205 protein-coding genes, 6 tRNA genes, 3 rRNA genes, 1 other RNA gene, 1 pseudogene and 1 other annotated feature (2 of these 217 running past the window's edge) are annotated in these 230,686 nt (G+C 57.3%); of the genes and pseudogenes, 88 read left to right on the top strand and 128 right to left on the bottom strand.

Annotated features, from left to right (window positions below):
* From purN to ppx, 3 genes are all read left to right on the top strand, one after another.
* Positions 1-285, top strand: the 3' portion of a protein-coding gene (gene purN, locus M2422_RS20245) for a phosphoribosylglycinamide formyltransferase (protein ID WP_023308771.1). 357 nt of this gene lie to the left of the window's left edge; the window shows 285 of its 642 coding nt (coding positions 358-642); its start codon lies off the left edge, out of view; its stop codon occupies positions 283-285.
* A gap of 207 nt (positions 286-492) precedes the next feature.
* Positions 493-2,553: a polyphosphate kinase 1 gene (ppk1, locus tag M2422_RS20240; RefSeq protein ID WP_033146179.1), complete on the top strand. Its 2,061-nt coding sequence runs from the start codon at positions 493-495 to the stop codon at positions 2,551-2,553.
* A 3-nt stretch (positions 2,554-2,556) separates the two neighbouring features.
* Positions 2,557-4,095, top strand: coding sequence for an exopolyphosphatase (ppx, locus tag M2422_RS20235; RefSeq protein WP_023308773.1), 1,539 nt, complete (start codon positions 2,557-2,559; stop codon positions 4,093-4,095).
* 4 nt (positions 4,096-4,099) lie between these two features.
* Here the strand turns inward: ppx and M2422_RS20230 are convergent, their stop codons facing one another.
* Complete coding sequence (locus M2422_RS20230) at positions 4,100-6,340, bottom strand: EAL domain-containing protein (RefSeq protein WP_064673741.1); 2,241 nt, start codon at positions 6,338-6,340, stop codon at positions 4,100-4,102.
* Positions 6,341-6,692: 352 nt separating this feature from the next.
* Between M2422_RS20230 and M2422_RS20225 the strand changes: the two genes are divergently transcribed.
* The gene (locus M2422_RS20225) at positions 6,693-6,881 is read left to right on the top strand and encodes a YfgG family protein (RefSeq protein WP_029739958.1); all 189 of its coding nucleotides are present in this window, start codon (positions 6,693-6,695) and stop codon (positions 6,879-6,881) included.
* Here M2422_RS20225 and M2422_RS20220 read toward each other — a convergent pair.
* A complete protein-coding gene (locus M2422_RS20220) occupies positions 6,878-7,768 on the bottom strand; it encodes a LysR family transcriptional regulator (protein ID WP_064673742.1) in 891 nt (296 codons plus the stop codon). The genes M2422_RS20225 and M2422_RS20220 overlap by 4 nt on opposite strands.
* 97 nt (positions 7,769-7,865) lie before the next feature.
* Between M2422_RS20220 and M2422_RS20215 the strand changes: the two genes are divergently transcribed.
* Genes M2422_RS20215 through M2422_RS20205 form a run of 3 tightly spaced genes read left to right on the top strand, consistent with a single transcriptional unit; the run spans position 7,866 to position 10,368 of the window.
* A complete protein-coding gene (locus M2422_RS20215) occupies positions 7,866-9,095 on the top strand; it encodes an MFS transporter (RefSeq protein ID WP_064673743.1) in 1,230 nt (409 codons plus the stop codon).
* Positions 9,096-9,145: 50 nt separating this feature from the next.
* Positions 9,146-9,613 carry a DUF6130 family protein gene (locus M2422_RS20210; RefSeq protein ID WP_064673744.1) on the top strand — a complete coding sequence of 156 codons (468 nt, stop codon included), beginning with the start codon at positions 9,146-9,148 and terminating at the stop codon, positions 9,611-9,613.
* 11 nt (positions 9,614-9,624) lie between these two features.
* Positions 9,625-10,368 (top strand): alpha/beta fold hydrolase, encoded by a 744-nt coding sequence (locus M2422_RS20205; protein ID WP_064673745.1) that lies wholly within the window; start codon positions 9,625-9,627, stop codon positions 10,366-10,368.
* A 10-nt stretch (positions 10,369-10,378) separates the two neighbouring features.
* Here the strand turns inward: M2422_RS20205 and M2422_RS20200 are convergent, their stop codons facing one another.
* Complete coding sequence (locus tag M2422_RS20200) at positions 10,379-10,822, bottom strand: helix-turn-helix domain-containing protein (protein WP_064673746.1); 444 nt, start codon at positions 10,820-10,822, stop codon at positions 10,379-10,381.
* Between the two features lie 115 nt (positions 10,823-10,937).
* On the opposite strand from M2422_RS20200, the gene M2422_RS20195 reads away from it, so the two are divergent.
* Positions 10,938-12,152 carry an MFS transporter gene (locus M2422_RS20195; RefSeq protein WP_064673747.1) on the top strand — a complete coding sequence of 405 codons (1,215 nt, stop codon included), beginning with the start codon at positions 10,938-10,940 and terminating at the stop codon, positions 12,150-12,152.
* Here M2422_RS20195 and iolB read toward each other — a convergent pair.
* From iolB to M2422_RS20145, 10 genes are all read right to left on the bottom strand, one after another.
* Positions 12,118-12,942, bottom strand: coding sequence for a 5-deoxy-glucuronate isomerase (iolB, locus tag M2422_RS20190; protein WP_064673748.1), 825 nt, complete (start codon positions 12,940-12,942; stop codon positions 12,118-12,120). The two genes, M2422_RS20195 and iolB, sit on opposite strands and share 35 nt — an antisense overlap.
* Positions 12,943-12,951: 9 nt before the next feature.
* Positions 12,952-13,842, bottom strand: a complete 891-nt coding sequence (gene iolE / locus M2422_RS20185; RefSeq protein ID WP_039263727.1) for a myo-inosose-2 dehydratase — start codon at positions 13,840-13,842, stop codon at positions 12,952-12,954.
* A gap of 11 nt (positions 13,843-13,853) precedes the next feature.
* Complete coding sequence (iolC, locus tag M2422_RS20180) at positions 13,854-15,758, bottom strand: 5-dehydro-2-deoxygluconokinase (protein ID WP_064673749.1); 1,905 nt, start codon at positions 15,756-15,758, stop codon at positions 13,854-13,856.
* Between the two features lie 12 nt (positions 15,759-15,770).
* On the bottom strand, positions 15,771-16,904 hold the full coding sequence (locus M2422_RS20175; RefSeq protein ID WP_064673750.1) for a Gfo/Idh/MocA family protein: 1,134 nt from the start codon (positions 16,902-16,904) through the stop codon (positions 15,771-15,773).
* A gap of 8 nt (positions 16,905-16,912) precedes the next feature.
* On the bottom strand, positions 16,913-17,941 hold the full coding sequence (locus M2422_RS20170) for an ABC transporter permease (RefSeq protein WP_028014045.1): 1,029 nt from the start codon (positions 17,939-17,941) through the stop codon (positions 16,913-16,915).
* An 11-nt stretch (positions 17,942-17,952) separates the two neighbouring features.
* On the bottom strand, positions 17,953-19,500 hold the full coding sequence (locus M2422_RS20165; protein WP_064673751.1) for a sugar ABC transporter ATP-binding protein: 1,548 nt from the start codon (positions 19,498-19,500) through the stop codon (positions 17,953-17,955).
* A gap of 48 nt (positions 19,501-19,548) precedes the next feature.
* The gene (locus tag M2422_RS20160) at positions 19,549-20,478 is read right to left on the bottom strand and encodes a sugar ABC transporter substrate-binding protein (protein ID WP_064673752.1); all 930 of its coding nucleotides are present in this window, start codon (positions 20,476-20,478) and stop codon (positions 19,549-19,551) included.
* A gap of 31 nt (positions 20,479-20,509) precedes the next feature.
* The gene (iolG, locus tag M2422_RS20155) at positions 20,510-21,496 is read right to left on the bottom strand and encodes an inositol 2-dehydrogenase (RefSeq protein ID WP_064673753.1); all 987 of its coding nucleotides are present in this window, start codon (positions 21,494-21,496) and stop codon (positions 20,510-20,512) included.
* Positions 21,497-21,797: 301 nt separating this feature from the next.
* The gene (gene iolD, locus M2422_RS20150; protein WP_064673754.1) at positions 21,798-23,723 is read right to left on the bottom strand and encodes a 3D-(3,5/4)-trihydroxycyclohexane-1,2-dione acylhydrolase (decyclizing); all 1,926 of its coding nucleotides are present in this window, start codon (positions 23,721-23,723) and stop codon (positions 21,798-21,800) included.
* 11 nt (positions 23,724-23,734) lie between these two features.
* On the bottom strand, positions 23,735-25,240 hold the full coding sequence (locus M2422_RS20145) for a CoA-acylating methylmalonate-semialdehyde dehydrogenase (RefSeq protein WP_064673755.1): 1,506 nt from the start codon (positions 25,238-25,240) through the stop codon (positions 23,735-23,737).
* Positions 25,241-25,532: 292 nt separating this feature from the next.
* Here M2422_RS20145 and M2422_RS20140 point away from each other — a divergent pair, with 292 nt between their 5' ends.
* From M2422_RS20140 to M2422_RS20125, 4 genes and pseudogenes are all read left to right on the top strand, one after another.
* Positions 25,533-26,363, top strand: coding sequence for a MurR/RpiR family transcriptional regulator (locus tag M2422_RS20140; protein WP_064673756.1), 831 nt, complete (start codon positions 25,533-25,535; stop codon positions 26,361-26,363).
* A 570-nt stretch (positions 26,364-26,933) separates the two neighbouring features.
* Positions 26,934-28,484, top strand: coding sequence for a hypothetical protein (locus tag M2422_RS20135; RefSeq protein ID WP_231113512.1), 1,551 nt, complete (start codon positions 26,934-26,936; stop codon positions 28,482-28,484).
* 94 nt (positions 28,485-28,578) lie between these two features.
* Positions 28,579-28,852, top strand: a pseudogene (locus tag M2422_RS20130) (transposase); the annotation flags it as partial.
* A 184-nt stretch (positions 28,853-29,036) separates the two neighbouring features.
* On the top strand, positions 29,037-29,945 hold the full coding sequence (locus M2422_RS20125) for a hypothetical protein (RefSeq protein WP_064673757.1): 909 nt from the start codon (positions 29,037-29,039) through the stop codon (positions 29,943-29,945).
* Between the two features lie 117 nt (positions 29,946-30,062).
* Here the strand turns inward: M2422_RS20125 and guaA are convergent, their stop codons facing one another.
* Both guaA and guaB read right to left on the bottom strand, forming a co-directional pair.
* Positions 30,063-31,640, bottom strand: a complete 1,578-nt coding sequence (gene guaA / locus M2422_RS20120; RefSeq protein WP_006811514.1) for a glutamine-hydrolyzing GMP synthase — start codon at positions 31,638-31,640, stop codon at positions 30,063-30,065.
* A gap of 67 nt (positions 31,641-31,707) precedes the next feature.
* Complete coding sequence (gene guaB, locus M2422_RS20115) at positions 31,708-33,174, bottom strand: IMP dehydrogenase (RefSeq protein ID WP_023333022.1); 1,467 nt, start codon at positions 33,172-33,174, stop codon at positions 31,708-31,710.
* 158 nt (positions 33,175-33,332) lie between these two features.
* Here guaB and xseA point away from each other — a divergent pair, with 158 nt between their 5' ends.
* Genes xseA through M2422_RS20100 form a run of 3 tightly spaced genes read left to right on the top strand, consistent with a single transcriptional unit; the run spans position 33,333 to position 36,135 of the window.
* Positions 33,333-34,706, top strand: a complete 1,374-nt coding sequence (xseA, locus tag M2422_RS20110; RefSeq protein ID WP_064673758.1) for an exodeoxyribonuclease VII large subunit — start codon at positions 33,333-33,335, stop codon at positions 34,704-34,706.
* A gap of 58 nt (positions 34,707-34,764) precedes the next feature.
* Positions 34,765-35,784 (top strand): M4 family metallopeptidase, encoded by a 1,020-nt coding sequence (locus M2422_RS20105; RefSeq protein WP_048978850.1) that lies wholly within the window; start codon positions 34,765-34,767, stop codon positions 35,782-35,784.
* Entirely contained in the window at positions 35,785-36,135 is a 351-nt protein-coding gene (locus tag M2422_RS20100) for a protealysin inhibitor emfourin (protein ID WP_006811517.1), read from the top strand. It abuts the gene before it with no gap.
* Here M2422_RS20100 and M2422_RS20095 read toward each other — a convergent pair.
* The 12 genes from M2422_RS20095 to M2422_RS20040 form a co-directional block, all read right to left on the bottom strand.
* The gene (locus M2422_RS20095; protein WP_064673759.1) at positions 36,132-36,353 is read right to left on the bottom strand and encodes a zinc ribbon domain-containing protein; all 222 of its coding nucleotides are present in this window, start codon (positions 36,351-36,353) and stop codon (positions 36,132-36,134) included. The two genes, M2422_RS20100 and M2422_RS20095, sit on opposite strands and share 4 nt — an antisense overlap.
* A gap of 55 nt (positions 36,354-36,408) precedes the next feature.
* Positions 36,409-37,953, bottom strand: a complete 1,545-nt coding sequence (locus M2422_RS20090) for a peptide MFS transporter (protein WP_029741661.1) — start codon at positions 37,951-37,953, stop codon at positions 36,409-36,411.
* 300 nt (positions 37,954-38,253) lie between these two features.
* Entirely contained in the window at positions 38,254-39,726 is a 1,473-nt protein-coding gene (gene der, locus M2422_RS20085; RefSeq protein ID WP_023308811.1) for a ribosome biogenesis GTPase Der, read from the bottom strand.
* 112 nt (positions 39,727-39,838) lie between these two features.
* Positions 39,839-41,017: an outer membrane protein assembly factor BamB gene (gene bamB / locus M2422_RS20080; RefSeq protein WP_039263735.1), complete on the bottom strand. Its 1,179-nt coding sequence runs from the start codon at positions 41,015-41,017 to the stop codon at positions 39,839-39,841.
* A 10-nt stretch (positions 41,018-41,027) separates the two neighbouring features.
* A complete protein-coding gene (locus M2422_RS20075) occupies positions 41,028-41,648 on the bottom strand; it encodes a YfgM family protein (protein ID WP_064673760.1) in 621 nt (206 codons plus the stop codon).
* Positions 41,649-41,661: 13 nt separating this feature from the next.
* The gene (gene hisS, locus M2422_RS20070; RefSeq protein ID WP_032622984.1) at positions 41,662-42,936 is read right to left on the bottom strand and encodes a histidine--tRNA ligase; all 1,275 of its coding nucleotides are present in this window, start codon (positions 42,934-42,936) and stop codon (positions 41,662-41,664) included.
* An 80-nt stretch (positions 42,937-43,016) separates the two neighbouring features.
* On the bottom strand, positions 43,017-44,135 hold the full coding sequence (gene ispG, locus M2422_RS20065) for a flavodoxin-dependent (E)-4-hydroxy-3-methylbut-2-enyl-diphosphate synthase (protein ID WP_023308814.1): 1,119 nt from the start codon (positions 44,133-44,135) through the stop codon (positions 43,017-43,019).
* Between the two features lie 26 nt (positions 44,136-44,161).
* The gene (gene rodZ, locus M2422_RS20060; RefSeq protein WP_033146213.1) at positions 44,162-45,175 is read right to left on the bottom strand and encodes a cytoskeleton protein RodZ; all 1,014 of its coding nucleotides are present in this window, start codon (positions 45,173-45,175) and stop codon (positions 44,162-44,164) included.
* 293 nt (positions 45,176-45,468) lie between these two features.
* Positions 45,469-46,635: a bifunctional tRNA (adenosine(37)-C2)-methyltransferase TrmG/ribosomal RNA large subunit methyltransferase RlmN gene (locus tag M2422_RS20055; protein ID WP_014171168.1), complete on the bottom strand. Its 1,167-nt coding sequence runs from the start codon at positions 46,633-46,635 to the stop codon at positions 45,469-45,471.
* 169 nt (positions 46,636-46,804) lie between these two features.
* Positions 46,805-47,236 (bottom strand): nucleoside-diphosphate kinase, encoded by a 432-nt coding sequence (gene ndk, locus M2422_RS20050; RefSeq protein WP_003860625.1) that lies wholly within the window; start codon positions 47,234-47,236, stop codon positions 46,805-46,807.
* Positions 47,237-47,392: 156 nt separating this feature from the next.
* Entirely contained in the window at positions 47,393-49,717 is a 2,325-nt protein-coding gene (gene pbpC / locus M2422_RS20045; protein ID WP_213788240.1) for a peptidoglycan glycosyltransferase PbpC, read from the bottom strand.
* Between the two features lies 1 nt (position 49,718).
* Positions 49,719-54,662 (bottom strand): alpha-2-macroglobulin, encoded by a 4,944-nt coding sequence (locus M2422_RS20040; RefSeq protein ID WP_064673762.1) that lies wholly within the window; start codon positions 54,660-54,662, stop codon positions 49,719-49,721.
* 286 nt (positions 54,663-54,948) lie between these two features.
* Between M2422_RS20040 and M2422_RS20035 the strand changes: the two genes are divergently transcribed.
* From M2422_RS20035 to M2422_RS20020, 4 genes are all read left to right on the top strand, one after another.
* Positions 54,949-56,493 (top strand): PTS transporter subunit EIIC, encoded by a 1,545-nt coding sequence (locus tag M2422_RS20035; protein ID WP_064673763.1) that lies wholly within the window; start codon positions 54,949-54,951, stop codon positions 56,491-56,493.
* Positions 56,494-56,505: 12 nt separating this feature from the next.
* Positions 56,506-57,873, top strand: coding sequence for a 6-phospho-alpha-glucosidase (locus M2422_RS20030; protein WP_045888293.1), 1,368 nt, complete (start codon positions 56,506-56,508; stop codon positions 57,871-57,873).
* A gap of 90 nt (positions 57,874-57,963) precedes the next feature.
* Positions 57,964-58,812, top strand: a complete 849-nt coding sequence (sseA, locus tag M2422_RS20025; protein ID WP_064673764.1) for a 3-mercaptopyruvate sulfurtransferase — start codon at positions 57,964-57,966, stop codon at positions 58,810-58,812.
* On the top strand, positions 58,812-59,582 hold the full coding sequence (locus tag M2422_RS20020) for a MurR/RpiR family transcriptional regulator (RefSeq protein WP_064673765.1): 771 nt from the start codon (positions 58,812-58,814) through the stop codon (positions 59,580-59,582). Before sseA ends, M2422_RS20020 begins: the two co-directional genes overlap by 1 nt.
* A gap of 17 nt (positions 59,583-59,599) precedes the next feature.
* Here M2422_RS20020 and sseB read toward each other — a convergent pair whose 3' ends face one another.
* The 11 genes from sseB to trmJ form a co-directional block, all read right to left on the bottom strand.
* The gene (sseB, locus tag M2422_RS20015) at positions 59,600-60,376 is read right to left on the bottom strand and encodes an enhanced serine sensitivity protein SseB (RefSeq protein ID WP_023333036.1); all 777 of its coding nucleotides are present in this window, start codon (positions 60,374-60,376) and stop codon (positions 59,600-59,602) included.
* A gap of 110 nt (positions 60,377-60,486) precedes the next feature.
* Complete coding sequence (gene pepB, locus M2422_RS20010) at positions 60,487-61,773, bottom strand: aminopeptidase PepB (RefSeq protein WP_064673766.1); 1,287 nt, start codon at positions 61,771-61,773, stop codon at positions 60,487-60,489.
* A gap of 60 nt (positions 61,774-61,833) precedes the next feature.
* Positions 61,834-62,034 (bottom strand): Fe-S cluster assembly protein IscX, encoded by a 201-nt coding sequence (iscX, locus tag M2422_RS20005; protein ID WP_003860650.1) that lies wholly within the window; start codon positions 62,032-62,034, stop codon positions 61,834-61,836.
* A 1-nt stretch (position 62,035) separates the two neighbouring features.
* Positions 62,036-62,371 (bottom strand): ISC system 2Fe-2S type ferredoxin, encoded by a 336-nt coding sequence (gene fdx, locus M2422_RS20000; protein ID WP_003860652.1) that lies wholly within the window; start codon positions 62,369-62,371, stop codon positions 62,036-62,038.
* A gap of 1 nt (position 62,372) precedes the next feature.
* The gene (gene hscA / locus M2422_RS19995) at positions 62,373-64,223 is read right to left on the bottom strand and encodes a Fe-S protein assembly chaperone HscA (protein WP_048978841.1); all 1,851 of its coding nucleotides are present in this window, start codon (positions 64,221-64,223) and stop codon (positions 62,373-62,375) included.
* 14 nt (positions 64,224-64,237) lie between these two features.
* A complete protein-coding gene (gene hscB, locus M2422_RS19990) occupies positions 64,238-64,753 on the bottom strand; it encodes a co-chaperone HscB (RefSeq protein WP_024908642.1) in 516 nt (171 codons plus the stop codon).
* A 198-nt stretch (positions 64,754-64,951) separates the two neighbouring features.
* Positions 64,952-65,275 carry an iron-sulfur cluster assembly protein IscA gene (iscA, locus tag M2422_RS19985; protein ID WP_003860659.1) on the bottom strand — a complete coding sequence of 108 codons (324 nt, stop codon included), beginning with the start codon at positions 65,273-65,275 and terminating at the stop codon, positions 64,952-64,954.
* Between the two features lie 13 nt (positions 65,276-65,288).
* Positions 65,289-65,675, bottom strand: coding sequence for a Fe-S cluster assembly scaffold IscU (gene iscU / locus M2422_RS19980; RefSeq protein WP_003860661.1), 387 nt, complete (start codon positions 65,673-65,675; stop codon positions 65,289-65,291).
* A gap of 24 nt (positions 65,676-65,699) precedes the next feature.
* Positions 65,700-66,914: a cysteine desulfurase gene (iscS, locus tag M2422_RS19975; RefSeq protein ID WP_008502157.1), complete on the bottom strand. Its 1,215-nt coding sequence runs from the start codon at positions 66,912-66,914 to the stop codon at positions 65,700-65,702.
* A gap of 117 nt (positions 66,915-67,031) precedes the next feature.
* On the bottom strand, positions 67,032-67,523 hold the full coding sequence (gene iscR / locus M2422_RS19970) for a Fe-S cluster assembly transcriptional regulator IscR (RefSeq protein WP_023308826.1): 492 nt from the start codon (positions 67,521-67,523) through the stop codon (positions 67,032-67,034).
* Positions 67,524-67,739: 216 nt separating this feature from the next.
* Positions 67,740-68,465 (bottom strand): tRNA (cytosine(32)/uridine(32)-2'-O)-methyltransferase TrmJ, encoded by a 726-nt coding sequence (gene trmJ, locus M2422_RS19965; RefSeq protein WP_029741152.1) that lies wholly within the window; start codon positions 68,463-68,465, stop codon positions 67,740-67,742.
* 131 nt (positions 68,466-68,596) lie between these two features.
* On the opposite strand from trmJ, the gene suhB reads away from it, so the two are divergent.
* Positions 68,597-69,400 (top strand): inositol-1-monophosphatase, encoded by an 804-nt coding sequence (gene suhB / locus M2422_RS19960; protein ID WP_023308828.1) that lies wholly within the window; start codon positions 68,597-68,599, stop codon positions 69,398-69,400.
* A gap of 39 nt (positions 69,401-69,439) precedes the next feature.
* Here the strand turns inward: suhB and M2422_RS19955 are convergent, their stop codons facing one another.
* Both M2422_RS19955 and M2422_RS19950 read right to left on the bottom strand, forming a co-directional pair.
* Positions 69,440-70,420: a nickel/cobalt transporter gene (locus M2422_RS19955; protein WP_064673767.1), complete on the bottom strand. Its 981-nt coding sequence runs from the start codon at positions 70,418-70,420 to the stop codon at positions 69,440-69,442.
* Positions 70,411-71,049 carry a DUF1007 family protein gene (locus tag M2422_RS19950; protein WP_033146226.1) on the bottom strand — a complete coding sequence of 213 codons (639 nt, stop codon included), beginning with the start codon at positions 71,047-71,049 and terminating at the stop codon, positions 70,411-70,413. The genes M2422_RS19955 and M2422_RS19950 overlap by 10 nt, the downstream gene beginning before the upstream one ends.
* 125 nt (positions 71,050-71,174) lie before the next feature.
* Here M2422_RS19950 and csiE point away from each other — a divergent pair, with 125 nt between their 5' ends.
* On the top strand, positions 71,175-72,452 hold the full coding sequence (gene csiE, locus M2422_RS19945; protein ID WP_064673768.1) for a stationary phase inducible protein CsiE: 1,278 nt from the start codon (positions 71,175-71,177) through the stop codon (positions 72,450-72,452).
* Here the strand turns inward: csiE and M2422_RS19940 are convergent.
* Positions 72,447-73,592, bottom strand: coding sequence for a 3-phenylpropionate MFS transporter (locus M2422_RS19940; RefSeq protein WP_008502163.1), 1,146 nt, complete (start codon positions 73,590-73,592; stop codon positions 72,447-72,449). The genes csiE and M2422_RS19940 overlap by 6 nt on opposite strands.
* A 173-nt stretch (positions 73,593-73,765) precedes the next feature.
* Here M2422_RS19940 and M2422_RS19935 point away from each other — a divergent pair, with 173 nt between their 5' ends.
* Positions 73,766-74,188, top strand: a complete 423-nt coding sequence (locus M2422_RS19935) for a DoxX family protein (protein ID WP_039263751.1) — start codon at positions 73,766-73,768, stop codon at positions 74,186-74,188.
* 54 nt (positions 74,189-74,242) lie between these two features.
* Here M2422_RS19935 and glyA read toward each other — a convergent pair whose 3' ends face one another.
* Entirely contained in the window at positions 74,243-75,496 is a 1,254-nt protein-coding gene (gene glyA / locus M2422_RS19930; protein WP_008502165.1) for a serine hydroxymethyltransferase, read from the bottom strand.
* 304 nt (positions 75,497-75,800) lie between these two features.
* On the opposite strand from glyA, the gene hmpA reads away from it, so the two are divergent.
* Positions 75,801-76,991, top strand: a complete 1,191-nt coding sequence (hmpA, locus tag M2422_RS19925; RefSeq protein ID WP_064673769.1) for an NO-inducible flavohemoprotein — start codon at positions 75,801-75,803, stop codon at positions 76,989-76,991.
* Between the two features lie 78 nt (positions 76,992-77,069).
* Here the strand turns inward: hmpA and glnB are convergent, their stop codons facing one another.
* The 5 genes from glnB to purL all read right to left on the bottom strand — a co-directional run bounded on the left by glnB (position 77,070) and on the right by purL (position 85,386).
* On the bottom strand, positions 77,070-77,408 hold the full coding sequence (gene glnB / locus M2422_RS19920; protein ID WP_003860685.1) for a nitrogen regulatory protein P-II: 339 nt from the start codon (positions 77,406-77,408) through the stop codon (positions 77,070-77,072).
* A 65-nt stretch (positions 77,409-77,473) separates the two neighbouring features.
* Positions 77,474-78,811, bottom strand: a complete 1,338-nt coding sequence (gene glrR, locus M2422_RS19915) for a two-component system response regulator GlrR (protein ID WP_023308835.1) — start codon at positions 78,809-78,811, stop codon at positions 77,474-77,476.
* Positions 78,798-79,535 (bottom strand): two-component system QseEF-associated lipoprotein QseG, encoded by a 738-nt coding sequence (qseG, locus tag M2422_RS19910; protein WP_064673770.1) that lies wholly within the window; start codon positions 79,533-79,535, stop codon positions 78,798-78,800. Before qseG ends, glrR begins: the two co-directional genes overlap by 14 nt.
* A gap of 1 nt (position 79,536) precedes the next feature.
* Positions 79,537-80,964, bottom strand: a complete 1,428-nt coding sequence (gene qseE, locus M2422_RS19905) for a two component system sensor histidine kinase QseE/GlrK (protein ID WP_033146231.1) — start codon at positions 80,962-80,964, stop codon at positions 79,537-79,539.
* A gap of 534 nt (positions 80,965-81,498) precedes the next feature.
* Entirely contained in the window at positions 81,499-85,386 is a 3,888-nt protein-coding gene (gene purL, locus M2422_RS19900) for a phosphoribosylformylglycinamidine synthase (RefSeq protein WP_033146232.1), read from the bottom strand.
* 267 nt (positions 85,387-85,653) lie between these two features.
* Here purL and mltF point away from each other — a divergent pair, with 267 nt between their 5' ends.
* Complete coding sequence (gene mltF / locus M2422_RS19895) at positions 85,654-87,204, top strand: membrane-bound lytic murein transglycosylase MltF (RefSeq protein WP_064673771.1); 1,551 nt, start codon at positions 85,654-85,656, stop codon at positions 87,202-87,204.
* Here mltF and tadA read toward each other — a convergent pair.
* The 4 genes from tadA to murQ are packed head-to-tail and all read right to left on the bottom strand — an operon-like array spanning position 87,092 to position 90,561.
* A complete protein-coding gene (tadA, locus tag M2422_RS19890) occupies positions 87,092-87,631 on the bottom strand; it encodes a tRNA adenosine(34) deaminase TadA (protein ID WP_032665130.1) in 540 nt (179 codons plus the stop codon). The genes mltF and tadA overlap by 113 nt on opposite strands.
* Positions 87,632-87,655: 24 nt before the next feature.
* Complete coding sequence (yfhb, locus tag M2422_RS19885; protein ID WP_064673772.1) at positions 87,656-88,291, bottom strand: phosphatidylglycerophosphatase C; 636 nt, start codon at positions 88,289-88,291, stop codon at positions 87,656-87,658.
* A 3-nt stretch (positions 88,292-88,294) separates the two neighbouring features.
* Positions 88,295-89,656: a PTS transporter subunit EIIC gene (locus tag M2422_RS19880; RefSeq protein WP_064673773.1), complete on the bottom strand. Its 1,362-nt coding sequence runs from the start codon at positions 89,654-89,656 to the stop codon at positions 88,295-88,297.
* Between the two features lie 11 nt (positions 89,657-89,667).
* Complete coding sequence (gene murQ, locus M2422_RS19875) at positions 89,668-90,561, bottom strand: N-acetylmuramic acid 6-phosphate etherase (protein ID WP_064673774.1); 894 nt, start codon at positions 90,559-90,561, stop codon at positions 89,668-89,670.
* 117 nt (positions 90,562-90,678) lie between these two features.
* On the opposite strand from murQ, the gene M2422_RS19870 reads away from it, so the two are divergent.
* Positions 90,679-91,527: a MurR/RpiR family transcriptional regulator gene (locus M2422_RS19870; protein ID WP_023333056.1), complete on the top strand. Its 849-nt coding sequence runs from the start codon at positions 90,679-90,681 to the stop codon at positions 91,525-91,527.
* 46 nt (positions 91,528-91,573) lie between these two features.
* Positions 91,574-91,834 (top strand): YfhL family 4Fe-4S dicluster ferredoxin, encoded by a 261-nt coding sequence (locus M2422_RS19865; protein WP_008502177.1) that lies wholly within the window; start codon positions 91,574-91,576, stop codon positions 91,832-91,834.
* Here the strand turns inward: M2422_RS19865 and acpS are convergent.
* From acpS to rseD, 12 genes are all read right to left on the bottom strand, one after another.
* The gene (gene acpS, locus M2422_RS19860) at positions 91,831-92,211 is read right to left on the bottom strand and encodes a holo-ACP synthase (protein WP_023294331.1); all 381 of its coding nucleotides are present in this window, start codon (positions 92,209-92,211) and stop codon (positions 91,831-91,833) included. The genes M2422_RS19865 and acpS overlap by 4 nt on opposite strands.
* The gene (gene pdxJ, locus M2422_RS19855) at positions 92,211-92,942 is read right to left on the bottom strand and encodes a pyridoxine 5'-phosphate synthase (protein ID WP_032659491.1); all 732 of its coding nucleotides are present in this window, start codon (positions 92,940-92,942) and stop codon (positions 92,211-92,213) included. The genes acpS and pdxJ overlap by 1 nt, the downstream gene beginning before the upstream one ends.
* A gap of 75 nt (positions 92,943-93,017) precedes the next feature.
* Positions 93,018-93,725 carry a DNA repair protein RecO gene (gene recO / locus M2422_RS19850; protein WP_039263761.1) on the bottom strand — a complete coding sequence of 236 codons (708 nt, stop codon included), beginning with the start codon at positions 93,723-93,725 and terminating at the stop codon, positions 93,018-93,020.
* Positions 93,726-93,742: 17 nt separating this feature from the next.
* Entirely contained in the window at positions 93,743-94,648 is a 906-nt protein-coding gene (gene era, locus M2422_RS19845) for a GTPase Era (RefSeq protein WP_006176722.1), read from the bottom strand.
* Positions 94,645-95,325: a ribonuclease III gene (rnc, locus tag M2422_RS19840; RefSeq protein WP_003860711.1), complete on the bottom strand. Its 681-nt coding sequence runs from the start codon at positions 95,323-95,325 to the stop codon at positions 94,645-94,647. Before rnc ends, era begins: the two co-directional genes overlap by 4 nt.
* A 222-nt stretch (positions 95,326-95,547) precedes the next feature.
* Entirely contained in the window at positions 95,548-96,522 is a 975-nt protein-coding gene (lepB, locus tag M2422_RS19835; RefSeq protein ID WP_048978831.1) for a signal peptidase I, read from the bottom strand.
* A gap of 15 nt (positions 96,523-96,537) precedes the next feature.
* Entirely contained in the window at positions 96,538-98,337 is a 1,800-nt protein-coding gene (gene lepA / locus M2422_RS19830) for a translation elongation factor 4 (RefSeq protein WP_032659499.1), read from the bottom strand.
* 185 nt (positions 98,338-98,522) lie between these two features.
* The gene (rseC, locus tag M2422_RS19825; protein ID WP_259142049.1) at positions 98,523-98,999 is read right to left on the bottom strand and encodes a SoxR-reducing system protein RseC; all 477 of its coding nucleotides are present in this window, start codon (positions 98,997-98,999) and stop codon (positions 98,523-98,525) included.
* Entirely contained in the window at positions 98,996-99,949 is a 954-nt protein-coding gene (gene rseB, locus M2422_RS19820; RefSeq protein ID WP_033146239.1) for a sigma-E factor regulatory protein RseB, read from the bottom strand. Before rseB ends, rseC begins: the two co-directional genes overlap by 4 nt.
* A complete protein-coding gene (gene rseA / locus M2422_RS19815) occupies positions 99,949-100,599 on the bottom strand; it encodes an anti-sigma-E factor RseA (RefSeq protein WP_008502186.1) in 651 nt (216 codons plus the stop codon). The genes rseB and rseA overlap by 1 nt, the downstream gene beginning before the upstream one ends.
* A 31-nt stretch (positions 100,600-100,630) precedes the next feature.
* Positions 100,631-101,206 (bottom strand): RNA polymerase sigma factor RpoE, encoded by a 576-nt coding sequence (rpoE, locus tag M2422_RS19810; protein ID WP_006176728.1) that lies wholly within the window; start codon positions 101,204-101,206, stop codon positions 100,631-100,633.
* A complete protein-coding gene (gene rseD, locus M2422_RS19805) occupies positions 101,203-101,289 on the bottom strand; it encodes a rpoE leader peptide RseD (RefSeq protein WP_223862639.1) in 87 nt (28 codons plus the stop codon). Before rseD ends, rpoE begins: the two co-directional genes overlap by 4 nt.
* Before the next feature lie 340 nt (positions 101,290-101,629).
* On the opposite strand from rseD, the gene nadB reads away from it, so the two are divergent.
* Positions 101,630-103,249: an L-aspartate oxidase gene (gene nadB, locus M2422_RS19800; protein WP_039263762.1), complete on the top strand. Its 1,620-nt coding sequence runs from the start codon at positions 101,630-101,632 to the stop codon at positions 103,247-103,249.
* On the opposite strand, the gene M2422_RS19795 is transcribed toward nadB, so the two are convergent.
* Positions 103,234-103,971 carry a tRNA(1)(Val) (adenine(37)-N(6))-methyltransferase TrmN gene (locus tag M2422_RS19795; RefSeq protein WP_023308853.1) on the bottom strand — a complete coding sequence of 246 codons (738 nt, stop codon included), beginning with the start codon at positions 103,969-103,971 and terminating at the stop codon, positions 103,234-103,236. The two genes, nadB and M2422_RS19795, sit on opposite strands and share 16 nt — an antisense overlap.
* Positions 103,972-104,103: 132 nt before the next feature.
* Here M2422_RS19795 and srmB point away from each other — a divergent pair, with 132 nt between their 5' ends.
* A complete protein-coding gene (gene srmB, locus M2422_RS19790) occupies positions 104,104-105,432 on the top strand; it encodes an ATP-dependent RNA helicase SrmB (protein WP_023308854.1) in 1,329 nt (442 codons plus the stop codon).
* Between the two features lie 49 nt (positions 105,433-105,481).
* Here the strand turns inward: srmB and grcA are convergent, their stop codons facing one another.
* Entirely contained in the window at positions 105,482-105,865 is a 384-nt protein-coding gene (gene grcA / locus M2422_RS19785) for an autonomous glycyl radical cofactor GrcA (RefSeq protein WP_029741127.1), read from the bottom strand.
* Between the two features lie 314 nt (positions 105,866-106,179).
* Between grcA and ung the strand changes: the two genes are divergently transcribed.
* Entirely contained in the window at positions 106,180-106,869 is a 690-nt protein-coding gene (gene ung, locus M2422_RS19780; RefSeq protein WP_023308856.1) for a uracil-DNA glycosylase, read from the top strand.
* Positions 106,870-106,917: 48 nt separating this feature from the next.
* Here the strand turns inward: ung and M2422_RS19775 are convergent, their stop codons facing one another.
* Positions 106,918-108,048, bottom strand: a complete 1,131-nt coding sequence (locus M2422_RS19775; protein WP_029741125.1) for a tRNA/rRNA methyltransferase — start codon at positions 108,046-108,048, stop codon at positions 106,918-106,920.
* 204 nt (positions 108,049-108,252) lie between these two features.
* On the opposite strand from M2422_RS19775, the gene trxC reads away from it, so the two are divergent.
* From trxC to M2422_RS19745, 5 genes are all read left to right on the top strand, one after another.
* Entirely contained in the window at positions 108,253-108,672 is a 420-nt protein-coding gene (gene trxC, locus M2422_RS19770) for a thioredoxin TrxC (RefSeq protein ID WP_023308858.1), read from the top strand.
* A gap of 69 nt (positions 108,673-108,741) precedes the next feature.
* Positions 108,742-109,440 carry a tRNA-uridine aminocarboxypropyltransferase gene (locus tag M2422_RS19765; RefSeq protein WP_064673775.1) on the top strand — a complete coding sequence of 233 codons (699 nt, stop codon included), beginning with the start codon at positions 108,742-108,744 and terminating at the stop codon, positions 109,438-109,440.
* 35 nt (positions 109,441-109,475) lie between these two features.
* A complete protein-coding gene (gene pat, locus M2422_RS19760) occupies positions 109,476-112,139 on the top strand; it encodes a bifunctional acetate--CoA ligase family protein/GNAT family N-acetyltransferase (RefSeq protein ID WP_259142041.1) in 2,664 nt (887 codons plus the stop codon).
* A gap of 110 nt (positions 112,140-112,249) precedes the next feature.
* Positions 112,250-113,605 carry a CDP-diacylglycerol--serine O-phosphatidyltransferase gene (gene pssA / locus M2422_RS19750; protein ID WP_064673777.1) on the top strand — a complete coding sequence of 452 codons (1,356 nt, stop codon included), beginning with the start codon at positions 112,250-112,252 and terminating at the stop codon, positions 113,603-113,605.
* A gap of 44 nt (positions 113,606-113,649) precedes the next feature.
* Positions 113,650-113,973: a YfiM family lipoprotein gene (locus M2422_RS19745; protein WP_064673778.1), complete on the top strand. Its 324-nt coding sequence runs from the start codon at positions 113,650-113,652 to the stop codon at positions 113,971-113,973.
* On the opposite strand, the gene M2422_RS19740 is transcribed toward M2422_RS19745, so the two are convergent.
* The 8 genes from M2422_RS19740 to rluD all read right to left on the bottom strand — a co-directional run bounded on the left by M2422_RS19740 (position 113,970) and on the right by rluD (position 125,289).
* Positions 113,970-115,265, bottom strand: coding sequence for an MFS transporter (locus tag M2422_RS19740; protein ID WP_029741120.1), 1,296 nt, complete (start codon positions 115,263-115,265; stop codon positions 113,970-113,972). The genes M2422_RS19745 and M2422_RS19740 overlap by 4 nt on opposite strands.
* 209 nt (positions 115,266-115,474) lie before the next feature.
* Positions 115,475-115,590 (bottom strand): 5S ribosomal RNA (gene rrf, locus M2422_RS19735).
* A gap of 70 nt (positions 115,591-115,660) precedes the next feature.
* Positions 115,661-118,565: ribosomal RNA gene (locus M2422_RS19730) — 23S ribosomal RNA — on the bottom strand.
* Between the two features lie 183 nt (positions 118,566-118,748).
* Positions 118,749-118,824: transfer RNA gene (locus tag M2422_RS19725), tRNA-Glu, on the bottom strand.
* Positions 118,825-118,909: 85 nt separating this feature from the next.
* Positions 118,910-120,449: ribosomal RNA gene (locus M2422_RS19720) — 16S ribosomal RNA — on the bottom strand.
* Together the 16S, 23S and 5S rRNA genes with 1 tRNA gene alongside form the textbook arrangement of a ribosomal RNA operon.
* A 428-nt stretch (positions 120,450-120,877) precedes the next feature.
* Positions 120,878-123,451, bottom strand: coding sequence for an ATP-dependent chaperone ClpB (clpB, locus tag M2422_RS19715; protein ID WP_023308864.1), 2,574 nt, complete (start codon positions 123,449-123,451; stop codon positions 120,878-120,880).
* A gap of 129 nt (positions 123,452-123,580) precedes the next feature.
* Complete coding sequence (gene yfiH / locus M2422_RS19710) at positions 123,581-124,312, bottom strand: purine nucleoside phosphorylase YfiH (protein ID WP_064673565.1); 732 nt, start codon at positions 124,310-124,312, stop codon at positions 123,581-123,583.
* Positions 124,309-125,289, bottom strand: a complete 981-nt coding sequence (gene rluD, locus M2422_RS19705) for a 23S rRNA pseudouridine(1911/1915/1917) synthase RluD (protein ID WP_033146247.1) — start codon at positions 125,287-125,289, stop codon at positions 124,309-124,311. The genes yfiH and rluD overlap by 4 nt, the downstream gene beginning before the upstream one ends.
* Positions 125,290-125,420: 131 nt before the next feature.
* On the opposite strand from rluD, the gene bamD reads away from it, so the two are divergent.
* The 4 genes from bamD (at position 125,421) to pheA (ending at position 128,195) form a co-directional block, all read left to right on the top strand.
* Positions 125,421-126,158 (top strand): outer membrane protein assembly factor BamD, encoded by a 738-nt coding sequence (gene bamD / locus M2422_RS19700; RefSeq protein ID WP_023308867.1) that lies wholly within the window; start codon positions 125,421-125,423, stop codon positions 126,156-126,158.
* 268 nt (positions 126,159-126,426) lie between these two features.
* Positions 126,427-126,768, top strand: a complete 342-nt coding sequence (raiA, locus tag M2422_RS19695) for a ribosome-associated translation inhibitor RaiA (protein WP_003863162.1) — start codon at positions 126,427-126,429, stop codon at positions 126,766-126,768.
* 110 nt (positions 126,769-126,878) lie between these two features.
* Positions 126,879-127,004, top strand: a sequence feature (Phe leader region).
* Positions 126,880-126,927: a pheA operon leader peptide PheL gene (gene pheL, locus M2422_RS19690; protein WP_100249759.1), complete on the top strand. Its 48-nt coding sequence runs from the start codon at positions 126,880-126,882 to the stop codon at positions 126,925-126,927. Its footprint overlaps the feature before it by 48 nt.
* A gap of 30 nt (positions 127,005-127,034) precedes the next feature.
* Positions 127,035-128,195: a bifunctional chorismate mutase/prephenate dehydratase gene (pheA, locus tag M2422_RS19685; protein ID WP_064673564.1), complete on the top strand. Its 1,161-nt coding sequence runs from the start codon at positions 127,035-127,037 to the stop codon at positions 128,193-128,195.
* Here pheA and M2422_RS19680 read toward each other — a convergent pair.
* The 3 genes from M2422_RS19680 to aroF are packed head-to-tail and all read right to left on the bottom strand — an operon-like array spanning position 128,192 to position 131,327.
* Positions 128,192-129,064 (bottom strand): SMP-30/gluconolactonase/LRE family protein, encoded by an 873-nt coding sequence (locus tag M2422_RS19680; RefSeq protein WP_064673563.1) that lies wholly within the window; start codon positions 129,062-129,064, stop codon positions 128,192-128,194. The two genes, pheA and M2422_RS19680, sit on opposite strands and share 4 nt — an antisense overlap.
* Before the next feature lie 60 nt (positions 129,065-129,124).
* Positions 129,125-130,246: a bifunctional chorismate mutase/prephenate dehydrogenase gene (gene tyrA / locus M2422_RS19675; protein WP_033146250.1), complete on the bottom strand. Its 1,122-nt coding sequence runs from the start codon at positions 130,244-130,246 to the stop codon at positions 129,125-129,127.
* A gap of 10 nt (positions 130,247-130,256) precedes the next feature.
* On the bottom strand, positions 130,257-131,327 hold the full coding sequence (gene aroF / locus M2422_RS19670) for a 3-deoxy-7-phosphoheptulonate synthase AroF (protein ID WP_033146251.1): 1,071 nt from the start codon (positions 131,325-131,327) through the stop codon (positions 130,257-130,259).
* Between the two features lie 214 nt (positions 131,328-131,541).
* Between aroF and M2422_RS19665 the strand changes: the two genes are divergently transcribed.
* From M2422_RS19665 to M2422_RS19650, 4 genes are all read left to right on the top strand, one after another.
* Positions 131,542-131,916, top strand: a complete 375-nt coding sequence (locus tag M2422_RS19665) for a DUF2799 domain-containing protein (RefSeq protein ID WP_064673562.1) — start codon at positions 131,542-131,544, stop codon at positions 131,914-131,916.
* Positions 131,917-132,068: 152 nt separating this feature from the next.
* Positions 132,069-132,605 (top strand): YfiR family protein, encoded by a 537-nt coding sequence (locus M2422_RS19660; protein ID WP_033146572.1) that lies wholly within the window; start codon positions 132,069-132,071, stop codon positions 132,603-132,605.
* Entirely contained in the window at positions 132,598-133,818 is a 1,221-nt protein-coding gene (dgcN, locus tag M2422_RS19655; RefSeq protein WP_029741024.1) for a diguanylate cyclase DgcN, read from the top strand. The genes M2422_RS19660 and dgcN overlap by 8 nt, the downstream gene beginning before the upstream one ends.
* A 12-nt stretch (positions 133,819-133,830) precedes the next feature.
* On the top strand, positions 133,831-134,316 hold the full coding sequence (locus M2422_RS19650; protein ID WP_029741023.1) for an OmpA family protein: 486 nt from the start codon (positions 133,831-133,833) through the stop codon (positions 134,314-134,316).
* Positions 134,317-134,318: 2 nt separating this feature from the next.
* Here the strand turns inward: M2422_RS19650 and M2422_RS19645 are convergent, their stop codons facing one another.
* The 7 genes from M2422_RS19645 to ffh all read right to left on the bottom strand — a co-directional run bounded on the left by M2422_RS19645 (position 134,319) and on the right by ffh (position 139,736).
* A complete protein-coding gene (locus tag M2422_RS19645; RefSeq protein ID WP_064673561.1) occupies positions 134,319-135,689 on the bottom strand; it encodes a PepSY domain-containing protein in 1,371 nt (456 codons plus the stop codon).
* Positions 135,690-135,727: 38 nt separating this feature from the next.
* Entirely contained in the window at positions 135,728-136,132 is a 405-nt protein-coding gene (locus M2422_RS19640; RefSeq protein ID WP_064673560.1) for a DUF2946 domain-containing protein, read from the bottom strand.
* Between the two features lie 132 nt (positions 136,133-136,264).
* Complete coding sequence (gene rplS / locus M2422_RS19635; protein WP_002914145.1) at positions 136,265-136,612, bottom strand: 50S ribosomal protein L19; 348 nt, start codon at positions 136,610-136,612, stop codon at positions 136,265-136,267.
* A 43-nt stretch (positions 136,613-136,655) separates the two neighbouring features.
* Entirely contained in the window at positions 136,656-137,423 is a 768-nt protein-coding gene (gene trmD, locus M2422_RS19630) for a tRNA (guanosine(37)-N1)-methyltransferase TrmD (protein ID WP_014832949.1), read from the bottom strand.
* A 31-nt stretch (positions 137,424-137,454) separates the two neighbouring features.
* Positions 137,455-137,994: a ribosome maturation factor RimM gene (rimM, locus tag M2422_RS19625; RefSeq protein ID WP_029741020.1), complete on the bottom strand. Its 540-nt coding sequence runs from the start codon at positions 137,992-137,994 to the stop codon at positions 137,455-137,457.
* A 15-nt stretch (positions 137,995-138,009) separates the two neighbouring features.
* Positions 138,010-138,258: a 30S ribosomal protein S16 gene (rpsP, locus tag M2422_RS19620; RefSeq protein ID WP_003863133.1), complete on the bottom strand. Its 249-nt coding sequence runs from the start codon at positions 138,256-138,258 to the stop codon at positions 138,010-138,012.
* A gap of 116 nt (positions 138,259-138,374) precedes the next feature.
* Positions 138,375-139,736 (bottom strand): signal recognition particle protein, encoded by a 1,362-nt coding sequence (ffh, locus tag M2422_RS19615; protein ID WP_064673559.1) that lies wholly within the window; start codon positions 139,734-139,736, stop codon positions 138,375-138,377.
* A gap of 166 nt (positions 139,737-139,902) precedes the next feature.
* On the opposite strand from ffh, the gene M2422_RS19610 reads away from it, so the two are divergent.
* Both M2422_RS19610 and M2422_RS19605 read left to right on the top strand, forming a co-directional pair.
* Positions 139,903-140,694, top strand: a complete 792-nt coding sequence (locus tag M2422_RS19610; protein WP_014884879.1) for an inner membrane protein YpjD — start codon at positions 139,903-139,905, stop codon at positions 140,692-140,694.
* Between the two features lie 19 nt (positions 140,695-140,713).
* Positions 140,714-142,000 (top strand): HlyC/CorC family transporter, encoded by a 1,287-nt coding sequence (locus M2422_RS19605; protein WP_025759264.1) that lies wholly within the window; start codon positions 140,714-140,716, stop codon positions 141,998-142,000.
* Positions 142,001-142,051: 51 nt separating this feature from the next.
* On the opposite strand, the gene grpE is transcribed toward M2422_RS19605, so the two are convergent.
* Positions 142,052-142,645 (bottom strand): nucleotide exchange factor GrpE, encoded by a 594-nt coding sequence (gene grpE / locus M2422_RS19600; protein ID WP_023308880.1) that lies wholly within the window; start codon positions 142,643-142,645, stop codon positions 142,052-142,054.
* A 122-nt stretch (positions 142,646-142,767) separates the two neighbouring features.
* Here grpE and nadK point away from each other — a divergent pair, with 122 nt between their 5' ends.
* The 3 genes from nadK to bamE all read left to right on the top strand — a co-directional run bounded on the left by nadK (position 142,768) and on the right by bamE (position 145,870).
* Entirely contained in the window at positions 142,768-143,646 is an 879-nt protein-coding gene (nadK, locus tag M2422_RS19595) for an NAD(+) kinase (RefSeq protein ID WP_008502500.1), read from the top strand.
* Positions 143,647-143,731: 85 nt separating this feature from the next.
* Entirely contained in the window at positions 143,732-145,393 is a 1,662-nt protein-coding gene (gene recN / locus M2422_RS19590) for a DNA repair protein RecN (protein WP_064673558.1), read from the top strand.
* 138 nt (positions 145,394-145,531) lie between these two features.
* Positions 145,532-145,870, top strand: coding sequence for an outer membrane protein assembly factor BamE (gene bamE, locus M2422_RS19585; RefSeq protein WP_008502502.1), 339 nt, complete (start codon positions 145,532-145,534; stop codon positions 145,868-145,870).
* A gap of 103 nt (positions 145,871-145,973) precedes the next feature.
* On the opposite strand, the gene M2422_RS19580 is transcribed toward bamE, so the two are convergent.
* Both M2422_RS19580 and M2422_RS19575 read right to left on the bottom strand, forming a co-directional pair.
* Entirely contained in the window at positions 145,974-146,261 is a 288-nt protein-coding gene (locus tag M2422_RS19580; RefSeq protein WP_064673557.1) for an RnfH family protein, read from the bottom strand.
* Positions 146,251-146,688, bottom strand: a complete 438-nt coding sequence (locus M2422_RS19575) for a type II toxin-antitoxin system RatA family toxin (protein ID WP_024908332.1) — start codon at positions 146,686-146,688, stop codon at positions 146,251-146,253. The genes M2422_RS19580 and M2422_RS19575 overlap by 11 nt, the downstream gene beginning before the upstream one ends.
* A 156-nt stretch (positions 146,689-146,844) precedes the next feature.
* Between M2422_RS19575 and smpB the strand changes: the two genes are divergently transcribed.
* The 4 genes from smpB (at position 146,845) to M2422_RS19555 (ending at position 149,285) form a co-directional block, all read left to right on the top strand.
* Positions 146,845-147,327: an SsrA-binding protein SmpB gene (gene smpB / locus M2422_RS19570; protein WP_008502505.1), complete on the top strand. Its 483-nt coding sequence runs from the start codon at positions 146,845-146,847 to the stop codon at positions 147,325-147,327.
* 89 nt (positions 147,328-147,416) lie between these two features.
* Positions 147,417-147,780: a transfer-messenger RNA gene (ssrA, locus tag M2422_RS19565) on the top strand.
* 416 nt (positions 147,781-148,196) lie between these two features.
* The gene (locus M2422_RS19560; protein ID WP_029740047.1) at positions 148,197-148,553 is read left to right on the top strand and encodes a hypothetical protein; all 357 of its coding nucleotides are present in this window, start codon (positions 148,197-148,199) and stop codon (positions 148,551-148,553) included.
* A gap of 174 nt (positions 148,554-148,727) precedes the next feature.
* On the top strand, positions 148,728-149,285 hold the full coding sequence (locus M2422_RS19555) for a YceI family protein (protein WP_045888783.1): 558 nt from the start codon (positions 148,728-148,730) through the stop codon (positions 149,283-149,285).
* On the opposite strand, the gene M2422_RS19550 is transcribed toward M2422_RS19555, so the two are convergent.
* The 3 genes from M2422_RS19550 to M2422_RS19540 are packed head-to-tail and all read right to left on the bottom strand — an operon-like array spanning position 149,277 to position 151,130.
* Positions 149,277-150,068 (bottom strand): anti-sigma factor, encoded by a 792-nt coding sequence (locus M2422_RS19550; protein ID WP_064673556.1) that lies wholly within the window; start codon positions 150,066-150,068, stop codon positions 149,277-149,279. The two genes, M2422_RS19555 and M2422_RS19550, sit on opposite strands and share 9 nt — an antisense overlap.
* A complete protein-coding gene (locus M2422_RS19545; RefSeq protein WP_080973605.1) occupies positions 150,065-150,595 on the bottom strand; it encodes a sigma-70 family RNA polymerase sigma factor in 531 nt (176 codons plus the stop codon). The genes M2422_RS19550 and M2422_RS19545 overlap by 4 nt, the downstream gene beginning before the upstream one ends.
* A gap of 7 nt (positions 150,596-150,602) precedes the next feature.
* The gene (locus tag M2422_RS19540; protein ID WP_023294382.1) at positions 150,603-151,130 is read right to left on the bottom strand and encodes a tetratricopeptide repeat protein; all 528 of its coding nucleotides are present in this window, start codon (positions 151,128-151,130) and stop codon (positions 150,603-150,605) included.
* A 761-nt stretch (positions 151,131-151,891) separates the two neighbouring features.
* On the opposite strand from M2422_RS19540, the gene M2422_RS19535 reads away from it, so the two are divergent.
* The 7 genes from M2422_RS19535 (at position 151,892) to nudI (ending at position 168,187) form a co-directional block, all read left to right on the top strand.
* A complete protein-coding gene (locus M2422_RS19535) occupies positions 151,892-161,947 on the top strand; it encodes a BapA/Bap/LapF family large adhesin (protein WP_064673555.1) in 10,056 nt (3,351 codons plus the stop codon).
* Between the two features lie 81 nt (positions 161,948-162,028).
* Positions 162,029-163,432, top strand: coding sequence for a TolC family outer membrane protein (locus M2422_RS19530; RefSeq protein WP_039263438.1), 1,404 nt, complete (start codon positions 162,029-162,031; stop codon positions 163,430-163,432).
* The gene (locus tag M2422_RS19525; protein ID WP_064673554.1) at positions 163,429-165,627 is read left to right on the top strand and encodes a type I secretion system permease/ATPase; all 2,199 of its coding nucleotides are present in this window, start codon (positions 163,429-163,431) and stop codon (positions 165,625-165,627) included. The genes M2422_RS19530 and M2422_RS19525 overlap by 4 nt, the downstream gene beginning before the upstream one ends.
* 10 nt (positions 165,628-165,637) lie before the next feature.
* Entirely contained in the window at positions 165,638-166,807 is a 1,170-nt protein-coding gene (locus M2422_RS19520; protein ID WP_086374946.1) for an HlyD family efflux transporter periplasmic adaptor subunit, read from the top strand.
* Positions 166,808-167,059: 252 nt separating this feature from the next.
* Positions 167,060-167,359: a type II toxin-antitoxin system RelE/ParE family toxin gene (locus M2422_RS19515; protein ID WP_064673553.1), complete on the top strand. Its 300-nt coding sequence runs from the start codon at positions 167,060-167,062 to the stop codon at positions 167,357-167,359.
* A 10-nt stretch (positions 167,360-167,369) separates the two neighbouring features.
* Complete coding sequence (locus M2422_RS19510) at positions 167,370-167,717, top strand: HigA family addiction module antitoxin (RefSeq protein WP_033146339.1); 348 nt, start codon at positions 167,370-167,372, stop codon at positions 167,715-167,717.
* Positions 167,718-167,761: 44 nt separating this feature from the next.
* Positions 167,762-168,187: a nucleoside triphosphatase NudI gene (gene nudI / locus M2422_RS19505; RefSeq protein WP_064673552.1), complete on the top strand. Its 426-nt coding sequence runs from the start codon at positions 167,762-167,764 to the stop codon at positions 168,185-168,187.
* On the opposite strand, the gene M2422_RS19500 is transcribed toward nudI, so the two are convergent.
* Positions 168,159-168,890, bottom strand: coding sequence for an AraC family transcriptional regulator (locus tag M2422_RS19500; protein ID WP_064673551.1), 732 nt, complete (start codon positions 168,888-168,890; stop codon positions 168,159-168,161). The genes nudI and M2422_RS19500 overlap by 29 nt on opposite strands.
* Positions 168,891-168,987: 97 nt before the next feature.
* On the opposite strand from M2422_RS19500, the gene M2422_RS19495 reads away from it, so the two are divergent.
* Entirely contained in the window at positions 168,988-169,407 is a 420-nt protein-coding gene (locus tag M2422_RS19495; RefSeq protein ID WP_064673550.1) for a nuclear transport factor 2 family protein, read from the top strand.
* A 2-nt stretch (positions 169,408-169,409) separates the two neighbouring features.
* On the opposite strand, the gene M2422_RS19490 is transcribed toward M2422_RS19495, so the two are convergent.
* From M2422_RS19490 to M2422_RS19480, 3 genes are all read right to left on the bottom strand, one after another.
* Complete coding sequence (locus tag M2422_RS19490) at positions 169,410-169,928, bottom strand: DUF6622 family protein (protein ID WP_064673549.1); 519 nt, start codon at positions 169,926-169,928, stop codon at positions 169,410-169,412.
* Between the two features lie 85 nt (positions 169,929-170,013).
* A complete protein-coding gene (locus M2422_RS19485) occupies positions 170,014-171,195 on the bottom strand; it encodes a PLP-dependent aminotransferase family protein (RefSeq protein ID WP_064673548.1) in 1,182 nt (393 codons plus the stop codon).
* 19 nt (positions 171,196-171,214) lie between these two features.
* A complete protein-coding gene (locus M2422_RS19480; protein ID WP_058841109.1) occupies positions 171,215-172,102 on the bottom strand; it encodes a LysR family transcriptional regulator in 888 nt (295 codons plus the stop codon).
* Positions 172,103-172,199: 97 nt separating this feature from the next.
* Here M2422_RS19480 and M2422_RS19475 point away from each other — a divergent pair, with 97 nt between their 5' ends.
* Positions 172,200-172,802: a short chain dehydrogenase gene (locus M2422_RS19475; protein WP_045888791.1), complete on the top strand. Its 603-nt coding sequence runs from the start codon at positions 172,200-172,202 to the stop codon at positions 172,800-172,802.
* On the opposite strand, the gene M2422_RS19470 is transcribed toward M2422_RS19475, so the two are convergent.
* The 7 genes from M2422_RS19470 to M2422_RS19440 form a co-directional block, all read right to left on the bottom strand.
* Positions 172,796-173,530: a bifunctional 2-polyprenyl-6-hydroxyphenol methylase/3-demethylubiquinol 3-O-methyltransferase UbiG gene (locus tag M2422_RS19470; RefSeq protein ID WP_182382600.1), complete on the bottom strand. Its 735-nt coding sequence runs from the start codon at positions 173,528-173,530 to the stop codon at positions 172,796-172,798. The genes M2422_RS19475 and M2422_RS19470 overlap by 7 nt on opposite strands.
* A 177-nt stretch (positions 173,531-173,707) precedes the next feature.
* Positions 173,708-175,087 (bottom strand): amidohydrolase family protein, encoded by a 1,380-nt coding sequence (locus tag M2422_RS19465; protein ID WP_064673547.1) that lies wholly within the window; start codon positions 175,085-175,087, stop codon positions 173,708-173,710.
* A gap of 1 nt (position 175,088) precedes the next feature.
* Positions 175,089-176,045 (bottom strand): carbamate kinase family protein, encoded by a 957-nt coding sequence (locus M2422_RS19460; protein WP_047059377.1) that lies wholly within the window; start codon positions 176,043-176,045, stop codon positions 175,089-175,091.
* A gap of 119 nt (positions 176,046-176,164) precedes the next feature.
* Positions 176,165-177,709: a hypothetical protein gene (locus M2422_RS19455; RefSeq protein ID WP_064673545.1), complete on the bottom strand. Its 1,545-nt coding sequence runs from the start codon at positions 177,707-177,709 to the stop codon at positions 176,165-176,167.
* An 11-nt stretch (positions 177,710-177,720) separates the two neighbouring features.
* Positions 177,721-179,136, bottom strand: coding sequence for a DUF1116 domain-containing protein (locus tag M2422_RS19450; RefSeq protein WP_064673544.1), 1,416 nt, complete (start codon positions 179,134-179,136; stop codon positions 177,721-177,723).
* Positions 179,136-180,677 (bottom strand): acyl-CoA synthetase FdrA, encoded by a 1,542-nt coding sequence (gene fdrA, locus M2422_RS19445; RefSeq protein ID WP_064673543.1) that lies wholly within the window; start codon positions 180,675-180,677, stop codon positions 179,136-179,138. The genes M2422_RS19450 and fdrA overlap by 1 nt, the downstream gene beginning before the upstream one ends.
* 106 nt (positions 180,678-180,783) lie before the next feature.
* Complete coding sequence (locus tag M2422_RS19440) at positions 180,784-181,389, bottom strand: ankyrin repeat domain-containing protein (RefSeq protein ID WP_039263421.1); 606 nt, start codon at positions 181,387-181,389, stop codon at positions 180,784-180,786.
* 320 nt (positions 181,390-181,709) lie between these two features.
* Here M2422_RS19440 and M2422_RS19435 point away from each other — a divergent pair, with 320 nt between their 5' ends.
* A complete protein-coding gene (locus M2422_RS19435) occupies positions 181,710-182,639 on the top strand; it encodes a LysR substrate-binding domain-containing protein (protein WP_033146353.1) in 930 nt (309 codons plus the stop codon).
* On the opposite strand, the gene M2422_RS19430 is transcribed toward M2422_RS19435, so the two are convergent.
* The gene (locus M2422_RS19430) at positions 182,636-182,794 is read right to left on the bottom strand and encodes a YqaE/Pmp3 family membrane protein (protein WP_023308917.1); all 159 of its coding nucleotides are present in this window, start codon (positions 182,792-182,794) and stop codon (positions 182,636-182,638) included. The genes M2422_RS19435 and M2422_RS19430 overlap by 4 nt on opposite strands.
* Positions 182,795-182,973: 179 nt before the next feature.
* Between M2422_RS19430 and M2422_RS19425 the strand changes: the two genes are divergently transcribed.
* The 3 genes from M2422_RS19425 (at position 182,974) to M2422_RS19415 (ending at position 184,063) form a co-directional block, all read left to right on the top strand.
* The gene (locus M2422_RS19425; protein ID WP_029742056.1) at positions 182,974-183,273 is read left to right on the top strand and encodes a helix-turn-helix transcriptional regulator; all 300 of its coding nucleotides are present in this window, start codon (positions 182,974-182,976) and stop codon (positions 183,271-183,273) included.
* 9 nt (positions 183,274-183,282) lie between these two features.
* Positions 183,283-183,804, top strand: a complete 522-nt coding sequence (locus M2422_RS19420) for a rhodanese family protein (protein WP_064673542.1) — start codon at positions 183,283-183,285, stop codon at positions 183,802-183,804.
* 79 nt (positions 183,805-183,883) lie between these two features.
* Positions 183,884-184,063, top strand: a complete 180-nt coding sequence (locus M2422_RS19415) for a hypothetical protein (protein ID WP_023308920.1) — start codon at positions 183,884-183,886, stop codon at positions 184,061-184,063.
* A gap of 38 nt (positions 184,064-184,101) precedes the next feature.
* On the opposite strand, the gene stpA is transcribed toward M2422_RS19415, so the two are convergent.
* Positions 184,102-184,506 carry a DNA-binding protein StpA gene (stpA, locus tag M2422_RS19410; RefSeq protein WP_033146355.1) on the bottom strand — a complete coding sequence of 135 codons (405 nt, stop codon included), beginning with the start codon at positions 184,504-184,506 and terminating at the stop codon, positions 184,102-184,104.
* Between the two features lie 495 nt (positions 184,507-185,001).
* Between stpA and alaE the strand changes: the two genes are divergently transcribed.
* Complete coding sequence (gene alaE / locus M2422_RS19405) at positions 185,002-185,451, top strand: L-alanine exporter AlaE (RefSeq protein WP_008502567.1); 450 nt, start codon at positions 185,002-185,004, stop codon at positions 185,449-185,451.
* Between the two features lie 32 nt (positions 185,452-185,483).
* On the opposite strand, the gene M2422_RS19400 is transcribed toward alaE, so the two are convergent.
* On the bottom strand, positions 185,484-185,828 hold the full coding sequence (locus M2422_RS19400; RefSeq protein ID WP_023308923.1) for a DUF2002 family protein: 345 nt from the start codon (positions 185,826-185,828) through the stop codon (positions 185,484-185,486).
* 160 nt (positions 185,829-185,988) lie between these two features.
* Here M2422_RS19400 and M2422_RS19395 point away from each other — a divergent pair, with 160 nt between their 5' ends.
* From M2422_RS19395 to leuA, 13 genes are all read left to right on the top strand, one after another.
* Positions 185,989-186,315, top strand: a complete 327-nt coding sequence (locus M2422_RS19395; protein ID WP_023308924.1) for a DUF883 domain-containing protein — start codon at positions 185,989-185,991, stop codon at positions 186,313-186,315.
* Positions 186,316-186,557: 242 nt separating this feature from the next.
* Positions 186,558-186,797, top strand: coding sequence for a glutaredoxin-like protein NrdH (nrdH, locus tag M2422_RS19390; RefSeq protein ID WP_045889183.1), 240 nt, complete (start codon positions 186,558-186,560; stop codon positions 186,795-186,797).
* Positions 186,794-187,204: a class Ib ribonucleoside-diphosphate reductase assembly flavoprotein NrdI gene (gene nrdI, locus M2422_RS19385; RefSeq protein WP_021241965.1), complete on the top strand. Its 411-nt coding sequence runs from the start codon at positions 186,794-186,796 to the stop codon at positions 187,202-187,204. Before nrdH ends, nrdI begins: the two co-directional genes overlap by 4 nt.
* A complete protein-coding gene (nrdE, locus tag M2422_RS19380) occupies positions 187,177-189,321 on the top strand; it encodes a class 1b ribonucleoside-diphosphate reductase subunit alpha (RefSeq protein ID WP_064673541.1) in 2,145 nt (714 codons plus the stop codon). The genes nrdI and nrdE overlap by 28 nt, the downstream gene beginning before the upstream one ends.
* A gap of 9 nt (positions 189,322-189,330) precedes the next feature.
* Positions 189,331-190,290: a class 1b ribonucleoside-diphosphate reductase subunit beta gene (nrdF, locus tag M2422_RS19375; RefSeq protein WP_023333169.1), complete on the top strand. Its 960-nt coding sequence runs from the start codon at positions 189,331-189,333 to the stop codon at positions 190,288-190,290.
* Positions 190,291-190,621: 331 nt separating this feature from the next.
* The gene (gene proV, locus M2422_RS19370) at positions 190,622-191,833 is read left to right on the top strand and encodes a glycine betaine/L-proline ABC transporter ATP-binding protein ProV (protein ID WP_032660399.1); all 1,212 of its coding nucleotides are present in this window, start codon (positions 190,622-190,624) and stop codon (positions 191,831-191,833) included.
* Positions 191,817-192,887, top strand: a complete 1,071-nt coding sequence (gene proW / locus M2422_RS19365) for a glycine betaine/L-proline ABC transporter permease ProW (RefSeq protein ID WP_033146359.1) — start codon at positions 191,817-191,819, stop codon at positions 192,885-192,887. Before proV ends, proW begins: the two co-directional genes overlap by 17 nt.
* A 9-nt stretch (positions 192,888-192,896) precedes the next feature.
* Complete coding sequence (proX, locus tag M2422_RS19360) at positions 192,897-193,892, top strand: glycine betaine/L-proline ABC transporter substrate-binding protein ProX (RefSeq protein ID WP_045404718.1); 996 nt, start codon at positions 192,897-192,899, stop codon at positions 193,890-193,892.
* A 214-nt stretch (positions 193,893-194,106) separates the two neighbouring features.
* Positions 194,107-195,291: an MFS transporter gene (locus M2422_RS19355; RefSeq protein WP_039263411.1), complete on the top strand. Its 1,185-nt coding sequence runs from the start codon at positions 194,107-194,109 to the stop codon at positions 195,289-195,291.
* Positions 195,292-195,604: 313 nt separating this feature from the next.
* Entirely contained in the window at positions 195,605-196,135 is a 531-nt protein-coding gene (gene mprA / locus M2422_RS19350; RefSeq protein ID WP_023333174.1) for a transcriptional repressor MprA, read from the top strand.
* Between the two features lie 126 nt (positions 196,136-196,261).
* On the top strand, positions 196,262-197,434 hold the full coding sequence (gene emrA, locus M2422_RS19345) for a multidrug efflux MFS transporter periplasmic adaptor subunit EmrA (RefSeq protein WP_045909303.1): 1,173 nt from the start codon (positions 196,262-196,264) through the stop codon (positions 197,432-197,434).
* A 16-nt stretch (positions 197,435-197,450) separates the two neighbouring features.
* Complete coding sequence (emrB, locus tag M2422_RS19340; RefSeq protein WP_032660391.1) at positions 197,451-198,998, top strand: multidrug efflux MFS transporter permease subunit EmrB; 1,548 nt, start codon at positions 197,451-197,453, stop codon at positions 198,996-198,998.
* A gap of 182 nt (positions 198,999-199,180) precedes the next feature.
* A complete protein-coding gene (leuA, locus tag M2422_RS19335; protein WP_248202797.1) occupies positions 199,181-200,836 on the top strand; it encodes a 2-isopropylmalate synthase in 1,656 nt (551 codons plus the stop codon).
* Here the strand turns inward: leuA and M2422_RS19330 are convergent.
* The 19 genes from M2422_RS19330 to mltB all read right to left on the bottom strand — a co-directional run bounded on the left by M2422_RS19330 (position 200,823) and on the right by mltB (position 215,352).
* On the bottom strand, positions 200,823-201,587 hold the full coding sequence (locus M2422_RS19330; RefSeq protein WP_064673539.1) for a helix-turn-helix domain-containing protein: 765 nt from the start codon (positions 201,585-201,587) through the stop codon (positions 200,823-200,825). The genes leuA and M2422_RS19330 overlap by 14 nt on opposite strands.
* Before the next feature lie 54 nt (positions 201,588-201,641).
* Positions 201,642-202,157 (bottom strand): S-ribosylhomocysteine lyase, encoded by a 516-nt coding sequence (luxS, locus tag M2422_RS19325; protein ID WP_014884972.1) that lies wholly within the window; start codon positions 202,155-202,157, stop codon positions 201,642-201,644.
* 153 nt (positions 202,158-202,310) lie between these two features.
* Complete coding sequence (gshA, locus tag M2422_RS19320) at positions 202,311-203,855, bottom strand: glutamate--cysteine ligase (RefSeq protein ID WP_064673538.1); 1,545 nt, start codon at positions 203,853-203,855, stop codon at positions 202,311-202,313.
* A gap of 83 nt (positions 203,856-203,938) precedes the next feature.
* Entirely contained in the window at positions 203,939-204,367 is a 429-nt protein-coding gene (locus M2422_RS19315) for a YqaA family protein (protein ID WP_008499541.1), read from the bottom strand.
* Positions 204,364-204,930 (bottom strand): fructose-1-phosphate/6-phosphogluconate phosphatase, encoded by a 567-nt coding sequence (yqaB, locus tag M2422_RS19310; protein ID WP_032648006.1) that lies wholly within the window; start codon positions 204,928-204,930, stop codon positions 204,364-204,366. Before yqaB ends, M2422_RS19315 begins: the two co-directional genes overlap by 4 nt.
* A gap of 117 nt (positions 204,931-205,047) precedes the next feature.
* Positions 205,048-205,124 (bottom strand) — tRNA-Arg (locus M2422_RS19305).
* A gap of 161 nt (positions 205,125-205,285) precedes the next feature.
* Positions 205,286-205,362, bottom strand: a tRNA-Arg gene (locus M2422_RS19300).
* A gap of 29 nt (positions 205,363-205,391) precedes the next feature.
* A tRNA-Arg gene (locus M2422_RS19295) sits at positions 205,392-205,468 on the bottom strand.
* Positions 205,469-205,532: 64 nt separating this feature from the next.
* Positions 205,533-205,609, bottom strand: a tRNA-Arg gene (locus M2422_RS19290).
* A 4-nt stretch (positions 205,610-205,613) separates the two neighbouring features.
* Positions 205,614-205,706, bottom strand: a tRNA-Ser gene (locus M2422_RS19285).
* Positions 205,707-206,048: 342 nt separating this feature from the next.
* Positions 206,049-206,234 carry a carbon storage regulator CsrA gene (gene csrA / locus M2422_RS19280; RefSeq protein WP_000906486.1) on the bottom strand — a complete coding sequence of 62 codons (186 nt, stop codon included), beginning with the start codon at positions 206,232-206,234 and terminating at the stop codon, positions 206,049-206,051.
* A gap of 241 nt (positions 206,235-206,475) precedes the next feature.
* Complete coding sequence (gene alaS, locus M2422_RS19275) at positions 206,476-209,103, bottom strand: alanine--tRNA ligase (RefSeq protein WP_045888112.1); 2,628 nt, start codon at positions 209,101-209,103, stop codon at positions 206,476-206,478.
* A gap of 131 nt (positions 209,104-209,234) precedes the next feature.
* Positions 209,235-209,735 (bottom strand): recombination regulator RecX, encoded by a 501-nt coding sequence (gene recX, locus M2422_RS19270; protein ID WP_033146366.1) that lies wholly within the window; start codon positions 209,733-209,735, stop codon positions 209,235-209,237.
* 68 nt (positions 209,736-209,803) lie between these two features.
* A complete protein-coding gene (gene recA, locus M2422_RS19265) occupies positions 209,804-210,862 on the bottom strand; it encodes a recombinase RecA (protein ID WP_023308943.1) in 1,059 nt (352 codons plus the stop codon).
* A gap of 89 nt (positions 210,863-210,951) precedes the next feature.
* Positions 210,952-211,449 (bottom strand): nicotinamide-nucleotide amidase, encoded by a 498-nt coding sequence (pncC, locus tag M2422_RS19260; protein WP_023308944.1) that lies wholly within the window; start codon positions 211,447-211,449, stop codon positions 210,952-210,954.
* A 129-nt stretch (positions 211,450-211,578) separates the two neighbouring features.
* Positions 211,579-212,457, bottom strand: coding sequence for a metal ABC transporter substrate-binding protein (locus tag M2422_RS19255; RefSeq protein ID WP_064673537.1), 879 nt, complete (start codon positions 212,455-212,457; stop codon positions 211,579-211,581).
* Positions 212,458-212,471: 14 nt separating this feature from the next.
* Positions 212,472-213,332 (bottom strand): metal ABC transporter permease, encoded by an 861-nt coding sequence (locus M2422_RS19250; RefSeq protein ID WP_039263400.1) that lies wholly within the window; start codon positions 213,330-213,332, stop codon positions 212,472-212,474.
* Positions 213,329-213,982 (bottom strand): metal ABC transporter ATP-binding protein, encoded by a 654-nt coding sequence (locus M2422_RS19245; RefSeq protein ID WP_064673536.1) that lies wholly within the window; start codon positions 213,980-213,982, stop codon positions 213,329-213,331. The genes M2422_RS19250 and M2422_RS19245 overlap by 4 nt, the downstream gene beginning before the upstream one ends.
* 269 nt (positions 213,983-214,251) lie before the next feature.
* The gene (mltB, locus tag M2422_RS19240; RefSeq protein ID WP_170864504.1) at positions 214,252-215,352 is read right to left on the bottom strand and encodes a lytic murein transglycosylase B; all 1,101 of its coding nucleotides are present in this window, start codon (positions 215,350-215,352) and stop codon (positions 214,252-214,254) included.
* A 251-nt stretch (positions 215,353-215,603) separates the two neighbouring features.
* On the opposite strand from mltB, the gene srlA reads away from it, so the two are divergent.
* The 7 genes from srlA (at position 215,604) to gutQ (ending at position 220,574) form a co-directional block, all read left to right on the top strand.
* On the top strand, positions 215,604-216,167 hold the full coding sequence (gene srlA, locus M2422_RS19235) for a PTS glucitol/sorbitol transporter subunit IIC (protein ID WP_023333189.1): 564 nt from the start codon (positions 215,604-215,606) through the stop codon (positions 216,165-216,167).
* Entirely contained in the window at positions 216,164-217,123 is a 960-nt protein-coding gene (locus M2422_RS19230) for a PTS glucitol/sorbitol transporter subunit IIB (protein ID WP_023308950.1), read from the top strand. The genes srlA and M2422_RS19230 overlap by 4 nt, the downstream gene beginning before the upstream one ends.
* Before the next feature lie 12 nt (positions 217,124-217,135).
* Positions 217,136-217,498 carry a PTS glucitol/sorbitol transporter subunit IIA gene (srlB, locus tag M2422_RS19225; RefSeq protein WP_023308951.1) on the top strand — a complete coding sequence of 121 codons (363 nt, stop codon included), beginning with the start codon at positions 217,136-217,138 and terminating at the stop codon, positions 217,496-217,498.
* A 14-nt stretch (positions 217,499-217,512) separates the two neighbouring features.
* The gene (gene srlD, locus M2422_RS19220) at positions 217,513-218,292 is read left to right on the top strand and encodes a sorbitol-6-phosphate dehydrogenase (protein ID WP_023294411.1); all 780 of its coding nucleotides are present in this window, start codon (positions 217,513-217,515) and stop codon (positions 218,290-218,292) included.
* A 127-nt stretch (positions 218,293-218,419) separates the two neighbouring features.
* Positions 218,420-218,779, top strand: coding sequence for a transcriptional regulator GutM (gutM, locus tag M2422_RS19215; RefSeq protein ID WP_064673535.1), 360 nt, complete (start codon positions 218,420-218,422; stop codon positions 218,777-218,779).
* A gap of 63 nt (positions 218,780-218,842) precedes the next feature.
* Entirely contained in the window at positions 218,843-219,616 is a 774-nt protein-coding gene (locus M2422_RS19210; RefSeq protein WP_032640855.1) for a DNA-binding transcriptional repressor, read from the top strand.
* Positions 219,609-220,574, top strand: a complete 966-nt coding sequence (gene gutQ / locus M2422_RS19205; RefSeq protein ID WP_033146372.1) for an arabinose-5-phosphate isomerase GutQ — start codon at positions 219,609-219,611, stop codon at positions 220,572-220,574. The genes M2422_RS19210 and gutQ overlap by 8 nt, the downstream gene beginning before the upstream one ends.
* Here gutQ and norR read toward each other — a convergent pair.
* Positions 220,571-222,085, bottom strand: a complete 1,515-nt coding sequence (gene norR, locus M2422_RS19200; RefSeq protein ID WP_259141955.1) for a nitric oxide reductase transcriptional regulator NorR — start codon at positions 222,083-222,085, stop codon at positions 220,571-220,573. The genes gutQ and norR overlap by 4 nt on opposite strands.
* Before the next feature lie 186 nt (positions 222,086-222,271).
* On the opposite strand from norR, the gene norV reads away from it, so the two are divergent.
* A complete protein-coding gene (gene norV / locus M2422_RS19195; protein ID WP_064673533.1) occupies positions 222,272-223,717 on the top strand; it encodes an anaerobic nitric oxide reductase flavorubredoxin in 1,446 nt (481 codons plus the stop codon).
* On the top strand, positions 223,714-224,847 hold the full coding sequence (gene norW, locus M2422_RS19190; protein ID WP_259141952.1) for an NADH:flavorubredoxin reductase NorW: 1,134 nt from the start codon (positions 223,714-223,716) through the stop codon (positions 224,845-224,847). The genes norV and norW overlap by 4 nt, the downstream gene beginning before the upstream one ends.
* Before the next feature lie 450 nt (positions 224,848-225,297).
* On the opposite strand, the gene M2422_RS19185 is transcribed toward norW, so the two are convergent.
* From M2422_RS19185 to M2422_RS19170, 4 genes are all read right to left on the bottom strand, one after another.
* The gene (locus M2422_RS19185; RefSeq protein WP_064673531.1) at positions 225,298-226,320 is read right to left on the bottom strand and encodes a HoxN/HupN/NixA family nickel/cobalt transporter; all 1,023 of its coding nucleotides are present in this window, start codon (positions 226,318-226,320) and stop codon (positions 225,298-225,300) included.
* Between the two features lies 1 nt (position 226,321).
* Complete coding sequence (gene hypF / locus M2422_RS19180; RefSeq protein WP_064673530.1) at positions 226,322-228,538, bottom strand: carbamoyltransferase HypF; 2,217 nt, start codon at positions 228,536-228,538, stop codon at positions 226,322-226,324.
* A gap of 5 nt (positions 228,539-228,543) precedes the next feature.
* Positions 228,544-229,089, bottom strand: a complete 546-nt coding sequence (gene hydN / locus M2422_RS19175; protein WP_039263391.1) for an electron transport protein HydN — start codon at positions 229,087-229,089, stop codon at positions 228,544-228,546.
* Between the two features lie 134 nt (positions 229,090-229,223).
* Positions 229,224-230,237, bottom strand: a complete 1,014-nt coding sequence (locus M2422_RS19170; RefSeq protein ID WP_045888102.1) for a LacI family DNA-binding transcriptional regulator — start codon at positions 230,235-230,237, stop codon at positions 229,224-229,226.
* Positions 230,238-230,451: 214 nt separating this feature from the next.
* On the opposite strand from M2422_RS19170, the gene ascF reads away from it, so the two are divergent.
* A protein-coding gene (ascF, locus tag M2422_RS19165; protein ID WP_032660344.1) for a PTS cellobiose/arbutin/salicin transporter subunit IIBC crosses the window boundary here: on the top strand, positions 230,452-230,686 show its start. It continues 1,217 nt past the right edge of the window; only the first 235 of its 1,452 coding nucleotides appear in the window; it begins with the start codon at positions 230,452-230,454; its stop codon lies off the right edge, out of view.

Here is a 230,686-nt window from a genome sequence, read left to right as displayed (position 1 = left end):
CACACCCATCGTCAGGTTCTGGAAAACGGCGATGAGGAGCACGGCACCTCCGTGCATTTCGTTACCGACGAGCTGGACGGCGGTCCGGTGATCCTGCAGGCCAAAGTTCCGGTCTTTGACGGCGATAGCGAAGAAGACGTGACCGAACGCGTGCAGACCCAGGAACACGCCATTTACCCGCTGGTGGTCAGCTGGTTTGTCGACGGGCGTCTCGAGATGCGCGACGGCGCAGCCTGGCTGGACGGCGTGAAGTTACCCCCGCAGGGTTATGCGGCGGAAGAGTAGGTTGTTACGTCGGGTGGCGCTGCTGCGCTTACCCGACCTGTTCATTGCATTACCCGATATTCCCTTCTCCAACCTTCTAAAATCCCCAACAAAAAAAATAACTGTCATACTTTTCTGGCACTGTTGGACATATCGTGGAAATGCTCGCCATAATAAGGACGAGACGGATTTACCACGTCCTGTGATTGAACTGGAGTGTGAGCTGTAATGGGTCAGGAAAAGTTATATATCGAGAAAGAGCTAAGCTGGTTAGCATTCAACGAACGTGTACTCCAGGAAGCGGCAGACAAAAGTAACCCGCTAATCGAGCGCATGCGTTTTTTGGGCATTTATTCCAACAACCTGGATGAGTTCTACAAGGTTCGCTTTGCCGAGCTGAAAAGACGCATCATCATCAGCGAAGAACAGGGCTTAAACTCGCACTCGCGGCATCTGCTGGGCAAAATCCAGTCCCGCGTGCTGAAAGCCGATCAGGAATTTGACGGCCTGTATAACGAACTGCTGCTGGAGATGGCGCGCAATCAAATCTTCCTGATTAACGAACGCCAGCTTTCCGTTAACCAACAAAACTGGCTGCGCCACTACTTCAAACACTATCTGCGCCAGCACATTACCCCGATTCTGATCAACCGCGAAACCGATCTGGTTCAGTTCCTGAAGGATGATTACACCTACCTGGCGGTGGAAATTATTCGCGGTGAGTCTATCCGTTACGCGCTGCTGGAGATCCCGTCCGACAAGGTGCCGCGCTTTGTGAACCTGCCGCCGGAAACCCCGCGCAGACGCAAGCCGATGATCCTGCTCGATAACATCCTGCGCTACTGCCTGGACGACATCTTCAAAGGCTTCTTCGATTACGATGCGTTAAACGCCTACTCGATGAAGATGACCCGTGACGCCGAATATGACCTGGTGCACGAGATGGAAGCCAGCCTGATGGAGCTGATGTCCTCCAGCCTGAAACAGCGCCTGACGGCCGAACCGGTACGTTTTGTCTATCAGCGCGATATGCCGGACGCCATGGTGGAAATGCTGCGCGAAAAGCTGACCATTTCGCGCTATGACTCCATCGTACCGGGCGGTCGTTACCACAACTTTAAAGACTTTATTGGCTTCCCGAACGTCGGCAAAGCCAATCTGGTGAACAAGCCGCTGCCGCGCCTGCGCCATCTGTGGTTCGATAAATTCCGCAACGGATTCGACGCCATCCGCGAACGCGATGTGCTGCTCTACTATCCGTACCACACCTTCGAGCACGTGCTGGAGCTGCTGCGTCAGGCCTCGTTCGATCCGAGCGTGCTGGCGATCAAAATCAACATCTACCGCGTGGCAAAAGATTCCCGCATCATCGACGCGATGATCCACGCGGCGCACAACGCCAAAAAGGTCACCGTGGTGGTTGAGCTGCAGGCGCGCTTCGACGAAGAGGCCAACATCCACTGGGCGCGCCGTCTGACGGAAGCCGGTGTGCACGTCATCTTCTCCGCGCCGGGGCTGAAAATTCACGCCAAGCTGTTCCTGATTTCCCGTAAAGAGGGCGACGATGTAGTGCGTTATGCCCACATCGGTACCGGGAACTTTAACGAGAAAACGGCGCGAATTTATACCGACTACTCGCTCTTAACCGCCGACGCCCGCATCACTAACGAAGTGCGCCGGGTCTTTAACTTTATCGAAAACCCGTACCGTCCGGTGAGCTTTGACTATCTGCTGGTCTCGCCGCAGAACTCGCGCCGCCTGCTGTACGATATGATCGATAAAGAGATCGCCAATGCCCAGAAAGGGCTGTCGTCCGGCATCACGCTGAAGCTTAACAACCTTGTCGACAAAGGGCTGGTGGACAGGCTGTATGCAGCGTCCAGCTCCGGCGTGCCGGTTAACCTGCTGATCCGCGGCATGTGCTCGCTGATCCCGGAACTGGAAGGCATCAGCGACAATATTCGTGTGATCAGCATCGTTGACCGTTACCTGGAACACGATCGGATCTATATTTTTGATAATGCGGGTGATAAACAGGTCTATCTCTCTTCGGCAGACTGGATGACGCGCAATATTGACTACCGTATTGAAGTCGCGGCACCGCTGCTGGATCCGCGTCTGAAGCAGCAGATCCTCGACATCATCGAGATTCTGTTCAGCGATACCGTGAAAGCACGCTATATCGACAAAGAACTCAGTAACCGCTATGTACCGCGCGGCAACCGCCGCAAAGTGCGGTCGCAACTGGCGATTTACGACTATATCAAATCACTCGAGCAACCCGATTAACCTATGCCGATAAATGATAAGACCCCACGCCCGCAGGAATTCGCCGCGGTCGACCTTGGCTCTAACAGTTTCCACATGGTCATCGCCCGTGAGGTGGATGGCGCGCTGCAGATCATCGGTCGTCTGAAGCAGCGCGTACACCTGGCGGATGGTCTTGATGAACGCAGCATGCTCAGCGAAGAGGCGATGGAGCGCGGGTTAAACTGCCTGTCGCTGTTTGCTGAACGCCTGCAGGGCTTCTCGCCTTCCAGCGTGTGCATCGTGGGCACCCACACCCTGCGCCAGGCCCTGAACGCCCCGGAGTTCCTCAAGCGGGCCGAAAAAGTGATCCCCTACCCGATTGAGATCATCTCCGGTAACGAGGAAGCACGTCTGATTTTCATGGGCGTTGAGCACACCCAGCCGGAAAAAGGGCGCAAGCTGGTTATCGATATCGGCGGTGGCTCAACGGAGCTGGTGATCGGCGAAGACTTTGAGCCGCGCCTGGTGGAAAGCCGCCGTATGGGCTGCGTCAGCTTCGCGCAGATGTATTTCCCGGGCGGCACCATCACCCGCGAGAACTTCCAGCGCGCGCGTATGGCGGCTGTCCAGAAGCTGGAAAATCTGGCCTGGCAGTACCGTATTCAGGGCTGGAACGTGGCGCTGGGCGCGTCGGGCACCATCAAGGCGGCGCATGAAGTGCTGCTGGCGATGGGTGAAAAAGACGGGTTTATTACGCCCGAACGCCTGACGTTGCTGACCGAAGAAGTGCTGAAGCATAAAAGTTTTGACGCCTTAAGCCTGCCGGGTCTTTCCGACGAGCGTAAAGCGGTATTCGTGCCGGGGCTGGCTATTCTCTGCGGCGTGTTTGATGCCCTCGCCATAAAAGAGCTGCGCCTGTCGGACGGCGCGCTGCGTGAAGGCGTGCTGTATGAGATGGAAGGCCGCTTCCGCCATCAGGATATTCGCAGCCGCACCGCGCAAAGTCTCGCCAATCAGTACAACATCGACCGTGAACAGGCGAAGCGCGTGCTGGACACCACGGTGCAGATGTACGAACAGTGGCAGGAGCAGAATCCGAAGCTCGCGCACCCGCAGCTTGCCGCGCTGTTGAAATGGGCTGCGATGCTGCACGAGGTGGGGCTGAACATCAACCACAGCGGGATGCACCGCCATTCGGCCTACATTCTGCAAAACAGCGATCTGCCTGGCTTCAACCAGGAGCAGCAAACCATGATGGCGACCCTGGTGCGTTATCACCGCAAGGCCATCAAGCTCGACGACCTGCCGCGCTTTACGCTGTTCAAGAAAAAACAGTTCCTGCCGCTTATTCAACTGCTGCGTCTGGGCGTGCTGCTCAATAACCAGCGTCAGGCCACCACCACGCCGCCTACGCTGAAGCTTAAAACCGACGACCACCACTGGACGCTGAGCTTCCCGCACGACTGGTTCAGCCAGAACGCGCTGGTCCTGCTGGACCTGGAAAAAGAGCAGCAGTACTGGGAAGCGGTCACCGGCTGGCTGCTCAAAATTGAAGAAGAGAGCGCCGACGTCGCCGCGTAACGGCTCAGGCGTCCGCGATGGACGCCTCTGCTTCCAGCAGTGACTCAAGCGGTGCCGGTCTGCCAATCAGATAACCCTGCACATAATCGATGCCTAGCGCCTGAACCGCGCTACGTATCTCTTCGCTTTCGACATACTCCGCTACCACCAGCATCTTTTTCATGCGCGCCAGATGGCAGATAGACGCCACAATCTGATAATCCAGGCTGTTGTTGACGATATTGCGAATAAAGCTGCCGTCAATCTTGAGAATATCCGCGTCCACGCTTTTCAGCCGCGCATAGCTCGCATAGCCGGTGCCAAAATCATCAATTGCAATACGTACCCCCATTTTCTGCAGCTGCCGGAGGATGTGTAGCGCCTGCTCCGCATTGCAAAAGGTGCTGCACTCCGTCACTTCAAAGATCAGTTGCCACGGCTCAATGGCGTATTTCGCCAGCAGGCGACTCACCTCAAGCGGAAACTGCACCCGACACACGGTCGACGGGGCAAGATTAATGGCAAAGCGCTGGCCGGGCAGTCTTTCGCGATGCGCGGCCAGGAAGCGCAGGGTGTGCTCGAGCACCCACAAATCTACCCGCGAAGAGAGACCAAACTCCTGCGCGACGGGCAGGAACTGGTCGGGGGAAATCAATAGCCCGTTGATATCCGGCATTCGGAGCAGGACTTCGTGATAGCAATCGCCACGCATGCCGCAAACGGGTTGAACCAGCAGGGCGAATTCGTCGTTATCGAGCGCCTTTTGAAGGCGGCTCATCATCGCAACTTTATCCTTCAGGCTGCGCTGCAAATGGACGGCCCCACGCTGCTGAAGGTTTTCCGGATGGTTGGAGGAGAGCGACAGGTCGGCAACCACGCCCAGCTCGCCCAGCACCAGATAAAGATGGTTAACCGGGGACCGGACATAGCAATAGCTCACGCCCACCTGCGGCTGCAGCGGCATGCCGTCCCAGACAAAGCGGAACTGCTTGATGTGCTCGTCCAGGGCCTCAATCCGCTGCTGGTGCGATTCCGCGTTAAGCCGTACCGACAGGTCATACCCGGTCAGGTGATACACCAGCTCATTGGGCTGGAGAATGCCACTCACCCACTGCGCTAGCTGCTGCTTGTACTGAATCCGCAGCAACACGCCGTAATTTCGGCCCAAAATTTCCAGCTCCGGAATGCGCAGCAGGCAGAGCGCCGACCACGGGTTTTTCGCCAGATCGCGCGACAGCGCCCGCAGATTAGGCATATGGACGACCGGGTCGAGCAGCGCCAGCCTGCGGGAGCGTTTGTTCGCCGCGCGCTGCCGGGTCGCCAGCATCGACATATAAATCACCACGAACGAGAAGACCAGGTAACTGGAAGAGGTGATCGCCAGCTGAATGTCATACCCCGGGTTCACCGGGATATAGCGGTAAAAATAGTGAATAGACACCAGCAGTATCGGCGTCCAGATAAGCGAAATCAGCTTATAGCCAAAACGCATCGCGCCCCAGAGCATCACCGGCATCAGCAGGGAAAGGGTGTAGTTGGTGGTGAAAATGGAGCTGTTCTCATTCATCGGAAGCAGCAGCAGCGAAAGCAGTCCGCCAAGCGCGATAGCCCACACCAACAACTCAACGACCGTCACCTTTTTGTCTATCTCGGAACGGATCTGCGAGAGAAGGCTTTTGATATAGCGCGGATGTCGAAGCAGGCGGATCAGCAAATAGCTCAGCGGCACGCCCGTTAGCCCGCTGACCAGCAGCGTCTGATAGTTGATGAGCGTGCGAATATTGAGGGGATTTAATCCCGCAAGGCTCTGACGGCTCTCATACACGCCTAAATACACCGCAAACTGGAACAGCACCAGAAATAGCGTCGCGGGGCAGAACGCCTGCCAGAAGATGCGCTGCGCCATCAGCCGCACGTCGCCGTATGCGGTCATATTCCGTCTGGGCGCAAACACCCGGTAGCCACCCCAGCTGAGCACTAAAGGGACGACAAAATGGAGGATCCCCGCGACGGTTTCAAACATACCGACCGACGGGTAATAGCGGATAAACAGCGACAATACGATCCCGGGCAGCGCTTCCAGGCCAAAGAACATCATCAGCGAAAGCAAAAATGAGAGGGGTAAATAATAGAGTGCCGCAATGCCGTCGCCCAGCTGCGTGAACGTATTCGCGATGCTCAGCACGGGAAGTAAAACCACCGGCAAAATAAGCGGCAATGCCCACCAGCGGTTTTCATTTTTTTTCAGGAAAGCCAGAATGTTCATAGATGCCCGGTTAAACCCCTTTCGCTCCAGAGGGAAAATAAAGACAGGCATCCAACCTGACGTACGCGCCGCCCGGCGGCGTGCGGGGCGAACAGTATGGAGGAAGGATTTTAAATAACAGGGCCGGGAAGCCGTTGACTTAAATCAAACTACTTTACGCAAATAACTTTTCGCGGCGTTTTTTTGAAATTATTTTCTTCATATTATCAATATGGTAAATGCATTAATTAATTTCAATAACATTAATCAATGTAAACATTGACGGTTATTTACACACAGCAGAATTGACCCCGCCTTCCCGCTGTGCCTTAATATCCTTGTCGCCCAAAAGGGCTTATCCAGGAAAAACAGAGTGAGTCAGGTCACGCGTATGCGCAAACGACATCAATTTAATACCCGAATGACCCGCATCATACTGCTCATCAGCTTCCTGTTTTTCTTTGGCCGCTTCGTTTACTCTTCAATTGGCGCCTGGTACCACCATCAGGACAAAACCCAGTCGCAGCAATCCAGCCTGACCGTCGACACCGCTGACCGCTAAACAGCCGTAGGATGTTGCACGAGCCGAATAATGGCTGCGATCCCTTTGCTGAGGATTTTATCCTGCCGCATTACCACCGCCAGCTGCCGCTGCAGCATGGGCGTAAGCGACATCACGCATAGCCCTTCGCGATCGGCATCCTGTTCGACCGCCATTCGCGGCACAATACTGTAGCCCAGACCCGCACGAACCATGCGTTTGATCGCCTCGATGCTGCCAAGCTGCATCACCGGTGCGATCGCTAATCCATTCGCCGCAAACCAGCCATCGATCAGCGCCCGGGTACCGCTGCCTGATTCAAAGGCAATCAGCGGCTGAGCGTGCAGCGCCTCCGGGGTAAAATCCCTGAACGCATCCTGCTGCTCCCGCGACGCGATAAAAACAAACTCTTCGTCCATTACCGGCATGACGTCCAGCGCTCTGCCGTTCACCGGCAGCGTCACCAGCCCCATATCGAGCCGGTTCTCTTCGATGGCCCTGACGATGTCGAGGGTGTTGCCCGTCGTCACCCCCACGCTCAGGAGCGGATAGTCTCGACGCAGCTTCTCCAGCAGCGGCGGCAGAAGATGGATGCAGGCCGTTGCCCCCGTGCCAAGCGTAATGGTGCCGCTCACATCGTGGCTGAATGCGCTCACGGACCGGATGGCGTCATCCACCGCCTGCTGAATACGCTCCCCATACGCCAGCAACGCCTGCCCGGCAGCCGTAGCCTTAATCCCTCGTCCGGTACGCTCCACCAGCCGCGTTTGCAGAAACTGCTCCAGCTGACGTATTTGCAGGCTGACGGCAGGCTGGGAAATACCCAGCGCATCCGCTGCCGCTGAAAAGCTGCCGCGCTGTATCACCAGACGAAAGGTGGCGAGATAGCCCAGATTAAGCGTTGTCATTCAAAGTTTCTCTTATACCGCGCATAAGGTTGCTGCCCTGCCAGCACAATAGCGCGCGAGTTATGCTCAGGACAACTGCATAACGGAATGAAAAACAATGGAAACACCCGCCCTGCCACGCCGCCTCGCCCTCACGGCGGGATGTAATCAGCTTATCAACTGGGGGATCTCGTTTTATATGCCCGGCACCTTTGCGCTGGCGATTTCAGCCGACCGGGGATGGTCATCACCGCAGATTTATCTCGGCCTGACGCTGGCGATGCTGGTGATGGCGGCGGTTTCTCCGTTTGTCGCCCGCCTGCTGGCACGCTTTAGCGGTCAGAAAGTGGTGATGAGCGGCACGTTGCTGATCGCCGCAAGCTGCGCTGGGATGGCGTATACCCAGACGCTTTTTGGCTGGTACTGCGCCTGGCTGATCGGCGGCGTAGGGATGCGCCTGTCGCTGTACGACGCGCTGTTCGCCGCGCTGGTGAACCTCTACGGGCAGCAGGCGCGAAGAACAATCTCACGCGTCACGCTGGCGGGCGGGCTGGCCTCCGCCGTTTTCTGGCCGCTGGGCGATGCTCTGCTTCAGGTCATGAGCTGGCAGGAGGCGCTGCGCGTCTACGCGCTCTTCGGCCTGCTGAGCGCGATGCTGATTCGAACGCTTCCCCGGCAGCGGCTGACGGTGACGACAAAGGTCACCGCGCCGCCGCTGAACAACGAGCGGCGTAACGCCTGGCTTTATGCCGCCTTCATTGCCCTCATCACCTTTGTCTCTAACGGCACCTCCACCCATCTGCCGGAGTTTATTGCCCACTTCGGCCTGCCGGTCGCCATCGGCATGCTGTGGGGGATCGGCCAGACGGGCGCCCGCTCGCTGGAAGTGCTGGCGGGTGCCCGCTTAACCCCCTTCAAACTGACGCTTTTTACCGCGCTCGCCATGCCGCTCTGCTTTCTTCTGGGGATGAGCAGCGCCCTGTTTGCGTGGTGTGCGGCCGGGTTTGTGCTGGGCTACGGCGCCATCAACGGGCTGGTCACCATCGTAAAAGCCACCCTGCCGCTGGAGCTGTTTAGCACCGAAAGCTATGCCCGCCGCACGGGGATGCTGCTTATCCCAGGCCAGCTGATGGCGGCAGCCTCACCGTTTGCCTATGCGTGGCTGAATAAAACGCTGGGGATCGCAGGTGCAATGTGGGTATCAACGGGATTGACGCTGGTGATTGCCGGGCTGGCGATAGCGATTGTGCGTCGTCCAGGCAGGCAAACTGTATCGCACTGTATCCAGAGCGCCACGCTGACAAACGGGTACAAAACGCCGCCTCCGGCAAATATCTCCGATACATAAAAATGGTTTTCTTTCCCTGTCGTCATTCACAACCGATAAGGAGAGAACCCATGATTCTTCGCTTTGCACTTTTCCCCCTGCTAGTCCTGGCCTCTGTAGCCCATGCCCGGACCATGCCGCTGGATAACCTGAGCGCCGCGGACGTTAACGGCCCCGCCGCCGTTGCGCCGCTGGCGCAGCCGCAGCCGCCCGCCAGGCTGATAGTCGATCCGCCGCTTGCCGGGCCGCTGAGCAAAGGCGCGGTGTTTATCCAGTACCGTGCCGAAAACCTGCGCATCGAGCCGGTATTCGGCCCCGATGCGCTCAAGGTCACCCCGCGCATCGGTCACATTCACGTGGTGGTGGATGACGCGCCGTGGCACTGGGCTGACGCCAGCGGAGAGCCGGTGATCCTGGTGGGTCTGCCCGCCGGTAAACACAAGGTGACCATTATTCTGGCCGACCCGACGCACAAGCCGCTCGACCACAAAACCGTTGAATTCACCGTCCCGCCCCACGCGGCGGTCCACCACTTTTAAGGAGTCTGAAGATGAAAGCACCGTCTGTAGTGGCGGCAGGCCTGCTGGCGCTTTCCGCCAGCGCCTTTGCGCAGAGTAAAACCAGCGTCGTGCTGGTGCACGGCGCGTTTGCCGACGGCAGCAGCTGGAATAAGGTGATTACCCTGTTGCAGAAGCAGCACGCCGAGGTCATTGCCGTCCAGCTCCCGCTCACGTCGCTTAAGGATGACGTTGCGGCCACGCGGCGGGCCATCGCCCGCGCCCAGGGTAACGTGGTGCTGGTGGGCCACTCCTGGGGCGGCACCGTGATTAGCGAGGCGGGCAACGATGCGCGGGTAAAATCGCTGGTGTATGTGGCGGCGTTCGCGCCGGATTCCGGCCAGTCGACGGCGGATCTGGCAGGAAGCTATCCTGCCCCGCCGGGCAGCGCGGGCATTGCTAAAACGGCGGACGGCTATTTATACCTGCCGACAGGAGCCGTCAGAAAGGACTTCGCGCCTGACGTGAAGCCAGCCATTCAAGATACGATTGCGGCCACGCAGGGGCCGATTAAGGCCGAGGCGTTTGGTGAAAAGATCGCCCACGCGGCGTGGCATGACAAACCGAGCTGGTATGTGGTCAGCAGAAATGACCGAATGATCAACCCCGATCTTGAACGGGCGATGGCGAAGACGATCCATGCGAAAACCGCCGAGGTGGCGGCAAGCCACGTGTCGATGGTGAGCCAGCCGCAAATCGTTGCCCGGACGATTGAGCAGGCGATAAGCGGTAATTAACCGGAGTGACTCATTCGATCTTCTGCACTTGCGTATCCACCGGCAGCAGCGCAGTGCCGTCACTCGCTGCTGGCGCCATAAAGGGAACCGGCCTGCCCGTTCGCCTGTCGACCAGCAGCGAGTGACGCTCGCCCTGTGAAAACAGATTTTGCTCTCCCCACTGACGCAGCGCCACGATCACGGGGAAAAGACGTTCGCCTTTGTCGGTCAGAACATATTCCTGATAAGCCGTGCCGTCCGATGCTCCCTGTAACGTCAGGATTTCTGCCTCAACCAGCTTGCGAAGCCGGTCAGAAAGGATGTTGCGCGCCACCCCAAGGCTGCGCTGAAAATCCCCGAAGCGCGTCATGCCGTCAAACGCATTACGCACAATGAGAAGCGACCAGCGATCCCCGAGCAGGTCAACGCTGCGGGCAACGGGACAATATTCCTCTTTTACCGTATTTCGGGACATCACCTGTTTTCCTCGCAAAGGCCACCCTATAACTAGTTGCATTTTAAAACTGCATAGCCTAGCATTCAACCAGTTTCATTTTAAAACCAGGTTATCACAGGCGAGGATTTTGAACATGTCACTGACGTCAGCCCTTCCTTCAGCCGGCATGCCGCGCAGCATGGTCTGGCTGTTCGCCACCGCCAGCGGCCTAAGCGTGGCAAACGTATATTACGCCCAGCCTTTGCTTGACGCGCTGGCGAACGATTTCGGCATCAGCCATGCGGCCGTGGGGGGCGTGGTGACCGCGACACAAATTGGCTGCGCGCTGGCTCTTTTGCTCGTCGTTCCTCTGGGTGACAAAGTGGATCGTCGACGACTCATGGCAGTACAGCTGATTGCTCTGGTGGTGGCGCTGGTTTCCGTCAGCATGGCACAGTCCTCTTCAGCGCTGCTTATCGGTATGCTTGCGACAGGTATGTTGGGCACGGCCATGACGCAGGGGCTGATCGCCTACGCCGCCAGCGCCGCGTCGCCCCATGAACAGGGACGCGTTGTCGGCGCGGCACAGGGCGGCGTGTTCACAGGTCTGCTGCTCGCGCGCGTCTTTGCCGGTGGCATCAGCGATATCGCGGGCTGGCGCGGGGTCTATCTTTGTGCTGCCGCGCTGATGCTCATGATTGCGTTACCGCTGTGGTGGCGACTCCCCGCCCTGCCAGCCGTCACTGCCACGATGAGCTATCCGCGGTTGATTGGCTCAATGCTCACGCTGCTGCGGCAGGAAAAAGTGCTGCAGATACGCGGCGTGCTGGCGCTGCTGATGTTTGCATCGTTCAACATTTTCTGGAGCGCGCTGGTGCTGCCGCTGAGCGCACCGCCGTTTAACTTTTCGCATACAGCGATTGGCGCGTTTGGACTGGCTGGCGCGGTGGGCGCGCTGGCGGCTGGCCGGGCAGGACGCTGGGCCGATCGGGGATATGCCCAACGCACCAGCGCGGCGGCGCTGAGTATCTTACTGTTAGCCTGGTGGCCCTTGTCGCTGATGGACCGTTCATTCGGGATCTTGCTTATCGGCATCATACTGCTCGACTTGGGCGGTCAGGCGCTGCACGTCACTAATCAGAGCATGATTTTCCGCACCCGTCCCGAGGCGCACAGCCGGCTGGTCGGGCTTTACATGCTGTTTTATGCCGTCGGCAGCGGGCTCGGCGCGCTCGGCACAACGATGACGTATGCCTGTGCCGGCTGGCCGGGCGTCTGCCTGCTTGGCGCCTCGGTCAGCCTGCTGGCGCTGGTGTTCTGGTGGCTAACCCGCGCTAGCCACCGCTGTCCGCGGGATAATCCCGATTAATCCACGCGTGGTCCTCTTCCCAGGTGAACATCCATTTGCGCACCGGGCCGGCCATCACGTTGAGGTAGTAGCTGTCATACCCGGCCATCGTCGCGACCGGGTGGTAGCCCTTCGGCACCATCACCACGTCACGGTTATAGACCGCCATACACTCATCCAGCGTTCTGTCATCGGTGTAGACGCGCTGCATGCAGAACCCCTGCTCCGGGTTGAGGCGATGGTAGTAGGTCTCCTCCAGATAGGTCTCCTGCGGCGGGTTATCCGCGTCGTGCTTGTGGCTCGGGTACGAGCTGGTGCAGCCCTCACTGGTCCACACCTCCACCACCAGCAGGCTGTCGGCGGGCCTGTCTTCCGGCAAAATATTATGCACGTAGCGCTGGTTATGACCTTTGCCGCGCGCTTCACCGTCGATATCCTGCGGCGCAATCAGCCGCGTCGGATACGTGCCTTTGCCCGGCGCGGCGCAGACCGCCAGCTCCAGCGTCGTCAGCGCCTTCACCTGCACCGTCTCCTGCGGGGTGACGTACACCGCCCACGGCTTAATGCGCTCGAAGGGGCTCATCCGCTCGCCGATATCGTTAAACTGCGCGGAAGGCGTGCTGATAGAGGCCCGCCCGGCGACCAGCACCAGGCAGCGCTCTTCGCTAACGGCGGGCAGCGTCAGCGTCTGCCCCTCCTGCAGCTCATACGCCTCAAAGCCGACGTAGCCCCACCCCGCGCTTTCCGGTGTAACACACTGGGTGCGCCCCTCCGCGTTCGGCTGTTGCCAGCGTGATAACAGACGTGACATGTTCCCTCCTCAAATCAGTCCGGCGTCGCGCGCCAGGCGGCTCAGGTTGTTATACCCCAGACGGGCGTAGGTCAGCGGATGGGCAATCGCCGGATCCTGCTCGGCCTCGACCACCAGCCAGCCGTGATAATCCTGCGCCTTCAGCAGCCGCATAATCGGCGGGTAATCGACGCAGCCGTCGCCCGGCACGGTAAACACGCCGCTCAGCACCGCATCGAGGAAGCTGGTTTTGCGGTTTTTCACGTCCGCCAGCACGTCGGCGCGCACGTCTTTGCAGTGAACGTGATTGATGCGCGACGCCCAGCGCTGCGCCACCGCCAGCGGATCGGCCCCGGCAAAGGTCAGATGGCCGGTATCCAGCAGCAGTCCGACCGCCTCCCCGGTGTGAGTCATCAGGTTGTCCACGTCTTCGGAAGACTCAATCACCGTGCCCATATGGTGATGGTAGGCAATCTGCACGCCCTGCTGCTGCGTATAGCGGGCAAATTCGGTGAGCTTCTCGCCGTACTCCTTCCAGCGCTCCTGCGGGAAGCGCGGGCGCAGATGCACCGGGGTCTGCTGCTCGCCGTGAATGCAGCCGCTCACTTCCGCAAACACCAGCACCTTCGCCCCCAGCTCGCGCAGCAGCGTCAGGTGCGGCTGCACGGCGGCGATCTCCTCCTCCACGCTGCGCTCCAGCAGGCGGCCGGAGTACCAGCCGGAGACCAGCTGCAGGTCGTGACGCTGCAGGATGGGGCCAAGCAGGCGCGCTTCGCGCGGGAATTTATTGCCCAGCTCGAAGCCGGCAAAACCGGCCTCTTTACCTTCGCTCAGACAGGTTTCCAGCGAGGTTTCCGCGCCGAGAGAAGGCAGATCGTCGTTCGTCCACGTCAGCGGGTTAATGCCTAATTGCACACTCATTGTCGTCTCCATTATGCGTGTCCGCGCTCGCGCCACCAGGCGATAAGCTGCAGGTAGTTGTCCCGGATGCGCGCCACCAGCTGCGCATCGTCAATATCGTGCTTTAGCCACGCGCGGGAGGCATCGCCAAACAGCGTGCGCCCCACGGCGAAGCCTTTCACTACCGTCTGCCCCGCTGCGGCTTTGAAGTCGGCGCGCAGCTGTTCCGCCGGAGCGTCTAGGCCGAGGATCACCACCCCGCGGCAGTGCGGGTCCCGGCGTTCGATAATCTCGCTCAGCGCCGTCCAGCCGTCGGCGGAGAGCGGCGGCAGCTTCCACCAGTCGGGATAAATGCCGAGGTTGTAGAAGCGGGAGATGGCGCGCAGGTAGAGCTCATCGCTGCGCGGCATGCTGGCGGGCAGGATCACCTCCAGCAGCAGCTCGTGCCCGGACCGGCAGCAGGCGTGGTACACCTCGGCGATTTTCTGCTCCTGCTCCAGGCGCAGGCCGTGGGCATCTTCCGGGTGGAAAAAGACCAGGCACTTCACCACGTGCTCCTGCGGCCAGCTGATAAGCTGGGTGCCGATGTTGCCGTGCTCCATCTCCAGCGGCCGGGAACCCGGCAGCTCGATGGGACGACCAATCCACCACCCTTCCCCGGTGATGGCGTTCAGCGCGTCCTGACCAAAGGTGCCGTCGCACAGAAGACCGGCTTTGCCCTCCAGCCCGGCGCGGCTCGCCGCCTCGCGGCTGGCCTGCAGGATCAGCTGCTTCAGCGCCGGAATGCGCTTAAGCGACGCGCCGCACTGCATCGCCATATCCTCAAGCTGGCTGCGGTGGTCGAAGGCCATCACGCACAGCTCCGGCCATTCGCGGCGGCGAGTGGTCACCCGGTGGAGATGGTTAAGACGCGGGTCGAGATCCGGGCGCGGCACGTTCGCGGCGCGGGAAAGATAGTCATCCAGCTCGATTTTGCTCGGCATCGCCGGGGCGCAGCCGTGGCGCGAAACCACCAGCGCGCCGCAGGCGTTGGCGTAGCGGCACGCCTGCTCCCAGCCTTCGTCGTTCAGGTAGCCGCGCAGCAGGCCGGACATAAATGCGTCCCCCGCCCCGAGGACGTTCAGCACCTCCACGCGCACGCCGGTCACCGTCAGGCCGTCGTCCAGCCGGGACGGAATAGCGTCGGTATAGACCGAGCAGCCGAGCGCGCCGCGTTTGCAGACCAGCGCAGCGTCACTGACGGCGCGCACCTGCTCCAGCGCCTGGAGGGTATCCGTGCTGCCGCCCGCAATGTGAAACTCCTCTTCGGTGCCGACAATGACGTCGAAGAGGTGCAGAACCTCCTGCAGCTCGCGGGTGACCTTATCGGCGGCGATAAAGCGCGTTTCGCCGTCGCCTAAGGCGGTGAGCCCCCACAGCACCGGACGATAGTCGATGTCCAGCACCGTGCGCACGCCGTGACGGCGGGCATAGCCCAGCGCCGTCAGCACCGCCTCGCGGGTCTGCGGATGAGAAAGGTGAGTCCCGGTGATGGCAAGACAACGTGCGGAGGCAATGTAGCTTTCGTCCACATCGCTGGCGGTAATCGCCATATCCGCGCAGTTATCGCGATAAAAAATCAGTGGAAAGGTGTCCCGGTCTTTAATGCCGAGGAGCACCAGCGCCGTAAGGCGTTGTTTATCGGTAATCAGATGGCTGGTATCGCAGCCCACCTGGTTGAGCTCTTCCCGCAGGAAGCGGCCCATATGTTCATCGCCGACGCGCGCCAGCATCGACGAACGTAAACCCTGACGCGCGGTGCCATACGCCACGTTGCCCGACGACCCGCCGAGGTATTTGGCGAAGCTCGATACATCCTCCAGACGCGCACCAATCTGCTGACTGTAGAGGTCTACCGCCACGCGGCCCATGCATATCACATCAAACTGCTTTTCCACGTTGATACCTCATCAGACAATGTCGTTCACGTTCAGCCAGCGGCCTTCCCGGTGCGAGAGCGCAATCGCGTCCAGCACGCGCGACACCTTCCAGCCCTCTTCGAAGTCCGGCCACATCGGCGCGTCAGCGGCTATCCCGTCCACCAGGTCGCGCACCTCCACCGTTTTTTGATCGTTAAAGCCAATCCCGTGTCCCGCGCCCATGCAGAACGCGGCGTAGTCCGGGTGCGCCGGGCCGACGAGCAGCGTGCGGAACCCCTGGCGGTTCACCGGATCGTCATGCAGATAAAGCTTCAGCTCCGCCATGCGCTCCTGGGTGAAGCTGATGGCGCCTTTCGTTCCGGTGATGACGTACGACAGCCCCATCTTGCGGCCGCAGGCAACGCGGGAGGTTTCAATAACCCCTTGCGCGCCGCCCGCAAAGCGCACCATCGCGTGAGCCTGATCCTCGTTTTCGACGGCGATCATCTCCGACGATCCGGCCTTCGCCGGGCGCGCCGGGACCACGATCTTCAGATCGCCGCAGACCTGCTCGATCTCCCCGACCAGATACTGGACCATGTTGACGATATGCGCCGCGAGGTCGCCCAGCGCCCCCAGCCCGGCGGTCTCTTTGAAGCAGTGCCAGTGAATGGGCGAGAGCGGGTCGGCCATATAGTCTTCGTTGTGGGTGCCGTAGAAGTGGATCACCTCGCCAATTTCGCCTCGCGCGATAATCTCCTTCGCCAGCTGCGCCGTCGGGTTCTTCATGTAGTTGAACCCCACCAGCGTTTTCACTCCTGCCCGCTGTGCAGCCTCAACCATTTCACGCGCGTCGTGGGCGTTCAGCGCCAGCGGCTTTTCCGAGTACACATGCTTGCCGTGGCGGATCGCCTCCAGCGCCATCTCCTTATGCAGATGGTTGGGTGAACAAATATCCACCACGTCAATGGCCGGGTCGGCCACCAGCGCCCGCCAATCCCCGGTGGAGCGGTTGAAGCCAAACGCCTGCGCGCGCGCTGCCGCCAGCTCCGGCGTGACTTCCGCCACCATCTCGCGCACCAGCCTGCCGCGCAGGTTGAAGACCGTCGGGGCCTGGGCATAGGCAATGGCGTGCGCCTTGCCGATATACCCGGTGCCAATTAATCCAATACGAACCTCTTTCATCGTGATCCTCACAGTGCGCCGCGACGGCTTTTGGCATAGGTATCGAATGCCACCGCCAGAACGATAATTAATCCGGTGATAATCTGCTGGTAGTAGGCCGAGACGTTCATCAGCACCAGGCCGTTAATCAGAATGCCCATGATGATGGAGCCGATAATGGTGCCGCCGATGCGCCCGTAGCCGCCCATCAGCGAGGTGCCGCCGATCACCACCGAGGCGATGACGCGCAGCTCAAAGGAGATCCCGGCCACCGCCTCGGCGCTCCCCAGACGCGCGCTCAGAATGAAGCCCGCCAGCCCCGCCAGACAGCCGATCAGCACGTAGACGCTGACCAGCACGCGCTTGACGTTGACCCCCGCCAGGCGCGCCGCCTCCGGGTTGCCGCCGATGGCGTAGACGAAGCGGCCCCAGCGGGTTTTATGCAGCGCCAGATAGCCGCCGACGGCGACGATGGCGAAGATCCAGATAGGAATAGAGATGCCGAGCAGCTCCCCGCGCCCCCACCAGCGGTAGCCAGGGTCGAAACCGGCAATCGGCGCACCGTCGTTAATCACCAGCGTCAGGCCGCGCCAGATGGTCATCCCGCCGAGGGTAACGATGAACGGTGGCAGGCGCAGGCGGGTGACGCCCAGACCGTGCAGAAAGCCAATCGCCGTACCCATCGCCAGACAAATCCCCAGCCCGATCAGCCAGCTCATGCCGCCCCAGGCGTTCGGGTCGACGGTGGTGAAGTTATCGCCTTTGATCACGTACGCCGCGGTCATGGCGCACACCGCCAGAATGGAGCCCACGGAGAGGTCGATCCCGGCGGTGAGAATGACGAAGGTCATCCCCACGGCCATGATCCCGTAGATGGACACTTCGGTCAGGATGTTGAAAATATTGCGTTCAGAGAAAAAGTTGCTGTTCTGCGACTGGAAGAAGATCAGCAGCAGGATCATGAAAATCAGCACCCCGAAGCGCTCGAAGAAGGCGATGGGATCGATGCGTCCGGCGCGTTTGACCGGGGCCTGCGTTTTAGAAATCATCTGCGTCATGAGAAACTCCGTTATGCCGCGTTCAGGGCGTTGTGGTTGATGGCCATCATCGTCATCAGCCGTTCTTCGTTAGCGTCGTCGCCGTGGATTTCGCCGGTCACCCGGCCTTCGCTGAGGGTGATGATCCGGTCAGACACCGCCATCACCTCAGGCAGATCGGAGGAGATCACGATCACCGCCACGCCCTTTTTCGCCATGTCAAACAGCACCTGGTGCACTTCCGATTTGGTCCCCACGTCGATGCCGCGCGTCGGCTCATCGACGATCAGCACCCGCGGGTTGAGCGCCATGCAGCGCGCGAGGATCACCTTTTGCTGGTTGCCGCCGGAGAGCTTGCGCACCTCCTGCGCGCTGTTGACCATTTTGATCTGCAGCGCCTTGCGGTAGGACTCAATCAGATCGTCCTCTTTGCGGGTGTTCACGAACCAGCGCCACTGCAGCAGCGAGGAGAGACAGGAGAGCGACAGGTTGTCGCGAATCGACAGCCCCAGCACCGCCCCCTCTTTTTTGCGGTCTTCCGGCACCAGCGCCACGCCCTGATCGAGGGCATACAGCGGGTCGCGCGGCTGGTACGGCACGCCGTCCAGCTCAAAGCTCCCTGAGGTAAAGACGTCTGCGCCAAACAGGCAGCGGGCCACTTCGGTACGTCCCGCGCCCACCAGCCCGGCAATGCCTAAGACTTCCCCGGCGTGGACGTGGAAGCTGATGTCGTGCAGGGCGATGCCGTGCGGATCCAGCGGCGGCTTTTCGCGGCTCAGCCCCTTCACCGCCAGGCGGACGGGTTTGTCTTCATGATGGGTTTCGCTGGCGGGGCGACGGTTAAAGGCTACGTCGCGCCCGACCATCAGGCGGATCAGCTGTTCGACGTTGGTCTCCACCACCGCGCCGGTGCCCGTGAAGCGGCCGTCCTGGAAAACAGTGAAGCGGTCGCAGAGCTGGAAAACTTCGTGCAGACGGTGGGTAACGTAAATAATGCTCACGCCGCGGTTTTTAAGCTCCCGCACCACGCGGTGCAGGCTTTCCACCTCGCTGTCGCTCAGCGCGGCGGAAGGTTCGTCCATAATGATTAACCGGGCGTTGAGGGTCAGCGCCCGGGCGATCTCCACCATCTGCTGCTGGGCGACGCTCAGGCGGGCGACCGGCGTGGTCGGCGCAACGTTCAGCTGGAGGTAATCGAGAATGACCTGCGCCTCCTGGTTGACCGCCCTTTCGTCGACGATCAGGTTACGCCTGCGCGGCTCGCGACCGAGAAACATGTTTTCCGCGACGGTCATGTTGGGCAGCAGGTTGAATTCCTGATAGATGGTGATAATGCCCTTGTTCTGGCGCGCCACCGGGGAGTCGTCCACCGGCAGCGTTTCGCCGTTGAACCAGATATCCCCGCGCGTTTGCGGCTGCGCGCCCGCGAGCGCCTTCAGCAGCGTGGATTTTCCCGCCCCGTTTTCCCCCAGCAGGGCGTGAATTTCGCCGCTGCCGACGGTCAGCTGAGCGCTGCTCAGCGCCCAGACGCCGGAAAAGCTTTTTGCCAGGTCGGTCACTTTCAGTAAGGGTTGCGACATCAGTCTGCTCCTCCTCATGATGAGCCGCCAGAGGCGGCTCGGGACATATTAGTTACCGGCCTCACCGATACGCTCAGCCTGCTGCAGGTTCTCTTTGGTGATCAGCGTCGGCGGGTAGTCGGCCCCGGTGATGGCTTTCTTCTCGCGCACGTTGGCCACCAGCTGGCTCATCGCCGTCTGCACCGCAAAGCCCGGGCGCTGATCCGCCGTTACCGCCAGCCAGCCGTCGCGCACGCGGGCCAGCGCTTCCGGCACCGCATCGAAGCCGGTCACGAGGATTTCGCCCGGCTTCACGCCCTGGCTCTGCAGCGCTTCAATCGCGCCCAGCGCCATATCGTCGTTGGCGGAGAGGATCACCTGCGGACGTTTCGGCAGCGAAGGCAGAACGCTTTCAACGATGCGCATTCCTTCAGAACGCATCCAGTTGCCGGTCTGATCGGCGACGATCTTGTACTTATCCCCGCCCGCCTTCAGGCTGTCGCGGATCCCTTTGGTGCGTTCAATGTTGGAAGAGGAGCCCGGCTGGCCGGTGAGGAGAATAATGTCCGCGCCGTTGGGGAATTTGGTTTTGACGAAGTCGCCAATCGCCTGGCCGCCCTTGTAGTTGTTGGCGCCGAAGTGCGGCACTTTTTTCTGGCTGTCGACGGATCGGTCAAGGGTGACGATCGGCAGCTTGGCATCCTGAATTTCATCCACCGCGCTGGAGACCGCGTTGACGTCATTCGGGGAGACGATAAAGCCCTGCGCCCCGCGGGTGATGGCGTTTTCCAGGTCAGCTACCTGCTTCGGCGAGCTGCCCTGTCCGTCCAGCACCTGAAGCTTCACGCCCATCTCTTTTGCGGCTTTCACCGCCGTGCGCTGCATGTGAACTTCAAACGGCATGGCCAGGTTTGGCGTACTGAAAACAATTTGCTCGTTTTCGGCGAGGGCGGCCCCGGACGTCATGGCGATGAGGGCGGCTACGATCAGTTTTTTCATTATTATGTCTCTCTGTGTAGGGTTGTTGTGTTTAGAGGACGATCTCGCGCTGGCTGCGCAGTGACTCCAGCGCTTTATCCGCAAGGTACAGCGCACGTTCACCATCATCGCCGCTGCAGTCAGGCACCGCTTCGCCGCGCAGGACCGCAACAAAGTGTTCCCATTCCGCGGCGTAAGCGGATTTGTAGCGCTGCAGGAAGAAGTGTTCCGGCAGCGCGCTGGTGCAGCCCTGTTTGCCGTAGTGCTGCACCTGGTTTTCCAGAATGTTACCTGCGCACAGCAGCCCCTCGGAGCCGTGCAGCTCCAGGCGCTGGTCGTAGCCGTAAGATGAACGGCGGCTGTTGACGATGGTCGCCATCGCGCCGGAGGCGTATTTCAGAACGATAAACGCGGTATCGATATCCCCCGCCTCGCCAATCGCCGGATCCACCAGGTTGCTGCCCTGGGCATACACCGACACCGGCTCTTCGCCCATGATGAAGCGGGCCATGTCAAAGTCATGAATGGTCATATCGCGGAACATGCCGCCGGAGACGCGCACGTACTCCGCAGGCGGCGGAGACGGGTCGCGGGAGATGATGAGCAGCGATTCCGGTTTGCCGATGCGCCCGGCCTGCGCGTCGGTTTTCACGCGGCGAAACTGCGGGTCAAAGCGGCGGTTAAAGCCGATGAACAGCGGCACGTCGTACTCATTGACCACCTTCAGGCAGTCGCGCACGCGGGCGAGGTCAAGGTGTACCGGCTTTTCGCAGAAGATGGCCTTGCCGTGGCGGGCGGCCATTTCAATCAGATCCGCGTGGGTATCGGTGGCGGAGGCGATCAGCACGGCGTGAACGTTAGGGTCGGTCATCGCCTCGTTCAGGCTCTGCTGGCGGGCCTGATACTGCGCGGCGAGACGGGTGGCAAATTCCTGATTCGGGTCAACCACGGACCAGAGCGTGGTCGCGCCGTGGCTGGCGATGTTAGCTGCATGTACCTGGCCGATTCGGCCAGCGCCCAGTAAAGCAATGTTAAACATAACGGCTCCCGGTGTTGGTGAATGCTGTGAACTAACGACTCTATAAATAAAACATTTATTTCATTTTTATAAATAGTGAAAATTATGTTTTTGAGTGCGGGTTAACACTTTTGAGATGAATGAGATAAATTTTGTTATCAAACTCACAACATGGAAGGACGTGCGGCAACTCCCCTCACCCCGGCCCTCTCCCCAATGGGGCGAGGGAGAAAAGCGCGCACCAAACTATCCCCTCTCCCCTTTGGGGAGAGGGTTAGGGTGAGGGGAAAATGAAATGAAAATTTCGTTACGAAGAGAAAACTCAATACTGGCGGGCTTTTTTCACCTGCGCCTGCGTTTGCTCAGCGGCCTCACGCACGGCAGAAGACGCCGCCACCTGCGCATCACCGGTTCGCCACCAGGAGGCGTAGTCGTGGGTCATGGTCTTCGGCAATACCTTGATGTCCAGCAGCGTCGGGCCGGGATGCGCCCGCGACGCCTCCAGCGCCGCCAGCAGGCTTTGCTCATCGTTCACCCGCCACGCGCGGCAGCCGTAGCTCTCCGCGTTTTGCGCAAAGTCGACCTTCACCAGCGGCCCGTCGAGACGCCCGGTTTCCGGGTTGCGGTGGCGGTTTTCGGTGCCAAAGCTGCCCATGCCGTGCCCCATCTGCAGGTTATTAATGCAGCCGAAGCTGGCGTTATCAAACAGCAGAACGGTGACCTTAATGCCCTCCTGAACGGCGGTTTGCAGCTCGGAGTGCAGCATCATGTAGGAGCCATCCCCCACCATGGCGTACACCGGCAGTTCGGGTCTGGCGAGCTTCGCGCCGATGGCCGCCGCAATCTCGTAGCCCATGCAGGAGTAGCCGTACTCCAGGTGATAGCTGTCCGGCGTTTTGACCTGCCAGAGGCGCTGTAAATCCCCCGGCAGCGAACCGGCCGCGCCCACCACAACGGCGTTATCTTCAACATGCTGGTTGATCAGCCCCAGCACCCGCGTCTGGGTCAGGCGGGTGTTGAGCGTCTCGCCGTATTCCGCCAGCAGCGCATCCAGGTGCCCCGCCACTTCGGGCGCGTCGTCAGGACGCCACTGGCGATCCCACAGGCGGCGGCACTCGTCGCGCCAGGCGGACTTCGCCTCGGCTATCGCCTCTCCCCAGCCGCTGCGGTAATCCCCGAGCGCGTGGGTCAATGCCTGGAGCCCGGTTTGGGCATCGGCAATCAGCGCGGTCGCGTCCAGCTTCAGGGCGTCAAACTCGGCCACGTTCAGCAGCAGGAATTCGACGTCCGGGTGGGAAAAGAGCGCCTTGGAGCCGGTGGTAAAATCGGTCAGGCGCGTGCCGACGCCGATCACTAAATCCGCCTGCGGTGCGAGCTGGTTGGCGGCCATTCCCCCCGTCACTCCTACGCCGCCCAGGTTAAGTGGGTGGTCACTTACCAGCGCCCCCTTTCCGGCCTGGGTTTCGGCAAACGGCAGCCGCAGCGTCTCGACAAATTCGCGAAACGCCTCATGCGCGCCGGAATAGCGCACGCCGCCGCCGCACACCACCAGCGGACGACACTTGCGGGCGATCAGCGCCCGCGCCTGCGCCAGACGCTGCGGATCGGGCGGACGGCGCTCAATGTGGTGCACGCGACGCGCGAAGAAGCTCAGCGGGTAGTCCCAGGCCTCTCCCTGCACGTCCTGCGGCAGGCAAATGGTCACCGCGCCGGTATTGGCGGGGTCAGTAAGCGTTCGCATCGCGCTTAGCATGGCACTCATCAGCTGCTCGGGACGGTTGATGCGGTCCCAGTAGCGGGAGACCGGACGGAAGCAGTCGTTGGTGCTGATGCTGAGATCGTGATACTGCTCGATCTGCTGCAGCACCGGGTCCGGCTGGCGGCTGGCGTAGATATCGCCCGGCAGCAGCAGGAGCGGGATGCGGTTCGCCGTGGCGGTGGCCGCCGCCGTGACCATATTGGCGGCGCCCGGCCCGACGGAGGAGGTGACGGCAAAAATGCGCTGACGGCGGTGCTGTTTGGCGAATCCCGTCGCCATATGGGCGATACCCTGCTCGTTGCAGCCCTGCATCACCTGCAGATGGCCCGGGTCCTGCTCCAGCGCCTGGCCGATACCGAGCACGTTGCCGTGCCCAAAGATGGTCGCCACGCCCTCCACGAAGGGCGTTTCGTCACCGTCCACGCTGACGTACTGTTGATTAAGGAACCGGACCAGCGCCTGGGCCATGGTCATACGTTCGGTTTGCATAAAACCTCCTGTCAGCCCAGCGTTGGCATAGAGAACGCAGCGCCTGTCTCCTGCTGCATTTCCGGCCAGCGCGCGGTGATGGTTTTCATTCGGGTGTAGAAGCGCACGCCGTCGCTGCCGTGAACGTTGAGCGCGCCAAAGATGGAACGCTTCCAGCCGCCGAAGCTGTGGAATGCCATTGGCACCGGGATCGGCACGTTGACCCCCACCATGCCCGCCTGCACCTCTTCGCAGAAGCGGCGCGCGCAGCCGCCGTCACGGGTGAAGATCGCCGAACCATTACCATATTCATGGCGGTTAATCAGATCCACCGCGCTGGCGTAATCTGCTACGCGCACCACAGAAAGCACCGGGCCAAAAATCTCTTCTTTATAGATGGTCATCTCCGGGGTGACGTTATCGAACAGCGTCGGCCCGACGAAGTAGCCCTGCTCGTGCCCCTTCACGCTGAAGCCGCGACCGTCCACGCGAAGTTTCGCTCCCTGCGCTTCCCCGCTATCGATGTAGCCCAGCACCTTGCTGCGGTGCACGGAGGAGATGAGCGGCCCCATTTCGTTTTCCGGCGACTGGTCCAGGCCCGGCCCCACGCGCAGCGCGGCAATCTGTTTCTCCAGCCGGGCGCAGAGGTCATCGGCAGTTTTATCCCCCACCGCCAGCACCACCGAGAGCGCCATGCAGCGTTCGCCCGCCGCGCCGTAGGCCGCGCCCATGATGGCGTTGGTCGCCATCTCCATGTCGGCATCCGGCATGAGAATGCAGTGGTTTTTCGCGCCGCCCAGCGCCTGGCAGCGCTTACCGTGGGCGGACGCGGTCTGGTAAATGTATTCCGCAATCGGCGTGGAGCCGACAAAGCTCACCGCCTGCACGCGCGGGTCGGTCAGGAGCACGTCAACGGACTCCTTATCGCCCTGCACCACGTTGAACACGCCGTCCGGCAGGCCGGCCTCTTTCAGCAGCTGCGCCAGCGCCAGCGCGAGAGAAGGATCTTTTTCCGACGGCTTCAGCACGAAGGTGTTGCCGGTCGCCAGCGCAATCGGGAACATCCACATCGGTACCATCGCCGGGAAGTTAAACGGCGTGATCCCGGCACAGACGCCGAGCGGCTGCATCAGCGAGTGGCTGTCGACGCCCGTGCCGACGTTCGCAGAGTGTTCACCCTTTTGCAGATGTGGGATGCCGCAGGCAAACTCCACCACTTCCAGGCCGCGGGTCAGTTCGCCCACCGCGTCGGAGAAGACCTTGCCGTGCTCTTCGCTGATGATGCGGGCCAGTCGCTCCATATTCTCTTCCAGCAGCGCCTTGAAGCGGAACATCACGCGCGCGCGCTTAAGCGGAGCATGGCGCGCCCATGCCGGAAACGCCTGCTGCGCGGCGGCAATCGCCTGCTCCGTTTCCTGCGCCGTACTCATCACCACCTGGCGGATCTGCTCGCCGGTGGCCGGGTTGAAGATCGCCTGAACGCGCTGGCCTGAACCGGTGACACATTCGCCGTGAATAAAATTCGCTACCGTCTCCATCCTTAACCTCTCGCTGTTGATACGTGACTGTTAACTGAACACTGTGTACTGAACACTATATATGAAACAAATATTCCATTTTAAGTTGAAATAAAATAAATGATGATTATTGTGATCAAGGATGGATTTTTATGTTAACAGCCAACAACACTGACGCAGCGTGCGCTATTAAGGGATTTCGGGCGAGGAAATGACTGAAGTTTCTGTTTCATTTTTGCTGCCAGATGGATGGCCGACATTTAAAAGACGCGGTTTTGCGTTTAGAATCATAAGACTGTATTTGGGGGATAACATGACGACAGCAACCAGCCTGAACGAACTGCAGCAGCAAATCCGCGATCGCTACGATAGCCTGAGCAAGAGGCTGCAGCAGGTCTCCCGCTACGTGCTGGATAACACCAACAGCGTGGCCTTTGACACGGTTGCCGTCATTGCCGAGCGCGCCGACGTGCCGCCCTCGACGCTGATCCGCTTTGCCAACGCCTTTGACTTCACCGGCTTCAACGAAATGAAACAGCTGTTTCGCATGAACCTGGTGGAGGAGACAGCCAGCTACAGCGACCGCGCCCGGCTGTTCCGCGAGATGGAGAGCGAGGCCGTGCCGGAAACGCCGCTCGATATTCTGCAGGAGTTCGCCCGCTCGAACGCGCAGGCGCTGCAGCAGCTGGCCGCCCGCGCCGAGCCGGAAATGCTGGAGCGCGCGGTGCAGCTATTGGCCGACGCCGACACCATCTACATCGCCGGACTGCGCCGCTCCTTTAGCGTCGCGGCCTACCTCACCTACGCCCTGAGCCATCTGGAGTGCCGCCCTATCCTGCTCGACGGGATGGGCGGCATGCTGCGCGAGCAGATTAGCCGCATTAAGGCGCACGACATCGTGGTGTCGATCAGCTTCTCGCCGTACGCGGAAGAGACGGTGATGGTCAGCGAAACCGCCGCCAGCGTCGGCGCGCGGCAGATCGTGATTACGGACAGCCAGATAAGCCCCCTGGCGACGTTCAGCGATCTCTGCTTTGTGGTGAAAGAGGCGCAGGTGGACGCGTTTCGCTCCCAGTCGGCAACGCTGTGCCTGGTGCAGTCGCTGGTGGTGGCGCTGGCGTATCGGTTGGGAGAGGGGAAGTAAGGCAATAAAAAAACCCCCTGCACAGGCAGAGGGTTTTGGTGTTAATTCAGCGGGTAATTATTCCCACACAATTACCAATAACAATAAAAAAAACATTATAAAACAACACAATGGTAATCACACACTACTCAACACCATGAAAAATACCCTTGTAGAAATGCATGGCAGCAAGGATAGCATTGTAACGGAGTGTAATCGGGTTTATGGTCAACGCATAGTGTCACGCATCCGCCAACCACGGGAACTCGCATTCAAGGCCTAATGTCCGGGCCAGTCTGATTGCGGTTTTTAAGATTGTTCCACCAGAAGGAAGATATGCGGCGATTCGAGTCGTTTGCGAATGTCGGCTTACTGGAAGTCATTCTATGCAACAGTCACCGGACGTTCGTACACTTCACGTTTGCCGCAATAGAGGTGCATTAAAGCTAACCTTACCTGATACAGCCCTGTGCTAATTGCGTGGCAACAAGCTTGGCCCATTTACATTTATCAAATGACGTCGTACGGCACACATAACATAATATGTCAGCCACTGTTCGATGACTCAACAATTCTGAAAAAGGGAGGCGCATGAATCGCCATTTCAAAAGGGACTTTGACGACCGTGTCAAATTGCCACAAAGTGTATTTGGGCGGGTAGACCATGTCGTTACGTCAGGGCCTCCGGCCAACATTGTGCTAATTGCAGTTGATGCAATTGACGTCAAGTGGCTGAACGACCAGGCAAAACAAGACCCGCGATTTGACATCAATAGTCCTATAAAAGCAGCTGGGGCTTGGAAGAGCCAAGGCTTCCCAACACCCGGAACTCCGAGCATCTTTGAAAGCGCCCCACTATTTCGCATTGAAGTAGAATTAGATGCCAGAACAAATCCATTTGAACTGCCATTCTTGCCTGACTATGACGGACTAAATACGAACAAGGGTACGCAGGCTTTAGAGGGCGCATGGTTTAAGTTCGAGGTGTCTGCAACCCACCGTAAAGGGTTCACGCCTGCGCTAATCTATCCAGGCTTGTTCGCCACGCCAATTTCTGCGTTTGTTCAGGGAACAATGCCGACACCTGTTCGCGCCAATGCTCTGGCAGGAATATTTTCGTTGCAGCATTTCCCAAAAATATCAGAAGATTGTCTTCAAGCTACTCTCAACGAAACTCGCGCAGACAAGCTCGCTGTCTACGGTGTCGGACAGGGAAACGCAAACGCTTTACTCAATGCGAATTCACCCATCACTTGTCATCCGCTGCCGTCGCTATACTTTGACCTTGGTGCTGGGGTATATCGTAACAAGCACACAACGCCGACTCCCCTGCTTTTCTGCTTTACACTCTGCCCGCCAATTATACTGTCACACTGGGATGCAGATCATTGGGCTGGAGCGTACGCGACTGGAGTCAGTACTCCTCCAACCTACCCCGCACTTCTGCGCACATGGATTGCGCCACTACAAACCGTCGGACCACTGCACATTGCCTTTGCAAATGACATAATTGCCCAAGGTGGCAAACTATACATCTACAACCCGCCCCCGGGAAAGATTAATAAGGTCGTACTCTCTAAGAGGACTGAACTCCGATTGGCGCTCGGAACCGGGAATGGCAGAAACGACACTGGAATTGTTGCGGTAGTGGAGAACAGAAATCTAAGTCCTAGTAGAACCTGGCTTCTAACTGGCGACTGCAACTATACGCACATCGAGCCCTCATTAGCACCTAAAAACCCTATAGCTGTGGTAGTCCCTCATCATGGAGCAAACCTAAATGGAGGAACCGCTGCACCAAAACCATTCCGCGGTGTAAACGAGTACTGCCGCCTGCTCTATTCGTTCGGCCCCGACAATGCACACGGGGCAACAGGTGTCCGCCACCCGACGCTCAACACGGCGACACTAAATATAGGGGCTGGGTGGGATCATGGAGCATGGCACTTACCCGCTCCGGCTGATAAGGACCCTAACTCCGTCGATGACGTCAGAGCGACCGCACGACATACTGTTGCTGGAGCCGCCGGCGCAAATCTTGGTAGTATCCTGGTGGGCTGGAACGGCCTTCCCGCATTATTCAAGCCCCCATGCGGTGGTGGTATAAGCATCCAGTGCACCACAACACCAGTACTGAGCTAGAGGCAGCCCGAATTTGTGTGTCTATCGACGTACACGGTCTGGAATCTTGCTTGCTTCTCTGAGTGTAAATTGCATATACGGAGTAGTGGGTGCAGGTCAGGAGTTCACTTGCCGTGCACTGGATCAATGTGCCTTTGAGTGTGGTGTTGAGTTGCGCTTAATCCAGCCGGGCAAGCCAACGCAGAACGAATTTGTTGAGAGCTTTAACGGACGATTTCGCGATGAATGTCTGAATTAGCGCTGGTTCAGCGATATGGGAAATCATTAATGACTGGTAGCGGGATTATAACGAGTGCCGTCCACATTCAATACTGAATTATCAGACGCCATCAGAGTTTGCAGCACGGTGGCGAAATGGAAAATGTTAAGGTAAACAAACTGCCCCTACTAACTGACGATTGTGTCTAATACTAGGGGCAGATCAATCAGTCCCACAACGATCCCTGGCGGATTTTTACCACTCTAGTCTTTTGAACAATTCCCTTGATGTATAAATGTTAAGCAAAGTATAATTACTGGACGTGGAAAAATAATTGATATGCTATGGATACAATGAATATTGGATTAACTGAAGTATTATCATTTGCTGCATTAATTGTATCGGTATTCAGTATGCTGTATGCAAAAAAGCAAAGTGATTTTGCAAAGAGAAATCATTTTAATGATTATCGCTCTCATTTATCTCAATCTCATCTGGCATATAGAAAAGCACTAATTAAAACACAAAACAAACATAAAAATGATCTTCTTGAATTAAGTAGACTTGCTGGGGAAACATTAGTAAAAATAGTTAACCATTTCGACCGATATGACACCAATCAACATGCAGAGAGATATCTAAGACATTTACTGCATGAAAGTTCAGAAATGGTTTTCCGTACATTCCAGGGGCAACTTGCCTGGCAAACTGCAGAAAACATATCACATAGATTTCACCAAATATCTTTTATTGAGGATAATCTCAATCCAGTTAAAAATATATTTGGAGATTGCTCTTTCAGGGAGGAAATCAATTTAAAGTATCATTTAGAACCAAATGCATATCTAGAGGCGGATTTAGTGAATGATACTTATTTTTGCAATCTGGTTCTAGAGATGAAAGCAAGACTTGATGAATCTAAACTAAAAGAGTTGATGAGCAACGTTCAAAAAGAAATTATTAACTTCAATACGTTGCACAACAATCTAAAAGCCAATCTTTCCATAAGTGCTAATTACCTTGACGATTTAATCCATCAGGGAAATAAAGAGCACTTCAAACTGAGAGAATCCCCACAACTTTACTCTGAAATGAAAAGAACAAAAACACAATTGAGAACATTAGGTTATATAAACATGCCTGAGGGCTTAGATAAGTCTTTAAGTGGGAAGGTTTATTTCTCAATATCCAAAAGTATCCATTTATGTGCTCTCCTTCATGCAATACAATGTTTATATTCATGGGGCTGGGACTATGAATAATAAAGTATTCTTAATTTAATACGGGAATTTAAATCTTTCATATTATTAAAAAGAACACCAATAGATAAAATTTATTGGTGTTCTTTTATCAAGTCAGGCAATTAAAAAGTCACCCACTCACTCCCACTCAATCGTAGCCGGTGGCTTACCGCTGATGTCATATACGACTCGCGATATCCCATTGACTTCATTGATTATTCTGTTAGACACGCGGCCCAGGAAGTCATACGGCAGGTGCGCCCAGTGCGCGGTCATGAAGTCGATGGTTTCCACCGCACGCAGGGAAACAACCCAGTCGTACTTACGGCCATCGCCCATCACACCGACGGAGCGAACCGGCAGGAACACGGTGAAGGCCTGGCTCACTTTGTTGTACAGGTCAGCTTTGTGCAGCTCTTCGATGAAGATAGCGTCCGCGCGACGCAGCAGGTCGCAGTACTCTTTCTTCACTTCGCCCAGCACGCGCACGCCCAGACCCGGACCCGGGAACGGGTGACGGTAGAGCATGTCGTACGGCAGACCCAGTTCCAGACCGATCTTACGCACTTCGTCTTTGAACAGCTCGCGCAGCGGTTCAACCAGGCCCATCTTCATCTCTTTCGGCAGGCCGCCCACGTTGTGGTGAGATTTGATGACGTGTGCTTTACCGGTTGCGGAGGCCGCAGACTCGATCACGTCAGGGTAGATAGTGCCCTGCGCCAGCCACTTCACGTCTTCCAGCTTCAGCGCCTCTTCGTCGAATACTTCCACAAACACGCGGCCGATGATTTTACGTTTGGCTTCCGGATCGTTCTCGCCTTTCAGCGCATCCAGGAAGCGTTGCTCGCCTTCCACGTGAACGATGTTCAGACCGAAGTGGTCGCCGAACATGTCCATGACCTGCTGGGCTTCGTTCAGACGCAGCAGACCGTTGTCCACGAAGACGCAGGTCAGGTTTTTGCCGATGGCGCGGTGCAGCAGCATCGCGGTCACGGAGGAGTCCACGCCGCCGGAGAGGCCGAGGATCACTTTGTCATCGCCAACCTGCTGGCGGATACGCTCAACGGCGTCGTCGATGATTTTTGCCGGGGTCCACAGGGCTTCACACTGGCAGATGTCACGCACGAAGCGCTCCAGCATGCGCATACCCTGACGGGTGTGGGTCACTTCCGGGTGGAACTGCACGCCGTAGAAGCGTTTTTCTTCGTTCGCCATGATGGCAAACGGGCAGCTTTCTGTGCTGGCAACGGTCACGAAGTCAGACGGGATGGCGGTGACTTTGTCGCCGTGGCTCATCCACACGTCCAGCAGCGGTTTGCCGTCTGCGGTCAGGGAGTCTTCGATACCGCGCACCAGCGCGCTGTCGGTGACGACTTCTACCTGTGCGTAGCCAAACTCGCGCTCGTTAGAGCCTTCTACGTGGCCGCCCAGCTGCATTGCCATGGTCTGCATGCCGTAGCAAACGCCGAATACCGGCACGCCAGCTTCGAACACGTACTGCGGCGCGCGCGGGCTGTTCTCTTCGGTGGTACTTTCCGGGCCGCCGGACAGGATGATGCCGCTTGGATTGAATTCGCGAATCTGTGCTTCCGTGACATCCCACGCCCACAGCTCACAGTAAACGCCCAGTTCACGTACGCGACGCGCCACCAGCTGAGTGTACTGAGAACCGAAGTCCAGGATGAGAATGCGATGTTTATGAATGTTTTCCGTCATTGACGCTAATTCCGAGGCAAGTGAAACAAAAACAGAGCGCCCGGCAGAAGCCGGGCGCGGAAACTTATCAGGAGCCCAGACGGTAGTTCGGGGACTCTTTGGTGATCGTCACGTCGTGAACGTGGCTCTCCTGGATACCCGCACCGCTGATGCGTACGAATTCCGCTTTAGTACGCAGCAGGTCAATGGTACCACAGCCGGTCAGACCCATACAGGAGCGCAGGCCGCCCATCTGCTGGTGAATGATCTCTTTCAGACGGCCTTTATACGCTACGCGACCTTCGATACCTTCCGGCACCAGTTTGTCAGCGGCGTTATCGGTCTGGAAGTAACGGTCAGAGGAGCCTTTGGACATCGCGCCCAGGGAGCCCATACCGCGGTAAGATTTGTAAGAACGGCCCTGGTAGAGTTCGATTTCGCCCGGGGATTCTTCGGTACCGGCCAGCATGGAGCCTACCATTACGGCAGCTGCGCCCGCGGCGATCGCTTTGGCGATGTCGCCTGAGAAGCGGATACCGCCGTCAGCGATAACAGGAATACCGGTGCCTTCCAGCGCTTCAACCGCGTCAGACACGGCGGTGATCTGCGGAACGCCCACGCCGGTAACGATACGGGTAGTACAGATGGAGCCAGGGCCGATACCCACTTTCACCGCGCTGCAGCCAGCGTCAGCCAGCGCGCGAGCGCCTGCGCCAGTGGCCACGTTACCGCCGATGATCTGCAGATCAGGGTATTTGGCACGGGTGTCGCGAATACGTTGCAGAACGCCTTCGGAGTGGCCGTGCGAGGAGTCAATCAGCAGGACGTCAACGCCCGCAGCAACCAGCGCATCAACGCGCTCTTCGTTACCGGCGCCAGCGCCAACCGCAGCGCCGACGCGCAGACGGCCATGCTCGTCTTTACAGGCGTTAGGCTTACGTTCTGCTTTCTGGAAATCTTTAACGGTGATCATGCCGCGCAGGTGGAAGCTGCTGTCAACAACCAGCGCTTTTTCAACGCGTTTTTCGTGCATTTTTGCCAGCACCACGTCGCGGGTTTCACCTTCGCGAACGGTAACCAGACGCTCTTTTGGCGTCATGTAGACGCTGACAGGCTGGTTCAGGTCAGTCACGAAACGCACGTCACGACCGGTGATGATGCCAACCAGTTCGTTCTCTTCGGTCACCACCGGGTAACCGGCGAAACCGTTACGTTCGGTCAGGGCTTTCACTTCGTGCAGCGTGGTGGTTGGCAGAACGGTCTGTGGGTCAGACACGATGCCGGATTCATGTTTCTTCACACGGCGAACTTCTTCCGCCTGACGTTCGATAGACATGTTTTTGTGAATAAAGCCAATGCCACCTTCCTGTGCCAGGGCGATAGCCAGGCGCGCTTCAGTCACGGTGTCCATTGCCGCAGAGAGCATAGGAATGTTCAGGCGAATGGTTTTCGTCAACTGCGTGCTGAGATCGGCAGTATTCGGCAGAACAGTGGAGTGAGCGGGAACGAGGAGGACGTCGTCAAACGTCAGTGCTTCTTTAGCGATACGTAGCATGGGCAATATCTCTGACCTGGGTGGTTAAATATTGCCGTGGCATTATACAGAGCGTAACCGATTGCATCTACACTTTTTTATAAAAAAGCTTGCGATTGCCTCTCAGCAGGTTACTATCGACTGAATAACTTGCTGATTTAGAATTTGATCCCGCTCACATGTTATCCTCTCAATCCCCCTCAATTTATACCGTCAGCCGCCTGAATCAGACGGTGCGTTTGCTGCTTGAGCAGGAAATGGGGCAGGTCTGGATCAGCGGTGAGATCTCTAACTTCACGCAGCCGTCCTCCGGTCACTGGTACTTTACCTTAAAAGACGACACCGCCCAGGTGCGCTGCGCGATGTTCCGCAACAGCAACCGTCGCGTGACGTTTCGTCCTCAGCACGGCCAGCAGGTTCTGGTTCGCGCCAATATCACTCTGTATGAGCCGCGCGGCGATTATCAGATCATCGTCGAGAGCATGCAGCCTGCGGGCGAAGGCCTGCTGCAGCAGAAGTATGAACAGCTAAAAGCCCGGCTCTCTGCCGAGGGGCTGTTCGACCAGCAGTATAAAAAACCGCTGCCCTCCCCTGCCCACTGCGTTGGGGTGATCACCTCGAAAACCGGTGCGGCACTGCACGATATTTTGCACGTGCTGAAGCGTCGCGACCCTTCCCTGCCCGTCATCATCTACCCGACCGCCGTTCAGGGTGACGATGCGCCGGGCCAGATAGTTCGCGCCATTGAGCTGGCGAACGCCCGTCAGGAGTGCGACGTATTAATCGTCGGGCGCGGCGGCGGCTCGCTGGAAGACTTGTGGAGCTTTAACGACGAGCGCGTGGCGCGGGCAATCTTTGCAAGCCTTATCCCCGTGGTGAGCGCCGTCGGCCACGAAACTGACGTAACGATAGCCGATTTTGTCGCGGACCTGCGCGCGCCTACGCCGTCCGCGGCGGCGGAAGTGGTCAGCCGCAACCAGCTGGAGCTGCTGCGTCAGATTCAGAACGGCCAGCAGCGCCTTGAGATGGCGATGGACTACTTCCTTGCCAACCGTACCCGCCGCTTTACCCAGCTTCATCATCGTCTTCAGCAGCAGCACCCGCAGCTGCGTCTGGCGCGTCAGCAGACCGTGCTGGAGCGCCTGCGTCAGCGCATGAACGTTGCAGTGGACGCGCAGCTTAAGCGCGCGGTATCGCGCCAGCAGCGCGTGACGCAGCGCCTGAACCAGCAGAACCCGCAGCCGAAAATTTATCGCACGCAAACGCGGATCCAGCAGCTGGAGTATCGTCTGGCGGAGACAATCCGGGCGCGGCTGAGCGCCACCCGCGAGCGTTTTGGCAATGCGGTGACCCATCTTGAAGCGGTCAGCCCCCTCTCCACGCTGGCGCGCGGCTATAGCGTGACGACGGCGACGGACGGCAAAGTGCTGAAGCAGACCAAACAGGTGAATACCGGCGATGTGCTGACGACGCGTCTTTCAGACGGCTGGGTAGAAAGCGAAGTGAAATCAATTAAACCGGTGAAAAAGACGCGTCAGCGTAAAACCGGATAATTCCTCGCCGGTTACTTACTATACTGCTGCTATTCCCTTTTTTAATAAGGAGAGCAGCATGCCCCATCTTCATAGCGTTATTCCCCCTTATATTCTTCGTCGTATTATCGAAAGCGGTTCCGAGCCGCAGCAGCGCTGTGCCCGTCAGACCTTAACCCACGTCCAGACGCTGATGGCCCACATGCCCGGCAAACCCGCCGCGCCGCACGTGAATAAAGCCGGACAGCTGGAGCGCGATATTTACGACGCGAAGCATACCCAGGAGCTGCCGGGTACCCAGGTGCGTTACGAAGGCCAGCCATCGAACGGCGATGTGGCGGTGGATGAAGCCTACGATTATTTAGGTATTACCCATGATTTCTTCTGGAAAGAATATCAGCGCGATTCGCTCGATAATAAAGGGCTTATTTTGACCGGCACCGTTCACTATGGCCGGGAATATCAGAACGCCTTCTGGAACGGTCAGCAGATGGTATTTGGCGACGGCGACGGGGAAATATTTAACCGCTTTACCATCGCCATCGACGTGGTGGCGCACGAGCTGAGCCACGGCGTGACCGAGACCGAAGCCGGGCTTATCTATTTTGAACAGTCGGGCGCGCTGAACGAGTCTCTGTCGGACGTGTTTGGCTCGCTGGTTAAACAGTACCATCTGAAGCAAACCGCAGATAAGGCTGACTGGCTCATTGGTGAAGGGTTGCTGGCGAAAGGGATTAACGGCAAAGGGCTGCGCTCAATGTCTAAACCCGGCACCGCCTATGACGATCCCCTGCTCGGCAAAGACCCGCAGCCTGCGCACATGAAAGACTTCATTAAAACGCGCGAGGATAACGGCGGCGTGCACCTGAACTCCGGCATCCCCAACCGGGCATTTTATCTGGCCGCTACGGCGATCGGCGGCTACGCCTGGGAAAAAGCGGGTTATGCCTGGTACGACACGGTTTGCGATCGCAAACTGGCGCAGGATGCGGATTTTGAGGCCTTCGCAAAGCTGACGATCGCGCACGGAGAGAAACGCTCCGGCAGCGACGCTGGTGCGGCCATTAAACAAGCCTGGGAACAGGTGGGAGTGTTGTAAATGCAGGTTCCGGAACTGACGGATGACGCCGTGGTTGAGCTGGCCCGGGAAGGCGGCGTCGCTTTTATTCCCAAGCTGAGCGGACAGCGCACCATCGCGCTCTCCTCGCTCAATGAGGCCCAGCGCCAGCGCCTGGTGAGCATCCTGGAGCAGGCTTTTCCACGCGGTCAGCCGCCGGGGCAAGCCTCTTCACCCGGCAGCGGCGACCAGCGCTATTTCCGCATCCAGATTATCTGGACCGGGCAAAATCAGGCGCACTACGCCGATATCATCGTGCTGGTGCCCGAGCAGGAAGCCCCCGAGTCGCTGGTCGAGCTGTGGCAGAAAGGCGAAGGCTGCGTCTGCGATTAACCTTCGGCCCGAACAAACTCCACGCGTTTTTTAGAGATAAGACCGTGGCCGTTCTGGCAGAAATAGTCCACCGCACCGCAGGCTTTTAATACCTGGAGCGGCTGATGGCACTCCGGGCAGCGGGCTTCAAGCGCAATATCTTTATTACAGCTGTCGCAGTGCGCTACCCCGTTCTGGGACTCCAGCGGTGCCTGGCATTCCGGGCAGGTAATCGACATATTCTCTCCTGTTGGGTTTTACCGGGGCATAACGCCGCCCCGGCAAGACCGAGCTTTATGAGGCGTTAGCAGCCGGTTTAGTCTGCGCATTTTCCAGCATGCGGCGCACCGGAACAATAAGGACGATCAGTACCGCGGCACAAATCAGCAGCGCGATGGAGCAGCGAGCAAAGAGATCCGGCAGCATATCCAGCTGATCGGCCTTCACGTGACCGCCAATCAGGCCCGCCGCCAGGTTACCCAGCGCGCTGGCGCAGAACCACAGCCCCATCATCTGGCCGCGCATTCTTTCCGGCGCAAGCAGCGTCATGGTCGCCAGGCCAATCGGACTCAGGCACAGTTCGCCGAGCGTCAGCATCAGGATGCTGCCCACCAGCCAGAACGGCGACACGCCCGCTCCACCGCTGCTCAGCACGTTCTGTGCCGCCAGCATCATCAGGCCAAAGCCCGCCGCCGCGCACAAAATACCAATAACGAACTTGGTGATGCTGCTCGGGCGAATGTTTTTGCTCGCGAGCTTCGGCCATGCCCAGCTAAACACCGGAGCCAGCAGGATGATGAACAGGGCGTTGATTGACTGGAACCATACCGCCGGGATTTCAAAATCACCAATCATGCGGTTAGTGTAGTCGTTGGCAAACAGGTTGAACGAGGTTGGTTTCTGCTCAAACGCGGACCAGAAGAACGCCGCTGAAATCAGCAGAATAAAGCAGACCAACAGCCTGGCGCGCTCTTTACGGTTCAGCCCCGCAAAGACAAACAGATAAATAAAGTAGAGGGCTACGGACGCCGCAATCACGTAGACCAGCACGCTGGCTACCGCGACCGGGTTAATCACAATCACGCCCTGCGCAATCAGCGTCACGATCGTTGCCACGCCAGCCGCCAGCGCCAGCAGCCAAACGCCCACGCCGTTACGCTTCACCACCGGGCTGTTCCAGGTAGAGTCGAGGCCGACTTCGCCGTCATAGCGTTTCATTGCCGGAACGGCAAACACGCGGAAGATAATCAGCGCCACCAGCATCCCGATACCGCCTATACCAAAGCCCCAGTGCCAGCCGTGGGTTTTGATCAGCCAGCCGGAAATCAGCGGCGCGATAAACGAGCCCATGTTGATGCCCATATAGAACAGCGAGAAACCGCCGTCACGACGCGCGTCGCCTTTTTTATACAGGGTGCCGACCATCACCGAGATACAGGTTTTGAACAGCCCTGAGCCAAGCACGATGAACATCAGGCCGATAAAGAACAGGTTGTTTCCCATCACCGCAGAGAGCGCGATCGACAGGTGTCCGAGCGCAATCAGGATCGAACCGTACCAGACGGCTCTCTGCTGACCGAGCCAGTTATCCGCCAGCCAGCCGCCCGGCAGCGCGGCCAGGTACATGGTACCGGCAAAGATACCGACAATCGCCGAGGCGTTTTCACGCGCCAGGCCCATCCCACCGTCATAGACGGTGGCGGCCATAAACAGGATCAGTAACGGACGAATGCCGTAAAATGAGAAACGCTCCCACATCTCGGTGAAGAACAGGGAACCGAGCGGATACGGATGGCCGAAGAACGTTCGGCTCTCTTTTTGATTAACAGTGGATTGCATAATTCTCCCGAAAGGTATGTCGTCGTGCTTGTAAACACCAGCAGGTACGCCGGCCAGTTACGTATCTGGCCGATTTTTTACATGCGGCGAAAAGTTAGTTAACCATTTGATAACCAGGCGCTAGTTTTGTCTAGTACCGGACCCTGGACTTTAAGATGAAAATTCGACGATTGTCTACTTTCTTAGATTTAAACTTGGTTAAAAGTGAATAGTGATTGACTTCACACAGAGAAAACCGGCGGTATGATTGGACAAAAAAAAGCCCGCGATAAACGCGGGCTTTCGTGAAGCAGGTAAAGCTTATTTGCTTTTCTTAATGTGCTTAATCAAGCGCTTACGCTTACGCATCTGGTTTGGCGTCAGGGTGTTGCGCTTGTTGGCAAACGGGTTTTCCCCTTCCTTGAACTGGATACGGATAGGCGTGCCCATTACGTCCAGCGATTTACGGAAGTAGTTCATCAGATAGCGCTTGTAGGAATCCGGCAGGTCTTTCACCTGGTTGCCGTGAATTACTACGATTGGCGGGTTGTAACCACCGGCGTGGGCATATTTCAGCTTCACGCGACGGCCGCGCACCAGCGGCGGCTGATGGTCTTCAGCAGCCATATTCATGATGCGGGTCAGCATCGCGGTGCTCTGACGACGGGTGGAGCTGTCGTAAGCTTCACGCACGGATTCGAACAGGTTACCCACCCCGCTGCCGTGCAGCGCCGAGATAAAGTGCACGCGGGCGAAGTCGATAAAGCCCAGACGGAAGTCGAGAGTCTCTTTCACCTGCTCGCGCACTTCATTGCTCAGGCCATCCCACTTGTTGACCACGATAACCAGTGAGCGCCCACTATTGAGGATAAAGCCGAGCAGAGAGAGATCCTGATCGGAGATACCTTCGCGTGCGTCGATGACCAGCAGCACTACGTTGGCATCTTCGATCGCCTGCAGGGTTTTGATAACGGAGAATTTTTCCACCACATCGGTGATTTTCCCGCGCTTACGCACCCCGGCGGTGTCGATGAGGACATACTCACGCTCATCGCGCTGCATAGGAATGTAGATACTGTCACGGGTGGTGCCCGGCATGTCGTAAACGACCACGCGCTCTTCACCCAGAATACGGTTAGTGAGCGTAGACTTACCTACGTTTGGACGACCCACGATGGCCAGCTTGATCGGCAGATCCTGCGGGTTGAAGTCGTCTTCAGGCTCTTCTTCGCCCTCTTCTCCGTCTTCGAACTGCGCCCAGTATTCAGCGTCTTCGTCCACTTCTTCCGGCGGGTTTACTTCGTCAACCCACGGCAGCAGAACGGTTTCCAGCAGGCTGGTGACGCCACGGCCATGCGATGCCGCAATCGGGTAGATTTCACCCAGGCCCAGAGACCAGAAATCCGCGACGGCCTGATCGGCATCGATACCGTCAGTTTTGTTCGCCACCAGGAAGGTCGGCTTTTCGCGTGAACGCAGGTGTTTGGCAATAGCGGAGTCCGCCGGCATCAGGCCAGCGCGTGCATCCACCATAAACAGCACCACATCCGCCTCTTCAATCGCCAGCAGCGACTGTTCCGCCATGCGGGTTTCAACGCCGTCTTCCGTGCCGTCAATACCACCGGTATCAATACAGATGAACTCGCGTCCTTCCACCTCTGCACGACCGTACTTACGGTCACGCGTCAGCCCCGGGAAATCCGCAACCAGCGCATCACGGGTGCGTGTTAAACGGTTAAAAAGAGTGGATTTTCCAACGTTAGGGCGCCCGACAAGCGCGACCACAGGTACCATGTTTGAAGCCTCATAAAATTCAAAATAACGTCGCTTTCGCGGCGTTTTTAAAAATGTCAAAACGGCTCCTGAGTGAACAGGAGCCGTTTAGTATACTACAACCGCCGGGTAATTAACGCGTGATCGCGTACAGCGTGCCGTCTTTTGCCTGAATCAGCAGTTTGCCGTCGGCCACAACCGGATCGGTCAGGAAACCAGAACTGTCGACTTTTTGCTGTGCAACAAAGCGGCCGTTATCCGGATCGATCCAGTGCATATACCCTTCGCTATCGCCAACCACCAGGCTACCGTTGTACAGCGCAGGCGAGGTCAGCAGGCGGTGCAGCAGATCGCTTTGCGTCCACAGCGTCACGCCGCCTTCGGTGCTCAGCGCCAGCAGACGGTCGTTCTGATCGACCATATAGATGCGGTTACCCTCAACGATGAAATCGTTCACAGAGCCCAGCTCACGTTTCCACATGATCTGGCCGCTGCGCAGATCCAGCGCGGTCAGGTTGCCGTTATAGGCCAGCGCGTAAACCACACCGTTAACGATGACCGGCGTTGTGTCTACGTCGCTCAGACGGTCAATTTCCGTTGAGCCAGTAGCCTGAGAGATACGCTGCTGCCAGATCATCTGACCCTGCTGCATCAGCACGGCGCTCACGCGACCGTTGTCACCGCCCACAATGGCAGCACCAAATGCGGTAGCCGGTGCTGATTCGCCGCGCAGAGAGAGCGCAGGCATATCCAGGTTAACGGTCCATTTCACCAGACCGTCAGCTTCGTTCAGCGCCTGCAGCTGGCCGTTGCTGGTATGAATCAGCACCAGGCCGTCGCTCACCACCGGGCGAGACAGGGATTCACCCGCTACGGTTGTTTGCCAGGCAATAGAGCCGTCGCTGCTGTTCAGCGCATAAACCTGCGCTTTTTCGCTGCCCACGTAAACATGGCCACCGGCAACGGTCAGACCGCCAGAGAGCAGTGCAGGTTTACGGGAGAACCAGCCGTCTTTTTCCGCCAGGTTAACGGACCATACTTCCTTCCCGTCATCGGCGTTCACCGCTTTCACGGTACCTTTGCGGTCAGCGGCATAGACAACGCTGTCTGCATACGCAGGATGAAGGTTGGAATAGAAATCACCAATCCCATTGCCCACGGAGACATCCCACGCGGTGGATGGGGTAAACTGGTTTTCAACCGTCGGCAGTGGGGACATTTTCACAACGTCTTCTTCGCCACTGAACAGTGAACAACCACTCAATAACGTAACAGAAAGCAGTCCTGGCAGAAGTAATTTACGCAATTGCATCGGGTCCCTCTCAGACGGACAAATTATTTATTTTCATCTGCATCATTTCGCTCAGCGCAGGTGAAGCATTGCTCTCTACGCCAGCTTGCCACGCTTTACGCGCGCCCGCTTTGTCACCTTTGCTCAGCAGTGCTTCACCGCGCAGATCGGCAACGATGGCAGCAAAACCTTCGCCTTTGATGGTATCGAGCGTTTTCAGCGCATCGTCAGCTTTTTTCTGCTGAACCTGAATACGTGCCAGGCGCAGATTGATCACCGCTTTCAGGTTCTCATCGCTGGCCGCAGCAAGGCTCTGCGAGAGCAGTGCAGCGGCTTTATCCAGTTCGTTCTTATCAACGTACTGCTGAGCCACTTCCAGCGCAGCCAGTGCACCGTAGGTGTTTTTGTTGTCAGCCGCAAATTTTTCTGCCGCAGTCAGCGTTTGCGGCTGATCGGCACGAATTGCGCTCACGGTATTTTCATAGGACAGAGACGCGCCGCGCGCGGAATCTGCCTGATGATTGTTCCAGTAACGCCAGCCCACCAGCGCACCGACACCTAAAATAACCCCAACAACCAGCGCTTTGCCGTTTTCAACAAAGAAGCGCTTAATCGCGTCGACCTGATCGTGTTCGTTCTCGTAAATTTCCACGCAGTCCTTCTCCTTAGCCCAATAGAGTGCGCAAGTGCGCCGCAACGCCGTCCTGCGTTACCGTTGTCTGCTCACCAGAGCGCAGGTCCTTCACCACCACTTCGCCGTTAGCCACTTCGGACTCACCCAGCACCAGTGCAATACTTGCGCCCCACTTATCGGCACGAGCAAACTGTTTTTTAAAGTTGCCGCCGCCATGGTTGGTCATCAGCTTAACGCCCGGCAGCGCATCGCGCACGCGTTCGGCAAGCTGCATCGCCGCAGACTGCGTTTCCGCGCCTGAAGCCACCAGGTATATATCGACAACGGAATCTGCTTTAAATTCCGGATTAACTGCCTGAACCAGCAAAACAAGTCGCTCAAGGCCCATCGCGAAGCCAACAGCAGGGGCTGCGCGACCGCCAAGCTGCTCAACCAGACCGTCATAACGGCCGCCCGCACATACGGTGCCCTGAGAACCGAGGCTGGTGGTCACCCACTCAAACACGGTACGGTTGTAGTAGTCCAGACCGCGAACCAGGCGCTGATTCACGGTATAGGCGATACCTGCCGCTTCAAGCAGCTTGCACAGGCCCGCGAAGTGTTCGCGAGATTCTTCATCCAGGTAGTCACCCAGCGCAGGCGCATCGTTCAGCAGTGCCTGAACATCCGCGTTTTTGGAATCCAGAACGCGCAGCGGGTTACTGTACATGCGACGTTTGCAGTCTTCGTCCAGCTTCTCTTTATGCTGTTCCAGGAACGCCACCAGCGCATCGCGGTAGTTAGCGCGTGCTTCCAGAGAACCGATAGAGTTCAGCTCAAGGGAAACGTGATCGGCGATACCGAGGGCGCGCCACCAGCGGGCGGTCAGCATAATCAGTTCAGCGTCGATGTCCGGGCCCTGCAGGCCAAAGACTTCCACCCCCAGCTGATTGAACTGGCGATAACGACCTTTCTGAGGACGTTCGTGGCGGAACATCGGGCCGATATACCACAGGCGCTGCTCCTGATTGTACAGAAGACCATGTTCGATGCCGGCGCGTACGCAGCCCGCCGTACCTTCCGGACGCAGGGTCAGGCTGTCGCCGTTGCGGTCCTCAAAGGTGTACATCTCTTTTTCAACCACGTCGGTGACTTCACCGATCGCGCGTTTGAATAACGGGGTCTGCTCTACAATCGGCAAACGGATTTCGCTGTAACCGTAGCTGCCGAGCACCTGCTTCAGTGTGCCTTCAATGCGCTGCCAGATGGCGGTTTCGCCAGGCAGATAATCGTTCATGCCGCGGATGGCTTGAATGTTTTTTGCCACGTTTATTCTCTTTCTATATACAAAAAAAACCCAAAGAATGGGTTCAATCATACATGGGAAGCGGCACGCTTCCCATCACGTTATTTTTCAACCTGCTGAACGCTGATACGCTGTGTTTCGTCCATCATGGCGGCTTTGGCGCGGATGCGGGCTTCAAGCTGGTCGATCATGTCGCTATTATCCAGACGATCTTTACGAACGCCATCTTCATAGAGACCACTTTTCTTGTTACCGCCGGTTACGCCCAGGGTTGACACCAGTGCTTCACCCGGACCGTTTACCACGCAGCCGATGATGGAGACGTCCATCGGGGTGATAATGTCTTCCAGACGCTGCTCCAGGGCATTCACCGTCCCGATCACATCAAACTCCTGACGCGAGCAGGTTGGGCAGGCAATGAAGTTGATCCCACGCGCGCGAATGCGCAGTGACTTCAGGATATCGAAACCGACTTTGATCTCTTCGACCGGATCGGCCGCCAGCGAGACGCGCAGGGTGTCACCGATGCCTTCAGAGAGCAGCAGCCCCAGACCGATCGCAGATTTTACAGAGCCGCTGCGCAGGCCGCCCGCTTCGGTGATCCCGAGGTGCAAAGGCTGGTCGATCTGTTTTGCCAGCAGACGATAAGACTCCACCGCCAGGAACACGTCGGACGCTTTTACGCTGACTTTGAACTGATCGAAGTTAAGACGATCGAGATGATCGACATGACGCATCGCGGATTCGAGCAGCGCCTGTGGCGTCGGCTCGCCGTATTTTTCCTGCAGGTCTTTTTCCAGGGAACCGGCGTTAACGCCGATACGGATAGGAATATTTTTATCGCGGGCGCAGTCCACTACCATGCGGATACGCTCTTCGTTACCGATGTTGCCCGGGTTAATGCGCAGGCAATCGACGCCGTATTCGGCCACTTTCAGTGCGATGCGGTAGTCGAAGTGGATATCAGCCACCAGCGGAACGCTGACCTGCTGTTTGATCAGTTTGAACGCCTCAGCGGCATCCATGGTCGGCACGGAAACGCGAACAATGTCCGCGCCTACACGTTCTAATGCTTTGATTTGATTGACCGTCGCTTCTACATCGGTAGTGCGCGTGTTGGTCATCGACTGAACGGCGATAGGTGCCCCATCGCCGATTGGCACATTCCCAACGTAAATCCGTTTCGATTTTCTACGTTGAATCGGAGCCTGGTTATGCATGAAAAATCTCCCGCGTTGCCCGTCTGTTACTGTGCTGCTGATTGTTCGGCATTAACGGTAAGACGTGCAACCTGGTTAGTTCTGATAAAGCGGCTCAGGTCGACAGGTTTTCCTTGATACTGGATCTGTACCGCTGCCGGAGCGCCGATTTTAAGTTTATAGGGAGCCTGGCCGGTTAGGTTTAACGTGCCATCTTTACGCTGCAGGCCGCTGAACAGTTTTTTACCTGTCGCGTCAGTCACTTCCAGCCAGCAGTCGGCGCTGAAGTTCATCACCAGCGCGTTGGGATCGGCTGCTGTTGCCGTACCCGCCGGGTTGGTTGGCAGAGACGCTGCGCTATTGTCTGCAGGCTGAGTAGCCGCAGGCACGTTCGCTGCAGTATCAACATTCGCCTGAGAAGGGGCAACAACCGCGTTTTGATCCTGAGCCTGCGGCGCAGCGGTGTTAGCCGTTGCTGACGGAGCCTGTGCTGCATCGGTCGCCGACGCGTCTGGCGCTGCGGTCTGTGGCTCGCTTGAGGACGCTGCACCGTCGTTATTCAGCGGCACGTTCTGGGCATTCTCACTTCCGGCCTGGTTGAGTTCAGCAGAGGATTGATCGGCCATGGTGGTGATCTCTTCCTGCTGGGCTTTGTGGTTTTGCCACCACCATGCGCCCGTCAGGCCAATCACCACAAACAGCACCAGCCAGGTAAAGCTCATCAGCCAGCCATCGCGTTTTTTACGACGTTTCCCCAGGGAGAAGGTCTGCATCGGCGCAACTTTTGCTGCACGGACCGGTGCCTGCTTCTCCATCATTGGCAGTAATTCATTTTCGGGGATATGGACCAGTTTTGCGTAAGAGCGGATATAACCGCGCAAGAACGTTGAAGCCAGATCGGCAGGTGCCTTATCTTCTTCAATATCGCGAACCGTGGAAACCTTCAGGCACAAGCGTTCCGCAACGGCTTGCTGGCTGAGTCCGAGTTGTTCACGGGCGTTGCGAAGACGAACGCCAGTGGAGAGTGCTTCATGTTGGTCGTGAGTGGCTTCAGTATTCATTCGCTACAACTACTGGTACGTGAAAAATAAGGGTTCAGGTGCCGGTGAGTCACAATGCCACCCGCACCGCGAAACTTCTGGTCAGTTAACCTTGAACAGAGAGTATAAGACTGTCAGCCCGGAGATGACAGTACAGCCCTGCCCGTACGGCTAAACTGTTGTTACGTCGTTACATACTGCCCGAAAGTCGGATGAAACGCACCGTAATTATTGTTCAGTCATCACGAATCTGACTGATTATTCAGTAAGACCAGGCTTCACGGCGCAGATAATGCGCCGTGAGTGCATAATAATCAAACAGCTTTAACCGCGATCGTCTCGCCCTGCATGCGTTTACGCAGGGTACGTTTGGTACGGTCAATAACATCACCTGCCAGCTGTCCGCATGCTGCATCAATGTCATCACCACGGGTTTTACGCACGATGGTGGTGAAACCATACTCCATCAGCACCTTGGAAAAACGGTCGATACGGCTGTTCGAGCTACGGCCATACGGCGCGCCCGGGAACGGGTTCCATGGGATCAGGTTGATTTTGCATGGCGTATCTTTCAGCAGTTCAGCAAGCTGATGCGCATGTTCGGTACCGTCGTTAACGTGGTCAAGCATCACGTACTCGATGGTGACGCGGCCCTGGTTGGCGTTGGATTTCTCCAGATAGCGACGCACCGCAGCGAGGAAGGTTTCGATATTGTACTTTTTGTTGATCGGCACAATTTCGTCACGAATTTCGTCGTTTGGTGCATGCAGGGAGATCGCCAGCGCAACGTCAATCATATCGCCCAGCTTGTCCAGCGCAGGCACAACGCCAGAGGTAGACAGCGTGACGCGACGCTTGGACAGACCAAAACCGAAGTCATCCAGCATGATTTCCATCGCCGGAACGACGTTGGTCAGGTTCAGCAGCGGCTCACCCATCCCCATCATCACCACGTTGGTGATAGGACGCGTACCGGTTACTTTTGCCGCACCGACGATTTTCGCGGCACGCCAGACCTGGCCGATAATTTCTGACACCCGCAGATTACGGTTAAAGCCTTGCTGCGCGGTTGAGCAGAATTTGCACTCCAGCGCACAGCCTACCTGAGAGGAGACACACAGCGTGGCGCGGTCTTCTTCCGGGATGTAGACGGTCTCAACGCGCTGATCGCCTACCGCAATCGCCCATTTGATGGTGCCATCCGCTGAGCGCTGCTCTTCCACCACTTCCGGCGCGCGGATTTCAGCCACTTCCTTGAGCTTGTTGCGCAGGACCTTGTTGATGTCAGTCATGTCATCAAAATTGTCGCTGCAGTAATGGTACATCCACTTCATGACCTGATCGGCACGAAACGGCTTTTCGCCCATCTCTTTAAAGAACTCGCGCATCTGCTGACGGTTCAGATCCAGCAGGTTGATTTTTCCATTTTTATTGGGAACCGCAGGAATGGCGACTTCGGAGGTATTAACTAATTCAGACATAATATTTTCCGGCCTCGTTGTTACACGTTATGGCCCATGGAGGGTTGAATAGAAACGCCCCGGAAAGCAGTCTGCTCGTCCGGGGCGTTGCATTGTACAAAGTCTGGCGCAGGGATGCCACGTCTGGACGCGGCATTTACGAAAATAATGTGTAAACGAAACCGTTAAATTAACGGGTGCGTGGACACACTTCGCCTTCTGCGAAGAAGAAAGCGATTTCGCGTGCAGCAGATTCAACAGAGTCAGAACCGTGGGTACCGTTCTCGGTGAAGCTGTCCGCATAGTCAGCGCGCAGAGTACCTGCCAGCGCGTTGTCCGGGTTGGTTGCGCCCAGCAGGTCACGGTGACGCTGTACTGCGTTTTCGCCTTCCAGCACGGATACCACGATTGGACCGGAGGTCATGAACTCAACCAGGCCGTCAAAGAATGGGCGACCTTCGTGCTCAGCGTAGAAACCGCGAGCCTGCTCAACGGTCAGGTGCAGCATTTTGGTGCCAACAATTTTGAACCCTGCAGATTCAAAGCGAGCGAAGATGCTGCCAATAACGTTTTTTGCCACCGCGTTTGGTTTGATGATGGAAAAAGTACGTTCAATAGCCATGATAACCTCTGTCAATGTTCTGTTGTTTTGCATACCTGAGTATGGTGTGGCGCGGATTATAATGAGCAATAGCGCCATTGCCTATGGATTCAGGTAACATTTTTTTAAAATAAGACGAGTTTTAGCAACAGCTCACATCAGAAAGCTATTTTCAGGTCACTGCAACGTAAAATTCACCGTCGCGACCTGACCGGTCTCATCCATAACGAGTAACTGATAATCGCCAGATTTATCAAGCTGTAATGTGTAAACTCTTCCCTTCACATTCAGCGGTTCACCGTTCAAAAACCACCAGCGCTCGCCGCTATTGCCGGTCGCCTGAAGCGGCAGCGAAACGCGGGATTCCCCCGGCAGACGTTTGATGACGGCCCCTTCACGCACGCCTGTCAGGATGAGTGGCGCAGGTGCGTCCTGCGATAGCGGAGGACAGGTGGTTGAGGAAGGAGGGACCCGTACCGCGCGACGCTCGGTTGCCGGCAGCCACGGCTCCAGCGGCAGCGGCCAGACATCCAGGACTTTTTCAGTTGCATCAGGGCAATCTGCCGCCACGCGTTTACCCGTTTTATCCAGCCAGACCGGGAAACGAATGCCGCGTATCCCTTCCTGTTCGGGCAATAGCAGCGTGGGCGGTTCACTCCCTTCCAGCAGCCAGGTCGACAGGCGACGCCGACAGTTTTCACTTCCTTCCGGCAGCGACTGGCCGCCCGGCCAGCAGATCACGCCCCGCCCGACGCTCTCCGGACGCGGGTCGCGCGGCAGGCGGGCTTCGTCTACCGTTGAGCGTGACTGAAGCAGGTTATTGACCTGATTTAAGAGTGGAACTGCGCTGGCGAAACCAAACTGCCCCGCTACGGGCGTGCCGTCCGGTCGGCCTGTCCAGATGCCTATTACGTAGCGGGCATTAAGACCAATAGCCCATGCATCACGGTAGCCGTAGCTGGTGCCGGTTTTCCATGCCAGCGGCGCGATCTGCGGTAATGCATTATCCGGCAGCGGCTGCGCCTCGTTCGCCAGAATACGGCGAATAATCCACGCCGAGCCTTGCGACAGCAGCGGACGTTCAATGAGCGGATCGCCCGGCTGTAACCGCAGCCTCCCCGCCTTACCGTGTCGGGCAAACGCGCTGTAGGCCGCGGCGATATCGGCCAGCCGGGCGCCTGCCCCTCCGAGGATCAGGGACAGATTTGGCTGCGCCCCCGCAGGCAGGATCAGCGGCAAGCCTGCGTTGCTCAACATCCCGGCAAAACGTTTTGGCCCGTAGGCTTCCAGTACCTGTACCGCGGGCAGGTTGAGGGAGCGCACCAGCGCTTCACTCATGCTGACCGGTCCGTGGAACCCACTGTCAAAATTCCCGGGGCGATAATCACCGGTTTTTCTGGGAACGTCCTGGAGAAGAGAGGCGGGATGGATCAGGCCATCGTCCAGCGCCATACCGTAAATAAAGGGCTTTAATACCGATCCTGGGGATCGGATCGCATTGACCATATCCACGTGGCTAAAACGCGTGTCATCGTTAATATCCACCGAGCCGACCCAGCCGCGCACTTTCATATCGGTGTGATCCACGACGATCATCGCCAGCGAGCTGCGTGCCGGCAGGCGAGATTTCCAGTTCATCGCCAGCTCTTCCAGCTGCCGCTGCAGTCCGGCATCCAGCGTGGTGACAATTTTTGCGTCGCGGCTTTTGCCGAGCATCATGCGCGCAAAGAGCGGCGCCAGCTGCGGCATCTGTCGGGGCGCCAGCCATACCGATTCTTCCCGTGATTCTTTAACCTGCTTCGCGGACCAGACGCCCTGCGTTACCATGCGGTCGAGCACTTTGTTGCGCGCCGCCTCGGCCCGTTCAGGCCAGCGGTCCGGACGCAAGCGGCTGGGTGCCTGCGGCAGTACCGCCAGCAGCGCCGCTTCGGAATAGCTGAGCTGCGACGGCTGTTTGCCGAGATAGGTCCAGCTTGCCGCCCCGACGCCCTGCAGCGTGCCGCCAAACGGAGCGCGGTTGAGGTAAAGGGTGAGAATGTCGCGTTTGGAAAGATGCCACTCCAGCTGCATCGCCCGCCAGAGCTGACGAACTTTACCGCCAAAGGTGCGCGGATGTGGGTCCAGCAGGCGTGCCACCTGCATGGTCAGCGTGCTTCCGCCAGAGACGACTTTGCCAGAACTGAGATCCTGCCAGGCAGCGCGCAGGACAGAGAGCGGGTTTACGCCTGGGTGATCCCAGAACCAGCGATCTTCATACTGGATCAGCGCCTCAAGGTAGCGGGGAGAGACCTCTTCAATGGTAACCGGGTAGCGCCAGATCCCGTCGCTATCGGCAAAACGCCAGAGCGGCGTGCCCTTCTCATCTACCACCACCCGGGCGGGATTAACCTCTTTCAGAGGTAACGGCCACAGGCGGTCGGCGGCGACAATCAGCCCCCATAAAACGAGAAGCGCTCCCGCCAGCCATAGCCAGCGGGAGCGTGTCAGACGTGCTATTCGCATATTACGGAACAACAATCAGCGGGCCGCTGGCCGCCCCCGTTGCCCGCCACTGCGGAACGTACATAGACTCCACCATCGGGACCGGCACCTGATAGGTTCCCGGCGTCACGGCACGGGCCAGATAGACCAGCGTGACCGGCTGACCTTCGTTTACCGGTACGGCAGCCACAAAGCGGTCGTCGCGGAATTCCATATGCTGAATGTCCGCCTGCTGCATCTGGCTGAGCAGGTTCTGTACCTCACTGCCGCTGTCCTGCAGACTGGCGCTGCTGCTCGCCAGGTTCTGGTTTTCCAGCTCCAGACCCGCAGGGAGCAGATCCACCACCAGCGCATCCGGCACGTTCTGGCTGGCTTTAACGTCCAGCCACACCAGCACCAGCTCACCGCTCTTCAGCGAGGAGAGCGATTTACTGCTGCCGTCGGTTGCCAGGATATGACGTTCCACCTGCAGCACGTTCGCGCTCGGCTGAGGGGCATATTCCGGATAACCGGTGCTGTCCAGGCGTACCCACAGCGGTGTTGTCCCGGTATTGGTCACCTGCAGCGCGCCAAGCTGGTCGCCGCTCACGTTTTGCACCAGTGACTTATCGCCGCCTGATGCGGTCTCAGACAGAGACGTTTTCGCCTGCCACGTACCAGACAGGGTTTGCAGCGAGCGCCCGGCCAGGAACAGCGCATTGCTCTCCTGCGTTGACAGCCAGCGCTGGCTGAAGGCCTGTTCAGACAGAACATTCAGCAGCGTATTTTGCGCATCCGGCAGCAGCTTGTACTCCTCCAGAAGAGAGAGCATCAGCGCGTTATCGCGAAGCTGGCTGCCGTAATCGGCCATCCAGTTTTTGCTGTCGTTGCGCGGGGTTTTGAGCGCCAGATCCAGCGCCTGCTGGCTGCGCGGTGCATCGCCCATCAGTTTGAGCGCCATGCCCAGCTGCATCAGCGGCAGCCCGGAAGCCGCCTGCCCGTGGCGATCCCAGATTTCACGCAGCGCGCCCAGCGGCGCTTTTTGCTGACGTGCCAGCACCAGCGCGGCATAGGCCTGCACGGCAAACTTGCTGGCCTGAGTATCGTCGCTGTAGCGAATGGACATCATGCCCGGATCCTGCAGGTAGCGCAGCAGGCGGTTATTGGCGTTATTCACCGCATCGACGGGTACGCTGTAACCCTGCTCGCCCGCGCGCACCAGGAAGTCGGTCACGTAGGCCGTCAGCCAGTACTCTTCCGGACCGTTTTTATCCCATAGCGCAAAACCACCGTCTTCACGCTGCATCTGCAGCAGACGGGAGATGCCAATATCAATCGCTGCACGGCGCTTGTCATCGGTGTCGCCCTTGATGCCAAGTGCAGTCAGCTGCGCCGCGTTGGTGTAGAGCGACGGGAACAGGCCACTGGTGGTCTGTTCCAGGCAGCCATACGGATACGCCTGCAGCTCGCGAATATAGCGCGCCAGGTTAAGCGGTGGTTTGCCGCTCAGCAGCAGTTGCCCCTGCAGGGTAGCAGGAGAGAAACCGTTACTATGCTGCACCGGTGCGGTCCAGGACTCGCCGGGGTTCAGCATGGCACCGGTATTCACCGTCTGCGCCGGGAATGCCGGACGCACGCCGATTTTCCAGCTCTTCTGCTGCGGCGCAAAGGTCTCACCCGGAAGCTGCAGGCCCGTAACCTGAGCCGTCACCTCACCATCACCATAACCCTCCAGCGCACGCACCGGAATAAACAGGGTGCTGCGCGCGCCAGGAGACAACTGAACCGGCTGCGGCTGCGAGCCTTCCAGCGACAGTTTTCCTGTCGCGGTCAGGGCGACATTCAGCGTTTGCGGCTTGTCCGTCAGGTTGGTGAGGTCCAGCGTCAGCCTTGAGGTGTCCCCGCTTGCCAGGAAGCGCGGCGTGTTAAGCTCGGTAATGACCGGCGCAGCCACCACAACCTTGCTTTCGCTGCTGCCGAAATCGTCTTCCGTCCAGGCCTGCGCCATCAGACGCAGCTCGCCGTTGAAATCACCAATCGGCAGCGTAATCGTGCCTTCTCCGTTGGCATCCAGCGTAACCGGCTGTGCCTGCTGGGCAATAATGGTGACGTGGTTCACCGGCGGCTTACCGCCGCGCTTCAGCTCATCACCGTCACCACCAAAGCGCAGCGCGGCCAGGCGGCCCTGCCCTTCGATGACCTGGCCGTAGATATCGTAGATATCCGCGCCGTAGCGTTTCTGACCGAAGAAAGCCTGCCACGGATCGGGCGTAACGTAATCGGTGATGTTCAGCACGCCGCTGTCAACCGCCGAGACCAGTACGTTCACTTTCTGCCCCTCTTTCACGCTGGCTTTCACCTTCACAGAGAGCGTCTGGTTTGGACGCATTTTCTGCGGGTTATCGAGCGCAATGTTCAGACGACGATTTTCATCGCCCATCGGCAGATGCAGCAGGCCGATCGCGCGTTTCGGCGTGGCGGATTTCGATTTATCCCCAGGACGAACCACCAGCGTACTCAGGTAGAGATCGTGACGTTTCCAGGCTTTGTCGACCGGGATAGCGAGATCAAGCCCGTTTGCCGGTACGTCGATCTCTTTCCACCACAGCGGCCCTTCGCTGGACTCGATCATCGCATAGCCCTTACCTGCTGCCGGCGCTGCAATGTGCAGGTTAATGGTATCGCCTGGCTGATAGGCTGGCTTATCCAGTTTCAGCGTCACGCGGTCAGGACGTGCAGCCCCGGTGCCGTCGCTGTTATCCTGCCAGCTGTAGCCTGCCCAGAAGCGCACGCTGCTGACCATCTCATCAGGCGCTTTAACTTCCAGACGGTATGAGCCCCACTCCACCGGGAAGGTGACTTTACCCGTCTCGTCGGCCTTGAGAGTCAGCTCCTGCTCGCCTTCAACCAGATCTTTCTGATCGAACTGAGACTGCCAGCCTTCGCTCTCAGACCAGTTCCAGAAGTAGTCGCGGCGCTCACGGATCAGGCGTACCTGTAAACCGGAAACCGCCTTTTTCGCTCCGCTGGCATCGGCATAAACGATGTCGAAGCTGGCGTTGCCGTTCTCGTCAACAATCGGTTGGTTGACGGTGGTATCGGTGCGGTAGTCGTAAACGGCTTTACTGGCGAACTGAGGGCGAATACCCGGCAGCTCAGCCGCTGGCCAGATGGCCTGCTCAGCGCGACGCGTTACCGGACGGCCGCCGGACTCCAGCAGGCTGGCCTGCAGGATCAGCTGCAGCGGAGAGTGCACCTCTTTCCACTGGCTTTCGGTAGAAACCTGCCCACGCCCCTGCTCATCCAGCGTAAGCTGAACTTCATCCAGACTGCGGCTCAGGTTCTCCTCGGCGATATCGCCAAACTGGAAGCCCGGCAGCGCAGCCACCGCGTCACGCAGCGGACGCAGGAAAAGCTGGCCCTGCAGAGAATTACCGTTGGCCGGGGCGCCATACAGGTAATATCCCACTACGTTAAAGTCCACGTTATCCTGCGGTGAAACCGGCGTTTTTTGTCCGCTCAGGTTGAGCGCCATACGCTCTGGCATGAAGTCTTCGACGTGGAAGTCCCACAGGCGCTGCAGGTTATCGCCCGTGTTGGCGCGGATATGCCACATACCGGTCTGCGCCCCGCTGTCCAGCGGATAGTTAAAGCGATAAAGTCCGTTCTCTGGCTTGACGACAATCGTACGCGCGACCTGTCCATCCGGACGCAGCACGTCAAGCTTCACAGGCTGATCCGGAAGTGGCTTACCGTCACTGTCGCGCAGAAGACCGTTGAGGATCACCGTTTCACCCGGGCGGTAGAGATCGCGTGGGCCAAACATAAAGAATTGCTTGCTGTAGCCCGGGCTCCCCGCGATATCAAACTCCGCCAGGTCGAGTGCCGGTAGCTTGAGGTCAAGCAGCGTGGTCTGGCCATCTTTACTGGCCAGGATCAGCGCGGCCTCTTTGTCGGTTTCAAGCTTCGCATGGCCGTCGGCATCGCTCTTCGCCTCGGCGAGAGTCTGGCCTTTATCGTTCAGCAGCGTGACGGTCACGCCGGACTGCGCCGCACCGTTTTCCAGACTCTGAGTGAAAATATCCAGGCGGTTATGGTAACGGTGAGCGGACAGGCCAATATCGCTTAGGGTAAAGAGCGTTGCGGCGTTGCTGTAGTTGTAGTGTCCAGCCTGGTTCATGACCGCGATATAAACGCCAGACTGCTGGAGCGGTTTAATATCCTTCAGGGGCAACAGCAATTTTTCGCGCGTGTTGCGCGCCGGATTAAGATCGAATCGACCGGTGTAAACCAGCTCCGCCATCTTCAGCAGGTTATCGGATTCCCAGTTGGTCAGCGAGTTACGGTACTCCCACTGGCTGACAAGGGAGGCCAGCGATTCCGGCTTCACGCGGTAAAAGTTGACATCAACATTGTTGACGTTGAGCGCCATCACCGGCAGACCTTCCACCACCTTGCCCGGCAGCAGCGAGCCGCGGCTGGCAAAACCAACGGTGGGTTCAATGTCCCGGGTGGTCAGGGCTTTTTCATAATCAATGCCGAACGTCGCCTTGTTCAGCGCCTGCAGGTCACGTTCAACGGTGACGACCAGGTTGCGGTTAGGCTCCAGATGACGCAGGCGAAGCTCTTTCAGGTTAGGCGCAAGTTCCCACGCCCCGTCAACCTTGCCGCTTTTCTTGTCCACGACATGCACCGTTTTGGCGAAATCCTGATCGGGATTCAGCGGAACAGAAAAGGTCAGCACCAGCGTGGCGGCACCGTCGAGCTGAACTTCTGAGGTATCCAGCAACGTCAGCGCTTTTCCCTGAGTCTGGGCAGCCAGTTTAGCCAGCGTTTCAGCATTGGGCTTTTCCGCGGCTTTCGATGTGGATGCGGTGGATGCCGCGGGAGCCGCAGCCTGAGTTTTATCGTCGCTGTTATCACAGCCGACAAGCGTAAACGTGGTGAGCAGCGCAAGAGAGAGCGCGGCTAAGCGAAACGGTTTCATCCTTTGTCCCTGGCCCAAGGAGCCTGTTGGTCGTCGTCCGGATAAGTATTATCCGCAAGTTTCATTAATTCAAAAAGGCCAATTTTAAAATCTGGAAAGCGCCTCGCAGAACGGCATCACGCCGCTACGCCGTGATGGAACCGCGATCACAGCACATAACGTCACATGTTACCTTTCAAGTCATTTGTTTTTAAAACAAGAGGATAGCTGGCTAAGCTCGCCCGAAGGCTGCTAGTTTTATGACCATGACGCACCCCGAGTGCGCGGTTCAAAAAGAGAGAAAGCCATGAAACGAGCCGTGAACGCCCTACAAAATTTCGGAAAATCATTGTACGGACCGGTACTTATCTTACCGATCGTCGGTCTGTTTATCGCCTTTGGTAACGTGCTGGGTAACGGTAACCTCGCTGAATACCTGCCGTTTCTGGGCCATCCGCTGATTCAGCACCTTGGTCAGCTTATCGCGAAATCTGCCGTGTCGGTGCTGGTCAACCTGGCGCTGGTGTTTGCCGTCGGGATCCCGATTGGTCTGGCGACGCGGGATAAAGGCTATGCCGCGCTGATTGGTCTGGTAACCTTTGTCGTGTTCATCAACGCCATGAACGTCACGCTACAGCTGCAGGGCGCGCTGGCGCCAGCGGCCCAGATGAAAGCGGCCGGGCAGACCATGGTGCTGGGCGTGCAGGTGCTGGAGATGGGCGTTTTTGCCGGGATCCTAACCGGGGCGCTCTCCGGATATCTGTACAACAAATACTCCGGCGTACAGTTTAACGGCGCGATGGCAATTTACTCCGGCCACTGTTTTGTCGCCATCGTCATGCTCCCCGTCTCCATGCTGCTCGGCGTGGTGATGAGTGAACTGTGGCCGTATGCCCAGCACGGCATTAGCGCCCTGGCGCTGGCCATCAAAGGCTCCGGGCCGTTGGGCGTGGCAATCTACGGTTTCCTGGAACGTATTCTGGTCCCCACCGGCCTGCACCATCTGGTTTATACCCCGTTCCTCTATACCGAGCTGGGCGGCACGCAGGAGGTGTGCGGCGCAACCTATCAGGGCGCGCGCAATATCTATTTCGCCGAGATGGCCTGCCCGGACGTGAAGCAGCTCAGCAGCACCGTGGTGTGGGACGCGCGCGGCATCAGCAAGATGTTCGGCCTGCCTGCCGCAGCCCTGGCGATGTATATGACCGCAAAGCCGGAGCGTAAAGCCATTGCGAAAGCCATTCTGATCCCGGCGGCGCTGACCTCGCTGCTGGTCGGCGTGACCGAGCCGATTGAGTTCTCCTTCCTGTTCGTCGCTCCGCTGCTGTTCGTGGTGCACGCGGTGCTGACCGGCATCGGCATGATGCTGTTCTCGCTGCTGGGCGTTCACGCCATCGGTGCCAACGGGATTATCGACTTCATCCTGTACAACCTGCCGCTCGGCACGGAGAAGTCCAACTGGCCGATGTACATCGTGGTCGGGCTGATCATGTTTGCCCTCTACTTCGTGGTGTTCCGCTTCCTGATCCTGCGCTTCAACATGAAAACGCCGGGCCGTGAGGATGACGATCGGGAAACGCGCCTCTACAGCAAGCAGGAGTACCAGGCGAAGGGCAATAACGACGGGCTGGGCGAATCCATCGTGACGGGTCTGGGCGGCCGGGAAAACATTGAGGTGGTGGACAACTGCTACACCCGCTTACGCGTCACGGTGAAGGACGTCGCCATTATCGACGAGCCGCGGCTCAAGGCGACCGGCGCGAAAGGGATTATCAAACAAGGTAACAACGTTCAGGTGGTCTACGGGCTGCACGTCAAAAAAATGCGAGAAGCCGTTGAGACGTTTCTCTGAAAGGAGCTAAAGATGTTTACACCCCCATTTATTTTGTCGATTGCCGGCGGCGGTAGCACCTACACGCCGGGCATTGTGAAAAGCCTGATGGTGCGCCTGCAGGATTTCCCGCTGGCCGAAATCCGCCTTTATGACATCGACGAGGCGCGCCAGAACACCATTGCGCCCGTCGTCGAGAAGGTCATTCGCGACCACAGTCAGAGCATCAAATTTACCGTCACCAGTGATCCGGAAGTGGCGTTCAGCGGCGCGCATTTCGTCTTCGCCCAGATGCGCGTCGGCCAGTACAAGATGCGCGAGCAGGATGAGAAGATCCCGCTGCGCCACGGCGTGGTCGGTCAGGAAACGTGCGGACCCGGCGGGCTGGCCTACGGGCTGCGCACGATCCTGCCGATGGTGGAACTTATCGATCTGGTGGATCGCTACGCGCACGAGAAGGCCTGGATCGTGAACTACTCCAACCCGGCAGCGATCGTCGCGGAGGGTGTGCGCCGCCTGCGGCCAAATGCGCGGGTGCTGAACATCTGCGATATGCCTGTCGCCGCGATGCGCAATATGGGGGCGATTCTGGGTGTCGATCGCCGCAGGCTGGAGGTGGACTACTTCGGCCTGAACCACTTCGGCTGGTTTACCCGCGTGCTGGTGGACGGCGAAGACAAGCTTCCCGAACTGCGTAAACATATCGCGAAGTTTGGCCTGCTGACGGAAGATGCGGCTAAAACCGATCCGCAGCATTCCGATCCATCATGGGTCAAAACCTGGCGCAACATTAAGCCGATCATGGACAACTTCCCGGAGTATCTGCCGAACCCGTATCTGCAGTACTACCTGATGCCGAACCAGATCGTGGAGCATCAGAACCCGGACTATACCCGCGCCAATGAAGTGATGGACGGGCGCGAGAAAAAGCTGTTCGCCGCTGCCGAAGAATACAAGCGCACCGGGATCCTGCCGGACGCCTTCCACGTAGGCGTCCACGGCGAGTTTATCGTCGATGTCGCCTGCTCGCTGGCCTTTAACCTGCGGAGCCGCCATCTGGTGATGGTGGAAAACCGCGGGGCGATTACCAACCTGCCTTACGATGCCGTGGTGGAGGTGCCCGCTTATATCACCTCCGAAGGCCCGGAACCGATTCGCGTCGGTCAGGTGCCGCTGTTCCATCAGACCCTTTTGCAACAGCAGCTCGCCTCTGAACAGCTGCTGGTAGAGGCCACCATCGAGGGCAGCTATGAGAAAGCCCTGCAGGCGTTTACCCTCAACCGCACCGTGCCGACCATGGAACACGCGAAAGCGATTCTGGATGAGATGATCGAGGCCAACCGCGACTACTGGCCTGCGCTGCAAAAAGCCTGGCAGGACGGCGAAACGGTGAAAAAATAGGGGCTTGCTCGCGAGTTGAACGTGGTTTGCTTGTCGGTGTCAGAAAAAACACCGACAATCCTTTTTTACGGAAAAGAATGGAGGCAACCCATGTCCACCTCATATTTTGTCGCCGCCGACTGGCTGATTGAGCACGGTGACGATCCGGAAGTTCAGATTATTGACGCGCGTATGGCCCCGGCCGGGCAGGAACACCTTCGCGATATGGTCGCGGAATACCGTGCCGGACATCTGCCTGGCGCGGTATTTTTTGATATCGAAGCCCTCTCCGATCACAACTCTCCCCTGCCGCACATGCTGCCGCGCCCGGAAGCGTTTTCTGTGGCGATGCGCGAGCTGGGCGTCAGCAAAGACAAACACCTCGTTGTTTATGATGAAGGTAACCTCTTCTCCGCACCGCGCGCGTGGTGGATGCTGAAGAACTTCGGCGTGGAAAAAGTCTCTATTCTGGCGGGCGGGCTGGCGGGCTGGAAGCGCGACGAGCTGCCGCTCCAGCAGGGTGACGTGACGCTGCCGGAAGGCGAGTTCGACGCCACGTTCGACGCGCACATGGTGAAACGCCTGACCGACGTGCTGGTCGTGAGTCATGAAAAAACGGCGCAAATCGTCGATGCTCGTCCTGCACCGCGCTTCAATGCCGAAGCGGATGAACCGCGTCCGGGGCTGAAGCGCGGACATATTCCGGGGGCGCTGAACGTGCCGTGGGGCGAGCTGGTGTTTGAGGGCGAGCTGAAAACCACCGACGAGCTGCGGGCCATTTTTGACCGTGCTGGCGTGGATTTACATCGTCCGATTATTGCCAGCTGCGGCTCCGGCGTAACGGCCTGCGTGGTGATCCTGGCGCTCGCCACGCTCGGCGCGAACGACGTCACGCTCTACGACGGCGCCTGGAGCGAATGGGGTGCGCGGGACGATCTGCCGGTTGAACCCGCGAAATAATGGATAACCGCCTGGCCACGCTGTTAACGCGCGGGACATCGCTGACCCGCGCGGAGTATCGCGTCCTCGCCCACCTCACGGAGCACCCGCTGCTGGTGGGCAACATCACGGTACGCGAGCTGGCGCAGGCGACGTTTGTTTCTACAGCCACCATCATGCGGCTGTGTCAGAAGCTGGGGTTCAGCGGCTTTAGCGAGTTTATCTGGCACTGCAAGCAGCTGCTCTCCGACACGCCGCATATTGCCGCCCAGGGGCAGTCGCTTCCTGAACTCCCGGCGCTGTTTAATCAGTTTATCGCCAACTATCAGCACACCTTCCAGTGGGTCACGCAGGAAAAGCGCCAGCAGTTTGCCGACCTGCTGCGCCAGAAAGAGAGCTTCTTTCTCTACGGGGCCGGGTTTTCCTATCTGTTTGCGGAGTACCTGACCAAGAAGCTGCAGGTGCTGGGCAAAACGGCGTTTATCTCCGGGCCGGGGGACAGCCGGAATATTTTCCTCAGCAACGCCGCCCGCTATCAGGTGTTTATTGCCGTCTCGCGCAGCGGCGAAACGGAGCAGGTGCTGGATAAAGCGCGGATTGCCAAAAACGTCGGCATGACGATCGTCGCGTTTACCCGCGCCTCGGCCAACACGCTGGCGGGGATGGCGGACGTGCACTTTGCCCTCTATGACGAAGCGGTGCACTTTGCCGCTGAAGCCGCGGGGGTGACGTCGTTTGAGTCGAATCTGGTGCTGCTGATGGATTTACTGCTGCTGGAAGCAACGGGGTGATATTCACCCCGCCATAATCAGATGATGCGGTTGGTTTTGAGATCGCGCAGGAAGCCGCCCCAGCGACGCTCGTAGAACGGGGTGATGTGCTCGGTAATAAAGTGGCTGATGCCCTTCTCGCCGTTCTTCACCTGGCAGATATCAATCGGCTCGTCGCCCGGCAGCGTGTCGGTCGCCACGCTTCCCGCGGCCTGAATGATATCGTCGATATCGCCGTCCGCCTCAATACCAATCAGCAGAACCGGATGCTCGTCCGCGCGCTCTTTAATGGAGCAGAGAAACGCGCGTCTAACCGGTTTCAGGGTTTTGAACAGCGTCGTCAGGGAATCAATCATCTGCGCGGGCGGCTCGGCTACTTCAGACAGCAGCAGCGTTTCGCCCCCTTCCAGCACTTCCTGGGTGCTGAGCGGGTTGCCCTCTTCGCCAATCAGATGGCTGATTTCACGCGGCGTAAACTCTTTCCCGGTCGGCAGCTTCGCGTTAAGGAACAGCGTCTGGCCCAGCGTCATTTCAAACAGGGTACGCACCGGCATCACCACGAACGCCTGTTCGTCTTCTACCGCTTCCTGCAGGGCTTCCAGCGAGGTAAAGAACGGGATCACCGACGTGCCGTCGTCTTTCTCCCAGTGCAGCAGATCCAGCGCGCTGTCTTCGACAACCTGCTCACCTTCCGCCGCGGTGCCCGGCACCCAGACGGTGGATTCCAGCAGCGTGCGGAAAAATGCCGGACGGTGGGCGGGCTCGGTCGCCGCCTGCTCCAGCAGAGTTTCTAATTCGTTTTTGGTTTCGGACATAACAATTCCAGATGATGCATTTCCCCTCACCCCAGCCCTCTCCCTCAAGGGAGAGGGAGCAAACCATCCCCTCTCCCCTTGGGAGAGGGTTAGGGTGAGGGCAATAAAGATTACTCAGCCGTCAGCAGGTTCGCCACGGTACGCACGCCCAGACCGGTCGCGCCAGCGGACCACTGCTCAACCGCCGCTTTACGGTAGGTTGCGGAGCAGTCGATGTGCAGCCAGCCTTCGTGGTAGTTCTCAACGAAGTGGGACAGGAAGCCTGCCGCCGTGCTTGCACCCGCCGGGTACGCCGCGCTCGCGGTGTTGTTCAGCTCGGCAAAGTTGGACGGCAGCTGGCTGCGGTGGAACTCGGCCAGCGGCAGACGCCAGAACGGCTCGTTTTCCGCAGCGGCGCTTGCCAGCAGGCGAGCGGCCAGCTTGTCGTCAAAGCTGAACAGCGCGTGGTAGTCGTTGCCCAGGGCGGTTTTTGCCGCGCCGGTCAGGGTCGCCATGTCGATAATCAGCTCTGGCTTCTGGGCAGACGCGTCGATCAGGCCATCGGCCAGCACCAGACGGCCTTCGGCGTCGGTGTTCATCACTTCGACGTTTTTGCCGTTGCGATAGCGAATGATGTCGCCCAGCTTGAAGGCGTTACCGCTCACCATGTTGTCCGCGCAGCACAGATACAGCTTCACGCGCTTGTTCAGACCGCGGGTAATGGCGAACGCCAGCGCGCCGGTGATGGTTGCCGCGCCGCCCATGTCGGACTTCATGGAGTCCATGAACGCGCTCTGCTTCAGGCTGTAGCCGCCGGTATCGAAGGTGATGCCTTTACCCACCAGGCATGCAAAGACCGGCGCCGCTTTATCGCCGGTTGGGTTGTAATCCAGCGCCAGCAGGACCGGAGGACGCTCAGAACCACGGCCCACGGTGTGGATGCCCATGTAATTCTGCTCGCGCAGGTCTTCACCCTTGGTGATGCGGTAGGACATCTTGTCGCCCGCCACGCCGCACAGCAGGTCAACCGCGCGCTGCGCCAGCTGCTCAGGACCGAGCTCTTCTGCCGGGGCGTTGATGGTGTCGCGCACCCAGTCGATGATTTGCAGGCGGCTTTCCAGCTCTTTCTGACCGGCTTCGTCGAGGTTAGCCCACTCGATTTTGCGGGTGCCTTTCGGGCCTTTGTAGCCTGCCCAGAATGCCCAGCTGCGGTCGGTGTCCCAGCCTTCGCCTTCCAGGGAGACATGCTTAATGCCCAGGCCGTCAATTTTGCGGGCGGCGCGCTGGATCAGGCCGGTATCATCTTTGCCCGTCAGGTGCAGGGTAATGCCGTCGTTATTAATGCTGTAGGTGGCTTTCTCGCCCCAGCGTGCGTCAGCAGGCTGATTCGAGAGCGTAATCTTCATCGCTTCGGTCATTTTATTTTTCCTTATTAGCAACTAGCAAACGGGCCGCCTGAAGGCAGCCCGTTATGTTATTTATTCTGCTTCATCTAACCAGACTAACAGAATCGCCTCCAGAATTTTTTCATTGGATGCGTTTGGATCGTCGTCGAAATCCTCTAAATCGCAGATCCACTGGTGCATGTCGGTGAATCGTACGGTCTTCGGATCGAGATCCGGGTTCGCGTCGTAGAGCGCTTCGCCGATTTCACGGCTGTCTGTCCACTTCAGTCCCATATCAATGCTCGCGTGCGTGGTTGATGGTGTAGCGTGGGAACTCCACGACCAGATCTTCGTCGGTCACAGCGGCCTGGCAGCTCAGGCGGCTGTCAGGCTCCAGACCCCATGCTTTATCCAGCATGTCGTCTTCGTCTTCGGTGCTCTCGGCGAGAGAGTCGAAACCTTCACGCACGATGCAGTGGCAGGTGGTGCAGGCACAGGATTTTTCACAGGCGTGTTCCACTTCGATACCTGCACGCAGGGCAACATCGAGAATGGTTTCACCGGTCTTCGCTTCCAGAACAGCGCCATCCGGACAGAGGTCCGCATGAGGCAAAATAACAATCTTTGGCATATTAAACCTCGTCCACGGACTGGCCTTTCAGCGCGACGCGGACAGATTTGTCCATGCGGCGAGCAGCAAAGTCCTGGGTTTGTTTATCAACGTTTTTAATGGCTTCTTCTATTGCGTCAGCGTCATTGCCTTCTGCTACTGCGCTTAAATGCGCGGCAGCGTCGTCAATCACCTGGCGCTCAGCGGCGCTTAACAGCGCGGCATCGGCAGCGAGCGCGCCGTTCAGGCTCTCCAGCACGCGGGCGGCTTCAACTTTTTGTTCAGCCAGCATACGCGCCTTCACATCCTGTTCGGCGTAGCTCATTGAGTCCTGAATCATGGAGGCGATTTCGCCATCGGTAAGGCCGTAGGACGGCTTCACCTGAATGGACGATTCCACGCCGGTCGATTTTTCCATCGCAGTGACGCTCAGCAGACCGTCCGCATCCACCTGGAAGGTGACGCGAATATGCGCCCCGCCCGCAGGCAGCGCCGGGATACCGCGCAGCGCAAAGCGCGCCAGAGAGCGGCAGTCCTGCACCAGCTCGCGCTCGCCCTGCATCACGTGGATGGACATCGCGGTCTGGCCGTCTTTGAAGGTGGTGAACTCCTGCGCGCGCGCCACCGGAATGGTGGTATTACGCGGGATCACTTTCTCTACCAGGCCGCCCATGGTTTCTAACCCGAGCGACAGCGGGATGACGTCCAGCAGCAGCATTTCGCTGTCCGGCTTGTTGCCGACCAGGATATCGGCCTGGATTGCGGCGCCCACGGCAACCACTTTGTCCGGGTCGATGGAGGTCAGCGGCGTGCGGCCAAAGAATTCGCCCACGCGCTCGCGCACCAGCGGCACGCGAGTCGAACCGCCCACCATGACCACTTCCAGCACCTCGTTCGCCTCAACGCCCGCATCTTTCAGTGCGCGACGGCAGGCCAGCAGGGTGCGTTTCACCAGCGGGGCAATCAGATCGCTGAACTGGTCGCGGGCGATCTCACCCTGCCAGCCCGCAACGTTTACGCTAACCGTCTGCGCATCGCTCAGGGCGATTTTGGCGTCGATGGCCGCATCCAGTAGTTCACGCTGCACGCGGGCATCGCTGCGATCGCTGATGCCCGCCTGCTCGCGAATATAATCCGCCAGCAGATGGTCGAAGTCATCGCCGCCCAGCGCGGAATCCCCGCCGGTCGCCAGCACTTCAAACACCCCGCGGCTCAAGCGCAGGATCGAGATATCAAAGGTACCGCCGCCGAGATCGTAAACCGCAATCACCCCTTCCTGACCGGAGTCGAGGCCGTAGGCAATCGCCGCCGCCGTCGGTTCGTTCAGCAGGCGCAGCACGTGCAGGCCTGCCAGACGCGCGGCGTCTTTGGTGCCCTGACGCTGTGCATCGTCAAAATAGGCCGGAACGGTGATGACTACGCCGTCCAGATCGCCGCCAAGCGTCGCCGTCGCGCGCGCCGCCAGCGCTTTAAGGATGTCGGAGGAAACGCGAATCGGGTTCAGCAGACCGGCCGCGGTCGCAATCATCGGCAGGCCGTTTTCACTGGCCTGCAGCTGATAAGGCAGATGCGGATAGCGGGTCTGAATATCGGCCAGAGAGCGGCCCATCATGCGCTTTACGGAGCTGATGGTGTTGGCCGGATCGCGCGCGGCGTTGGCGCGGGCGTCATAGCCGACCGCGTGACCCTGCTGCTGGTAGTGGACCACGGAAGGCAGCAGATGGCGGCCCTGCTCGTCAGCCAGCGTTTCCGCCTGGCCGCTGCGCACGGTCGCCACGAGGGAATTGGTGGTGCCCAGATCGATACCCACCGCCAGACGACGCTGGTGCGGTGCGGCACTTAAGCCAGGCTCACTAATTTGTAATAAGGCCATAATTGCTTCCGAAATTAAAAATCGAGCAGCTTTTCTTCGAGTTGTTCAGCACTGCTTCGCAGTTTATCGAGAAAACGGAGTTTGCGCACAGTGTCTGCCGCCACGTCCCAGGTCTCGTTGTTCAGTTGCTCCACCATCTGCTGATGGCGGGTATCGAACATGCCCTTCACGCGCGTGATGAAGCTTTCCAGACGCGCTTCGTCTTTGGCCTGTTCAATCTCATCCAGCTCTTCGCGAAGCTCCAGCTGTTCCATCAGAAAAGCGGTGTCGCGTACGGTATGCTGTTCGCTCGCCAGATCGAAACCGTGGAGCGAGAGCAGATATTCTGCACGCGCCAGCGGATGGCGCAGCGTCTGCCAGGCCTGGTTGATGGTCGCAGAGTGCGATACCGCGGCCAGCTGTTCTGCCTGAGTACCACTGGCGAATTTATCCGGGTGATACTGACGCTGAAGATCCTGAAAACGGATCGTCAGCGCCTGGAGATCAATCGGGTATTGAGCGGGTAGTCCGAAGAGAGTGAAGTAATCCATAACAATCTCAGGGGTAGCCTGTTAGAACAAACCCCACGCGCAGCAGAGCCACGGTGGGGTTATACCTTCTTACTTCGCGCTGCAGATGCGTTGTCTGCGCTCGTTCACCCCAGTCACTTACTTAAGTAAGCTCCCGGGGATTCACTCGCTTGCCGCCTTTCTGCAACGCGAATTAATCGGTATAACAGCGGAACGCGGTTAAACGTGGAAGCTTTCGCCGCAACCACACTCGTCTTTGACGTTCGGGTTCGTGAACTTGAACCCTTCGTTCAGGCCTTCTTTAACGAAGTCCAGCTGAGTGCCATTGAGGAATTGCAGGCTTTTGCCATCGACCACCACCTTCACGCCCTTGTCTTCAAACACGGTGTCGTCAGACGCCGGCTCGTCAACAAACTCCAGTACGTAAGCCATACCAGAACAGCCGGAGGTACGTACGCCCAGTCGCAGGCCAAAGCCTTTACCACGGTTCGCCAGAAAAGAGCTTACTCGCGCGGCAGCGCTGTCGCTAAGGGTAATCGACATACTCAAACCTCAATTATTTTGCTTCACGTTTGCTTTTGTAATCCGCAATGGCGGCTTTGATCGCGTCTTCTGCCAGAATTGAACAGTGAATTTTCACCGGTGGCAGTTCGAGTTCTTCAGCAATATCCGTGTTCTTGATTGCCTGTGCTTCGTCCAGAGACTTGCCCTTCACCCATTCGGTAACCAGGGAGCTGGACGCGATAGCAGAACCGCAGCCGTAGGTCTTGAAGCGCGCGTCTTCAATGATACCTTCATTGTTGACTTTAATCTGCAACTTCATCACGTCGCCACACGCCGGTGCGCCAACCATGCCGCTACCGACAGATTCGTCGCTGTTGTCAAAAGAGCCAACGTTGCGCGGGTTCTCGTAATGATCGATGACTTTTTCGCTGTATGCCATGATTGAATTCTCCTTATGTACCGATTAGTGATGTGACCATTCAATGCTGTTCAGATCCACGCCCTGCTTGAACATTTCCCACAGTGGAGAAAGGTCGCGCAGACGGCCGATGGAGTTGCGAACCAGCTTGATGGTGTAGTCAATCTCTTCTTCGGTAGTGAAACGACCTAAAGAGAAACGGATAGAGCTGTGCGCCAGCTCGTCGGTCATGCCCAGCGCGCGCAGCACGTAGGATGGCTCCAGGCTTGCAGACGTACAGGCAGAACCGGAAGAAACGGCCAGGTCTTTCAGCGCCATGATCAGCGATTCGCCTTCAACATAGTTGAAGCTGACGTTGAGGATGTTTGGAGCACCCTGCTCGAGATCGCCGTTCAGATACACTTCTTCCATATCTTTCACGCCGTCCCACAGACGGTTACGCAGCGTGCGCAGGCGCGCCATCTCGGTTTCCATCTCTTCTTTCGCAATGCGGTACGCTTCGCCCATGCCCACGATCTGGTGAACAGGCAGCGTGCCGGAACGCATGCCGCGCTCGTGACCGCCGCCGTGCATCTGTGCTTCGATGCGGATACGCGGTTTACGACGAACGTACAGCGCGCCGATCCCTTTCGGGCCATAAATTTTGTGGCCGGAGAAGGACATCAGGTCCACTTTCAGCTGGCTCAGATCGATAGGCAGTTTGCCCACGCTCTGGGTCGCGTCAACGTGATAGATGATACCGCGCGCGCGGCACATTTCTCCGATGGTCGCGATGTCCTGAACGACGCCGATTTCGTTGTTAACGTGCATGATGGAAACCAGAATGGTGTCATCACGCATGGCCGCTTCGAGCTCTTTCAGGTCGATGATCCCGTTGCTCTGTGGCGCCAGGTAAGTCACTTCGTAACCTTCACGCTCCAGCTGGCGGCAGGTATCCAGCACGGCTTTGTGTTCGGTTTTGCTGGTGATGATGTGCTTGCCTTTTTTCTGATAAAAGTTGGCTGCACCTTTGATCGCCAGGTTGTCGGATTCGGTCGCACCGGAGGTGAAAACAATCTCACGCGGGTCGGCACCCACCAGGTCGGCAATCTGATTACGGGCGATATCTACCGCCTCTTCAGCATGCCAGCCAAAACGGTGTGAACGGGAAGCTGGGTTACCAAAGTTTCCGTCCAGGGTCAGACACTGCATCATTTTCTCGGCAACACGCGGGTCCACCGGCGTGGTTGCGGAGTAATCGAGATAAATCGGTAATTTCATTGCTCTTTAAACTCCGTACATCGCTTCAATGCAAGGAATCAGGCAACCGGCTGGATGTACGACCGAGTACGCGGGGCGTGACCGCCCCGGCCTGATTCTGAAATCTTTATCGTTTTATTACGCGCGCAGTTTGACGTCGATAGCGTCCTGCGCGCGGGTGCTGCGTTGGGAATCCTGACCGTGCTGACGACCAGAGACATCCAGAACTTCCTGGTTATTGACCAGTTCACCCAGGGTGATGTTGTTCAGGAAGCCGGTAAGACGGTCGCTCAGATCGCGCCACAGCGCGTGGGTCAGGCACTTATCGCCGCCCTGGCAGCCGCCTTTCCCCTGGCAACGGGTCGCGTCAACGGATTCGTCAACTGCGCTAATCACTTCACCAACTGCAATACTGCCCGCGTCTTTACCCAGCAGATAACCGCCGCCTGGGCCACGAACGCTGGAAACCAGTCCATTTTTACGCAGTCTGGAGAACAGCTGCTCCAGGTAAGAGAGGGAGATCCCTTGTCGTTCAGAAATATCAGCCAACGGAACCGGGCCCGCTTCGGAGTTGAGCGCAACGTCCAGCATCGCGGTCACGGCATAACGCCCTTTAGATGTCAGTCTCATGTCTTACTTAACCTCAAACTCGCCCCTGCCCGGGGTTTTTTATTGTAAAATGGGGGTATTGCATAGCAGGGCCAAGTCTGACATTCCTGACTAAAATGGTCAACTATTTACTTGACTGTTTTAGTCAGGTATTTAACCTTCTGTGCCTTCATAACCCAGGTGCGGCCTGATGCCCTCACCCCAGCCCTCTCCCGCGGGGAGAGGGGGAAATCGACACTACTCTTTATTCTTCTGCTCAATCGACGCCAGAATCCCGCGCAGGATGTTCAGCTCCTGGCTTTCCGGGCGCGCGCGGGTAAACATGCGGCGCAGCTTGTTCATCACCTGGCCCGGGTGGCCTTCACGAATAAAGCCGGTTGAGAGCAGCGTCTGCTCCAGGTGACCATAGAAGCGCTCAAGATCGTCCACCAGCGGGTAGGCCGTCTCTTCTTTCTGTTCGACCGGTTTCTCCTGCGTCGCCAGCCACGCCATACGCACCTCATAGGCGATAACCTGCACCGCCATCGCCAGGTTCAGCGAGCTATATTCCGGGTTCGCCGCGATGGCGACGTGATAGTGGCACTTCTGCAGCTCGTCGTTGGTCAGGCCAACGCGCTCGCGGCCAAACACCAGCGCAACCGGTGCCTGCTCCGCTTCTGAGACGCTTTTCAGGCCGCATTCGCGCGGGTCCAGCATCGGCCACGGCAGCGTGCGTGAACGCGCGCTGGTGCCAACAACGAGGCTACAGCCGGCCAGCGCTTCGTCAAGGGTATCGACGATCTGAGCGTTGCCGATCACGTCGCTGGCACCGGCCGCCAGGGCGATAGCCTGCGAGTCAGGTTTCACCAGCGGGTTAACCAGCCACAGGTTCGTTAAGCCCATGGTTTTCATAGCGCGGGCAACGGAGCCCATGTTGCCGGTGTGCGATGTTTCGACCAGCACGATTCGAATGTTTTGCAGCATAATTTTTAATGTCTGAATTCAGCGTCTGAAGAATATTCCGGCATATTATCATAAACGGGAGACATAATCCGATCCCACTGCTATACTCTGCGCCGATTTTCCTGTTCTTTAACATCCAGTGAGAGAGACCGATGCATCCGATGCTGACCATCGCCGTGCGCGCAGCGCGCAAGGCGGGTAATGTAATTGCCAAACACTACGAAACGCCAGACTCCGTAGAAACCAGCCAGAAAGGCAGCAATGATTTCGTGACTAACGTCGATAAAGCCGCAGAAGCGATTATTATCGAAACGATCCGCAAATCTTACCCGCAGCACACCATCATCACCGAAGAAAGCGGTGAACATGAAGGTACCGATCAGGATGTTCAATGGGTTATCGATCCACTGGATGGCACCACCAACTTCGTCAAACGCCTGCCACACTTCTCTGTGTCTATCGCAGTACGCATTAAAGGCCGTACTGAAGTCGCCGTTGTTTACGATCCAATGCGTAACGAACTGTTCACCGCTACCCGCGGTCAGGGCGCACAGCTGAACGGCTACCGTCTGCGCTGCAGCAACGCACGCGATCTGGACGGCACCATTCTGGCGACCGGTTTCCCGTTCAAGGCGAAACAGCACGCGACCACCTATATGAATATCCTGGGCAAACTGTTTACCGAATGCGCTGACTTCCGCCGCACCGGTTCTGCCGCACTGGATCTGGCCTATGTAGCAACAGGCCGCGTTGACGGTTACTTCGAGCTGTCACTGAAGCCGTGGGACTTTGCTGCGGGCGAGCTGATCGCACGTGAAGCAGGCGCCATCGTGTGTGATTTCACCGGCGGCCATAACTATATGTCTACCGGCAACGTCGTTGCAGGTAACCCACGCGTTGTTAAAGCCATGCTGGCCAACATGCGTGATGAACTGAGCGATGCGCTGAAGCGTTAATCCCGGTCATTCCCTCTCCCGTGGGAGAGGGAATCCCAATTAAAATGGCCGCAATCCTCTTCCCACCGGTACCGCGCTCATCCACATCGTCACCGCTGCCACCAGCAGAATCACCCCGCCCGCCAGCGCAAGCGTTGTCCACCCTACCTGTCGCCACAGCACCGGCGTTTTATTGCCGCTGAGTTTGACCGCCAGCTGACGGAAGCTGTGAACCAGCAGCGCTAAAGACGAAATGGTGAGAGACGTCCCTGCCGCCATCGCCAGCGCGGAAAGCATTCCCCAGCCAAACACGCCTATCACCTTGCTGAACAGCAGCACCATGATTGCCCCCGAACACGGGCGCATGCCCATCGAGAGAATAATCATCAGCCGCGCGCGCCAGTCGTCGCCGTTCTGCAACTGTTCCTGCGTGGGCAAATGCTGATGCCCGCAGCCGCAGCTTTCATCATGAACGTGGTGCGGCGTGAAGGTTTTGAATTTCGGTTTTTGCAGCAGCACGCGCAGCTTTTTCAGCGCCCGCCAGCAGAGGATCAGCCCCAGCACGCCAACCAGCGCGTAGCTCCCCTTCTCCAGCCAAAAACTGCTCATGTGCAGCTGGCGCGCGGGAAGCTGCAACAGCGAAAGCACGACTACGACGAGCGCAATCGCCACGCTGCCCTGAAGCAGCGAGGAGGCCAGCGTCAGCCCGATACTCGATTTCAGCTTCGACGGATGGGTGGCGAGCCAGGTCGTTATCACGATTTTGCCGTGCCCCGGCCCCAGCGCGTGCAGAACGCCATAGATAAAGCTGAACGCCAGCAGGGAACCACCCGCTTTGGTCGGGTTCTCGGCCACCGCCTTCAGCAGACCGCTCATCTGCTGATTGACCTCACGCTGCCAGACGATGCTTTTCATCATGACCTGCGGCCAGGCCTGCCAAAGCCAGAGCGAGCCGCAAACGGCCAGCAGGAGAAAAAGCGCCAGCGGCCAGAGGTGCAGCCAGCGGCGCGGTTTCCGAACCGGAGAGGAGATCACTGACATTGTAACGTCACCTCCTGCGCGAACTGTTTACCCAATTCCATGTCCTCAGGCGGTGCATCCTCCTTATCAAGCGAGACCGCAAAGTTCAGCGTCTCCTCGCTGGGTTTCGGGGTGTGAACGCCAATTTTGCAGTTTTTTTGCAGAGCGTCCGGCAATCGTACGTCGCCGTCTTTGTCATAGCGCATATCGACATAGTAGGTAGGATCAAAAGTGGAAAACGTGTAAGTTTGCCCGGCCAGCGGCTGCGGATGCGCCAGCGGGAGCACAAACGTCAGCACCGCCTGATGCCCGTCACGCGTCATCCCGTATTCCGTTGGCCGGTTCAGAAATTTGACCTTTTGCCCGTTGTGCCAGAATTCCGTGAAGTAGTGCTGGCCGAGCACGTTGGCCATCACTTCCGCCGCCAGCTTTTTCCAGATTTCATCGCCGGGCTTCGCGTTTCCCGCATCATAGAGCAGATCGGCCGAGGTGATTTCATCCATCGTCCAGCGCATCTTCAGGCCGCTCAGCTGCGTGCCGTCGGTAACCAGCTCGGTCTGGAGGTCAATAAAACTGTGAGGGTGTGCGCTGGCGGTGAAGCTGATAACCGCCAAAAATAACGCCATCGCACTTTGTTTAACTGTTTGCATCAATTCCTCACGTCAAAAATTCTGTGATGTCCCCCAGCAATCCTGAGTGAAAGGCCTGCCGGCGCGCTTTTCAGCGCTCATCCTTTAGCTATTCTTATCAAACATTCACACTGGATACCCGACAGATGATGACGACGCTTGAAATTCCATCTGTGCTTTCCAGTTCGCAGCGCCGCTGCCAGGTGCTTTTGATGCTATACCTGCCCGATGCTGCCGTCACCGCAGAGAGCATAATCGCTGCCAACGGGGTGGACGACGCGATGGCACGGCAAGATATAGCCGAGACGCGCGATGAAATCCAGCGCTATCACCGGCTGGACATCATCACGCACCACGACGGCAGCTACCGGATTGAAGGCACAGCCCTGAATCAGCGTTTATGCCTGCTGCACTGGCTGCGCCGGGCGCTGCGGCTTTGCCCGCAGTTTGTCTCACACCAGTTTACCCCCGCATTAAAAACCGCGCTTAAACAACACGGCATTGCGCGACCGCTGTATGACGATGCGAACCTGCGGGCGCTGATCGGCTTCTGCTCCCGCAAGCTCCAGCGCCAGTTTGAATGTCGCGACGTCCAGTTTTTACAGCTCTATCTGCAATACTGTCTTATTCAGCACCAGCTCGGGAATACGCCACAGTTTTCTCACGTTCAGCGCAGCTGGACCCAGTCGAGAGGGGAGTATTTTACGGCCCAGGAGATCGTGCGTCACTGGAGACGTCGCGTGCCGCAGGGAGCGCACGGGGATGAACAGCTGTTTCTGGCGCTGCTGTTTATGATGCTCCGCACGCCCGATCCGGTGCTCGATAAACACCAGCAGGATCAGCGCTTGCGCCGGGCCATCGTGCGCATGGTCGCCCGTTTTCGCTCGCAGACCGGGATGAACTTCAGCGATGAGCAAGGGCTGACCGATCAGCTGTATATCCATCTTGCTCAGGCGCTGGACCGCTCGCTGTTTGAAATTGGCATCGACAATAGCCTGCCGGAGGAGATCCATCGTCTCTATCCCCGGCTGTTACGCACCACGAAGGAAGCGCTGTTTGAGCTGGAAGCGGAGTTTGGGCTGCGTTTTTCTGATGAAGAGATGAGTCTTGTCGCGGTGATTTTCGGCGCCTGGCTGATGCAGGAGACCGATCTGCACGAAAAACAGGTGATCCTGCTGACGGGAGACGATAAAGCCAGCGAGGACCTGATTGAACAGCAGCTTCGCGAGCTGACGCTGCTGCCGCTCAACATTCGCTATCTGACGCTGCAGGCTTTCCAGAAAGAGGGGGCACCGCGCGAAGCCGCGCTGGTTATCACCCCCTACCCTACCGTTCTGCCGCTGTTCTCGCCGCCGCTGATACATGCCGTTGAAACATTGAACGCGCAGCAGCAAGAACATATTCGCGCCATGCTGGAATCATAGCGAGGCGCGAGCGGCCACTTTAGGGCGAACAACGATGGCGGGTAAGGCGACCAGCGCCATCACCCAGAAAACCCCATGCCCCAGGTGCTGGTAGAGGAACCCCGCAAAGACCGTCATGATCGCGATACTGCCCCCCATCGCGACCGCCGAGTATACGGCCTGCAGGCGAATAACGTCTCCGCCCTCGCGCGCAGCGATATAGCGCATCGCCGCCAGATGGCACACGGTAAAGGTGCCGCAGTGAAGAATTTGCGCCACTATCAGCCACGGCAGATCGGTCGTCCAGCCCATAATGCCCCAGCGCGCCACGCCGCACACGGCGGAAAGCAGCAGGAGGTCTCGCGCGCCAAAGCGACGGAACAGCTTTTTGCTCAGGGCGAAAATAATGACTTCGGCCACTACCCCCAGCGACCACAGATAGCCCACTGCGGAAGCAGAATATCCCGCCCCCTGCCAGTAGATGGCGCTGAAACCATAGTACGCCGCATGCGCCCCCTGAAGCAGACAGACACACGCCAGAAAACGCCAGCTCTGGGCCACCAGGCTCCGCCAGGCGGGCCAGCCTGCGCTCTCCTGATGGCGGCTTTCCCCTTGCGGCATCACCGACGGACGCAGCAGCATACCCAGCAGCATTGAGGCAATACCAATACTCAGCAGGGCGAGAATGGCGCGGTAATCGTAAAGGCTGACCAGTTTGCCCACCAGCGCGGAACCAATCACAAAGGCAATTGAGCCCCACAGGCGCACGCGGCCGTAGTCCATGGTGATCTGCTTTTGCCAGGTGTTCGCCAGAGCATCCGTCAGCGGTACCAGCGGTGAGAAGAACAGGTTAAAGCCGACCATCACCACCATCAGCCAGGCAAACTGGTGGCTGACCCAGAAGCAGGCAACAAAGACCAGCGTCAGCAGAGCAAGAATGCGCACGGCCTTGATCAGCAAGGAGGGATCGCTGACGCGCGGGGCAATCAGCAGGCTGCCGAGGAAACGCGCCACCAGCCCGGCCCCCAGCAGGACACCGATAGTCTCAGGAGTCAGGCCGATACCCTTGAGCCAGACGCTCCAGAAGGGCAGAAAAATACCGTAGCTAAAGAAATAGGTGAAATAACTGAGCGCCAGCCAGCGCGTGGAATGCAAGACCATGAATCCCTCCCGAAATCGAGGCCATAGTCTGGCGAGAATATAAAAATTAAGCAAGTAGATAGCCTGCTATAAATTAACGAAAAATTAACATCTTGTGCAGTCGTCTGGCTTATGGCAGGGAATGAAAATATGTATTACGTTTAAATTACTCCACTTGCAGAGGTTTTTCTGCCATGAACTCACTACGTTATTTCGATTTCGGTCAGTCACGCCACCTGCTGCTGCTGATTGGCCGCATCGCGCTTGTCGTACTGTTTATCATCTTTGGCTATCCAAAACTGACGGGGTTTAGCGGCACCGTACAATATATGACCTCGCTGGGTACGCCGATGCCCATGCTGGCGGCCATTATTGCGGTGGTGATGGAAGTCCCTGCTGCCATCCTGATCGTGCTGGGCTTTTTCACCCGCCCGCTCGCGGTACTGTTTGTATTCTATACGCTGGGCACGGCGATTATCGGTCACCATTACTGGGATATGACCGGTGATGCGGTCGTGCCGAATATGATTAACTTCTACAAGAATATTAGTATTGCTGGCGCCTTTATTTTGCTGGCGATAGTCGGACCGGGAGCCATTTCCCTCGACCGGCGTTAAGCCATAAAAAAAGGCCGCAAGCGCGGCCTTTTTTATTTCTGCCAGGCAGAGGAATTATGCGTATACCGGGAAGCGTGCGCAGATATCCAGAACTTTACCTTTGACGCGCTCGATAACCGCTTCGTCATTGATGTTGTCCAGAACGTCACACATCCAGCCAGCCAGCTCTTTCACTTCCGCTTCTTTGAAGCCGCGGCGAGTCACGGCCGGAGAACCGATACGGATACCGGAGGTCACGAACGGGCTCTTCGGATCGTTTGGCACGCTGTTTTTGTTCACGGTGATGTTGGCGCGGCCCAGGGCTGCGTCAGCTTCTTTACCGGTCAGGTTCTTATCAACCAGATCCAGCAGGAACAGGTGGTTTTCAGTACCGCCGGAGACCACTTTGTAGCCACGGTTCAGGAACACTTCCACCATCGCTTTGGCGTTCTTAGCAACCTGCTGCTGATAAACCTTGAATTCTGGCTCCATCGCTTCTTTCAGCGCAACGGCTTTAGCCGCGATAACGTGCATCAGCGGGCCGCCCTGCGCGCTTGGGAATACAGCGGAGTTCAGTTTTTTGTACAGCTCTTCGTCACCGCCTTTCGCCAGGATCAGGCCACCGCGTGGACCCGCCAGGGTTTTGTGGGTGGTGGTGGTCACAACGTGAGCGTGTGGAACCGGGTTCGGGTAAACGCCAGCGGCAATCAGACCCGCAACGTGCGCCATGTCGACGAACAGGTAAGCACCGATGCTGTCTGCGATTTCACGCATTTTTGCCCAGTCAACGATACCGGAGTAAGCAGAGAAGCCACCGATGATCATCTTCGGTTTGTGCTCTTTAGCCTGCTTCGCCATGTCTTCGTAGTCAATTTTGCCGGACTCATCAATACCGTAAGGGATGATGTTGTACAGTTTGCCGGAGAAGTTAACCGGGGAGCCGTGAGTCAGATGGCCGCCCTGCGCCAGGTTCATACCCAGAACGGTATCGCCCGGCTGCAGCAGCGCGGTGTAGACCGCGAAGTTAGCCTGAGAGCCAGAGTGCGGCTGCACGTTCGCGTAGTCAGCGCCAAAGAGTTCTTTCGCACGGTCGATAGCCAGCTGCTCAACGATATCAACGTACTCGCAACCGCCGTAGTAGCGCTTGCCCGGGTAACCTTCAGCATATTTGTTAGTCAGCTGAGAACCCTGCGCCTGCATAACGCGTGGGCTGGTGTAGTTTTCGGAGGCGATCAGTTCGATGTGCTCTTCCTGACGTACTTTTTCCTGCTCCATAGCCTGCCACAGTTCGGCATCATAATCGGCAATGTTCATTTCACGCTTTAACATCCGCATCTCCTGACTCAGCTAACAAGTAAATTTTGGCCTGAAAAGGCAGTCCTGTTGGACGACGGGCAACAGTATAACTGATTAGTTCTGTGATAACAGGTCTTGACAAACGATTTTACGCAAACGTTTTCCTACGCGCCACGCAAGGGTTTGAGGAATAAAGCTCTCGCCTTTTCCAGCGGATTTCTTTTCAGGTTTGTGATGCATATTTTTCATCTTGCAAAGAACCATTTACAACGCAGGGGTATTTTTTATAAGATGCATTTAAAATACATCATTAAAGTCACATCAGAAGGAAGCTGCCATGCTCGACGCTCAAACCATCGCTACCGTTAAAGCCACCATCCCCCTGCTGGTGGAAACCGGCCCTAAACTCACCGCCCATTTCTACGATCGCATGTTCACGCACAACCCGGAGCTCAAAGAAATTTTCAACATGAGCAACCAGCGTAACGGCGATCAGCGCGAAGCGCTTTTCAATGCCATCGCGGCCTATGCCAGCAATATTGAAAACCTGGCGGCACTGCTGCCCGCGGTGGAAAAAATCGCGCAGAAACACACCAGCTTCCAGATCCAGCCCGAGCAGTACAACATTGTGGGTAGCCACCTGCTGGCAACGCTGGACGAGATGTTCAGCCCGGGCCAGGAGGTGCTGGACGCGTGGGGGAAAGCCTACGGCGTGCTGGCAAACGTGTTTATCAACCGCGAAGCGCAGATCTACAGCGAAAACGCCAGCAAGAACGGCGGCTGGGAAGGCACACGCGCCTTCCGCATCGTTGAGAAAACGCCGCGCAGCGCGCTGATTACCAGCTTTGAATTTGAGCCGGTGGACGGACAGCCGGTTGCCGATTACCAGCCGGGCCAGTATCTGGGCGTGTGGCTGAAGCCTGAAGGTTTCCCGTATCAGGAGATCCGCCAGTATTCTCTTACCCGCAAGCCAAACGGCAAAGGCTACCGCATTGCGGTGAAGCTTGAGGACGGCGGTCAGGTATCGAACTGGCTACACAACGAAGCTAACGTGGGCGACGTGGTCCATCTGGCCGCGCCGGCGGGCGATTTCTTCATGGCCGTAGAAGCGAATACCCCGGTTACGCTGATCTCTGCGGGCGTCGGCCAAACGCCAATGCTGGCGATGCTAGATACGCTGGCGAAAGCCAACCACGGCGCGCAGGTAAACTGGTTCCACGCTGCGGAAAACGGCGACGTGCACGCCTTTGCGGATGAAGTGAAAACGCTCGGGGCGTTCCTGCCGCGCTTCACCGCGCACGCCTGGTATCGCCTGCCGACGGATGCAGACCGCGCGGCCGCGCGGTTTGACAGCGAAGGCCTGATGAATTTAAGCCAGATGGAAGGGGCGTTTAGCGCGCCGGACATGCAGTTCTACGTCTGCGGGCCGGTGGCGTTTATGCAGTATGCCGCGAAGCAGCTGGTGGAGCTGGGTGTGAACAAAGACAACATTCACTACGAATGTTTCGGGCCGCATAAGGTGCTGTAATGAAAAAGCCCTCGTTCGAGGGGCTTTTTTTTCGCCGGGTGGTTGCACCTTACCCGGCCTACAAAACCGTTGGCATTTTTAAATCGCGGCGTCGTCTTCTTCGCCGGTACGGATACGGATCACGCGCGCCACGTCAAAGACGAAGATTTTACCGTCACCGATTTTGCCCGTCTGCGCGGTGCGGATAATGGTATCCACGCAGGTATCGACGATATCGTCGCTGACCACGATTTCAATTTTTACTTTCGGCAGAAAGTCGACCATGTACTCTGCGCCACGGTAAAGCTCGGTGTGGCCCTTCTGACGACCAAAACCTTTCACTTCCGTCACGGTCATCCCGGTGATGCCGACTTCCGCCAGCGCTTCACGCACGTCATCCAGTTTGAAAGGTTTAATAATCGCATCAATCTTTTTCATGGTGGGTCCTTAAACTCTTGCCTGTAAGCTGCCTCGTAATCGATTGCTCACAGTACCATACGGCATTACTCTTTAAAATCGTTTGCTTCCAGCTCGTGGCGCGACAGCAGCTTGTAGAACTCGGTGCGGTTGCGTCCGGCCATGCGCGCCGCGTGGGTCACGTTGCCTTTGGTGATCTGCAATAGCTTGCGCAGATAGTTCAGCTCGAACTGATTCCGCGCTTCCGCAAACGTCGGCAGAGCCGTGTTTTCCCCTTCCAGCGCCTGCTCCACCAGCGCATCGCTGATCACCGGTGAGGAGGTCAGCGCCACGCACTGCTCAATCACGTTCACCAGCTGGCGCACGTTACCCGGCCAGCCTGCGGCCATCAGCCGCTTCATCGCGTCGGTGGAAAACGCGCGCACGAACGGTTTATGGCGATCGGCCGCCTGGCGCAAAAGATGGTTCGCCAGCAGCGGAATGTCTTCCGCACGCTCCGCCAGCGCAGGGATCTTCAGATTCACCACGTTCAGACGGTAGTAGAGATCTTCGCGAAACTCGTTGCGCGCCATCACTTTTGGCAAGTCGCGGTGGGTGGCGGAAATAATGCGCACATTAATATCGATATCGCGGTTGCTGCCCAGCGGGCGAACTTTTCGCTCCTGCAACACGCGGAGCAGTTTGACCTGCAGCGGTGCGGGCATGTCGCCAATCTCGTCCAGGAACAGCGTGCCGCCTTCCGCGGCCTGGAACAGCCCTTCCCGGCTGCTCACCGCGCCGGTGAATGCGCCGCGGGCGTGACCAAACAGTTCAGATTCGAGCAGCTGTTCCGGAAGCGCGCCGCAGTTAATGGCGATAAAGGCGTTTTTACTGCGCGGGCTGGCGTTATGGATCGCCTGCGCCAGGATCTCTTTTCCGGTTCCGCTCTGGCCGTTGATGAGCACGCTGACGTCGGACTGCGCCACCATCCGGGCCTGTTCAAGCAGACGCAGCATAATGGGGCTGCGGGTGACGATGGACTCCCGCCACGCTTCATCCCCCGCCGGGGCGGCATGTTCCAGCGCGCTGTCGATAGCCTTATACAGCGCGTCTTTGTCCACCGGCTTGGTCAGGAAGCTGAAGACCCCCTGCTGCGTCGCGGCAACCGCATCCGGGATCGACCCGTGTGCCGTCAGGATGATCACGGGCATACCCGGCTGCTGCTTCTGGATCTCCGCGAACAGCTGCAGGCCATCCATTTCGTCCATCCGCAGGTCGCTTATCACCAGATCGATTTTCTCGCGGCTGAGGATCTTCAGCCCTTCCAGCCCGCTTTCAGCGGTCACGACGCTGTAGCCTTCGCTCACCAGACGCATCCCCAGCAGCTTTAACAGACCGGGATCGTCATCCACCAGTAAAAGATGGGCAGGTTTACGGCTCGTCATGCTTCACATCCTCTTGTTTCGGCGTATCGCTGTCCGGTGCAGCGGATGAGCTCCCCGGCTGATATTTGCGCGACGAGAGCTGCCTTTCGATATCCGTCAGGTTCTCCAGCTTACGCGTCGTGGTATCCAGCTGCGTACGTAAATGTTGCTGCTGTTGACGCAGCGTATCAAGCTCGCTGTCGGTTGACTGCTGTAGCTTGCTGTAGCGGGAGCGCTCTTCAGACAGCTGAAGCTGTAATGTCTGCCCATCGCGCCAGAGCTGGTATACCGGGCGTACCTGCACGGGAAGATTGACTACAAACGTGTCCAGTCGGGTCACATTGACGCGACGTTCAACGGGGGTAATTTTCGCATCTGCGAGTAAAATCCCACGCTTGAAAGCGTCCTGCCAGGTATCGTCATCCAGCATCGCCGCCTTCGAGCGGGCGTCTACCGGCGCCAGACGCTGGGCGCAATCTATCCCACGCAGCCAGAACAGCGGGTTGCTTTCAACGTCATGTCCTGACAGGTTCCAGATGTCGTCACAGCGGGTTGAGAGGAAGTCTGCCAGCTGGTTATCGGGCCATTTATCTTCCTGTTTATCGCTAATGGCACTTTGTGGCGCATGGGAAACACACCCTGCCAGAAATAAACAGGGCAGGCTCAGGCGAAGCGTTTTGCTGGAAAACACCGCACGTACGGCGCGGAAAAAGACGTGTGACATACTCACCAGACATAGATTCATTTTATTGATTTTTCCGGCTCACGGGCAGTTCGATACGGAAGCAAACATCTGAACGTTCGTCCGCGGCAATGTTTAGCTCACCCTGCATGCGTCGTATGCAGTCCCGGGCGATGCTCAAGCCCAGACCGCTTCCTTTAACCGCGCCTTTCCGCTGATGACTTCCCTGGAAAAAGGGTTCGAAGATCATGGTTTTTTCGTCATCGGGGATCGGGGTGCCGGTGTTTGCGACGTCAATAAACACCCGTGAACCATTCGTATTACTTCGGATATAAATGTTACCGGATTCAGTACCATAGTGCACCGCATTGGAGTAAAGATTATCCAGAACGCTCATCAGCAGCATGGGTTCAGCCAGGCACGCAGGCGCATTCAGCTCAACGCCGGTATGCATCATTTTAGCTCTTGCTGGCAAGCTGTGGGCGGAGATCACCATATCCACCAGCGGCTCAATTTCAACGTTTTCCAGTACGACCGCCCCGTCAGCCAGCTTGCGGTTGTAATCCAGCAGTTGCTCAATCAGCTTTTGCAGATTGCGGCTGCTGTTATCCAGGATCTCGACAATTTCTTTCTGCTCTGGCGTAAGGGGCCCGGCCACTTCGTCCGCCAGCAGCTCCGTCCCTTCGCGCATGCTGGCCAGCGGCGTTTTAAGCTCATGAGAGATATGGCGCAGGAACTGATGGCGCTGTGATTCGAGCCACGCCAGGCGCTCGGACAGCCAGATAATGCGCTGGCCTACGGATCGCAGCTCGCGCGGACCTTTAAAGGCGACCGTATCCCCGAGCGATTTCCCCTCCCCCAGGCGGTTGATCATACGCTGGATGCCCTTTACCGGGCCGATGATCATGCGGGTAAAGAGCAGTACCAGCCCGAGGCTCACCAGGAACAGCACCAGCGCCTGCCAGCCGAAGAACTGGCCGCGCTCGGCAATCTCCTGCTGGAGCTGCTGGCCGCGAGAGAAAATCACCGCGCGCGTTGACTGCACCATCTCGGTGTTGGCGCTGGCAAAAGCTTCGAGGCGCGCGGCAGCAACGGCATCCGGGCCGCTATTGCTGCACTGCAGCTGCGCGAGATCGTTTAAATCCTGACGCAACGCCTGATAGAGCTTGTCATCAGGTAAGACCCCCGCGTGAGCGTCCAGCATTTCGCTGTAGCGTTTACGCTGGCTCTGATAAACCTTTTCCAGCGTCCGATCGTCAAGCACGCAATACTGACGATAACTTCGCTCCATTTCCAGCGCGGCGTTGGTCATCGCTTCACTGCGTCTGGCGTCGATGAGCGTCGTGCGGTTGGTCAAAGCCGCCTGCGCGCTCAGCGCGTTCAGGCTTTGCCACGCCTGCCAGGCAAGGATCAGCAGCGGCAGCAGGATCAGCAGGAAGGCCATCATGACGAGCTGCCGCAGGGAGCGGGGGAAAACGGGCCAGCGTTTCAACGCATTACTCTCTTAATGGGGATTTACGCAGAGCGTAACTGAGTCTGCCCTTCAGATACAACAAAGCCGGGTAAAAACCCGGCTTTGTCATGGAATGAGGCGGTGCCTAACTCGACGTTTCGCCCTGGCCTGATAAAGCATCGCTATGATCAGTAGTTGGACGGCAGGCACCTTTTTGTGCGTCATTCGAAGTTTATGTAGCGCGTCCCGAAGGGGCTGACATAAGAAGGTGAATGAGCCACTGGTTAATATTATGCAACACCCGTGCCAGAATGCAAAACAAAATATTAACACATTGAAATATATGATTTTTACTCGTTTATCACGTTAATTATCGGTTGAATGATTTTCAGGCTAAGTGTCGCTATTCAGCAACACCTTAAGGGGAACCTTACCTGACATATATAAATCAAAGAGTTAGGTGTCTCCATTTGGAGACAGCCATATTGCGGGTCTGTCGCGTAATTGCGACACAAATAAAAAAGCCCGGTCAAGCTTTCGCTTACCGGGCCTGGAAGGGGGTGGGGCTAAAACTTAACCCAGCTGCTTACGCGCGTTGCGGAAGATACGCATCCACGGGCTGTCCTCGCCCCAGTTTTCCGGGTGCCAGGAGTTGCTCACGGTACGGAACACGCGTTCCGGGTGCGGCATCATGATGGTCGCGCGACCGCTTTCGCTGGTCACCGCCGTAATACCGTTGGCGGAGCCGTTCGGGTTAGCCGGGTAGGTTTCCGTCACCTTGCCGAAGTTATCGACAAAGCGCAGCGCTACCAGGCCTTTGCTCTCCAGCTGAGCCAGATGCGCAGCGTCGCGCACTTCTACCTGACCTTCGCCGTGGGAAACGGCGATTGGCATCTGTGAACCGACCATCCCCTGCAGCAGCAGAGACGGGCTTTGGGTCACTTCCACCAGGCTGAAGCGCGCCTCGAAGCGGTCAGACTGGTTGCGCACAAAGCGCGGCCAGGCTTCGCTGCCCGGGATCAGCTCACGCAGGTTAGACATCATCTGGCAGCCGTTACACACGCCCAGCGCCAGCGTCTGCGGACGGTGGAAGAAGGTTTCGAACTCGTCGCGCACGCGGCTGTTGAACAGGATGGACTTCGCCCAGCCTTCGCCCGCGCCCAGCACGTCACCGTAGGAGAAGCCGCCGCACGCCACCAGCGCCTGGAAATCTTCCAGACCGGTACGCCCGGCCAGCAGGTCGCTCATGTGGACGTCGATAGCGTCAAAGCCCGCGCGGTGGAAGGCAGCCGCCATCTCAACGTGGGAGTTGACGCCCTGCTCGCGCAGCACGGCCACTTTTGGACGCGCGCCCGTCGCTATGTACGGCGCGGCGATGTCTTCGTTGATGTCGAAGGAGAGCTTCACGTTCAGGCCTGGATCCTGGTCATTCGCTTTCGCGTTATGCTCCTGATCGGCACATTCCGGGTTATCACGCAGGCGCTGCATCTGCCAGGTGGTTTCCGCCCACCACATGCGCAGCGTGGTGCGGCTTTCGCTGAACACCGCGTGACCGTCTGCTTCAATAACGAAGCGGTCGCCCTGAACGGCTTTGCCCAGATAGTGCACGCAGTCTGCCAGACCATGCTTCGCCAGAATCGCTTCAACCGCGTCGCGATCTGCCGCACGCACCTGAATCACGGCGCCCAGCTCTTCGTTGAACAGCGCCGCCAGACGGTCTTCGCCCAGCGTCGCAATGTTCGCTTCCACGCCGCAGTGGCCGGTGAAGGCCATCTCTGCCAGGGTCACCAGCAGGCCGCCGTCGGAACGGTCGTGGTAGGCCAGCAGCTTACGCTGCGCCACCAGCGCCTGAATCGCGTCGTAGAAGCCCTTCAGCTGGGCCACGTCGCGCACGTCGGCTGGCTTGTCGCCGAGCTGGCGGTAAACCTGCGCCAGCGCGGTAGCCCCCAGCGCGTTGTGGCCTTTACCCAGGTCAATCAGCAGCAGGGCATTGTCTTCGGTCGCAAGCTGCGGCGTAACGGTGTGACGCACGTCTTCCACGCGGGCAAACGCGGTGATCACCAGCGACAGCGGAGAGGTCATCTCGCGCTGCTCGTTGCCTTCCTGCCAGCGGGTTTTCATCGACATGGAGTCTTTGCCCACCGGAATGGTCAGGCCAAGGGCTGGACACAGCTCCTCGCCCACCGCTTTCACGGCTTCATACAGGCCAGCATCTTCGCCAGGGTGACCGGCTGCGGCCATCCAGTTTGCGGAAAGCTTGATACGTTTGATATCGCCAATCTGCGTTGCGGCGATGTTGGTCAGCGCTTCACCAACCGCCAGACGGGCAGAAGCAGCGAAGTCCAGCAGCGCCACCGGGGTACGCTCGCCGAGAGCCATCGCTTCGCCGTAGTAGCTGTCGAGGCTCGCGGTGGTCACGGCGCAGTTCGCGACCGGGATTTGCCACGGGCCGACCATCTGATCGCGCGATACCATACCGGTCACGGTGCGATCGCCGATGGTCACCAGGAAGGTTTTCTCTGCCACAGCAGGCAGGTGCAGCACGCGGTTTACCGCTTCTGCCACGGTGATGCCCTGGCGATCCAGCGCTTTGCCGGCCGCTTTGCGGGTGGTTACGTCGCGGGTCATCTTCGGCGTTTTACCGAGCAGAACGTCGAGCGGCAGATCGATCGGCTGGTTGTCAAAGTGGGTGTCGCTTAAGGAAAGGTGCTGCTCTTCGGTCGCTTCACCGATGACGGCATACGGCGCGCGCTCGCGGCGGCACAGCTCGTCAAACAGCGGCAGCTGGTCGGCAGCAACCGCCAGCACGTAGCGCTCCTGGGATTCGTTACACCAGATTTCCAGCGGGCTCATGCCCGGCTCATCGCTCAGGATGTCGCGCAGGTTGAAGCGCCCGCCGCGGCCACCGTCGCTCACCAGCTCCGGCATGGCGTTGGACAGGCCGCCCGCGCCCACGTCGTGGATGAAGAGGATCGGGTTGGCGTCGCCCAGCTGCCAGCAGCGGTCGATCACTTCCTGGCAGCGGCGCTCCATCTCAGGGTTGTCGCGCTGCACGGAGGCGAAGTCGAGATCCGCATCAGACTGGCCGGAGGCCATAGAAGAGGCCGCTCCGCCGCCCAGACCGATGTTCATCGCCGGGCCGCCCAGTACGATCAGCTTCGCGCCGACGACGATCTCGCCTTTCTGCACGTGATCGGCACGGATGTTGCCGATCCCGCCCGCCAGCATGATCGGCTTGTGGTAGCCGCGCAGCTCTTCGCCGTTGTGGCTGTCCACTTTCTCTTCATAGGTACGGAAGTAACCGTTCAGCGCCGGACGACCAAATTCGTTGTTAAACGCCGCGCCGCCCAGCGGGCCTTCGGTCATGATATCCAGGGCGGTCACGATGCGCTCTGGCTTGCCGAAATCTTCTTCCCACGGCTGCTCAAAGCCCGGGATACGCAGGTTGGAGACGGAGAAACCGACCAGACCCGCTTTAGGTTTAGCGCCACGACCGGTCGCACCTTCATCGCGGATTTCGCCGCCGGAGCCGGTCGCCGCGCCCGGCCACGGGGAGATCGCCGTCGGGTGGTTGTGGGTTTCCACTTTCATCAGGATATGCGCGGGCTCCTGATGGAAGTCATAGCGCCCTGCTTCGCGATCGGCGAAGAAGCGGCCCACCTCGGAACCTTCCATTACCGCGGCGTTGTCTTTATAGGCAGACAGCACATGGTCCGGGGTTTGCTCCATGGTGTTTTTGATCATTTTGAACAGCGACTTCGGCTGCTGTTCGCCGTCAATAATCCAGTCGGCGTTGAAAATCTTGTGGCGGCAGTGCTCAGAGTTAGCCTGCGCGAACATATAGAGTTCGATGTCGTTCGGGTTACGGTTGAGCTTAACAAACGCATCCTGGAGGTAGTCGATTTCGTCTTCTGCCAGCGCCAGGCCGAGACGCAGGTTGGCGTCAATCAGCGCCTGACGGCCCTGCCCCAGCAGGTCTACGCTCTGTACCGGCGCAGGCTGATGGTGAGAGAAAAGCTTCTGCGCGTCATCGAGAGAGGTAAATACGCTCTCCATCATGCGATCGTGCAGTTCAGCCGCAACCGCCTGCCACTGCGCGTCGCTCAGGGTAGAGGCTTCCACGTAGTACGCCACGCCGCGTTCCAGACGGTTAATCTGGTTCAGGCCACAGTTGTGGGCGATATCGGTGGCTTTGGAAGACCAGGGGGAGATGGTGCCCGGACGAGGCGTCGCAAGGATCAGTTTGCCGGTTGGCGTATGGCTGCTCAGGCTTGGACCATACTTGAGCAGGCGTTCCAGCTGTACGCGCTCCTCTGCATTGAGGGGGGCATTCAGGTCAGCAAAATGGACATACTCAGCGTAAATATTGCTTACCGGAAGGTCGGCCGCCTGAAAACGTGCCAGCAGTTTAGTGATACGGAAGGCAGACAGTGCAGGCGAACCACGCAGAATTTCCATCATAAGTCTCTCGTCTTCGAAGCGCCGGGGCGCTTACAGTGTGCGCAAGGGGGGAAAACGGGCGTCATTATAGAGAATCCTGAGCGCCGACGAAACCGTTTGCGTCGAAATAAAATTTGCACAGAGATTTAACAATAGATGTGACCTGTCTCTCTAATTGGTTGCCAAGTGGCGCAAGTTTACGCAAAATGCCGCTCATTCAATGGCAAACCTTATGATTAACATGGCTACAGCAGACTGAGGCAACCGGCGTCGCAGAGAATTAACTAATTGAAAAAATTAAAGATTAATTATCTGCTCATCGGCATTGTAACGTTGCTGCTGGCAGTGGCCCTCTGGCCTTCCATCCCCTGGTTCGGCAAAGCCGAAAACCGTATCGCCGCCATTCAGGAGCGGGGGGAATTGCGCGTCAGTACCCTCAACTCGCCGCTGATTTACAGCGACGTCAACGGCAAAATCATTGGCCTGGATTATGAACTGGCACAACAGTTCGCCGATTATCTTGGCGTGAAGCTTAAAATCACCGTCCGCCAGAATATCAACCAGCTTTTTGACGACCTCGATAACGACGATGCCGATATGCTCGCCGCCGGGCTGGTGTATAACAGCGAGCGCAGCAAGAACTACCAGCCAGGCCCGACCTACTACTCCGTTTCTCAGCAGCTGGTTTACCGCGTCGGGAGCCTGCGCCCGCGCTCGCTGTCCTCGATTAACGATCGGCAGCTGACGATTGCGCCCGGCCACGTGGTGATTGACGATCTGCGGGAGCTCAAGGAGAAGAAATATCCCGACCTGAGCTGGACGGTGGATCCGAAACTCGGCACGACGGAGCTGCTGGAGCAGGTAAAAGATCAGAAGGTGCCGTACACCATCGCCGATTCGGTCGCGATCAGCCTGTTCCAACGGGTGCATCCTGAAATCGCCGTGGCGCTGGACGTCACCGACGAGCAGCCTGTGACCTGGTTTAGCCAGCTTGATGACGATCAGACCTTCTCTGCCGCGATGCTTGATTTCTTCAACACCATCAATGAAGACGGTACCCTGGCGCGTCTGGAGGAGAAGTACCTCGGGCACGGCGATGACTTTGACTACGTTGACACCCGCAGCTTCCTGCGCGCGGTAGATAGCGTCCTGCCGGACCTGCAGCCGCTGTTCGAAAAATACGCCCAGGAGATTGACTGGAAGCTGCTGGCGGCTATTTCGTATCAGGAATCCCACTGGGATACCCAGGCCACGTCGCCCACGGGCGTACGTGGTTTGATGATGTTAACCAAAAATACCGCGCTGAGCCTGGGCGTGAACGATCGTACCGATGCCGAACAGAGCATCAGCGGCGGCGCGCGATACCTGCAGGACATGATGGCTAAAGTACCGGAAACGGTGCCGGAAGAAGAGCGGATCTGGTTTGCGCTGGCGGCCTATAATATGGGCTACGCGCATATGCTTGATGCGCGAACGTTGACGGCAAAAACGAAAGGTAACCCGGACAGCTGGTCAGACGTTAAGCAGCGCCTGCCGCTGCTGAGCCAGAAGCCATGGTATAACAAGCTGACATACGGCTACGCGCGCGGACATGAAGCCTACGCCTACGTGGAAAATATCCGTAAATATCAGATTAGCCTGGTCGGGTATCTGCTGGAGAAAGAGAAAGAGGCGACGGAGGCCAAACAGCTGGCTCAAAGTTACCCTGTCGTGGCGCCGGACGAGCTTAATCGTCCGACAGCTTCAGTTCTGCCTTTTGCTGCTTTTTCTGCTGACGGCGCATTCGAAAGAAATCGCTTAATAGCCCCGAACACTCTGGTGCAAGCACCCCACCGATAGTCTTCACCTGGTGGTTCATACCCGGGTGACCCAGCACGTCCATCAGCGAACCGGCCGCACCGGTTTTTTCATCCCGCGCGCCGAAAACCAGAGTCCCGATCCGGCTGTGCACCATCGCGCCGGAGCACATCACGCACGGCTCCAGCGTCACGTACAGCGTGGTATCAAGCAGGCGATAGTTTTGCAGCACCAGACCGCCCTGGCGAAGCGCCATGATTTCGGCATGCGCAGTAGGATCGTGGCGACCAATAGGACGGTTCCACCCTTCGCCAATCACCTGGTTGTTATGAACCAGCACCGCGCCCACGGGCACCTCGCCCTCTTCCCAGGCGCGTTGAGCCAGCGTCAGCGCGTGGCGCATCCAGTATTCATGATTGTGTTCAGGGTTGGACAACGGTTGATACTCCAGTCGAAAAGCGGGCGGCATTATACACGCCAGTTTTAGAGAAGACTATTCGAGTTGCTGAAGTTCGCCTGATGGCGTGACGCGCCAGCGGTGCTGGCAAAAATAGAGCAGCGGGTTGTCCTGCTTGCTGTCGCTGTAGCCGCTGTACAGGCGCAGCGGCGTACCGATGCGTTTCTCAAGCTGGACCACTTTTTCATGCCCCAGGCAGCGCAGGGTCAGCACCCAGCCGCCGTAACCGCGGGCAATTTGCGTGGCGATAAGATTCACGCGCGGAAGCCAGGGGGTATCAAAGTAGACCTGCTCCACCAGCGTCTGCGGGGAGCCGGTAATCAGCCAGATGTCGGCATCATTCGCGTCGAGGTAGCTGGTCAGGCGCGCCTGCACCACCGGAAAGGCGGCGACGTGGCCGCGAAACCAGTGCGCAAAATCCTTTTCGAGCTGCTTAAGCCGCGCTTCGCTGTGCCCAAAGGTACATCCCCACAGCAGCAGACTCATCGGCCATCGCGCTGCCCGGCCTTTGACCAGCAGCGCGATCCCGATAACCGGTAAGAGCTGCAGCACGAGCAGCGCATTCAAAGGCTGACGCCGCAGCAGGTAACGCATAAACGTACCAAACATATCCTGCTGATGCAGCGTTCCATCCAGGTCGAAAAAGACAACGCGACGCGCGTGATTTGCCAAACCTTACTCCTCTGGGTCGTTGAAACCTAACAGCCAGGTAAACAGGAACCCGGCGATCACCGCTACTAAATAGCCTAACAGATAGAGCATCACTTTTCCGGTCACGATGGTTAATGCCAGCGGTAAACCGGAAAGACCAAAGGTGATCACGGTGGCGACTTTCCAGTAGCTGATCAGCGCCCCGCCTACCGCGCCCCCCAGACAGGCGGCGAGAAAAGGTTTACCCAGCGGCAGCGTAACGCCGAAAATCAGCGGCTCGCCAATGCCGAGCAGTCCGACCGGGAGCGCGCCTTTAATCATTTTTTTCAGCCGTGCGTTGCGGGTTTTCATCAGTACGGCAATCGCCGCGCCGACCTGCCCCACGCCCGCCATCGACAGGATAGGCAGCAGCGCGTTATAGCCGTGCGCCTGCACCAGCTCGACGTGGATCGGCACCAGCCCCTGATGTAGCCCCGTCAGCACCAGCGGCAGGAAGGTACCTGACAGCACCGCTCCCACCAGCAGGCCGCCGCGGTCAATAGCCAGAGACGCACCGTGAGCGATGGCTTCAGAGATCCACCCGCCTAGCGGCTGGAGGGCCACAATCGCTACGCTACCGGTAATCAGCGTAGTCAACAGCGGGTTGAGAATCAGCTCGATCGAGCCAGGCAGAACCGCGCGCAGCCTTTTCTCGATCCAGCACATCAGGATGACAACCAGCAGCACTGCGATTACCCCACCGCGGCCCGGCTGGAGCGCCTCGCCAAACAACGTGATCTGCGCCAGCTGCGGGCTGGACAAGATGCCCGCCATGACCCCGCCCATCGCCAGCGATCCGCCAAACACCTTCGCGGTATTCACCCCGACCAGAATGTTCATAATGGCGAAAACAGCGCTGCCGAAGATCCCGAGAATCCCCAGCAGGTTCGGATAGTGCGTGGCGAAATCCCCCACAATATCCGGTCGCTTGAGGATATTGATGATCCCGGTGATCAGGCCGGAGGCAATAAACGCCGGGATCAGCGGAATAAAGACGTTTGCCAGCTGACGCAGCGCATCGCTCATGGGGGCTTTGTATTTGGCCTTTGCCTGCGCTTTGGTGCGCTCCGCATCGTCAATCGACGCGCTCGCGCTAACGCCCATCAGTGCGCGCATGGCATCAACAACCTGCGCCGCTTTCCCCGGCCCGACGATCAGCTGATGCTGCTGCCCCTGTTTCACGTAGCCGCTGACGCCGGAGAGTTGCTTCAGGCGCGGCACGTCGAGCTGGTCGTCGTTATGCACCTCGACGCGCACGCGCGTCATGCAGTTTTCGAGACGCTGAATATTTTTTTCCCCACCGATCCCCTGCAGGATATCGCTGGCGAGCGCTGCTGTTTTGTCCATAGACGCCTCTGTTAGTTTTCTAATGCCGCCCGTAAGAAGCCGTTATGCGCATCGAGTTTGGCTCTCGCGGTAGCCGCATCCAGCCCGCTCAGGATCATCAAAATGGCCGGTTTAACATCGTGATCGGTCTGCTTGAGTACCGCTTCTGCCTCTTCACGGCCTGCGCCTGTCGCCTCCATCACCATGCGGCAGGCTCTGTCCACCAGCTTGACGTTGGTGGCCTGCATATCCACCATCAGGTTCTGATAAACCTTGCCGAACTTCACCATCGCGCCGGTGGAGATCATATTGAGTACCAGCTTTTGCGCGGTCCCGGATTTCAGGCGCGTGGAGCCGGTGAGAGCTTCCGGCCCGACAACCGGAGAGATAGCAATAGCGGCCACCTGCGCAATCGGTGAGCCAGGGTTACAGGAGATGGCGACCGTCGTGCAGCCCGTCCGGTTGGCGTATTCCAGCCCGCCAATGACGTACGGGGTGCGCCCGGATGCCGCCAGCCCGACCACCAGATCCTTCTCGGTCAGATTCAGCTCCTTCAGGTCATCCTCGCCCAGCTGTGCATTGTCTTCCGCTCCTTCAACGGCTTTCAGCAGCGCGCCGGGTCCACCGGCAATCAGCCCAACGACCAGACCGTGCGGCACCCCAAAGGTGGGCGGACATTCTGACGCATCCAGGACCCCAAGACGCCCGCTGGTGCCCGCCCCCATGTAGATAATGCGACCGCCGGCCTTGAGGGCTTCCGCCGCCGCATCGACAGCTTTCGCCACCTCGGGTAATGTCTCTTTCACAGCCTGCGCGACCAGCGTATCCTGTTGATTAAAGCGGTTAACCAGCTCCAGGGTGGAGAGCGCATCCAGATCCATGGTTTGCGGGTTACGCGTTTCAGAAACAAGTGAGCCAAGATTCATTTTTGTACCTCAAGAATTTTTAATTCATAATAATCACACTATAATGGAATATAAAATTCATTCAGGCGAGCAAAATTCGTATTTGCGCAGATAATCACATTTTCGCCAGGAGACCCTATGAACTGTTTAATTCGCATTCGCCAGCGCTACGCAGGCTTTGCCCAAAGCGACAAGAAGCTGGCGGATTTTCTGCTTTCTCAACCCGATCGCGCGCGCCATCTCAGCTCGCAGCAGCTGGCGAGTGAAGCCGGCGTGAGCCAGTCCAGCGTGGTGAAGTTTGCCCAGAAGATTGGCTTTAAGGGGTTCCCCGCCCTCAAGCTGGCGATCAGCGAAGCGCTGGTGAGCAACCCCAACCCGCAGTCCATGCCGGTGCATAATCAGATCCGCGGCGATGACCCGATGCGGCTGGTCGGCGAAAAGCTGATCAAAGAGAACGTGGCGGCCATGCACGCGACGCTCGATGTAAACACCGAAGAGAAGCTGCTGGAGAGCGTGGCGATGCTCCGCGGCGCGCGGAGGATCATTCTGACCGGTATCGGCGCATCCGGACTTGTGGCGCGTAACTTTGGCTGGAAGCTGACGAAAATTGGGCTTAACGCCATCGTCGAGCAGGATATGCACGCCCTGCTGGCAACCGTACAGGCAATGGATCCTGACGATCTGCTGCTGGCCATCTCCTACTCCGGCGAGCGCCGTGAAATCAACATGGCAACTGATGAAGCGCTGCGCGTCGGCGGTAAAATTCTGGCGATCACCGGTTTTACGCCGAATGCCCTCCAGCAGCGGGCAACGCGCTGTTTATATACCATTGCCGAAGAGCAGGCCACGCGCAGCGCGGCTATCTCGTCCACCAGCGCGCAAATGATGCTGACGGACCTGCTGTTTATGGCGCTGGTGCAGCAGGATCTGGAGCGCGCGCCCGAGCGCATTCGTCACAGCGAAGAACTGGTAAAGAAACTGGTTTGACGCGTATAATGCCCGCCCGGTTTGTGTTGTTTCTGAGAATTTCCTGATGGCGCTGTTAATTACCAAAAAATGCATTAATTGCGATATGTGCGAGCCCGAATGCCCGAACCAGGCGATTTCGATGGGCGACAGCATCTATGAGATTAACAGCGACCGCTGCACGGAATGCATCGGCCACTATGAAACGCCGACCTGCCAGAAAGTGTGCCCGATCCCGAATACCATCCTGAAGGATCCGGCCCACGTCGAGAGCGAAGAGCAGCTATGGGATAAGTTTGTCCTGATGCACCACGCGGACAAACTTTAACTTTCGATGATCACCGTCGCGCTGGCATAGTGACGTTCATCCGCGATCGTCACGTGCATATGATTCACCCCCAGCTTTTCCGCCAGCTTTTGCGCTTCTCCCCACAGACGCAGGCTCGGTTTGCCCAGCTCATCGTTAAACACTTCGAACTGATTAAACGCCAGGCCGTTACGAATGCCGGTCCCGAAGGCTTTGGCCGCAGCCTCTTTTACCGCAAAGCGCTTTGCCAGAAAACGCACCGGCTGCTGATGCGCTTCCCAGATGGCCCACTCGTTATCGCTCAGCACGCGTCTTGCGAGGCGATCGCCGCTACGGGCGATCACCGCTTCAATGCGGGCTATTTCAACGATATCGGTGCCTAAGCCCAGAATGGCCATTACTGACGCGCTTCCTGCATCAGGCGTTTCATTTCTGAAACCGCCTCTTTCAGGCCGCTCATCACCGCACGGCCAATGATGGCGTGGCCGATGTTCAGCTCGTGCATTTCCGGCAGAGCGGCAATGGCCTTCACGTTGTGGTAGGTCAGGCCGTGACCGGCATTAACCTTCAGTCCCAGGCTTGAGGCATACGTGGCCGCTTTGGCAATACGCTCCAGCTCTTTGGCCTGTTCGGCATCGTTTTTGGCATCGGCATAGCAGCCGGTGTGGATTTCGATATACGGTGCGCCCACGTCGGCCGCCGCTTTAATCTGGGCGAAATCGGCGTCGATAAACAGAGAAACCAGGATACCGGCATCCGCCAGGCGCTTGCAGGCATCGCGCATTTTGTCGAGCTGACCGGCCACGTCCAGACCGCCTTCGGTGGTTACTTCCTGGCGTTTTTCCGGCACCAGGCAGCAGAAGTGCGGTTGGGTCTCGCAGGCAATCGCCAGCATCTCTTCGGTGACCGCCATCTCCAGATTCATACGGGTGTCCAGCGTCTGGCGCAGAATGCGCACGTCGCGATCGGTGATATGGCGACGGTCTTCACGCAGGTGAACGGTAATGCCGTCAGCGCCAGCCTGTTCAGCGATAAACGCCGCCTGAACCGGATCGGGATACGCCGTGCCGCGCGCGTTACGCAGCGTGGCGATGTGGTCGATGTTGACGCCTAACAGTAATTCAGCCATGACAATCCTCGGTATTTTGGTTCATTTCTCTTCCCCCTCTCCCTCCGGGAGAGGGCTGGGATGAGGGGTAAAACGTTAACGTTTCGGCACAAACTGCCTGAATAATTCGCGGCTCTTTAAGGGCTTGCCGCCAAGATACGGCTTGAGGGCAATCCGGGTAAAGCGTTTTGCTGCGCGCAGGGTGTCCAGATCGGGAAACTCGCGCTCATACAGCGCCCGGAGCTGGCGCCCGGTAAAGGTGCTGTTGTCTATCACGATACTGGCAATGAAGCCCTTTTCTTCGCGGTAGCGGTAGGTCATGGTGTCTTCTATCTCATCACCGCTGCCCGCGCAGTGCAGAAAATCTACGCCGTATCCGAGGTGGCCCAGCAGCGCCAGTTCAAAACGACGCAAGGCGGGTTCGGGCGTGCCGGTTGCGCCAGCCAGCGACTGGATACAGTGCAGATAATCGAAGAAAAGTTCAGAGAAGCGGGTCTCATGTTCAAGAACGCGTGAGATGAGTTCGTTGACATACAGACCGCTGTAGAGCGTGATGCCGGAAAGAGGAAGCGCCAGGGAGACGGCTTCGGCACTGCGCAGGGTTTTCACTTCCCCTCGCCCACCGAAGCGTACCAGCAACGGTGTGAAAGGCTGTAGGGCGCCTTTCAGATTAGAACGTTTGGAACGTGCGCCTTTCGCAACAAGGCGCACGCGGCCCGACTCTTCCGTGAAGACGTCCAGCATGAGGCTGGTTTCGCTCCAGGGACGACTATGCAGGACAAAGGCGCGCTGCCATCCATCCATATGCTCGTCGTCTTAAGTTACTGGTCTTCGCCGTAACCGAGGCTGCGCAGAGCACGCTCATCATCGGCCCAGCCAGATTTCACTTTCACCCACAGTTCGAGGTGAACCGGCGCTTCGAACATCTCCATCATGTCCTTACGGGCTTCGATACCGATGGTTTTGATCTTGGCCCCTTTGTTGCCGATCACCATCTTCTTCTGCCCTTCGCGCTCAACGAGGATCAGGCCGTTGATATCGTAGCCACCGCGCTCGTTGGTCTGGAAACGCTCGATCTCTACCGTTACGGAGTAAGGCAGTTCAGCACCCAGGAAACGCATCAGCTTTTCACGGATGATTTCAGACGCCATAAAGCGCTGAGAGCGATCGGTGATGTAGTCTTCCGGGAAGTGATGAATCGCTTCCGGCAGATGCTTCCGCACGATGCCCGCGATGGTATCCACGTTCAGGCCGGTCTCAGCAGACAGCGGAACGATATCAAGGAAGTTCATCTGGCTACCGAGCCACTGCAGATGCGGCAGCAGGTCGGCCTTTTCCTGCACGTTATCAACTTTGTTGACCGCGAGGATGACCGGCGTTTTGCCGTCACGGAGCTTGTTCAGCACCATCTCGTCGTCCGGCGTCCAGCGGGTGCCTTCCACAACGAAAATCACCAGCTCTACGTCGCCGATCGAGCTGCTCGCCGCCTTGTTCATCAGGCGGTTGATGGCACGCTTCTCTTCCATGTGCAGGCCGGGGGTATCGACGTAGATCGCCTGATACGCGCCTTCAGTATGGATGCCGACGATGCGGTGACGCGTGGTCTGCGCCTTACGCGAGGTGATTGAAATCTTCTGCCCAAGCAGGTTATTCAGCAGGGTGGATTTGCCAACGTTCGGACGTCCGACAATGGCAATAAATCCGCAATAGGTTTTCTCTTCGCTCATTCCAGCTCCAGCATTTTTAACGCCTGTTCGGCGGCAGCCTGTTCAGCCTTACGACGGCTTGAACCTGTGCCCACCACCGGTTCACTCAGGCCACTGACCTGGCAATGGATGGTAAATTCCTGATCGTGCGCTTCGCCACGCACCTGCACCACCAGATAAGACGGCAGCGGCAGATGACGACCCTGCAAATATTCCTGCAGACGCGTTTTCGGATCTTTTTGTTTATCGCCCGGACTGATTTCGTCCAGACGGGTCTGATACCAGTTCAGGATCAGCTTTTCTACGGTCTGGATATCGCTGTCCAGGAACACACCACCAATTAATGCTTCGACCGTATCGGCAAGAATAGATTCACGACGGAAGCCGCCGCTTTTCAGTTCACCCGGTCCAAGACGCAGACATTCGCCCAGTTCAAACTCGCGAGCGATTTCCGCAAGGGTATTACCCCGAACCAGCGTGGCACGCATGCGGCTCATATCACCCTCGTCCACACGCGGGAAACGATGATAAAGCGCATTCGCAATCACGAAACTTAAAATAGAGTCGCCTAAAAACTCGAGACGCTCATTATGTTTGCTGCTGGCACTGCGGTGGGTTAATGCCTGTTGCAACAACTCCTGATGATGAAAAGTGTAGCCCAGCTTCCGTTGAAGCCGATTAATTACGATGGGGTTCATGCGATACCAATAAATGAATGCGTCAAAAATGCAGCACACGAAACCGACCTGAGAAAACCAACGCGGTTTCGTGTGCCGTGGCACCCTTGCAGGGCCAACCTTAAACTTCGGGGGAATATTCTATACACAACGACAGGGGATGTCGTTAGTTCGAAGAGATTTATCGTGGAAATAATTCACGTAGCCGCTAATTAAAGCGGCTACGCGTTCATTTATTGAGAATTAATGGATTCCGCCGATACGATTCAGGCGTACACCGGTCGGCCATTCGCCTTCCTGCTTCTCAAAACTCATCCAGATGGCTGTGGCTTTGCCGACCAGATTCGCTTCCGGCACAAAGCCCCAGTAACGGCTGTCCGCAGAGTTATCGCGGTTGTCACCCATCATGAAGTAATGTCCTGGCGGTACAATCCAGCTCGCGAGCTGCTGGCCCGGCTGGCGATAGTACATACCCAGCTGATCCTGCGCGATTGGCACGGTGAGGATTCGGTGCGTCACATCGCCCAGCGTCTCTTTGCGCTCAACCAGACGGATGCCGTCCTCTTTGGTTTCACCTTTCGGTACCTGGAAGAATCCGCTGGTCGCTTCGCCGCCATTACGACGGGCAAAGGTCTGCACAAAGTCACTTGGCTCAACGTTTGAGTAAGTGATTGGCAGCGCGTTTTCACAGGCGGTACCGGAGCTGCAGCCAGGCTGAACGGTAACTTCTTTCGCAACCGGATCGTAAGTGACTTTATCACCCGGCAGACCTACCGCACGCTTGATGTAGTCCAGGCGCGGATCTTCCGGATATTTAAACACCACGATGTCGCCACGTTTCGGATGACCGGTTTCGATCAGCGTTTTCTGGTAGATAGGATCTTTAATGCCGTAGGCAAACTTCTCTACCAGAATAAAATCACCAATCAGCAGCGTTGGCATCATTGAACCTGATGGGATTTGGAACGGCTCGTAAATAAACGAACGTACCACCAGCACAATCGCCAGCACCGGAAATACCGAAGCGCCCGTTTCCAGCCAGCCCGGTTTCGGGCCGACTTTCTTCAGGGTTTTCGCGTCAATCTCATCACCAGTGGCTGCCTGAGCGGCAGCCTGACGTTCACGACGTTTTGGGGCGAAGATAAACTTATCCAGACACCACAGCAGACCTGTCACCAGGGTAGCAATGACCAGAATCAGGGCAAACATGTTCGCCATGCCAACTCCTTAGGGTTATTTGCCGTCTTTACCAACATGAAGGATGGCAAGGAATGCTTCCTGCGGCAGCTCGACGTTACCGACCTGCTTCATACGCTTCTTACCTTCTTTCTGCTTCTGCAGCAGCTTTTTCTTACGGCTGACGTCACCGCCATAGCACTTCGCCAGAACGTTTTTACGCAGCTGTTTCACGGTTGAACGCGCGATAATGTGGTTGCCAATCGCCGCCTGAATCGCGATATCGAACTGCTGACGCGGGATCAGATCTTTCATCTTCTCAACCAGCTCGCGGCCACGGTAAGGCGCATTGTCGTTGTGGGTGATCAGCGCCAGCGCATCCACGCGCTCGCCGTTGATCAGCACGTCCACACGCACCATGTTGGAGGCCTGGAAGCGTTTGAAGTTGTAATCCAGTGACGCGTAGCCACGGGAGGTCGACTTCAGACGGTCGAAGAAGTCGAGTACCACTTCCGCCATCGGGATCTCATAGGTCAGCGCCACCTGGTTACCGTGGTAAACCATGTTGGTCTGCACGCCACGCTTCTCAATACACAGCGTAATGACGTTCCCCAGGAATTCCTGCGGCAGCAGCATGTGACACTCTGCAATAGGCTCACGCAGCTCCTGAATGTTGTTCAGCGGCGGCAGCTTGGACGGGCTATCGACGTAGATCACTTCTTTCGAGGTGGTTTCAACTTCATAGACTACCGTCGGCGCCGTGGTGATCAGATCCAGATCGTATTCGCGCTCCAGACGCTCCTGAATGATCTCCATGTGCAGCAGACCGAGGAAGCCACAGCGGAAGCCGAAGCCCAGCGCCGTTGAGCTTTCTGGCTCGTAGAACAGGGAAGCATCGTTCAGGCTCAGTTTACCGAGCGCGTCACGGAAGTTTTCGTAGTCGTCAGAGCTGACCGGGAACAGACCCGCGTAAACCTGCGGTTTCACCTTTTTAAAGCCTGGTAGCGCTTTATCTGCCGGGTTACGTGCACCGGTCAGGGTATCGCCCACCGGCGCGCCGAGGATGTCTTTAATGGCGCAGACCAGCCAGCCTACCTCGCCGCATCTCAGCTCGGTACGGTCAACCTGTTTTGGCGTAAAGATGCCCAGACGGTCTGCGTTGTAGACCTGTCCGGTACTCATTACCTTAATTTTGTCGCCTTTACGCATGGTGCCGTTTTTAATGCGCACCAACGAGACAACGCCCAGGTAGTTATCGAACCAGGAGTCGATAATCAGCGCCTGCAGCGGGCCATCCGGATCGCCTTCCGGGGCCGGAATGTCACGTACCAGGCGTTCCAGCACGTCGGTCACGCCCACACCGGTTTTCGCGGAGCAGCGCACGGCATCGGTCGCGTCAATGCCGACAATATCTTCAATCTCTTCCGCTACGCGCTCAGGATCGGCGGCTGGCAGGTCGATCTTGTTCAGAACCGGCACAACTTCGAGATCCATTTCCATCGCGGTGTAGCAGTTTGCCAGGGTCTGGGCTTCAACGCCCTGCCCGGCATCCACCACCAGCAGCGCGCCTTCACAGGCCGCGAGCGAGCGTGAAACCTCATAGGAGAAGTCAACGTGGCCTGGGGTGTCGATAAAGTTCAGTTGATAGGTTTCACCATCAGCCGCTTTGTAATCAAGCGTAACGCTCTGCGCTTTAATGGTGATACCGCGTTCGCGTTCCAGGTCCATGGAGTCCAGAACCTGGGCTTCCATTTCACGATCAGACAGGCCACCGCAAATCTGGATAATACGGTCAGACAGCGTCGACTTACCGTGGTCAATGTGAGCAATGATCGAAAAGTTACGTATGTTCTTCATATAGTTAAATAATTATGCCTTACGAATTCCTGGAGGCCGCTGTTCTTAGCCTGACGTTTTTCAGTGCGAAAACGCAGCATTCTACACTACATCCTCGCTACCTGGAAATGCACTTAGAAGCAGGTATAGCGTGAAGAAAGGCCGTTTTCTGTTTTAGGGTGTAAAAAATGATAAAGCCCGATGGATCACCGGGCCTCAGAAGAGAGCGTTTCAACACGAAGCTGGTCTGGTGCCAGCCCAACGCTGAGAATGACAGGCTGCCACTCCTCGCGTGCGGCGAGCGTCGGAGAGAGGCCTTTGGCAAGCCAGAATCCCCCCACGCCACCCAATGCGGCACCGCACATAGCGGGCACATCGGTACCAAACAGCATCTGAAACAGGCCGCCCATGATAAACAGGCCGACCAGCGGAGAGAGATACACCAGCATAGCGGAGCTGAGCAGGCTGCCTTCCGCGATGCCCAGTTCCACCTTCTGCCCCGCCATCAGCGGCTGTTCGCTTGGCACAGAAATCGTGTGCGATGTTTGTGGCCCGAGCTTATTCAACACGCGGCTGCCGCAGCCGGCGCGGGATGCGCAGCTATTACATGAGGCTTTAACATCGCAGCTCACCAGCGCAATGCCGTTTTGCCAGGAGACAACCGTCGCCCACTCTTTGATCATTGTGCAGCCCTGAATTTAATGCTGTCGGAGATGCGCTTCGCCGTCTGCGGAGGGAGTTCTCCCACAATGGTGATCTCTGCGTTATCGCGTACCGTTGTACTCACCGTACGGCGCCCGGTACGCAGCATTTGTTCAGCGCTGTTTGCCGTTGCGCGATTAATATTCACCGAGAAGCTGAACAAACCATCCGAATAGAGGCGCGATTCTACCGGCGTTTCAATCGTTGGCAGCTGACGACGGCTGCTGGACACTTCGCTAAACCCTTGCGGGATCCAGGCAGGTACCCAGTTGAAATTAACGGAATCCCCGGCAGGAACAGAAAGCAGCGGTGGCAGGCTGGCTTTAGCCAGATTCTGCATGCTGTTGCCAACCTGATTGTTCACGCTGAAGGAGATAACCCGGAACTGTTCCAGCGTTTCACCGTCACGGTCGAGCAGGTCAACACGCATGGGGAGTTTGGTTTCGGCATCAATCCAGACGATATAGCTGTATCGCGTTCCGTCCCGGGCAACAACGCGAATTACCTCGCACAGTCTGTCCGCGATGCGGGTACGCCCTACTGAAATAAAATCGTAGTAAGGGGCAAGCCGTTTGAAGTCGGTGTAAATAAGTGACGGCAGGGAATCAACGATATAGTCGCCATTCAGCGTGAAAGGCTCCAGGCCTGGCTCGAAATAGCTGATTTCATTACCACGTTGGACCACTTCCCGACGCGGGCCATCCATCTGTAAAAGCTGGGCGAGCGGCTGCTTATCAAGACGGGCATGACGATAGCGTAACGACTCGACGCCCTGCTTATTGATGCTGATAAATGCCAACTCATAATTGAGTGACTGGCTGGCCAGATTCATTTGCTGCAACAACGCCCCGGATGAAACATCAGCCGAGGCGTTGGCAGAGAAGAACAGGCTACCCGCCATCAGAGACATGGCGAACCAAAGTTGCTTCATTACTGCGATTGCGTTCCTAAAGTTTGGTTTCCGGGCACCTGCACAGCAGCTTGCTGTGTCTGCGCCTGCTCAAACTGAAGCTGTTCAGAGTGCAGACGACGCTGCAACTCGTAATCCTGCAACATCGCATTAATGCGACGGCGCTGCTCCTGAACCTGCTGTTGCTGGCCGCCGCTGGCGGATGCATCAGCCGGTACGCCCAGGCTTACCGGGCTGGCTTTGCCCATCATCGGCAGTGTGTTAAACACTGGCGCTTCTGGCTGCTGATTAGTTTCAGACTGAGTATTATAGTGCTGGACGCCAACAATAACTGCAAGCGATACGCATGCAGCCACACCCATTTGGGTAAGCTGGCTGGCCCACGGACGCACCTTTTGCCAGAACGGCATTTTCTGCCATTGGTGAGGCGCGGGTTGAGCTTCAGGAATCAGCGGAGTGGTCTGATGAACAGGCTCATTCTCAATCGCCGCCATGACGCGGGCTGAGATATCGAAATGGAGAACCTCGCCGGTGTCACCGCGAAGGGTGTCACGGATGAGATGGTAACTCTCCCAGGTCTCTTGCATTTCGGGTGAATGAGACAGCTCGTTGAGCAGCTCACTATCCACCGTTTCACCATCCATTAAAGCGGAAAGTTTTTCTTTCTGCATGCCTAATACCTTTTCCAGTATCCCGCTATCGTCAACGCCTGATAAGCGGTTGAACTTTATTATCAATAGCTTCTCGCGCACGGAATATTCGTGAACGTACCGTGCCGACCGGACAATCCATGATCGCGGCTATCTCTTCATAGCTCAGACCATCCAGCTCCCGTAACGTAATTGCCATACGTAAATCTTCCGGGAGCGACTCGATCGTGCGAAAAACGATTTGTCTCAGTTCTTCTGACAACATTAAGTTCTCAGGGTTCGAAATTTCTTTCAACGCGCCGCCGCTTTCAAAGTTTTCGGCGTCGATTGCGTCCACATCACTTGAAGGCGGACGACGGCCCTGAGCGACCAGATAATTCTTTGCCGTATTGACCGCAATACGGTACAGCCAGGTATAAAAAGCACTATCTCCCCGGAAAGAATCCAGCGCGCGATAGGCCTTAATAAAAGACTCTTGCACCACATCAGGCACATCGCCTGACGGTACATAGCGGGAAACCAGGCTCGCCACCTTATGCTGGTAGCGGACCACCAGTAGGTTAAAGGCTTTCTGATCTCCCTTCTGGACCCGTTCAACCAGGACCTGGTCCGTTAACTGCTCGCTCATCCGAGGTAATGTCTCCCCAAACCTAAATTCCACGCGTTATCGAAACGCCACTCTAAAAATACCGCACTTTGAGCAAGCACCATTTAGAGTGTCTGATCTTCAATAAGTTCCGTAACGCCTTTGTTTTTGTTCATCGCGCCGCAGACCGTTTATTTTCTCTCATTATAAGTCTGTTCACGATACGCACCACTTTATGACAAGAAACATCTTTTTCCCGCCAGAAGAGTAACGCAACACAGGCTTTATTTCACCACAAAATCTGACGCTAACGATCTGCTTCGCAAAATAATTTCACTCATTTACCCTCCGTTTACCTCCGCTTACGCGTTTAGCCATTGCGACAGCCTCTAAAAAAATACGTGCGATATATCGCATTCAGGTGCTATTCTGACCCAACACTGTTTAGTAAATTAAACAACAATCATGAACACAACACCTGAACTCCATTGTGATGTACTGATCATCGGCAGCGGCGCTGCCGGTCTCTCTCTGGCGCTGCGCCTGGCCGAGCATCAAAACGTTATCGTTCTGAGTAAAGGACCGATAAGTGAAGGTTCCACGTTTTATGCCCAGGGCGGCATTGCCGCCGTGTTTGATGAGACAGACAGCATTGCATCCCACGTCGAGGATACGCTCATTGCCGGAGCAGGGATCGTGGATGCACACGCCGCAGAGTTTGTCGCCAGCAATGCCCGTCACTGCGTTCAGTGGCTCATCGACCAGGGCGTCTTATTCGATACTCAGGTTCAACCCAACGGTGAAGAGAGCTACCACCTGACTCGCGAAGGCGGCCATAGTCACCGCCGCATCCTGCACGCAGCGGATGCCACCGGAAAAGAAGTGGAAACCACGCTGGTCAGCAAAGCGCTGAACCATCCTAATATTCGGGTTCTCGAGCGAAGCAATGCCGTTGACCTGATTATCTCTGACAAGATTGGCCTGCCCGGCACGCGTCGCGTGGTGGGCGCCTGGGTCTGGAATCGTAATAAAGAGAAGGTGGAAACCTGCCGGGCGAAGGCTGTGGTACTGGCGACGGGCGGTGCCTCCAAGGTGTATCAGTACACCACGAACCCTGACATTGCCTCCGGAGACGGTATCGCGATGGCCTGGCGCGCTGGCTGCCGGGTGGCGAACCTCGAGTTTAATCAGTTTCACCCCACCGCCTTGTTCCACCCTCAGGCACGCAACTTCCTGCTGACGGAAGCCCTGCGCGGTGAAGGCGCTTATCTGAAACGCCCTGATGGCTCCCGCTTTATGCCCGACTTTGACGCCCGGGGTGAACTTGCCCCGCGTGACATCGTTGCCCGCGCCATCGATCATGAAATGAAGCGCCTTGGCGTAGACTGCATGTATCTCGATATCAGCCATAAGCCAGCAGAGTTCATTCGCCAGCATTTCCCGATGATTTATGAAAAGCTGCTCAATCTTGGCATTGATTTAACGCGCGACCCGGTGCCCATTGTGCCAGCGGCCCACTATACCTGCGGTGGCGTAATGGTTGACGATCATGGACGTACTGACGTAGACGGTCTGTATGCTATCGGTGAGGTCAGCTATACCGGACTTCACGGCGCGAACCGTATGGCCTCTAACTCGCTGCTTGAGTGTCTGGTGTACGGCTGGTCGGCGGCGGAAGATATCACGAAGCGCATGCCTTACGCCCGCGAGACAGAGCACCTGCCTGCCTGGGATGAAAGCCGCGTGGATAATCCGGACGAGCTGGTCGTGATCCAGCACAACTGGCATGAGCTACGGCTGTTTATGTGGGACTACGTGGGGATTGTGCGCACCACGAAACGCCTGGAGCGCGCCTTGCGCCGCATCACCATGCTGCAGCAGGAAATTGATGAGTACTATGCTAATTTCCGCGTATCCAATAATCTGCTGGAGCTGCGTAATCTGGTGCAGGTTGCCGAGCTGATTGTTCGCTGCGCGATGATGCGTAAAGAGAGCCGTGGGCTGCACTATACCCTGGACTACCCGGCTCAGCTTGCTGAATCCGGCCCGTCGATACTCGCCCCGCAGGTTTACATAAACAGATAAAATGCCTGGGTCAGGGCAGTGTAATCTTCGGAATAACGCTGGTCTGGCCCACGGATAACCATTCGGTCATTAAAGCATTCCCCCTCTTTTGGCGAGAGCGCCAGCAGTACGCGGTGCGGCAGTCGACCTTCCGTATCCGAAATATCGGTACGCAGACGTAACGTCCAGCCGATCTCCTGCGCGATACCGATGAAGGTGTTGCCGGTACTCTCTGGCAGGACCACACAGAAAAAACCTTCTTCGGAGATGAGTTCTGCCGCACTGGTGAGCAGCGCTTTATGATCGAGGGAGCCGGTATAACGCGCCTGTTCACGCTCGGGTGTCCCGCACTCAACGCCGGGTTCGTAGTAAGGAGGGTTGCTGACGATCAGATCGTAACGCGCGGTTTGTTCAGGCGCCCAGGCGAGCACATCTGCGCATTCCACCTTCATTCGGGCTGCCCAGGGGGATTCGGCCATATTGTCACTCGCCTGCTCTGCGGCCTGCGCGTCCAGTTCGACGGCATCAATGATGACATGTTCTTCCGTACGCTGCGCCAGCATCAACGCCACCAGCCCGCTGCCGGTACCGATATCAAGAATACGCTTAACACCTGCGACAGGCGCCCACGCTCCCAGTAAAATACCGTCTGTACCGACCTTCATGGCACAGCGATCGTGGGCGACAAAAAATTGTTTAAACGTAAAACCATCGCGGCGCAGCTGCGCTTTGAGTTGAGACATGTCAGGGCAACCTTCTAAGTGAAACTGGAGTAGCATAGGGGAAAGCGAAGTGGCCGAAAAGCGATATCCATACAAACAGATGAAGATTACAGCCGTAACGTCTATAATCAGCGCCCCACACAGAGGTAGAACATGACTGTAACGACTTTTTCCGAACTTGAACTCGATGAAAGCCTGCTCAATGCACTTGAGAGCAAAGGCTTTACACGCCCGACCGCCATTCAGGCAGCGGCCATTCCGCCTGCGCTTGAGGGCCGCGATGTGCTCGGTTCTGCGCCAACCGGCACGGGGAAGACAGCAGCCTATTTGCTGCCTGTGTTGCAGCATCTGCTCGACTTTCCGCGTAAAAAATCTGGCCCGCCGCGTATTTTGATCCTGACGCCTACGCGCGAACTGGCAATGCAGGTTGCCGATCACGCGCGTGAACTCGCGGCAAATACTCATCTGGATATCGCCACCATCACCGGCGGCGTTGCGTACATGAACCACGCCGAAGTGTTCAGCGAAAACCAGGACATCGTCGTTGCGACGACGGGCCGCCTGCTGCAGTACATTAAAGAAGAGAATTTCGACTGCCGTGCGGTTGAAACGCTGATCCTCGACGAAGCCGACCGCATGCTGGACATGGGCTTCGCACAGGATATCGAGCACATTGCAGGGGAAACGCGCTGGCGTAACCAGACGATGCTGTTCTCTGCCACCCTCGAAGGGGAAGCGATCAAAGACTTCGCAGAGCGTCTGCTGGAAGATCCGGTGGAAGTCTCGGCGACGCCGTCCACCCGTGAGCGTAAGAAGATCCACCAGTGGTACTACCGCGCGGATAACCTTGAGCACAAGGTCGAATTGCTGAAACACCTGCTGAAGCAGGAAGATGCTCTGCGCACAATCGTGTTTGTGCGTAAGCGCGAGCGCGTGCACGAGCTGGCTGAGATGCTGCGTAACGCCGGGATCAACAACTGCTATCTTGAAGGCGAGATGGCGCAGATCAAGCGTACCGAAGGCATTAAGCGCCTGACCGATGGCCGCGTTAACGTGCTGGTTGCGACTGACGTTGCCGCACGCGGGATCGACATCCCGGACGTCAGCCACGTCATTAACTTCGATATGCCGCGCAGCGGAGATACCTACCTGCACCGTATTGGTCGTACCGGCCGCGCGGGCCGCAAAGGGATTGCGATTTCACTGGTCGAAGCGCATGACTACCTGCTGCTGCAGAAAATTGGCCGCTATGTTGATGAGCCGCTGAAAGCGCGCGTTATTGACGAACTCCGCCCGACCACGCGTGCGCCGAGTGAAAAGATGACGGGTAAACCGTCCAAGAAAGCGCTCGCAAAACGTGCTGAGAGAAAAGAGAAAGAAAAAGAGAAACCGCGCGTGAAGCAGCGCCACCGCGATACCAAAAACATTGGTAAGCGCCGTAAGCCAAGCTCTGCCGCACCAGAGACGAAAACTGAAGAGTAAAAAAAGCCGGGGAAATCCCCGGCTTTTTTATTCCCCCCTGCTGAAGCCGTTACAGGCTTTCAGTAAAGGTACGTGCGATAACGTCGCGCTGCTGTTCTGGAGTCAGTGAGTTAAAGCGAACCGCATAGCCGGACACGCGGATAGTCAGCTGTGGGTATTTTTCTGGATGCTCAACGGCATCCATCAGCGTTTCGCGGCGCAGCACGTTTACGTTCAGGTGCTGACCACCTTCCACGCGCACTTCCGGCTGCACTTCCATAGGAACTTCACGGTATTCGATTTCGCCCAGTTTGTTTACCGGTACGATTTCATCTTCAGCAAAACCCGCTTTCGCAACGACGCAGCGCGCTTCGTTCTTCTCGCTGTCCAGCAGCCAGAAAGAATTGAGCAGATCGTCATTTGCAGCTTTAGTAATCTGGATACCTGTAATCATGTGTTGCCTCCCTTAGGCTACATTAACTCGTGTCGGCCTCTCGCGGCCAATTGGTAAAACCATTGTTTCTTGTGTGTATATATAACATTCACACCCCGGCGATTTATTGATTTAAATCAACAAAAGCACCAACCACATAAAGAGTGTGGTTTGAATTTATTGTTTTAGATCAATTTAACAGCCTTGCCAATTCAACTTACCCTGTATCTTTTCAAAATAAATTTAGCCACTTAGCACGTATTTCAGCGCGTAATTTTGCTCACCGGGGTGAAACAGGTAAGCTAGTCAGAGATTGAGATTCGCAGGAGAGCGAGATGACGACACCTTTAACCTGGCATGACGTGCTGGCAGAAGAAAAGCAGCAGCCTTATTTTATCAATACGCTCAGCACCGTTGCCGCTGAGCGTCAGTCCGGACAGACGATTTACCCGCCGCAAAAAGACGTGTTCAACGCCTTTCGCTACACCGAACTGAGCGATGTGAAAGTGGTCATTCTGGGCCAGGATCCCTATCACGGCCCCGGGCAGGCGCATGGGCTGGCGTTTTCCGTTCGTCCGGGCGTGGCTATCCCCCCTTCTCTGCTCAACATGTATAAAGAGCTTGAAGCAACCGTGCCCGGTTTTACCCGGCCAAACCACGGTTACCTGGAAAGCTGGGCGCGCCAGGGCGTGCTGTTGCTGAATACGGTGCTTACCGTACGGGCGGGTCAGGCGCACTCGCACGCCAGTCTGGGCTGGGAGACGTTTACCGATAAAGTCATCAGCCTTATCAACGAGCATCGTGAAGGGGTGGTGTTTTTACTCTGGGGTTCTCACGCGCAGAAGAAAGGGGCGATTATTGACCGTCAGCGTCATCACGTGCTGAAAGCACCGCACCCGTCACCGCTGTCTGCGCATCGCGGTTTCTTTGGCAGTAATCATTTTGTTCTGGCGAATGAATGGCTGGAAAAACGTGGCGAAAAGCCGATTGACTGGATGCCTGTATTACCGGCAGAGAGCGAGTAGTTTGAGTTTGTATGCCCGGCTCACCGGGCATACAAAAAGCATAATGGCTTATGCCTTGTTCTGACGCCACCATTCTGCCAGCAGTACGCCGGTCGCAACGGATACGTTCAGACTTTCCACATTGCCTGTTCCGTCGATAGAGACGCTCAGATCCGCACTGGAGAGCGCCGCGTCAGACAGACCATCACGTTCCTGACCTAATACCAGCACCATTTTGCGCGGCAGCGTCGCTTTAAACAGCGGCGTACCGGCATGGCTTGAGGTGGTCACGATGGAATAACCCGCTTTACGGAACTGCTCGAGTGCGTCCAGAACGCTGTCGCCGGTGATCGGCTGTACGTGCTCGGCTCCGCCTTCCGCAGTACGGATCGCGGCACCGGATTCCAGCAGCGCGGCATCCTGCAACAGCACGCCTTTCACGCCAAAGTGCGCGCAGCTACGCATCATTGCGCCCAGGTTGTGCGGGTTGCCCACATCTTCCAGGGCCAGCACGCAGTCATCGGCATCCGCCTGGCTGACCCACTGCTGCACGGTCGTGCCGTTACGCTTTTTGATCAGGAAGCAGACGCCGCCGTGGTGTTCAGTGCCGGACGCTTTGGTCAGCTCGGCATCATCAACCACGTGGTAGGCTTTACGGTTCGCGGCCATCCAGCGCAGCGCTTCTTTAAAGCGCGGGGTCACGCTCTGGATAAACCAGGCGCGGACGATACACTCAGGACGGCTCAGGAACAGCGCCTGGCAGGCGTTCTCGCCATACACGCGGGTCTCTTCCGCACGCTGACGGCGCAGCACTTCCGGGTCGATAAAGCTTTTACCGCTGATACCGCCGTGATCGGCTTTTTCCGGCGTCTCATCGCCAGGGGCGCGAGAAACGGTGCGCCACGGGGAGGCGTTATCACGTGAGAAGTCATCACGCGGACGATCGTCGCGTGGACGGTCACTGCGTGGGCGGTCGGAACGCGGACGGTCATCGCGTTTGCGATCGTCACGTTTGCGGTCATCACCGCGGTTATTTCTGTCATCGCGGGCGGGGCGACGGCCACCGTCTGCACGAGAAGACGCCGGACGCCCGCCACCTTTTCCGGTACGCGGATTTTGGGTGCGTTTATCAGAGTCATCATCACTGCGGACATACATCACTTTGACCTTGCCGCTTTTGTTTTTCATTTCGTCGTTCATGCTTTTCTCCACCAGCGCTGCGCGAAGCGCGCAGATTACCCGATGTGCCAGCGCATAGCCATAATTTCGTACAAAAGCCTGTGACTATTGTTCTCATTGAATAAAACGCATTGTTGTTTCAAACAGGCTCATTGATAATATGTAACATATTAGAAACATTATCGGCGTTGTGCCGCTGTCCCACGGCTCTATCAGAGGTTAGTTATGAATACCGTATGTGCCAACTGTCAGGCTCTTAATCGCATTCCGGACGATCGGATGGAAGATGGTGCGAAATGCGGACGTTGTGGCCATGAATTATTTGATGGCGATGTCATTAACGCGACGGGTGCTACGCTGGACAAACTCCTCAAGGACGATCTTCCTGTCGTGATCGATTTCTGGGCGCCATGGTGCGGCCCTTGCCGTAGCTTCGCGCCGATTTTCGAAGATGTGGCCGAAGAGCGCAGCGGAAAAATGCGGTTCGTTAAGGTCAATACCGAAGCCGAACCCGAACTGAGCGCACGTTTTCGTATTCGCAGCATCCCGACCATTATGATTTTCAAAAATGGCGAAGTGATCGATATGCTCAACGGTGCGGTTCCAAAAGCACCTTTTGAAAGCTGGTTAAACGAGTCGCTGTAACATTCACGGGGCACGTCTTGTGCCCCGCTCCCGCCTCTGCGAAAATAGCGTTTTTCCTGCATTTCGCCCATGACTGATAACGCCGTTCTTAAATTACGCGCCGAACGCCTTGCGCGCGCCACCCGACCGTTCCTCGCCCGAGGCAACCGTATTCGCCGCTGTCAGCGCTGCCTGCTGCCGCTGAAGGTTTGTCTGTGCGAGACGCTGGCACCGAGTACGGCACAGAGCCGTTTTTGTCTGGTCATGTTCGATACCGAGCCGATGAAACCCAGCAATACGGGGCGTCTTATCGCCGATATTCTGCCGGATACCGCCGCGTTTCAGTGGTCCCGTACGGAGCCGCCTCAGGCCCTGCTCGATTTAGTGGCCAGCCCCGACTACGAGCCGATGGTCGTCTTCCCCGCGTCATATGCAGGTTTGGATCGCCAGGTGCTTTCAGCGCCGCCATCCGGTAAACCACCGCTGTTTATCATGCTGGACGGTACCTGGACCGAAGCGCGAAAAATGTTTCGCAAAAGCCCGTATCTCGACGCGCTGCCGGTGATTTCTGTCGATCTTTCCCGCGTCTCCACCTACCGCCTGCGTGAAGCGCATGCTGACGGGCAATACTGCACCGCCGAAGTGGCGATTGCGCTTCTGGATTTAGCGGGAGATACCGCTGCGGCTGGTGCCCTGGGCAACCATTTCTCATGCTTCCGGGAGCGCTATCTGGCGGGAAAAACCGTTCATAAGGGCAGCGTCACAGCGCCCGAGCCAGAAAGCGTTTAAAATCATCAGGTCGCTTGCATTCACAGGAGGCCTGCATGAGCCAGCGAGGGTTAGAAGCGCTACTTCGTCCTAAATCCATTGCCGTTATCGGCGCATCAATGAAGCCGGATCGTGCTGGCTATCTGATGATGCGCAATCTGCTGGCCGGGGGATTTAATGGCCCCGTCATGCCCGTCACGCCGTCTTATAAGGCCATTCAGGGGGTACTTGCATGGCCTGATGTACAAAGCCTGCCTTTCGTGCCGGATCTTGCCGTACTCTGTACAAACGCGAAGCGCAACCCGGAACTGCTGGAATCACTCGGCAAGAAAGGGTGTAAAACCTGCATAATTCTCTCGTCTCCGCCTGAACAGAAAGCCGAGCTTCTGGCCTGCGCCAGCCGCTATCAAATGCGCATTCTTGGGCCAAACAGTCTGGGCCTGCTCGCCCCCTGGCAGGGGCTGAATGCCAGTTTTTCCCCGGTTCCGATCCGCAAAGGCAAACTGGCGTTTATCTCGCAGTCGGCTGCGGTATCGAACACCATCCTCGACTGGGCGCAACAGCGTGAAATGGGATTCTCCTACTTCATTGCCCTGGGCGACAGCCTGGATATCGACGTTGATGAGCTACTGGATTTTCTGGCGCGTGACGGCAAAACCAGCGCGATCCTGCTTTATCTTGAGCACCTCAGCGACGCGCGTCGTTTTGTCTCGGCTGCGCGAAGCGCTTCGCGCAATAAGCCGATCCTGGTGATCAAAAGCGGACGCAGCCCTGCGGCACAGCGTCTTCTGCATTCGCATTCCGGCATGGATCCCGCCTGGGACGCCGCCATTCAGCGCGCGGGGTTGCTGCGGGTACAGGATACGCACGAGCTTTTTTCCGCCGTTGAGACGTTAAGCCATATGCGCCCGTTGCGCGGTGAGAAGCTAATGATTGTCAGTAACGGTGCGGCCCCTGCAGCGCTCGCGCTGGACGAGCTGTGGCGGCGCTTCGGCAAGCTGGCAACGCTGAGTGAAGAGACGCTGCAGCGCCTGAAAGAAGCGCTTCCGACCAGCGTGACGCCCGGCAATCCGCTTGATTTGCGCGATGACGCCAGCAGCGACCGCTACATCAGAGCGATCTCCATTTTGCTGGATAGCCAGGATTTCGACGCGCTGATGATTATCCACTCCCCCAGCGCGGTCGCGCCGGGCAGTGAAAGCGCGCGCGCGCTCATTGACGCCGTGCGCAACCATCCGCGAGGTAAATACGTTACCCTGCTCACCAACTGGTGCGGCGAGTTTTCCTCTCAGGAGGCACGGCGCTTGTTCAGCGAGGCCGGGCTGCCAACCTACCGCACGCCGGAAGGCACCATCACCGCGTTTATGCATATGGTGGAATATCGCCGCAACCAGAAACAGCTGCGTGAGACGCCGGCTTTGCCGGGTAATCTGACGGCGAACACCGTCGACGTTCACCGGCTGTTGCAGCAGGCCATTGAAGAAGGCGCGATCTCGCTTGATACGCATGAGGTCCAGCCCATTCTGGGCAGCTACGGGATGCAAACCCTGCCGACCTGGATCGCCAGCGACAGCGCAGAGGCCGTGCATATAGCCGAACAGATTGGCTATCCGGTGGCCCTGAAGCTCCGCTCCCCGGATATTCCGCATAAGTCTGATGTTCAGGGGGTTATGTTATACCTGCGTACGGCGACTGAGGTGCAGCAGGCAGCTGATGCCATTTTTGATCGGGTCAAAATGGCCTGGCCGCAGGCAAGGATCCACGGATTGCTGGTGCAAAGCATGGCAAACCGTGCAGGGGCTCAGGAATTACGGGTGGTGGTTGAACACGATCCCGTCTTCGGCCCGCTCATCATGCTGGGAGAGGGGGGCGTTGAGTGGCGTCCGGAGGAGCAGGCCGTGGTGGCGTTACCGCCGCTGAATATGAACCTGGCGCGTTATCTGATCATCCAGGCGATTAAAAGTAAAAAGATCCGTGGCCGGAGTGCGCTGCGCCCGCTTGATATTGCCGGGTTAAGTCAGTTCCTGGTGCAGGTGTCTAACCTGATTGTGGATTGTGCCGAAATCCAGCGGCTGGACATTCATCCGCTACTCGCCTCGGGCAATGAGTTTACGGCGCTGGACGTGACCCTGGATATCGCGCCATTCGAAGGAGACAGAGAGAGCCGTCTGGCGATCCGCCCGTATCCCCTGCAGCTGGAGGAGTGGGTTGAGATGAAGAATGGGGAACGCGCCTTGTTCCGCCCTATTCTGCCGGAAGATGAGCCCCAGCTGCGGGCCTTTATCTCTCAGGTCACGAAAGAGGATCTTTATTATCGCTATTTTAGCGAAATCAACGAATTTACCCACGATGATTTAGCCAATATGACCCAGATCGACTACGATCGAGAAATGGCGTTTGTTGCCGTTCGTCGCTCCGATAAGGGGGATGAGATCCTCGGCGTCACGCGTGCGATTTCTGACCCGGATAACGTCGATGCGGAGTTTGCGGTGCTGGTGCGCTCCGATCTTAAAGGCCTGGGTCTGGGGAGACGGCTGCTGGAAAAACTCATCAGTTATACGCGAGATCACGGATTGTTACGCCTCAATGGCATTACTATGCCTAACAATCGCGGTATGGTGACCCTGGCGCGAAAACTTGGGTTTGACGTTGATATTCAGCTGGACGAAGGTATTGTGGCCTTGTCCCTCAGTCTGACATCAACAGACAAACGCGAGTAAGCTACTGGAAATGTTACCCACTTTGGACGGGACTGGTGGTATCATTGTCCGCTTATGTTGTTTGCATGGTACAGACAACCCTTCAATGAACAGAGAAGAAACGCACTGTGATGTTGTCAAAATTTAAGCGTAATAAACATCAACAACACCTTGCTCAACTACCGAAGATTTCTCAGTCAGTTGATGATGTAGAGTTCTTTTACGCTCCCGCTCATTTTCGGGAGACGCTTCTGGAAAAGATTGCCAGCGCCACGCGACGCATTTGCATTGTAGCGCTCTATCTTGAACAGGATGAAGGCGGGCGCGCGATCCTGAACGCGCTCTATGAAGCCAAACGTCAGCGTCCGGAACTTGATGTTCGCGTGCTGGTCGACTGGCATCGCGCTCAGCGTGGCCGTATTGGCGCTGCCGCCTCAAACACCAATGCTGACTGGTATTGCCGCACGGCGCAGGAAAATCCTGGCGTTGATGTGCCTGTTTATGGCGTCCCGGTAAATACCCGTGAAGCGCTCGGCGTCCTTCATTTCAAGGGATTCATCATTGATGACAGCGTGCTTTACAGCGGCGCAAGTCTGAATGATGTTTACCTTCATCAGCTCGATAAATATCGCTACGACCGCTACCATCTGATCCGTAATCCGCAGATGGCCGATATCATGTTTAACTGGGTTGATAAAAATCTGGTCCATGGCCGCGGTGTTAATCGCCTTGACGATCCCGAGCGTCCTAAAAGCCCGGAAATCAAAAACGATGTTCGCGCCTTCCGCCAGGAGCTGCGTGATGCGGTCTATCATTTCCAGGGCGATGTGAACAACGAAGAGTTATCCGTTACCCCGCTGGTAGGGCTCGGTAAATCAAGCCTGCTGAACAAAACGATATTCCATCTGATGCCGTGCGCGGAGCAGAAACTCACCATCTGTACGCCGTACTTCAACCTTCCTGCCGTGCTGGTGCGTAATATCATTCAGCTGCTGCGCGACGGTAAAAAAGTGGAAATCATCGTTGGTGATAAAACCGCAAACGACTTCTTCATTCCTGAAGATCAGCCGTTCAAAATCATCGGTGCGCTGCCTTATCTCTATGAGATCAACCTGCGCCGTTTCCTGAGCCGTTTACAGTATTACGTAAACACTGACCAGCTGGTTGTGCGTCTCTGGAAAGATGAGGACAACACTTACCATCTGAAAGGAATGTGGGTCGACGATGAGTGGATGCTGCTGACCGGTAATAACCTGAACCCACGCGCGTGGCGACTGGATCTGGAAAACGCTATCCTAATCCATGACCCGCAGCACGAGTTAGCCGCAAAACGTGAACGTGAGCTGGAGCTGATTCGCACGCATACCACTGTGGTTAATCATTACCGCGAACTGCAGAGCATTGCCGATTATCCGATAAAAGTCCGCAAGCTTATCCGCCGCTTACGTCGTATCCGTATCGACCGACTTATCAGCCGTATTCTGTAATGTCCAGGCCCTGCCACCCGCAGGGCTTTTTTATGGAGCCGTTGATGCGTATTCCTCTGTTACTTAGCGTCCTCTTTCTGACTGGCTGTAGCCATATGGCCAACGATAACTGGTCCGGACAGGATAAAGCCCAGCATTTCCTCGCTTCCGCAATGTTGTCCGCAGCAGGCAATGAATATGCGCAGCATCAGGGATACAGCCGGGATCGTAGCGCGGCGATAGGGTTGATGTTCTCAGTCAGTCTTGGAGCATCAAAAGAACTGTGGGATAGCCGCCCCGCAGGGAGCGGCTGGAGCTGGAAAGATTTCGCCTGGGATGTCGCCGGCGCAACGACCGGCTATGCCGTGTGGCAGATCGCGCGCTATTAAAGTCGAATGCCTTTCCCTTTGCGATGCAACATCAGGGAAACAATAAAGGCCAGTGCGCCCATTATCGTTACGTACCAGAAGAATGTCGTTTCACTTCCCCATGATTTAAGCGACAACGCAACGTACTCCGCCGATCCGCCAAACAACGCATTAGCTACCGCATAAGAGAGCCCTACCCCTAAAGCACGTACCTGCGCCGGGAACATTTCAGCTTTCAGTATTCCGCTGATAGAGGTATAGAAACTGACAATCACCATCGCCAGCATCACCAGCGCAAACGCCGCATACGGCGAAGTCACATGCTGAAGGGCCGACAGAATAGGTACGGTACATAATGCCGACAGGCCGCCGAAAATCAGCATCGACGTACGTCGACCGATTTTATCCGAGAGCGCACCGATAATGGGTTGTATGAGCATAAAGACAAACAGCGCCACGGTCATGACTACGCTGGCGACGTTTGCGTGCATGCCGGTGGTGTTCACCAGGTACTTCTGCATGTAGGTGGTGAACGTGTAAAAACTGAGAGAGCCGCCCGCAGTAAAGCCCAGCACCATGAGGAAAGCTTTGCGGTTACGCCATAACCCTTTGAATGTTCCCGCCTCCTTCAGCGTTCTGACTTCCTTCTGAGAGGTTTCATCTAACTGACGGCGTAGCCAAAGTGCGACCACCGCCAGTACTGCACCCATCGCGAAAGGAATTCGCCATCCCCAGGCGTGAAGTTGTTCATCCGTCAGAATTTGCTGCAGGATCACAACCACAAGAATGGCCAGCAGTTGACCACCAATCAGCGTGACGTACTGGAATGAGGCGTAAAAACCTTTACGGCCTTCCAGGGCAATCTCACTCATGTAGGTCGCACTGGTACCGTATTCACCCCCTACCGATAATCCCTGGAATAAGCGGGCCAGTAATAGTAGCGCCGGTGCCCAGGTACCAATCGATTCATATCCCGGTAAGCAGGCGATCACCAGAGAACCAAAGCACATCATGCACACCGAGATCAGCATAGAAGCCTTACGGCCGCGACGATCCGCAATGCGGCCAAACAGCCAGCCCCCGATGGGCCGCATTAAAAACCCTGCGGCAAATACCCCCGCCGTTTGTAGCAGCTGCGTTGTGGTATTGCCGGATGGGAAGAAAATATGTGCGAAGTAGAGTGAACAGAATGAGTAGACGTAAAAGTCGAACCATTCAACCAGATTCCCTGAAGAGGCGCTGACGATTGCCCATACCCTTCTTCGGGTATCACTGTTAGCCAGCGTCCCGTTTGATGTAATACTTTCTGTCATTGTGATTATGCTCCTGCCATAAACAGCGGCGTATTGAGCCAAGAGACTCAATTACCTCGTAAATGAAATGTTATAATTTTGTTATAAATAACATTGCGACAAGGATCACACATTCCATTAGCAGGATAAGGGATTAAGAGAAAGGCCAGAAAGGGTAAGCACAAAGCAAAAAACCCCGCACCTTACGGTACGGGGTTTTTCTAATTGATGCCTAGCAGTTCCCTACTCTCACATGGGGAGACCCCACACTACCATCGGCGCTACGGCGTTTCACTTCTGAGTTCGGCATGGGGTCAGGTGGGACCACCGCGCTAAAGCCGCCAGGCAAATTCTGTTAATCTGTATCAGGCTGAAAATCATGTCTGTCTCATCCGCCGAAACAGCTTCGGCGTTGTAAGGTTAAGCCTCACGGTTCATTAGTATCGGTTAGCTCAACGCATCGCTGCGCTTACACACCCGACCTATCAACGTCGTAGTCTTCAACGTTCCTTCAGGACTCTCAAGGAGTCAGGGAGAACTCATCTCGGGGCAAGTTTCGTGCTTAGATGCTTTCAGCACTTATCTTTTCCGCATTTAGCTACCGGGCAGTGCCATTGGCATGACAACCCGAACACCAGTGATGCGTCCACTCCGGTCCTCTCGTACTAGGAGCAGCCCCCCTCAATTCTCCAGCGCCCACGGCAGATAGGGACCGAACTGTCTCACGACGTTCTAAACCCAGCTCGCGTACCACTTTAAATGGCGAACAGCCATACCCTTGGGACCTACTTCAGCCCCAGGATGTGATGAGCCGACATCGAGGTGCCAAACACCGCCGTCGATATGAACTCTTGGGCGGTATCAGCCTGTTATCCCCGGAGTACCTTTTATCCGTTGAGCGATGGCCCTTCCATTCAGAACCACCGGATCACTATGACCTGCTTTCGCACCTGCTCGAGCCGTCACTCTCGCAGTCAAGCTAGCTTATGCCATTGCACTAACCTCCTGATGTCCGACCAGGATTAGCTAACCTTCGTGCTCCTCCGTTACTCTTTGGGAGGAGACCGCCCCAGTCAAACTACCCACCAGACACTGTCCGCAACCCGGATTACGGGTCTACGTTAGAACACCAGCCATTAAAGGGTGGTATTTCAAGGTCGGCTCCACGCAGACTGGCGTCCACGCTTCAAAGCCTCCCACCTATCCTACACATCAAGGACCAGTGTTCAGTGTCAAGCTATAGTAAAGGTTCACGGGGTCTTTCCGTCTTGCCGCGGGTACACTGCATCTTCACAGCGAGTTCAATTTCACTGAGTCTCGGGTGGAGACAGCCTGGCCATCATTACGCCATTCGTGCAGGTCGGAACTTACCCGACAAGGAATTTCGCTACCTTAGGACCGTTATAGTTACGGCCGCCGTTTACCGGGGCTTCGATCAAGAGCTTCGCGTTACCGCTAACCCCATCAATTAACCTTCCGGCACCGGGCAGGCGTCACACCGTATACGTCCACTTTCGTGTTTGCACAGTGCTGTGTTTTTAATAAACAGTTGCAGCCAGCTGGTATCTTCGACTGATTTCAGCTCCACCCGCAGGGGCTTCACCTACATATCAGCGTGCCTTCTCCCGAAGTTACGGCACCATTTTGCCTAGTTCCTTCACCCGAGTTCTCTCAAGCGCCTTGGTATTCTCTACCTGACCACCTGTGTCGGTTTGGGGTACGATTTCGTGTTACCTGATGCTTAGAGGCTTTTCCTGGAAGCAGGGCATTTGTTACTTCAGCACCGTAGTGCCTCGTCATCACACCTCAGCGTTAAAAGGTACCGGATTTACCTGGAACCTCCGCCTACATGCTTAAACCGGGACAACCGTCGCCCGGCTAACATAGCCTTCTCCGTCCCCCCTTCGCAGTAACACCAAGTACAGGAATATTAACCTGTTTCCCATCGACTACGCCTTTCGGCCTCGCCTTAGGGGTCGACTCACCCTGCCCCGATTAACGTTGGACAGGAACCCTTGGTCTTCCGGCGAGCGGGCTTTTCACCCGCTTTATCGTTACTTATGTCAGCATTCGCACTTCTGATACCTCCAGCATGCCTCACAGCACACCTTCAACGGCTTACAGAACGCTCCCCTACCCAACAACACCTGAGTGTCGCTGCCGCAGCTTCGGTGCATGGTTTAGCCCCGTTACATCTTCCGCGCAGGCCGACTCGACCAGTGAGCTATTACGCTTTCTTTAAATGATGGCTGCTTCTAAGCCAACATCCTGGCTGTCTGTGCCTTCCCACATCGTTTCCCACTTAACCATGACTTTGGGACCTTAGCTGGCGGTCTGGGTTGTTTCCCTCTTCACGACGGACGTTAGCACCCGCCGTGTGTCTCCCGTGATAACATTCTTCGGTATTCGTAGTTTGCATCGGGTTGGTAAGCCGGGATGGCCCCCTAGCCGAAACAGTGCTCTACCCCCGAAGATGAGTTCACGAGGCGCTACCTAAATAGCTTTCGGGGAGAACCAGCTATCTCCCGGTTTGATTGGCCTTTCACCCCCAGCCACAAGTCATCCGCTAATTTTTCAACATTAGTCGGTTCGGTCCTCCAGTTAGTGTTACCCAACCTTCAACCTGCCCATGGCTAGATCACCGGGTTTCGGGTCTATACCCTGCAACTTAACGCCCAGTTAAGACTCGGTTTCCCTTCGGCTCCCCTATACGGTTAACCTTGCTACAGAATATAAGTCGCTGACCCATTATACAAAAGGTACGCAGTCACACCACGAAGGTGCTCCCACTGCTTGTACGTACACGGTTTCAGGTTCTTTTTCACTCCCCTCGCCGGGGTTCTTTTCGCCTTTCCCTCACGGTACTGGTTCACTATCGGTCAGTCAGGAGTATTTAGCCTTGGAGGATGGTCCCCCCATATTCAGACAGGATACCACGTGTCCCGCCCTACTCTTCGAGTTCACAGCCTGTGTGCTTTCGTGTACGGGACTGTCACCCTGTACCGTGCGACTTTCCAGACGCTTCCACTAACACACAAGCTGATTCAGACTCTGGGCTGCTCCCCGTTCGCTCGCCGCTACTGGGGGAATCTCGGTTGATTTCTTTTCCTCGGGGTACTTAGATGTTTCAGTTCCCCCGGTTCGCCTCGTTAACCTATGTATTCAGTTAACGATAGTGCAACGAATTGCACTGGGTTTCCCCATTCGGACATCGCCGGGTCAAAGGTTCATATCACCTCGCCGGCGCTTTTCGCAGATTAGCACGTCCTTCATCGCCTCTGACTGCCAGGGCATCCACCGTGTACGCTTAGTCGCTTAACCTCACAACCCGAAGATGTTTCACTTCATGATTGCGAAAATTTGAGAGACTCGAACACACATAACATGTGTGTCGTTTCAATTTTCAGCTTGATCCAGATTTTTAAAGAGCAAATATCTCAAACGTCACCCGAAGATGAGTTTTGAGATATAGGGGTCGGCGACTTTCACTCACGAACCAGCAAGTGGCGTCCCCTAGGGGATTCGAACCCCTGTTACCGCCGTGAAAGGGCGGTGTCCTGGGCCTCTAGACGAAGGGGACACTGAAGTCTCAATCGCAAGACGCCTTGCTATTTACTTTTCATCAGACAATCTGTGTGAGCACTACAAAGGCAGGTTCTTTAAGGTAAGGAGGTGATCCAACCGCAGGTTCCCCTACGGTTACCTTGTTACGACTTCACCCCAGTCATGAATCACAAAGTGGTAAGCGCCCTCCCGAAGGTTAAGCTACCTACTTCTTTTGCAACCCACTCCCATGGTGTGACGGGCGGTGTGTACAAGGCCCGGGAACGTATTCACCGTAGCATTCTGATCTACGATTACTAGCGATTCCGACTTCATGGAGTCGAGTTGCAGACTCCAATCCGGACTACGACGCACTTTATGAGGTCCGCTTGCTCTCGCGAGGTCGCTTCTCTTTGTATGCGCCATTGTAGCACGTGTGTAGCCCTACTCGTAAGGGCCATGATGACTTGACGTCATCCCCACCTTCCTCCAGTTTATCACTGGCAGTCTCCTTTGAGTTCCCGGCCTAACCGCTGGCAACAAAGGATAAGGGTTGCGCTCGTTGCGGGACTTAACCCAACATTTCACAACACGAGCTGACGACAGCCATGCAGCACCTGTCTCAGAGTTCCCGAAGGCACCAATCCATCTCTGGAAAGTTCTCTGGATGTCAAGAGTAGGTAAGGTTCTTCGCGTTGCATCGAATTAAACCACATGCTCCACCGCTTGTGCGGGCCCCCGTCAATTCATTTGAGTTTTAACCTTGCGGCCGTACTCCCCAGGCGGTCGACTTAACGCGTTAGCTCCGGAAGCCACGCCTCAAGGGCACAACCTCCAAGTCGACATCGTTTACGGCGTGGACTACCAGGGTATCTAATCCTGTTTGCTCCCCACGCTTTCGCACCTGAGCGTCAGTCTTTGTCCAGGGGGCCGCCTTCGCCACCGGTATTCCTCCAGATCTCTACGCATTTCACCGCTACACCTGGAATTCTACCCCCCTCTACAAGACTCTAGCCTGCCAGTTTCGAATGCAGTTCCCAGGTTGAGCCCGGGGATTTCACATCCGACTTGACAGACCGCCTGCGTGCGCTTTACGCCCAGTAATTCCGATTAACGCTTGCACCCTCCGTATTACCGCGGCTGCTGGCACGGAGTTAGCCGGTGCTTCTTCTGCGGGTAACGTCAATTGCTGAGGTTATTAACCTCAACACCTTCCTCCCCGCTGAAAGTACTTTACAACCCGAAGGCCTTCTTCATACACGCGGCATGGCTGCATCAGGCTTGCGCCCATTGTGCAATATTCCCCACTGCTGCCTCCCGTAGGAGTCTGGACCGTGTCTCAGTTCCAGTGTGGCTGGTCATCCTCTCAGACCAGCTAGGGATCGTCGCCTAGGTGAGCCGTTACCCCACCTACTAGCTAATCCCATCTGGGCACATCTGATGGCAAGAGGCCCGAAGGTCCCCCTCTTTGGTCTTGCGACGTTATGCGGTATTAGCTACCGTTTCCAGTAGTTATCCCCCTCCATCAGGCAGTTTCCCAGACATTACTCACCCGTCCGCCGCTCGTCACCCGAGAGCAAGCTCTCTGTGCTACCGCTCGACTTGCATGTGTTAGGCCTGCCGCCAGCGTTCAATCTGAGCCATGATCAAACTCTTCAATTTAAGTTTGATGCTCGTGAATTAAACTTCGTAATGAATTACGTATGTTCACTCAGAGACTTGGCATTCATTTTTCGTCTTGCGACGTTAAGAATCCATGTCACTTTGAGTGCCCACACAGATTGTCTGATAAATTGTTAAAGAGCAGTGCCGCTTCGCTTTTCGCAGCGGCGCGGGGTGTGCACATTACGCTTTCCCGCTTCAGAGTCAAGTGATTAATTTCGCTTTTCTCTGCTGACCCGGCGGCGTGTGTGCCGTTGTTCCGTGTCAGTGGAGGCGCATTATAGGGAGTTATTCCGAACCTGCAAGGGTAAAGTGAAAATTATTTACTAACTGCTCACTTTCCAGGCAAACCATACTCCAGACCTCAATTTTCGCCTGGTTTTTAAACAAAAACGAGCCGCAAGCAGCTCGTTTTTGCGTTTTGTGACTTACTGCACTGCCACAATGCGATCGTCGTTGGCTTCCAGACGGATAACTTTGCCAGGGATCAGCTCTCCGGAGAGGATCTGCTGCGCCAGCGGGTTTTCGATCTGCTGCTGGATAGCACGTTTCAATGGACGCGCACCGTACACCGGATCGTAACCATTCTCGCTCAGCAGCTTCAGGGCCTCGTCGGAGATGTGAATTTCATATCCACGCTCTTCCAGACGTTTGTACAGACGCTGCAGCTGGATCTGCGCAATCGACGCAATGTGTTTCTCACCCAGAGGATGGAATACCACCACTTCATCAATACGGTTGATGAACTCAGGACGGAAGTTATGGCTCACGACACCGAGCACCAGATCCTTCATATGGCTATAGTCCAGTTCACCGAAACGTTCCTGAATCAAATCGGAACCCAGGTTCGAGGTCATGATGACAACCGTATTACGGAAGTCGACCGTTCTCCCCTGCCCGTCGGTCAGACGGCCATCATCCAGCACCTGAAGCAGGATGTTGAACACATCAGGGTGCGCTTTTTCCACCTCATCCAGCAGGATGACGGAATAAGGGCGACGGCGAACCGCTTCCGTCAGGTACCCCCCTTCTTCATAACCTACGTATCCCGGAGGCGCGCCGACCAGACGTGAGACGGAGTGTTTTTCCATAAACTCGGACATGTCGATACGTACCATCGCATCGTCGCTGTCGAACATAAAGTTAGCCAGCGCTTTACACAGCTCGGTTTTACCGACCCCCGTCGGCCCCAGGAACAGGAACGAACCAATCGGACGGTTTGGATCGGACAACCCTGCGCGGCTACGGCGAATGGCGTTGGAAACCGCCTCAACCGCTTCGTTCTGACCAATCACCCGATTGTGGAGATCCTGCTCCATGCGCAGCAGTTTTTCACGCTCGCCTTCCAGCATGCGCGCCACCGGAATACCGGTCCAGCGAGCAAGCACTTCCGCGATTTCCGCATCCGTCACTTTATTACGTAACAGACGCATCGTTTTCCCTTCTGACTGCGTCGCTATCTCAAGCTGTTTTTCCAGCTCAGGAATTTTGCCGTACTGCAGTTCAGACATCCGCGCCAGATCGCCGACACGGCGAGCCTGCTCAATGGCAATTTTTGCCTGTTCGAGTTCAGCTTTAATGGTCTGAGTGCCGGAAAGGGATGCTTTCTCGGCTTTCCACTCTTCTTCCAGCTCAGAATACTGGCGCTCTTTATCGTCCAGTTCTTCATTGAGCATATCCAGGCGTTTCTTACTGGCTTCATCAGACTCTTTCTTCAGCGCCTGCTGTTCCAGCTTGAGCTGAATGATGCGTCGGTCGAGCCTATCCAGCTCTTCCGGTTTCGAGTCAATCTGCATACGAATGCTCGAAGCCGCTTCATCAATAAGGTCGATCGCTTTATCCGGCAGCTGGCGGTCAGCAATGTAACGGTGTGAAAGCGTCGCTGCCGCAACGATAGCCGGGTCAGTGATCTGCACGTGGTGGTGCAGTTCATAGCGCTCCTTCAAACCACGCAGGATCGCGATGGTATCTTCAACGCTTGGCTCAGCAACAAACACTTTCTGGAAACGACGTTCCAGCGCAGCATCTTTCTCAATGTACTGACGGTACTCGTCGAGCGTGGTGGCACCGACGCAGTGAAGTTCACCGCGCGCCAGCGCAGGTTTCAGCATGTTCCCGGCATCCATCGCGCCGTCCGCTTTACCGGCACCGACCATAGTGTGCAGTTCGTCGATAAACAGGATAACGTTCCCTTCCTGCTTCGCCAGGTCGTTAAGCACGCCTTTCAGACGCTCCTCAAACTCACCGCGGTATTTCGCACCGGCCACCAGCGCGCCCATATCCAGCGCCAGTACGCGGCGGCCTTTCAGGCCTTCCGGCACTTCGCCGTTGACGATACGCTGCGCCAGCCCTTCAACGATGGCGGTTTTACCGACACCCGGTTCACCAATCAGCACCGGGTTGTTCTTGGTACGACGCTGCAGTACCTGAATCGTACGGCGGATTTCTTCGTCACGGCCGATAACCGGATCAAGTTTGCCCTGTTCAGCACGCTCGGTCAGATCGACCGTAAATTTCTTCAAAGCCTGACGTTGGTCTTCGGCTCCCTGATCGTTCACGCTTTCACCTCCGCGCATTTTCTCAATCGCCTGAGTCACATTGGCGGTGGTCGCACCGGCAGATTTCAGCAGGTCGGTCAAGGTACCGCGTGATTCAAGCGCCGCCAGAACAAACAGCTCTGACGAAATAAAGTTGTCCCCACGTTTTTGCGCCAGCTTGTCGCAAAGGTTAAGCACGCGCACCAAATCCTGAGACGGCTGAACGTCGCCGCCGGTACCTTCTACCTGCGGTAAACGGCTCAGCGCCTGATCGATGGCGGTGCGTAACTGGCCAGCATTAATGCCAGCGGACGTTAATAAAGGACGTACCGATCCCCCTTCCTGATTCAGCAAGGCGCTCATTAAATGAAGAGGTTCGATAAATTGGTTGTCGTGCCCCAGTGCGAGGGACTGGGCATCGGCGAGAGCAAGCTGGAATTTATTAGTAAGACGATCCAGACGCATAACTCCTCCCATAACAGGTCAAATTTGCTACTGGAGATTAAATGAGGTCATCCCTCAATTATTCAAGGTTAATGACCTGAATTATGTGAAAAGAAAACGGCACGTACCGGATCGTCTTGATTCTTTAGGTTATATCAGCCAAATGAAACTTGCCATACGCCCCGTGGTCTTGTCGCGACGATAGGAGAAAAAATCACCCTTTTCGGTGAATGTGCAGCGATCGCCGCCGAAGATCTGCATCACGCCAACGTTATTTAGACGCTGGTGGGCGAGCTGGTAAATATCAGCCAGATATTTATCCCCCGAAGGCAGGAAGGCTTCAACCGCTTGCGGATCTTTTTCCATAAAGGCTTCGCGAACCTCTGGCCCCACTTCGAAAGCGCGAGGACCAATGGCCGGGCCAAGCCAGGCCATAATATTGGCTGGCTCATCGCTAAAGCAGGCGACAGTTTCTTCGAGCACGCCTTCACACAGACCACGCCAGCCCGCGTGTGCTGCAGCCACCTCGGTACCTGCACGGTTACAGAACAGAACCGGCAGACAATCGGCGGTCATCACGGCACAAACGGTTCCCGGAGTATTACTGTAAGAGGCATCAGCGCGTTTAGAAGCATAGGGTTCTCCCGTCAACTTCAGCACCGCGTTACCATGAACCTGTTCCAGCCAGACCGGTTTCGACGGCAAGTTCCCCGCAGCAAACAGACGTCTGCGGTTCTCTTCAACATGTTCCAGGTTGTCGCCACAGTGCGCACCGAGGTTCAAAGACTCCCACGCGCCCTGGCTAACACCGCCAATACGGGTTGAACTGCAGGCAGCCACGCCAGCAGGCAATGGCCACTCCGGGACAATCAGTTTGGTCATAACCAGTCCACTTGATCCTTATGTTCTTCGAAATCAGCACGCATGGCGTCGATAAGATCCACCATATCCTGCGGGATAGGCGCATGCCACTCCATCTGAATACCGGTGATAGGGTGGTAAAGACGCAGCATGGTCGCGTGCAGCGCCTGACGATCGAATTTACGCAATACGCTGATGAACTCATCCGATGCGCCTTTAGGTGGACGCGGGCGGCCACCGTATACCTGATCCCCGACCAGCGGATGGGTAATGTGGGCCATATGCACGCGGATCTGGTGAGTACGTCCGGTTTCCAGACGCAGACGCAGGCGCGTATGAATACGGAAGTGCTCCATAATGCGATAGTGCGTCACCGCCGGTTTACCCATCGGATGCACCGACATATGGGTACGTTTGGTTGGGTGACGGCTGATTGGCTCTTCCACCGTTCCGCCAGAGGTCATATGCCCAATGGCTACCGCTTCATACTCGCGGGTGATTTCGCGCAGCTGCAGCGATTCCACCAGACGGGTCTGAGCTGGAACGGTCTTCGCCACCACCATCAAACCGGTGGTGTCTTTATCCAGACGGTGCACGATGCCCGCGCGCGGGACATCCGCGATCGGCGGATAATAATGGAGAAGTGCGTTAAGTACCGTACCGTCAGGGTTCCCCGCGCCCGGATGAACAACCAGGTCGCGCGGCTTGTTGATCACCAGAATGTCATCATCTTCATAGATGATGTCCAGTGGGATATCCTGCGGCTCGAAGCGGATTTCCTCTTCGATTTCAGCATTGATGGCGACAGCTTCCCCACCTAACACTTTCTCTTTTGGTTTGTCCCAGATCTTGCCGTTTACCAGCACGCGCTGGTCAAGGATCCATTCTTTTATGCGTGAACGCGAATAATCAGGGAACAATTCGGCCAAAGCCTGATCTAAGCGTTGACCGAGCTGATTTTCGGAGACTGTTGCGGTGAGTTCTACTCGTTGTGCCATAAACTGCTTCTTCGTTTAACGTTGGGTTTTACGGCTTTGCCGTTTAATATAGTGTGCTATTGTAGCTGGTCTTAATCGGGAGCAGGAACAGAGTTTCTCCCGGACAAACATTTGAGGAAAGTCAAAACGTCATGACGCGCATGAAATATCTGGTGGCAGCGGCCACGTTGAGCCTGGCTTTGGTGGGCTGCTCCGGTTCAAATGAACAGGTCCCTGACAATCCGCCGAATGAAATCTATGCGACTGCACAACAAAAGTTGCAGGACGGTAACTGGAAACAGGCGATAACGCAACTGGAAGCGTTGGATAATCGCTATCCATTTGGTCCATATTCGCAGCAGGTACAGTTAGATCTCATCTACGCATACTATAAAAATGCCGACCTGCCGCTGGCTCAGGCAACTATCGATCGTTTCATGCGTCTGAACCCGACTCATCCTAACATCGACTATGTGATGTACATGCGCGGCCTCACCAACATGGCGCTGGACGACAGTGCGCTGCAGGGCTTCTTCGGCGTGGATCGTTCTGACCGTGACCCGCAGCATGCGCGTGATGCCTTCAATGACTTCTCCAAGCTGGTGCGCGGCTATCCGAACAGTCAGTACGTGACCGACGCGACCAAACGTCTGGTGTTCCTGAAAGATCGTCTGGCGAAATATGAATACTCCGTAGCGGAATACTATACCCGTCGTGGCGCATGGGTTGCCGTGGTTAACCGCGTAGAAGGTATGCTGCGTGATTATCCGGATACTCAGGCAACGCGCGACGGCCTGAAGCTGATGGAAAATGCTTACCGTCAGATGCAGATGACCGCTCAGGCTGAAAAAGTGGCGAAAATCATCGCCGCGAACAGCAGCAACACCTGATATTGCCTCAATGCAAAACGGCAGCCCGAAGGCTGCCGTTTTTTTATTCATTTTAGCGCGTCGCTGAAGCGCTTAAGCCTCAACACATCCAGTCAACTATGGCCCCAATTTTTACCTTCGACAAGGTAAATCTCACCTCTTCCTGCCCTGCCTCACAAAAAAGATTCCCTGACAAAAACCGACAAAATAACGTGATCTAAATCACACATTTTGACATTAGGTCGGGTATGCTGGAATCACCAAGACGGAAAGACAAGAGGTAAAATTTATGACAATGAACATTACCAGTAAACAAATGGAAATTACTCCGGCAATCCGCCAGCACGTCGCAGACCGTCTCGCCAAACTGGATAAATGGCAAACTCATTTGATTAATCCACATATCATCCTGTCCAAGGAGCCGCAGGGTTTCATCGCTGACGCAACTATCAATACTCCAAACGGCCATCTGGTCGCCAGCGCAAAACACGAGGATATGTACACCGCAATTAACGATTTGATCAACAAGCTGGAACGGCAGCTCAATAAAGTGCAACACAAAGGTGAAGCCCGTCGCGCCGCAACATCGGTGAAAGACGCCAGCTTCGCGGAAGAAGTTGAAGAAGAGTAATCCTTTAAATTGAGTGTACCGCCAACGCGCCTTCGGGCGCGTTTTTTGTTTTTTATTGACAGGGTGAAAACAGTACGGGTACTTTAACGGTATCAATCACAGGATGACTTTATGAAACTTACGCCGTTCTTCTTCGCATTCTTTTTTACCTTCCCCTGAACGGGAGGCGTTTCGTCGTGTGATAAAGAATGCGAAGACGAACAACAAGGCCTCCCACACCGGGGGGCCTTTTTTATTGATAACGATAAAATGAGACAGGCAACACTATGACACCGGAAAACCCGTTACTGGATCTGCGAGTAAAAATCAGCGCGCTGGATGAGAAACTGCTGGCGCTGCTGGCCGAACGCCGCGCCCTTGCCGTTGAAGTGGGCAAAGCCAAGCTGGACTCCCATCGGCCGGTACGAGATATCGACCGCGAGCGCGATCTGCTGGAACGTCTCATTCAGCTCGGCAAAGCGCATCACCTCGATGCCCACTACATTACCCGGTTGTTCCAGCTCATCATCGAAGACTCCGTTCTCACCCAGCAAGCGCTGCTCCAGCAGCATCTGAACAAAACCAATCCACACTCTGCGCGTATCGCCTTCCTCGGTCCGAAGGGATCTTATTCTCACCTGGCCGCACGTCAGTACGCCGCACGCCATTTCGAAGAATTTATTGAGAGCGGCTGCGCGAAGTTTGCCGACATATTTAATCAGGTTGAGACCGGCCAGGCGGATTACGCCGTCGTACCGATTGAAAACACCAGCTCCGGCGCCATCAACGACGTCTACGATTTGCTGCAGCACACCAGCCTGTCGCTGGTTGGCGAGCTGACGATCCCAATCGATCACTGCGTGCTGGTCTCCGGCTCAACGGACCTGAGCAAGATCGAAACGGTTTACAGTCATCCACAGCCGTTCCAGCAGTGCAGCCAGTTCCTGAACCGCTATCCGAACTGGAAAATTGAGTACACCGAAAGCACCTCGGCGGCGATGGAAAAAGTGGCGCAGGCTAACTCCCCAACCGTCGCCGCGCTCGGCAGCGAAGCAGGCGGGGCGCTGTATGGTTTACAGGTGCTGGAACGCAATCTGGCGAACCAGACGCAAAATATCACCCGCTTCGTGGTGCTGGCCCGCAAGGCGATCAATGTGTCAAACCAGGTGCCGGCCAAAACCACGCTGCTGATGGCGACCGGCCAACAGGCCGGTGCGCTGGTTGAAGCCCTGCTGGTGCTGCGTAACCACAACCTGATCATGACCAGGCTGGAATCACGCCCAATCCACGGTAACCCGTGGGAAGAGATGTTCTACCTCGATATCCAGGCCAACCTGGAATCTGCTTCCATGCAGAAGGCCCTGCGCGAACTGGGCGAGATCACGCGTTCCATGAAGGTGCTGGGCTGCTATCCGAGCGAAAACGTGGTCCCGGTTGACCCGGCTTAACGTTCGATGAACCGGCTTTTCTTCATCCCTGCCACGTTCACCGGCAGGGTGAAGATGGCGCCGGAGAGCGGATACTTCGCCACCTCGTCCGCATCCATATTTTCCCGCGTGGTGGTAATAAACAGCGTTTTCATGTCATCGCCCCCAAAGCAGACCATCGTCGGGCAACGCACCGGCATGCGGTATTCTTCCAGCTGCTCCCCTTGCGGAGAAAAACGCGCAATACGCCAGCCGCCAAACAGCGCGCTCCAGTAGCAGCCTTCCACATCCATGGCCGCGCCGTCCGGTATCCCTTCGCCCTCTTTAAACTGACGAAACACCTCGCGCCTGCCGGGTTCGCCCTTCTCATCAAGCTGCGTTCGGTAAATAACGCCGTTTGGCGTATCTGAAGTAAACATCCATTGATTATCAGGGCTAAACGCTAAGCCGTTGTGGCCGTGAATATCACACTGGATCACTTTCGGCGTCAGGTCGTTGTCGATGCGCATCAGCAGGGCACCGTTATAATCTCCCGGCCCCCAAAACGTGCCCGCGTAGAATCGTCCCAGAGAATCGGTGCCGCCGTCGTTAAAGCGTGCGAGCTGCGGGTTAGAGGGGTTATCGCACACCTTGCGGCGCAGCAGGCCGTGTTTATCGGTCAGCCAGATACCCGTTCGCATCGCAACGATAAAACCACCCTGCTCGCGCAGCGCGAAACAGCCCACCTCCTCATGGAAAGAGAGTACGGTGTGTTCTGCCGTCGGCAGATGGTAGCGGTGGATCTCCCCTTCCAGAATATCGGCCCAGTAGAGCGCGCGCTCTTCTGCGCTCCACGTCGGGCATTCAGGCAGATGCCCGGTGTAATTCAACAGCAGCTGCGGTTCGGCCATGACAGTTCCCCAAAATAAAAAAAGCCAGCATTGCTGGCTTTCAGTATATACATCATCGCATTACTGGCGACTGTCATTTGCCTGGCGCAACAGCGTCCGGCTCTCACTCTGGAAACGCTGCGCGTAATCGCCAAACCAGTGCTCAACCTTGCGGAAACTGTCGATAAACGCCTGCTTGTCTCCGTGCTCCAGCAGCGTAATGGCTTCGCCAAAGCGCTGATAGTAGCGCTTGATGAGCGCCAGATTGTTCTCGGAGGACATAATAATGTCCGCGTAAAGCTGCGGATCCTGAGCAAACAGGCGCCCGACCATCGCCAGCTCCAGACGATAGATAGGCGAAGAGAGCGCCAGAAGCTGTTCAAGCTGCACGTTCTCTTCCGCCAGATGCAGACCGTAGGCAAACGTCGCAAAGTGGCGCAGCGCCTGAATGAACGCCATGTTCTGATCGTGCTCGACCGCGCTGATGCGGTGCAATCGCGCGCCCCATACCTGAATCTGTTCCAGGAACCACTGATAGGCTTCCGGCTGACGACCGTCGCAGTAAACCACCACCTGCTTAGCCAGGCTGCCGCTGTCCGGGCCAAACATCGGGTGCAGACCCAGCACCGGGCCCGTATGCGCAGCCAGCATCGCCTGCAGCGGACCATTTTTGACGGAGGCCAAATCCACCAGGATACAATCTTTCGGTAAAGCAGGAAGCTTCCCGATGATCTGCTCCGTCACGTGGATCGGCACGCTGACGATAACCATCCCGGCATCTTTCATGAGTTCCGGAGCATGCGCCCAGTCCTCTTTTTCCAGAATGCGCACCTGATAGCCCGAAAGCGTCAGCATTTTTTCAAACAGACGCCCCATCTGTCCTGCCCCGCCGACAATCACCACCGGCCTCAGGGACGGACAGAGGGTTTTGAAGCCCTTGTCGTTTTCGCTGGAATAGGATTCCCGCATCACGCGACGCAGAACATCTTCAATTAAATCCGGCGAAACGCCCAGCGCCTGGGCCTCTTTGCGACGAGAGGCCAGCATTGAGGCTTCGCGCTCCGGGACGTAAATCGGCAGGCCGTATTTGCTTTTCACCTCACCGACTTCGGCAACCAGCGCCATGCGGCGCGCCAGCAGGTCCAGCAGCGCCTTATCCACTTCATCAATTTGATCGCGCAGTGCGGTCAATTCAGCAACCATAACTAACCTCTTAAGCCAGACGCGTCGCCAGCTGGCCTTTCAAATCTTTGTGGATCTCACGCAGCAGCGCATCGGTGGTTTCCCAGCTGATGCAGGCATCCGTCACGGAGACGCCGTGCTTCATTGCGCTACGCGGTTGTTCAGATGATTGATTGCCTTCATGAATATTGCTCTCAATCATCAGACCGATAATCGAACGGTTGCCATCTTTGATCTGTGCGACCACGGATTCCGCAACCGCAGGCTGGCGACGGTAATCTTTATTTGAATTACCATGACTGCAATCTACCATCAGTGCCGGGCGCAGTCCCGCCTGCTCCATCTCTTTTTCACACTGCGCCACGTCCGCCGGGCTGTAGTTAGGTGCTTTCCCGCCGCGCAGGATCACATGGCCGTCCGGGTTACCCTGCGTTTGCAGGAGGCAGACCTGACCCGCCTGGTTGATACCGACGAAACGGTGCGGCATCGCAGCAGCGCGCATGGCGTTGATCGCCGTCGCCAGGCTGCCATCGGTACCGTTTTTAAAGCCAACCGGCATTGACAGGCCAGACGCCATCTCGCGGTGGGTTTGCGATTCCGTGGTACGCGCGCCAATCGCCGACCAGCTGAACAGATCGCCCAGGTACTGCGGGCTGTTCGGGTCCAGCGCTTCGGTTGCCAGCGGCAGTCCCATGCTGACCAGCTCCACCAGCAGGCGACGCGCAATCTTCAGGCCTGCTTCCACATCAAACGAGCCATCCATGTGCGGATCGTTAATCAACCCTTTCCAGCCGACGGTCGTACGTGGCTTCTCAAAATAGACGCGCATCACCAGATAGAGGCTATCGCTGACCTCCTCCGCTAACGCTTTAAATCGACGAGCATATTCAATGGCGGTTTCAGGATCGTGAATGGAGCAAGGACCGCATACCACCAGCAGGCGCGGATCGCGGCCGGCGATAATGTCAGAAATGGTCTGGCGAGAGTGCTCGATCTGAGCCTCCTGCGCGACGCTCAGCGGAAATTCCGCTTTCAGTTGATCCGGAGTGATTAACACCTGTTCGTCAGTGATATGTACGTTGTTCAGCGCGTCTTTTTGCATGATGGCGATCCTGTAAAGCTCGTTTGCGATAGTTGTTTTCCTCAATGAGGTGAAACCACGATACCATAAAAAGTAAACATTTCAATCCAAAATACGTACACATTACTTTACACATACCAATTTATTGCAAAAATCAGCCAATAAAAACGTAAACTTTAAATTACAGACAGGTTTTCTTTAGCCAGGCTATGCTGAAGAAAAAAGGAGAATGGCTATGCGTTCAATTGCTCTCGCGCTGTTGTCGCTGTTTTTAACGGGCTGTCAGATCAATCCTTACACCTTCCAGCCCGACTGGACCAGCCCATCCTGGTTTGATGCAGGTAAAGAAGACGCCATGAATGGCCTGCCGGTTAAAGATAACCAGGCCCTGGCCGATAGTTTTAACGACACACACGTTGATCGTAGTGAATATCTTCGCGGCTATGCTGATGGTCAGAAGAAAATCTGCGAAGAAGGGTTTATTCACGCCTGGGGATTAGCAGGCAAATCTTTCCCTGCCAGTTGCGATACAGCCGAAAACGCGGCAAAACTGCGTGCGTCATGGCAGCAAGGGATGGATGAAAGTATGCGCTCCAGCAGACTGAATTAATCTATTTTTATCCACCGGAAAATAAACAACTGTAGGATTTAGCTTAGGTCGGCCTCATGCTATTTCTGACATAATGACGGCCCTGATAAACAATGGTATTCTGCCCGCAACTCTTAAGGACATCTATTTCCAGAGCGATGTGGCGGATTCTGGTGAGAAATTTATTCTTGATCTCTTTTTTCCGACTCACTCTGGTGATAATGCTGTTCCTTATGGTGGGCCCTGCGGCGGCAGGCACGCTTACGGAAACGGATAAATCGGTACGCTCGATTGTCTCAGGCATCGTGAGCTATACGCGATGGCCGTCACTTTCCGGTCAGCCTAAACTCTGCGTCTACGCCACTTCGCACTATACGCACGCCCTCAGCGGCGATGAGGGGCATAGCGAGTTACCTTATACTCCCGTTATTGTACGTAACGATCAGGAAGCCCTGGCCGCGACGTGCGATGCGATCTATTTCGGGTCTGAATCACCGGCAAAACAACTTGAATTAATAAGTCAATATCAGGGCAGAGCGTTGCTATTAATCTCAGAGCAAAATCCGGAATGTGTAATTGGCAGTGCCTTTTGCCTGATAATCGATCGCGGCCAGGTACGGTTCGCCGTCAATCTGGATGCATTGACGCGCAGTGGCGTAAGAGTCAATCCGGATGTATTAATGCTTGCACGGAATAAGCAGCATGGATAAAGATTTCACTTCAACGCCACGTCCGACGTTTAAAAGAACGTTGAGGCGAAACAGCATGATAAGCGTCATCATCACGATGACGTTAATATGGCTGCTGCTCTGTTTTGCTTCCGTCGTGACGTTAAAACAATACGCGCAAAAGAATCTCGAATTAACCGGCGCAACAATGAGCCACAGCCTGGAAGCCTCGCTGGTGTTCAACGACTCGCTGGCGGCCAACGAAACGCTGGCTGCGCTGGGCAAACAGGGGCAGTTTGCCGTGGCCGAGGTCATTAACGCGCATAAAAAGCGGTTTGCCTACTGGTCCTGGAACCCGGAGGACAACAACGACACGCTGGGCGCACTGGTCAGCCGCTGGCTTTTCCCCGTACCGGTTGCGCAGCCCATCATGCATAACGGCGCAACGATCGGCGAAATTCGCCTGACCGCGCGTGACAGCCTGATCGGCCATTTCATCTGGATGTCGTTTGCCGTTCTGACCGGCTGCATTCTCTTTGCAACCGTCGTCGCGCTCACTATTACCCAGTCTTTGCACCATGGGATGGTCACGGCCCTGCAAAACATCACTGACGTCGTGCATGACGTTCGTACTAATCGCAACTTCTCCCGCCGGGTGAAAGACGGCCGTATCGAAGAGTTTCACCAGTTTGGTGAGGACTTCAACAGCCTTCTGGATGAGATGGAGGAGTGGCAACTGAAGCTTCAGGCGAAAAACGCCCAGCTGCTGCGAACCGCCATGCACGACCCGCTCACCGGTCTTGCCAACCGCGCGGCGTTTCGTAACAGCATTGCAGCCTTAATGAACGACCCTTCAGCTAAAACAAACTCGGCCCTGCTCTTCCTTGACGGTGATAATTTTAAGTTTATTAACGACACCTGGGGACACGCGGCAGGCGACTGCGTGCTGATAGAAGTCGCCAGCAGGATGATGGAGTTTGGCGACAAACGTCACCAGGCTTACCGCCTTGGCGGTGACGAATTCGCCATGGTGCTGTACGGCGTACACTCTGAGCTCGAGGTTCAACACATTTGTGCTGCGCTATCGCAGCAGTTTATCCGTCCGTTTGATCTTCATAACGGACAAAAAGCATCGATGTCACTCAGCATTGGCTTTGCTCTGGCGTGGGAAAATGCTTCCGTGGAAGCATTACTGGAGAGGGCTGACCGCAACATGTATCAGGTGAAAAACCAGCGTACGAAAACAACAAGTTAGAAAGGATACACTATGTTAAAACGTTACTTCGCGCCGATAGTTCTGGCCTCACTGGTTCTGGCAGGCTGTCAGTCGCCCCCGGAAGGCAAATTCACTCCTGAGCAAATTTCGGCGATGAAGTCTTACGGTTTTAACGAACTGAACGGTGACTGGTCACTTGGCATGTCGGACACCATCCTGTTTGATAAAAATGACGCCAGACTGCGCCCGGAAAGTGAAACGCAGATCCAGTCCATGGCCTCTCGCCTGGCGGAAACCGGCCTGAACCACGCGCGAATGGACGGTCACACGGATAACTACGGTGAAGAAAGCTACAACGAAGCGCTGTCGTTAAAACGCGCCAATGCCGTGGCCGATGCCTGGGCGAAGGGTGCAAATATCCCGCGCAGCAATCTCACCACGCGGGGGTTAGGTCAAAAATATCCGGTTGCGAGCAACAGTACCCCGCAAGGGCGCGCTGAAAACCGCCGCGTCGCAGTGGTGATCAGCACGCCATAGGGTTATTTAGCGGATGATTCGGCGAGCGTCACCCTGGTTGCCGCTCGCCAGCGCAGCCAGTCCACCAGAACAAACAGCGCCAGACTCACGCCCATGACCGGCAAGGCCAGCCCCAGCAGTATGCTGATTATCACCGTAATCCCTCTTCCCCACCCTGACAGCGCCAGCCAGCTCTGGCAAAGCGTCTGCACCGGATCCACGGCCGACCGTGCCGGACGACGCATCCACCACATCCGGTAACCCCAGACGATGAGCACGCACAGGGTGAGGCCGAACGCCACCAGCAGCAGCTGATTCACCAGCCCGAATAAGATCCCCATATGGAAATCCACGCCCCAGCGGGTCAGTTTTGCCATTAACGGGAAATCCTCGAATCGGGTTCTGTCCAGGATCTGCATCGTTGAAGAATCAACCGCAACGGCGTCCACCTGAGTCGGCCAGCTGCGATCGATTTCCGTCACGGTCCAGGCGCTATCCGCCGTTTTTGCCGGGCGGATCTCCAGCCTGTTGGCATCAATTCCTGCGTTACGCGCCGCGCTTAATACTCCGTCAAACTGCGTCAGATCCATCGCCATTTCCGGCATCATCATGCCGCCGTGATGGCCCCGGTGTTCGGCGTGCTCATCCACGATCTTCTGTTGACCGGAAAGCGTCGTGTTCACCTGCGGGGTGAGCCAGTTCATCTCTGCCCGCAGCTTATCAACATTCCCGCCTGCCCACTGGGACCAGGTCAGGCCGGTTGCTGAGAACAACAGCATTCCGCCCAGCAGACTCCAGCCCAGCGTCACGTGCATCCGACGACGATTCTGGAAGCGATTATTGATTCGCCGTTTGGGTCGGGTATAAAACCACAGGGCAGCACCGCCCAGCGCGGCAACCCACATCCAGGAGGCGGCAAGCTCGCTGTAGAGCCGCCCCACGTCGCCCAGCATCAGAGAGGTATGCAGGTAATCAATGGTCTGACGCAGCGGTAAAATCCCGCTGGTGCCGTATACCGTCATATCTCCCAGCACCGCCAGGCTTACCGGATCAATAAAAATAGCCCGGTTTTCCGATGGCCCAAGCGTCGGGTCGGCAAACATCACGCGGGTGGTTTCGCCTTCAGCCAGCCCGGGACGCACGGCGTGCAAATGCACATCTGATCCAACGTTTTTTTCCGCCACGGCGATTTGCTCCGCCAGCGGCTGCGGCACGCCCACGGAATCCGTGTGGAGCGCGTGCCGGTAGAGCGCATTCTCCAGCTGCGGGGTCGCCACATACAGCGTACCGGTCAGCGCGGCAAAGAAGATAAACGGACCAACAAAAAGCCCGACGTAGAAATGGAGGCGACGCAGCAGGTTTCCCCATGCCGCGCGCGGAGTGCAGGTAGTCATACTTTTCCTTTTTAAGGCAAAAAGTTATCGATTTAGTTTTAAAGGGAAAAAGCAGACTGCCGCGGCGGCGCGCGGGTATCAGGGTAAAGCCAGGGGAAAAAGTGCCAGTGGCTGACCGCCTGGCGCGGCGGCTTAATGCGAAGCCTCTGTAATACCGCGCTGAGCAGGACGATCAGCGCCAGCATCACGCCAGGGACATGCGCTAACAGCACGCAGTAGCCGCACGCTTCCGCATGGTCGACAGGCATCGTATGCGGCATATCGCCCTGATGCTCGTCCATCGACATCATGCTCATGTCATGATGCATGCCCGGCATCGCGCTCATGGGATCTTTCTGCAAGGAGACGGAGATAAGCGGCGCCACCACGATCAGCAGGATCGCAAACAGCGCGGTCAATGCCGCTACGCGCTTCCGGTCAGGCTGATGCAGTACGTTATCCACGTCCCCTCCATTCAAGAGGCAAGCATTGTAAATGATTTATGACAAAAGGGTTAACGTGAGAAATGCGCAGGGATAAAAAAAGGGCCAGCCTTTCGGCCAGCCCTTTCTAACAGGATGTCGCTTAAGCGAATCTTAGTTCAGACGCTCTTTAATACGAGCAGACTTACCAGTACGCTCACGCAGGTAGTACAGTTTAGCTTTACGTACAGCACCACGACGTTTAACAGCAATGCTGTCAACTACCGGAGAGTGAGTCTGGAAGACACGCTCAACGCCTTCGCCGTTGGAAATTTTACGAACAGTGAATGCAGAGTGCAGACCGCGGTTACGAATAGCGATAACCACGCCCTCGAATGCCTGCAGACGTTTTTTGGAACCTTCAACAACCCATACTTTCACTTCCACGGTGTCACCTGGACGGAAGGAAGGTACGTCCTGCTTCATCTGCTCTTGTTCAAGTTGCTTAATAATGTTGCTCATAATTTAATCTCTTATCCTGGGTAAACTGATATTCGGGAGCGTATTACGCATTCCCATCATGTTCATGCTGCTGGTGCGCGTGTTCAGTTTTGAACTCGGCCAGCAACTTTGCTTGCTCTTCAGTCAGAGCCAGGTTTTCCAGAAGTTCAGGTCTTCTAAGCCAGGTTCGGCCCAGCGACTGCTTCAAACGCCAGCGACGTATCTCGGCATGGTTTCCAGACAGTAACACCGCCGGTACTTCCATCCCTTCTAACACTTCAGGACGAGTATAGTGTGGACAGTCCAGCAACCCATCGGCAAAGGAATCTTCCGTTGCCGAAGCTTCATGGCCCAGAACCCCCGGAATGAACCGGGCGACGGAGTCAATCAGCGTCATTGCGGGTAACTCACCACCGCTGAGAACGTAATCGCCGATAGACCATTCTTCGTCAATCTCGGTTTGAATTACGCGCTCATCTATTCCTTCGTAGCGCCCACAGACCAGAATCAGCTTTTGATTCGTCGCCAGTTCGCTCACGCCCGCTTGATCAAGCTTGCGTCCCTGAGGTGACAGATAAATCACCTTTGCGCCTTCACCTGCCGCGGCTTTTGCTGTGTGAATGGCGTCCCGTAAGGGTTGCACCATCATTAGCATCCCCGGTCCGCCGCCGTAAGGACGATCGTCCACGGTACGGTGCCGGTCATGAGTAAAGTCACGAGGACTCCAGCTCTGGATGCTCAGCAGGCCATTCTTTACTGCCCGGCCAGTTACCCCGTAATCGGTAATCGCGCGGAACATTTCAGGAAACAGGCTAATTATGCCAATCCACATAGCGCCGTCTTTTACCGTTTATCCGGAGAATTTAAAAACCAGGATCCCAATCTACTTCAATGGTTTGAGTAGTGAGATCGACTTTCTTGATAACCTGTCCATCGAGGAACGGAACCAACCGCTCCTTGATGCCAAATGCATCTTTCAGGTTTGCCTTAATGACGAGAACGTCATTTGACCCGGTTTCCATCATATCGATGACTTTCCCCAGGCTGTAGCCTTCGGTAGTGACTACCTGGCAACCCATAAGGTCTTTCCAGTAGTAGTCGCCCTCTTCCAGCTGTGGCAACTGCGACGAATCCACGACAATTTCACAATTAGTCAGCGCATTCGCAGCATCACGATCGTCAACGCCTTTCAGCTTGATGATGATGTCCTGATTGTGGTGACGCCAGCTTTCCAGCTCGACCTCTTCCCACTTACCGCCTTTCTGGATAAACCAGGGCTGGTAATCAAAAATGCTATCAGCGTCTTCAGTGGAGGAAAACACTCTGAGCCAACCACGGATACCGTAGCAAGAACCCATTTTTCCCAATACGATCGGTTCAACAGGTGCTTTATTGCTCATCATGACCACCGTGACAGATTAAGCTGCTTTGTTTGCTGCTTTGATCAGCGTAGCAACGCGATCGGAAACAGTAGCGCCCTGGCCAACCCAGTGAGCGATACGATCCAGATCCAGACGAGTTTCTTCTTCTGCGCCAGCGGCCAGTGGGTTGAAGAAACCAACGCGCTCGATGAAGCGACCGTTGCGTGCATTACGGCTGTCAGTCACAACAACCTGGTAGAACGGACGCTTTTTAGCGCCGTGACGAGCTAAACGAATAGTTACCATAACATCCTCTTGTGTGAATAAAACAACCGGGCCCCATCGAGGAACGGAGCCCGGGTGTCATATTAAAAGCCCGAAAATTTTACTCATTTTCGGGCAAAAAGCAATCTCAAAAGCGATTAACGCCCTGGAAAACCGGGGGGCATCATGCCTTTCATGCCGCGCATCATCTTCGCCATGCCGCCTTTCTTCATTTTCTTCATCATGCGCTGCATGTCGTCGAACTGTTTAAGAAGACGGTTAACGTCCTGCACCTGCATGCCGCAACCGGCTGCGATACGGCGTTTACGGGAACCTTTGATGATATCCGGGTTAGCGCGCTCTTTCAGCGTCATCGAGTTAATGATCGCCTCCATACGCACCAGCACCTTGTCATCCATCTGCGCTTTCACGTTGTCAGGGATCTGGCCCATGCCCGGCAGTTTGCCCATCAGGCTGGCCATGCCGCCCATGTTTTTCATCTGACGCAGCTGCTCAAGGAAGTCGGTAAGATCGAAACCGTCACCTTTTTTCAGCTTGCTGGCCAGCTTCTCGGCCTGCGCGCGGTCAACCTTGCTCTCGATATCTTCGATCAGCGACAGCACGTCGCCCATGCCGAGGATACGGGAGGCAATACGATCCGGGTGGAACGGCTCGAGCGCTTCAGTTTTCTCGCCCACGCCGAGGAATTTAATCGGCTTACCGGTGATGTGACGAATCGAGAGCGCCGCACCGCCGCGGGCGTCACCGTCCACTTTAGTCAGCACCACGCCGGTTAGCGGCAGCGCTTCGTTAAACGCTTTCGCGGTATTCGCCGCATCCTGACCGGTCATGGCATCGACAACGAACAGGGTCTCTACCGGGTTGATAGAGGCATGCACCTGCTTAATCTCGTCCATCATCGCTTCGTCAACGTGTAGACGACCGGCGGTATCCACCAGCAGCACGTCGTAGAATTTCAGCTTCGCTTCTTTCAGCGCCGCGTTAACGATGTCGACAGGCTTCTGCGCCACGTCGGACGGGAAGAAATCTACGCCGACCTGTTCGGCCAGAGTTTCCAGCTGTTTGATCGCCGCCGGGCGATAGACGTCCGCAGAAACCACCAGCACTTTCTTCTTGTGCTTTTCATGCAGGAATTTACCCAGCTTACCGACGCTGGTCGTTTTACCCGCACCCTGCAGGCCCGCCATCAGCACCACGGCCGGCGGCTGAGCCGCCAGGTTAAGCACCTGGTTCTCTTCGCCCATCGCCGAAACCAGTTCATTACGAACGATTTTGACGAATTCCTGGCCCGGGGTCAGGCTCTTGTTAACTTCATGACCAACCGCCTTCTCTTTAACGCGGTTGATAAAATCACGAACAACCGGCAACGCGACGTCTGCTTCCAGCAGCGCCATGCGCACTTCGCGCAGCGTTTCCTTGATGTTCTCTTCAGTAAGGCGTCCGCGGCCGCTGATGTTGCGCAGCGTGCGCGACAAACGATCGGTTAAATTATCAAACATTGTCTCTCGCCTGAGTAGAAACGTTGGGCCGCCATGGGCGACACATACACAGAATTTTGCCGGAGTATAACATGAAGGCGCCTTTGTTGTTATGCAACGGTTGGAGCAGGCGTCACGTAACGTTATACTGCTTCTCTTTCTTATTAAGACAACTGTCGATGCCTATATGCCTGTTTTCGCACTGATCGCCCTTGTTGCCTACTCTGTCAGCCTCGCGCTGATCGTTCCCGGACTGCTGCAAAAAAACAGCGGCTGGCGGCGCATGGCTATTCTTTCCGCGGTGATCGCACTGATCAGCCACGCGTTTGCGCTGGAATCACGCATCATTCCCGGCGACGGCAGCGTGCAAAACCTGAGCGTCCTCAACGTCGGCTCGCTGGTCAGCCTGATGATCTGTACGGTAATGACCATCGTCGCGTCTAAAAATCGCGGCTGGCTGCTGCTGCCGATTGTCTATACCTTCGCGCTGATCAATCTGGCCCTCGCCACCTTTATGCCTAATGAATTTATTACGCATCTGGAGGCCACCCCGGGGATGCTGGTGCATATCGGCCTGTCGCTCTTTGCCTACGCGACGCTGATCATCGCCGCGCTTTACGCCATGCAGCTCGCCTGGATTGACTATCAGCTGAAAAACAAAAAGCTGGCGTTTAACCATGAGATGCCGCCGCTGATGGTCATTGAGCGTAAGATGTTCCACATCACCCAGGTGGGCGTGGTGCTGCTGACGCTGACGCTCTGCACGGGCCTGTTCTACATGAAGAACCTGTTTAGCGTGGAGAATATCGATAAAGCAGTGCTCTCCATCATCGCGTGGTTTGTCTATATTGTCCTGTTATGGGGCCATTATCATGAAGGCTGGCGCGGTCGTCGCGTGGTCTGGTTCAACGTCGCGGGTGCGGGCATTCTCACCCTTGCCTATTTTGGCAGCCGCTTCATACAGCAATTTGCTGGCTAAGTAACAAAAGGAGTTCCCCCTGGAACACATCTCTACCACCACGCTGATCGTTATCCTGATCGTCATGGTGGTCATCTCCGCCTATTTCTCCGGCTCGGAAACCGGCATGATGACCTTAAACCGCTACCGGTTACGTCATCGTGCTAAACAGGGTAACCGTGCCGCTCGTCGCGTTGAAAAACTGCTTCGCAAGCCGGATCGCCTGATAAGCCTGGTGCTCATCGGCAACAACCTTGTCAACATTCTGGCCTCCGCCCTCGGCACCATCGTTGGGATGCGCCTGTACGGCAACGCCGGGGTGGCGATTGCCACCGGCGTGCTGACGTTCGTGGTGCTGGTGTTTGCCGAAGTGCTGCCGAAAACCATCGCCGCGCTTTACCCGGAGAAAGTCGCCTACCCGAGCAGCTTCCTGCTGGCACCGCTGCAGATCCTGATGATGCCCCTGGTCTGGCTGCTGAACATGGTAACGCGCGTACTGATGCGGATGGTGGGAATCAAAGCCGATGTCACCATCAGCAGCGCGCTCAGCAAAGAGGAGCTGCGCACCATCGTGAATGAATCCCGCTCGCAGATCTCCCGGCGCAATCAGGACATGCTCCTGTCAGTGCTGGATCTGGAAAAGGTGAGCGTCAACGACATCATGGTGCCGCGTAACGAAATCGTCGGTATCGACATCAATGACGACTGGAAAGCCATCGTTCGCCAGCTGACGCACTCCCCGCACGGGCGCATTGTGCTGTATCGCGATTCGCTGGATGACGCCATCAGCATGCTGCGCGTGCGCGAAGCCTACCGTCTGATGACCGAGAAAAAAGAGTTCACCAAAGAGGTGATGCTGCGCGCCGCCGACGAGATTTACTACGTGCCGGAAGGAACCCCGCTCAGCACGCAGCTGGTGAAATTCCAGCGCAACAAGAAGAAGGTCGGCCTGGTGGTCAACGAGTACGGCGACATTCAGGGGCTGGTGACGGTCGAAGATATTCTGGAAGAGATTGTCGGGGACTTTACTACGTCAATGTCACCTTCCCTCGCGGAAGAGGTCACCCCGCAAAACGACGGCTCGGTGCTGATTGACGGTAGCGCGAACATTCGCGAACTCAATAAAGCCTTTAACTGGCATTTACCGGAAGATGAGGCTCGCACGATTAACGGGATGATTCTGGAAGCGCTGGAAGAGATCCCGGCGGCGGGCACGCGGGTGCGCATTGAGCAGTACGATATTGATATCCTGGACGTGCAGGACAATATGATTAAGCAGGTGAAAGTCCTGCCCGTAAAACCCCTGCGCGAAAGTATCGCTGAGTAAGGCTGTAGGCCGGGTAAGGCGAAACCGCCACCCGGCACTACGAATGGCAAATTACGCTTTCGCTTTCGCCACGGTCACCATCGCAGCGCGAATGGTACGGCCGTTCAGGGTGTAACCTTTCTGCATCACGCCCAGCACTTTACCGGCTTCGACCTCTTCGGACTCCACCATTGCAATCGCCTGGTGAACGTTTGGATCCAGCGGTACGTCGGTATCGGCAATCACTTCCACGCCAAACTTACGTACCACGTCGAGCATGGATTTCAGCGTCAGTTCAATACCTTCGATCATCGCCGCGTTGTCCGGATTCGCTTTGTCAGCCACTTCCAGCGCGCGATCGAGGCTATCAATAACCGGCAGCAGTTCGTTGACGAATTTCTCCAGCGCAAATTTATGCGCCTTCTCAACGTCCTGCTCGGTACGACGACGCAGGTTTTCCATTTCCGCCTTGATGCGCAGAACACCATCGCGTTCGCGATTCTGTGCTTCTACCAGCTGGGCTTCCAGATTCGCAATTTTTTCATCGCGCGGGTCCACCTGCTCAGCAGATGCGTCTGGCTCTACAGCCTCAACTTCATCGTGCTGTTCCGTGATAATTTCTTCAGGGGCTTGCCCCTCAGGCGTTTTCTGTTCTTTACTACTCATGAATTTCTCCGCGTTTTTCTGCATTCATCTCGCTAACTTCGCTTATTATGGGGATCAGTTTCCGGGATTCAAGGGAACAAGACAGATTGTCATCATTCATCAGGCACAAGGACCTCCAGAAAATGAATAATCATTTCAGGTGTATTGGGATCGTCGGGCATCCGCGTCACCCTACCGCACTAACGACACATGAAATGTTGTATCGCTGGTTGTGTAGCAAAGGCTATGAAGTGATGGTCGAGCAGCAGATTGCGCAGGAGCTGCAGCTGAAGAGCGTCAAAACCGGCACGCTGGCGGAAATTGGTCAACAGGCCGATCTCGCCGTGGTGGTGGGCGGCGACGGCAACATGCTCGGCGCAGCCCGCACGCTGGCGCGTTATGACATTAAGGTCATCGGCATCAACCGTGGCAATCTCGGCTTTTTAACCGATCTCGACCCGGACAATGCGCAGCAGCAGCTGGCCGACGTGCTGGAAGGCCACTATATCAGTGAGAAACGCTTTTTACTGGAAGCGCAGGTGTGCCAGCAGGACTGCCAGAAGCGCATCAGCACCGCGATTAACGAGGTGGTTCTTCACCCCGGGAAAGTGGCGCACATGATTGAATTCGAAGTTTATATCGACGAAATCTTTGCTTTTTCCCAGCGTTCCGACGGGCTGATTATCTCCACTCCGACCGGCTCAACCGCCTACTCGCTTTCTGCCGGCGGCCCGATCCTGACGCCCTCGCTGGATGCCATTACCCTGGTGCCGATGTTCCCGCACACGCTCTCCGCCCGCCCGCTGGTCATCAACGGCGACAGCACGATACGTCTGCGCTTCTCGCACCGCCGTAACGACCTGGAGATCAGCTGCGACAGCCAGATAGCGCTGCCGATCCAGGAAGGTGAAGATGTCCTTATTCGTCGGTGTGATTACCATCTGAATCTGATTCACCCGAAAGATTACAGCTATTTCAACACATTAAGCTCGAAGCTTGGCTGGTCAAAAAAATTGTTCTGATTTTGCATCCAGTACTTTACTGTATAAAAAACCAGTTTATACTGTATGAAAACACAGTTATGGTTTTTCATACAGGAAAACAATTATGCTGGCACAACTGACCATCAGCAACTTTGCCATTGTTCGTGAGCTTGAGATCGATTTCCACAGCGGCATGACGGCGATCACCGGGGAAACCGGTGCAGGTAAATCCATTGCCATTGATGCCCTCGGCTTGTGCCTTGGTGGCCGCGCAGAGGGCGACATGGTGCGCATGGGCGCAAACCGTGCCGACCTGTGCGCCCGTTTCTCCCTGAAAGACACCCCTGCCGCCCAGCGCTGGCTGGAACAGAACCAGCTTGAAGATGGACGTGAGTGTTTACTTCGCCGCGTGATCAGCAGCGACGGTCGTTCACGTGGCTTTATCAACGGTACGGCGGTTCCGCTCTCCCAGCTTCGCGAACTCGGCCAGCTGCTTATCCAGATCCACGGTCAGCACGCGCACCAGCAACTCGTCAAACCTGAACAGCAGAAAGCGCTGCTGGATGGCTATGCGGGTGAGTACGCGCTTACTCAGCTTATGGCGGAGCACTATCGCCAGTGGCATCAGAGCTGCCGCGAGCTCGCCCAGCACCAGCAGCAAAGCCAGGAGCGCGCCGCACGTGCGGAGCTGCTGGCGTACCAGCTTAAAGAGCTGAACGAATTCAACCCACAGCCGGGTGAGTTTGAGCAAATCGACGAAGAGTACAAACGTCTGGCGAACAGCGGCCACCTGCTCTCAACCAGCCAGAATGCGCTCAACCTGCTGGCGGACGGCGAAGACGTGAACCTGCAAAGCCAGCTGTATAACGTCCGCCAGCTCATTACCGAACTGGTTGGCATGGACAGCAAGCTTTCTGGCGTCCTGGATATGCTGGAAGAAGCGGCCATTCAGATCTCCGAAGCCAGTGACGAACTGCGCCACTACTGTGAACGTCTGGATCTCGACCCGAACCGTCTGTTTGAGCTGGAGCAGCGCATTTCCCGTCAAATTTCACTGGCGCGCAAGCACCACGTCACGCCGGAAGAGCTGCCAGGATTCTATCAGTCTCTGCTGGAAGAACAGCAGCAGCTTGACGATCAGGCTGGCTCGCAGGAAACCCTCTCTCTCGCGGTGAACCTGCATCATGAACAGGCGCTGGCGACAGCGCAAAAGCTGCATGAAATCCGTCAGCATTACGCCCAGGAGCTAAGCCAGCACATCACCGACAGCATGCACACGCTGGCGATGCCGCACGGTATCTTCACCATTGATGTCCGCTTTGAAGAGAACCACCTGACGGCAGAAGGTGCGGACCGCATCGAGTTCCGCGTCACCACCAACCCGGGGCAGCCGCTGCAGGCTATCTCCAAAGTGGCATCCGGCGGTGAACTGTCGCGTATTGCGCTGGCGATTCAGGTGATTACCGCGCGTAAAATGGAAACCCCGGCGCTGATTTTCGATGAAGTGGATGTCGGCATCAGCGGCCCAACGGCGGCGGTGGTGGGTAAACTGCTGCGCCAGCTAGGCGAATCAACGCAGGTGATGTGTGTCACCCACCTGCCGCAGGTCGCAGGCTGTGGTCATCATCACTTTATCGTCAGCAAAGAAACTGACGGTGAAATGACCGAAACGCATATGAAGCCGCTGGATAAACGTGCGCGTCTGCAGGAGCTTGCTCGCCTGCTCGGCGGCAGCGAAGTCACCCGCAATACGCTCGCGAACGCGAAAGAACTGCTGGCGGCATAAACTTTTTCGGGATCTCAGGGTCATACAGAACAACAAAAACGCCGCCAGACCGGTTTCAAAGTGGGGCAAGGTCTATTATCATCGGCATATTACATATGAGCCGCGTTCTGCTCGGGCCCGAAAAGGAATCAAATCACTATGCGTTGTAAAATGCTGACCGCTGCCGCAGCGGTTCTTCTGATGTTGACCGCAGGCTGTTCCACTCTGGAGAAAGTGGTTTACCGTCCTGACATCAACCAGGGGAACTACCTTACCCCTAACGATGTGTCCAAAATCCGTGTGGGGATGACACAACAGCAGGTCGCTTATGCACTGGGAACCCCGATGATGTCCGATCCGTTCGGCACTAACACCTGGTTCTATGTATTCCGTCAGAAGCCGGGCCACGAAGATGCGACCCAGCAGACCCTGACGCTGACCTTCAGCAGCGCCGGTGTGTTGACCAACATCGACAACAAGCCTGCCCTGACCAAATAATCAGAAGTCAGAAATGCAAAAAGGTGCTCATTGAGCACCTTTTTTGTTTTTCTTTTATCCCCTCGCCCCTTTGGGGAGAGGGTCAGGGTGAGGGGAAAACACGCTACTTACCCGATTTCTCCGCGCGCTGACGTCGCAGCTCTTTCGGGTCAGCAATCAGCGGGCGATAAATCTCAACCCGGTCGCCCTCTTTCAGCACATCACCCAGCTTCACCGGACGGCTATAAATCCCGACCTTATTTTTCGCCAGGTCGATATCGCTGCGAAGTTCGAGGATGCCGGACGCGCGGATAGCCACCTCAACGGTTGCCCCCTCTTCCAGCGTCACGCGCTGCAGATACTGCTTCTCCGGCAGCGCATACACTACTTCTACAGCAATCTTATGCGACACTGTAAACCTCTTTGGCGCGGGTGGTGAACGCCTGAACCATATTCGAGGCCAGCTCTTTAAAGATGCGGCCAAACGCCAGCTCAATCAGCTTATTGGTAAATTCAAAGTCCAGCTGGAACTCGATGCGACAGGCGTCAGCGCTCAGCGGCGTAAACTTCCAGCCCCCCATCAGGGTTTTAAACGGACCATCCACCAGATGCATCAAAATACTCTGATTGCTGGTCAGCGTATTGCGGGTGGTGAACGTCTTGCTGATCCCCGCTTTGGAGACATCCACCGCCGCAGTCATCTGAGTCGGGCCGGACTCCAGAACGCGGCTCCCGGTGCACCCCGGAATAAATTCTGGATAAGACTGAACGTCGTTCACTAACTGATACATTTGTTCCGCGCTGTAAGGCACAAGCGCAGTACGGCTAATCTGAGGCATAGCATTTCCCATGGTCACACAACGGACAAATAATAACATTTATCACCTGTTAAAAAAACGCTAAGCCTCATCTCGTGCTAAGATAGCGCGTTAGACCTCACAGGACGCAATGAGGTGACTTTTTGAAATCAGATTACCGACGGCTTTACGACACTTATGACGAAGAAAAAAGCACATAAACCAGGCTCGGCGACCATTGCGCTCAACAAGCGTGCTCGCCACGAGTATTTCATTGAAGAAGAATTCGAAGCTGGCCTTGCGTTGCAGGGCTGGGAAGTAAAATCGCTGCGCGCCGGGAAAGCCAACATCGGCGATAGCTACGTGATCCTGAAAGATGGTGAAGCCTTCCTGTTCGGCGCGAACTTTACGCCGCTGACCGTCGCCTCCTCACACTACGTGTGTGACCCAACGCGCACGCGTAAATTGCTGCTGAACAAGCGTGAGCTGGAATCCCTCTACGGACGCATCAACCGTGAAGGTTTTACCGTGGTCGCCCTGTCGCTGTACTGGAAAAACGCCTGGTGCAAAGTGAAAGTTGGCGTCGCGAAGGGTAAAAAACAGCACGACAAACGTACTGACCTGAAAGAGCGCGAGTGGCAGCTTGATAAAGCGCGCATCATGAAAAACGCAGGACGTTGATTCTGCACACTTATTGTACTATTCAATAAGTTAGCGTTCCGGGCTGGTATCCAGGAAGTGAAATCTGGTATACTAAGTTCAACACTATTGGGGCTGATTCTGGATTCGACGGGATTTGCGAAACCCAAGGTGCATGCCGAGGGGCGGTTTGCCTCGTTAAAAGCCGCAAAAAAATAGTCGCAAACGACGAAAACTACGCTTTAGCAGCTTAATAACCTGCTCTGAGCCCTCTCTCCCTAGCTTCCGCTCTTAAGACGGGGATCAAAGAGAGGTCAAACCCAAAAGAGATCGCGTGGAAGCCCTGCCTGGGGTTGAAGCGTTAAAACTAATCAGGCTAGTTCGTTAGTGGCGTGTCTGTCCGCAGCTGGCGTGCGAATGTAAAGACAAACTAAGCATGTAGTACCGAGGATGTAGAAATTTCGGACGCGGGTTCAACTCCCGCCAGCTCCACCAAAATTCTCCATCGGTGATTACCAGAGTCATCCGATGAAGTCCTAAGAGCCCGCACGGCGCAAGCCCTGCGGGCTTTTTTGTGCCCCATGCCCATGGTTCCTTCCATCCCTTTGACAAACATCAACCCCCTTCCCCCTTCTCCTGTGCAAAATTACCCACACCACCCAGCGCTACGGAATAGCCGCTCAACCCGGAAGGAACCCCACCATGTACAGACCCATAACCGTTATTATCTTCATTCTCCTGACCCTCGCCGCCCTTGCTGAAATAGGCTTTTTATCCTTTGGATAATCCTCAGGCGAAATATCCCTCAGCAGGGAACATTGATCTCATTACAGTTTTTTCCTAAAGCCATCCCGTTTCGCCTGTGCCATGCTGAATCACGCTCATAACCGATAACGTTAAATGAGGATATTATGAAAAAAACAATTATCGCATTATCTGCCGTTCTGCTGGCTTCCCCAGTATTTGCTGCGACCACACATGCAACTGACGATACCGTCGCTGCGGCGAACGCAAATGCCAACGAGGCGAAGCAAAAACTGCACGAAGAGCAGAACAAAGGTGAAGAGCTGAAGCTGAAGCAAAAACATGCTGCGGAAGGTAAAAGCGAAAGCCTGGGCAGCAAGGTCAGCGAAGATTCCCAGAAAGCCTGGCATAAAACCAAACAAGGCACCGAGAAAGGGTGGGATGCCACCAAAGAAGGCGCTGAGAAAGGCTGGAACAAAACCAAAGAAGGTGCCAGCGAGCTGGAAAAGAAAGTCACTGAATAATCCCTTCGAAAGGCCGCGCAAGCGGCCTTTTTTATTCCCCGCAACTCTGCGTTCTCAAGGCTACACTTGTCACCAGGTCCGGTTATCGCGCTCCGGTTGAAATAACGTCAACAAAGCCGAATAGATCCCGGGGGTGACGCGTTTACTCCCTGCCCCCCTAAAAGAGATCCTGAGATGCTGCGACGCCTGGTGATAGTGCTTGTTTTGATTTGTCCGTGGGCGACGGCTGCCCCGAAGAGCTACATAATTGACGCCAATAACACCGCCATTCGGCTGTCGTGGCATGCCTTCGGCGGCATCCTCTCCTGGGCGACGTTCAGCGGCGTGACGGGCGCCGTGACGCTCAACCCGGAAAACGACGTCGACGACCATATTCACGTCACTATTCCCGTAGCGACTCTCGTAGCCTCAAACAAGCTGCTCACCTGGCAGCTGAAAAGCGATATGTTTTTTGAATCCGAGCGCTACCCGACGATCGAGTTCATCAGCTCTCGCGTGGTTGCCCAGGGCGACGGGCGGTTCAGGGTGTTCGGCACGCTGACCGTACGAAACATTGCCCGCCCGGTGATCCTGGAGGCCATCGTGAAAGACCCGCACGCGCAGGCCCTCACGCTGGATGCCACGACGGCGATCTCGCGCGCGGCCTACGGGATGGATAAGTTTGCGCTGGTCGTGGACGATCGTATTGCCATCGCCATTGCGATTCAGACGAACGACGTGCCGTCATCCTGAGATGAGGCGCTGTAGCTGCTCCGCGTTTCCCCGCAGGTGAGACGGCGGGTTGCGGCCAATCAGGACAAACTGGTAGCCCGCCTCCTGCCACCACGCCAGGTTCATACCGTGCCGCTGCTCCTGGCGAAGAGAGGCCATGGTCTTCTCATCTACAGGAGAGATACAGAGCGCCATCGGGCCGTAGTCGGCGTTGATCCAGGCAATCTGCGCGATCGAGATGGTTTCATAGCGCAGCATTCGCACCATTTTCAGCTCTGCCCCCTGCAGGACAAGCTGCGACATGTGCAGCTTGATGCCGATGTCCTGCGCGGCTCGTTCCAGCCCGCGCTGCAGGACCGGCGTTGCGCTGTCCATATCCAGCAGCGTCTCAACGCTGTACAGGGACATATATTGCGCTTCGAGGTCGCGCATATGGGCATTCTCATCCGCTGGCGCGGAAGCGGGCCGCAGCAGGTAGCCCAGCCCGGATCCGACCATCAAAAAGCTGGCCGACGCGGCGATCAGCGCCCGCCTGCTGACGCCAGCAGGCGTGGAGGATTGTGGATCGGGAAGTGCCGCCAGACGCGCCTGCATTGCCTCCAGAGGTGCCTCATCCAGCAGGGGGGCAAACGCCCCGGCGAAATCCTGGCTGCTTTTCATCAGTTCGTTAGTTCGCCCGGAGAGGCGTTCGTCACTTTTCAACTGTTCTTCAAATTGCTGCGCGTCGACGCGGCACATCTCGCCATCTATCCATGCCACGATAGCGTCGTCGTTATAGGGCGGTGCAAAACGGTGCGAGTTCAATAGCGTTTCTCCTTTGCCGGAGGCAGTGCGTCAGCGGATCTGGCAAGCCGAGCCCGCGCCGTCGCCAGCCGGCTCATAACGGTACCAACAGGTACCGCCAGAGTGTCCGCCGCCTCCTGGTAGGTAAAGCCTTCGACATAAACCAAAAATACTGCGTTGCGCTGGGCTTCAGGCAGCGCGTTGACGCGCTGCATCACCTTCAGATAATGCAGACGCGTCTCATCCTGTTCGCGGGTGTCCGGCGCCAGAAGCTCATCGCTGGCCACAAATCCCTGCCCCTGACGCACGTGTCGTGCCCGAAGCTCAGAGATCCAGATGGAGTGCAGTATCGCGAACAGCCACCTGTCGATGCGCGTGCCCGGCGTATACTGGCTGCTCCTTTCAAGCGCACGCACGCAGGTGGACTGAACCAGCTCTTCGGCGATATCCCTGTTTCGCGACAGCACCAGCCCATAGCGCCAGAGGCGCGGCAGGTGTGCGGCTAACTGTTGACGAACCTCACTGGTAGCGATGTGTTTTCCCTCCACGAGAAAATCAGGATTCCGGATGCCCGTTGATGGCGGCCTGCAGGTCACGGTACTCCTCGCAGGACTGGCCACAAATACCGGCAATCACCTTCAGCTGTTCTTTCGCGAGGTCAGGACGTCCTTTTACCATCCACGCTTCACCGAGGTATTCCCGGGCTTTGGCATAATCCGGTGCGATAGCCAGCGCGCGCTGGTAGTAACCAATCCCTTCGTCCGTGCGGCCAAGCTTGCGCGTGGCGAACCCGCGATAGTTCCACGCTTCAGCCGTATTGCCATTTTTCAGCGAATCAAGCAGGTTCAGCGCCGCCTGGTACTCGCCTTTCTTCGCGAGATGGTACGCATAGTTGGTTTTGTCCTGGTCGCTGAGGCTGCTGCTTTTGTCCGGCACGCATTTCTGGGTGGCGCTGTCATACACCTGTCCGGAAGGACAATCGGGCGTTTTGCTCTCGGTACTATTATTGCCCATTGCCAGCGCCAGGGGGGACAGCAGGGAAAAAATCAGCACCGGGATCAAACGAAACGAGGTCGTGTTCATATAAAGCTCCAGGGTAAGAAGGAAGTGACGTCAGTAAACGCCCGACTGACGATTTTTATTCATTCTCCCCGTGAATTTTTTGCTGTCGCAAAATCATGCTGACGTCGTAGCCCCATTGGAAATAAATCAGGTTATTTTACCCTTTACTTAACGCTATTATTTTCGCGTGATAGCAGAGTTTTAAGCCTGCATAAAAATATATTTTATTGTGCGGGTGATATAATATATATTATATCAAAAACGTTACCCTAACTTAAACACATATTAAGCGCACTTAAACAATAACGTTTTACAGTATATTAAAAATGTCCCCTACCAATTATCATACTGCGTAAATCACATTCAGAATCAACGTCACAGGTTAAAACTAAAATCATATAAAACAAAAGGTTGAACCGAGTAAATTATTAACCACACCAATACATTAATGCCCTCTTCATTGTTTTGGCACTTATTTACGAAAGCTTAATTTGCACAACCTTCGTTTTCTGTCTATATCATTTTTATATTCTAAAAAATAATTCCCCTATTAATTACAGGGTTTTACACGATACAAAACACCCATAAAAACTGTTCTCTTTTATAAGTCATTAGATTCGCTCTGATGTTGCCACTCTGAATTCTGGCGGGCATCGTGCGCGCTAAAAACAACGGTCAGTGCTGCGTAATAACAGCGACTGCGCCGGGGGCGCCCTTTACCTTCTGCAGAGATGGCTCGTCTTGCTCGCCGTTCATGACACATCTGCTGGAGTAATGCCTAAATGAGCCAAATCTCTGTTATATCGAAACTTACTGGCGTGGAAACGACCACGGAAGGCACACAGGTTACCCTGAGCCATTCCTCTATCGTTGAGCTTAATGTCGAGCGAGCGAGCGTCTCCCACTTCGCGCGAAACGGTAACGATCTGCTGGTTACGCTGCACTCCGGCGAGGTGATCACCCTTAAAAACTTCTACGTTACGGACGCGCAGGGCGTGAGCCAGCTGGTACTGCAGGACAGCAACGGCGCATTATGGTGGATTGAAGATCCGACCGGAGCCGCCACGTACGAATCTATCGCGTCCACGGACGTGCTGCTTGCGGCCTCCGGGAGCGACGCCGGTGGTGCAGCCATCTGGCCATGGGCACTGGGCGGCATTGCCGCCGCGGGCGGCATCGCGGCGGCGGCAAGCACCGGCGGCGGTGATAGTGGCGGCAGTAACAATTCGGCCAATGCGGATACGACAGCGCCGAACGCGCCTTCCGGCCTTAAGTTCTCTTCAGATGGCAAAACCGTCACCGGTACCGCAGAACCCGGCAGTACCATCACGCTGAAAGACGCGAACGGCAACGTCATTGGCACAGGAAAAACGGGCAGCGACGGCAGCTTTACCGTCTCTCTCGGCACACCGTTGACCAACGGCGAGCAGGTGACCGCCACCGCCACGGATAACGCCGGGAATACCAGCCCGGGCACAACGCTCAACGCGCCGGACACCACCGCGCCCGATGCGCCAGCAATCACCAGCGTAACGGACGATGTCGCCCCGCAGACGGGAGCAGTCAGCAACGGCGGCAGCACCAACGATCAGCGCCCGCAGCTTACCGGCACCGGCGAAGCGGGCTCGACCGTGACGATTTATGACGGCGGGGCCGCCATTGGTACGGCGGTCGTCGCCAGCAACGGCACCTGGACCTTTACCCCGTCGGTTGACCTGAGCGAAAGCACTCACCAGATTACCGTGCGGGCAACCGACGCCGCCGGCAACACCGGGCCAGCCTCGCCGGTGTTTACCCTTACGGTGGATCTTACTCCGCCGGACGCGCCGAGCGCGATTGTGCTGACCGACGATACGGGCCTTATCAAGGGAACCATCACGTCTGTCGCGCCTACCGATGCTTCACTGCCCATCCTCGCGGGAACCGGCGAGCCCGGCGGAACCATCACCATCTACGATAACGGCGTGGTGGTTGGCACAACGACGGTGTTGCCCAACGGCACCTGGAGCGTCACGCCGAACGGTCCGCTTCCGGACGGGACACACTCTATAACCGTCACTGAAACCGATGCCGCCGGAAACCTGAGCGCGACCTCAGAGCCCGTCATCTTCACCGTGGACACCACGCCGCCGTCTGCCCCGGGTAATCTCGTGGTGTCGAATGATGGCGGCACCATCAGCGGCATCGCGGAAGCTGGCAGCACGGTGACCATCCGTGAAGGCAATGTCACCCTTGGCACTGTTGTTGCCGACAGCGAAGGGAACTTTAGCCTGACGCTGACCCCGCCGAAGCTCAACGGCGAAATCCTGACCGCTGACGCCACCGACGCGGCGGGCAACACGGGGCCCGCAACCTCCGCGGCGTCACCGGATATTACCCCACCGCAGACGCCAATTATCGTGTCGGTGATTGATGACGTGCAGGCCACCACCGGCCCCGTGGGCCAGAACGGCCTCACCAACGACCGGGCCCCGACCGTGAACGGGACGGGCGAAGCGGGCTCGACCATCACGATTTATAACGGCAGCGATGTCCTCGGTACGACGGTTGTTCCCTCCTCCGGCCTGTGGAGCTTTACGCCGCCCGCACCGCTGACCGATGGCACCTGGGTGCTGACCGCGAAGGCGACGGATCCCGCCGGTAACCCGAGCGGGTTATCAGACCCGTGGACAATTAACGTCGACGGCACGGCACCTGGCGCCCCGGTGATTTCACAAGTTGTGGACGATGTTCCCGGTCGCACCGGCTCGCTCGACATTAATGAGACCACTAACGACGCCACCCCGACGCTCAGCGGTACCGCCGAAGCAAACGCGACGGTCACCGTGCGCGTGGACGGTGTTGCTATTGGTACGACCGTCGCCAATGGTCTTGGCGTATGGATCTTTACGCCTTCCTCGCCTATCGCCGAGGGCCCGCACGCCCTGACCGCCGTCGCGACCGATGCGGCAGGTAACACCAGCGGCGTCTCCAACACCTGGACTCTGACGATTGACAGCGTCGCGCCTGCCGCCCCGGTCATTACCCAGGTGCTGGATGATGTGCCGGAGCGCCTCGGCGCGCTCAACCCCAACGACAGCACCAACGACACCACGCCGACGCTTAACGGCACGGCTGAACCTGGCTCAAGCGTCACCATCCGCCTGGATGGCACCGATCTTTTCACGGTCCTGGTCGACGACAACGGCACGTGGACCTATACCCTCACCACGCCTCTTGGCAGCGGGCCTCATACCTTTACCGTTGTTGCCACCGATGCGGCGGGTAACACCAGCCAGCCGTCAGGTGGCTTCACCCTGACCGTCGATACCACGCCGCCAGCGGCAGCCACCATCGCCACCGTGACCGATGACGTCGGCGGCGTTCAGGGCACGCTCAGCAGCGGCGATACCACGGATGACACCACACCGCTGCTGCAGGGCACCGCCCCGGCTGACGCGGTGATCACCGTTTATGACGGCGCCACCCTGCTCGGTACCGCCACCCTCGACGGCAGCGGTGGCTGGAGCTTTACGCCCGTTACCCCGCTCACCGACGGCCCGCATACGCTGACGGTTCACGCCACGGATGCCGCAGGCAATACCACCATCTCCAGCCCGTTTGTGTTGACGGTAGATACCGTCGCGCCTGCCACGCCGGACGTCCCGGCCATCACCGTCAATCCTGACGGAACAGCAACAACGCTAAACCCGGGCGAAACCACCCGCGACACCACGCCAACCCTGAGCGGTACCGGCACGGCGGGCGATACCGTGACGATCTACAACAACGGCGCCAAAATCGGCGACGCTGTCGTGGACAATACCGGCAGCTGGTCGTGGACGCCATCAACCCCACTGCCCGGCGGTACCTATGACATCACCCTGACCGTCACCAACGTGGACGGCACGGGCAACGAAAGCGCCCCGTCGCAGCCGGTAACCATCACCATTGATACCGAAGCGCCGGCTACGCCTGCGGCACCGACCGTCACCGACAGCGTCACCCAGATCACCGGCCCCGTACCCGATGGCGGAACCACCAACGATCCGCGCCCGGTCCTGAGCGGCGCCGGCACGCCGAACGACGTCATCAACATCACTGACACCGTCAACGGCATATCGACCGTCGTGGGCACCGTCACGGTAGACAGCAGCGGCAACTGGAGCTGGCGCCCGGGCAGCGACATTGCCGAGGGCAGCCACGCCTATACCGCCACCGCCACCGATGAAGCAGGCAACGTCTCTGACCCTTCTCCAGCGATTACCATCGTCGTGGATACCCTGGCGCCGGATACGCCGGTGATTAGTGCAGTGGGCGGTGAGCCGAACGGTGGCTACATCACGGATACCACACCGACAGTGGGCGGAACCGGCGTCAACGGTGAGACGGTGATCGTCTACAACAACGGCGTCGAAGTGGGCCGTGTCGTGGTGGCTAACGGGGAATGGAACCTGACGCTTCCAACGCAAACGGACGGTCCGCTCAACATTACCGTGGCGGGCGTGGACGCAGCGGGTAACGTCAGCGCGCCGAGTTCGGTCTTTACCGTTACCCTCGATACCGTTGCGCCTGAGATCCCCGTCATTAGCGCCGTAGCTGACAGCCAGCTGTCTAATAACGTGCTCTACACGAAGGACGGCACGCCAACCCTTACCGGGACCGGTGAACCCGGTACCACGGTTATCGTTTCCGTAGACGGCACGCCATCTACGGTGCTGGTGACGGTCCAGCCGGGCGGCACCTGGAGCTGGACTGCCGACACGACGCTGTTGGATGGCCCGCATACCTTCACCGTCTCTTCCCGCGACCCCGCGGGTAATCTCTCAGGCAGTTCAGCGCCGCTGAGCGTGACGGTAGATACCGTCGCCCCGGCAGATCCGGGCAACATGCTGCTGGCTGATGAAGGAACACCGCTGACCGGTACCGGTGACGTGGGAAGCATCATTACCGTGACAAACGGTTCCACGGTCATTGGTACCGGCGTTGTCGGCAGCGACGGCAGTTTCTCCATTGCGCTGAGCCCGGCGCAGCTGGATCCGACCACGCTGACCGTGACCGCCACCGATGCCGCAGGAAATGCCAGCCCTGGCGCATCCTTTATCGTTACCGATTCACCGCTCGACCTGCCGCAGGTGCCCGTCATCACGGCGATCGTCGATGACGCAGACCCCATTACTGGCGATGTGAAAGGCAAAACCACTAATGACACCACGCCAACGCTTACCGGTACGGCCGAAGCGGGCAGCCTGATTACCATCTATCAGGACGGTAGCGCGACGCCATTGACGACGGTGACCGCCGACGGCAGCGGCAACTGGAGCTATACGCCAGCCGCGCTTGGCGAAGGGCTGCACACCTTTGAGGTGACGGCGACCCTCAACGGCCAGACCAGCGGCCGCTCTCCGGCGGTCAGCGTCACCGTCGACCTCACCGCACCGGGCACGCCGGCTATCGGCGCGGTGATTGACGACGTCGGTCCGGGCACCGGCCCTCTGACCAGCGGCCAGACCACCAACGACAACCAGCCGACCCTCACCGGCACCGGCGCGGTCGGCGATACCATCTCCATTTACAACAACGGCGTGCTGCTGGGGACCGCGGAGGTCGGCAATACCGGCACCTGGAGCTACACCACGCCCGTCCTGACTGAAGGCAACCATATCCTGACCATCCGCGAGACCGATCCGGCGGGTAATCAGAGCGGTCCTTCGGCGGGCTTCACCGTCGTGGTGGACTCCGTTTCCGCCACGCCGGTCATCACCAACGTCACGGATAACGTCGGTAACGCCGCCACCACGGTGGTCAGCGGCACCGAGACGAACGATGCCACGCCAACCCTTTCGGGGACAGCGGACGCAAACAGCGTGGTGACCATTTTCGACGGCGGTACCCAGATTGCCGTGGTAACGGCTGACGGCACCGGCGCGTGGACGTTTACTCCTGACACCGCGCTCGGCGAAGGCTCGCACAGCTTCACCGTCCGGGCGACCGATCCGCTGGGCAACGTCAGCGCGGTCTCAGCTCCCTGGAGCGTGGTGGTTGACCTGACGGCACCGACGGTTCCGACGCTGGATAATGTGAGCGACAACGTCCCTGGCGGCGTCCAGGGTAACCTCACCAGCGGCCAGGTGACCAACGACAGCACCCCGACCATCAGCGGCACCGGGCAGGCGGGCAGCACGATTCACATCATGAATAACGGCACGCAGATTGGCACGACGATCGTTGACGGCAGCGGGAACTGGTCCTTTACGCCGACCGCGCCGCTGGGCGACGGCAGCTACTCCCTGCGCGCGTATGCAACGGATACCGCAGGCAACGCCTCGGCTAACTCATCGGTCTTCGCCTTTACCATTGATACCGCAGCTCCCGGCGTACCGGTGGTGACCAGCGTGATTGACGACGTCGGTCCGGTCACCGGGGCGCTCACGTCGGGTAACAGCACCAACGACGCGCGCCCAACCTTCAACGGTACGGGCGAGGTGGGTTCTACCGTGCACGTGATCGTTGATGGCAACGAAATTGGCACTGCGGTGGTGAATGCCCAGGGCAGCTGGACCTTCACCCCGGGTACCGATCTGGGCGAAGGTCCACACGCCATCACCTTCAATGCCACCGACGTGGCTGGCAATACCGGCAGCACGACGACACCGTTTAACCTGACGGTGGATACGGGCGTGCCGTCGGCGCCGGTCATTTCGACCGCGGGTGACAACGCGGGCAGCATTCAAACTCCGCTCACTTCCGGGCAGAGCACCGACGACACCACGCCGACGCTAAACGGCACCGCGACCGCCAACGCCACGGTCACCGTGTATGAGAACGGGCAGCCGGTCGGCACCGTTCAGGCGGACGGTACCGGCGCATGGAGCTTTACGCCGTCAACGCCGCTGACCAACGGCAGCCATACCTGGACCGCCACGGTCACCGATGCAGCGGGCAACGTCAGCCTGAACTCGCCGGACTTTACCCTGATTGTGGATACCACCGCACCGAACGCGCCGGTTATCAGCCAGGCGATAGACGACGTGGGCACCATCACCGGCCCGCTTACGTCCGGGCAAACAACCGACGACACCGTTCCGCGCCTTGTCGGAACCAGCGAACCGTTTGCCACCGTGAAGATCTATGAGGGAACTACCCTTGTCGGAACGGGCACCGCGGATGGCAACGGAAGCTGGAGTATCTTGCTCAACACCACGCTGACCGCTGGCGCGCACAGCTTCACCGCGCAGGCGACGGATGCGGCAGGCAACACCAGCGTGTCGTCCACCAGCTTTAGCCTCACCGTCGACACCACGCCGCCTGCGCTGCCGGTGCTGACCAGCATTCTGGATGACGTGGGCAATGCGGCGACGCCGGTGGCGAACGGCGGGTTCACCAACGACGCGCAGCCAACCCTCAGCGGTACGGCGGAAGCCGGGTCGACGGTGAAAATATTCGATAACGGCGTACAAATCGGCAGCGTGACGGCGACCGGCGGGGCGTGGAGCTTTACGCCATCCCCGGCGCTGGGCAACGGTCCGCACAATTTAACCTTTACCGCCACCGATGCGGTGGGCAACGCGAGCGCGCCGACCGCCGGGTATGTGATTAACGTCGATACCCTCGCGCCGGGCGCACCGATCATCAGTTCGGTCATTGATGACGTCGGCAGCGTCACCGGCCCGGTGACCGGTACGAATCCGACCAACGACACGCGCCCAACGCTGAGCGGAACCGCCGAAGCAAATGCCACGGTGCGGATCTACGATGGCATCACGCTGGTGGGCACGGTGACCGCCGACGGCAGCGGCAACTGGACCCTGCCGCAAACCACCACGCTGGCGCAAGGCACGCATAACTTCACCGCCACGGCCACCGATGCCGCGGGCAACACCAGCGTGGCGTCAGCCGTGACGACGATTATCGTCGATACGACCGCTCCAACGGCGCCGACCGGGACCTTCAACGCCGACGGTAGCGTCCTGACCGGGACTGCGGAAGCAGGCAGCACCGTCGCGATCCGCCTTGCGGACGGCTCGACGGTGACCGCCATTGCGGGCAGCAACGGCACCTACACCTACACCTTCATTAACAAACAGACCGAAGGCCAGACGCTGCAGATCACCGCCACCGACGCCGCGGGCAACACCTCGCTGCCGGGCTCCGCCCTTGCGCCGGTGGTGCCGCTCTCCGCCAGCAATAACGTCGAAGAGCTGAACCTCAGCACCACGGCAACCGTGACCAACAGCCAGTACAGCGATTACGGCTTCCTGCTGGTTGGCGCCGTCGGCAACGTCCTGACGCTGCTGGGCAATGATACGGCCCAGGTCAACTTCACGGTGGGCAGCGGCGGCAGCGCGGATATCGTGGTGAACGCCAACGCCACGGGTGCGGTGCTCTCTCTGCTCAACACCCTTGAGCTGGTGGTTCAGCATTACGTCAACGGCGCCTGGACCACCGTGGTGGATACCGGCCAACCGCAGTTTGCCGATCTCCTGACCCTCGGCGCAACCGGCGTATCGCTGAACCTGACCGGGCTGGCCGACGGCAACTATCGCGTGCTCAGCTACAACACCAACCTGCTGGCGACCGGCTCCTACACCAGCCTCGACGTGGCGGTGAAAGAGACCGGCCCGGGTACGGTCACGGGCGATACCAGCCTCAACGGCAACGTGATCCTTGATACAGACCCGACAGCCGGCAGCGACAACGCGCCGGCCGGAACCACCGTTTCCGCAGTCACTAACGCCCAGGGCGTCACCACCAGCGTGAACGCCGACGGCACGGTGATCCAGGGCAAATACGGTACGCTGACCATCAACCGCGACGGCAGCTACACCTACAACCTGACCGACACCAGCGCCGCGGTCGTTGGCCGGACGGAGAACTTCACCTACACCATCACCCATAACGGCGTCAGCGCGTCGGCGCAGCTGGTGCTGTCTCTGGGTGCCGGTACGGTAATCAACGGCATTGTGGCGGTGGACGATACGGCCTCGCTGACCTTTGACACCACCGTGAGCGAGATTAATAACGGCGCCTCGTCTCAGAACGGTTTTACCCTGGTGGGCATTAATCTCGGCAGCACGCTGGGGCTTAACCTGCTGGACGACATGACCAACCCGATTATCTACAACGTGGAGGAAGGCACGACCCGCACCATGACCATCCAGGCCTCCGTGGGCGGCGTGGCGCTGGCGTCGGTATTCGATCTGTACGTCTATAAGTTCAACAACGCCACCCAGACCTTCGAGCAGGTTCGCGTCGAGTCGGGCTGGCTGCGCGCTCCGCTGTTGGGGGGCTCGTCATCCCAGCTTACGCTGAATCTGCCGGCCGGGGAGTACCTGTTCTTACTCAATACCGCATCGGGGATCGCCGTCCTGACGGGCTACACGCTGAGCGTCCTGCAGGATCATGTCTACAGCGTGGCGAGCATCAGCGAAACCACCACGGGCGACGTGCTGGCGAATGACCCAGTTCCTCCAGGCACGTTGGTCACCGAAGTGAACGGCGTGGCGGTCAACAGCAGTGGAACCACCACCATTCAGGGGGAATACGGCACGCTGACCATCAATTCGTCCGGACAGTACACCTACACCCTGAGAAGCGGCGTGGGAGCGGACCATATCAGCACGCCGGATACCTTCGTCTACACCGTTACCGCGCCTGACGGCTCGAAGGATACGGCATCGCTCAACATCACCCCAACCCCCCGGGCGATGGATGCGGTGAACGATGTCAGCGCCACGATGGACCTCACCTCGGTGCACCACACGTCGGCATACTCGGATACGACCGTGGGCACCGCCAGCTGGACGACGGCCCTGCTCTCGTCAACCCAGGGCTCCGGCAGCGGAACCTTCGTGGTCGACGCGAACACCGCGCTGCACAACGTGTCGCTCCACTTTAACGTGGCCTCGCTGCTGGCGCTGGGCGGGCTGACGGTAAACTGGTCCATCAGCGACGGCTCGGGCGTGATCCGCAGCGGCTCCTTCAGCGGCGGCTCACTGCTGGGCGGCAATATCGACATCCCGCTCACAGGGCTGGATCTGAACGCCGGAACCTATACGCTGAACTTTACCGGTAGCGTACCGGGGCTGAGCGTGGGGAACATCACCATCACACCAAGCGTGAACGGCACCACCTACTCGCTGAGTGATTTCGACGTCACCGGCAGCCACACCGTCAACGGCAATATCTTTGACGGCACCGATTCTGGCGGCGTGCTGGATCAGCTCCACTCGGTGGATACCCGTCTGAGCGTGACCGGGTACAACGGCGTGACCACCACGCTGGATCCGTATACCGGCAGCGCAACGGTGAACATCACCGGCCATTACGGCGTCCTGGCGATCGGCGCTGACGGCCATTACACCTATACCCTCAACAGCGGGGTATCGCTCTCATCCATGACGTCGAAGGAGACCTTCAACTACACCCTGACCGACTCTACCGGGAGAACGGACAGCGCCACGCTGACCATCAATATGGCGCCGCAGTTCATCAGTTCGGAACATAACGACGCCATCACCGGTACGGCTTACGGCGATACGCTGATTTACCAGGTGCTGAACAGTACGGTGGGGAATGCCACGGCGGGTAACGTCAGCAGCACCGCGGGCGATCACTGGACCGGCTTCTCGCTGGCGCAGGGGGACAAAATCGACATCGGCGATCTGCTGGTGGGCTGGAACGGTAGCGCCGCGACGCTGGGGAATTATCTCCATGTCACTAATAGTAATGGCAATACCGTGATCTCCATCGACCGTGACGGTGCGGGAGGCACCTACACTAATACCACGCTCGTTACGCTTGATGGCGTTCAGACCACCTACGACGAGCTGGTTAACCAGCAGCACATCATTACCTGATAGCACCTGCAAGAGATGACCCGGGCGCACAGCACCCGGGCATAAATAATAAAGACATACTCTTTTTAATAGGGACATGACATGGGAATGAAGATGCCTCACTGGTGGCTCTCGTGCTGCCTGATATCTGTGCCCGCTCTTTGCGCGAACCCGGCGGCAATCATCAATACCGGACAGCTTCGCGAAACGCAGGAACTCCCCTCGCTCAATGGCCGCGTCGCACCTGCGGCTGGCAAAGCCGCACCCGGTTCATTGCAGCTTGGCGATGCCGTCAACCGCGCCGTCACCTGGCACCCGGCCATCAGCGAAGCCGTGGGGAAACTCTACCAGCAGAGCGAAGAGGTGGACGTCGCTAAATCAAAATACTATCCGCAGATTAATGCCGGCGTGGACAACGGTTATTCCCACGACGGCGACCAGAACGGCTTTACGCCGTCGCTGGTGCTTTCTCTCTCACAGATGCTCTACGACTTTGGCAAAGTGGACAGCCAGGTGCGGGCCGAGAGCGCGGGCGTTGCCCAGCAGCAGGCCAACGTGCTGGTGAGTATCGACACCATCGCTCACGATACCGCCATCGCCATGGTGCAGGTGCAAACCTGGCAGCAGATGGTCGAGACCGCTAAAGAGCAGCTCGACGCCCTCTCCTCCATTGGCACGCTGACCCGCCAGCGTAACGACGAAGGGGCCACGTCGCTCTCTGACGTGGTGCAGACCGATGCCCGTATCGAAGGCGCGCGCGCCCAGCTGATGCAGTACCAGGCCAGCCTGGACAGCGCCCGCGCCACGCTGATGAGCTTTCTCGGCTGGAACAGCCTGAACGCCATCAGCAATGACTTTCCGCAAAAGCTGGGCCGGAGCTGCGACATCGCCGAGCCGGATGACCGTCTGGTTCCCGCGGTACTTGCCGCCTGGGCGCAGGCTAACGTCGCCCAGGCTAACCTCGACTACGCCGACGCGCAGATGACGCCAACCGTCTCGCTGGAGCCGGAGGTGCGTCACTACATGAACGATCGCTACGCGGGGAGCGAAACCCGGGATCGCACCCAGTATTCCGCATGGGTGAAAGTGCAGATGCCGCTCTATCAGGGCGGCGGCCTCACCGCCCGGCGTAACGCTGCCGGACACGCGGTGGAGGCGGCGCAGTCCACCGTTCAGCGCACGCGCCTTGATGTCCGCCAGAAACTGCTGGAAGCCCGCAGCCAGGTGATGAGCCTGCAAAGCACGCTGCAAATCCAGGGTCGCCAGGAAGCCCTCAGCGCCCGCACCCGCGAACTGTACCAGCAGCAGTATCTCGATCTCGGCTCGCGCCCGCTCCTCGACGTGCTCAACGCCGAGCAGGAGGTCTACCAGGCGCGCTTCACCCAGCAGCAGACCCTCGGTCAGCTGCACCAGCTGCAGCTCAACTGCCTGTATAACACCGGGCAGCTGCGTCACGCGTTCGATCTTGATAACCGCACCATCCAGACCGTGGAGATCCAGCCATGAAGCAACGCGAAATCCCGCAGGGCGAAACGATGACGGATGAGGCGCTGGCGCAGTGGGCACAGGCCTTCGGTTTTGTCGCCACGCGCTACCGCGTGGCCTGCTCCCCCGGCGCGCTGATCGCAGGCGCGCCGTGGCTGAAAGGCAAACCGATGGTGCCCGCCCTCACCCAGCTGGCCCGCGAAGCGGGGCTGTCGTTTCAGCTCCTTACCGACGATCGGCAGGCGATCAACAGCTGGCGTCTGCCGGTGGTGGTGGCGATGAATGACGGCAGGATCGGCGTGATCGAGCATTTCGACGGGGACGATACGCTGGAGATCAGCTTCTTCGACGATGACACCTACACCAACCGGCTGTCGATGACGGCGATGCTGCCCGCTATCCGCCACGTCATTGCCCTGCGTCCACTCGCCGCGCTGAAGGACAGCCGCGTGGATGCCTATATCTCAAAATACCGCCCGGACTGGCTCTACCGGCTGGTGATGCGCGACCTGCGCCCCTACAGCTGGGTCATGCTGGCCGCCCTCTTTATCAACGTGCTGTCGCTCTCCGGGATCGTCTTTTCCATGCAGGTCTATGACCGGGTGATCCCCGCGCAGTCCTACCCAACGCTTTACGTCCTGACCATCGGGGTGCTGATTGCCACCCTGTTTGGCTTTGTGCTGCGCGTGGCGCGCGGGCACATTATGGATCTGCTCGGCAAGCGCTCGGACATGCGCGTTTCGGATCGCGTCTTCGGCCACGCGCTGCGGCTGCGCAACAGCGCGATCCCCCGCTCCACCGGCAGCTTTATCTCTCAGCTGCGCGAGCTGGAGCAGATCCGTGAGATGGTCACCTCGTCCACCATTTCGACCATTGTCGACCTGCCGTTCTTTCTCCTGTTCGTGGTGGTGCTGGCGATCATCGCCCCGCAGCTGGCGTGGATCGCCCCGGTCGCGGCGGTGATCATGGTCCTGCCCGGCCTGCTGCTGCAGAAGAAGCTGGCGGAGCTGGCAAAGCAGTCGGCCCATGAATCGACCCTGCGCAACGCGGTGCTGGTGGAGAGCGTGCAGGGGCTGGAGGACATCAAGCTGATGCAGGCGGAAAACCGCTTTTTGCAGCAGTGGAACAGCTATATCCAGATCACCGCGGAATCCGGCCTGCGCACCCGCGAGCTGACGCAGAACCTGATTAGCTGGGGGATGACCATTCAGAGCCTGGTCTACGCCGGGGTGATTGTGGTCGGCGCCCCGATGGTGATCGACGGCACCCTCACCACCGGTTCGGTGGTCGCCGCGTCGATGCTGGCCTCCCGCATGATCGCCCCGATGGCGACGCTGTGCGGCGTGCTGGCGCGCTGGCAGCAGGTCAAAGCGGCAAAAGAAGGGCTGGACAGCATCATGCAGCTTCCCACCGAAAATCAGCGCGAGGAGACGCCGATCCGCCAGGACGTGCTGCGCGGTCATTACCTCTTCGAGCAGGCGCAGTTCCGCTATCAGCCGGACGATCCGCGCATGGCGCTGCGCATTAACCGGCTGGAGATCAGACCGGGTGAGAAAGTGGCGATCCTCGGGCGCAACGGCGCGGGCAAATCGACCCTGCTGCAGGCCATGGCGGGCGGAATGGATCTGGCGGCCGGCGAGCTGCGGCTTGATAACTTCAGCCTGCCGCATCTCGACGTCGCCGACGTCCGGCGCAACGTCGGCTTTATGACCCAGAACGCGCGGCTGTTTTACGGCACCCTGCGCGAAAACATCACCCTCGGCATGCCGCGCGCCACCGACGAAGAGATTTTCGAGGCGCTGGAGCTGACCGGCGCGGCAGGCTTCGTGCAGAAGCTGCCCAAGGGGCTGGACTATCCGATCATGGAAAACGGCGTGGGGTTATCCGGCGGGCAACGCCAGTCGATTCTGCTGGCGCGGATGCTGCTGCGCGATCCGAATATCGTGCTGATGGATGAACCCACCGCGTCGCTGGACGAGCACACCGAGCGGGAATTCATCCAGCGTCTGGGCGACTGGCTCGGGCATCGCACCCTGATTGTCGCCACGCATCGCGTACCGGTGCTGGAACTGGTGGAGCGCGTCGTGGTGTTGAAAGAGGGAATGCTGGTGATGGACGCGCCAAAAGCCCAGGCGCTGAACAACAGCCGTATGCAGCAGCAACAGCAGCAGGCAGCAACCGGACGGGAGTGGAAAAATGAAAATCAGTCAGCGTGACGTGGCGGCAATGGACGATCTGGATAACGCCCTCGACTCCGAAAGCGGCTATACCGGCGCGCGTCGGATCGTGATCTTCTCGCTGCTGATGTTTGTGGTGCTGGGCGTCTGGGCGTGGTTTGGCGTGCTGGATGAGGTATCAACCGGCTCGGGTAAAGTGATCCCCAGCTCGCGCGAGCAGGTCTTACAGTCTCTCGACGGCGGGATCCTCACCGAGCTGAACGTCCACGAGGGCGATCAGGTGCAGGCCGGGCAGGTGCTGGCGCGGCTCGATCCAACGCGTTCCGAATCGAACGTCGGCGAAAGCGCGGCGCGCTACCGGGCCTCACTGGCCTCCAGCGCCCGCCTGTACGCCGAGGTGAACGATCTCCCGCTGAAGTTCCCCCCTTCGCTGGCAAAGTGGCCGGATCTGATTGCTGACGAAACGCGCCTCTACAACTCCCGCCGCGCGCAGCTGGAGGATACCCAACGGGAGCTGCGCGCCGCGTTAGATCTCGCCAATAAGGAGCTGGCTATCACCCAGCGGCTGGTGAAAACCGGTGCCGCCAGCCACGTGGAGGTGCTGCGCCTGCAGCGGCAGAAAAGCGATCTGGAGTTGAAGCTCACCGACGTACGCTCGCAGTATTACGTTCAGGCCCGGGAGGCGTTATCCAAGGCCAACGCCGAGGTGGATATGGTTTCGGCGATCCTCAAAGGCCGCCAGGATTCCGTCACCCGTCTGACGGTAAAATCCCCGGTGCGCGGGATCGTGAAAAACATCAAGGTCACCACCATCGGCGGCGTGATCCCGCCCAACGGCGAGCTGATGGAGATTGTGCCGGTGGACGATCACCTGCTGATTGAAACCCGCCTGTCGCCGCGCGATATCGCCTTTATCCACCCGAACCAGGAGGCGCTGGTTAAAATCACCGCCTACGATTACGCCATTTACGGCGGCCTGCACGGGGTCGTCGAAACGATCTCTCCGGACACCATCCAGGACGAGGCCAAGCCGGAAGTGTTCTATTACCGGGTGTTTATCCGCACCAGCCAGGATTACCTGGTGAATAAGGCGGGCAGGCACTTCTCGATTGTGCCGGGGATGATTGCGACGGTGGACATTAAGACCGGCGAGAAAACGGTGCTGGATTATCTGATCAAGCCGTTTAACCGGGCGAAAGAGGCGCTGAGGGAGCGGTAGTCAATCGCCGGGTGGCGGCTCCGCCTTACCCGGCCTACATACCCGGAGGCCCTTGCAAGCGCAGCGCCGCCGGGTATTTAACCGCACGTCAGAACTGGAACCTACCTCGGAATATTCATCTTTAGCCATACATCCCACTTCCCTTCAGCCATCGCCCAGGTAATATTAACCGCAGACAAAAAACGCACTTGCGCACAGTGCGGGAGTGCATTACTATTCAATCAGCTTCAAGGACTGGAGCTCAGCACCATTATGATTAGTTATTTTCGGGATCAATGGCTTGAGGATTTTTTTCTTTACGGCAGATCGAGCAATGTTATTCCTGCAAATCTGGAAACAACGCTTGCGAGAAAGCTCGATATCATCAGGGCAGCAACCTCGCACAGGGATTTGCGATCGCCACCGGGCAATATGTATGAAGCATTGAATCCTCCGCTGAAGGGATATTCCTCAATCCGGGTAAACAGGCAATACAGGCTCGTATTTCGCTGGACAGAGGGTAAAGCAGAAGATCTCTACCTCTCTCCACACAAGTACACGCAACACAAGTGAGGCATCACCTATGACACTTCAACAGGCACTCCGCAAACCCACCACGCCGGGCGACGTGTTGCAGTATGAGTATCTTGAACCGCTCAATCTGAAAATCAGCGATCTGGCGGAGATGCTCAATGTTCACCGCAACACCATCAGCGCGCTGGTCAATAACAATCGCAAGCTGACTGCCGATATGGCGATCAAACTGGCAAAAGCCTTTGATACCACAATTGAATTTTGGCTTAACTTACAGCTGAACGTCGATATCTGGGAAGCGCAATCCAACCCCAGGACGCAGGAGGAGCTAAGCCGTATAAAGACCGTTGCGGACGTCATGGCTAAGCGAAAATCTGGCCAGCCGGATGTAGCCTGATTCGGTAAACACTTCACCTATTAATAATTTTTCAGGAAGAAATCATGCGCCAACGAACCATTGTCTGCCCCATCATCCAGAACGACGGTGCCTATCTCCTGTGTAAAATGGCCGACGATCGCGGCGTGTTCCCCGGCCAGTGGGCTCTCTCCGGCGGTGGAATGGAGCCGGGCGAAACCATGGAACAGGCGTTGCGCCGTGAGATCCGCGAAGAGCTGGGCGAAGCGCTGGAGATTGTCTCGGTTACGCCATGGGCTTTTCGCGATGACATCAGGGTGAAAACCTACGCCGATGGCACTACAGAGGAGATTTACATGATCTATCTGATCTTCGACTGCATCAGCGCCAACCGGGAAGTCACGTTTAATGAAGAGTTTCAGGAGATCGCCTGGGTTAATCCGGAATCGTTAAAAGAGCTGGATCTCAACGCAGCCACGCGTGTTACCTTCGCCCAAAAGGGCCTTCTTTAATCACCCACTGTCCCGGCGTTTTACCGGTCCATGCTCTGAAAACCTCAATAAATGCGCTGACGCTGCTGTAGCCGCAGGACAGCGCAATCCACCCTACCGGCTTCCCCGCCGCCAGCCACTCCATTGCCCGCATGACGCGAGCCAGCTGCCGCCAGTTAACAAAGTTCATTCCGGTCTGGGCGCTAAACCGACGGTTGAACGTACGCACGCTCATCCCAGCATGAATAGCATGGCTCTCGACCGTCTGGTTATCATCGACAAACTGCAGCAAATGGCTGACCACGTTCTTCAGACGCGGATCCGTCGGCACGGGCAGAGAAAAGCGAGCCTGGGGCGTCAGGGCAAGCTCATCCAGCAGCAAAGCAAGCTTTCGCGGATCGTACTCGCTCTCTGCATCGCATAAACGGGAAAACAGTGCATGGGTGAGATCGTCGGGCTCGAACAGCGCGGGCGCATCGGGAAGCATTGCGCACCCGGCGGGGTCAAGAAAGATAGCGCAGCCTTCTACCGCACTTTCGGAAAAAGCGGCGTGCTGCCGATCCGGAGGGATCCAGCCGATGTGTTTTGCCGGTACGACCGATCGCGCCTGCTGCGTCTCAATGACCAGCAGCCCCGTTGCAATGCGCCACAGCTGGCCGGTGCGATGACTGTGCCAGGGCGTTCGGTACCCGCCGGGATGAAGGAGCGTTTCAACACTGACCATATCATTTTGACCGAAAATCGTTATTCTTCGGCATATTAGAGAAACTGCGACTTCGGCTGTCAAGGATAATGGTGATTCAACCACATAAGGAGCCCGCATGAGCATTATCACGTCCCTGATAGCCCACACCGACAACGCCGCGCAGCGCGAAAAGATGTCGTGCCTGTTAACCCGCTTATTCAACGGCGATATCGATCCGGCAGAGGTATTTACGCCCGATTACCAGCAGTTTACGGACGGTCACGCGCTTGACTACCGGGGTTTTGTCCAGCATGTGAGCCACGTCAGCTCACAGATCCGCGCAATCGCCTTTACCGTGGTGGAGATAGCCTGCCATGACGAACTTCTGGCTGACCGGCATATCGTGACGGTCACGTATCCTGATGGTCGTCAGGCAGAGATCGAGGTTTACCTGTTTGCCGCGCTGCGTGAAGGGAAAATCTGGCGGATCCATGAAGTCACGCGAGCACTCAGCGGCGATGCTGCAGATCGCACGCTGGCACACGCGACAGAATAACCTTACTCCGCCGGGCGCGGTGCGGCACTGTTATACACCCCAACGTAACGCGCAAATTTTCCGATAAACACGCCGGCAAACACGCCGCCGGAGACGATTGCCAGCGCGCTCATGGCGGGCTGCTGCATCGTCTGGGGAGAGACCGCGCTCATCACGCCCAGCACATACTTCACGCCGAACGCCAGCATCATAAACGGCAGCGCGGTGTAGTCTGCCTGGCGGTAAAGGCTGCGCGGCGCATCTGCGCGGGTGATAACCGCCTGCCTAATCAGGATATACCCCAGCGCGGCTCCGGCGAGGATCCCCGCCGTCCACAATGCAACAGTTCCGGGCGTCAGCGTGCGGTAGACCACCAGATCGTAGATATCCCAGATTAGAAATATTGCCGGAATGATGGCAAGCCTCTCCAGCGTGACGGTGGCGGACCTGCGGGCTTTAATGCCGCGAGAGATAAGGAAGATAAACAGCACCCACACCCAGGCAGGCGTGTGCGTAACGACACCGAACAGAAATTCAAACATGGAGATCTCCATGGACGATCGCGGCCCGTGCCGCCCTGAACGCGTATTGCGCATAACGGCAGGAAAGCCATTATGCGCAGGTCTTTTACAGCGATTTTTTCAGGCGTTGAACCGCTTCCTTCAGCTCTTCATCCGTAGGCGTGACAAACGACATACGCAGCGTTGAATGGTCTGGCTCATTGCAGTAGAAAAATTCGCCCGGCACAAATACTACGCCGTTACTTAACGTTTTTTCCAGCCAGCGGGTGGTATTACTACCATTTTTCATATTCGCCCACAGGAACATGCCGCCCTTCGGCTTGTGGAACGACATCACATCACCCAGCTCGGATTCCAGCTCGGTTGCGAACGTCTGGTATTTCTGGCGATAGGCTTCGCGGATCGTTTTAATCTGATCGGGCAGGCGACCGGTTTTCAGGTATTCATACGTCATCAGCTGCGACAGCGTGCTGGTGTGCAGGTCGGTGGTTTGCTTAAGGTTTACTACTGCGCGCTTCAGCCATTCCGGCACCAGCACCCAGCCCACGCGGGTTCCTGGAGCGAGAATTTTGGAGAAGGTTGAGGTATACACCACGTTCTCTTCGTTGCCGATATCTTTGGCATGGGCAATTAACGGGCGGAAAACTTCATCGGTATAATTAATTTCGCTGTACGGATCGTCTTCAATAATGACGAAGTCATAGCGCTTCGATAATTCCACCAGCTGTTTGCGACGCGCCTCAGAAAGGGTTACCCCGCCAGGGTTGCCAAACGTCGGAACAATATAGACCGCTTTGATGGTTTTATTTGCCGCCAGCGCTTCAAGCTCGTCGACCTTCATTCCGTCGCCGTCGGTGCCAACGGATTCAAAATTCGCCTGCGCCAGGCCAAATACCTGCAGCGCAGCAAGATAGGTTGGACGCTCAACCACAACGGTATCGCCCGGGTTAATTAATGCACGCGCCAGCACGTCGAGGGACTGCTGTGAACCGGAGGTCACGACCACATCATCCGCCTTGCAGCGGATCCCGCGCCCTTCACAGATGCGCTGAATTTCTTCCCGTAGCCCCGGTACGCCTTCGGTCAGACCGTACTGAAAGGCCTCACCAAAATGCTGTGATAATACGGCATCAGCGGCAATTTTCAGCCCTTCGTGATCGAACAAGGCCGGGTTAGGAATCCCCCCACCCAGCGAAATGACGCCGGCCATTTTGCTATGTTTTAACAATTCACGGATGGCAGATGATTGCAGGCCCTGCGCGCTGCTGGCGAGTTTATTCACAGACATTCTTTGCATACCTTCTTTTTTATAGTGTGCCCAATCTTAGCAGAATATGGGCGATAAATTCCGTTAGCTTAGGGAGAGGTCGTAAATCCTGACGCCACAGCAAATGCACGGGTCTCGGCGCCGGAATATACGCCTCCAGCACCCGCACCAGCCTGCCGCTTTCCAGATCTTCCGCCACCAGCACTTCCGGCTGCAGCAGCAGTCCCGCCCCGGCTCTCGCGGCCATCCGCAGCCCGTAGCCGTCGTTGCATCTTAAGACCGCATCCCGCTTCCAGCGCACCTCGCCCTCAACGCCCGGCAGCCGCCACTCGTTGCGCGCGGTCCACACGCTGTGGGATAAGCAGAGATGATCCACCAGATCGGCAGGGGTTTGCGGCGTACCGTAGCGCGCAAGATAGTCCGGCGCGGCGCAGATCACCATCCGGTAAGGGCAGAGGTATTTCGCCACCAGATCGTCGTTATGAATGTCGCCAATACGAATGGCCAGATCGATACCCTCCTCCACCAGATCCACCATCCGGTTGGTGAGATCCAGCTCGATGCGCACCTCCGGGTAGCGTTGTAAAAAAGAGGCCGTAATCGGCGCGATCGCGCTGCCGCCAAACGAGGTGGGCGCCGTCACGCGCAGGGTGCCGGACGGCGCGGCGCGCAGGCGCTCCACGGCGCTTTCGGCGATCGCGACCTGCTCCAGCACCCGCTTCGCCTCGTCGAAATAGACCCGCCCGGCGTCGGTCAGGCTCTGGCGCCGCGTGTTACGCTCCAGCAGGCGGGTACCGAGCTGTGATTCCAGCAGCGCAACGTATTTCCCCACCATTACCGCCGACATCTCCAGCCGTGCCGCCGCGCCGGTAAAGCTGCCGCTTTCCACCACGGCAATAAAGGTCTCCATGCTGCGAAGCTTATCCATATTCCAAACTCCTGGTTAGCAATCTTCTAACTTTAGCCCAGTTTATCTGCATTTTTATTTATTAAAGAATGGGGGCTCACAACATAAGGAGTCAGCTATGAAAATCGTCATTATTGGTGCCAGCGGTACGGTCGGTCGTGCGGTAACGGAAGAGCTGAGTCGTCGCCACGAGGTCATCCGCGTCGGCCGGACGCAGGGCGACGAGCAGGTGGATATCACCTCGCAGGCGAGCGTCCAGGCGCTGTTTGAGAAAATCGGCCCGGTGGATGCGATTGTCTCCGCCAGCGGTGGTCTTTACTTTGGCCCGCTCGCAACCATGAAGGACAGCGACTTCAACCAGGGCCTGCAGGACAAGCTGCTCGGGCAGGTGCGCCTGGCGTTGACCGGCCAGCATTATCTGAACGAGGGCGGCTCGATTACGCTGATAAGCGGCATCGTGGCGCACGAGCCAATTGCCCAGGGCGTGAATGCCACCACGGTGAATGCGGCGCTGGAAGGGTTTGTCCGCGCCGCAGCCTGCGAGCTGCCGCGCGGGATCCGCATCAACCTGATTAGCCCGACGGTACTCACCGAATCCGTCGAAACGTACGACGGCTTCTTCCCGGGCTTTGAGAGCGTTCCCGCCGCAACCGTGGCGCAGGCCTATCGCCGCAGCGTGGAAGGCGTGCAGAGCGGGCGAGTGTATAGGGTGGGTTACTGAGCCTTACGGGCGGCGATCAGCACCAGCATCGGGCGCTCTGCCTCTTCGGCCAGCGCGGGCCAGGCGTCAATCTGCGCCTGCGTTGGCCCCCACTCGTTGACCTCGCTTATCGTTAACCCGGCGCCGATCAGCGCGTTCAGCGTGGTGCCCAGCGTGCGGTGATACTTGATAACGCCGTCCGCCAGCCAGTTGCTGACGCGCTTGCCTTCTTCCTGATAATGATTAACACCCCAGAACCGCTCGCCGTTATCGTCGGTCAGCCAGCCCTGACGGGCGGCGCAGGTGTAGATCGGGTGCTCCATTGAGAACACCAGGCTGCCGCCGGGCTTGAGCGCGCGCTGAACCCTGGCGAATAACGTATCCAGTTCCGGCAGGTAGTGCAGCGCCAGCGAGCTGTAGACCAGATCGAGGCTGTTCTCGTTGAGCTTAAGAGATTCCAGATCGCTACGCTGATAGTGAATCTGTGGGTCAGCGGTAAGCTCCGCTGCGCGGGCGAGCATCTTTTCTGAGATATCGACCCCCGTGACGTCAGCAGCGCCCAGCTCGCGCGCCGCGCGGCAGAACCAGCCGTAGCCGCAGCCGAGATCGACAACCGATTTGCCGGTTAAATCCGGCAGCATGCCTTTTAACGCGGGCCACTCCGGCGCGCCGTCCAGACCCTGCACCGAGCGTGGAAGCCGGGCGTAGCCTTCAAAAAACGCCGGATTGTCGTAGATATTTTGTGCCATGGCAGATCCCTCTTTAAGAATATGCATAGCAGTATACTGCATTGTCGGGTGGCGGCTTCGCCTTACCCGACCTACGGAAGTGCGGCCTGATGCCCTCACCCCAACCCTCTCCCACAGGGAGAGGGAGAAATGCACCTCACCCCAACCCTCTCCTACAGGGAGAGGGAGAAATGCACGTCAACCCACCGAGCCCCAGACAAGGTTGCCCTTATGGAACGTCGCGGTGCGCGGTGAAATGCGCGCCACGGCCTCGGCGGAGCAGGAAGCATCCACCAGCACAAAGCTGGCGTCGTCCTGCGCTTTCGGCCACACGCGCTCGCCTTTGTCATTCAGCGGCAGCACGTCGCCGGTGGCAATACCGAGCGCGCGGGAGAGCGTCTGCTCGTTCGGGCGGATGTAGAGCTGAGCGTAAAGATTCGCTTTTTCCAGCATGTCCCCCAGACCGTACGGCGACCAGTGATCGATCACGCTGTCGGTCCCCGTCATTACGAAAACGCCCTTCTCGCGCAGCTGCTTCAGCGGCATATGCAGGGTGCCAATCGGCACGGTGGAGGCGATGGTCACCCGCTGCGCCGCCATGCGGGTGGCGATCTCATCCACCTGCTGCTCGTTGAGCGTCGCCAGCGCGAAGGCGTGGCTGATGGTCAGCTTGCCCTTCAGCTCCGGCGTTTTCTCCACCGTCTCCACCATATAGTTCACCGCCGCCACGCCCGCCGGGCTGGTTTCATGCAGGTGGATATCCACCCCTTTGTCGTAGTCCAGCGCAATCTGGAACATGGTGTCGAGGGATTTCTCCATCGCGCCGTCGACGTTGGTTGGATCCAGCCCGCCCACGTAGTGCGCTCCGGCCTGCATCGCCTCGCGCATCAGCTTTTCGGAGTTTGACAGCAGCAGCCCGTGCTGCGGGAAAGCGACGATTTCGCAGTCAAAGCCGGGCTTACGGCGCGATAAAACCGCCTGCAGGTTTTCCAGATTCTTCAGGCCGGAGGTCGGCTCGATATTGCAGTGGCTGCGGGCGATGGTGGAGCCTTTCGACTGGATCAGATCGATCAGCTTTTCCGCGCGCTCCTGGGTGTAGGGCTGTAGCTCCGGCAGCAGCTTCTGCTCAAGGCGGATCATGTCCTGAATCGTCGTGCCCGCCGGACGGTTCAGGGAGCGCCACGGACCGCCGTAAAAGGTTTTATCCAGGTGAATGTGCATGTCGCGCATCGCCGGGAGCATCAGCTTGCCGCCTGCGTCATAGTGCGGCAGCGTGGCGTCGGCGTGGCGCTTGTTATCGCGCAGGGCGACGATCTTCCCGTCGTTAATCTCCAGCGTTTTCAGCTCGGTGCGGGTGCTCGTCGCCACGCCGCCGTCGACGTTGAACCCGGCCTCCAGCAGCACGTTGTCCAGATAGTAATGTTTCGCGGTGATGCTCATCGGTTTGCCCGTCTCGCAGGTTGGCTTCGCGGAGTCAGCAGCATACGCGACGGATCCGGTGGCGCCAAACAGCGCGCAGGCGGTGACCATTTTGCCGCTGTGGCTGATAAATTCGCGGCGGCTTTTGTTTTCACTCATCTTATCTTCCTTCATTAACAATATGGGTGCCGGTTTCCCCGCGCAGCGCCGCGGGCAGGCTGTCCGGCGAGGTGATAATCACGCGCCTGCCGCCGTGGTGTAAAAATTCCAGCGAGGCGACGATTTTGGGGAGCATGCTGCCCGCCGGGAAGTGGCCCTCTTCCCTGTAGCGCGTCATCTGCGCCACGCTGACGGTGTCCAGCGCCTGCTGGTTCGGCTTGCCGAAGTTGATGCACACCTTCTCCACGCCGGTGGTGATCGCCAGCACGTCGGCACCGATCTCGCGTGCCAGCAGCGCGGTGGAGAGATCTTTATCAATCACCGCGTCGACGCTCTGGTAGTCGCCCTGCTCGCTGCGAATCACGGGTATTCCGCCGCCGCCCGCGCCGATCACCACAAAGCCTTTTTGCGTCAGCGTTTTGATGGCGTCGGCCTCAACGATGCGCAGCGGCTGCGGTGAGGCCACCACGCGACGGTAGCCACGGCCTGAATCCTCGACAAAATGCCAGTCCGGGTGTGCCTGCTGCAGCTCGTCGCGCTGCGCCTCGGTGAAGAACGCACCGATAGGTTTCGTCGGGTGCGTAAAGCCCGGATCGTTTTTATCCACCTCCACCTGCGTGACGACCGTGACCGCTTTTTGCTCCCCGCGCGCGGCCAGGCGATTGTTGAGCGCCTGCTGGATCAGGTAGCCAATCCCGCCCTGGGTGTCCGCCACGCAGTTTGCCAGCGGGGTTAGCGGCAGCCCTTCCCGCTCGTGGGCGATTTCGGCGCGGCGCAGATCCAGCCCCACCTGGGGGCCATTGCCGTGCGTGAGCACGATGTCATAGTCGGAGGCCAGCATTTCCAGCACCGACTCTGCCACCGCTTTCACCGCCTGCGCCTGATGTTCAATCGACTGGCTGGCGTTGTCTTTGATAATGCTGTTGCCGCCGATGGCGACGACCATAAGCTCTTTCATTTTGTGTCCTTTAGAAGGTGCGTTCTGGTGCCCTCACCCCGGCCCTCTCCCGCAGGGAGAGGGGGATTAACGTTCCCTCTCCCTGTGGGAGAGGGTTAGGGTGAGGGCATCAGGCATTATCAGGATTCAGAAACCGGTGCCGCCGCGCTCGCCGCTTCGCGGCTATCCAGCACATGCTTCACCACAAACATGCCGCCCATCATCAGATACGCGGTAACGAACATCAGCGAACTGCCCTCGGCAAAACCCACCACCGGGGCGTGGATCACCCCAAACAGCGCCAGCAGCGCCCCGACGGAGGCCGCAACGGCTCCGCGCAGCGGCTTGTTGATGATGGCGAAAATGGCGATACAGCCCCACAGCATGCTGGCGAGCGGCGCGCCGTTGCCGAGATGCACCAGGCCTTCGTAGTAAATTCCTTTGCTGTGCAGCACGTCGGTGCCGATCTTCGCCGCGCTGGTGCCCGCCGCCCCCATCACGCTGTTCATCATCGTCAGCGCCCAGTTGGCGATCCACGGGAACAGGCAGATGAAGATCACCGGCACCTCCACTTTGGGCGTTTCCCTCACCACCTGGTTGGCGGTGACGACGCCGATAAACACCAGAATCGGCACGATGGCGGTCATCGGAATGATGGCGAGCATAAACGCCCCCAGCCCGAACAGCGGCACGATGAACATGGTCACGCCGGAGGCCAGCGTATAGCCGATGCTCGCCCCCATCGCTTTCCAGCCAGGGTGGCCAACGTAGACCGTCACCGGGAACGGGTTCCCCATCAGGCAGCCGAGCATCGACGCCAGACCGTTCGCCAGCATCACCTTACGCGTCGGGTACGCATCTCCCGCCGCGTGGGCGCTTTCGATGTTCTCCAGATCAAAGATGTAGTTCGCCAGCCCCAGCGGCACGGCAGAGGCCAGATACGGCAGCGCGTGCGGCAGGCCCTGCATGAAGCTGTCCACGTGCACTTCCGGCGGGTTAAAGCCGAAGGATGACATGGACGCTTTAATCGCTTCCGGGCTTTGCAGGCCGGAGATCCACGCCAGTGCCGTACCGGCAATCAACAGCAGCAGACCGGTCGGGATACGGGCGAAAATCGGCTTTTTACCGAACCAGTTGATGAAGATCAGCAGCAGCACGATGAACGACACGGTCGGCGCTTCGAACGCCTGCAGTATCGGGTTCATCGCCAGCAGCAGCAGGCCCAAACCGGAGAGGCACGACAGCAGCACGGTGCGCGGGATCATCTTGCGGATGGTTTCCCCCAGGAACGAACCGCCCGCGAGGATCATCGCCTCCACGAAGCACCACACCAGGCCAATCTGGATCGCGAAGTCCGCATCGCCGGTCTGCTGATAAACCGGCATCAGGACCAGGAAGGTCACGGTAAAAATCGACGGCGCGCTCGGGCCGGACGGCAGCGCGGTCACGTCCGTTCGTCCGGTGGCGCGCGCCATCTGCATGCCGAACCAGGCGTAGCAAATACTCGCGACCAGCACCGCCAGCCCGAAGGCCGGCGCGATGCGTCCATAAACAATCTCCTTCGGGATGCCGACGACAAAAATGAGCAGCCCCATCATGGTCAGCAAATTGGTCAGGTTGTTGGTCATCAATCCGAAATACGCCGCCCAGTCACCTCTTTTCCACTCCAGCTTCATGTTTTTCATGGATGCATGCCTTATAAAAAGTAGCGATCGCGGAAGGTCAACAGCGCCTTTTCAAAACAGCTAAACGGCGGGTGAACGATGCCCGCCCCAATCATGCCGATGCCCGCGTCTTTATGGGCAATGGCGGTGTTAATCACCGGCAGAATGCCGCTGCCCGCGACTTTGGTGATGTCGATAGCGGTCGGAATGCCCATAAACGAGAGCAGCGGAATGGTGACGTTCGGGTTTTCGCCGAGGGTGATTTCGCGCATCTGACGGGAAAAGTCGATGGCTTCCTCCACCGTGCCGCCCACCAGCGCAACGATTGCCGGGGCCGTCGCCATCGCAAAGCCGCCAATGCCGTAGGTTTCGGTGATGGCGCTGTCGCCGATGTCCAGCCCGGAGTCTTCCGGCTTATAGCCTGCGAACATCGGGCCAATCACCTGCTGCGCCGGGCCGGTGAACCACTGCCCCGGCAGGCCGGAAACGCGCAGGCCAAACTCGTAGCCGTTGCGCGCCATGGTGGTGACGACGGTGCTGTACTCAATGCCGTGCGCGGCGTCCAGCGCGGCCTTACACATCGCCATCCACGTCGGGCCGGAGAAGTAGTCGCTGCTGGCGACAAACTCGAACACCTCGCGCTGCTGCTCCACCGGATAGCCCGCCTGAATTAGCCCCGGCGTCAGCGCCTGGATCAGCAGCGTGGTGCCCGCGTTGTTGCGGTTGTGACACTCGTCGCCCATGTGCAGCGCCTGAGCCAGCATCAGGCGCAGGTCGATTTCGCCGACGATCTTCATCGCGTCGCGCAGCATCGGGCCGAGCACGTCGCGCATCCAGTTCAGACGGTCGATCACGCTCTGGTCGTTGGCGCCCATGCGCAGGATCTTCGCCATCTGCTCGCTGAGGTTGGTGAACGCGCGGTTGCCGTAGGTTTTGTTTTCAACGATGTGCATAAACATCGACGCGGAGGTAACGCCCGCCATGGAGCCCACGCAGTCGTGCTCGTGGCACGGCGAGAAGGTAATATCTCCGGAGGCGGCGAGCCTTGCCGCGTCGTCCAGATCTTTCGCCAGCCCTTCAAACACCAGCGCCCCGGTGACCGCGCCCTTCATCGCCCCGCACATATTTTCCCAGGCGACAGGCGGACCGGCGTGCAGAATGGTGGTGCGGGTCATGCCCGGCACCACGTTAATGGCCTGGTCATAGCCCACCAGCACCGGATGAGACTGAATAATGCGTTCAAGGGCGATGCGGTTGGCGGCGGCGATTTTCTCCGCCAGCGGTTTTTCCGCCAGCCGATCGAGCGCTTCAACGACCTGCATATTGCCCCGCCCCGGCGGCGTCCAGTCGAGCTGGGTGACGGGAACGTGCTGTTTTTTGAGATCGTCGCTGAACATCGCAATGCCGACGTTAATCACGTTCAGCGGCTGGTTGAATAAGGTCGTCATTATGCTTTCTCCCCTTTGCAGACAAATTCGCGTGCCAGTAATCCGGTGTTGGTGCTGCTGCTGGCCCAGATGACGCCTGCGTCGGTCAGCAGCTGGCACTGCTGCGCCAGCGACTGCGGATCCTGGTCGGTGCCGAGCACGTAGCCGAGGATCTCCAGCGGACGGTTATCGGCCTTCGCGATCGCCTGCGCCTCTTTAATGGCGTCGATCATCACGCCGACCGGATCCTCGTGCGCGCCAAAGCCCAGCACGAAGTCCATCACAATTACCCCGACTTCCGGGTCGCGGGCTTCCTGCAGCAGGCGGCTGATGCGATTGGTCGGGTCGATCATCGGGTGCGGCTTGCCGTTGGTGAAATCGTCGTCGCCAAAGTCGAGGAAGGTATGGGCTTTACTGACGCTTATGTCGCTCAGGCGCTTAGCCGGATCCGGCTGGATGTTGCTGTAGACGTCGTCGAATTTCGCAAGCGCCGCGAACATCGCCTCGTCGCACAGGGTGCCGCCGCAGAACAGGCCGCGAATGTACTTCTGCTGCCGGGTCAGGCGGGCGCGCACCTCTTCAATCAACGGCCAGTTGAGCGGATGCAGATCGAGGGACTCTTTCTTGATGCCGGTGAGCAGGACCGCCTTCAGGGCCGCCTCTTTGGTGCCGCGCGCAAACTGCAGGCCGTCTTCATCGGCGGGCGGTTCGCTGCGGCCGAGGAAGCAAACAACCACCGGCTTACGGCAGGCGCGCGCGCGGGCCAGCACTTTCTCCGCCACGGCTGGCGCTGGCGGCTTGGAGATCAGCGCGATAACCTGGGTGCCCTCGTCGGCTTCCAGCATGTCGATGGCGTCGAGCATCATCAGGCCGCCGATTTTCTCGCTGAGATCGCGCCCGCCGGTTCCAATCAGCTGCGACACGCCGCCGCCGAATTCGTGAATGCGCACGCTCAGCTCCTGGCTGCCGGTGCCGGATGCGCCTACGATGCCAATCGGTCCGCGGCGCACCGCGTTGGCGAAGCACAATCCCGCGCCGTTGATGATGGCGGTGCCGCAGTCCGGCCCCATCATCAGCAGCCCTTTCTTATGCGCCAGCTGCTTCAGCGCCAGCTCGTCGTCGAGCGACACGTTATCGGAAAACAGCATCACGTTAAGATCGTTTTCCAGCGCCTGGCGCGCTTCGCGGGCGGCGAAGGTGCCGTTGACGGAAATCACCGCGAGGTTGCTCTCCGGGCGATGGGTTTTGGCGCTGGCAATCGTGGCGTAGCGCGCTTCATGGGTGCCGCCGCTCTCTTTACGCGTGAACAGCGCTTCGATGGCCGCCAGGGTTTGATCATTCGCCGCGTCGCCTTTAATCACGATCATCAGGTCGCCGTTTTTGGCTTCCGCTAATTCCGGCGTTAATAGCCCGAGGTTTTTTAATACGCCTTTGTTCATTTCCGTCGCCATCGCGACAAACGCCTGCTCGACGCCCGGTAATTTATTGGCTTTGGTGGAAACGGACATTAATGAGACGGAGTCAAAATAGGTGTTCTTTTTTATGACGATTTTCGTGGGCATTATTTTCTCCTGAACGCGGATAAAAGGGGGCCGCCGTCGTGCAAAATGCACGTCGGTAAAAATGCGTTTTAATTAGCGGCCAGCCGGAAAAGGCTGGCCGAATGCGTTATGCGCCCGCCGCCAGCAGCAGGTCAGCTATTGCATCGAAGCCTTTTTCCCGCGCCAGCTCGAGCGGGGTTTTACCGTATTTATCGGTCATGTGCGGGTTCGCGCCGTGATCCAGCAGCAGCTTAACGATCTCCTGCTGCTTTGCGCCGCCGTCGTTGAGCACGATCGCTTCCAGCAGCGGCGTCCAGCCGACAAAGTTAGTGTGGTTGACGTTAATGTCCGTTTTTTCCAGCAGCTCGCGCACGATCTCCACGTGCCCCTTTTCACTGGCAGGGGTAATGCCCACGCCGCCAAAGCGCGTCAGGCGATCGAGATCCGGATTTGCCGGAAGGACAAGGCGCAGCAGGGTGATATCGTTGGTCAGGCAGCTAATCAGGAAAGGGTTAAAGCAGGTCTGATCCTGTTTATCAATATCCGCCCCGGCGGCAATTAATAACGCCACGCAGTCATAATGCTTTTTCAGGCTGGCAATAATAACGGCGGTTCTTTTCTGTCGATTGGTGGCGTTAATATCCACGCCTTTCTCCAGACAGGCTTTTAGCGCATCGCTATTGCCCTCTTCTGCCGCCAGCAGAAATTCAGTAACGAGTTCGTTCGCAGACATATTCAGACTCCCGATGTTTTTATTTCTGTTGACCTGAGAATAGCAACAGCCTGGTCATAAAAGAATCCGCTTAAAAATGATTCATCGACAGTCAATTCATTGTTGAGGTAAATTCAATAAACTGGTCAAAACGTGCGTCTGTGCAACCTTTTTCTTATGTTTCTCCGCTTTTTAGCGCTTCTGGCTGCATTATGCTTATGCCTGAGGAAGCCTTACTGCGTGCGGCTTTCGACAAAGAGTCAGAACTGTGATCGGCTTCAAATGCGTTGTAACGACGCTGTTAAAATATGTTCAAAACTGATGGCTGAAGGGAGTGAGATATGAATTCCATCTTTACCGAGGAAAACCTGCTGGCCTTTACTACCGCCGCACGCTTCGGCAGCTTCAGCAAAGCCGCCGCCGAACTGGGCGTGACGACATCTGCCATCAGCTACACCATTAAGCGCATGGAGACCGGGCTGGACGTGGTGCTGTTCGTCCGCAGCACGCGCAGCATCGAGCTGACCGAGTCCGGGTTTTACTTTTACCGTAAGGCCACCGACCTGCTGAACGACTTTCACGCCATCAAGCGCGGGATTGATACCATTTCTCAGGGCATTGAGGCGCGGGTGCGCATCTGTATCAACCAGCTTTTGTATACCCCACGCCACACGGCGCGGCTGCTGCAGGTGCTGAAAAAGCAGTTTCCCACCTGTCAGATCACCGTGACCACCGAGGTCTACAACGGCGTCTGGGACTCCATCATCAACAACCAGGCCAACATCGCGATTGGCGCGCCGGACACGCTGCTGGACGGCGGCGGGATTGATTACACAGAGATCGGCGCCATTCGCTGGGTGTTTGCCATCGCGCCGGAACACCCGCTGGCGTTCACCCCGGAGCCAATAGCGGAAAGCCAGCTGCGCCTGTATCCCAACATCATGGTGGAAGATACCGCGCACACCATTAACAAAAAGGTTGGCTGGCTGCTGCACGGGCAGGAGGCGATTCTGGTCCCGGACTTTAACACCAAATGTCAGTGTCAGATCCTGGGCGAAGGGATTGGTTTTTTGCCGGAATACATGGTCCGCGAGGCGGTAGACGCGGGGCTGCTGGTCACCCGACGGATTAACAACCCGCGTCAGGACTCGCGCATGCTGCTCGCCACGCAGCATGCCGCAACCGGCCAGGTCACGCGGTGGATCAAGCAGCAGTTTGGTCCGGCGGGGGTGCTGACCGATATCTATAGCGATTTACTGTGGCGCGCCTAGCTTTTGCTCTGTACCCAAAACGCGTGAATGAGGCCGGGGAAGTAGCCCAGCAGCGTCAGAAGAATGTTGATAATAAACGCCCAGCCAAATCCTTTACCCAACAGCACGCCCAGCGGCGGTATGAGGATCGTAAAAACAATACGCCAAAATCCCATATAAACACTCCGTTCAATCTAATCCATTGAAAATAATAAAGAGAACGCTGTAAGCATAGCCAGTTTATTCGTCTGTACCAGTTCCGGGCCTCGCGTTTACCCTCTTTTACGCTTTTGACGCTGGTTTAATGCACCGGATTAGTTTAGCATTCACTTAATTAAGCAAACACTAAACTATCATGACCGAACTCGAACAGCTTCAGGCCAGCGCCGGGCAGGCCGCCACACTTTTAAAAGCGATGAGCAACCCGCGTCGGCTGCTGATCCTCTGCACCCTGTGCGGAGCGCCCGGCACCAGCGCGGGGGAGCTTGCGCGAGCCACGGGGCTAAGTCCTTCCGCCACGTCGCAGCATCTGGCGCGCATGCGTGAGGAAGGGCTTATCGACAGCACCCGCGACGCGCAGCGCATTCTCTATTCCATTAAAAACGATGCGGTACATCAGCTTATCAGCACCCTGAAAACCCTTTATTGTCCGTAAGGAGCCGCCATGTCACTTCCTCTTCTTTCACCGCGCCAGGCCAATGCCCGGGTCGCTGAAGGCGCAAAACTGATTGATATTCGTGATGCCGACGAGTACGCCCGCGAGCATATTCCCGCCGCGCGGTCCGTGCCGCTGGATACCTTACCCGGCGCACTTAACGCGCAGGCGGGCGATACGGTGATTTTTCACTGCCAGTCCGGCGCCCGGACGTCGGGGAATGCCGAGCGCCTTGCTCAGGCCGCCGCGCCCGCAGAGGCATTTGTGGTCGAGGGGGGGATTCAGGGCTGGAAGCAGGCCGGACTGCCGACCGTTGAAGACAAATCCCAGCCGCTGCCGCTGATGCGTCAGGTGCAAATTGCCGCCGGGCTGTTGATACTCTGCGGCGTGGTGCTGGGCTATAGCGTCTCCAGCGGCTTTTTCCTGCTCAGCGGTTTTGTCGGAGCCGGGCTGCTGTTCGCCGGTGTGACGGGCTTTTGCGGCATGGCGCGACTGCTCAAGGTGATGCCATGGAACCGGCGTACCTCATAAGCAGTAATCGGTGAAATACGCTGTACCCGGCGTCATGCGTGGGCTAAGGTGAAGATCGCTAAAACGATGAGGAGGTAATATGTTTTCTGTCGGTGATTATGTGCAACCGCGTAAAGGCGGCCCGAAACTGAAAGTGCTCGAAGTGAACGGTGACAGCATTGTGGCGGTTCAGGCCAGCAATGAGCAAGGCGAGAAATATACGCTGAAAGCCGCCGACGTGGCGCCTTATACCGAAGAAGGCGATTTCGGCGTCTGCTGAACAGTCAGCCGGGCGGCGTGTTCCGCCCGGCTCATCCGTTAGATCAGAAAATCATCCAGTGATTTACCGTCTGCCAGCGCGCTGGCGATAGGCTTCGGCGTGCGGCCCTGGCCGGTCCACGTTTTCTCTTCGCCGTTCTGGTCAATAAAGCGATATTTTGCTTCACGCGGCTTACGCTTTTTCGCTGGCTTACCCGCCTGCGCCAGTTCAGAACCCAGCAGGTCAGTCGGGGAAATACCATCGGCTTTCATCCGCTCCAGCAGCGCATTAATTTTTTCCTGCTGCTCAGCACGCTGCTGCTCTAATTCCGTCAGCTCGCTGCGTTTCTCTTCAGTAACGACCCTGACCTTTTCCAGCATTTCCTCAAGAACGTCCAGGGATAATTCACGCGCCATAGCGCGCAGGGTTCGGATATTATTAAGATTCTGTAACGTCAAAGACATATTATTTGAAAACCTTTTCTTTGGGGGATAAATAGATAAATCGCCGACAGAATAATTCATTTGAGTTGAAATATCTACCCAAGGGTCCGTACGGACATCAGCGTTAATATATTTAGAACTCACTGTTAATAATAGCGCAAGGCGCTGACAGGACACCGGTGAATCCAATCATCACATTAATATAAATAGCCAACCTTAATCCAAACCGCAGCATACTCCACCGCTATCAGATGGGGATTCCTGCCTCTCGCCACCGAAAAAACAAGTGATTGATTTTAATATAAAAACCATCAAACGAGACAGATTATAACGATCGGAACAAAAAACGAACAACTTTAGAGAATTTTGTGGACAAAAGGCGATTAAATAAAAATTAATCACTAGTTGTTAGTTCAAACGCAGAGATATACGCTATACACGTCAAACAAACCAACCTAAAGCACTAACCGCTGAAGGAAAATCGTTTCTTTTGTGTTCTTCTCAAGGAGTTCAGACATGTTCTCGCCGCAATCTCGCCTGCGCCACGCGGTGGCGGATACCTTCGCGATGGTTGTTTACTGTTCCGTCGTGAACATGCTGATCGAAATATTCCTCTCCGGAATGTCCTTCGAGCAGTCGCTTTCTTCTCGTCTGGTGGCGATCCCGGTCAATATTATTATTGCATGGCCTTATGGTTTATACCGCGATGCGGTAATGCGCTTCGCGCGTCGTATCAGTCCTGCAGGCTGGGTGAAAAACCTGGCGGACGTTCTGGCGTATGTGACGTTCCAGTCGCCGGTTTACGTAGCCATTCTCCTGACAGTCGGTGCAGACTGGCACCAGATCGCTGCGGCGGTCAGTTCGAATATTGTTATTTCGATGTTGATGGGAGCCGTTTACGGCTATTTCCTCGACTACTGTCGCCGCCTGTTTAAGGTCAGCCAGTACAGCCAGGCAAAAGCGTGATGTGAAGCGACTGGCGCACGCCAGTCGCGGATTTACTGTACGTCGCCAAACAGTCCCTTCAAAAATCGCTCCAGCGCCATACGCGAACTGAAACCGTGCGGAATACCATAATGCTCGTGCCGTTCACCGCCTAAATAGAGCGGAAATTGCTGATAATGATCGCAGGTTTTAATATCCGAGGCAGGCTCAGCAAATGACAGACTTCTGTCTTTCAGCGTCGGGTGAATAATGAGAGCGGTACGTCCCATTCTTGCTTCGCGATTAACATAAACATAATTCTCGCCGCGGCGATATCCATACGCTTTTGGCGTCACCTCATCCATGGTGAATCCCTCTTTTTCAAGAACGCGTGCCACCTCGTCAGGTCGTAAATACATATCTTTTCCTCGTTATCTTTTCCTGCCCGGCAACCTTACAGTATTCAGCAATAGCAGGGCTTTCAGAATAGTCCATAAACTGCCGGATAACGCGTGATGCGCTTCAGATATTAAATTTCTGAACTAAACTGAACGGGAACACAAAATTACGGAGGATCGTATGTTTAACAGACCGAACCGAAACGATATTAACGACGACGCTCAGGATATTCGTAATGATGTCAGCCAATTAGCGGACACGCTGGAAGAGGTGCTGAAGTCCTGGGGAAGTGACGCGAAGGACGAAGCGGATGCCGCAAAGCGTAAGGCTCAGTCTCTGCTCCGTGAAACCCGCGCCCGTATGAACGGACGTTCACGCGCCACGCAGGCTGCCTGCGACATGGCAAGCTGTGCTACGACCTTCGTGCGTGAAAAACCGCTATGTACTCTGGGAACCGTCGCGGCGGTCGGCATCTTCGTCGGTGCCCTGCTCAGCCTGCGTAAATAATCCCGCGTATTCTGCCCCGGTAGCCTCAGGCGCCGGGGCATTTTTATGCCCGTTAGCTTGAAAAACCCGTACAGCCTGCCCTGCCCCGCTGTGCTCATCACAGGGGCGATATCAATCTAAATTTCCCATATCTTGTATGGTTGAAACTTAAGACATCTACATCTAGTATTCCTTTAGCAAGATACACACAACCCGACGCGATGATTCGCGCCGTACCCTCATTTTAAATGGAAATACGAATCATGAGCATTATTATTTACACTCGTAACGATTGTGTTCAGTGCCACGCGACCAAACGGGCAATGGAAAGCCGTGGCGTGGCGTTTGAAATGGTGAATGTTGACCAGGTCCCCGAGGCCGCAGATACCCTGCGCAAGCAGGGTTTTCGTCAGCTTCCGGTGGTGGTCGCCGGGGAAACAAGCTGGTCTGGCTTCCGCCCGGACATGATTAACCGCCTGAGCGCTCAGGCCGCCCGGGCATGAGTGGGCTGGTTTTCTTCTCCAGCAGCTCGGAAAACACGCTCCGCTTTATTGAGCGCGTCGGGCTGCCTGCGGTGCGCATTCCGCTGAACGAGCGGGAGCGGATCCGGGTAGAGGAACCGTACATTCTGGTGGTGCCCAGCTATGGCGGCGGCGGTACGGCAGGAGCCGTGCCTCGCCAGGTGATCCGCTTTCTGAACGATCCTCATAACCGCGGGCTAATCCGCGGCGTGATCGCGGCGGGGAATCGCAATTTCGGCGATGCCTTCGGCCGCGCCGGGGATGTCATTTCTCAAAAATGCGGCGTGCCGTATCTCTATCGTTTTGAGCTGATGGGGACACAGCAGGACGTCGAAAACGTGCGTAAAGGAGTGAACGAATTTTGGCAACGACAACCGCAGAACGGGTGATTCAGGCGACACCGGATTACCACGCATTAAACGCCATGCTTAACCTCTACGATCGGGAGGGGCGCATTCAGTTCGATAAAGATCGTGAGGCGGTGGACGCCTTTTTTGCCGCTCACGTGCGGCCCAACAGCGTGACGTTTGCAAGCCAGAATGAACGCCTCGACTATCTGGTTAACGAGGGCTACTACGACGCGCGCGTGCTCACCCGCTACGACCGCGCCTTTGTGGTGAAGCTGTTCGAGCGCGCCCACGCCAGCGGCTTTCGTTTCCAGACCTTCCTCGGCGCGTGGAAGTACTACACCAGCTACACCCTGAAGACCTTTGACGGTAAACGCTACTTAGAGAGCTTTGAAGATCGCGTGGCGATGGTGGCGCTGACCCTGGCGCAGGGTGATGAAGCGCTGGCGGAGCAGCTCGCCGACGAGATCCTTTCCGGACGCTTCCAGCCCGCCACGCCGACCTTCCTCAACTGCGGCAAAGCCCAGCGCGGCGAGCTGGTCTCCTGCTTCCTGCTGCGTATCGAAGACAATATGGAGTCGATTGGCCGCGCGGTGAACTCGGCGCTGCAGCTTTCCAAACGCGGCGGCGGCGTGGCGTTTCTGCTCTCGAACCTGCGTGAAGCGGGCGCGCCGATCAAGCGCATCGAAAACCAGTCCTCCGGCGTAATCCCGGTGATGAAGATGCTGGAAGATGCCTTCTCCTATGCCAACCAGCTTGGCGCGCGTCAGGGCGCGGGCGCGGTTTACCTGCATGCGCATCATCCGGACATTCTGCGTTTTCTTGATACCAAACGCGAAAACGCCGACGAAAAAATTCGCATCAAAACCCTGTCGCTCGGCGTGGTGATCCCGGACATCACCTTTAAGCTGGCCAAAGAGAATGCCGAGATGGCGCTCTTCTCGCCGTACGACATCGAGCGTATTTACGGCAAAGCGTTTGGCGACGTGGCCATCAGCGAACTTTATGACGAACTGGTGGCCGACGATCGCATTCGCAAAAAAACCATCAACGCCCGCGATTTCTTCCAGCGGCTGGCGGAGATCCAGTTTGAGTCCGGCTATCCGTACATCATGTTTGAGGATACGGTGAACCGCGCGAACCCGATTGCCGGGCGTATCAACATGAGCAACCTGTGCTCGGAGATTTTGCAGGTCAACAGCGCGTCAGCCTACGACGAGAACCTGGACTACGCGGACATCGGCAAGGATATCTCCTGCAACCTCGGGTCGCTGAATATTGCCCACACCATGGATTCCCCCGACTTTGGCCGCACGGTGGAGACCGCCATTCGCGGGCTGACGGCGGTATCGGACATGAGCCACATCCGCAGCGTGCCGTCTATTGAAGCAGGCAACGCCGCGTCGCACGCCATCGGTCTGGGGCAGATGAACCTGCACGGCTATCTGGCGCGGGAAGGCATCGCCTACGGCAGCCCGGAAGGGCTGGATTTCACCAACCTCTATTTCTACACCATTACCTGGCACGCGCTGCACACCTCGATGATGCTGGCGCGCGAGCGCAACCAGCGGTTCGCGGGCTTTGAGCAGTCCCGCTACGCCAGCGGGGAATATTTCAGCCAGTACCTCGAAGGCGACTGGCAGCCGAAAACCGAAAAAGTACGCGAACTGTTTGCCCGAGCGGGGATTACCCTGCCGACGCGAGAGATGTGGCAGCAGCTGCGAGACGAGGTGATGCGCTACGGCATTTATAACCAGAACCTGCAGGCCGTCCCGCCGACCGGATCGATTTCGTACATCAACCACGCCACGTCGAGCATTCACCCGATCGTATCGAAAATTGAAATTCGAAAGGAAGGCAAAACCGGGCGCGTTTACTACCCTGCCCCGTTTATGACCAATGAGAACCTGGCGCTGTATCAGGACGCGTATGAGATCGGCCCGGAGAAAATCATCGATACCTACGCCGAAGCGACAAAACATGTGGACCAGGGGCTGTCGCTGACGCTGTTCTTCCCGGACACCGCCACCACGCGGGATATCAACAGAGCGCAAATCTACGCCTGGAAGAAAGGCATCAAAACGCTCTACTACATTCGCCTGCGCCAGCTTGCGCTGGAAGGCACCGAAATCGAAGGCTGCGTGTCCTGCGCGCTGTAAGGAGAAAGGATGAAACTGTCACGCGTGAGTGCCGTTAACTGGAACAAAATCCAGGACGATAAAGACCTGGAGGTATGGAACCGCCTGACCAGCAACTTCTGGCTGCCGGAAAAGGTTCCGCTCTCCAACGATATTCCGGCCTGGCAAACGCTCGGCCACGCCGAACAGCAGCTGACGATCCGCGTCTTTACCGGCCTGACGCTGCTGGACACCATTCAGAATACCGTTGGTGCACCCGCGCTGATGAGCGACGCGCTCACGCCGCACGAAGAGGCGGTGATGTCGAATATCAGCTTTATGGAGGCGGTGCATGCCCGCTCCTACAGCTCGATTTTCTCGACCCTGTGCCAGACCAAAGACGTGGACGCGGCCTACGCCTGGAGCGAAGAGAGCGAGTCACTACAGAGAAAGGCGGAGCTGGTTCTGGAATATTACCGCGCCGACGAGCCGCTGAAGAAAAAGATCGCCAGCGTGTTCCTGGAATCTTTCCTCTTCTATTCCGGCTTCTGGCTGCCCATGTACTGGTCGAGCCGGGGCAAGCTCACCAACACCGCCGATTTGATTCGGCTCATCATTCGCGATGAAGCGGTGCACGGGTATTACATTGGCTATAAGTATCAGAAAGGGCTGGAGAAAGTCAGCGAGGCGAAGCGCGAGGAGCTTAAAGGCTTTGCGCTCGATTTGCTGATGGATCTGTACGACAACGAGCTGAGCTATACCGAGGAACTCTACGCCGGCACCGGCTGGGAGGACGACGTGAAGGCCTTCCTCTGCTACAACGCCAACAAGGCGCTGATGAACCTGGGCTACGACGCGCTTTTCCCGCCGGAGATGGCGGAGGTGAACCCGGCGATTCTGGCCGCGCTGTCGCCCAATGCCGACGAAAACCACGATTTCTTCTCGGGATCTGGCTCATCGTATGTGATGGGCAAAGCGGTGGAAACCGAGGATGAAGACTGGGATTTTTAATGAACGCTAACGTTCGTTAATTTAATATAAACCCAACAACTCCCGCTCTAATATTTACAAAACAACTACACTGTAATTTCCACGTCATATTCGCCTGAATCATTCCGGTTCAGGCGAAATTTCCCGATGCAGCAGCAAAAAATTGAGAAAAATTCAAACCGCCCTCAGCCCTTTATTCATGGGAAATTCAGCCGTTTCGCTTACTTCAAAATTCCGCCCTTAGCCCGACTCAGGGTTGTCTCAGATTCTCAGTATGTTAGGGTTATGCCCGTTAACAATTTACCATGGTAATCATATCGGCATAAACAAATAACAGGACACTCTCTATTGCATGGCAATTAAATTAGAAGTGAAAAATCTTTATAAAGTATTTGGCGAGCACCCGCAGCGCGCATTCAAATATATTGAGAAAGGCCTTACGAAAGAGCAAATTCTGGAAAAAACCGGGCTATCGCTTGGCGTTAAAGACGCCAGTCTGGCCATTGAAGAAGGCGAGATTTTTGTCATCATGGGATTATCCGGTTCGGGTAAATCCACTATGGTTCGCCTTCTCAATCGCCTGATTGAACCCACCCGCGGGCAGGTGCTGATTGACGGCGTGGATATCGCCAGAATATCAGACGCAGAGCTTCGCGAGGTGCGCAGAAAGAAGATCGCAATGGTGTTCCAGTCATTCGCGCTAATGCCGCACATGACGGTGCTGGATAATACCGCTTTCGGCATGGAATTAGCCGGCACGCCGGCTCAGGAACGTCAGGAAAAAGCCCTTGATGCGCTGCGTCAGGTCGGGCTGGAAAATTATGCGCATGCGTACCCGGATGAACTTTCCGGCGGTATGCGTCAGCGCGTGGGATTAGCCCGTGCATTAGCCATTAATCCAGACATATTATTAATGGATGAAGCCTTCTCCGCCCTCGATCCGTTAATTCGCACCGAGATGCAGGACGAGCTGGTAAAATTACAGGCTAAACATCAGCGAACGATTGTCTTTATTTCCCACGATCTGGATGAAGCCATGCGTATTGGCGACCGCATTGCCATTATGCAAAACGGTGAAGTGGTGCAGGTCGGCACGCCGGATGAAATTCTCAATAATCCGGCGAACGATTATGTCCGCACCTTCTTCCGCGGCGTGGATATTAGCCAGGTCTTTAGCGCCAAAGATATTGCCCGCCGAACGCCAAACGGCATTATCCGTAAAACGCCAGGCTTCGGCCCGCGCTCGGCGCTGAAGCTGCTGCAGGATGAAGACCGTGAATACGGCTATCTGGTTGAACGCGGCAATAAATTTGTTGGCATTGTCTCCATCGACTCCCTGAAAACGGCTCTCACTGAGAACCAGGGAATCGATGCGGCGTTAATTGACGCTCCGCTTGCCGTGGACGCCGAAACGCCGCTCAGCGAGTTGCTCTCTCACGTGGGCCAGGCGCCGTGCGCCGTGCCGGTCGTGGGTGAGGAACAACAGTACGTCGGCATCATCTCAAAAAGGATGCTGCTGCAGGCTTTAGATCGCGAGGGGGCAAACAATGACCGATCAATCTAACCCGTGGGGCGCCACTGAGGCAGCGGACAGCGCTGCGCAATCCGCCGACGCGTGGGGTTCCACGCCAGCGCCGACAGATGGCAGCGGCGCGGCAGACTGGCTCAACAGCGCACCCGCGCCTGCGCCAGAACACTTCAACATCATGGATCCGTTCCATAAAACGCTGATCCCGCTGGACAGCTGGGTCACGGAAGGGATCGACTGGGTGGTCACCCACTTCCGTCCGGTCTTTCAGGGGATCCGCGTCCCGGTGGATTACATCCTGAACGGCTTCCAGCAGCTGATGCTGGGCATGCCGGCGCCGGTGGCGATTATCCTGTTCTCCCTGATCGCCTGGCAGTTCGGTAGCGCGGGCATGGGGGTCGCCACGCTGATCTCTCTGATCGCTATCGGCGCGATTGGCGCATGGTCGCAGGCGATGATCACCCTGGCACTGGTGCTGACCGCTCTGCTCTTTTGCATTGTCATCGGCCTGCCGATGGGGATCTGGCTGGCGCGCAGCCCGCGAGCGGCGAAGATAATTCGCCCGCTGCTGGATGCGATGCAGACCACCCCGGCGTTCGTCTATCTGGTGCCTATCGTGATGCTGTTCGGCATCGGCAACGTGCCGGGGGTGGTAGTGACCATTATCTTCGCCCTGCCGCCGATTATTCGTCTGACCATTCTGGGGATTAACCAGGTGCCTGCGGACCTGATCGAAGCGTCACGCTCGTTCGGCGCCAGTCCGCGCCAGATGCTGTTTAAGGTTCAGCTTCCGCTGGCGATGCCGACCATCATGGCGGGCGTTAACCAGACGCTGATGCTGGCCCTGTCGATGGTGGTCATTGCCTCGATGATCGCCGTTGGCGGTCTGGGTCAGATGGTGCTGCGCGGCATTGGCCGTCTCGATATGGGGCTGGCCACCGTCGGCGGCGTCGGCATTGTGATCCTCGCCATTATCCTTGACCGCCTGACTCAGGCCGTCGGTCGTGATTCACGCAGTCGCGGCAACCGTCGCTGGTATACCACCGGCCCTGTCGGGTTACTCACCCGCCCTTTCACGAAATCAAAATAAGGAACAACGATGCGACATAACGTACTTTTTGCCACAGCGTTTGCCACCCTTGTCTCCACCAGCGCGTTTGCGGCTGACCTGCCTGGCAAAGGCATTACCGTACAGCCGGTGCAGAGCACCATTTCGGAAGAGAGCTTCCAGACCCTGATCGTCAGCCGCGCGCTGGAGAAGCTGGGCTACACGGTTAACACGCCGAGCGAAGTAGATTACAACGTGGGCTACACCTCGATTGCCTCCGGTGACGCCACCTTTACCGCCGTCAACTGGCAGCCGCTGCACGACGACATGTATGCCGCCGCCGGCGGTGACAAGAAGTTCTATCGCGAGGGGACCTTCGTGACGGGTGCGGCGCAGGGGTATCTGATTGACAAGAAAACTGCGGACCAGTACCACATCACCAATATTGAACAGCTGAAAGATCCGAAGATCGCCAAACTGTTCGACACCAACGGTGACGGCAAGGCAGACATGATGGGCTGCTCGCCGGGCTGGGGCTGTGAAGCAGTGATTAACCACCAGAACAAAGCCTTTGACCTGGCAAAAACCGTCGACGTGAGCCACGGCAACTATTCAGCGATGATGGCCGACACCATTGCCCGCTTCAAAGAGGGTAAACCGGTGATCTACTACACCTGGACGCCGTACTGGGTAAGCGACGTGCTGAAGCCGGGCAAAGACGTGGTATGGCTGCAGGTGCCGTTCTCCTCCCTGCCGGGCGAGCAGAAAGATATCGACACCAAGCTGCCGAACGGCATGAACTACGGCTTCCCGGTGAATACCATGCATATCGTGGCCAACAAAGCCTGGGCGGAGAAAAACCCGGCGGCGGCGAAGCTGTTCTCGGTAATGAAGCTGCCGCTGGCGGACATCAATGCCCAGAACGCAATGATGCATGCGGGCAAATCGTCTGAAGCGGATGTGAAAGGCCACGTCGACGGCTGGATCAAAGCCCACCAGCAGCAATTTGACGGCTGGGTGAAAGAGGCGCTTGAAGCGCAGAAGTAAAAACAAAACCCTACCCCTCACCCTAACCCTCTCCCAGAGGGAGAGGGCACGATGACCTCCCTCTCCCCTTGGGAGAGGGCCGGGGTGAGGGGATCAAACCGCACAATCCCCCTAAACCGCACAATACATCACCCAACAATCCCCCCACTTTCACAATCATTAGCTATTATGGTTTCCGGAAAAATAATCACTCAACTAACGATTCCTGAAACTAATGACAAAAACAGCTCAAGGGCTTAGCCCCGCACTCATCCTTTTAATGTCCGTGGCAACGGGTCTGGCGGTCGCCAGCAACTATTACGCACAACCCCTTCTCGACACCATCGCCCGCGCGTTCAATCTCTCCGCCAGCTCCGCAGGCTTTATCGTTACCGCAGCACAGCTGGGCTATGCCGCCGGGCTGCTGTTCCTGGTGCCGCTCGGCGATATGTTTGAACGCCGAATGCTGATCGTCTCCATGACCCTGCTGGCCGCCGGTGGGATGCTGATCACCGCCAGCAGCCAGTCGCTGACGATGATGATCGTCGGTACCGCGCTAACGGGGCTGTTCTCCGTGGTGGCGCAAATCCTGGTCCCGCTCGCCGCGACCCTCGCCTCCCCGGAAAAACGCGGCAAGGTGGTGGGCACCATCATGAGCGGCCTGCTGCTGGGGATTTTGCTGGCGCGTACCGTTGCCGGGCTGCTGGCAAGCCTCGGCGGCTGGCGCACCGTATACTGGGTGGCGAGCGTGCTGATGGTTGTTATGGCGCTGGCGCTGTGGCGCGGGCTGCCAAAGGTGAAGCAGGAAAACCACCTGAACTATCCTCAGCTGCTGGCCTCCGTTTTCAGCCTGTTTACGCAGGACAAGCTTCTGCGCACCCGCGCCCTGCTGGGCTGTTTCACCTTCGCTAACTTCAGCATTCTCTGGACGTCAATGGCGTTTCTGCTGGCCGCGCCGCCGTTCAATTATTCCGAAGGGGTGATTGGCCTGTTCGGCCTGGCCGGTGCCGCAGGCGCGCTGGGCGCACGCCCCGCTGGCGGGCTGGCCGACAAGGGCAAATCCCACCTGACCACCTCAGCAGGGCTGGTTTTACTTCTGCTCTCCTGGGCGGCGATCTGGTACGGACACATCTCGGTGCTGGCGCTGATCGTCGGTATCCTGGTGCTCGATCTCACCGTTCAGGGCGTTCACATCACCAATCAGACCGTCATCTATCGCGTGAAGCCAGAGGCGCGTAACCGCCTGACGGCCGGATACATGACCAGCTACTTCATCGGCGGCGCAGCGGGTTCGCTTATTTCAGCGTCGGCGTGGCAGCATGCGGGCTGGTCGGGGGTATGCGCGATCGGGGCCATCGTCGCCACCCTCAACCTGCTAGTATGGTGGCGCGGTTATCACCGTCAGGATGCAATTAACTAACATTTACATTGAGTTGGCCTCTTAGGGTGTTAAGAGGCCCTTCACTCTGTTAATGTAAACGTAATCATTTATCCCAGAAATTTTAATGTGGGTGACATATTTACAATCGGCATGAATAGTTCAGACCCCCGTCCTCACATCCTCTCTTCAGCGGGTTCACACCCAACGCTTTCTGTGCTCACCGGGTCACGGACTTACCCGGCGCTTTCTGATGGTGACATAAGTTTGGCGGATATAACCGCACAAATAATTCATTTACATTATTTGTCACTATCGTTACTATATCGGCTGTAATTAATGAGGTTATGCCCAAATGGATAGTTCGTTTACGCCCATTGAACAAATGCTTAAATTCCGCGCCAGTCGCCATGAGGACTTCCCGTATCAGGAAATCCTGCTGACTCGCCTGTGCATGCACATGCAGGGTAAGCTACTGGAAAACCGTAATAAAATGCTGAAAGCTCAAGGGATTAACGAGACGTTGTTTATGGCGTTGATTACGCTGGAGTCTCAGGAAAATCACAGCATTCAGCCTTCCGAACTGAGCTGCGCGCTGGGCTCCTCCCGTACCAATGCGACCCGTATTGCCGATGAACTCGAAAAGCGCGGCTGGATTGAGCGCCGTGAAAGCGACAACGATCGCCGCTGCCTGCATCTGCAACTGACCGATAAAGGTCACCAGTTCCTGCGCGAGGTGCTGCCACCTCAGCACAATTGCCTGCACAAACTCTGGTCTGTCCTCAGCACCGCCGAGCGCGACCAGCTTGAGCACATCACTCGCAAGCTGCTCACCCGTCTGGACCAGATGGATGAAGACGGCGCCGTTCTTGAGGCGCTGCGCTAACGCGACGACACGCTCACCATTCCAGATTCATAAGAAAACCGACAGGCCAGCACGTCACAGTGCTGGCCTTTCTGACAACAGGTCGGCTCAGCCGATGTGAAAATAAGAAGATCGTGGAGAACAACAATGAGCGCAAATGCGGAGAGCACTACCCCGCAGCAACCGGCCAACAAGAAAGGCAAACGTAAGAGCGCCCTTCTTCTGTTGACCTTGCTCTTTATCATTATTGCCGTGGCATATGGGATCTATTGGTTTTTAGTACTGCGTCATGCTGAAGAGACTGACGACGCGTACGTGGCAGGGAACCAGGTACAAATTATGGCGCAGGTGTCGGGCAGCGTGACGAAAGTCTGGGCTGACAATACCGACTTTGTGCAAAAAGGCGATGTGTTGGTGACCCTCGATCCAACCGACGCCCAGCAGGCGTTTGAAAAAGCACAGACCGCGCTGGCCTCCAGCGTCCGTCAGACCCGCCAGCTGATGATCAACAGCAAACAGCTGCAGGCCAACATCGACGTGCAGAAAACGGCGCTGGCGCAGGCGCAGAGCGACCTGAACCGCCGCGTACCGCTCGGCACGGCTAACCTGATTGGCCGTGAAGAGCTGCAGCACGCCCGCGATGCCGTTGCCAGCGCTCAGGCACAGCTGGATGTGGCCATTCAGCAGTACAACGCCAACCAGGCGATGGTGCTGGGCACCAGTCTGGAAAACCAGCCTGCCGTACAGCAGGCGGCGACCGAAGTGCGCAACGCGTGGCTTGCCCTGCAGCGTACCAAAATCGTCAGCCCGATGACCGGCTATGTCTCCCGTCGTTCCGTCCAGCCAGGGGCGCAGATTAGCCCAACCACGCCGCTGATGGCGGTCGTGCCGGCAGACAATCTGTGGGTAGACGCCAACTTTAAAGAGACGCAGCTTGCCCATATGCGTATCGGCCAGACCGCGACGGTTGTCAGCGACATCTATGGCGATGACGTGAAGTACACCGGTAAAGTGGTTGGTCTGGACATGGGGACCGGCAGCGCCTTCTCCCTGTTGCCTGCGCAAAACGCCACCGGTAACTGGATCAAAGTGGTTCAGCGTCTGCCCGTGCGTATTGAGCTGGATGCCAAACAGCTGGCGGATCACCCGCTGCGTATCGGCCTCTCTACGCTGGTAACGGTCGACACCGCCAACCGCGACGGTCAGATCCTGGCAAGCCAGGTGCGCAGCAGCCCGGCTTATGAAAGTAACGCCCGTGAAATTAGCCTCGATCCGGTCAACAAGCTGATCGATGACATCGTGAAGGCAAACGCCGGTTAATCCGAAGGTGAGCGTTATGCAACAGCAAAAGCCGCAAAAACCGCTGGAAGGCGCGCAGCTGGTCATCATGACCATCGCGCTGTCGCTGGCGACATTCATGCAGGTGCTGGACTCCACCATCGCAAACGTGGCGATCCCGACCATCGCCGGTAACCTTGGCTCGTCGCTGAGCCAGGGGACCTGGGTCATTACCTCGTTTGGGGTGGCAAACGCCATCTCCATTCCGATTACCGGCTGGCTGGCAAAGCGCGTCGGTGAAGTGAAGTTGTTCCTCTGGTCAACGGTATTGTTCGTTCTTGCCTCCTGGGCGTGCGGCATGTCCAGCAGCCTGACGATGCTGATTTTCTTCCGCGTCATTCAGGGGATTGTCGCCGGGCCGCTGATCCCGCTGTCGCAGAGCTTACTGCTGAACAACTACCCGCCAGCCAAACGCTCGATTGCGCTGGCGCTGTGGTCAATGACCGTGATTGTCGCGCCGATTTGCGGGCCTATCTTAGGCGGCTATATCAGCGACAACTATCACTGGGGCTGGATCTTCTTCATCAACGTACCGATTGGCGCCCTCGTGGTAATGCTGACGCTCCAGTCGCTGCGCGGCAGAGAAACCCGGACGGAACAGCGGCGTATCGACGCCATTGGTCTGGCACTGCTGGTTGTCGGCATCGGTAGCCTGCAGGTCATGCTCGACCAGGGCAAAGAGCTGGACTGGTTCAATTCCCGGGAGATCATCATCCTGACGATTGTCGCGGTGGTGTCGCTGAGCTTCCTGATTGTCTGGGAGCTGACGGACGATAACCCGATAGTCGACCTGTCGCTGTTTAAGTCGCGAAACTTCACCATAGGCTGTCTGTGTATCAGCCTCGCCTACATGCTCTACTTCGGCGCGATTGTACTGCTGCCGCAGCTGTTGCAGGAGGTATACGGCTACACCGCAACCTGGGCAGGTTTAGCCTCGGCGCCGGTTGGATTGATTCCGGTTCTGCTGTCGCCGATTATTGGCCGCTTCGCCCACAAGCTCGACATGCGCCGGCTGGTGACGTTCAGCTTTATCATGTACGCCGTGTGCTTCTACTGGCGCGCGTATACGTTCGAACCGGGAATGGACTTTGGCGCGTCCGCGTGGCCGCAGTTTATTCAGGGCTTTGCCGTGGCGTGCTTCTTTATGCCACTGACCACCATCACGCTTTCCGGTTTACCGCCTGAGCGCATGGCGGCCGCATCGAGCCTGTCGAACTTTACGCGAACGCTGGCGGGCTCGATAGGTACGTCGATCACCACCACCCTGTGGACGAACCGTGAATCGATGCACCATGCGCAGCTGACCGAAGCGGTGAACCCGTTCAACCCGAACTCTCAGCAGATGTACAACCAGCTGCAGGGAATGGGTATGACGGAACAGCAGGCGTCCGGCTGGATTGCCCAGCAGATCACCAATCAGGGTCTGATTATCTCCGCCAACGAGATTTTCTGGATATCGGCGGGGATCTTTATCGTCCTGCTGGGGCTGGTATGGTTTGCTAAACCACCGTTTGGCGCCGGTAGCGGCGGCGGTGGCGCGCACTAGTCCTGTGACAGTTGCCCGGTGGCGCTTCGCTTACCGGGCCTACGAACGTAGGCCGGATAAGGCGTAGCCGCCATCCGGCAAAAAACCGCACCGTGTCCAGAACGCGACAGCGATTGACAGTTTCGATAAAGCAGCGCTCCTGAAATCAATTCACGATAGTGAAAAGACAACAGGAGCGCATCATGCTGAACACACCCGCCGACAAGTACCAACCCTATCCAACCCTTTTTCTGCCCGACCGCCGCTGGCCGGAGCAACGCATTACCCGCGCGCCGCGCTGGCTCTCCACCGACCTGCGCGACGGCAACCAGGCCCTTGCCGAGCCGATGGACAGCACCCGCAAGCTGCAGTTCTGGGACCTGCTGCTGGGCTGCGGATTCAAAGAAATTGAGGTGGCTTTCCCATCCGCCTCGCAGACCGACTTCAACTTCGTTCGCCAGCTGATTGAAGAGAACCGCATCCCGGATGACGTCACGATTCAGGTATTAACCCAGGCGCGGGAAGATCTCATCCATCGCACTTTCGAATCCCTGCGCGGTGCGAAACAGGCCACCGTCCATCTGTATAACGCCACCGCCCCGCTGTTCCGCCGCCTGGTGTTCGGCATGGAAAAAGCGCAAATCGTTGAGCTGGCGACGCGATCCACGCGGCTAATTCGTCAGCTGTGTGAAGAGAACCCGGACACCCGCTGGCAGTATGAGTATTCCCCGGAGACCTTCTGCTTTACCGAGCCGGAGTTTGCGCTGGAGATTTGTGAAGCCGTGGCGGAGATCTGGCAGCCGTGCGACGAACGGCCCATGGTGATCAACTTACCGGCCACCGTCGAAGTGAGCACGCCGAACGTCTATGCCGACCAGATCGAGTATTTCTGTCGCCACTTCAGCCGCCGCCGGGATGTCTACATCAGCGTACATCCGCATAACGACCGCGGTACCGGCGTCGCCAGCGCCGAGCTGGCCGTGATGGCGGGGGCAGACCGCGTGGAGGGCTGTCTGTTTGGTAACGGGGAACGCACGGGCAACGTCTGCCTGGTGACGCTGGCGATGAACCTCTACAGCCAGGGCGTCAGCCCGAATCTCGACTTTAGCGATATGAACCGGGTCGTGGAAGTGGTGGAAGCCTGCAACCAGCTGCCGGTGCATCCGCGCCACCCGTGGGCAGGCCGGCTGGCCTATACCGCCTTCTCCGGCTCGCACCAGGATGCGATCAAAAAAGGCTTTGATGCCCGCAGGCCTGGCGATCGCTGGGAGATGCCGTATCTGCCCGTCGATCCGCAGGATATCGGCTGCACCTACGAAGCGGTGATCCGCGTCAACAGCCAGTCAGGGAAAAGCGGCAGCGCGTGGCTCATCGAACAGAATCATGGTCTGAAATTACCTCGCGCCCTGCAGCAGGATTTCAGCCAGCACGTGCAGCAGGAAACCGATCGCCACGGAAAAGAGATGACGCAGAATGCGCTGTGGCAGCTGTTCCGCACCCGCTACGGGCTGGTAGCCACGCCGCAGTTTGCGCTGCAATCCTACCGCAGCGACAGCCAGCAGGACGGCCAGCTGCGTTTGACGGCAAGCATCGCTACGCAGGGGGGAACGCGTCAGCTGGCAGGTCAGGGTAACGGTCTGCTCTCCGCCGCCGCTCAAGGCTTAAGCCGCTGGATCAGCGCCCCGTTCGTGATTAAGGATTATCACGAGCATACGTTAGGCGAACGCAGCGACAGCCGCTCGGTGGCCTACATCCGCTGCCTGTTCCAGGACGGGAGCAGCCGCTGGGGCGTGGGCATCGACAGCGACGTGGCGCGCGCGTCGCTTCAGGCGCTTTTAAACGCCGTCAGTCGTTCTTAAAGTAATCGCTGGGTGAGACGCCCATTACCCGGCGGAACATCGCCGTAAAGGCGCTGTGGCTGCCGTAACCCAGATCCAGCGCCACGCGTAGTACCGGCTGGCCCTGCGCCAGCCGCACTAAGGCTTCCAGCAGGCGCGCCCTTCTCAACCACTCGCCGTAGCTTAATCCCGTCTGCTGCTGAAAATGGCGGTTCAGGGTGCGTTCGCTCACGTTCATCATGCTCGCGGCCTGCGCGCTGCTCCAGCTCTCCCCCGCGTTTTGCCGGATTTGCAGACACAGGTGACGTAACGCCTCGCTTTCCGGCTCCGGCAGATGAAACGGCAGCACAGGCATAGTGCGGATTTCATCGAGAATGAGTTCATAGACGCGTTCATCCCGGCTGCCGGGCGAGTACGATTCAGGTAAAGCAAGAGAGACGAGGATCAGCTCGCGCAACAGCGGCGCGATCTGCACGATCTGACAGGTGGCCGGGAGATCGGCCCGCGCCAGCGGATCGATAAACAGCGTTCGCGCCGCCACGTTGCCGGTGATGCGAAGCGAGTGGCGGGTCCCCGCCGGTAGCCAGACGCCGCGACCGGGAGGAACAACCCAACAGCCCGAAGCCGTATCGACCCGTACCACGCCGCTCAGGGTGTGCAACAGCTGCGCGCAGCTGTGCTCATGCCACGGCTCGCTGTCACCATGAACGTAATCATGGGCAAACGGAACGAGGGGACGATGGGTAAAGGAGAACGTTGCGGTTGTGGTCATGGGGTTAAACCACCCTCCCCCTACCCTCTCCCGGAGGGAGAGGGAAAAGGTGCACTAGATGTGCAGTTCCTGCAGTTTTTCTTTTGGCAGGGCCAGCTCTTCGTTGCTGTTCACGCGAACATCACGCTCGATGATGTGACGCGCGATGTCCTGCGCTTCTTCCAGAGAGTGCATCTGGTAAGTACCGCACTGGTAAACGTTCAGCTCAGGGATCTGGTTCTGCTCTTTCACCTTCAGCACGTCTTCCATCGCCGCTTTCCACGCATCAGCGACGCGTTTCTCTTCTGGCTGGCCAATCAGGCTCATGTAGAAACCGGTACGGCAGCCCATCGGAGAGATGTCGATGATCTCAACGCCGTTGCCGTTCAGATGGTCACGCATGAAACCGGCGAACAGGTGTTCCAGGGTATGAATGCCTTTCTCTGGCATCACTTCTTTATTTGGCACGCAGAAACGCAGATCGAAGACGGTGATCGTGTCGCCGTGCGGGGTGTGCATGGTCTTCGCCACGCGTACTGCAGGTGCTTCCATACGGGTATGGTCGACAGTAAAGCTATCTAATAACGGCATACGTCACCTCCGACAGTGATTTTTTTTAAAATAAACTGAACTCTTCTACAGAATGCACGTCTGAGTATATGAAAGACGCGCATTTGTTATCATCATCCCTGAATTCAGAGATGTATATTTTGGCCACAGCGATGTGGCCTTTTTCTTTTCTGCTTAAGCCTGCTTCGCCAGAAACGCCTCAAACGACTCGGTATCCGCCGCTTCAACCTCTTTCTGACGCACCACGGACGCATCGCGTTCCGCGACAAAATCCGCTTCGCTCAGCACTTCTAACGGCTCCTGCATCAGCATCTCGCGGTACTCCGTTGAGAGTGAACGCCCGGTGCCGCCAATGCCCCGATCGATCATAGAACGCAGAATACGCGCTGAGAACGTCAGTTCCGGATTATCAAAACATTCCACCAGCTGGTCGCAGATCTGTTGATACGCGTCGCCGCCGTCAATGCTGTCCATTGTGCGGGCAACACGCTTCAGATCGCGGAACAGATCTTTGCCGACTTTGGTCAGCGGGAACTGTGCCGTTTCGCAGCCGATACCCAGCGTCAGGCCCGGCTTACGCCCTTCCAGAATCACGCGATTCCAGTTTGTACGGGTACAGAGCAGTTCGTCTGAACTCATTTCCGGCGCATCCGCCAGCACGCACCAGACCATAAACAGATCCAGGAAGCGAATCTGCTGCTCATCAACGCCAATCGGTGAGAACGGGTTGATATCCAGCGAACGCACTTCAATGTATTCGATCCCGCCGCGCTGCAGCGCATCCGACGGGGTTTCACCGCTGCGCGTTACGCGCTTAGGACGAATAGGCGCATACAGCTCGTTTTCAATCTGCAGCACATTGCTGTTGATTTGCAGGCGCTTGCCGTCTTTTTCGAGGCCGATTTTCTCGTACTCTTCCGACGGGGTTTTGATCGCACGCTTCAATCCTGCCACATATTCGTGCAATTCGTTAAACGTAATACCGAGATTGCTTTGCGATTTATTGGTATAACCGAGATCGCTCAGGCGCAGAGAGGTGGCATACGGGAGATAGTACATTCCGCACTCGGTCTTCTCGAACGGCAGCGTGGTCGGTTTCCCCTGCAGGAACGAAGAACAGATCGCCGGGGAGGCACCAAACAGATACGGGATCACCCAGCCGAAACGGTAATAGTTGCGGATCAGGCGGAAGTAGCCTTCAGAGATCGCGTCTTTATCCGTTTCACCGCATTTCGCCTGCCAGAACGCCATTGGCAGCGAGAAGTTGTAATGCACGCCCGAGATCGTCTGCATCAACGCGCCGTAGCGGTTTTTCAGCCCTTCGCGATAGAGCGTTTTCAGCCGGCCGATATTTGACGTGCCGTACTGCGCCAGCTCAATCTCCTGGCCCTGCTCGATATAGCACGGCATGCTGAGGGGCCACATACGTTCGTCGCCCATGTTGCGCGCGGTGTAGCGATGGATATCGCGCATGATCGTCAGCATATGATCAATATCACCCTCTACTGGCGTGATGAACTCCAGCAGTGCCTCAGCGAAATCGGTTGTGATCCATTTATGTGTCAGCGCCGAGCCTAACGCCTTCGGGTGACCCGTCGTCGCTAAGCTACCGTCCGCGTTAACGCGCAGCGTTTCACGCTCAAGACCACGCTGAATACCCTTCAATGCCTGAGGGTGGTTTTCCAGCCAGGCCAGCGCCTGAGATACGTCCGGGATCAAATTGACCTCCCGCCTGTCAAAGTAATGTTACTCAGCATAATTGTAATGGTTGACGATTGAAGGTCGCGTATTCATTCCACCAATTAGTGCCACCACGTCATACCCTGTAGTGTTGCCCACGCCACGAGAACATAGCGCAACGCCTTGCCAAGGCACAAAAAAAAGAGCACCGGTCCCCAGGAGATGCGCATCCATCCCGCCAGCAGACACAGTAAATCGCCTATTACAGGCATCCAGCTTAATAACAGCGTGGCAGCGCCATAGCGTTTTAGCCAGCCGACTGCCTTTTCCTGCCAGCGCGATTTTTCGCGCAGCGGAAAGAAACGCCCAAGAATAACGTTAGTCAGCCCTCCAAGGCTATTACCCATTGTTGCTATTAATACAAGCAGCCAGGGCTGACTCACGCCGGACAACAGCATCGCCACCAGCACCACTTCCGAATTTCCCGGTAACAGCGTGGCGCTTAAAAAACTGCTGGCGAATAATGAAGCAAGTGACAGCGCGTCACTCACAGTAAGCGCACATCCACCGCATCCATTCCGGCATCACGCGCGGCCTGAATGCCGAAATCGGCGTCTTCAAACACGACACATTTTGCCGCCGGGACGCCCATTAATTCTGCGCAAAGCAGGAAGGTGTCCGGTGCGGGCTTGTGATGTTTAACATGATCGGCGGCGACCACGGCAGAAAAATAGTGGCGCAGGCCAAGATGGTTGAGCAAAGCTTCTGCAATCGCGCTTTCGCTCCCGGTTCCTACCGACATCGGACGGCGCCCGTGCCACTCTTTTACCACATCAATAAGCGGCAGAGGGCGCACGGTATCTAAAAGCATGGCTTTTACCGCATCGGTTTTTTCGCGCGCGAGCAGATGCGGGTCGAGATCGGCCTGATTCAGTTCAATCACGGCCTGCGCAATACGCCAGGTGGGGGATCCGTTGAGGGCAATCATCGCCTGAAGATCGAAACGCATTCCGTAGCGGCCCAGGACGTCAGTCCAGGCTTGACGATGCGTGGGTTCGGTATCCAGGAGAGTGCCGTCCATATCGAAGATCAAACCGTCATACTGTGCGTACATCGTGCTCTCGCTAAACGATTAACAAAGCATTACTTTATCGTAAATGGTGATTTTTGTCGCTGACTGAGAGTGTGATTACTGACGGAACGTCGAAGGAATAAACAAAGAAGGAAAAGATGGTGCATCCGGGAGGATTCGAACCTCCGACCGCTCGGTTCGTAGCCGAGTACTCTATCCAGCTGAGCTACGGATGCATCAGGATAATGCTTTTAGAAACAGTAAATGGTGCATCCGGGAGGATTACTCGGCTGCGCCTCGCCCGGCGGGCCGTTGCTGAAGCAACGTTATCCTCCCTGGTGCTCGCGATTAACTCGCAGACCTTGAAACAACAGCGTGGCTATTATCTCGGAGAATATGGTGCATCCGGGAGGATTCGAACCTCCGACCGCTCGGTTCGTAGCCGAGTACTCTATCCAGCTGAGCTACGGATGCATCAGGGTACTGCTTTCAGAAATAGTAAATGGTGCATCCGGGAGGATTCGAACCTCCGACCGCTCGGTTCGTAGCCGAGTACTCTATCCAGCTGAGCTACGGATGCATCGGGATTTACTATTGTACTGCTCGATATTCATATCACTTCTAAAGCAATATGAAGTAATAGATGGTGCATCCGGGAGGATTCGAACCTCCGACCGCTCGGTTCGTAGCCGAGTACTCTATCCAGCTGAGCTACGGATGCAAAATGGCGGTGAGGCGGGGATTCGAACCCCGGATGCAGCTTTTGACCGCATACTCCCTTAGCAGGGGAGCGCCTTCAGCCTCTCGGCCACCTCACCACACAACGCCTCTTTCGAGTGCTTCGAGTTACTCGTTAAGAGCTTCTCGTCGCTGCGTGGCGCATATATTACTTTCTGGGACTTATAAGTCAAACAATTTTCCAAAAGCTTTTATCGTTTGCACAAATCACACGCAATTCGCATGTAAAAGCCGCAAAGAGGGTGTTTTATAAGCGGATTTTGCAGGCATCTTCACAGAAAACCTTTGCAGAAATAGCGGCGTAAGGGCGAGTTTAGGGTAACGGAGTGGTTAAAAAGAGAGCGTTTGAAATTAAACGGTAACGTTGAGCAGGAAAAATGACAGGAGGGTTGCGTCTCGCCCGACAGCGAGACGCGACAATATCAGTAACTGGACTGCTGGGATTTTTCAGCCTGGATACGCTGGTAGATCTCTTCACGGTGGACAGATACTTCTTTAGGAGCGTTAACACCAATACGTACCTGGTTACCCTTTACCCCTAAAACTGTCACGGTGACCTCATCCCCAATCATGAGGGTCTCACCAACTCGACGAGTCAGAATCAGCATTCTTTGCTCCTTGAAAGATTAAAAGAGTCGGGTCTCTTGTATCCCGGCATTATCCATCATATAACGCCAAAAAGTAAGCGATGACAAACACGTAAAGTGTAAGCAGTCACGGCATCACATTCTGTTAAACGTAAGTTTAGCCGATATACACAAACTCAACCTGACTTTATCGTTATCGATAGCACAGTGAACAAGACGCCATAACGTTACCGCTATGGCGTCTGCTTGTGCTTTGTAGTTATTACAGTTTCGCGCTTACCCAGCTTTCAACGCTGGCCAAAGCTTGCGGAAGTGCCGCTGCATCCGTACCACCGGCTTGCGCCATGTCCGGACGACCGCCACCCTTGCCGCCCACCTGCTGAGCGACCATACCAATCAGTTCCCCTGCTTTAACGCGGTCGGTCACATCCTTAGAGACGCCCGCAATCAGAGAAACCTTACCTTCTGCCACTGTCGCCAGCACGATAACGGTAGAACCAAGCTGATTCTTGAGATCGTCGACCATAGTACGCAGCATCTTAGGCTCAACGCCCGCCAGATCGCTGACCAGCAGTTTGACGCCCTTAATGTCTACAGCCTTGCTGGAGAGGTTTGCACTCTCCTGCGCCGCAGCCTGCTCTTTCAGCTGCTGCAGCTCTTTTTCCAGCTGACGCGTGCGATCCAGCGCAACGCGCACTTTCTCGCCCAGGTTCTGGCTATCGCCTTTCAGCAGCTGCGCGATGTCGTGCAGCTGATCGCTCTGCGCATGCAGGCTGGCGATTGCGCCTTCACCGGTCACCGCTTCAATACGACGCACGCCTGCCGCCGTACCGGATTCGGAAACAATGCGGAACAGGCCGATGTCACCGGTGCGCGATGCGTGCGTACCGCCGCACAGCTCGGTAGAAAAGTCGCCCATGCTCAGCACGCGAACGCGGTCGTCATATTTCTCGCCAAACAGCGCCATCGCACCTTTTTTCTTCGCGTCCTCGAGCTCCATGATGTGGGTCTCGATTGGCAGGTTACGACGGATCTGCGCGTTCACCAGATCTTCCACCGCGCGGATTTCAGACGGTTTCATCGCTTCAAAGTGCGAGAAGTCGAAACGCAGCACTTTGTCGTTAACCAGAGAACCTTTCTGTGCAACGTGGGTACCGAGTACGTCGCGCAGGGCAGCGTGCATCAGGTGGGTTGCAGAGTGGTTCAGACGAATGCGCGCGCGGCGTGCTTCATCAACGTTAGCCTGTACGCCCTCGCCCACTTTCAGAGAACCGGAAACCAGTTTGCCCTGGTGACCAATCGCCTGACCGTATTTCTGGGTGTCGCTGACGCTAAAGCTAAAGCCGTTGCCTTTCAGTTCGCCCTTATCGCCAACCTGACCGCCGGACTCCGCGTAGAACGGCGTTTTGTCCAGAATGACAACCGCATCCTGGCCCGCGCTGATGCTGTCCACGGCTTTACCGTCAACAAACAGGGCGGTCACTTTGCCGGTCAGTTCCAGCGCGTCATAACCTTTGAATTCCGATGCGCTATCAACGCGGATCATCGCGTTATAGTCTGCGCCAAAACCGCTGGATTCACGCGCACGACGACGCTGCTCTTCCATCGCGGCTTCGAAGCCCGCTTCGTCAACTTTGATGTTGCGCTCGCGGCAAACGTCCGCCGTCAGGTCAACCGGGAAGCCGTAGGTGTCGTACAGGCGGAAAGCGGTTTCGCCATCCAGCGTGTCGCCCTTAAGTTTCGCCAGCTCTTCGTCCAGCAGCGCCAGACCGCGCTCAAGCGTACGCGCAAACTGCTCTTCTTCGGTTTTCAGAACCTGCTCTACCTGCGCCTGCTGGCGTTTCAGCTCATCACCGGCAGCACCCATCACGCCAATCAGTGGCCCAACGAGTTTATAGAAGAAGGTGTCCTTCGCGCCCAGCATGTTGCCGTGACGGATGGCACGACGAATGATACGACGCAGCACGTAGCCACGGTTTTCATTCGACGGGATTACGCCGTCGGCAATCAGGAACGCACAGGAACGAATGTGGTCCGCGATAACGCGCAGCGATTTGTTGTTCAGATCGGTCGCGCCGGTAACGTTCGCAACGGCTTTGATCAGGGTGCTGAACAGATCAATTTCGTAGTTGGAGTTAACGTGCTGCAGAACCGCTGCAATACGCTCCAGGCCCATACCGGTATCGACGGAAGGCTTCGGCAGCGGCTCCATCGTACCGTCGGCCTGACGGTTGAACTGCATGAACACGATGTTCCAGATCTCAATGTAGCGATCGCCGTCTTCTTCCGGGCTGCCCGGAGGCCCACCCCAGATGTGGTCGCCGTGATCGTAGAAGATCTCGGTGCACGGACCGCAAGGGCCGGTATCACCCATCTGCCAGAAGTTGTCAGACGCGTATGGCGCGCCTTTGTTATCACCGATGCGAATGATACGCTCGCGCGGGATCCCGACTTCTTTTTCCCAGATTTCGTAGGCTTCGTCATCGGTTTCATAGACGGTAACCCACAGACGCTCTTTTGGCAGGTTGAACCAGTTTTCACCGGTCAGCAGTTCCCACGCATATTGAATAGCATCGTGTTTGAAGTAGTCGCCGAAGCTGAAGTTACCCAGCATTTCGAAGAACGTATGGTGACGCGCGGTGTAACCGACGTTTTCCAGGTCGTTGTGTTTACCGCCCGCACGCACGCAACGCTGTGAGGTTGTGGCGCGGGAATAATTACGCTTGTCGAGACCAAGGAACACATCCTTGAACTGGTTCATCCCGGCGTTGGTAAACAGCAGAGTCGGATCGTTGTTCGGTACCAGGGAGCTGCTGGCAACAACCTGGTGTCCCTTACTATGGAAAAAATCGAGAAACGCCTGACGGATCTCAGCGGTGCTCTTGCTCATAATTATCCTGAAATCAAGCTAACGAAATGTCGTAGCCAGCCTGTATCGGTAAACCGTTGGACAGACCAGCTACTGGAAAAAGTGGGAATAAGATAAGTTTTCTTTAGTGGGAAGTAAAATCCCGCATGCGTTCAATCGGCAAAATTACGCCAGATATCCTGAATATCTTCCATCAGAAAGCCGCGGTAGAGCAAAAAGCGCTGGATTTTAACTTTTTCTGAAAACTCACGCGGCAGCGGTTCGCCGTATTTACGAATCGCCTGTTCTCTGGCCAGCTCGCACCAGTCAGTATCGCATTCGCGCATCGCTTTTTCGATGGACTCCCTGGCCACCCCTTTCTGGTTCAGCTCCTGCCGGATGCGCGCGGGCCCATATCCTTTACGGCCGCGGCTGGCGAGAAACCGTGAGGCAAAACGCTCGTCATCAAGATAACGATGCTCATAGCACCAGGCAATCACGCGGTCATAATCTTCCGCGGTGGCATCAATCTCTTCCGGCCCGTTTTTACTCATCACCGGAGCCGACAGTTTTCGCCGCAGCTCCTGTTCACTGTGGTCACGAACGGCCAGGATGCGCACCGCGCGGTCCAGTAAGCGCGCATACGCGGGTCTACGTGTTGTCGGTTCACTCATAAAAAACCTGCTGATTCAGAAATGCAAAAAGGGCCGCATCAGCAGCCCTTCATTTTTAAACGAAACAATTAAAAGTCTTCGTTAGTTTCTTCAGCATCCGCGGCATCCACCACGAAATCAGGTTTGGAGTCCTGGTTGTTCAGCAGAAGCTCACGCACCTTCTTCTCAATCTCTTTCGCTGCAGCCGGGTTCTCTTTCAGCCAGGAGATCGCGTTCGCTTTACCCTGACCAATCTTGTCACCGTTGTAGCTGTACCAGGCGCCCGCTTTTTCAATCAGCTTCTCTTTCACGCCCAGGTCAACCAGCTCGCCGAGGAAGTTGATCCCTTCGCCGTAGAGGATCTGGAACTCAGCCTGTTTGAACGGCGCAGCGATTTTGTTCTTCACAACTTTCACGCGGGTTTCGCTACCGACCACGTTCTCGCCCTCTTTCACCGCGCCGATACGGCGGATATCCAGACGGACAGAGGCGTAGAATTTCAGTGCGTTACCACCGGTAGTGGTTTCCGGGTTACCGAACATCACACCAATTTTCATACGGATCTGGTTGATGAAGATCAGCAGCGTGTTGGACTGCTTCAGGTTACCCGCCAGCTTACGCATCGCCTGGCTCATCATACGTGCCGCGAGGCCCATATGAGAGTCACCGATTTCACCTTCGATTTCGGCTTTTGGCGTCAGTGCGGCTACGGAGTCGACCACGATAACGTCAACGGCACCAGAACGCGCCAGCGCGTCACAAATTTCCAGCGCCTGCTCACCGGTGTCCGGCTGAGAACACAGCAGGTTGTCGATATCCACGCCCAGCTTGCGGGCATAAACAGGGTCCAGCGCGTGCTCGGCATCGATAAACGCACAGGTTTTACCTTCGCGCTGTGCCGCGGCAATCACCTGCAGCGTCAGGGTGGTTTTACCGGAGGACTCTGGCCCGTAGATTTCTACGATACGGCCCATAGGCAGACCGCCAGCGCCCAGCGCGATATCCAGAGAAAGCGAACCGGTGGAGATGGTTTCCACATCCATGGAACGGTCTTCACCCAGGCGCATGATGGAGCCTTTACCGAATTGCTTTTCGATCTGGCCCAGTGCTGCCGCCAACGCTTTCTGTTTGTTTTCGTCGATAGCCATTATTACTCCTGTCATGCCGGGAGAAGCGACTGTGCTTCACCGTGGATTTCTGTTCTGTTGGTGCAATTATACTGTATGGTCATACAGTATCAAGTGTTTTGTAGAAATTGTTGCCAGAGCGTTTTTAACGCATAAACGGTTGCCTGACGACGCACGCTTTCGCGATCGCCGCTGAAGCACTCCCGGCGGGTGATCCCTTCCCCTTTGGACGTGGCGAATCCAAACCAGACGGTGCCGACAGGCTTCACGTCGCTGCCGCCGTCCGGGCCCGCAATGCCGCTAATGGAAATGGCGTAATCTGCCCGCGCCTCTTTGAGCGCGCCAATGGCCATCTCGATCACCACCGGTTCGCTGACCGCGCCATGCTGTTCAAGCGTGGATTCACGCACGCCAATCATCTGAGCTTTAGCTTCGTTACTGTAGGTCACAAAACCGCGTTCAAACCAGGCGGAACTGCCGGCAATATCGGTAATCGCTTTCGCCACCCAGCCGCCGGTGCAGGATTCCGCGGTGGTGATTGTCGCGCCACGCTGCTTCAGCGCAAGGCCAACGATCTCGCTAAGCTGCATCAATTCATGGTCAGTCATTCTCGCTCCAGGCATCAGAAAAACGTGCTGCACAAGATAGCACTTTCTCGTCAGATGTGGGGATGGACTTCAGGTTTTACGAGGGGGCTTCAGAAAAAAGCCGGTACGGACGCACCGGCGGTAGAAAGGTTATTTCATGCTGTCGGCGAGAGTGTTCACATTGTGGCGAAACGCCTTAACGTAGGTGTCAGCCACCCCACCTTTTGCCGACAGCGCTTCGGGGTAAAGCTCGCCCCCGGGCTGTGCGCCCGTCGCCGACGCAATCTGTTTCACCAGACGCGGATCGAGCTGATTCTCCATGAACCAGGTTTTCACGCCGTCGGCTTTAATCTGATTGATAATCTCGGCGACCTGCGCCGCGCTGGCTTCGCTCTCAGACGACAGCCCCTGCGGCGCCATAAACGTCACGCCGTAAGCGCGGCTGAAATAGCCGAACGCGTCATGGCTGGTCAGCACTTTACGCTTCGCCGGCGGGATCTGGCTAAAGCGCGTTTTGGCCCAGTTATCCAGTTGCGTCAGCTGCGCGATATACGGCTTACCGGTAGCCTCGAGCGCCGCTTTATCTTGCGGATCGGCTTTCACCAGCCCGTTCAGAATATTTTGCGCATAGAGCGCCCCGTTCGCCGCGCTGTTCCACGCATGGGGATCGGTCACAGTCTTTCCATCTTCCTCAAGCATGTGGGTTTTCACCCCTGTTGAGGCGACAACCAGTTGCCCTTTGAACCCGGAGGCTTTCACCAGACGATCAAGCCAGCCTTCCAGCCCCAGGCCGTTCACCACCACCACATCAGCCTTGCTCAGGGCCGCGCTGTCTTTCGGCGACGGTTCGAAGGTATGCGGATCGCCGTCCGGCCCGACCAGCGTCGTCACGTTCACATGGTCGCCGCCCACCTCCTGCGTGATATCCCCCAGTATCGAAAAGCTGGTCACCACATTCAGCGTTTTCGCCATCACGCCGTGCGACATCATCCCCAGCGCGAGCGCCACTACAAATCCTGTACGTTTCATCGTTTCCCCTTGCGTTAAAAATACGCCCGCAGGCTGCCAGCGAGCCTGCTTCGCGTACCCAGTAAAATGGAAATAAAGAACAGCGCGCTGGCGGTGAGCACGATGGACGGCCCGGCCGGCAGACTCATCGCCCAGGAGAGGCTCAGCCCCAGCCATGCGCAGAAGATACCGCTGATACCCGCCATCAGGAGTAAGGCAGGTAACGTGCGCACCCAGCAGCGGGCTGCCACGGCCGGAAGCATCATCAGCCCGACGGCCATCAGCGTGCCGAGCACCTGAAAACCGGCCACCAGGTTAAGCACCAGCAGCGCCAGAAACAGTCCGTGCAGCAGGCCAGGCAGCCAGCGGGCGTTCACCTGCAGCCAGGCGGTATCAAACGCTTCTGTCACCAGCCCGCGATAAAAGAGCGCCAGCGTGATAAGGGTGAACATGCAAACGCCCGTGACGAACAGCGCGGCGTCGTTGTCCACGGCGAGGATGGAACCAAACAGCAGATGCAGCAGATCGACATTCGACCCGCGAAGCGACACCAGCGTGACCCCCAGCGCCAGCGAGCCGAGATAAAACCCGGCAAAGCTGGCATCTTCTTTCAGCGGCGTGCGTCGACTGACCAGACCGGCCAGCAGCGCCACGGTAATTCCCGCGATAAAACCGCCAATACTCATCGCCAGCAGCGACATACCGCTGAGCAAATACCCCACGGCGACACCCGGCAAAATGGCGTGAGAAAGGGCGTCGCCCATCAGGCTCATCCGACGCAGCTGAAGAAACACGCCGAGCGCGGTGGTGCTGACCGAGAGCGCCAGGCAAACCACCAGCGCGCGACGCATAAAGCCGTACTCAATGAACGGCTGAAAAAAGAGATGCCAGATCATGCCACCCTCACCCGCTCGGTTTTCCACTGGGGAACGTCAGCATCCAGCCGCAGCGTCTGCGGGAAATGGCGCGACACGCGCTCGCTGTCGTGCAGTACCGCGAGCAGCGTTTGCCCCTTCATATACATCTCCAGCATCAGATCCATCAGCACGCTGCAGGTAGCTTCATCGACTCCGGTAAAGGGTTCATCCAGCATCACCAGCGGCGCCTGCTGCACCAGGACGCGGGCAAACAGCATGCGCTGAAACTGACCGCCGGAGAGTTCATCGATGGTGGATGACGCCATGGACTCAAGCCCGACGCGCTCAAGCGCGCTGGCAATGCGCAGCCGCGTTTCGCGACGAAACCCGGAAAAAAGCGACATGCCCGGCCAGCAGCCCATGCTTACCACGTCCTGTACGGTCAGCGGAAACTGCGCCTCCAGCGCGTGACGCTGTGCCAGCCAGCCGATTACCGGCCGCTTACCCTGCCAGCGGAAGCCGCCGCTGACGGGAGGAATAAATCCCGCCAGCGTTTTCAGCAGCGTGGATTTCCCGCAGCCGTTAGCGCCGATAATGGCGGTCATGCTGCCGCGCTCAATCGTGCCCGAGAGGGGCCGCGTAACGGGCTGGCGTTCATATCCCGCGACCAGTTCATTCATCACAATCATGGCAATGCCACCGCCCAGCGCACGGCCAGCCCGATAAAGGCAACAAGCACCAGCGCCAGCAAAAGCCGAACCAGAGCAGACAGAGAAAAAAGGGACGTTGACATTCTGACACCGCATTAAATGTTATAACATAACAATAATGAAAGGCGGTGAAGATGTAAATGGCGGGTTTGAAAAGGGAGTGTGCCGAAATGTTTCTGCAGGAAATAGGTGCGCGCGGGTGCCCTCACCCCAGCCCTCTCCCACAGGGAGAGGGGGAATAAGATGACTTACTGACTAAACGGAGACGCCGCCGGCACGCGGGCCTGCGATACCGCCAGCCCCAGCTGCCATACGGCCATCGCATAGTGAGTGCTGTGGTTATAACGGGTGATGGTGTAGAAGTTCGGCATGCCGTACCAGTACTGATAGCCCGTCCCGACATCCAGACGCAACAGACTTACCTGATCGACATTGCCCAACGGCTGAGTCGGTGTTAAGCCCGCCGCCGTCAGCTGCGCAACGCTGTATTTGGTTTTGAAGCCGTTTTCCAGCCCAGGCGCCTGACCGTTCGCCTGCACCGCCACCTGGCCGCCCGGCGTCCAGCCGTGCGCTTTGAAGTAGTTCGCCACGCTGCCGATGGCATCTACCGGATCCCACAGGTTGATATGACCATCCCCGTTAAAGTCGACGGCATATTGCTTATAGGAGGACGGCATAAACTGGCCGTAGCCCATCGCGCCGGCAAACGACCCTTTCAGATCGAGTGGATCGTCCTGCTCGCTGCGCGCCATGAGCAGGAAGGTTTCCAGCTCGGAAGAGAAATACTCCGCGCGGCGCGGATAGTTAAAGGAGAGCGTCGCCAGCGCGTCCAGGATGCGGGTTTTACCCATCACGCGGCCCCAGCGGGTTTCCACGCCGATAATCCCGACGATGATTTCCGGCGGTACGCCGTACACCTGCCACGCGCGGTTGAGCGCATCTTCATACTGATTCCAGAACACCACGCCGTTTTGCACGTTGTCCGGGGTAATAAACTGTTTGCGGTAGCGCAGCCACGCGCCGTTCGGCCCGCTCGGCACCTGGGCCGTCGGCGCCTGCCTGTCCATCAGGCGCAGCACGTAGTCCAGACGCTTGGCCTGAGACAAAATTTCGTGCAGCTGCTGTCTGTCAAAGCCGTGCTTGCTCACCATTTTATCGATGAACTGCTCGGCCGCCGGGTTATTCGCGAAGTCGCCGCCCATCTGCATCATATTGTGCTGCGGCTCCAGCAGGAATCCTCCGGAAGGCGCGCCCGCCGTTTGCTGAACGGCTTCGGTCTTAGGTTTGCTACTACAGGCAGACAGCAGAATAAGCGCAGGCAACAGCGCTGCATAACGACGCTTGAACATGAGACATCCATTTAACGGGTTCGATAAGAACCCAGTATGGTAAAGCATCCGCAACACCTCAAGGAAGCGGTACGCGCCTCCCCCACGCAAATCCGCCCTTTTTTCCACCGAAAATCATTGACCCCATCAATAAACTTTCAAAATAATCCATTTTTCTTTCATTGTGAGATCTAATTAACACTTTAAAACCTTTCAAAGTGATTATTATTAGCCCCGCAAGACAAAAACAAAAAGCCCCACAGGAGAGAAGAATGATAGAAACCATCACCCACGGCGCCGAGTGGTTCATCGGGCTGTTTCAGAAAGGCGGAGAAGTGTTCACCGGCATGGTGACCGGGATCCTGCCCCTGCTGATCAGCCTGCTGGTGATCATGAACGCGCTGATTAACTTTATCGGCCAGCAGCGCATCGAACGCTTCGCCCAGCGCTGTGCCGGGAATCCGCTGTCCCGCTACCTGGTACTGCCGTTCATCGGCACCTTCGTGTTCTGCAACCCGATGACCTTAAGCCTCGGCCGCTTCATGCCGGAAAAGTACAAGCCGAGCTACTACGCCGCCGCCTCCTACAGCTGCCATTCCATGAACGGCCTGTTCCCGCACATTAACCCCGGCGAGCTGTTTGTCTATCTCGGGATCGCCAGCGGTCTCACCACCCTTGGCCTGCCGCTCGGCCCGCTGGCGGTGAGCTACCTGCTGGTTGGCCTGGTCACCAACTTCTTCCGCGGTTGGGTGACCGACCTCACCACCGCCATTTTTGAGAAAAAAATGGGCATCCAGCTTGAACAGAAAGTCCATCTTTCAGGAGCCACAGCATGAACCGGATCCGCATTGAGAAAGGCACGGGCGGCTGGGGCGGCCCGCTGGAGTTCGACGCCACCGAAGGCAAAAAGATCGTCTACATCACCGCAGGCACGCGCCCGGCGATCGTCGACAGGCTGCGCGAGCTGACCGGCTGGGAAGCGGTCGACGGCTTCAAGGAGGGCGAGCCGCCGGAAGCGGAAATCGGCGTGGCGGTGATCGACTGCGGCGGCACGCTGCGCTGCGGTATCTATCCGAAGCGCCGCATTCCGACAGTGAATATTCACTCCACCGGAAAATCCGGCCCGCTGGCACAGTACATCCTTGAGGACATTTATGTCTCAGGCGTGAAGGAGGACAACATCACTCTGGTGAATGGCACTGCCGCGCCGCAAAAAGCGGCCCCGCGCGAGTACGACACCAGCAAGAAAATCACCGAGCAGAGCGACGGCCTGCTGGCGAAGGTCGGGATGGGCATGGGGTCCGCCGTAGCGGTGCTGTTCCAGTCCGGGCGCGACACCATCGACACGGTGCTGAAAACCATCCTGCCGTTTATGGCATTCGTCTCGGCGCTGATCGGCATCATCATGGCGTCCGGCCTGGGCGACTGGATTGCCCACGGCCTCGCCCCGCTCGCGAGCCACCCGCTCGGGCTGGTGACGCTGGCGCTGATCTGCTCCTTCCCGCTGCTGTCGCCGTTCCTTGGCCCGGGCGCGGTGATCGCTCAGGTGATCGGTGTGCTGATTGGCGTGCAGATTGGTCTGGGGAACATTCCCCCGCACCTCGCCCTGCCCGCCCTGTTCGCCATTAACGCCCAGGCGGCGTGCGATTTCATCCCCGTAGGGCTGTCGCTGGCCGAAGCGCGCCAGGACACCGTGCGCGTGGGCGTGCCGTCGGTGCTGGTCAGTCGCTTCCTGACGGGCGCGCCGACGGTGCTGATTGCCTGGTTTGTCTCCGGCTTTATTTATCAATAAGAGGTTCCTGCGATGACCGTGATTTACCAGACCACCATTACCCGCATCGGCCAGAGCGCGGCGGATGCGCTGAGCGACCAGATGCTGATCACCTTCCGCGAAGGCGCCCCGGCGGATATCGAAGAGTTTTGCTTTATCCACTGTCACGGCGAGCTGAAGGGCGAGCTGAAGGCCGGGAGCCAGCTGGAGCTGGGCGAGGCGCGCTATGCCGTCACCGCCGTCGGCGACGTCGCCGAGCAAAACCTGCGCGAGCTGGGCCACATCACCCTGCGTTTCGACGGCCAGCCGCAGGCCGAATATCCCGGCACGGTTCACGTGGCGGGCCCGGTTCCGCAGGCTGTCACCCCAGGCTGCACGTTAAAATTTGTTGCGTAATTAAGGAGAAACACATGAGTCAGGTTGCCGTTGTCATTGGTGGAGGACAAACCTTAGGCGAGTTCCTCTGCCGTGGGCTTGCCGCAGAGGGCTACCGCGTGGCGGTAGTGGACATTCAGAGTGAAAAAGCCGCCCGCGTGGCGGACACCATTAACACCGAGTTTGGTGAAGGGATGGCGTACGGGTTTGGCGCCGACGCCACCAGCGAACAGAGCGTGATGGCGCTGGCCCGCGGCGTGGACGAGATTTTTGGGCGTACCGACCTGCTGGTCTACAGCGCGGGGATTGCGAAAGCGGCCTTTATCAGCGATTTCGAGCTGGGGGACTTTGACCGCTCGCTGCAGGTGAATCTGGTGGGCTATTTCCTCTGCGCCCGCGAGTTTTCCCGTCTGATGATCCGCGACGGCATTCAGGGGCGCATCATTCAGATCAACTCCAAATCGGGGAAAGTGGGCAGCAAGCATAACTCCGGCTACAGCGCGGCGAAGTTTGGCGGCGTGGGGCTGACGCAGTCTCTGGCGCTGGATCTGGCCGAGTACGGCATTACCGTGCACTCGCTGATGCTGGGCAACCTGCTGAAATCGCCGATGTTCCAGTCCCTGCTGCCGCAGTACGCCACCAAGCTCGGCATCAAGGCTGAGGAAGTGGAGCAGTACTACATCGATAAAGTGCCGCTGAAGCGCGGGTGCGATTATCAGGACGTGCTGAACATGCTGCTGTTTTACGCCAGCCCGAAAGCCTCGTACTGCACCGGGCAGTCGATTAACGTCACCGGCGGGCAGGTGATGTTCTGATCGAGCGGTTTGTTCCCCCTCACCCTAACCCTCTCCCCGGAGGGGAGAGGGGACGGTCAGGTGCAGCCTTTTCCCCCTCGCCCCTTTGGGGAGAGGGACGGGGTGAGGGGAAAAATAAGGAGCCAACATGGTAACAACACTTATCACCGTCGCCGCCCTCGCCTGGATTTGCCAGATGGCGTTTGGCGGCTGGCAGATCCACCAGTTTAACCGCGCGTTTGACGCGCTGTGTCAGAAAGGTCGCGTCGGGGTCGGGCGTTCCGGCGGACGCTTCAAACCGCGAGTCGTCGTCGCCGTTGCGCTGGATGAAAACAATCACGTCTGCGATTCCCTCATCATGCGCGGCATGACCGTCTTTGCCCGACCGGTGAAAATCCAGGCAATCAACGGCATTTCGCTGCAGGAATTACGGCCTGATGTGATCTTTCCCCATGATCCACTCTGTCAGAATGCACTATCATTAGCGCTTAATCTGAAACATGGATAATTTCGTTGTGAAAGCTATAGACTTGCGAAATTATCATTTCGCAACCTAAGGAACGAAGCGCCTATGAAACCTCGTCAGCGGCAGGCGGCCATTCTCGAGCATCTGCAAAAGCAGGGAAAATGCTCGGTAGAGGATCTGGCCCACTACTTTGACACCACCGGCACGACAATACGCAAGGACCTGGTATTGCTCGAAAACTCTGGCGCCGTCATTCGAACCTACGGCGGCGTGGTGCTCAATAAGGACGAAGCGGACCCGCCTATCGACCACAAAACGCTGATCAATACCCACCAGAAAGCGCTGATTGCCGAAGCCGCCGTCAAATTTATCCACGATGGCGATTCCATCATTCTGGATGCAGGCAGCACCGTCCTGCAGATGATCCCGCTGCTCAGCCGCTTTAACAACATCACGGTGATGACCAACAGCCTGCACATCGTCAACGCCCTGTCGGAGTTCGACAGCGAGCAGACCATCCTGATGCCCGGCGGCACCTTCCGCAAAAAATCGGCGTCGTTTCACGGCCAGCTTGCGGAGAATGCCTTCGACCACTTCAGCTTTGATAAACTCTTTATGGGCACCGACGGCATCGACCTGAACGCAGGCGTTACGACGTTCAACGAGGTGTTCAGCGTCAGTAAAGCGATGTGCAACGCCGCGCGGGAAGTGATTTTGATGGCCGACTCGTCGAAGTTTGGCCGCAAAAGCCCCAACATTGTCTGTAGCCTTGAAAGCGTTGATAAGCTGATTACCGACGCGGGTATCGACCCGGCGTTCAAGAAAGCGCTGGAAGAGAAAGGAATCGACGTGATCGTAACCGGAGAGAGAGATGAGTGATTTTCTGTTAGAAACGGGCCGCCAGACGCTGATGCTGGAACTGCAGGAAGCCAGCCGCCTGCCGGAACGTCTGGGCGAGGATTTCGTCCGCGCGGCCAACACCATTATCCACTGCGAAGGCAAAGTGATCGTGGCGGGCATCGGTAAATCCGGCCATATCGGCAAAAAGATTGCCGCGACGCTCGCCAGCACCGGCACCCCTGCGTTCTTCGTGCATCCGGCAGAGGCGCTGCACGGCGATCTGGGGATGATTGAAAGCCGCGACGTGATGCTGTTTATCTCCTACTCCGGTTCGGCCAAAGAGCTGGATCTGATTATTCCGCGCCTGCAGGAAAAATCGGTCGCCCTGCTGGCGATGACCGGAAAATCCCGCTCGCCGCTGGCGCTGGCCGCCAAGGCGACGCTGGATATTTCCGTTGAGCGTGAAGCCTGTCCGATGCACCTCGCCCCGACCTCCAGCACCGTTAACACCCTGATGATGGGCGACGCGCTGGCAATGGCGGTGATGCAGGCGCGCGGCTTTAACGAAGAAGATTTCGCCCGTTCGCATCCGGCGGGCGCGCTCGGCGCACGCCTGCTCAACAAGGTTCACCACCTGATGCGCACCGACGATGCCATTCCGCAGGTCAAGCTCGATACCAGCGTCATGGACGCGATGCTGGAGCTCAGCCGCACCGGCCTTGGGCTGGTTGCGGTGTGCGATGACGGCGGGAGCGTTAAGGGCGTGTTCACCGACGGCGACCTGCGCCGCTGGCTGGTGGGCGGCGGCAGGCTGGAAACCAAAGTGTCGGACGCCATGACCAAAGGCGGGCTGACGCTGAACGCCGAGAGCCGCGCCATTGAAGCCAAAGAGGTGCTGATGAAGCGCAAAATTACCGCCGCACCGGTGGTGGATGACGCCGGCAGGCTGTGCGGCGCCATCAACCTGCAGGATTTCTATCAGGCCGGGATTATCTAACCCTTCAGTCCCAGACGCTTCGCCAGCCTGTGCAGGTTGGCGACGTCCATCTCCAGCGCCCGCGCGCACGCCGCCCAGCTGCGGTTATTCTGCTCCAGCGCGCGGGTAATCCTCTGACGCTGAAACGCCTCCGTGGCTTCACGCAGATTTTCATTCGCTATCTCGGGTACTGCCTGGGCGACAGCCGGTGCGGTTTCATCCTGCAGCGCAAAATGCCGCGCGTGGAGCACCACTTCATTACCCGAACGCGTCGCCCGCGCCAGCACCACCGCGCGGTGGATCGCATGCTCCAGCTCGCGCACGTTGCCCGGCCAGCCGTAGCTCAGCAGATGCGACCTCGCACCCGGGCTCAGCACCACGCGGGAAAGCCCCATCCTGAGACGGCACTGCTCGCAGAAAAAGCCCGCCAGCAGCACCACGTCGTCCCCGCGCTCGCGCAGCGGCGGCACGGTAAGCGGGAACACGCTCAGGCGATGGAACAGGTCGGCGCGGAACTGCCCTGCCAGCACCGCTTCACGCAGGTCACGGTTGGTGGCCGCCAGCACGCGAACGTCCACTCTGTGGCTGCGGTCATCCCCCACGCGCTGGATGTCCCCGTACTGCAGCACGCGCAGCAGCTTGGCCTGCAGCGACAGGGAGAGCTCACCGATTTCGTCCAGAAACAGCGTGCCGTTATCGGCCATTTCGAACTTGCCGCTGCGGTTGCTGATGGCTCCGGTAAACGCCCCTTTTACGTGACCAAACAGCTCGCTTTCCGCCACGCTTTCCGGCAGCGCGGCGCAGTTGAGGTACACCAGCGGGTTCACCGCGCGCGGCGACGCTTCGTGAATGGACTTCGCCACCAGCTCCTTGCCGGTGCCGGTTTCCCCGAAGATCAGCACGTTCAAATCTGAGGCGGCGACAATCTCAATCTCTTTTTTGAGCTGCGCCATGCCCGGAGAGAGGCCGATCATCTCCGTGTGCGTCACCTGCTCAAACGCCGCCGGGCTGCCGGGAAGAATGTTCTGGCTCTCCAGCTGTTCAATCAGCAGGGCATTGTTCAGCGCCCCGGCGGCCAGGGCGGCAATCAGACGCAGCTCTTCGTCGCTAAAGGTGTCAAACTGGTCCAGCGACAGGCCGTCGAGGGTCAGTGCGCCGATCAGGTTTTGTCCGGCAAACAGCGGCAGGCCGATACAGGCATGCACCTTCAGGCTCTCCTGTCCGGGAATAAGCCCGTCGTACGGGTCGGGCAGATCGCTGTCCGCCGGAAAGCGCACCACGTCACCCGCGCGGGCGATAGTTTCCAGACGCGGATGGCCCTCAAGGGTAAAACGCCGTCCGAGCACATCCTTCGCCAGCCCGTCGATAGCCAGCGGAATAAACTGCCGCCCCTCGTAGCGCAGCAGCGCCGAGGCGTCGCACGCCAGCACGTGGCGCAGCGTGGAGATCAGCCGCTGAAAGCGGTCCTGATGGCCGATACCGGTCTGCAGTTCAATGGCGATCTTCGCCAGCACGTCTACGGAAAAGCTCATAGTGGCCTCGCTGTCATTTTGACAATTCATATTGTCATATTGACACTGATTTTGATAGTCATAATGACTACCCACTACGGATCATAAAAATATTAATTAAGTTAAATCAATAAATTAAAAACTGGCACGCAACTTGATATAGGCAAACCATCTTATTTGAAAATGCTGTATTACGTAGAGGTTGCTATGTCTATTCTTGTTAAAAATAACATTCATTGGGTGGGTCAACGTGACTGGGAAGTGCGCGATTTCCACGGGACGGAATACAAAACGCTGCGCGGAAGCAGCTACAACAGCTATCTCATCCGCGAAGGAAAAAACGTGCTGATCGATACCGTCGATCACAAGTTCAGCCGCGAGTTCGTGCAGAACCTGCGCAGTGAAATCGACCTGGACGACATCGACTACATCATCATCAACCACGCGGAAGAGGACCACGCCGGCGCGCTGACCGAGCTGATGTCCTACATTCCGAACACGCCGATCTACTGCACCACCAACGCCATCGACTCGATCAACGGCCACCACCACCATCCGGAGTGGAATTTCCACACCGTGAAAACCGGCGACGCGCTGGATATCGGCAACGGCAAGCAGCTGATCTTCGTGGAAACCCCGATGCTGCACTGGCCGGACAGCATGATGACCTACATGACCGGCGACGCGGTGCTGTTCAGCAACGACGCCTTCGGCCAGCACTACTGCGACGAGCGCCTGTTCAACGACGAAGTGGACCAGACCGAGCTGTTCGAGCAGTGCCAGCGCTACTACGCCAACATCCTGACGCCATTCAGCCGCCTGGTGACGCCGAAAATCACCGAGATCCTCGGCTTTAACCTGCCGGTGGATATGATTGCCACCTCCCACGGCGTGGTGTGGCGTGAAAATCCCACCCAGATTGTGGAGCTCTACCTGAAATGGGCGGCGGACTATCAGGAAGACCGCATCACTATTTTCTACGACACCATGTCCAACAACACCCGCATGATGGCGGACGCCATTGCCCAGGGCATCAACGAAGTGGACCCCAACGTGGCGGTGAAAATCTTCAACGTGGCGCGCAGCGATAAGAATGAGGTTTTGACCAACGTGTTCCGCTCTAAGGGCGTGCTGGTGGGCACCTCCACCATGAACAACGTGATGATGCCGAAAATTGCCGGTCTGGTAGAAGAGATGACCGGCCTGCGTTTTCGCAACAAGCGCGCCAGCGCCTTTGGCTCCCACGGCTGGAGCGGCGGCGCGGTAGACCGTCTCTCCACCCGTTTACAGGATGCGGGCTTTGAAATGTCCCTCAGCCTGAAGGCGAAATGGCGCCCGGATATCGACGCCCTGGAGATCTGCCGCCAGCACGGTCGCGACATTGCCCGTCAGTGGGCGCTCGCACCGCTTCCGCAAGCTGCCGAACCGACCGCACAGCAGGAAACCTGCGCCTGCGCCGCCGCGGCAGCCGCCGATCCCGGACCGCGCATGCAGTGCAGCGTCTGCCAGTGGATTTACGATCCTGAACTGGGCGAGCCGCTGCAGGACGTTGCGCCAGGTACACCCTGGAGTGACGTGCCGGACAATTTCCTCTGCCCGGAATGTTCCCTCGGGAAAGACGTCTTTGACGAACTGGGTACGGAGGCAAAATGAACAACGGTATCGTCATCATCGGCTCGGGCTTTGCCGCCCGCCAGCTGGTGAAAAACATCCGCAAGCAGGACGCCAGCGTGCCGCTGACGGTGATCGCCGCCGACAGCATGGACGAGTATAACAAGCCCGATCTGAGCCACGTCATTAGCCAGAATCAGCGCGCCGAGGACCTCACCCGCCAGACGGCGGGTGAGTTCGCGGAACAGTTTAACCTGCGTCTGTTTCCCTACACCTGGGTCACCGACATCGACGCCGCCGCCCACGTGGTAAAAGCTAAAGAGAAAACCTGGCAGTACGACAGGCTGGTGCTGGCCACGGGTGCCTCTGCGTTTGTGCCGCCGATTGAGGGCCGCGAGCTGACGATCACCCTCAACAGCCAGCAGGAGTATCAGGCCAGCGAAACGGCGCTTCGCGACGCGCAGCGGGTAATGATTGTTGGTGGCGGGCTGATAGGCACCGAGCTGGCGATGGATTTCTGCCGGGCGGGTAAATCCGTGACTCTGGTCGACCATGCGGCGAGCATTCTGTCGTCGCTGATGCCGGCAGAAATAAGCAGTCGCTTACAGCATCGCCTGACCGACATGGGGGTGCATCTGCTGTTGAAATCGCAGCTGCAAAGCCTGAGCAAAACCGAAGGCGGCATTCGTGCCACGCTCGACCGCAGCCGCAGCGTTGAGGTGGATGTGGTAATCGCTGCAACGGGCCTGCGCCCGGAAACCGCGCTGGCGCATCGCGCAGGCGCCGAAATACAGCGTGGCGTGAAGGTAAATAGCTACCTGCAAACCACGCAACCTGATATTTACGCGTTAGGTGACTGCGCTGAAATTAACGGTCATGTGCTGCCTTTTTTACAGCCAATTCAATTAAGCGCGATGTATCTGGCGAAAAACCTGCTCGGCGGCAGCGCGCCGCTGAAATTACCCGCCATGCTGATTAAAGTCAAAACGCCGGAATTACCGCTGCATCTTGCCGGTGAAACGCAGCGTCAGGATCTGAACTGGCAAATTACCCTCGAACCGCAGGGAATGGTCGCGCGCGGCGCGGATAACGAGGGTCAGATTCGCGCTTTTGTGATTAGTGAAGACCGGATGAAGGAGGCTTTCGCACTGCTGAAACTGTTACCTGCTTAACCCTCGTTTTGCCGGGTAGCGCTTCGTTTACCCGGCCAACAGCAAGTCTACGCTGTCTTAATCTTTGGATTTTATTATTCACCGCCCCGATATTCCGGGGCTTTTTTTTACGTATTCTATTCATCAAATAAATGCAAAGTAGATATATCATCGCTATCAATCCCTTATTTATTATTTTCGTAAATACTTTAATCTGAAACAGATTAAAAACATCATCCAGCTTTATTATTGTCAGCCGACTCAGTCTGAAAAGACATCATCAGCAGGAGGCGAATCATGGCGAATTTTTATAAATAACTCAATTATCTTTCTCGTTATTTCACATAAGCGAAGAATGCGGAATATATTTATTCCGCAAAAGTTCTACATTTTCAGCATCTTTTTTATCGGTATGCCGCTATGCGCCAGCCATTGAGGAAGTCGCGGAGGTTGCGCCGTGCAGGAGCCGGTTCAGGAACGTACCACCAGCGCGTCGTAGCCACGCCAGCGGTAGTTGACCATGGAGATCAGCCAGCATGCGACAAACAGCCCAACCACCACAAACCCGGCGTTGCCCAGATTGTCGTTTACCGTGCCAATCAGATCCCACACGCCGCCGCTGAGGGCAAATTTGTCCATCAGCAGACCCAGCGCTTCCAGCCCGCCGATAAACAGCGCCACCACCACGGAGGTGCCGGTGATGGTCATGTTGTAGTAGAGCTTGCGCTGCGGCTTGTTGAACGCCCAACCGTAGGCACCGACCATCAACAGGTTATCGAGAGTATCCACCAGCGCCATGCCGCTGGCGAAGAGCGCCGGGAAGACCATGATTGACCACACCGACATCCCGCTTGACGCGCTGGCGGCAGAGATCCCCAGCACGCCAATCTCGGTGGCCGTGTCAAAGCCGAGGCCAAACAGGAAACCGACCAGGTACATCTGCCAGCTTTTATTCACCAGGCGGAAGGTTTTGCTAAACAGCCAGTTCATGACGCCGCCCTGGGCAGGGAGCGTGATGTCGCCCTGCACGGGCCTGCCCTGTTTCAGCGCCTGAAAACTGCGCCAGACGCCGCGCAGGATCACCATGTTCACCAGCGCCATCGCCAGCAGGAAGGTGGCTGAAACGGCGGTGCCAATCAGGCTGCCGGTTTCGTGGAACCATTCCATGTTTTTCTGAAACGCCGTCGCGGTCGCGGCGATAGCAATAGAGGCCAGCACCACGATGGTGGAGTGCCCCAGCGAGAACCACGCCCCCACGCCGGAAGGACGTTTGCCCTGCTGCATCATCTTACGCGTCACGGTATCAATCGCCGCGATGTGGTCAGCGTCCACCGCGTGACGCAGCCCGTAGCACCACGCCAGCAGGCTGGCGGCCATCAGCGCCGTGCTGCCGCTAAAAGCGTGCCATGCCCATCCCCAGGCCAGCAGGTTTGCCATTACCAGAGCCAGCAGCAGAAGCGCGGCGCGAGGTTCATTGTGTAAGAGTCGTAACATTTTAAGTCCTTTGTGAACATGACCGGGCAGCGGCGATCGCCGCCTGCCCGAAGGAGATCGCTCCGTCACCTGCGGGCAGGCGCGAAGGAAAAAGAAGCGTAAAGTCAGAAAGATAATGACGCAGGCGCGCGCGCAGCAGACGGTTGTGCAGCACGCCGCCGCTGAGACAGATTGTCGACAGCGACAGGCGTCGGGCATGGCGCGCGGCGAGTTCCGCCAGCCCTTTTGCCAGCGCGTCGTGAAACGCCCACGCGCGCTGGCAGGATTCCGCCTGCCAGCTCAGCCACTGCTGCCAGAACTGCGCGAGGTTATCCACGTCCAGCGTCACCGGATGGTCGACGCCCGCGCACTGCAAGGCCAGCGCTTCCAGCCGGCAGGCCGCTTCACCTTCCCAGGATTGGGTTTCGATGCCCAGCGCGCAGGCGACCGCATCAAACAGGCGACCACAGGACGAGGCCTGCGGCGCGTTGATGCCGCGCCGGATCGCCGTTGCCAGCAGCGGCCAGTTTTCACGCTGAACCGCGCGCGTTTCCGGGTACTGCTGCCAGTCAGGGACAAACGCCAGGCAGTGGGCGAGTAAATTACGCCACGGCTGCCGCGCCGCCAGATCGCCCCCCGGCAGCGCAACGGCAGGCAGCCCGTCCAGACGCTCGCACGCGAGATAGTTCACCCGCAGGCACTCCCCGCCCCAGAGCGCGCCGTCCTCGCCCATGCCGATCCCGTCCAGCGTCAGGGCAATCGCGTCTCCGCCGTCGAGCGGCCAGCCGTTCTCCGCCAGGCACGCCGCCGCGTGGGCGTGATGGTGCAGTACGGTTTCGACCGGCAGCCCCTGCGCCTGCGCCCACCGTTGTGTGTGATAGCCCGGATGGGCGTCACACACCACGCGATCCGGCTGAAAGGCGTAAATTTTCTGCATCAGCGATAGCGCGCCGCGCCACTGCGCTTCGACACCCTCGTCACCGAGATCGCCAAAATGCTGGCTCAGCACCGCCTGGCTGCCACGCACCAGGCAGAAGGTGTTTTTCATCTCCGCGCCGGTGCATAACATGGCGGGGATATGCTCAAAACCCGCAGGCAGCGCGACGGCATCGGGCACAAAACCGCGCGCGCGGCGAAGCATCGCGCCGTCGCGATCCACCACCGAATCGTCCATCCGCTGCAGGATATCGCGGTTGTGAAGCAGGAAGCCGTCCGCGACGTCGCCGAGTTCATCCAGCGCCTGCTGGTTGGTCATGGCAGGCGGTCTGCCGCTGAGGTTGCCGGAAGTCATCACCAGCGGGCGCCGGCAGTCCATCATCAGCAGGTGTTGCAGCGGATTAGCGGGAAGCATGATGCCAATACAATCGAGCCCGGGTGCAATCCCTTCGGGAAATCCGGGAAGCGAGGCTTTTGGGGTCAGCACAATCGGCGCTGCGGAGGAGCGTAACAGCGTCTGGATCGCCTCCGGCACGCCGTCCGCATTCGGGATCATCACCGCCAGCGGCTTCGCGGGACGCTGCTTGCGTGCCCGAAGCGTCGCGACCGCCTGCGGATTACGCGCATCGCAGACGAGATGAAAACCGCCCAGCCCTTTGACCGCGACTATGCCGCCGCTTTTCAGCATCGCCACCGCCGCGCTCAGCGCAGCCTCACGGGCAGCGGTGATGTCGCCCGCACGCCATTCCAGCGCGGGCCCACAGTCCGGGCAGGCTACCGGCTGAGCGTGAAAACGTCTGTCAGCCGGGTTACGGTATTCCGTCTCACACGGCACGCAGAGGGGAAATGCGGCCATTGACGTGGCCGGACGGTCATAGGGCATCGCGCGGATAATGGTAAACCGCGGCCCGCAGTGCGTGCAGTTGATGAACGGATAGCGATAGCGGCGCTCGCCGGGGTCGCGCATTTCAGCCAGGCACGCCGGGCAGGTCGCGGCGTCGGGGACGATCTGCGTGTCCATCGCCCCGCCCGCGCTGTGACGGATGGTAAAGTCCTCCGGCACCTGCGCCCACGTAAACGGATGCGTTTCAACGTGGTCAATGCGTGCCAGCGGTGGGCAGTCCTGATGCAGCCTCGCGGTAAAGGCCCCCCCATTACCCGCGAGGCGCACCAGCACGCCCTCTCCATCATTGCAGACGTCACCGGTCAACTGAAGCGCCTGCGCCAGCTGCCAGACGAAGGGACGAAACCCCACGCCCTGCACTTTACCGCGCACGCGCAGCTGTACGCCGTTACTGCACATACGGTTCAGAACAGCAGCGATGACGACGTGTCGAATGCCGCACGACGGCGCTTTTCGGCGCTCATCTGCTCAAGCTTCTCGCGATCCACGCAGACCAGCGCATGCGTCGGGCAGGCTTCCATGCAGGCCGGACCGGCGTCGCGGTGATAGCAAAGATCGCATTTGTTGGCTTCGGCTTTCTCCGCACGTACGCTCAGACCCATGCCGCTGTTGCGTACCACCGGACGAACAACCACCTCCATCGCGCCGTACGGGCAGGCGACCACGCAGGTTTTGCAGCCAATGCAGCGCTCCTGCATGACGTGCACAAAGCCTTTCTCGCGTTTAATTGCCCCGTTTGGGCAGACGTTCGCGCACGGTGCGTCTTCGCACTGGCGACAGATAGCGGCGGTGGAAATATTCACGCCTTTGATGACGTGGATGCGCGGCAGGAAGGTGTCAGGGGTGAGCGACGCGCAGTCCTGCTCCGCCTGATGGGAAACCACGCACGCCACTTCACAGGTACGGCAACCAATACACTTACTGGCATCGGCCATAATAAAACGGTTCATCTGCTTCTCCAGCATTACAGTTATGCGCGGAGATATTCATAAACCGTGCCAATAATTAACCTGTTGATTTTAGATGAATTTAAAAATCACGATGGTGCTGTCATCGTCACTTATGACGATGACAGCTGTCGACATCAGCGGTGCGGGCCGTCAATAACGGAGTCGCGCAGGACAAGCTCGCCGGAGAAGGTTTGCTGATACTTAAACTCACCGCCGTCGAGCATGAAGATCAGGCGGCTGATGGTCTCTTTGATCATCTCCGTCACCGGAATACGCACGCTGGAGAGCGACGGCACGATGTAAGGCGCGATGGCCACGTCGTCGAAACCGATCACCGACACCGCGTCCGGTGCGGCCACGCCGCTGTCGTGGAGCTGCTTCATGGCGCCGATCGCCATGTCGTCATTACTCGCCACCAGCGCCGTAAAGCGTTCACCGCGAGCAAGCAGTTCGGCAACCGCCGCCGCGCCGCTGGCGGGGTTCCACTTTCCCTGCGCAATCAGCCCCTCGCGCAGCGGAATACCGTGCTGCGCCAGCGCGTCTTTGTAGCCGGAGAGACGTTCAACCCCGGTGGGAGAATCCAGCGAGCCGGTGATAAACGCGATCTCCCGGTGCCCTTTCGCAATCAGCTGCGACACCGCCTCCTGGCTGGAGGCTTTATGATCTGACCAGACGCAGTGGCTGCTGTTTTTCCGCAGGCGGCGGTTGAGCACCATAATCGGCTGCTCGCACTTCTCGACGATCTCATCCATCTCTTCCACGCTCAGGAAACGCGGATAGATAATCACCGCGTCGCAGCGCATATCGAGCAGGTACTGGATCGCCTCGCGCTCTTCATCCGCGCTGTGCTTGCCGTCCGCGAGGATCAGCTGCCGCCCCTTTTCTTCCGTCATGCGCGCGGCGTGAAACAGCAGTTCGCTAAAGTAGACGCCGTGATAGAGGGTGTTCGTCACCACCAGTCCCAGCGTCTGGGTACGTTTGGTTGCCAGGTTTCGCGCCAGCAAATTCGGGCGATAGCCGCTCTCTTCAATGGCCTGAAACACCCGGTCTTTGGTCTCCTGGCTGACGTAGCCATTTCCCGACAGCACCCGGGACACCGTGGCTTTCGAAACGCCTGCCCGCTTCGCCACTTCAAGCATCGTGGTCATAGTGTTATTCCGTCTGAATCTGATGGAGCGCAGTGTACTGCACTGCAAAAAAATTGTCGCAGCGGTGAAATCACGCTTTCGATACCTCATTGCGATCTGCATCACGAAACGAAAAAATGGTCAAAAAGCGATCTTGTTTCATTCACAGAAACTCATGATGATTATGTGGAACCGGTTTCCTACATGTCTCACAACAATAACAGGATCACATCCGATGGCCAAAAATTACGCTGCGCTGGCGAACGACGTTATCAGCGCGCTGGGCGGCAAAGAGAACATCGTCGCCGTCACCCACTGCATGACGCGTCTGCGTTTCGTACTGAAAGACGAAAGCCTGACCGACGCTGCGCGACTGAAAAGCATCAGCGGCGTGCTCGGCGTGGTGCGCAACGACAACCAGTGCCAGGTCATTATTGGCAATACGGTTTCACAGGCGTACCGCGAAGTGG

Origin of the sequence: Enterobacter sp. SLBN-59, from assembly GCF_024807915.1 — a bacterium.
Taxonomy (GTDB): Bacteria; Pseudomonadota; Gammaproteobacteria; order Enterobacterales; family Enterobacteriaceae; genus Enterobacter; species Enterobacter asburiae_B.
This window is presented reverse-complemented; position numbering and strand designations above follow the sequence as displayed.

What these genes read in the sequence shown, in the direction of transcription:
- bamD (WP_023308867.1), top strand. Translation starts at nt 125,421, where the DNA reads ATGACGCGCATGAAATATCTGGTGGCAGCGGCCACGTTGAGCCTGGCT.
- pbpC (WP_213788240.1), bottom strand. Translation starts at nt 49,717, where the DNA reads ATGCGAATAGCACGTCTGACACGCTCCCGCTGGCTATGGCTGGCGGGA.
- M2422_RS19440 (WP_039263421.1), bottom strand. Translation starts at nt 181,389, where the DNA reads ATGTCTGCGAACGAACTCGTTACTGAATTTCTGCTGGCGGCAGAAGAG.
- M2422_RS19530 (WP_039263438.1), top strand. Translation starts at nt 162,029, where the DNA reads ATGGGAATGAAGATGCCTCACTGGTGGCTCTCGTGCTGCCTGATATCT.
- era (WP_006176722.1), bottom strand. Translation starts at nt 94,648, where the DNA reads ATGAGCGAAGAGAAAACCTATTGCGGATTTATTGCCATTGTCGGACGT.
- M2422_RS20195 (WP_064673747.1), top strand. Translation starts at nt 10,938, where the DNA reads ATGTCACTGACGTCAGCCCTTCCTTCAGCCGGCATGCCGCGCAGCATG.
- pat (WP_259142041.1), top strand. Translation starts at nt 109,476, where the DNA reads ATGAGCCAGCGAGGGTTAGAAGCGCTACTTCGTCCTAAATCCATTGCC.
- M2422_RS19575 (WP_024908332.1), bottom strand. Translation starts at nt 146,688, where the DNA reads ATGCCTCAGATTAGCCGTACTGCGCTTGTGCCTTACAGCGCGGAACAA.
- lepB (WP_048978831.1), bottom strand. Translation starts at nt 96,522, where the DNA reads ATGGCGAACATGTTTGCCCTGATTCTGGTCATTGCTACCCTGGTGACA.
- M2422_RS19400 (WP_023308923.1), bottom strand. Translation starts at nt 185,828, where the DNA reads ATGTATTTACGACCTGACGAGGTGGCACGCGTTCTTGAAAAAGAGGGA.
- trmJ (WP_029741152.1), bottom strand. Translation starts at nt 68,465, where the DNA reads ATGCTGCAAAACATTCGAATCGTGCTGGTCGAAACATCGCACACCGGC.
- M2422_RS19880 (WP_064673773.1), bottom strand. Translation starts at nt 89,656, where the DNA reads ATGGACAAAACAGCAGCGCTCGCCAGCGATATCCTGCAGGGGATCGGT.
- M2422_RS19510 (WP_033146339.1), top strand. Translation starts at nt 167,370, where the DNA reads ATGACACTTCAACAGGCACTCCGCAAACCCACCACGCCGGGCGACGTG.
- grpE (WP_023308880.1), bottom strand. Translation starts at nt 142,645, where the DNA reads ATGAGTAGTAAAGAACAGAAAACGCCTGAGGGGCAAGCCCCTGAAGAA.
- M2422_RS19450 (WP_064673544.1), bottom strand. Translation starts at nt 179,136, where the DNA reads ATGACGACCTTATTCAACCAGCCGCTGAACGTGATTAACGTCGGCATT.
- M2422_RS19745 (WP_064673778.1), top strand. Translation starts at nt 113,650, where the DNA reads ATGCGTATTCCTCTGTTACTTAGCGTCCTCTTTCTGACTGGCTGTAGC.
- nadB (WP_039263762.1), top strand. Translation starts at nt 101,630, where the DNA reads ATGAACACAACACCTGAACTCCATTGTGATGTACTGATCATCGGCAGC.
- fdrA (WP_064673543.1), bottom strand. Translation starts at nt 180,677, where the DNA reads ATGCCCACGAAAATCGTCATAAAAAAGAACACCTATTTTGACTCCGTC.
- bamB (WP_039263735.1), bottom strand. Translation starts at nt 41,017, where the DNA reads ATGCAATTGCGTAAATTACTTCTGCCAGGACTGCTTTCTGTTACGTTA.
- hmpA (WP_064673769.1), top strand. Translation starts at nt 75,801, where the DNA reads ATGCTCGACGCTCAAACCATCGCTACCGTTAAAGCCACCATCCCCCTG.
- M2422_RS19210 (WP_032640855.1), top strand. Translation starts at nt 218,843, where the DNA reads ATGAAACCTCGTCAGCGGCAGGCGGCCATTCTCGAGCATCTGCAAAAG.
- M2422_RS20030 (WP_045888293.1), top strand. Translation starts at nt 56,506, where the DNA reads ATGTTTACACCCCCATTTATTTTGTCGATTGCCGGCGGCGGTAGCACC.
- srlB (WP_023308951.1), top strand. Translation starts at nt 217,136, where the DNA reads ATGACCGTGATTTACCAGACCACCATTACCCGCATCGGCCAGAGCGCG.
- suhB (WP_023308828.1), top strand. Translation starts at nt 68,597, where the DNA reads ATGCATCCGATGCTGACCATCGCCGTGCGCGCAGCGCGCAAGGCGGGT.
- gutQ (WP_033146372.1), top strand. Translation starts at nt 219,609, where the DNA reads ATGAGTGATTTTCTGTTAGAAACGGGCCGCCAGACGCTGATGCTGGAA.
- raiA (WP_003863162.1), top strand. Translation starts at nt 126,427, where the DNA reads ATGACAATGAACATTACCAGTAAACAAATGGAAATTACTCCGGCAATC.
- iolD (WP_064673754.1), bottom strand. Translation starts at nt 23,723, where the DNA reads ATGCAAACCGAACGTATGACCATGGCCCAGGCGCTGGTCCGGTTCCTT.
- emrB (WP_032660391.1), top strand. Translation starts at nt 197,451, where the DNA reads ATGCAACAGCAAAAGCCGCAAAAACCGCTGGAAGGCGCGCAGCTGGTC.
- trxC (WP_023308858.1), top strand. Translation starts at nt 108,253, where the DNA reads ATGAATACCGTATGTGCCAACTGTCAGGCTCTTAATCGCATTCCGGAC.
- mprA (WP_023333174.1), top strand. Translation starts at nt 195,605, where the DNA reads ATGGATAGTTCGTTTACGCCCATTGAACAAATGCTTAAATTCCGCGCC.
- M2422_RS19355 (WP_039263411.1), top strand. Translation starts at nt 194,107, where the DNA reads ATGACAAAAACAGCTCAAGGGCTTAGCCCCGCACTCATCCTTTTAATG.
- ispG (WP_023308814.1), bottom strand. Translation starts at nt 44,135, where the DNA reads ATGCATAACCAGGCTCCGATTCAACGTAGAAAATCGAAACGGATTTAC.
- M2422_RS20175 (WP_064673750.1), bottom strand. Translation starts at nt 16,904, where the DNA reads ATGAAAGAGGTTCGTATTGGATTAATTGGCACCGGGTATATCGGCAAG.
- M2422_RS19520 (WP_086374946.1), top strand. Translation starts at nt 165,638, where the DNA reads ATGGACGATCTGGATAACGCCCTCGACTCCGAAAGCGGCTATACCGGC.
- rpoE (WP_006176728.1), bottom strand. Translation starts at nt 101,206, where the DNA reads ATGAGCGAGCAGTTAACGGACCAGGTCCTGGTTGAACGGGTCCAGAAG.
- proX (WP_045404718.1), top strand. Translation starts at nt 192,897, where the DNA reads ATGCGACATAACGTACTTTTTGCCACAGCGTTTGCCACCCTTGTCTCC.
- hypF (WP_064673530.1), bottom strand. Translation starts at nt 228,538, where the DNA reads ATGTGCAGTAACGGCGTACAGCTGCGCGTGCGCGGTAAAGTGCAGGGC.
- ndk (WP_003860625.1), bottom strand. Translation starts at nt 47,236, where the DNA reads ATGGCTATTGAACGTACTTTTTCCATCATCAAACCAAACGCGGTGGCA.
- pheA (WP_064673564.1), top strand. Translation starts at nt 127,035, where the DNA reads ATGACACCGGAAAACCCGTTACTGGATCTGCGAGTAAAAATCAGCGCG.
- M2422_RS19430 (WP_023308917.1), bottom strand. Translation starts at nt 182,794, where the DNA reads ATGGGATTTTGGCGTATTGTTTTTACGATCCTCATACCGCCGCTGGGC.
- M2422_RS20055 (WP_014171168.1), bottom strand. Translation starts at nt 46,635, where the DNA reads ATGTCTGAATTAGTTAATACCTCCGAAGTCGCCATTCCTGCGGTTCCC.
- pncC (WP_023308944.1), bottom strand. Translation starts at nt 211,449, where the DNA reads ATGACTGACCATGAATTGATGCAGCTTAGCGAGATCGTTGGCCTTGCG.
- M2422_RS19955 (WP_064673767.1), bottom strand. Translation starts at nt 70,420, where the DNA reads ATGTCAGTGATCTCCTCTCCGGTTCGGAAACCGCGCCGCTGGCTGCAC.
- der (WP_023308811.1), bottom strand. Translation starts at nt 39,726, where the DNA reads ATGGTACCTGTGGTCGCGCTTGTCGGGCGCCCTAACGTTGGAAAATCC.
- iscU (WP_003860661.1), bottom strand. Translation starts at nt 65,675, where the DNA reads ATGGCATACAGCGAAAAAGTCATCGATCATTACGAGAACCCGCGCAAC.
- sseB (WP_023333036.1), bottom strand. Translation starts at nt 60,376, where the DNA reads ATGTCCGAAACCAAAAACGAATTAGAAACTCTGCTGGAGCAGGCGGCG.
- M2422_RS19250 (WP_039263400.1), bottom strand. Translation starts at nt 213,332, where the DNA reads ATGATCTGGCATCTCTTTTTTCAGCCGTTCATTGAGTACGGCTTTATG.
- M2422_RS20125 (WP_064673757.1), top strand. Translation starts at nt 29,037, where the DNA reads ATGAATATTGGATTAACTGAAGTATTATCATTTGCTGCATTAATTGTA.
- iscA (WP_003860659.1), bottom strand. Translation starts at nt 65,275, where the DNA reads ATGTCGATTACCCTTAGCGACAGCGCTGCCGCGCGAGTAAGCTCTTTT.
- hydN (WP_039263391.1), bottom strand. Translation starts at nt 229,089, where the DNA reads ATGAACCGTTTTATTATGGCCGATGCCAGTAAGTGTATTGGTTGCCGT.
- M2422_RS19515 (WP_064673553.1), top strand. Translation starts at nt 167,060, where the DNA reads ATGATTAGTTATTTTCGGGATCAATGGCTTGAGGATTTTTTTCTTTAC.
- pssA (WP_064673777.1), top strand. Translation starts at nt 112,250, where the DNA reads ATGTTGTCAAAATTTAAGCGTAATAAACATCAACAACACCTTGCTCAA.
- M2422_RS19765 (WP_064673775.1), top strand. Translation starts at nt 108,742, where the DNA reads ATGACTGATAACGCCGTTCTTAAATTACGCGCCGAACGCCTTGCGCGC.
- M2422_RS20100 (WP_006811517.1), top strand. Translation starts at nt 35,785, where the DNA reads ATGCAGGTTCCGGAACTGACGGATGACGCCGTGGTTGAGCTGGCCCGG.
- M2422_RS19525 (WP_064673554.1), top strand. Translation starts at nt 163,429, where the DNA reads ATGAAGCAACGCGAAATCCCGCAGGGCGAAACGATGACGGATGAGGCG.
- rodZ (WP_033146213.1), bottom strand. Translation starts at nt 45,175, where the DNA reads ATGAATACTGAAGCCACTCACGACCAACATGAAGCACTCTCCACTGGC.
- csrA (WP_000906486.1), bottom strand. Translation starts at nt 206,234, where the DNA reads ATGCTGATTCTGACTCGTCGAGTTGGTGAGACCCTCATGATTGGGGAT.
- proW (WP_033146359.1), top strand. Translation starts at nt 191,817, where the DNA reads ATGACCGATCAATCTAACCCGTGGGGCGCCACTGAGGCAGCGGACAGC.
- srlD (WP_023294411.1), top strand. Translation starts at nt 217,513, where the DNA reads ATGAGTCAGGTTGCCGTTGTCATTGGTGGAGGACAAACCTTAGGCGAG.
- nrdH (WP_045889183.1), top strand. Translation starts at nt 186,558, where the DNA reads ATGAGCATTATTATTTACACTCGTAACGATTGTGTTCAGTGCCACGCG.
- ffh (WP_064673559.1), bottom strand. Translation starts at nt 139,736, where the DNA reads ATGTTTGATAATTTAACCGATCGTTTGTCGCGCACGCTGCGCAACATC.
- rseC (WP_259142049.1), bottom strand. Translation starts at nt 98,999, where the DNA reads ATGATCAAAGAGTGGGCGACGGTTGTCTCCTGGCAAAACGGCATTGCG.
- M2422_RS20160 (WP_064673752.1), bottom strand. Translation starts at nt 20,478, where the DNA reads ATGAAAAAACTGATCGTAGCCGCCCTCATCGCCATGACGTCCGGGGCC.
- glrR (WP_023308835.1), bottom strand. Translation starts at nt 78,811, where the DNA reads ATGACGAGCCGTAAACCTGCCCATCTTTTACTGGTGGATGACGATCCC.
- recO (WP_039263761.1), bottom strand. Translation starts at nt 93,725, where the DNA reads ATGGATGGATGGCAGCGCGCCTTTGTCCTGCATAGTCGTCCCTGGAGC.
- rluD (WP_033146247.1), bottom strand. Translation starts at nt 125,289, where the DNA reads ATGGCACAACGAGTAGAACTCACCGCAACAGTCTCCGAAAATCAGCTC.
- M2422_RS19795 (WP_023308853.1), bottom strand. Translation starts at nt 103,971, where the DNA reads ATGTCTCAACTCAAAGCGCAGCTGCGCCGCGATGGTTTTACGTTTAAA.
- grcA (WP_029741127.1), bottom strand. Translation starts at nt 105,865, where the DNA reads ATGATTACAGGTATCCAGATTACTAAAGCTGCAAATGACGATCTGCTC.
- M2422_RS20035 (WP_064673763.1), top strand. Translation starts at nt 54,949, where the DNA reads ATGAAACGAGCCGTGAACGCCCTACAAAATTTCGGAAAATCATTGTAC.
- glnB (WP_003860685.1), bottom strand. Translation starts at nt 77,408, where the DNA reads ATGAAAAAGATTGATGCGATTATTAAACCTTTCAAACTGGATGACGTG.
- M2422_RS19420 (WP_064673542.1), top strand. Translation starts at nt 183,283, where the DNA reads ATGTCACTTCCTCTTCTTTCACCGCGCCAGGCCAATGCCCGGGTCGCT.
- M2422_RS19330 (WP_064673539.1), bottom strand. Translation starts at nt 201,587, where the DNA reads ATGACCACAACCGCAACGTTCTCCTTTACCCATCGTCCCCTCGTTCCG.
- csiE (WP_064673768.1), top strand. Translation starts at nt 71,175, where the DNA reads ATGATGACGACGCTTGAAATTCCATCTGTGCTTTCCAGTTCGCAGCGC.
- iscR (WP_023308826.1), bottom strand. Translation starts at nt 67,523, where the DNA reads ATGAGACTGACATCTAAAGGGCGTTATGCCGTGACCGCGATGCTGGAC.
- smpB (WP_008502505.1), top strand. Translation starts at nt 146,845, where the DNA reads ATGACGAAGAAAAAAGCACATAAACCAGGCTCGGCGACCATTGCGCTC.
- bamE (WP_008502502.1), top strand. Translation starts at nt 145,532, where the DNA reads ATGCGTTGTAAAATGCTGACCGCTGCCGCAGCGGTTCTTCTGATGTTG.
- nrdI (WP_021241965.1), top strand. Translation starts at nt 186,794, where the DNA reads ATGAGTGGGCTGGTTTTCTTCTCCAGCAGCTCGGAAAACACGCTCCGC.
- M2422_RS19665 (WP_064673562.1), top strand. Translation starts at nt 131,542, where the DNA reads ATGCGTTCAATTGCTCTCGCGCTGTTGTCGCTGTTTTTAACGGGCTGT.
- hscB (WP_024908642.1), bottom strand. Translation starts at nt 64,753, where the DNA reads ATGGATTACTTCACTCTCTTCGGACTACCCGCTCAATACCCGATTGAT.
- M2422_RS19940 (WP_008502163.1), bottom strand. Translation starts at nt 73,592, where the DNA reads ATGGTCTTGCATTCCACGCGCTGGCTGGCGCTCAGTTATTTCACCTAT.
- M2422_RS20135 (WP_231113512.1), top strand. Translation starts at nt 26,934, where the DNA reads ATGAATCGCCATTTCAAAAGGGACTTTGACGACCGTGTCAAATTGCCA.
- proV (WP_032660399.1), top strand. Translation starts at nt 190,622, where the DNA reads ATGGCAATTAAATTAGAAGTGAAAAATCTTTATAAAGTATTTGGCGAG.
- tadA (WP_032665130.1), bottom strand. Translation starts at nt 87,631, where the DNA reads ATGCCGCCCGCTTTTCGACTGGAGTATCAACCGTTGTCCAACCCTGAA.
- M2422_RS20220 (WP_064673742.1), bottom strand. Translation starts at nt 7,768, where the DNA reads ATGACAACGCTTAATCTGGGCTATCTCGCCACCTTTCGTCTGGTGATA.
- M2422_RS20205 (WP_064673745.1), top strand. Translation starts at nt 9,625, where the DNA reads ATGAAAGCACCGTCTGTAGTGGCGGCAGGCCTGCTGGCGCTTTCCGCC.
- ung (WP_023308856.1), top strand. Translation starts at nt 106,180, where the DNA reads ATGACGACACCTTTAACCTGGCATGACGTGCTGGCAGAAGAAAAGCAG.
- iolE (WP_039263727.1), bottom strand. Translation starts at nt 13,842, where the DNA reads ATGAGTGTGCAATTAGGCATTAACCCGCTGACGTGGACGAACGACGAT.
- M2422_RS19865 (WP_008502177.1), top strand. Translation starts at nt 91,574, where the DNA reads ATGGCGCTGTTAATTACCAAAAAATGCATTAATTGCGATATGTGCGAG.
- M2422_RS20105 (WP_048978850.1), top strand. Translation starts at nt 34,765, where the DNA reads ATGCCCCATCTTCATAGCGTTATTCCCCCTTATATTCTTCGTCGTATT.
- M2422_RS19255 (WP_064673537.1), bottom strand. Translation starts at nt 212,457, where the DNA reads ATGAAACGTACAGGATTTGTAGTGGCGCTCGCGCTGGGGATGATGTCG.
- M2422_RS19680 (WP_064673563.1), bottom strand. Translation starts at nt 129,064, where the DNA reads ATGGCCGAACCGCAGCTGCTGTTGAATTACACCGGGCATCTGCCTGAA.
- M2422_RS19950 (WP_033146226.1), bottom strand. Translation starts at nt 71,049, where the DNA reads ATGCAAACAGTTAAACAAAGTGCGATGGCGTTATTTTTGGCGGTTATC.
- acpS (WP_023294331.1), bottom strand. Translation starts at nt 92,211, where the DNA reads ATGGCCATTCTGGGCTTAGGCACCGATATCGTTGAAATAGCCCGCATT.
- iolB (WP_064673748.1), bottom strand. Translation starts at nt 12,942, where the DNA reads ATGTCACGTCTGTTATCACGCTGGCAACAGCCGAACGCGGAGGGGCGC.
- trmD (WP_014832949.1), bottom strand. Translation starts at nt 137,423, where the DNA reads ATGTGGATTGGCATAATTAGCCTGTTTCCTGAAATGTTCCGCGCGATT.
- M2422_RS19425 (WP_029742056.1), top strand. Translation starts at nt 182,974, where the DNA reads ATGACCGAACTCGAACAGCTTCAGGCCAGCGCCGGGCAGGCCGCCACA.
- purL (WP_033146232.1), bottom strand. Translation starts at nt 85,386, where the DNA reads ATGATGGAAATTCTGCGTGGTTCGCCTGCACTGTCTGCCTTCCGTATC.
- murQ (WP_064673774.1), bottom strand. Translation starts at nt 90,561, where the DNA reads ATGAATCTTGGCTCACTTGTTTCTGAAACGCGTAACCCGCAAACCATG.
- srlA (WP_023333189.1), top strand. Translation starts at nt 215,604, where the DNA reads ATGATAGAAACCATCACCCACGGCGCCGAGTGGTTCATCGGGCTGTTT.
- M2422_RS19935 (WP_039263751.1), top strand. Translation starts at nt 73,766, where the DNA reads ATGAACTCACTACGTTATTTCGATTTCGGTCAGTCACGCCACCTGCTG.
- lepA (WP_032659499.1), bottom strand. Translation starts at nt 98,337, where the DNA reads ATGAAGAACATACGTAACTTTTCGATCATTGCTCACATTGACCACGGT.
- M2422_RS20170 (WP_028014045.1), bottom strand. Translation starts at nt 17,941, where the DNA reads ATGACGCAGATGATTTCTAAAACGCAGGCCCCGGTCAAACGCGCCGGA.
- hscA (WP_048978841.1), bottom strand. Translation starts at nt 64,223, where the DNA reads ATGGCCTTATTACAAATTAGTGAGCCTGGCTTAAGTGCCGCACCGCAC.
- glyA (WP_008502165.1), bottom strand. Translation starts at nt 75,496, where the DNA reads ATGTTAAAGCGTGAAATGAACATTGCCGATTATGATGCCGAACTGTGG.
- M2422_RS19230 (WP_023308950.1), top strand. Translation starts at nt 216,164, where the DNA reads ATGAACCGGATCCGCATTGAGAAAGGCACGGGCGGCTGGGGCGGCCCG.
- M2422_RS19490 (WP_064673549.1), bottom strand. Translation starts at nt 169,928, where the DNA reads ATGTTTGAATTTCTGTTCGGTGTCGTTACGCACACGCCTGCCTGGGTG.
- pdxJ (WP_032659491.1), bottom strand. Translation starts at nt 92,942, where the DNA reads ATGGCTGAATTACTGTTAGGCGTCAACATCGACCACATCGCCACGCTG.
- M2422_RS19560 (WP_029740047.1), top strand. Translation starts at nt 148,197, where the DNA reads ATGAAAAAAACAATTATCGCATTATCTGCCGTTCTGCTGGCTTCCCCA.
- recN (WP_064673558.1), top strand. Translation starts at nt 143,732, where the DNA reads ATGCTGGCACAACTGACCATCAGCAACTTTGCCATTGTTCGTGAGCTT.
- M2422_RS20145 (WP_064673755.1), bottom strand. Translation starts at nt 25,240, where the DNA reads ATGGAGACGGTAGCGAATTTTATTCACGGCGAATGTGTCACCGGTTCA.
- aroF (WP_033146251.1), bottom strand. Translation starts at nt 131,327, where the DNA reads ATGCAAAAAGACGCGCTGAACAACGTACATATCACTGACGAACAGGTG.
- M2422_RS19460 (WP_047059377.1), bottom strand. Translation starts at nt 176,045, where the DNA reads ATGAAAGAGCTTATGGTCGTCGCCATCGGCGGCAACAGCATTATCAAA.
- pepB (WP_064673766.1), bottom strand. Translation starts at nt 61,773, where the DNA reads ATGACCGAAGCGATGAAGATTACGCTCTCGAATCAGCCTGCTGACGCA.
- M2422_RS19435 (WP_033146353.1), top strand. Translation starts at nt 181,710, where the DNA reads ATGAATTCCATCTTTACCGAGGAAAACCTGCTGGCCTTTACTACCGCC.
- rpsP (WP_003863133.1), bottom strand. Translation starts at nt 138,258, where the DNA reads ATGGTAACTATTCGTTTAGCTCGTCACGGCGCTAAAAAGCGTCCGTTC.
- tyrA (WP_033146250.1), bottom strand. Translation starts at nt 130,246, where the DNA reads ATGGTTGCTGAATTGACCGCACTGCGCGATCAAATTGATGAAGTGGAT.
- recX (WP_033146366.1), bottom strand. Translation starts at nt 209,735, where the DNA reads ATGAGTGAACCGACAACACGTAGACCCGCGTATGCGCGCTTACTGGAC.
- M2422_RS20165 (WP_064673751.1), bottom strand. Translation starts at nt 19,500, where the DNA reads ATGTCGCAACCCTTACTGAAAGTGACCGACCTGGCAAAAAGCTTTTCC.
- norV (WP_064673533.1), top strand. Translation starts at nt 222,272, where the DNA reads ATGTCTATTCTTGTTAAAAATAACATTCATTGGGTGGGTCAACGTGAC.
- M2422_RS19185 (WP_064673531.1), bottom strand. Translation starts at nt 226,320, where the DNA reads ATGTTACGACTCTTACACAATGAACCTCGCGCCGCGCTTCTGCTGCTG.
- M2422_RS19740 (WP_029741120.1), bottom strand. Translation starts at nt 115,265, where the DNA reads ATGACAGAAAGTATTACATCAAACGGGACGCTGGCTAACAGTGATACC.
- guaB (WP_023333022.1), bottom strand. Translation starts at nt 33,174, where the DNA reads ATGCTACGTATCGCTAAAGAAGCACTGACGTTTGACGACGTCCTCCTC.
- iscS (WP_008502157.1), bottom strand. Translation starts at nt 66,914, where the DNA reads ATGAAATTACCGATTTATCTCGATTACTCCGCAACCACGCCGGTGGAC.
- rseA (WP_008502186.1), bottom strand. Translation starts at nt 100,599, where the DNA reads ATGCAGAAAGAAAAACTTTCCGCTTTAATGGATGGTGAAACGGTGGAT.
- M2422_RS19870 (WP_023333056.1), top strand. Translation starts at nt 90,679, where the DNA reads ATGAACTGTTTAATTCGCATTCGCCAGCGCTACGCAGGCTTTGCCCAA.
- dgcN (WP_029741024.1), top strand. Translation starts at nt 132,598, where the DNA reads ATGGATAAAGATTTCACTTCAACGCCACGTCCGACGTTTAAAAGAACG.
- M2422_RS19415 (WP_023308920.1), top strand. Translation starts at nt 183,884, where the DNA reads ATGTTTTCTGTCGGTGATTATGTGCAACCGCGTAAAGGCGGCCCGAAA.
- ppk1 (WP_033146179.1), top strand. Translation starts at nt 493, where the DNA reads ATGGGTCAGGAAAAGTTATATATCGAGAAAGAGCTAAGCTGGTTAGCA.
- M2422_RS19475 (WP_045888791.1), top strand. Translation starts at nt 172,200, where the DNA reads ATGAAAATCGTCATTATTGGTGCCAGCGGTACGGTCGGTCGTGCGGTA.
- M2422_RS19535 (WP_064673555.1), top strand. Translation starts at nt 151,892, where the DNA reads ATGAGCCAAATCTCTGTTATATCGAAACTTACTGGCGTGGAAACGACC.
- iolG (WP_064673753.1), bottom strand. Translation starts at nt 21,496, where the DNA reads ATGTTTAACATTGCTTTACTGGGCGCTGGCCGAATCGGCCAGGTACAT.
- M2422_RS19650 (WP_029741023.1), top strand. Translation starts at nt 133,831, where the DNA reads ATGTTAAAACGTTACTTCGCGCCGATAGTTCTGGCCTCACTGGTTCTG.
- M2422_RS20230 (WP_064673741.1), bottom strand. Translation starts at nt 6,340, where the DNA reads ATGAACATTCTGGCTTTCCTGAAAAAAAATGAAAACCGCTGGTGGGCA.
- rseB (WP_033146239.1), bottom strand. Translation starts at nt 99,949, where the DNA reads ATGAAGCAACTTTGGTTCGCCATGTCTCTGATGGCGGGTAGCCTGTTC.
- qseG (WP_064673770.1), bottom strand. Translation starts at nt 79,535, where the DNA reads ATGAATCTATGTCTGGTGAGTATGTCACACGTCTTTTTCCGCGCCGTA.
- nrdF (WP_023333169.1), top strand. Translation starts at nt 189,331, where the DNA reads ATGAAACTGTCACGCGTGAGTGCCGTTAACTGGAACAAAATCCAGGAC.
- M2422_RS19245 (WP_064673536.1), bottom strand. Translation starts at nt 213,982, where the DNA reads ATGATTGTGATGAATGAACTGGTCGCGGGATATGAACGCCAGCCCGTT.
- M2422_RS19485 (WP_064673548.1), bottom strand. Translation starts at nt 171,195, where the DNA reads ATGTCTGTGAATAAACTCGCCAGCAGCGCGCAGGGCCTGCAATCATCT.
- M2422_RS20040 (WP_064673762.1), bottom strand. Translation starts at nt 54,662, where the DNA reads ATGAAACCGTTTCGCTTAGCCGCGCTCTCTCTTGCGCTGCTCACCACG.
- yfiH (WP_064673565.1), bottom strand. Translation starts at nt 124,312, where the DNA reads ATGACCAAACTGATTGTCCCGGAGTGGCCATTGCCTGCTGGCGTGGCT.
- clpB (WP_023308864.1), bottom strand. Translation starts at nt 123,451, where the DNA reads ATGCGTCTGGATCGTCTTACTAATAAATTCCAGCTTGCTCTCGCCGAT.
- M2422_RS19480 (WP_058841109.1), bottom strand. Translation starts at nt 172,102, where the DNA reads ATGGATAAGCTTCGCAGCATGGAGACCTTTATTGCCGTGGTGGAAAGC.
- luxS (WP_014884972.1), bottom strand. Translation starts at nt 202,157, where the DNA reads ATGCCGTTATTAGATAGCTTTACTGTCGACCATACCCGTATGGAAGCA.
- alaS (WP_045888112.1), bottom strand. Translation starts at nt 209,103, where the DNA reads ATGAGCAAGAGCACCGCTGAGATCCGTCAGGCGTTTCTCGATTTTTTC.
- M2422_RS19540 (WP_023294382.1), bottom strand. Translation starts at nt 151,130, where the DNA reads ATGAACACGACCTCGTTTCGTTTGATCCCGGTGCTGATTTTTTCCCTG.
- nudI (WP_064673552.1), top strand. Translation starts at nt 167,762, where the DNA reads ATGCGCCAACGAACCATTGTCTGCCCCATCATCCAGAACGACGGTGCC.
- nadK (WP_008502500.1), top strand. Translation starts at nt 142,768, where the DNA reads ATGAATAATCATTTCAGGTGTATTGGGATCGTCGGGCATCCGCGTCAC.
- gutM (WP_064673535.1), top strand. Translation starts at nt 218,420, where the DNA reads ATGGTAACAACACTTATCACCGTCGCCGCCCTCGCCTGGATTTGCCAG.
- stpA (WP_033146355.1), bottom strand. Translation starts at nt 184,506, where the DNA reads ATGTCTTTGACGTTACAGAATCTTAATAATATCCGAACCCTGCGCGCT.
- M2422_RS19645 (WP_064673561.1), bottom strand. Translation starts at nt 135,689, where the DNA reads ATGACTACCTGCACTCCGCGCGCGGCATGGGGAAACCTGCTGCGTCGC.
- M2422_RS19470 (WP_182382600.1), bottom strand. Translation starts at nt 173,530, where the DNA reads ATGGCACAAAATATCTACGACAATCCGGCGTTTTTTGAAGGCTACGCC.
- iscX (WP_003860650.1), bottom strand. Translation starts at nt 62,034, where the DNA reads ATGGGACTGAAGTGGACAGACAGCCGTGAAATCGGCGAAGCGCTCTAC.
- fdx (WP_003860652.1), bottom strand. Translation starts at nt 62,371, where the DNA reads ATGCCAAAGATTGTTATTTTGCCTCATGCGGACCTCTGTCCGGATGGC.
- M2422_RS20210 (WP_064673744.1), top strand. Translation starts at nt 9,146, where the DNA reads ATGATTCTTCGCTTTGCACTTTTCCCCCTGCTAGTCCTGGCCTCTGTA.
- rseD (WP_223862639.1), bottom strand. Translation starts at nt 101,289, where the DNA reads ATGGTGCTTGCTCAAAGTGCGGTATTTTTAGAGTGGCGTTTCGATAAC.
- M2422_RS19610 (WP_014884879.1), top strand. Translation starts at nt 139,903, where the DNA reads ATGCCTGTTTTCGCACTGATCGCCCTTGTTGCCTACTCTGTCAGCCTC.
- M2422_RS20140 (WP_064673756.1), top strand. Translation starts at nt 25,533, where the DNA reads ATGACGACAGCAACCAGCCTGAACGAACTGCAGCAGCAAATCCGCGAT.
- recA (WP_023308943.1), bottom strand. Translation starts at nt 210,862, where the DNA reads ATGGCTATCGACGAAAACAAACAGAAAGCGTTGGCGGCAGCACTGGGC.
- alaE (WP_008502567.1), top strand. Translation starts at nt 185,002, where the DNA reads ATGTTCTCGCCGCAATCTCGCCTGCGCCACGCGGTGGCGGATACCTTC.
- norR (WP_259141955.1), bottom strand. Translation starts at nt 222,085, where the DNA reads ATGAGCTTTTCCGTAGACGTGCTGGCGAAGATCGCCATTGAACTGCAG.
- ppx (WP_023308773.1), top strand. Translation starts at nt 2,557, where the DNA reads ATGCCGATAAATGATAAGACCCCACGCCCGCAGGAATTCGCCGCGGTC.
- xseA (WP_064673758.1), top strand. Translation starts at nt 33,333, where the DNA reads ATGTTATCCTCTCAATCCCCCTCAATTTATACCGTCAGCCGCCTGAAT.
- leuA (WP_248202797.1), top strand. Translation starts at nt 199,181, where the DNA reads ATGCTGAACACACCCGCCGACAAGTACCAACCCTATCCAACCCTTTTT.
- guaA (WP_006811514.1), bottom strand. Translation starts at nt 31,640, where the DNA reads ATGACGGAAAACATTCATAAACATCGCATTCTCATCCTGGACTTCGGT.
- M2422_RS19465 (WP_064673547.1), bottom strand. Translation starts at nt 175,087, where the DNA reads ATGAGTGAAAACAAAAGCCGCCGCGAATTTATCAGCCACAGCGGCAAA.
- rplS (WP_002914145.1), bottom strand. Translation starts at nt 136,612, where the DNA reads ATGAGCAACATTATTAAGCAACTTGAACAAGAGCAGATGAAGCAGGAC.
- norW (WP_259141952.1), top strand. Translation starts at nt 223,714, where the DNA reads ATGAACAACGGTATCGTCATCATCGGCTCGGGCTTTGCCGCCCGCCAG.
- M2422_RS19170 (WP_045888102.1), bottom strand. Translation starts at nt 230,237, where the DNA reads ATGACCACGATGCTTGAAGTGGCGAAGCGGGCAGGCGTTTCGAAAGCC.
- rnc (WP_003860711.1), bottom strand. Translation starts at nt 95,325, where the DNA reads ATGAACCCCATCGTAATTAATCGGCTTCAACGGAAGCTGGGCTACACT.
- M2422_RS19455 (WP_064673545.1), bottom strand. Translation starts at nt 177,709, where the DNA reads ATGAAAAACATGAAGCTGGAGTGGAAAAGAGGTGACTGGGCGGCGTAT.
- M2422_RS20200 (WP_064673746.1), bottom strand. Translation starts at nt 10,822, where the DNA reads ATGTCCCGAAATACGGTAAAAGAGGAATATTGTCCCGTTGCCCGCAGC.
- M2422_RS20020 (WP_064673765.1), top strand. Translation starts at nt 58,812, where the DNA reads ATGGATAACCGCCTGGCCACGCTGTTAACGCGCGGGACATCGCTGACC.
- srmB (WP_023308854.1), top strand. Translation starts at nt 104,104, where the DNA reads ATGACTGTAACGACTTTTTCCGAACTTGAACTCGATGAAAGCCTGCTC.
- yqaB (WP_032648006.1), bottom strand. Translation starts at nt 204,930, where the DNA reads ATGTACGCACAGTATGACGGTTTGATCTTCGATATGGACGGCACTCTC.
- M2422_RS19555 (WP_045888783.1), top strand. Translation starts at nt 148,728, where the DNA reads ATGCTGCGACGCCTGGTGATAGTGCTTGTTTTGATTTGTCCGTGGGCG.
- M2422_RS19775 (WP_029741125.1), bottom strand. Translation starts at nt 108,048, where the DNA reads ATGAACGACGAAATGAAAAACAAAAGCGGCAAGGTCAAAGTGATGTAT.
- M2422_RS20095 (WP_064673759.1), bottom strand. Translation starts at nt 36,353, where the DNA reads ATGTCGATTACCTGCCCGGAATGCCAGGCACCGCTGGAGTCCCAGAAC.
- M2422_RS19395 (WP_023308924.1), top strand. Translation starts at nt 185,989, where the DNA reads ATGTTTAACAGACCGAACCGAAACGATATTAACGACGACGCTCAGGAT.
- M2422_RS20215 (WP_064673743.1), top strand. Translation starts at nt 7,866, where the DNA reads ATGGAAACACCCGCCCTGCCACGCCGCCTCGCCCTCACGGCGGGATGT.
- M2422_RS20090 (WP_029741661.1), bottom strand. Translation starts at nt 37,953, where the DNA reads ATGCAATCCACTGTTAATCAAAAAGAGAGCCGAACGTTCTTCGGCCAT.
- M2422_RS19500 (WP_064673551.1), bottom strand. Translation starts at nt 168,890, where the DNA reads ATGGTCAGTGTTGAAACGCTCCTTCATCCCGGCGGGTACCGAACGCCC.
- emrA (WP_045909303.1), top strand. Translation starts at nt 196,262, where the DNA reads ATGAGCGCAAATGCGGAGAGCACTACCCCGCAGCAACCGGCCAACAAG.
- sseA (WP_064673764.1), top strand. Translation starts at nt 57,964, where the DNA reads ATGTCCACCTCATATTTTGTCGCCGCCGACTGGCTGATTGAGCACGGT.
- mltB (WP_170864504.1), bottom strand. Translation starts at nt 215,352, where the DNA reads ATGTTCAAGCGTCGTTATGCAGCGCTGTTGCCTGCGCTTATTCTGCTG.
- M2422_RS19495 (WP_064673550.1), top strand. Translation starts at nt 168,988, where the DNA reads ATGAGCATTATCACGTCCCTGATAGCCCACACCGACAACGCCGCGCAG.
- rimM (WP_029741020.1), bottom strand. Translation starts at nt 137,994, where the DNA reads ATGATGAGCAATAAAGCACCTGTTGAACCGATCGTATTGGGAAAAATG.